A 230686-nucleotide genomic window follows, 5' to 3' on the forward strand; every position below is an offset into this window, starting at 1 on the left:
GGCCGGCGGCGGGGGAGCGGCGGTGGCCCGCGGGGGCGCCGGCGTGCTCGGCGGTGCAGGGCGGCCCGCCGCCGTGAGCGGCGGGATCACGACTGCGGCGACCACGGCGATGCCGGCGACCGCCAGCACGGCGATCAGCGCCGCCGCGCGACGGCGTGGGTTCGCTCGCTTAGCCCTCGCCGCATGCCGGGAGGTGGCCATCGTCGCCGCCTTTCGAGCGCCGACCCCAGTGCCGCGCTCGAGGCGAGCCTAGGGGCTCGACGACGTGCGTGCGGAAAAACCTCACCCGATGGCTTCGTCGCGGCATCCGGGCGTTAACGTCAAAGGCCCCCCTCCCAGTAGAAGCCTGGAAGAAGGGCCAGTGGCTCCGACGGGCGTCGATCCCGTGACCTCACGATTTTCAGTCGTGCGCTCTACCAACTGAGCTACAGAGCCGCGCGGCGGTGCGATGATTGCCGCGTCCGACACGAGAGGCCCTCTCGAAAGAGGGCCCGTCGCTGTGGAGCGACCCTGACGGGACTTGAACCCGCGACCTCCGCCGTGACAGGGCGGCACGCTAACCAACTGCGCTACAGGGCCATGCATATTCAATTGTAGGTGTGACCCCAACGGGATTCGAACCCGTGCTACCGCCGTGAAAGGGCGGCGTCCTAGGCCGCTAAACGATGGGGCCGAGTGAGCCCGTTGGGACGAACCCGGTGCTCATGCTTACCGACGACCAAGCATAAGCATTGCTGGGGCAAAACACCAATCGAGGGCGCGTCCTCCGCGTGCCGAGGGAGTCGAGGGCCCACGATGGGCCGAGAGGCAGCCTGGTCCGGCGGCAGAAAACCCCTGCTCAACGTTGCAGATGGGGCTGTTGTTGCTACTGTGAATACGCCTTGGTTCCCCCGACGAGGCGAAGAGATGAGGTGCCGCGTGCGTTTCCCGCGCAAGGAAACCCCCGAAGACTGCGGCTGCGCCCCCACCCCGGCTGAGCAGCGTGCGTTTGCCAGCGGCATCACCCGCCGCGGCGTCCTGACGGTCGGCGCCTTCGGCCTGGTCGCTGCCAGCGCGCTCGCCGCACCGTTCGTGCCCGCGGCCTTCGCCGCAAGTTACCCCTCGTGGGACGACGTGCAGCGCGCGAAGCAGAACGAGGCGGCCAAGAACGCCGAGATCACGCGCATCGAGAAGCTCATCAGCGACCTCACGGCCGACGTCGCACACAAGCAGGCCGAGGCCGAGCGCCTGGGCCTGGAGTACCAGGCAGCACAGGAGGCTTTCGAAGCCGCTGTGGATCGCGCCGAGTCACTGCAGGCGCAGGCGGATGCCGAAGAGGCTCGGGCACTGGAGGCGGCGCAGAAGGCCGGCCAGGTCGCCGCGCAGCTGTACCGCAACGGCGGCGGCGACACCTCGCTCCAACTGTTCTTCTCGGGCTCGGCCGCAACGGCCGACGACCTGCTGGCCCGGCTCGGCACGATGGACAAGCTCCTCGCCGCGAACCAGGCCGTCTACACCGACGCCGTCAGTGCCCGCGACAACGCGCAGAGCCTGAGCGATCAGGCATCCGTCGCCCGCGAAGAACGTGACCGCCTCAAGTCCGAGGCCGAGATGAAGATGGTGCAGGCGCAGGCTGCCGCCGAAGCCGCGCAGGCGGCACTCGCGCTGCAGACCGAGCACCAGGCGACACTGCAGGCACAGCTCGCGGCGCTGCGGGACACCACCGCGCAGACCGTCGCCGGTTACCAGGCCGGCGTCGAGGCCGAACGCCTGGCCCGTCTCGAGCGCGAGCGACTCGCGAAGATAGAAGCCGAACGCAGGGCCGCCGAAGAGGCTGCCAAGAACAACGCCGGTGGCGGTGGCGGTGGCGGTGGTGGCGGCGGTGGCGGTGGCGGTGGCGGCGGTGCTGCACCCGGCGGATCCGGTGGCGGTCAGGGCTGGGTACGCCCGCACGGCGGATGGATCAGCTCGGGGTTCGGCGGTCGTGACAGCATCTGCTCCGACAGCGGCTGCAGCGGAAGCGGCCACCGCGGCATCGACTTTGCGAACGGCTGTGGCTCGCAGATCTACGCCGCAGCGGCCGGCCGTGTGATCCACGCGTCATTCAGCTATGGCGGTTGGGGCAACTACGTCAAGATCGACCACGGCGGCGGCATCGTCACCGGCTACGCGCACATCCGCCCGCAGGGCTTCGCCGTGGGCGTCGGTCAGAACGTCGGAGCCGGCCAGGTCATCGCGTACGCGGGCAACACCGGGGTTTCGTCGGGCTGCCACCTCCACTTCGAGGTGTATGACGACGGGGTGCGGCGCGATCCGGCACCGTTCCTGCGCGCCCGCGGCGTCTCGGTCTAGCAAACGACGAAGGGCGGATGCCGCAGCACCCGCCCTTCACAACACTCGCCGTCAGACGGTCTTGGGCGCTTCGCCCTCACCCTGCGTGCGGGTCTGCTCGTCGTGCTCCTGGAACCGCACGAACGATTCGGCCACGAGTCGCTCTGCCTCTGCGGCATCCGCCCACTCGTCGACCTTGACCCACTTGCCGGGCTCCAGGTCCTTGTAGTGCTCGAAGAAGTGGTTGATCTCGCCCTTGGTCCACTCGTCGAGGTCGGACACGTCCTGGACGTGCGCCCAGCGCGGGTCCTTCGCGAGCACCGCGACGACCTTGTCGTCGCCGCCTGCTTCGTCGCTCATCTTCAGGACGCCGACGGGGCGCACCTTCGCCATGACGCCGGGGTACAGGTCGCGGTCCAGCAGCACGAGGACATCCAGCGGGTCGCCGTCCTCGCCGAGGGTGTTCTCGAAGAACCCGTAGTTGGCGGGGTAGCCCATCGGGGTGAACAGCACGCGGTCCAGGTACACCCGGCCGGTGCCGTGGTCGACCTCGTACTTCACGCGGCTGCCGCGCGGGATCTCGATGACGGCGTCGTACGCGCCCATAGCTGGTGCTCCTTCAAGACAGGGGTGGGATGCGGCGACCAGCCTAGTCGCGGGCGCGTCGGACCATAACTCAGGAAGAAACCGGGGTGCCGCGGCCTGGTGGGGCCCCGACGGGCCGGTTTTCCTGAGTTGTGACCCGATCCGGCGTGCACAACGTCGCTGATCCGGCGCCGGGGCCGCCGGAAACCGCCCCCGTGGGGACTGCGCGGCCCGGTTTGGCGACGTTGTGCATGGCGTGGGGCGGCTACCGTTGTCGCGTGCCGTCCCTCAGCCCCGCCGTCGCCGAGATCCGCCGTGCCGTGCGCGCCGCACTGCAGCCGTTCGCCGGGTCCGGCACCGTCGTGGTTGCCCTCTCCGGCGGCGCCGATTCGCTGGCGCTGGCCGCGGCCACCGCGTTCGAGGCACCGAAGCTCGGGCTGACGGTGCGCAGCGTCACCGTCGACCACGGCTTGCAGGACGGCTCGGCTGAGACGGCAGCGGATGCCGCGCGCGCGGCATCCGCGCTGGGCATCGACGCCACGGTGGTCCCGGTCACCGTCGACGGACCCGGCGGCCCCGAGGCCGCAGCGCGCGACGCCCGTTACCGCGCCCTTGCGCAGGCGGCGCAGGGCGCCGTGGCCGTGCTGCTCGGGCACACCCTCGACGACCAGGCCGAGACCGTGCTGCTGGGCCTTGCCCGCGGGTCGGGTGCGGCGAGCCTGGCCGCCATGGCGCCCGCCCGCCGCGACGAGGCGACCGGGGTGCTGTGGCTGCGCCCGCTGCTGGCGGTGCGCCGCGAGACGGTGCGGGCGGCGTGCGAAGCGATCGGGCTGACGCCGTGGCAGGACCCGCACAACTCCGACACCCGGTTCGCCCGCGTGCGAGTGCGTGAGCGGGTGCTGCCGATGCTCGAGGCTGAGCTCGGCCCCGGCGTCGCCGAGGCGCTCGCCCGCACCGCCGAGCAGCTGCGCGAAGACGCCGAGGCCTTCGCCGAGATGATCGACGAGACGATCGAAGACATCGTGCAGCCGGCCGAGGCGGGCATCGCGGTGTCGGTCGCGGCGCTGGCCGCGAACCCGCCGGCGCTGCGCCACCGCATCATCCGCCACGTCGTGGCCAGCGAATTCGGGGTCTCCCTCACCCGCACGCAGACCCTCGAGGTGGCGCGGCTGGTCACCGATTGGTCCGGTCAGGGACCGATCGACCTCCCAGGATGCCGCGCCCGTCGCCGCGACGGTCTGGTCGAGTTCACGGCGGGTCCGGCGGATACCTACACTTGACCCATGCGTGCAGCTGACATCTCGGACCAGCTTTCGACCATCCTCGTCACCGAGGAGCAGATCCGGGAGAAGCTCGACCAGCTCGCGGCGCAGGTCGATGAGGACTACGCCGGCAAGGACCTGCTGCTGGTGGGCGTGCTCAAGGGAGCGGTCATGGTCATGGCCGACTTGGCCCGGTCGCTGCAGAGCGACATCACGATGGACTGGATGGCGGTGTCCTCCTACGGTGCCGGCACGAAGTCCAGCGGCGTCGTGCAGATCCGCAAGGACCTCGACACCGACCTGCACGGCAAGCACGTGCTGATCGTCGAGGACATCATCGACTCCGGTCTCACCCTCAGCTGGCTGCTGGAGAACTTCGCCTCCCGCGGGGCGGAGTCCATCGAGGTGCTGGCGCTGCTGCGCAAGCCGGAAGCGGCCAAGGTCGAGATCGACTGCCGCTACGTCGGCTTCGACATCCCGAACGAGTTCGTCGTGGGCTATGGCCTGGACTACGCCGAGCGCTACCGCAACCTGCGCGACGTCGCGGTGCTCGCCCCGCACGTCTACGCCTGAGCACCCGCCTATTCAGCCCTGGGCGAATGCACAGATCGTCCGTGGCGCGGCGCGGTAGCCTGATTCCCTGTCGCCCGTCCCTGTGCACGGGTTGCTCTCCGACGAAAGGGATCGGGCGTCGGCCCGCACCATGGACTTCAAGAAGATCACTCGCAACCCGCTGATCTACATTCTGCTGGTCGGCGTGCTGCTGCTGGTCGGGTTCTCGCTCATCTCCAGCCTCGGCGGGGCGAAGCAGATCACGACCCAAGAGGGCTTGGAGCTGCTCAAGGGCGGCACGGTCACCGAGGTGCTCAACACCGACGGCGACCAACGAGTGGACATGACGCTGTCCGAACCCCACGACGGGGCGACCGACGTGCAGTTCTACTACGTCGAGGCCCGTGCCGACGAGGTCATCAGCGCGATCGATGCCGCCGAGCCCAAGGACGGCTTCAACGACGCCGTGCCGCGTGCGACCTGGTTCGACGGCTTCATCTCGCTGTTCCTGCCGATTCTGCTGCTGGGTCTGCTGTTCTGGTTCCTGCTGTCGTCTGCCCAGGGCGGCGGCGGCAAGGTGATGCAGTTCGGCAAGTCGCGCGCCAAGCTGGTCACCAAGGAGACTCCCACCGTCACGTTCCAGGACGTCGCGGGCGCCGACGAGGCGATCGAGGAGATGCAGGAGATCAAGGACTTCCTGAAGGACCCGGCCCGCTTCCAGGCCGTCGGCGCACGCATCCCCAAGGGCGTGCTGCTGTACGGTCCTCCCGGAACCGGCAAGACCCTGCTCGCCCGCGCCGTCGCCGGTGAAGCGGGCGTGCCGTTCTACTCGATCTCGGGTTCGGACTTCGTCGAGATGTTCGTCGGCGTCGGCGCCAGCCGCGTGCGTGATCTGTTCACGCAGGCCAAGGAGAACGCCCCCGCGATCATCTTCATCGACGAGATCGATGCCGTCGGTCGTCACCGCGGTGCCGGACTCGGCGGCGGTCACGACGAGCGGGAGCAGACGCTCAACCAGATGCTCGTCGAGATGGACGGCTTCGACCCCAAGGCGAACGTCATCGTCATCGCGGCCACCAACCGCCCCGACATCCTCGACCCCGCGCTGCTGCGCCCCGGCCGCTTCGACCGGCAGATCGGTGTGGATGCCCCCGACCTCAAGGGCCGACTGAAGATCCTCGAAGTGCACGGGCGCGGCAAGCCGCTCGCCGACTCGGTCGACCTCGAGGTCGTCGCGCGCAAGACGCCCGGGTTCACGGGCGCGGATCTGGCGAACGTGCTCAACGAGGCCGCGCTGCTGACGGCGCGCTCCAACGCGCAGCTGATCGACATGCGGGCCCTCGACGAGGCCATTGACCGCGTGATCGCCGGCCCGCAGCGGCGTACCCGCGTGATGAAGGACAAGGAAAAGCTCATCACCGCGTACCACGAGGGCGGCCACGCCCTGACGGCGGCGGCGATGAACCACACCGATCCGGTGACGAAGGTCACGATCCTGCCGCGCGGCAAGGCTCTCGGCTACACGATGGTGCTGCCGCTGGACGACAAGTACTCCATCACGCGCAACGAGCTGCAGGACCAGCTGGCCTACGCGATGGGTGGCCGCGTCGCCGAGGAGGTCATCTTCCACGACCCCACCACCGGCGCCTCCAACGACATCGAGAAGGCGACGAGCATCGCCCGCAAGATGGTCACCGAGTACGGCATGACCACCGAGGTCGGCCCGGTGAAGCTGGGAGCGGCATCCGGTGAGATGTTCCTCGGGCGAGACATGGGTCACGGCCGCGACTTCTCGGAGTCGGTCGCCGAGCGCGTCGACATGCAGGTGCGGGACCTGATCGAGCAGGCGCACAACGAGGCGTACCAGGTGATCAACGAGAACCGCGACGTGCTCGATAAGCTCGCGCTGGCGCTGCTGGAGAAGGAGACCCTCGACCACATCGAGCTGGCCGAGATCTTCAAGGACATCACGCACCTGCCGCCGCGTCCGCAGTGGCTGTCCAGCAGTGAGCGACCGGTGTCGCCGCGGCCGCCGGTCGAGGTGCCGCGCCGCCGTGAGGACGCCGGGCTCGCCGCCGCGGTCGAGGCCGATGAAGCGGTCGAGAAGGCCACTCGTCGCCGTCCCACCGGGCAGGCACGACCCGCAACCGCGTAGGCTCGGGGTGTGTCCGTCGACCGTGATCGCGTGTCCGCCCTGGTGCGGGAATTGCTCGTTGCGATCGGGGAGGATCCCGACCGTCCGGGCCTGCGGTTGACGCCGCAGCGCGTGGCCGACACCTACGCCGAGTTCTTCGCCGGCGTGGGCGCCGATCCCGCCGAGCCCCTCGCGCACACGATCTCGGTCTCGCGCGGTCCTGCCCCCGACACGCTGCCGTCGGGCGCGGTGATGCTGCGCGACATCCGCTTCCGTTCCATCTGCGAGCACCACCTGCTGCCGTTCGCCGGGCACGCCCACATCGCGTACCTCCCCGGCGAGCAGGTCGTGGGGTTGGGCGCCCTCCCGCGGGTCGTCGACATCCTCGCGTCCCGCCCGCAGGTGCAGGAGCGGCTGGGCGAGCAGGTGGCCGACACGATCGCCGGCGCCATCGACGCCCGCGGCGTGCTGGTCGTGCTCGACGCCACGCATCAGTGCGTCACGATGCGCGGTGGCAGGCAGCCGGATGCCTCGACGGTGACGGTGGCCGCCCGCGGCGAGATGACCGACCCGGCGGCGCGCACCGAGGTCATGGCACTGCTGGCGGGGAGCCGTCGGTGACCGTCGTGATGGGAATCGTCAACGTGACCCCCGACTCCTTCAGTGACGGCGGGCGGTACGCCCAGACGGATGCCGCGATCGCCCACGGCCTGCAGCTGGTCGCCGGCGGTGCCGACATCGTCGACGTGGGCGGTGAATCGACCCGCCCCGGGTCCGAGCGCGTCACCGCGGCGGTCGAGCAGGAGCGGGTGCTGCCGGTCGTGGCGGCCCTGGCCGCCGCGGGGGTCGTGGTCAGCATCGACACCATGAACGCCGACACCGCCGCCGCTGCCGTAGCCGCCGGGGCGCGGATCGTCAACGACGTCTCCGGCGGGCTGGCCGACGACGCCCTGTTCGCCGCTGTCGCCGTCACCGACGCCGAGCTGGTCATCGGCCACTGGCGCGGCCACTCCACCGACATGTACGCCGGGGCGCACTACGCCGACGTCGCCGGCGAGGTCGTGGCCGAGCTGCGCGCCCGGGTGGCGGCGGCCCGCGCCGCCGGCATCCCGACCGAGCGCATCGTCGTCGATCCCGGCATCGGCTTCGGCAAGCGGGGGGACCAGAACTGGCAGGTGCTTTCACGGCTCCCCGAGCTGGTGGCGCTGGGCCCCCGGGTGCTGGTGGGCACGAGCCGCAAGCGCTTCCTGCTCGAGGCGCTCGACGGGCTCGAGACGCTCGAGCCCGCGGATGCCGCCGGGCACGAGGACGATCAGCGGCGGCGCGATCTTGCGACCGCCGTCACCAGTGTGCTGGCGGCGCAAGCAGGGGCGTGGGCGGTGCGCGTGCACGATGTCGCCGCCACGCGCGACGCGCTGCGCGTGGCGCGCGCCTGGCAGGAAGGAGTCGCTTCGTGAGCGACCTCGACGAGATCGCCGTCACCGGCATCCGCGCGTTCGGACATCACGGGGTGTACCCCGACGAGCGCCGCGACGGGCAGGAGTTCGTCGCCGACGTGGTGCTTCACCTGTCGACCGAGCGGGCCGCGGCCAGCGACGACGTCGCCCATACCGTGCACTACGGCGAGCTGGCCGAGCAGGTCGCGGCCATCCTCGCCGGTGACCCGGTGGACCTGCTCGAGACGCTCGCGGCGCGCATCGCGGACGCCGTCCTTGCCCGTGACCTCGTGGAGCGCGTGCGGGTGACGCTGCACAAGCCCGCCGCACCCATCCCGGTGCCGTTCGACGACGTGACCGTGACCATCACCCGCGGGAGGATGCCGTGAACCGCCGACTTGCGCAGGGCATCTCGGCGGACACCGAGACGCCGTCGGTCCCGCCGAGCGTGGCCGTCGTCGCGCTGGGGGCGAACCTGGGTGACCGCGCCGCGACGATGACCGAGGCGGTGCAGCAGCTGGCGCGGATGCCGCTGACGACCGAGATCATCGCGTCGGCACCGATCGAGACCGTCGCGTTGACCGCCGACGGCCCCGATCCGCAGGCGCCGGCCTATCTCAACGCCGTCGCGCTGGTGCACACCCGGCTGGCACCGAGTGTGCTGCTGGAGTACCTGCACGCCATCGAAGCCCACCACGGTCGCCCCCCGCGCGACCGGGACGCCGCGCGGTGGCAGTCGCGCACGCTGGATCTGGACCTCATCACCTACGGTGATGTGCGCAGCGCCGACCCTGCGCTGCTGCTGCCGCACCCCCGCGCGGCGGAGCGCGACTTCGTGCTGCGCCCGTGGTTGACCGTGGACCCCGACGCGGAGCTCCCCGGATACGGCAGGGTGGCCGAACTGCTGCAACGGCTGCGGGACACCGCGGCGGAGGAGCACTCGTGAAACGCACCGGCGCCGGCATCCTGGCCGTCACCGCCCTGCTGGGCCTGGGCGCCGGGTTCCTCGTGGACCAGGCCCTCACCGCGAGCGGGCGGTCCACGTTCTCGCCGTCGCTGATGCTGCCGGTGCTGCTGGTGGCCCTCGGAGCCCTCCTCATCGTGTTCGCGCTGCCGATCGCTCGCGCGACGCGTGGGACCGCCCCCGACGGGGCGCGGCCGGTGAACCCGTTCCAGGCGCTGCGGATCGCGATGCTCGCCAAGGCCTCCAGCATCGTCGGGGCAGGGGTGGCCGGCTTCGCGCTGGGACTCGGTGCCTTCTTGGCCTCCCGGCCGGCCGAACCCTCGTTAGGCTCGGTGGCGACGATCCTCGCGACGGTGATCGGCGGCGCGATCCTCGTGGCGGCAGGACTGGTCGCCGAGCAGCTGTGCACCATCCGGAAGGACGACGATGACCAACCCCCCGCCCCCGGGCCCGGCGCCACTCCCTCCCACCACTGACGGGGGCGTGACCGCGCCGGGGATCGACAGTGCGCTCGACGCCGGCACGTACAACCGGCTGATCGAACCGGGCAGCGAGAACCGGCTCGCGCTGGAACGCGGGGTGTGGCACCAGATCTCCCGTAAGTACCTGTGGGTGCAGCTGATCGCCAACGGTGCCATCCTGCTGATCATCGTCGTCGCGATGCTGGTGCTCGCGCTCGCGCTGCAGCAGACGTGGGCGTTCATCCCCGGCGGCATCCTCACCGTCATCATGGTGTGGACGATCGCGATCATGCCCCGCCAGGTGCGCGCGATCGGCTATCAGCTGCGCGACGACGATCTCGTCTTCCGCCGCGGCATCCTGTGGCAGCGCATGGTCGCGGTGCCGTACGGGCGGATGCAGCTGGTCGACATCACGCACGGACCGCTGGACCGCGGGTTCGGCATCGCCCAGCTGAAGTTCGTCACCGCCGCCGCCACGACCGGGGTGACGATCCCCGGCCTGTCGCAGCAGGCCGCCGAGGCGCTGCGCGACCACCTCATCGCCGTCGCCGAGAGCCGGCGCACGGGCTTGTGACGGATCCCGCGATGACCGACCAGGACACTTCCCCGCCGCCGGCACTCGTTCGTTCGCCGCTCAGTGACGGCGAATGGCACCGCGTGCACCCACTGACTCCGCTGCTGCGCGGCGGGCTCGCCCTTATCGTGGTGGTCGGTGTGATCGTGGCGAACCTCCGCGACCGGCTCATCGCGCTGTTCGTCCCCGGGATGGGGGAGGACGAGGCTGGGGAGTGGGACACCGGCGACGCCATCGACTGGGTGCTCGCCAACAACCTGCTGGTCGTGGCGCTGCTGATCCTGCTCGCGGTCATCCTCGCGCTCGTGGCCGGGTTCTACCTGTCCTGGCGGTTCCACACCTTCCGTATCACCGACGACGACGTCGAGGTGAAAAGCGGCATCTTCTTCCGCACCCAGCGGCGCGCGCCGCTGGACCGCGTGCAGGGCGTCAACCTCACCCGCCCGATGGTCGCGCGGCTGCTGGGGATGGCCAAGCTCGAGGTCGTCGGTGCCGGCACCGACTCCAACGTCAAACTCGACTACCTCACCACGACGAACGCCGAAGAGGTGCGCGCCGACATCCTGCGGCTGGCCTCCGGCCGGCGCCTGGGCGACGCGGCATCCGCCCGCGCCGGCGGCTCGCTGTCGCAGACGGTCAGCCGGGGGCTGACCGGACTCATCGAGGGCGATGACCAGGCATCCAGCGCCCCCGAATCGGTCGTGCACATCCCGGCCGGCCGCCTCGTGGCATCCCAGATCATCAGCCCCGCCACGGTGGGGCTGCTGCTCGGCGTGATCGCCGTCATCATCGGTGCCGTCGCCGGGGTGCCGTGGCTGCTGCTGAGCTTCGTGCCGGCGCTCATCGGTTTCGGCGCCTACTGGATCCGCCAGATCGTGCGGTCGCTGCGGTACTCGATCGCGCCGACCCCCGACGGCGTGCGCATCACCTTCGGCCTGCTGACCACCGTCACCGAGATCGTGCCGCCGGGCCGGGTACATGCGCTCGAGGTGAGCCAGTCGATCCTGTGGCGCGGCTTCGGCTGGTGGACCATCAAGATGAACCGGCTCACCGGGCGCAGCGCCGCGGACACCACGACGGACCAGTTCACCACCGTGCTGCCGGTGGGCACCTACGCCGACGTGGAGCGGGTGCTGCACCTGCTGCTGCCCCACATCGCCGACGGCGATCTGCCGGCGCTCGTGCGTCAGGGGGTCGACGGTCCGGCCGAGGGCGACCCGTTCACGACCACCCCGAAACGCGCCCGCATCATCCGGCTGCTGTCCTGGCGGCGCAACGGCTTCGTGCTGACCGACGACCTGCTGCTGCTGCGACGCGGCGCGATCTGGCGCAAGCTCGCCATCCTGCCGCTGGCGCGGCTGCAGAGCGTGGCGATCCATCAGGGACCGCTGGACCGGCTGCTGCGCGTCGCCGCGGTACGAGGCCACATCGTCACCGGACCCGTCTACGCGAACGTCTCCGCGATTGACCGCGACGACGCGCTGGGCGTGTTCGACGCCGTGGCCGCCGCCGCCGTGCGCGCGGCCGCGACCGACCGCTCGCACCGGTGGGCGGGGGAGGATGACCCGGACCTGCAGGTGCCGCCGATGCTGCGGCGGGTGCGGCCACCCGACCCGGAGCGGCGCGATGCGCTTCCGCCGACCTCCGAGCGGCCGGAGGCGCGGCCGCCGGATGCCGTGCTGCCGGAGGACCCGCGATGATGCGCAGCTCGCGACTCGGGGTCGGGGTGATCGGCGCCGGCCGGGTGGGACCGGTGATCGGTGCGGCGCTGGCCGGCGCCGGACACGCGGTGGTGGGCATCACCGGCGGATCCGACCCCGATCGGGTCGAGGCGATCCTGCCCGGCGTGCCGGTGCTGGATGCCACCGAGGTCGCTCGCCGCAGCGAGCTCGTGGTCATCGCGGTTCCGTCGGCGGAGCTTCCCGGCCTGGTGCAGGGCCTCGCCGATGTCGGCGCGTGGCAGATCGGCCAGCTGGTGCTGCACACCGATCCCTCGTACGGCTTCGGGGTGCTCGCTCCGGCCGCGTCGAAGGGCGCGATCCCGCTCGCGCTGCATCCGGCCATCACCTTCACCGGCACCTCGATCGATGTGCGCCAGCTCGTCGACGCCCACGCCGCGGTGGCGGCGCCGGCGGCCGTGCTGCCGATCGCGCAGGCGCTGGCGGTGGAGCTCGGTTGCGAACCGGTCGTCATCGCCGAAGAGGATCGCGCCGCCTACGCCGAGGCGATCGCGACGGCCACCGAGTTCTCGCGGTCGATCGTGGCGCAGTCCACCGCCCTCCTCGCGCAGGCGGGCGTGGTCAATCCCGGCAGCTACTTGGCCACGCTCGTGCATTCCACGATCGATCAGGCCCTCACCGCCGCCGGCCGGGGCGCCGCGGAGGACGGGCTCAGCTCGCTGGGCTGAGCCGAAGCCTCACCCGAGGTCCACGGCGTGGTGGTCGGTCACATCCGCCGTCTCGTCCTCGGGTTTGCGGCCGGTCGGGCCGGCGATGGCGATCGTGAACGCCTGCACGATCGGGTCGGGCAAGCCCACCATGCGCACATCGCAGACCAAGGCGCCGCGCTCGCACGGCACGCTCCAGCGCAGCGCGGAGCCGTCGGTCGCCCCGATCACCCGCTGCTCGAGCGGCGCCAGGTCGGGGCGCACCGGTCCGACCTGGGCCAACGCCGCACGCAGGCGCTGCTCGCGCACCGGCTCGGGGACGTCCCGCAGCACGTTGCGGGCCAGGAGCGCTCCGGCATCCGACAGCGGCCGGCCGGTGCGCAGCAGCAGGTCGATGCGGCGGGCGGCGGCGATGGTCTGCCGCCAGGGCCGCACGACGGCCGACGGCGCGTGGATGCGGCCCAGCACGTCGCCGAGCATGGCGCCGGCGACACCGCCCGCACCGAACGCGTCGCTGTTGCCGAACACGACGACCCCGATGCCGGTGGCCGGGTGCCACCGCATGTGCGAAGAGAAGCCGGGAAGCCCCCCGGCGTGCTGCACGATGCGGCCGAAGCGCCGGTCGTGCTCGATCATGAGCCCGTACCCGTAGCCGGCCCCGTCGAGGTCGCGGCCGGCGAACCTGCTGCCGCCGGCGGGCATCAGGGTGCGGGCCGTCTGCATCTCGCGGCGGGACGCGGCGCCGAGCACATCGGGCGCGGCGGGGTCGTCCCCGAACGCCGAGCCGAGGAACTGCATCCACGTCGCGATGTCGTCGACGGTGCTGAACAGGCTGCCGATGCACGCCAGCGCGCCCGAGCCGACATAGGGCTCCGGGGTGAACGTGGCGCCGTCGTCGAACGTCCGGAAGCCCGCGGCCAGGTCGGTGCCGGTGGGATAGTCCCCGGCGTCGGGGCGCGTGTGGGTCAGGCCCAGCGGTTCGAGGATGCGCTCGCGCACGACGCTCTCCACGTCGCGCCCGGTCACCGCCTCGATGGCGCGGCCGACGAGCGACTGGCCGATGTTGGAGTACTGGTACTCGGTACCAGGCCGCGCCGACAGCGTCAGGCCGGCGGCCACGAGGGTGGCCATCTGCTCGCGCGAGTCGCCCAGATGGTCATCGCCCCACGGGTTGTCTTCGGCGAGCCCGCCGCGGTTGGACAGCAGGGCGTCGAGCGTCGTCACCGCGGGCGCGCCGTCGAACCGCGCCGCGGCCAGGCCCGGCACGAGGCGATCGGCCGGGGCATGCAGGTCGAGCAGCCCCTCGTCCCGCAGCGACAGCGCGGTGGCTGCCAGGAAGCTCTTGGACATCGACGCGATGCGAAAGACGGTGCGCCGACCGGTGGCGACGCCGTCCCGTCGCGGCTGGCCTTGGCGGGCCACGGCGATTATCCGGCCGCGGTGGGAGACGGCGGCGATGCACGCCGGCGCCCTGCGGATCGTGTCGGCATCCAGGTGATCGGCCAGTGCGGCCTCGGCCTGCGCAGCCCACTCAGCGGGCGCTTCGGCAGGCGGAACGGCATGGCGGATGCCGACGGTGCGGTGCCCGGTCATGAGAGGGGTGCCCCGACCGCTGCGCAGTCGTCGGCTGCGACCGCGGTGGTGGCCAGGCGGGCATCGGCGGCGGCACGCACCTCGGCGGCGAACGCGCCCGTGAGCGCGCGACTGACCCGCGTGTTGTGTTCGTCGACGGCGCGCGCGGCATCCACCAGCTCCGCCACCGGCCGATCCCCTGGCGCCGGCGTGGTCGGCTCCTGCCAGTTCTGCAGGTCGTCGGCGCACACCTCGGGGTGGAACTGCACCCCCCGCACGTGCCGGCCGAGCCGGAACGCCTGGTGCGCGACGGCGTCGCTGGATGCGAGCAGGACGGCGTCCGGCGGCAGTGCCGTGATCATGTCCTGATGGTTCTCGATCATCGGTGCCCCGGCGCCGAGGGCTTGCATGACCGGGTCCGCCCGGCCCGCCGCGGAGGTGGTGATCGCGGTCGCGCCGCGCTCCTTCGGCCCGAACGACGCGCGCACTTCGCCGCCGGCGACGTGTGCCAGCAGCTGTCCGCCCAGGCACACGCCGAGGGTCGGCAGGTCGGCATCGATGGCCTGCCGCGCGAGCTGCCGCTCCTGCGCGAGCCAGGGCGCCTGGTCGTCCTCGTCGGGCATGAGTCCGCCGCCCAGCAGCAGCAGTCCGTCGTAGCCGGCGATGTCACCGGGCAGGCCGTCGGCACCGCGCACCAGCTCGACGGCGATGCCCTCCTCCTCGAGCCACCGGCGGAGACGCCGCGGACCGGAGGAATCGTCGTTCTGCACCGCCAGCACGCGGGGGCGCGCCGCGGCACGCGCCGCGGTGTCGACGGCGCAGGTCAGCGCCGCAGCTGACGGGGGTGCGGCGCGGCCGGCGAGGAACGCGAGGTGATCGACATCCGACGCCGCCAGCACGCGCAGCACGTTGCCGTGGGCGAGGGCCTCCAGCTCGCCCTGCGACCAGCCGCGGCGGCGCAGTTCGGCCAGCAGATCCTGGTACGTCGACACGTCGTGGAGCCCGGTGGGCATGGCATCCGTTCCGTCGTAGTCGGCACCGAGACCGACCGCGTGCACTCCCGCGACGGCGCGGACGTGCTCGATGTGGTCGGCGACCTGCGAGATGCCCACCTCGGGCGCGGGACCCTGCTGGCCGGCGAGCACCCAATCGCGACGCGCCTGGGACACGAACGAGGGGACGAAGGCCACCATGACCACGCCGCCGCCGGCGCCGATCGCGGCCAGCACGTCGTCGGGCACGTTGCGAGGGTGATCGCACAGCGCAAGCGCTGCCGAGTGGCTGACGATCACGGGGCGGATGCTCACCTGCAGCGCGTCGCGCATCGTGCTCGGCGCCACGTGCGCGAGGTCCACCAGCACGCCGATGCGGTTCAGTTCGCGTACGACCTCGCGCCCGAACTCGCTCAGCCCGCCGTGGCGCGCGACGTCGGTGGCGGAGTCAGCCCAGTCCGTCGTCAGCGACCACGTGAGAGTGAGGTAGCGCGCCCCCAGCCGGGCGTACTGGCGCAGCACCGCGAGCGAGCCGTTCAGCTGCGCACCACCCTCGACGCCGATGAGGCAGGCCAACCGTTCCGCCGCCATCGCGGCGCGCACGTCGGCGGCGGTTCGGGCGAACGCGAGCCGGCCGGGGTGATCGCCGACCAGCCGGTGTACGAAGTCGATCTGTTCCAGGGTCGCGGTGACCTGCTCGGCGCCCGTCAGCACGGGGTCCACCCACACCGACCAGAACTGCCCCGCCACGCCGCCGGCAGCCAGCCGCGGCAGGTCGGTGTGCAGCTGCGGCACAGCACCGCGCAGCCCGCTGGTGTCATAGCCGCAGTGTTCGCGGCTGGCCCAGGGGAGGTCATTGTGCCCGTCGATGACAGGGATCATGTCGTCACGCCCTCCGCGCGTCCAGGTGATTGCGCAGCCGCGCCGTCGTCACGTCGTCGACCGGACACGGCGCCCCGTCGATCGACCGTACCGCCGCGGCGCCTCGCACACTCGAGCACAGCCACGCCGCGTCGGCGCGCAGCAGGTCGGGAACCATCAGCGGTCGCGTCGACACGTGCTCGCCCCAGGCTCGGAGACCCGCGAACACGTCCGCCTGCGTCGTTCCGGGCAGGACGCCCAGTTCGGCCGGCGGGGTGACGTACTCGCCGTCGATCCGCGCGACCAGGGTCGAGGTCGGCCCCTCCAGAACGAACCCGTCGCTGCTGACGAAGACGACGTCCTGCGCGCCGCGGCGGGCGGCTTCCCGCAGCGCTGCCATGTTGATCGCGTACGAGAGCGTCTTGGCGCCCTGCAGCAGCCAGGGCGATGTTTCGGCGACGTCGTGGCGGTAGCCGCGGTCCAGCAGCACGACATCCAGCGCGGCGGGGGCTGCGGCCGGCGCGAGGGAGGCGAAGCCGAGCGCCCAGCCGGTGGGTACCCCGTCGCCCGCTTCGTCGCCGCGCGACAGCACGATCTTCACCGCGGCGCGCGGGTGCCGCCCGCTCAGATCGTCCGCGGCGGTCAGCACGGCGTGGCGCCACAGCTCCCGGCTCGGCGCGGGCAGGTCCAGCAGCCGCGCCGACCGCTGGAAGCGGTCGAGATGCTCCTCGAGGGCCTGCGGCACGCCGCGGATCACGACGATCGTCTCGAAGATCCCGTCACCGCGGGCGGCGCTGAGGTCGGTCGCGGTGAGCAATGCCCCGCGCGGATCGACGCGCTGCAGGAACCGGGCGGGATCCTCGTCGGCGGCGAGGTCGAGGACGTAGAGGACGAGCGGGTCCATGCGGGGTTTCCTGTCTCAGGCGGCGATGGCCGCGGTGTCGAAGTGGCGTGAGGTGTTCTCGAGGATCCAGTCGGTGTCGACAGCATGGCCAAGCCCCGGGGTGCGGGGGACATCAACCCTGCCGTCTCGCGCGACGACGGGCGGCACGATGACGTCGCGCGCGTAGTACTTGTCCGACCCCGACACATCGGAGGGCAGCGTGAACCCCGGCAGCGACGACAGGGCGACGTTGGCGGCGCGGCCCACGCCGAACTCGTGCATCCCGCCGCACCACACCGGAATCCCGGCGTTCAGTGCGACATCGTGCGCGCGGCGGGCGAGGGTGAGGCCGCCCATGCGGGAGACCTTGATGTTGAGCACCCGCCCGGCATCGAGGGCGAGCATCGTGCGCAGGTCCCCCAGGTCGACCACCGACTCATCGAGGCACAGCGGGGTGGCCAGCTGCGCCTGCAGTCGTGCGTGCGCGACGAAGTCCCGCGGCGCGAAGGGCTGCTCGATCATGGTCAGCCGTTCGCTGTCCAGGCCGCGGAACACCGCCACGGATTCGGCGGTGTCGGGATAGGCCCCATTGGCATCCACGTGCAGATCGAGGTCGGGATAGGCCGCGCGCACCGTTCGCACCGGTGCCACGTCCCAGCCGGGCGCGATCTTCAGCTTGACCCGGCCGTAGCCGGCGGCGAGCTGGCGGTCCACCTGCGCGAGCAGCGCGTCCAGTCCCGGCTCGATCCCGAGCGAGACCCCCGCCGCGACCGACTGGCGGGTGCCGCCCAGCGCCGTGGCCAGCGGCTGGCCGCTCGCGCGGGCATGCAGGTCCCAGGCGGCGATGGAGAAACCCGCCTTCGCGAACTCGTGGCCGCGGATCTTCGCCCACACCTGCTCGAGTTCGGCCGGGGTGTCCCACGCGGAGCCCAAGACTGCGGGGACGAGGTAGCGCACCGCGATGGTCCAGGCCGTCTCGGTGGTCTCCGACCCGTAGAACGGATCGGCCGGCGACGCGATCTCGCCCCAGCCGACGGTCCCGTCGGCATCGGTGGCTTCCACCAGCAGGTGGTCCAGCCCGGTCTTGCGGTGCGAGCTCGTCTCGAACCCGTGCACGAGCGGCAGGCCGACTTGGAACAGGCGCAATCGGTCGATCCTCACGCGTCGGTCTCCTTGTTCTGCTCCGGATGGTAGAGCCCGAGGTCGGCGGCGAACCGGTCCCTGCCGGCCAGGCGTCGTCTGGCACCCTTCGCGCTGGCGGTGGTCAGCGTGCTGAGCAGATGGCACACCGCGGCCACCGCGGTGGGGGAGTCGGCGAACGAGGCCGAATGCGTGTGCACGCGGATCACCGCCGCTGCCACGCCGGTCAGCGGCGCGTTCTCGCTGTCGGTGATCAGGATGAGCTGTCCGCCTGCCTCATGGAAGAGCTGCCCGAACCGCACCGTCTCTTCGCGGTAGCGGCGCATGGTGAACGCCACCAGCACATCGGATGCCCGCACGTCGGTGAGGACGGTCAGGGGAGACAGGGCACGGCCGTCCACCAGGAACACGTTGGAGAGGGTGGTCGACAGGTCGGCATTGAGCAGCTCTGCGTAGGCCGCCGTCTTGCCGCGGCCGGTGATGTAGCGCCGGCGTGCGCCCAGAATCAACGCCGCCGCGTGCGCGACCTCGCCGGTGCGGCTGAGCTCCTCGAACGTGCGCGCCAGCGATCGGGCCTCAGCCTCGATGACGCGCGCCTGCAGCGACTCGGCCGAGATGTTGGTGCGGAAGCGCTCGCCGTAGCGTGCGCCGGGGGAATCCAGCGAGCGGTCCAGTTCGCTGTCGTCGACGTCGTCCACGTCGTCCGGTTCGGTCGTCATCGTCCCTCACCCCTTCCGTTGTGCCGACAGGTACACGGCGGTCTCGGTGTCGATCCGTCGGCAGGCGACCAGCACGCGGTCCCCCGCCAGCATCGACGTCAGCCCGTCCCGCACCCGGGCGCGCAGGCCGTCGGCGGCGGCATCCGCTTCGCCGCGCAGTCCGCTCACCCCGATGCCGCCCGCCGGGACGGCGAGCCACGACGCCGGCTGCGTGGAGCCGTCCGTGCCGGTGGCAACCGCGTCGACGACGCGTCCCCAGTCGGCGCGGCCCAAGGCGGGCGGCTGGGCGCCGCGCACCGCGTCATACGGGTCCAGTGCGCGTTGCAGCGGCCAGTCCACGAGCACCCGGTCGGTGCCGGGGCGGTCGTAGTAGTCGGGTACGTACGCGACACCCTCGGCGTGCAGCGCCGAGAAGTTGAAGTGCGCGTTGCGCGCCAGCAGCGGGTCGAACGTCCAGCGCATCGTGGTGTGCCCCCACTGAAGCGCGATGTCGCGCTGGCACTCCTTCAGCAGCCGGCCCACCCCGCGCCCCTGGTAGCGCGGGTCGACCACCGCGGCCTGCGAGTAGTGGAAGTCACACCCGGCGGCGTCGCGCCCGGCGAAGCCGTAGGCGAAGCCGATGAGTTCGCGTGCCGGAGTGAAGACGCCCACCGCCGAGCCGCCGTTGCGCGCCAGCGCAGTGAGAAGGTTGGGGTTCAGGGAGAAGTCGCGGTCGGCATAACCGAAGACCCGCTCGTACAGCACCGCCGCCGCGCGGTAGGCCGCAGCGTCGCCCAAGCGTTCCGCGCGGAGGGGCATGGCGGGCGCGTGGGGCACGATACGTATCCGATGTTGGGGGGTGGGGAGAGGTATGAGACTGAAATTATCCGACCACCCCCGCCGTCACAAGACCCGATATGTTACGTAAAACGAAATTCTGAGGGAGTCACATGAGCGACGCCATCTCCGAACAGGCGACCGTCCTGGAGCGGCTGGAGCAGCTGGTGCGCCTCGAGTCGCCGTCGCGGGACATCGCCGCGAGCGAGGCGATCGCCGACCTGTTGCGCCAGTGGTGGGAGGCTCTCGGCGCCCGCGTGCGGCTCGTGCGCACGGATGCCGGGCTCACCCTGGTCGCCGATCTCGACGGCGCGGGCGCCCCGATTCTGCTGGTCGGCCACTCCGACACGGTGTGGCCCCGCGGCACCCTGCAGGCCGACCTGCCGTGGGCGGTCGACGGCGACATCGTGCGGGGTCCGGGTGCATACGACATGAAGAGCGGCCTGGTCGTGATGCTCGCGGCGGTGCAGCGCCTCGCCGGCCGGGCGCACCGCGCGGTGCGGGTCGTGGTGGTGTGCGACGAGGAGATCGGCTCTCCCACCACGCAGGCGCTGGTGCGCGAGGCCGCGCAGGGCGCCGCCGCCGCGATCGGGTTCGAATCCCCCCACCCGGACGGCGCCCTGAAGGTGGGGCGGCGCGGCAGCACGCGGCTGCGGCTGTCGGTGCGCGGGCGCGCCGCACACGCCGCCCTCGACCCGGCCGCCGGCGTGTCGGCGATCGACGAGCTGGTCGATCAGCTGCTCGCGGTACGCCGGATCGCGTCGGACCCGCAGCTGCCCAGCGAGGTGTTGTGCAACGTCGGCGTCATCCGCGGCGGCACCGCGGCGAACGTGGTGTCGGCCGAGGCGGATGCCGAGATCGGACTGCGCTTCATCGATCCGGTCACAGAGGAGAAGGTGCTGGCGCAGCTGGGTCGGCTCGCACCGGTCCGCGCCGGTGCGTCGGTGGAGTGCGCCCTGCTCAGCCACCGCCCCGCCTGGCTGGCATCCGACGCCGACGCCTCGCTGCTGGCTGCCATCGCGGGCGCCGGCGCGACGCGGGGCCAGCAGGTCGACGGCCGGTCGGCGGCCGGCGCGGGCGACACGAACCAGGTGGCGGGCTTCGGCATCCCCACCGTCGACGGGTTCGGTCCGCGTGGCGGCGGCGCGCACGCGCTCTCGGAACACCTGTCACTGACATCGCTGTCCGAACGCATCGCCCTGCTGGAGGCGGTGCTGCTGGCTGGAGTGAGTGCGACCGATCATCCGTAACGGATCATCTGATCGCGCCGGACGGCCTGAGAACGAACCGGGACTGAGCGGTGTGCGGCCCGAATTTATGCCTGGTTGCGCAGATTGACCGAAACGGAAGATTTCTTCTCGCGTCGTGGTCATTTCGTGTGTTGTTCCACGAGTGCGGCGCAATGTAACAGTCGTGTGAAATCGTGGCCGGATCCCCACGATCGGTCACAAATACGTTGACCGCATCGTCGACGATGAGGTTCTATGTAGTCCATCGCCGGCCCGGCCTGCCGCGGCCAAGGTTCTCCCTGAAAGGAACCCCCATGCCCAATCGTCCTCGGACCCGTGCCCGCCGGGCGCTGGCAGTGGTCGCGGCAGCCGCGCTGATCGCACTGCCGGTCGGCGCCGCACACGCATCGGATACGGCCCCTGCCGCCCGTGCCGTGGCCGCCGAAGCCACGTCGACGCCTGACGCCGACGCCACGACCTTCCGCATCGCCACTTCCGGTTTCGTCGACACGTTCAACCCGTTCGTGTCCATCTACCTGACGCCGACGAACATCCTGCGCTACGTCTACGAGTACCTCGTGCAGAACGACGCCGAGGACGGCTCGCCGACGAAGGGTCTTGCCGACAGCTGGGAGGTCGAAGACGGCGGCATGACCTGGGTCTACACGCTGCAGGACGACCTGACCTGGTCGGACGACGAGCCCATCACCTCGGCAGACGTCGTCTACACCTACGAGCAGATGATGTCCGTGCCCGAACTGAGCGTGGCCAACGGCAACCTGGTGTCGAACTTCGAAAGCGTCGAGGCACCCGACGACAAGACCGTCGTCATCAACCTGAAGACCCCGCAGGCACCCAACCCGGGCACCGAGGTGCCGATCGTCCCCCAGCACATCTGGGAGGAGATCGACGACCCGGCGACCTTCGCCAACGACGCCGACGTCGTCGGCTCGGGGCCCTACCTGCTCGACAGCTACAGTGCGAACCAGTCGATCACGCTGCGCGCCAACCCGAACTTCTGGCAGGGGGCTCCCGCGGTCGACCGCATCCAGTACGTCTACTACACCAACTCCGACGCGCAGGTGCAGGCGCTGCGCTCGGGCGAGGTGGACTTCGTCTCCGGACTCACCCCGACCCAGTTCGACGCGCTGGAGGATGTGGAGGGCATCACGACGCACTCCGGTGTGGGGCGTCGCTACCACTCCATCAGCATCAACCACGGCACCGTCACCCGTGACGGGCAGGCATACGGCACCGGCAACGAAGCACTCAAGGATGTCAACGTGCGCCAGGCGCTGCGCCTGGGAACCGACACCGAGACCCTGCTCGAGCGAGTGATGGAGGGTCGTGGCGAGCTGGCCACCAGCTTCATCCCCTCGTCGTTCCCGAAGTGGGCCCTTCCCGCCGACGACGACGTGATCATGTCGTACGACCCCGAAGCGGCCATGGCCAAGCTCGAGGAAGCCGGCTGGACCGTGGGCGCGGGCGGCATCCGCGAGAAGGACGGCACCCCGCTGCAGCTGCGCCTGCTGGTGGATGCCGACGACCTCACCGAGCAGTCGATCGCCGAGTACTTCGTGCCGTGGATGGCCGAGATCGGTGTCGGCATCACGGTGGAATCCACCGACGGCGACACCATCAGCGCCCGTTCGGTCGCGGCTGACTACGACCTGTACTTCAGCGGGTGGAGCGTCAACCCCGACCCCGACTACCAGCTGGGCATCAACCTGTGCTCGACGCTGCCCACCGGCACCGACGGCTCCGGCGGCACCAGCCAGGACGGCTACTGCAACGAGGAGTTCGACGAGCTGTACGCTCAGCAGCGCTCCGAACTGGAGGAGGAGAAGCGCCAGGAGATCGTCCACGAGATGCTGGCGATGAACTACACCGACACCGCGCAGATCGCCACGTGGTACGCCAACTCGCTGGAGGCCTACCGCTCCGACCGGTTCTCCGGCTTCACGCTGCAGCCCGCCGAGGGTGGCATCATCGCCAGCCAGGCCGGCTACTGGGGCTTCCTCACCGTTGAGCCGGTCGAGGGCGCCGTCAGCGACGAGGGCGGTGTGCCCACCGGCCTCATCGTCACCGGAGTGGTCGTCGTGCTGATCGTCCTCGGCGTGCTGATCTTCGTCCTGCTGCGACGTCGCAAGATGGCCGACGTCGAATGAGTGACGGGGGCGCCGCCGCGGGGTCCACTCCCGCGGCGGCGCCCCTTCTCACATCCCCGAAGCTCACTGAGGAAAGAACCGCATGACCAACACGGTGCCGCCCACCGAGGAGATCCTCCTCGCCGAGTCGGGTTCGGATGGTGCCCCGCGTCGCGTCTCGGCGCTGTCCTACTTCCTCACCAAGCTCGGCGGCGCCGCGGTGAGCATGGTGATGGTGATCCTGCTCGGGTTCTTCGCCTTCAAGGTGCTCCCCGGCGACCCCGTCGCCAGCATCGCCCGCGAGCGGCAGCTCAGCCCCGAGCAGATCGCACAGCTGCGCACCCAGATGGGGCTCGACAAGCCGCTGTGGCAGCAGTTCGTCGACTATCTGGTGAACGTGTTCACACTCAACTTCGGCGAGAGCTACGTCTACAAGATGCCGGTGGGCGAGCTCATCGGCGAGTACTTCTGGAACACGATCCTGCTCACCGGCACCTCCGCCGTCATCGCCATCACCCTCGGCCTCTGGCTCGGGCAGAAGGCCGGCTGGAAGCCGGGCTCGCTGTTCGACCGGATCACCTCGGGCATGGCGCTGGTGCTGTGGTCGGTGCCGACGTTCTGGCTCGCGCTGATCCTGCTCATGATCTTCGGTGGCACGCTGGGGTGGTTCCCCACCGGCGGCATGACCTCCCCCGATCCGCCCGCCGACCTGTTCGCTCGGATGCTCGACGTCGCGGCGCACATGGTGCTGCCGGTGATCACGATGGTGGCGGTCGTCTACGCGCAGTACGTGATGGTCATGCGCGCCTCGCTCATGGAGGAGAAGAGCGCCGACTACCTCACCACCGCCCGCGCCAAGGGCCTGCGCGACGACCTGGTGCGCCGCCGCCACGCCGTGCCCAACGCGCTGCTGCCCGCCGTCACGCTGATGTTCCTGCACATCGGCGGTCTCATCGCCGGTGCCGTCACGGTGGAGACGGTGTTCTCCTGGCCGGGGCTCGGAAAGCTCACGTTCGAGGCCATCAGCGGTCCCGACCTGCCGCTGCTGCAGGGCACCTTCGTCGTCTTCTCGGCGGTCATCATCGCCACCAACCTGATCGCCGACTTCATCTATCGACGGCTCGACCCGAGAGTGAGGCGCGGATGAGCGCGGTCACCGCATCCCGTTCGCCGCGCAGCATGGCGTGGGCGCGGCGGCGCGCCGCCTTCGGGCAGTTCGCCCGGGAGTTCTCCCACAGTCGGTCCGGCATGGTCGGGCTGATCTTCCTGGTCGTCATCGTCACGCTCGCCGTGTTCGCACCGGTGCTCGCGCCGGCGTGGATGCTCGATGTGACCCGGGTGATGGATTCGCCGCGGTTCGCGCCGCCCTCCTGGGAGCATCCGCTGGGCACCGACCATCAGGGCCGGGAACTGTGGGTGCGGATGCTGTGGGGCGCGCAGGTGTCGCTGCTGGTCGGGTTCGCAGCCACCGCGATGTCGATGATCATCGGCACGATCGTGGGCATCGCGGCGGGCCACTTCACCGGGTTCGCCGGAGCCGTGCTCATGCGCATCATCGACTTCTTCCTCGTGCTGCCCTCGCTCATCCTCGCCATCGTGCTGTCCACCGTGCTCTCGCGCGGAGTGTGGACGATCGTCATCGCCATCGGCCTGACGTCATGGGCCGGTACGGCCCGGGTGGTGCGCGCGCAGACGCTCTCGGTGGAATCCCGTGACTACGTCGAGCGTTCCCGGGTGCTCGGGGCGGGCCACTGGCACATCATCGTCAAGCACCTGCTGCCGGCCGTGCTTCCCCTGGTGCTGGCCAACACCACCCTCACCGTCGGCTCGGCGATCATCTCCGAATCCACGCTGGCGTTCCTGGGGCTGGGCGACACCACACTGCAGTCGTGGGGTGCCGTGCTGCGGAACTCGATGGACGTCTCCGCCGCCACCAGCGGCTACTGGTGGTACGTGCTCATCCCGGGCCTGGCGATCGTGCTGGTCGTGCTCGCCTTCACCCTCGTCGGCCGCGCCGTCGAGACGATCGTCAACCCGACGCTGCGGAGCCGCTGACATGCCCGACCTCACGTTCGAAGATGTCTCGATCACCTACACCACGGCGGGCCGCGGATCCCGGGGCGAGATCGCCGCGGTGCGGGGCGTGACACTGCGCCTTCCCGCCGGGGGCACTCTGGGCATCGCGGGGGAGTCGGGCTCGGGGAAGTCCACGCTCGCGATGAGCGTGCTGCGGCTGCTGCCGGGCAACGCGACCCTCACCGGCCGCGTGCTCGTCGGTGACACCGACGTGACCGAGCTGAGTTTCGGCGGGCTGCGGGCGCTGCGCTGGGCGGATGCCTCGATCGTCTTCCAGGGCGCGATGCACTCGCTCAACCCGGTGCGCACCGTCGGCCAGCAGATCCTCGAGGCCCTCGAGTTGCACGTCGCCGACTCCTGGAAGACCGAGGCGGCGCGCAAAGAACGGGTGGCGGAGCTGCTGCGCGCCGTGGACCTTCCCCCGCTGAAGGCACAGTCCTACCCGCACGAGCTGTCGGGCGGGCAGAAGCAGCGCATCATGATCGCGATGGCACTGGCGTGCGAACCGCAGATCATCATCGCCGATGAGCCGACCACGGCGCTGGACGTGATCGTGCAGCAGCAGATCCTGGAGATGATCAGCCGGCTCGTCACCGAACGCGGCATCTCGCTGCTGATGATCAGCCACGACCTGTCGGTGCTCGCCTCGGCGTGCGAGCGCATCGCGATCATGCGCAACGGCGAACTGGTGGAGGTGGGCGACGCCCACGAGGTGTGCACGCAGGGCGAGCATCCCTATACGCGTCAGCTCGCCGACGCGTTCCCCACGATCGGCGACCCGGCCTCGCGCCGCAACCCGGTGACGCGGCGGGAGCGCACGGGCGCGGCATCCGATGTCCGGCCCAGCGCCATGACCGACGAAGTACTGCTGGAGGCCAAGGGACTGAGCGTCACCTTCCACAGCCGGTCGCGGTCCGCCCGCGCCGTGAAGGGCGTGGACCTGGTGGTGCGGCGCGGCGAGATCCTGGCGCTCGTGGGCCAATCCGGATCGGGCAAGACCACCCTCGCCCGCACTCTCGTGGGGCTGCAGCAGCCCGATCCCGGGTCGGTGGTGCGCTTCCGCGGCCGGGACCTGCCCCGCAAGGGCAAGGGGCTGCACGCGTTCCGCAAGGAGGTGCAGATGGTGCTGCAGGACCCCACTGCGGCGCTGAACCCCAAGCTCAGCGTGTACGAATCGGTCGCGGAGGGGCTGCGGGTGCAGCACTTCCGGGGGGATGAGAAGCAGCGAGTGGCGCAGAGCCTGGTGGATGCCGAGCTGACGCCGCCGGAGGACTTCTTCACCGCGATCCCGCAGGAGCTCTCCGGTGGCCAGCGGCAGCGCACGGTGATCGCCGGTGCGCTGGCGGTCGGGCCGCAGCTGCTGGTGGCCGATGAGCCCGTCGCTTCGCTGGACGCGTCGGCGCGCGGTGAGATCCTGGGGCTGCTGATGTCGCTGCGGGACCGGCTGGGCCTCAGCGCCCTCGTGATCACCCACGACCTGGGGCTGGCGTGGAACATCGCCGACACCGTCGCGGTGATGCTCGAGGGCGAGATCGTCGAGTACGGCCCCACCGAGCAGGTGCTGCTGCGCCCGCAGCACGTGTACACCCGGCAGCTGCTGTCGGCCGCTCCCACCATCCACCGGGCGATCGCGTGAGCGTGACCGCCGTCACGGCGGGTCGCGCCTCCTACCTCGCATCGGCGCCGCTGCAGCCGGGCGACCGGGTGCGGTTCGTCTCGCCCTCGGGGCCCGGGAACGCCGAGAGCCTGGAACGCGCGGTGGGCTACTACCGCGACTGGGGACTGGACGTCGTCGTCGGCGACCACGTGCTCGACCCGCACCCGCGGGCGTCGTACCTCGCCGGTTCCGACGACGTCCGCCGGCAGGATCTCGTCGACGCGTGGTGCGACCCCGACACCGACGCGGTCGTGTGCCTGCGCGGCGGCTACGGCGCGATGCGGCTGCTGGACGGCATCGACTGGTCGCGCATGCGCGCCTCGGCGCTGCGCCGTGACGGGCGGCCGAAGCTGCTCACCGGCTCGTCGGATGTCACGGCGCTGCACGAGGCGTTCCGTGTGCACCTGGACGTGCCGACGCTGTTCTGCCCGATGCCCGGCAACGATGTCTTCCGCGATGCGACGTCGGTGCGAGGCGACGTGCACCGGTGGCTGTTCGAGCCGTGGGCGGGGCGCAGCATCGTCGGCCCCCGCACCGAGGTGCTCGTGCCGGGTGCGGCTGAGGGCAGGTTCACCGGCGGGAACCTGTCGCTGCTCGCGATGGCGCTCGGCGCCGCCGAGGCCGAGGCGCGCCCCGGTGGCATCCTGTTCCTCGAAGACATCGATGAAGAGGCCTACCGGCTGGATTCCTACCTGCTGCAGCTGCAGCGGGCGGGTCGGCTGGCCGATGCGGCGGGGATCGTGCTCGGGTCGTGGCACAAGTGCGCCGAGCCGGGAGCCGTGCGCGCGCTGATGCAGGAGTACCTGGGCGACCTCGGGGTGCCGGTGCTGTGGGAGCAGGGATTCGGCCACGACCCGGAGGCGTTGAGCGTGCCGCTGAACGTGGACGGCGTGCTCGACGCAGTTCAGGCGGGTGGCGGCATCCGCCTGGCCGTGGCGGAGGCGGTCTGATGCCGATCGTGCTGCCGGCGCTGGACCCCCGCGCCACCTGGTCGGTGCGCGTCGTCGCCGACGACGGCACGGTGCTCGCCGAGCACGCGCCCGATGTCGTCTGCGAGACGGCGAGCGTCGGCAAGGTGTTCCTGCTGATCGAGGTGGCCCGCCGGCTGGAGACGGGGGAGCTCAGCGCGGACCAGCGCATCGAGATCCCCGCCGAGCACGTCGTCGCCGACTCCGGGCTGCTCTACCGCATGCGTGACCGGCAGCTGAGCGTGTACGACGCGGCGCTGCTGGTGGGCGCGGTCAGCGACAACCTCGCGACCAATGCGCTGCTGGCGATGTGCGGGCTGGCGGCGGTGCGTGCCGTGGCCCCCGCGCTCGGGTACGAGAACACGTCACTGCTGGATTTCATCCGGAACGAACGCACCCCCGACCTGCCGTGGACGCCGTCGTACGGCACCGCGGCGGAGCTGGCCGACCTCATGCGGCGCCTGGCGGCCGGCGAGGTCATCTCGCCCGCGGTCAGCGCTCAGGTGTCGACCTGGCTCGCGGCCGACACCGACACCTCGATGGTCGCCGACGCACTGCTGCTGGATCCCCTCGCCCACGCTGAGGCGGAGTACCAGGGGATGATCCTGCGCCACAAGACCGGATCCACGTCGTTCGCACGCATCGACGTGGGTCACCTCGCCGGTCCCGCGGCGGGCGTCGCGTACGCGGTCGCGGCGAACTGGAAGGGCGCGGCGAAGGACCTGCGCGCCCCCGTGCTGGATGCGATGCGGGCGATCGGCGAAGAACTGCGCGGCCACGTGACCGGCCGGGCTCGCGACGAGGAGGAGGCGGAATGAACATCGACTTCGCAGAAGTGGAGCACCAGGTGCCGGGGCTGCGTTTCTCGGCGCTCGCCGTCGACCTCGACGACGACACCGTGGTGTTCGCCCATCAGCCCGACCTGGTGCTGAGCACCGCGAGCATCGGCAAGATCTTCCTGCTGCACCGGCTGCTGACCGAGGTCGATCGGGGCGAGCGCTCCCTCGAGGACACCGTGACGCGGCGCCCCGTGGAGTACATCGAGGACTCCGGGCTGTGGTACCTGCTGCAGGCCGACACCCTGTCGCTCTACGACGTCGCGGCCCTGATCGGTGCGGTCAGCGACAACGCCGCGACCAATACCCTCTGCCGGGTGATCGGGCTGCCCGTCGTTCAGGAGCACACCCGCGAGCTCGGCTACCGGGACTCCGGCCTCGACGACATCGTGCGGTGGCCGCGTCCGGCGGGCGCTCCGCCGCGGCTGTCGCACGCCACCGCAACGGAACTCGTGCGGTTCGTGCGGCGCACCGTGCTCGCCGAGGACCTGACGCCCGCGTCGGCGGGCACGCTGCAGCGCTGGCTCGGGGCGGGCATGGATCTGTCGATGGTGGCATCCGGGTTCCACCTCGACCCGCTCGCCCACTACGACTATGACCGCGACGTCTGGCTGTGGAACAAGACCGGCACCAACTCGTCGGTGCGCGCCGACATCGGCCTGGTGATGTCGCCGACGCGGCGCATCGCGTACGCGGTGGTGGCCAACTGGACGCGCGGCGCCGACGAGCGCGAACCGGCGATGGATGCCATGCGGCGGGCCGGCGATGTGATGCGCAGCCGGCTGGCCGAGGGCTGAGCGGCCCGCGCCGGGGCGTTGCGGGGCCGCCGGTAGACTCGAGGGCGACTTTCCAAGGAGCCCCACGTGACTGAGCAGCACCCGTCGACGCCCCCCGAGCCGTCTTCCGAAGAGGACGTTTTCGAGCAGAAGGCCGTGCGGCTGGCCAAGCGCGAACGCCTGATCGCCGAGCGAACGGATGCCGGTGGCGGCGCCTACCCGGTGTCGGTGCCGGTCACCGACACGATCCCGGAGCTGCGCGAGCGGTTCGCGGACCTCGAGGCGGGCGACGAGACCGGCGTGACCGCCGGTGTCGCCGGGCGCGTGGTGTTCAGCCGCAACACCGGGAAGCTCTGCTTCGCGTCGCTGCAGGCCGGCGACGGCAGCCGCATTCAGGCGATGGTGTCCCTCGCCGAGGTGGGCGAGCAGTCGTTGCAGGACTGGAAGGACCTCGTCGACCTCGGTGACCACGTCTTCGTCAGCGGTCAGGTCATCTCCAGCCGCCGCGGCGAGCTGTCGATCATGGTGCGCGAGTGGACGATCGCCGCCAAGGCGCTGCTGCCGCTGCCCAACCTCTACACCGAGCTGAGCGAGGAGAGCCGCGTTCGCTCGCGCTACCTCGACCTCATCGCGCGCGACCAGGCGCGAGACGCGGTGCTGGCGCGCGCGAAGGTCAACGCGAGCCTGCGCCGCACGTTCACCGACCACGGGTTCATCGAGGTGGAGACCCCCATGCTGCAGGTGCAGCACGGCGGGGCCGCCGCTCGCCCGTTCGTCACGCACTCGAACGCGTTCGACACCGACCTGTACCTGCGCATCGCGCCGGAGCTGTTCCTCAAGCGGGCCGTCGTGGGCGGCATCGACCGGGTGTTCGAGATCAACCGCAACTTCCGCAACGAGGGCGCCGACTCCACCCACAGTCCCGAGTTCGCCATGCTCGAGGCCTACCAGGCCTACAGCGACTACAACGGCATCGCCGACCTGACGCAGGAGCTCGTGCAGAACGCCGCGATCGCCGTCACCGGCGGCACGACCGTGACCTGGGCCGACGGCACCGAGTACGACCTCGGCGGCCAGTGGGATCGCATCTCGATGTACGAGTCGCTGTCGGCGGCATCCGGACGCACGATCACCCCGCAAACCCCGCTGGACGAGCTCACGGCGTTCGCCGCCGAGGTGGGCGTGGAGGTGCCGGCGAAGATTGCGACGCCCGGCAAGTTCGTCGAGGAGCTGTGGGAGCACTTCGTCAAGCGTGACCTCACCCGCCCCACGTTCGTCATGGACTTTCCGCTGGACACCAGCCCGCTGGTGCGCGAGCACCGGTCGATTCCCGGTGTCGTGGAGAAGTGGGACCTGTACATCCGCGGCTTCGAGCTGGCCACCGGATACTCCGAGCTGGTGGATCCCGTCATCCAGCGGGAGCGTTTCGTGGAGCAGACGAAGCTCGCCGCCCGCGGCGACGACGAGGCGATGCGCGTGGACGAGGAGTTCCTGCGCGCGCTCGAGCACGCCATGCCCCCCACCGGCGGCATGGGCATGGGCATCGACCGGCTCATGATGGCCATCACGGGGCTCGGCATCCGCGAGACGATCCTCTTCCCGCTGGTCAAGTAACGCCGGGGCGCGTCGCGGCGTCACCGGCGGGCGGGGTCAGCTGCGGCGGAAGGCCCAGTCGGGCAGGTGACCGGCTGCCACGAACGACAGCACGATTTCGCTGAGTCCGTGCTCGGGTTCGATCTGCACCGCGAGCCGTGCGTAGCGTTCGGCGTGGGTCGAGCGCCCCAGCGCCCATGACAGCCACGCGCACGTCGCGAGCGCGCCGGGGCGCAGCGGCGTCGGCGCGAGCGCGGCGGCGTGCCGGGCCACCGCGAGGGCGCGGCCGAGCCGGTCCGGGTCGGGGCGCGGGCCCTCGCCCCACATCGTCATCGCGAGGTCCGGCGGATACTCGGCGCCTTCCTCCCAGCGGCGCTGCGCCTCCAACGCCTGGATGCCGCGTTCGGCGTCCGCGCTCCACTGCACGAGGGCAACGTCCCGCAGCGCCGGCCGAGACAGACACCACAGCAGCAGCGCGGCGTCGTACGGCGCGAGCGCGGCGGCATCCACCTCGAGCGTCTGCTCGAAGAACTCGACCACGTCGTCGAGTCGGCACGCGGCCACGAGTGCCGCCGGGTCGATGCGGGTGCCGTCGTTGTCTTCCGGTGATTCATCCGGCGCCTCGTCGCGGTCGCCGCAGAGCGTGGTCAGCGCGCTGCGCAGCGAGCGGAGGGCGGCGGCCGCCGCCTCGGCGCGGCCGGGATCGAGCGGTGGGAGCACCGCGCCGGAAGCCTGGTCGCCGGAGGCGATCTGCACGGTCGCCGGCGGCGGCAGGCTCAGCGCGGTCAGCGGGCGTCCGCCGGGCGGGAGTTGGGTATCGAAGTGAGAACCCCAGCCGTCGCAGCCGACCGTCAGCGCATCGGTCAGGTGCACCCCGCACGCCTCGGCGGCCCGTCGCAGGCTCCGCGCGAGTGCGGCGCCGGGGAGACCCTCGCCGCACGACTGGTCGGTGAACACCGCCGCCGCCAGCGCATCGGCATCCGGCAGTCGGCACACCATGCCCAGGCACGTCGCCGCGAACGCGTCGAGGTCGGCGCCGGAGTGCGGCAGGTCCAGGCGCATCGCGCCGATGCTGCGCCCGCGGTGAAACGGCACCAGCACGAGGCTGCGGGTCGGGGTGAAACCGAGCACGGCGGGAACGAGCGAGAGGAAGTGCGCGGCATCCGCGGCTTTGACGATCGTGGTCATGCGCTCAGCGTGCTCGCGCCGATGCACCGGCGAGCGGCCCGATGCCGCCAATTCGGGATGAATCAGCCGGATTGCCACCGGTGCAGGAGGCGTCGCCGGCGGACCACGTACGATGGGGACATGGATAGCATGTGGGCCGCCGTTGCATGGGCGCTGCTGCCCACCCTGGTCGTCTCGCTCGCGTTCTGGTTCATCCTCCGCGGCATCCTGCGGATGGATCGCACCGAGCGCCGTGTGCACGCCCGCATCGAGGCCGAGGAACGTGCCAAGCGCGGCATGCCCCCTGCCGCCGCCGACGTGGGAGTGCCCCGCAGCGCCGGATGAGCGCCACCCTCGCTACGCTGACGAAGTGACGAGCGAGGGGGGAAAGTGATCAGCATCACTTTCGACTGGACATGGTGGGTCATCCTCGCCTTCGTCGTCGACATCATCGTGCGCATCACGGCGATCATCGTCATTCCCCGCAATCGGCGTCCGACGGCCGCGATGGCCTGGCTGCTGGCGATCTACTTCATCCCCTTCGTGGGCGTCTTCCTCTTCCTGCTGATCGGGAACCCGCGGCTGCCGCGCAAGCGACGCCGCAAGCAGGACCAGATCAACGCGTACATCCACGAGACCAGCGAGCACCTCGATTTCGGCACGCTGCGCCCGCATGCCCCGGAGTGGTTCACCTCCACGGTGACCCTCAACCGCAACCTCGGTGCCATGCCGCTGGCGGGTGACAACTCCGCGCACCTGATCGCGGACTACCGCACCGCGCTGGACGAGCAGGCCGACGCGATCCGCGCCGCCGAGCGCTACGTGCACGTGGAGTTCTACATCCTGCAGACGGACGCCACCACGGACAACTTCTTCCGCGCGCTCGAGGAGGTGTGCGCCCGCGGCGTGACGGTGCGGGTGCTGATGGACCACTGGGCCAACCGCGGCAAGCCCTTCTACAAACAGACGCTGCGCCGGCTCACCGCCATGGGCGCGCACTGGGAGCTCATGCTCCCGGTGCAGCCGTTCAAGGGCAAATACCAGCGGCCCGACCTGCGCAACCACCGCAAGCTGCTCGTGGTTGACGGCCGGGTCGCCTACATGGGGTCGCAGAACATCACCGATTCCACCTACAACCTGCGCCGCAACATCCGCCGCGGCCTGCGCTGGGTCGACCTCATGATGCGCGTGGAAGGCCCCGTTGTGGCATCCATCAACGCGGTGTTCCTGTCCGACTGGTTCAGTGAGACCGACGAGATACTCACCGATGAGATCGACCTGTTCTCGGTACAGTCCGCCCCGGGCGATCTGGACTGCCAGATCATCCCGTCGGGTCCCGGTTTCGAGTTCGAGAACAACCTCAAGCTGTTCCTGAGCCTGATGTATGCCGCGCAGCGCAAGCTGATCATCGTGAGCCCGTACTTCGTGCCCGACGAATCGATGCTGCTGGCGATCACGACCGCCTGCCAGCGCGGCGTCGACGTGCAGCTGTTCGTTTCGGAGGAGGGCGACCAGGCCATCGTCTACCACGCGCAGCGCAGTTACTACGAGGCGTTGCTGCGTGCCGGGGTGCGCATCTGGATGTACCGCAAGCCCTACATCCTGCACTCCAAGTCGATGACCGTCGACGACGAGGTGGGGGTCATCGGGTCGAGCAACATGGACATGCGCTCGTTCGGTCTGAACCTGGAGGTCTCCATGCTCGTGCGCGGCGAGGAATACGTCCGCGAGATGCGCGATGTCGAGCAGATGTACCGCGAGCTCAGCCGCGAGCTCACGCTCGAGGAGTGGGAGCAGCAGCCGCTGCGCTCGACGGTGCTGGACAACCTCGCGCGGCTCACCTCGGCGCTGCAATGAGTGTTACCACGTCGTGACCGATCTTTCCTGCGTCGTTCAGCCGGAGCCGTCAAGATGGAGCGATGACCCCTCGCTCCTCTTCGCTCCTCGCCGCCGCGGGTCTCGCGGTGCTGCTGGTCGGCTCGCTCTCGGCGTGCGCGACGACTTCGCCTGAGCCCGGTTCGACCGGTGACAGCGACTCCGGTGCCGGTGCGGTGACCGAGGCCGAGGTGGATGCCGCCTGGCTCGACGCCGGGCGCATGATCGGCATCGTCACGCAGGGATCGTCGACGTGCGTGCCGATCGCGGATGCCGCGACGGTATCGTCTGCCGGCGTGCTCGAGGTGACCCTGGTGGACCCGCCGGATGACGCCGTCTGCACGGCTGACATGGCCCCACGGGTGACGGTGGTCGCCGTCCCCGAGGGCGTCGACCCGTCGCAGGACCTGGAGATCACGGTGACCGGCGACGGCTACCGGGGCGACACCGACCTCGACGGCATGGTGGGGGCGACCCCGCCGTCGGGCGAGACGGACTACCTCCCCAGCGCCGGCTGGGTGGACGACGACGCCTTCGTGATCCTTACGTGGGGCTCATCGACGTGCGTGCCGTCGATCGAGGGCATTGAGGTGACGGCGCCCGACGCGGTCATGGTCACCTTCGCCGAGCCCGAGGCCGACCAGATGTGCACGATGGATATGGCTCCGCGCGCGGTGCTCGCCGTCGCCGGCGAGGACCTCGAGGACGACGCACCGGTGACCCTGACCCTCACCGGCGGCGGGCCCGCGTTCGAGACCCCGGTGACCACGACGATCCTCGGCTGACCGCGGGGGCGGGGCCGCGGGCCGCGCCGGCCCGCGCCGCGCCCGGGGCCCCGCGGCCGGATGCCCAACGCCTCGGTGGTCGCGTTCGGCCCTTCCCGAGGGCGGTGAGGGTCCTTTTGCGACGACCGAGCGGGGTGTGGTGCCTGCGCCTGTGGTGCCGGCGCCTGTGGTGCCGGCGCCGGCGTGCGCGCGCGGCGCCGGAGCGGGGTCAGCGGGGGTCGGAGCGCACCAGCAGGTCCCCGACCTCGCAATCGAGGGCCCGGCACACCGCGGAGAGCGTCGAGTACCGGATCGCGCGAGCGCGGTCGTTCTTCAGCACCGACAGGTTCACCACCGACACCCCCACCAGCTCCGACAGCCGCGCCAGGGTCATCCCGCGCTCGGCGAGCAGCTCGTCCAGCCGGCAGTGGATGCCGCTGGGGCCGTCGTCCTCCGCGGGGCTCATACCAGCCCCTCGGTCTCGCGCTGCAGCCGGTCGCCGACGGCGAAGACGGTGGATGCCAGCCCCGCCACGAACGCCAGCATCAGCAGGGTGCTGAGATCCACCGTCATGAGGACGTTGTCGAAGGTGCGCTCCGACAGCGCGGCGAACGCCCCGTTGGCGGCCATGTTCCCGAAGAACGGATACACCGCTGCGCCCAGCAGCGCGGTGATCCCCGCCACCGTCACCAGCCGCGTGTTCACGCGGCTGAACACCCGCTCGCGCAGCACGCCACGCGCCAGCAGCAGCAGGCACGCCACGACGGTCACGACCGTGAGCACCATCAGCACCTGCTGGATGACGATCGCGCCGACGGATGCCGCCGGCAGGTTGTCCACGGTGAGCACCGCCGTGTCCAGGCCCACCGGGACGTCCGCGCCGTCGACGCCGATCGGCGCGAGAGCGGGGGTGCCCGCGAACTCCGCGAACACCTCGATCGCGCGTCCCGACAGCACCTCGACGATCCGCACCACCGCGGCGATGACAGAGCCTACGGCCAGCGCGAGGCCGGCGATCATCAGTGCCATCAGGGCCCAGCGGTCACCCTTCGACACGACGGGCCGGGTGGATGCAGTGCGCATGAAACTCCTCCGTATAACGAATATCGTTGTTATCGACAGTCGTTAACATAACGACTACCGATGCACACTTCAACACCGACCCCAGAACCGGTCCGGCATCCGCCCGTGGCGAACAACGGGCATAACGCCCTGCTTCGGTCGTTACCCTTTTGCGTAAGCGCCAGAACTGTGCGCTTGAAGGAGTCGACGATGTTCGAGAGATTTACGGACCGTGCCCGTCGCGTGGTTGTGCTCGCCCAAGAAGAGGCGAAGATGCTCAACCACAACTACATCGGCACCGAGCACATCCTGCTCGGCCTCATCCACGAGGGCGAGGGGGTGGCCGCCAAGGCGCTCGAATCGCTGGGTATTTCGCTGGATGCCGTGCGCGAGCAGGTGCAGGACATCATCGGGCAGGGCCAGCAGCAGCCGACGGGGCACATCCCGTTCACGCCGCGTGCCAAGAAGGTGCTCGAGCTGTCTCTGCGCGAGGCGCTGCAGCTGGGCCACAACTACATCGGTACCGAGCACATCCTGCTCGGGCTGATCCGCGAGGGCGAAGGCGTCGCCGCGCAGGTGCTGGTCAAGCTCGGCGCGGACCTGAACAAGGTGCGCCAGCAGGTCATCCAGCTGCTCAGTGGCTACCAGGGCAAGGAGCCCGCAGGCGTCGCCGCCGGGCCCGGTGAGCAGAGCTCGCCCGCCCAGGGCGGGTCGGCGGTGCTGGACCAGTTCGGCCGCAACCTCACCCAGGCAGCCCGCGACAACAAGCTCGACCCGGTGATCGGCCGCGAGAAGGAGATCGAGCGGGTCATGCAGATCCTCTCGCGCCGCTCGAAGAACAACCCGGTCCTCATCGGCGAACCCGGCGTCGGCAAGACTGCCGTCGTCGAGGGGCTCGCGCAGGCGATCGTCAAGGGCGAGGTGCCCGAGACGCTGAAGGACAAGCAGGTCTACTCGCTGGACCTCGGGTCGCTCATCGCGGGGTCCCGCTACCGCGGTGACTTCGAGGAGCGCCTGAAGAAGGTCACCAAGGAGATCCGCACCCGCGGCGACATCATCGTGTTCATCGACGAGATCCACACCCTCGTCGGTGCAGGTGCGGCCGAGGGCGCGATCGACGCGGCATCCATCCTCAAGCCCCTGCTCGCCCGCGGTGAACTGCAGACGATCGGTGCGACCACGCTGGACGAGTACCGCAAGCACTTCGAGAAGGATGCCGCGCTGGAGCGCCGTTTCCAGCCGATCCAGGTTGCCGAGCCGAGCCTGCCCCACGCGATCAACATCCTCAAGGGCCTGCGCGACCGGTACGAGGCGCACCACAAGGTGCAGATCACCGACGGCGCGATCGTCGCGGCGGCCAACCTGGCCGACCGCTATGTCAGCGACCGCTTCCTCCCCGACAAGGCCATCGACCTGATCGACGAAGCAGGCGCCCGCCTGCGCCTGTCGATCCTGTCGAGCCCGCCCGAGCTGCGCGAGTTCGACGAGAAGATCGCCAAGGTCCGCGAGGACAAGGAGCGCGCCAGCGAGGAGCAGGACTTCGAGAAGGCCGCGTCGCTGCGCGACGAGGAGAAGTCCCTGCTCGCCGAGCGGCTGCGCCTGGAGAAGCAGTGGCGCTCCGGTGACGTCGCCAGCCACGCGGTGGTCGACGAGGGTCTGATCGCCGAGGTGCTCGCTCAGGCCACCGGCATCCCGGTGTTCAAGCTCACCGAGGAGGAGTCCAGCCGCCTGGTCTTCATGGAGAAGGCGCTGCACCAGCGCGTCATCGGCCAGGACGAGGCGATCGCGGCGCTGTCGCGCACGATCCGTCGTCAGCGCGCCGGGCTCAAGGACCCCAAGCGCCCCTCCGGCTCGTTCATCTTCGCCGGCCCCACGGGCGTCGGAAAGACCGAGCTGGCCAAGGCGCTGGCGGAGTTCCTCTTCGACGACGAGCACGCGCTGATCTCGCTCGACATGAGCGAGTTCGGTGAGAAGCACACCGTCTCGCGCCTGTTCGGAGCCCCTCCCGGGTTCGTCGGGTTCGAAGAGGGCGGTCAGCTCACCGAGAAGGTGCGCCGGAAGCCCTTCTCGGTCGTGCTGTTCGATGAGATCGAGAAGGCTCACCCTGACATCTTCAACTCGCTGCTGCAGATCCTGGAGGAGGGACGCCTGACCGACGGTCAGGGCCGCGTCATCGACTTCAAGAACACTGTGATCATCATGACGACAAACCTCGGTTCGTCGGCGATCGCGGGCGGCCCGGTGGGCTTCCAGGTGGAGGGCAACGCGCAGACGTCGTACGACCGGATGAAGGGCAAGGTGGACGAGGAGCTCAAGCGGCACTTCAAGCCCGAGTTCCTCAACCGTCTCGATGACATCATCGTGTTCCCGCAGCTGAACAAGGACGAACTGCGTCAGATCGTCGGCCTGTTCACCAAGCGTCTGAGCGAGCGCCTGCTCGACCGCGACATGACGCTGGAGCTGTCGCCGGCCGCGGCGGACCGTCTCATCGAGATCGGCTTCGACCCGACGCTGGGGGCCCGGCCGCTGCGCCGCGCCATGCAGCGCGAGATCGAGGACCAGCTCAGTGAGCGGATCCTGCACGGCGAGCTCCACGCCGGCGACCACGTGAAGGTCGATTCGAACGCCACCGGATTCACCTTCGAGAGCGCCCCGCGCGGCGAGAAGGTCGCGGTAGGCGTGGGTACGGCGGGCGAGATTGCCGCGACCCCCGACCTGATCGCAGGCGGAGACACCGCGTAAGGATCACCACACGACAGAAGAGCGGATGCCACCCGGCATCCGCTCTTCTTCGTTTCAGGCCGAGACGGGCGCGACGTCGACCGACACGCGCAGCGTCGAGGTCTTCGCCTCGGTCACGATGATGCCCTTCACCGGCGACACATCACCGTAGTCCCGGCCCCACGCCACCGTGACGTACCGGTCATCGGCCCACTGGTCGTTGGTGGGGTCGATCGCGAGCCACTCGTCGGTGCCGGGGACCCACACCGCCAGCCACGCGTGCGACGCGTCGGCACCGAACACCCGCTCCTTGCCGGGCGGCGGCTGGGTCGCCAGATACCCGCTGACGTATCGGGCGGCCACGCCGTGGCCGCGCAGGCACGCCAGCGCGAGGTGGGCGAAGTCCTGGCACACCCCGGCGCGCGTGCGCAGCACGTCGGCGACGGTGCTGGTGACGGTCGTGGCGGTGCTGTCGTAGGCGAAGTCGGCGTGGATGCGGCGCATCAGGTCGGTCACCGCTTCACCGAGCGGTCGGCCGGGCAGAAGGGATGCCGCGGCGTAGTGCGTCGCCTCGGGCACGTGCGCCGCCCGGGCGGATTCCAGCGCGTACTCGGTGGCCCGCCAGGCGCCCGGTGTCTGCGGGTGGTGCAGCGGCCGGGCCCGCTCCCACGGCTGCGCGAGGACCTGCTCGTCGTACGCGGGCGGGTCGACGGTGACATCGCTGGATGCTTCGATCACGAGGGTGCCGTGCGGGTCGGTGAGGTGGAAGTAGGTCACGGAGTTGCCGAAGTAGTCCACGTCCCCGCTCACGTCGCCCGGATTCGGATCGACGGTCACCGCGTGGTCGTGCACGCGCTGCCACGGCAGGTCGCGGGGCACCAGGTGGAACAGCCCCACGCTGTCTTCGACCTCCGCGCTGTACGCGTAGGCGGTGCGGTGCCACACCCGGTACCTCATGCGCGGGCCTGCTCTTCGATCAGGGCCAGCGACGACAGCGCCAGCGGCGGGGGACCGCTTTCGAAGTGCACGTGCGCGACGGCCTCGGCCAGCTGCTCGAGCTGGGCGATGGCATCGACGAGGAACTCCGTCAGCGCCGAGCGGTGCTCGCCGTCCGCTGCCGTCAACGCGGCGATGTCGGCGCTCGCCAGTTCCCGCTCGAGGTGCTCGCGCAGCCGCTCCGGGCGGGTCGATCCGGTCGAGGCGGGCATGGCCGCGAGGTGGGTGCCCAGGGCATCGAGCGAGAACATGAGCGAGCGGGGGTTGTCGCGATCCAGCAGCAGCAGGTCGAGGGCGTCGGCGGTGCGCAGCGACCCGCGGTAGCGGCGGCGGTAGGTGACGATGCTCTCCGCCGCCGTCAGCATGGCCTCCAGCACCTCGCGGTCGGCACGGATGGCGCGGCGGCGCGTCGCGGTGCCCACCAGCAGATGGCACAGCTGCAGGGCGCGCTCCAGGCACCGCCCTGCTTCGATCATGTGCCAGCCGGAGTCGCGCATCATGCTCGCCGTGACGCCCTGCAGCGACAGCACCGCGGTGAGCATGCGCCCGGCTGATTCCGCGGTGCGGTGGGCGTGGGGCGCGGAGCGCAGCGCGCGGGTGGCGCGGTCGACGTTCGAGAACACCCGCCAGGTGTCGCCGGAGAGCTGGTCGCGCACGCCCTCCAGGGCATCGCGCAGGCGCGCGACGGCATGGGCGGCGCTGCCGAGGCGGTCGGTGTCCAGCAGCAGGGAGCGCAGCTCGGCATCCGGATCCGCGAACCGGCTGCCCGCCAGCCGGTGCAGTGCGTCCAGCAGCACCCGTGTGCTCTCCATCGCCTCCGGGCCGTGGTGGCCGCTGATCTGCTCCAGCTGGTGGTGCGCGGTCAGCAGCAGGCGCAGCAGGTCCTCTGCGCGTTCGGCGTACCGCCCCGCCCAGTACATGTCCGCCAGGGCGCGCGGCGCAAGTGTCGGCACGGAGGGGCCGAAGGCCAGGGGCACGCTCTCGACGAGACCCTGGTCCGGATCGTCCGCCGAGGCCTTGAGGACCCATACGTCCTTGGTGGTCGGCCGCGCCTCGATGCCGCTGCGCACCGTCGCCAGCCCGCCGACGAGCGGGCGGTATGCCGACCCGTAGCGGAGGGTGAAGCTGCGGAAGACCAGCGGTCGCGCGGCGGCTCGAGTGCCGCCCGCCCATACCGGGGCCTGCGACAGCGGCAGCAGGTCCTGGCCGACGTAGCGATAGGGGGCGGCGAGGATGCCGGCGGTCAGCTCGGCCGCGTCGGCTCCGGACAGCGCCGCACGGGTTTCGTCGATCGTCCGCACGATCAGGTGCGGGTCGCCTGCGGCGATGCGCTCGAGTACGCGTTCCCGTGCATCGGGGTCGCCGCACCACAGCGTCCCCACCGACGGCAGCCGCAGCTGTTCTCCCAGCAGCATCTCGCACGCGGCGGGGAGGAACGGCATGAGCGCCGGGTTCTCCAGCACTCCCGCGCCGAGTCCATTGACCAGGCGCACGCGCCCGCGCCGGACCGCTTCGGCAAGGCCCGCCACGCCGAGCCGGGAGTCGGCCCGCATCTCCAGCGGGTCGCACCACTCGGCATCCACGCGTCGCACGATCACGTCGACGCGCTCCCGCGGCGGGGTGCTCGGCCAGCCGGCCGGCTTCATCCACACCCAGCCGTCGCGCACGACCAGGTCGCTGCCCTGAACCAGCGGCATGCCGAGCGCATTGGCGAGGAACGCCTGGTCGAAGGCCGTCTCGGAGTGGGGGCCGGGGGAGAGCACCACGACCTGCGGTGAGGCGACGCCGGGGGCCGAATCCAGCAACGAGGCACGCAGAGCCGAGAAGTACGGCTCCATCCGGTGCAGGTCGCTCTCCTGGTACAGATCGGGCAGCACCTGCGCGATCACGCGGCGGTTCTCCATGGCGTACCCGAGACCCGACGGCGCCTGCACGCGGTCGGCCAGCACGTGCCACTCGCCGTCGGCGTCGCGGCCGAGGTCGGTGGCCGACAGCAGGAGCGGCTGCATGTCGATGACGCCGGGACGGGCCACCGGCCGGGCGAACCCGGAGTGGCCGAACACGGTCGCGGCGGGCACCGTGCCGGAGGACAGCAGCGTCTGCGGGCCGTACAGGTCACTCAGCACGGCGTTGAGCAGCTCGGCGCGCTGAGCCAGCCCCACGTCCAGCCGCGCCCACGTGGGGGCGTCGATCACGAGCGGCATCGGGTCGAGCTGCCACGGCTGGGCGCCGGCATCCGGGGTCACATACGTCACGCCGTCATCGGCGAGGAACCGGGTGATCTCACCCTCCACGCGGCGCAGCTCGTCGGGGGTGAGGGCAAGAGCCAGGTCTGCCATGGCCTTCCACCCCGGGCGCAGCCCGCCGTCGGGGGAGATGACCTCGTCGTACCGCGCCACGGCATCCGGGGCGAAAACCCCGTCGTGGCTCGCCGGTACGGCGAACGGCAGCGTCGGCTGGGTCACCGCCGTCGCATAATCGCGCAGCACACTCACGCCTTCGGACCTCCTCCGGTCGGTGAGCGGCGCCGGTCAGCGCGCGCTATGAAACTTACCGGAGGAGCGGCGGGCACCGCGGCACGGCGGCCCGGTCCAGGCGGCGGCGTAGGGTGAGACGGTGAGCAGTTTCACCGTCCGCGCCGCACGTACCTCCGACGTCCGCGGCATCCTGGCGATGCTCGACCCCTATGTGCAGCGGCGCATTCTGCTCGGCAAGGACATCGTCGTACTGTACGAATCGGTGCAGCAGTTCGTCGTCGCCGAATCCGACGGTGTGCTCGTCGGGTGCGGCGCGCTGCACGTGCTGTGGGAAGACCTCGGTGAGGTGCGCACGCTCATCGTGGTGGACGACTGGCTGCACCGTGGCGTCGGCCGCGCGATCGTCGATCACCTCGAGAACGACGCCCGGGAACTGGGCCTGTCGCGGCTGTTCTGCCTCACGTTCGAGGTGGACTTCTTCCGCGCCCGCGGTTTCGCGCCCATCGGCGAGCACATCGTCGACCCCGACGTGTACTCCCAGCTGCTGCGCAGCCCCGACGAGGGCATCGCCGAGTTCCTCGATCTGGCGCACGTGAAGCCGAACACCCTCGGCAACACGCGCATGCTCAAGCACCTGTAAAACGCCGCGCGCCCGCCGCGCGGGCAGGATGCCGCGACGTAGCCTAGAGCCATGTCCGATCCCGTCCGTCGCCGGCATTCCCCCGCCGTCTATCGTCGTCGCCGGCTGCTGGTGCTGCTGGCGGCGATCGTCGTGATCGCCGGGATCGTGCTGCTGCTGGTGTGGCAGCCGTGGAACGCCGGCGCGAGCGGACCCGATGATCGCAAGACTCCGGTGTCGACGAGCACCCCGACATCCACCCCGACCGGCTCGCCCGCACCGTCGACCCCACCGATGCCGTCGCCCGAGGCATCCGCGTCGGAGGACACTGCCGGCGCAGTGGCGGAGTGCGAGGCGGCGGCGATCGAGGTCGCCGGGCTCACCGACAAGGACACCTACGCGGCGGGCGAGAACCCGCAGCTGTCGATCTCGCTCACCAACAACGGCGGGGTGCCCTGCACGATCAACGTCGGCACCACGACCCAGACGTTCACGATCAGCAGCGGCGACGACGTCTGGTGGCGCTCGACGGACTGCCAGACCGAGCCGAGCGACCAGATCGTGACGATCGACGCCGGGCAGAGTGTCACCAGCGCCGCGCCGCTGACGTGGGACCGCACCCGCTCGTCGGTGTCGACCTGCGGCGAGACCGGCCGGCAGAGCGCACCAGGCGGCGGGTCGTCGTTCCACCTGCGGGTGGCGATCGGCGGGATCGAATCCACCACGAGCAAGCAGTTCCTGCTCCATTGACCCGAATTCGTCGCGGGTATCTAAGAGGATTCTCACTGTTTGTCCCCCAAAGAGGGGACAGCCCGCCCGAGTGGGGGTGTCGTACGCTTATACCAAGTTCTCGTACGCTGTCCCCGCTGTCCCCAGCAGTTGAGTGAAACCCTCCCCAAGAGTTTCGCATCGGGAAATCCAGCTGCGGTGAACCATGGGCCCTCTCGAGTCCCCCAGTCCCCAATGGGCGGCCCGAGAGGGCCCCTTCTTTTTGTCATCGGTAGGCTGGAGCGATGGCCGGCAAGAAGAAAGCGAAGCCCTCGGCGTCCGAGCAGTTCCGCAACACGCAGCTGGCCGATGCACTGCAGACGCAGGACATGGCAGCCGTCGCGTTCGCGCTGCGCCACGGCCCGACGGTGGTCCCGCTCATGCGCCCGGGTCAGCGTGACAACCCGCTGGACGTCGGTGAAGTGTGGACCTACCGCGACCCTCGCACCGGCGATATCGCGCTGCTGCTGTTCAGTGACGCGAAGAACAAGCCGGCGACGCTGCCCCCGGGTGTTGCGCTGCAGTCCCCCGGGTGGCTGCGCGCATTCCTCAGCGCCCACGAGGAGCAGATCACCACGGTGTTCTTCGACATCGCCGGACCCCACCCGCTGCAGGCGACCCCGACCGACCTCATCGCCGCGCTCGACGCGTGAGCGACGCTCAGAACCCGGGGGAGTCGCCCGGCTCGACGCGGTGCATGCGCGGCAAGTCGCGCAACGCGTCACGCAGGGTCTTGCTCGACGCGTCGAGCACCGTGCGGTAACCCAGCCGCGCGGCCTCGCCGTGGCGCTGGTCGCGCTGGGTGACGGGCCGGATCTCGCCGGCGAGGCTGAGTTCGCCGATCGCGGCGAGCTTGGACGGCAGGGCACGGTCGCGCACGGCGCTGGCGACGGCAAGCGCGATCGCGAGGTCGGCAGCGGGCTCGGTCAGGCGCACGCCTCCCACCGTGGAGACGTAGACGTCCAGGTTGGACACCGTGATGTTCGCGCGCTTCTCGAGCACCGCGAGGATCATCGCCACCCGTGACCCGTCGACGCCGCTGACGATGCGCCGCGGGTTGGGCGCACCGGTGGCCATAGTCAGCGCCTGCACCTCGACCGGCAGCGCGCGCCGGCCCTCGAGGGCGATCGTGACGCACGTACCGGGTTCGGGGGCGCCTTGACCGAGGAACAGCACACTCGGGTCGGGAACTTCGGCGATGCCCGCGCCGGTCATATTGAAACAGCCCACCTCGTCGGTGGCGCCGAACCGGTTCTTCAGCGCCCGCACGAACCGCAGCGACGTCTGCCGGTCGCCTTCGAAGTGGCAGACGACATCGACCAGGTGCTCGAGGATGCGCGGCCCCGCGATGGAGCCGTCCTTGGTGACGTGCCCGACGATGATCACGGGGAGGTCCCGCTCCTTCGCCACGCGGATGAGCGTGGTCGCCACTTCCCGCACCTGCCCGGGGTGTCCCGCCATGCCGTCGGACAGTGACGAGGATACCGTCTGCACCGAGTCGACGATGAGCAGCTGCGGCTGCACCTGGTCGATGTGGCCGAGGATCGTCGCCAGGTCGGTCTCGCTGGCCAGGTACAGCTCGTCGTGCAGGGCTCCGGTGCGTTCGGCGCGCAGTCGCACCTGCCCCAGCGACTCTTCCGCGCTGACGTACAGCACCCGCCGGCCCACGCGGGCGCTCTGCGCGGCGACCTCGGTGAGCAGCGTCGACTTGCCGACACCGGGCTCGCCGGAGAGCAGGATCGCGGCGCCGGGAACGAGTCCGCCGCCCAGCACGCGGTCGAACTCGCCGATGCCGCTGGTGGTGCGCGAGGCCTCTTGCGTCTGCACCTGCGTGATGGGCCTCGCGACGCGCGCCGCCCCGGGGGCGACGGGGGCCATGGTGCGGATGATGCCGGCCTGCTCGGCAGCCTCGACCACGGTGCCCCACTGCTGACACTCCCCGCAGCGCCCGGCCCACTTCAGGGTCGTCCAGCCGCACTCCGTGCAGCGATAGGGCGCGGTGGTCGCTGCGCGTCGTGTGGCCATGCATTCAGGCTACGGGGCGGGTCGGACACCGGCGTCCGCCGCGCGGGAGCAGATGATAGCGGCGCGGACGCGCCCCGGAAAATCGACCCCTCGCAATGTTTCGGGACGGTAAACCCTCGCGCCGAACGGCGTCATTTGGCGAGGTGCGGTATCGCGCAACCCATAGCGTGGTGAGCGATGCGCTTGTCGCGTCCACCCCCCACACCGTTGTTCCAAGGAGTTCCGTCGTGCCCGCGAATCCGCAGACCGTCACCGGCCTGACCCTGTGGGACGGCGACCTCGATCGCGGTCCCGCCCAGCTCGAGTGGGCCGGCGACCGCATCACCGCGGTCACCCCGGTGCAGGCCCCGCAGACCCCGCCCGCGGAGTTCAGCATCATCCCCGGCCTCATCGACACGCACGTGCACCTGGACTCCGCTGCCGCGGCATCCGCGGTGGACTGGATGACCTGGCCGCTGATCACCCCGGCGTCGGAGCGGTCCCTGCATGTGGTCGCTCACGCGCGCACCGCCGCCGCCGCGGGCGTCACGACCCTGCGTGAGCTGGCGGGCGGCGAAGTGCAGCTGTCCGCTGCGCGGGGACTGCGCGCCGGTCTCATCCCGGGGGCGCGCGTGCTCGTCCACGGCCCCGTCGGCATGACCGCCGGTCACGGCGACCTCTTCGTGCCGCCGCACTACCCGCACCGCCCGCCGGTGGCCGATTCGCCCGACGAATGCCGCAAGCTCGTGCGGGAATGGGCGCGTTCCGGTGCCGACGGCATCAAGATCTTCACCAGCGGCGGGGTCCTCTCCGTCGGGGACAAGGTGGGCTGGCGCAACCAGACCGACGCGGAGATCGCGGCGACGGTCGACGAGGCCCATGCGCTGGGCATGCTCGTGGCCGCACACACCCACACCGCCGAAGGCGTGGACATCGCGCTGAAGTTCGAGGTCGACTCCCTCGAGCACGGCACCGGCATCCTGCAGCGGCACTGGGACACGCTCCTCGAGCGGAACATCCCGGTCGCGCCCACGCTGCTGATCAACGACGCCATCGCCGATCGCCGCATCCCCGTCAGCGACGAGGCAGCCGAGAAGGCGCGCGCCGTCGTGGCCGAGCGCGACGCGAACTTCGCCGGAGCGGCAGCAGCCGGCATCCGGTTCGTCCTCGGCACCGACGCCAACGGGATCATGGTGAAATTCGGCGACCAGCTCGAGGAGCTTCGCCTGATGAAGCGGGCATTCGCCTGGTCCTCGGAGCGCACGCTCCGGGCGGGCACCTCCGATGCGGCCGACTCGCTCCGGCTCACCGGAACTGTCGGACGGCTCCAGCCAGGTCAGGCTGCGGACTTCGTGATCGTACGCGGCCGCCCGTGGGAGGACATCGACGTCCTCACGGCGGAGAACGTCGTCGCCGTCGTCGCCCGCGGGCAGCTGGTCGCCGGCGCGATCCCGGCGTGATCCTGCGCGTCCCCCTCACCGAGACCCCCCTGGCAATCAAGGAGAAACCGTGACCCACTCACGCCCCCGCCACGCACGACGCATCGCCGCCTCGCTGACCGCCGGCCTGGCCGTCGTCGCTCTCGCCGGATGCTCCGGCGGTGCCGAGACGTCGTCGGCACCTGCCGCCGACCTCGCGCAGGACATCGTCTTCGCGCTGAAGGAGGACCCGACCTGCCTGGACCCGCAGCAGACCTCGGTGACCACCTCGCTCATCGTCGGACGCCAGCTGGCCGACTCGCTGCTGGACCAGAACCCCGACACCGGTGAGATCGTGCCGTGGCTGGCCAGTGAGTGGGAAGCCAGCGACGACCTGACCTCGTACACCTTCACGCTGCGCGAGGGCGTCACGTTCAGTGACGGCACGGCGCTCACCTCCGAGGTCGTCGCGGCCAACTTCGACGCCATCGTCGCCCTCGGCGCCTCGGCCTCCCTCGCGAACGGCTACCTCGCCGGATACGAGGGCACCGCGATCGCCGACGACAGCACGTTCACGGTCACCTTCTCCGCACCCAACGTGCAGTTCCAGCAGGGGGCCACGACCATGTCGCTCGGCATCCTGTCCGCCGCGACGGTTGCCGCCTCCGCCGAGGACCGCTGCCAGGCCGTCGTCGGGTCGGGGCCGTTCGTGCTGGAGTCCTACGTGCCCAACGACGCGGTCGAACTGGTGGGACGCGAAGGTTACGACTGGGCGTCCCAGCTGCGCGAGCACGAGGGGCAGGCCCACCTCGACTCGATCAGCTTCCCGATCATCGCCGAGCCGAGCGTGCGCACTGGCGGACTCGAATCCGGCGAGTACGACGTCATCCAGGACGTGCCGTATGTCGATGAGTCGCGTTTCGGCACCGACGAGTACCGCCTGTACGCCAAGGCGAACCCGGGCGTTCCGAACTCGCTGGTGCTGAACACCACGCGCGGCCCGCTGGCCGACGAGGCAGTGCGCCAGGCCATCTCGGCGGCGCTGGACCGTGAGCAGATCAATGTGCTCACCGGGTCGCTCAGCGGCTCGGCGCCCACCAGCGTGCTCACCTCCTCGACCCCCGGATTCACCGACCTCGGCGACGTGCTCGCTTTCGACGCCGACCGGTCCGAGGAACTCCTCGAGGGCGACGGCTGGAGCCTCGGCGAGGACGGCATCTACGAGAAGGACGGCGAGCCGCTCACGGTGACGGTCACGGCGTTCTACGCCCAGGACGTGCTCGAGGCGGCCCAGATGCAGCTGCGCGAGGCCGGCATCGACCTGCAGCTGAAGATGGTGTCCTCCGGTGACTTCTTCGGAGCGGTCGCCTCCGGCGACTACGACGCCCTCGGTGCGGCGCTGACCCGCACCGACCCCGATGCGTTGCGCACGCTGCTGTCGACCGAGTCTGCGGCCCGCTGGGGCATCGTCGACGACGCCGAGCTGGAGGCGCTCCTGCAGGAGCAGGCGCAGACGGCGGATGCCGACGCGCGCCAGAAGCTCGTCGACGACATCCAGCAGATCGTCGCCGAGCGGGCGTACGTGATCCCGACGCTGGAGACGGTGCAGCTGCACGGCTCGCGTGCCGGCGTCGAGGGCATCACCTTCGATTCGGCCGCCCGCCTGCACCTGTACGACACGCGGGTCGTCTCGGACTGATGGCGTCGCCGGAGCAGCGCGCAGCACCAGCGCACGGGGAAGGCGGCGCGCGAGCGATCGCCCGCTTCCTGGTCCCGAAGATCCTGCAATGCCTCTTCGTGATCTGGGCGACCTATTCCGTCGCCTTCCTGCTGATGCACGCGTTGCCCGGCGACCCCGTCCTCGCCGCGCTCTCCCTGCGCGGCGGGGACGCCACCTCCACCGATCCCGCTGAACTCGACGCCCTCCGGGCCCGCTACGGGCTGGACGGCCCGGTGTGGCAGCAGTATCTGACCGGGTTCCTGGGACTGTTCGCCGGCGACTTCGGCATCTCGATCGCCACCGGCCAGCCGGTGATCGACATGATCGGCCGGGCGTTCCCCCACACCGCTGCGGTCGCCGTCTTCGCCCTCGTCACCGGGTTCGTCGTCGCGCTCGCCTTCACGGTGTGGGCCTACATCGCCCGACCCGCGTGGCTGCGCGACGTCGTCGCCCAGATCCCACCGCTGGGCATCGCCATCCCCGCCTTCCTCACCGGTCTCGTGCTGATCAGCGTGTTCTCCTTCGGGCTCGGCTGGTTCCCGGCATCCGGCACCGACGGATTCGCCAGCATCGTGCTGCCGGGCATCACGCTGGCCCTTCCCACCGGCGCCATCTTCTTCCAGGTGTTCTCGGCGGCGGTGTTCGACGCCGGTGCGAGCCCGTTCGTCACGACCGCCAACGCAAAGGGTCTCGCGCAGCGCACCGTCGTGACCCGTCACGTGCTGCGCAACGCGCTGCTGCCCTCCATCACGATCATCGGCCTGCAGATCGGCTATCTCGCCGGCGGCACCGCGGTGGTCGAGACGGTGTTCTCGCGAGACGGCATCGGCCGTCTCACCGTCGACGCCGTGCTCGCGCGCGACGTCAACGTCGTGATGGGCGTCGTGGTGGTCGTGGCCACCGTGTACGCGGTCGTCACGCTCATCGTCGACGGTCTGTACGGCGTGATCGACCCGCGCACCCGCACCCGGCTGCGCACCGGGAAGGCGGCCACCCGATGAACGTCCTACGCAAACCCGGGCTGCTGCTGTCGATCCTGACGCTCGCGGTGGTCGTCGTCGCCGTGATGGTCCCGCAGCTGCTCGCCCCCTACGACCCGTTCGCCTCCGTCGGCACCGCGCGGCTCGCCCCGCCCAGCGCCGAGCACCTCTTCGGCACCGATCACCTCGCCCGGGACGTCTTCTCCCGCGTGGTGCACGGGGCGCGGCTTTCGCTGTCCGCCGCCGTTCTCGCGGTGGTCGCGGGACTCGTGATCGGTTCGATCGTGGGGCTGGTGACCGGATACCTCGGCGGCCCGGTGGACTTCGTGATCATGCGGTTCGTGGACGTCCTCATCGCCATTCCCGGCATCCTGCTTGCCCTCATCGTGGTCGCCTCCCTGGGATTCGGCCCACTCTCGATCGCGCTCGGCGTAGGGCTCGGGGCCGCGGGTTCGTTCGCGCGGATCATGCGCGCCCAGGTGCTGCGGGTGAGGGCGGAGGAGTACGTCGAAGCCGCTCGCACCCTCGGGGTCCGCGGCCCGGCTGTCCTCGCGCGACACGTGCTGCCCAACGCCGCCCGGCCCATCGTCGCGATGGCGGCGATGGAGCTGGCTCTGGCCATCCTGTCGGTGTCAGCGCTGAGCTTTCTGGGCTTCGGCGCCCAGCCGCCCGCCCCGGAGTGGGGCGCCCTGGTCTCGGCCGGGCGCGATTTCGTCGCGACGGCGCCGTGGCTGAGTCTGCTGCCCGGTGCGGTGATCCTTGCCGTCGTGCTGTCGGTGAACAGCGTGGCCCGATCGATCCGAGGTGACCGATGACCGCTTTGCTGCAGGTGCGCGGACTGCGCGTGGACTACGGCACCGGCCGGCGCGCCAACCCGGCCGTGCGCGGCGTCGACTTCGACATCGACGCCGGCGAGATCGTCGCGGTGGTGGGGGAGTCCGGGTCGGGCAAGAGCACGATCGCGCACGCCCTGATGCGGCTGCTGCCGGTGGAGGCGCACATCCGCGGCGGCGAGATCCGCTTCGACGGAGTGGAGCTGCGCACCGCATCCATCGGCGCGCTGCGACGCCTGCGCGGTCGGCGCATCGGCTTCGTTCCGCAGGACCCCTCGAACAGCCTCAACCCCCTGATGCGCGTGGGGGAGCAGATCGCCGAGAGCCTGCGCCGCCACCGCGGCCTGTCGAAGGCGGATGCCGCCGCTCGCGCGATCGAGATCATCGCCGAGGTCGGCGTCCCCGATGCGGCCCGGCGTGCCGGTCAGTACCCGCACGAGCTATCCGGAGGCCTCCGGCAGCGCATCCTCATCGGCATCGCGTGGGCCTGTGAACCCGATCTGGTCATCGCCGACGAGCCCACCAGTGCTCTGGATGCCACCGTGCAGCGTCATGTGCTGGACCGGATGCAGGCGCTCGCGGCCGCGCACGGCACCGCGGTGCTGCTGGTCACGCACGATCTCGCCGTCGCCGCCGATCGTGCCGATCGCATCGTCGTCGTGCACAACGGCGAGATCGTCGAAAGCGGCAGGTCCCGCGACGTGCTCGCGGCACCGCAGCACGACTACACCCGGCGGCTGGTAGCCGCCGCTCCGGGGCTGCACAGCGGACGGCTGCAGCCCAGCGTCGGCGTCGCGACCCGCACCGCACCAGCCGGCGAACCGCCCCTTCTCGACGTGCGCGGGCTGGGCAAGACCTACGGAACGGGTGCGCGCGGGGTGGCCGCCGTCGAAGCGGTCGAGTTCTCCGTCCCGCGCGGGTCGACCTTCGCCCTCGTGGGCGAGTCGGGGTCGGGCAAGAGCACTACCGCGCGCATGGTCGCCCGCATCATCGAGTCCGACACCGGCACCGTCGCGTTCGACGGACGCGACATCACCGGGCTGCGCGGCAGCGAGCTGCGGCAGCTGCGCCGGCGGATCCAGGTCGTCTACCAGAACCCGTTCGGGTCGCTTGATCCGCGGATGAGTGTGGCCGGGCTCATCGCCGAACCCCTGCGGGCCTTCGGCGCCGATCGGGTCCAGACGCGCGCAACCGTGCGCGAACTGCTGGCTCAGGTGCGCCTGGCCCCGGAGATGCTCACCCGTCGCCCCGCCCAGCTGTCAGGCGGGCAGCGGCAGCGGGTGGCGATCGCCCGAGCGCTGGCGCTGCGGCCGGAGCTGGTGGTGCTCGATGAGCCGGTCTCGGCACTGGACGTCTCAGTGCAGGAGCAGGTGCTCCAGCTGCTGGTCGATCTGCAGGCAGAGCACGGCCTGACGTACCTGTTCATCTCGCACGATCTCGGGGTGATCCGCCAGATCTCCGACCGCGTCGCAGTCATGCGCGACGGGCGCATCCTGGAGCAGGGGGCACTGGAGCAGATCTTCCAGCAGCCCGCCCACGACTACACGCGGGAACTGATCGGGTCCATCCCGGGCACGCGCGTGTCCTGACGACGCCGAGCGCGCCGCGTGATCAGCCGCGCAGTTCGTCGGCCACGGTGCGCAGTGCGTCGGCGGAGTGGCGGAACAGTTGCAGCTCGCTCGGCGAGAACTGCGTCCCGTAGATAGGGATGGCACCGCCCGCGCTGACGATCGACGGGACCGACAGGGCGACGCCGGAGACCCCGTGGAAGTCCTCGAGCACCGTGGACACCGGCATGACCGCGTGCTCATCGCGCAGGACCGCCTCCACGATGCGGGCGCTGGACAACCCGATCGCGTAGTTGGTCGCGCCCTTGCCCTGGATCACCTTGTACGCGGCATCCCGCACGTCGATCGCGATCTGGTCGAGCTCGTCCACCGTCATCCGGGGGTGGCCTTCGGTCTCCCAATCCAGGATCGGCACGGTGCCGATGAACGCCTTGGACCACAGCGGAAACTCGGTGTCGCCGTGCTCGCCCACGATGTAGGCGTGCACACTGGTGGATGCGACGCCGGCGCGCTGGGCCAGCTTCCACCGCAGGCGGGAGGTGTCCAGCACCGTCCCCGACGCGAAGATCCGCTCCGGGGGAAGCCCGGTGGCTTCCTGTGCCAGCACGGTGAGCACGTCGCAGGGATTGGTCACGATGACGAACACGGCGTTGGGGGCGACTTCCAGCAGCTTCGGCATCATCGACTTCAGGATGTTCGCGTTCGTGCCGGCGAGCTCGATGCGGGTCTGCCCCGGCTTCTGCTTGGCGCCGGCCGTGATCACGATGACGTGCGAGCCCTCTGCCACGGAGATGTCGCTGCCGCCGATGATGTCGCTCGACCCGGTGAACTGCGTGCCGTGGGCGAGGTCGAGCACCTCCGCCTCGGTTTTCTCAGTGGCGATGTCGTAGAGCGCGATGTGGCGCGCGGAGCCGCGGATGAGAGCGGCATAGGCGGTGGACGATCCGACGCTGCCGGCGCCGACGACGGTCAGTTTCGAGTTCTCGATGACGCTCATGGCCTCAGTCTCGCAGGACCGGATGCCGCTGACTACCGGGGTGCCGAACGCGCGTCGCTGTCGGCACCGGGGTCGCGAACGGGATTGCGGATGCCGAGGAACGACACGACGCCGCCCGCCGCCATCAGTGCGGCCGTCGCGATCGCGGCGCGGTGGAAGCCCTCGAGGTCGAGCGAACCGCCCACGATCGCCGCCAGCATCGCGATCACGATGAGGCCGGCCACGCGCGCGACGGCGTTGTTCACCGCCGAGGCGATGCCCGACCTCTCCGGTTCGATCGCGCCGAGGATCGCCGCCGTCAGGGGTGCCACCGTGATGCCCAGGCCCAGCCCGAACACCAGCATGCTCGGCAGCACCTGCCACCAGTAGTCGAAGCTCACCCCGACCGTCAGCAGCAGCAGCGACCCGGCCGCCATGACCAGCGGGCCCACTGTCATGAACAGCCGTGGGCCGATGCGGCCGGCCAGCACCCCCACCCGCGAGCTCAGCACGATCAGCAGCAGAGTCGTCGGCATGCTCGCCAGGCCCGCGAGCGTCGCAGTCAGACCCGCGCCCTGCTGCAGATACACACCCACGACGAAGCCGTTCAGGGAGAGTGCGCCGTAGATGAACGCCGTCGCGAGGTTGCCGGTCCAGAAGTTGCGCACCCGGAACAGCCCCAGCGGCAGGATGGGGTTGCGCACCGCGCGCTGGCGCCACAGGAATGCGGCGAACAGGGCGATCCCGAACACCAGCGGCAGCCAGATCGCGGGCGACGACCACCCGAGATTCGGCTGCTCGATGAGCGCGAAGACCATGCCCCCCAGGCCCAGGGTGCACAGGAACGCACCGAGCCAGTCGATCGAGGCATCCGCCCGGCGCTCGTCGCGCACCTCGAGGCGCGGCAGCAGCCACAGCGTGATGACGATCGGCACGACGTTGACGACGAACGCCCAGCGCCACGACAGGTAGTCGACGAACAGTCCGCCCACGACGGGGCCGGCGATCGTGGCGGCAGTCGTCAGCGCGGTCCAGACGCCGATCGCCTGTGCCTGCAGCGGTCCGCGGATGCTGGAGGTGATAAGCGCGAGCGAGCTCGGCACGAGGAACGCGCCGGCGGCGCCCTGTACGGCGCGGGCGACGATCAGCAGCACCGGGTCGGGCGCGAGGGCGATCGCGACGGATGCCACGGCGAACCCGATCAGCCCGATGCGCAGCACCAGGATGCGCCCGTACGCGTCGCTGACGGAGCCGGCCAGCAGGATCAGTGCGCCCAGGGTGATCAGGTACGCATCGACGGTCCACTGCTGGGTGGTCAGCCCGCCGCCCAACTCTCGGCTGATCGCCGGGAGAGCGACGTTGACGATGCTGCCGTCGAGGAACGCGACGAACGAGGCGAGCACCGCGACGGCGACGACGAGCTGCTGCTGCCGTGTCATCGACGGGGACATGCCCTCACGCTAGACCGGCTGCGGACGCAGGGGCAGGTGGTGGCGGATCGGAACGAGGGCGATGGATGCCGGGGTGCGGCATCCATCGCCCTGTCGGGTTCAGTGCGTGTCGGCCCAGGCCCAGATGTCATCTCCGCGCAGCGACGCGTCGGCGCCGCCGTCGTTGTAGATGACCTGGCCGGCGAGGTGGGTGTTCTCCACGCTGGTGAGCCAGATGAGCAGGTTGCTGATCGACTCGGCCGGCTGGTGGTAGTTCAACGGCATGGGCACCGAGGCATCCACCATCGCGGCGCCTTCGGGGGTCTTCAGCAGCTCGGTGGTCATCGGGGTGATGACGGTGCCGGGGGCGACCGCGTTCAGCGGAATGCCGGCGCCGGCCCAGGCGGGCGTGATCGCCTCGCGGCGGACCCAGCGGGACAGCGCGCGCTTCGAGGACGGGTAGACGAGGTAGCCGACCTTCGGGCCCTGCGCGGTGAGGCCTTCGGCGATCTCGAGCGCGCGTGACTCGTCGCCGGCGAGGGCGGCGTCGACCATTTCGGTCGAGTGGGCCTGCAGGGACGCCATCGACGACACGACCGCGGCACGGGGGGCGTCGGACTTCGCCAGTGCGGGCAGGAGAGCTTCGAGCAGTTCGGTGACGCCGAAGAAGTTGACCGAGATGGTCTTCGGGATGGGTGCGGCGATGCCGGCGCACGCGATGACGGCGTCGATCGTGCCGCCGGCGAGGTCGATGGCGCTCGCTGCGGCCTGCGTGCGGCCTTCGCCGGTGGACAGGTCGGCTTCGATGTCTGCGTTGCGCAGGTCGATGCCGATGACGCGCTCGCCGCGGTCGCGCAGCAGCTGGGCGGTGGTCGCGCCGATGCCGGATGCCGATCCGGAGACGATGTAGGTGCGGGGCATGGGTGCCTCTTTCTTTTGTGGGCCCGGGGTGGGGGCCGTGGTTCAGGTCGCCGCGTGGTGGCGGACGGGTGGGAAATCAGGGGGAACGTCGATGCCCACCGCCCTGACGAAGCGCAGGGTGAGTTCGGCGAAGGTGCGCCGCTCGGCGGCATCCCAGTCGTGGAGGGCGCCGTCGATCATCTCGAGGCCCTGGGCTACCAGGAGGGCGAACACCCGTGCGCCTGCTTCGGTGAGGGAGACGATCGTCGCGCGCCCGTCGGCGGGGTCGGGCGACTTGGCGATCAGGCCGGCGGCGTCAAGCCGGGAGAGCTGCTTGCTCATGGTCGGACGCGTCACGCGCAGGTTGGTCGCAAGGTCGCTCGCGCGCTGGGGGCCGCCGAGGCCGAGGATGTAGACCGGCTGGATGTCGCCGGCGTCGATGGTCAGGCCGGCCTCACGGGCGATGGCCTCTTGGCGGGTGAGCGAGGACCACTGCGCCATCAGGCGGGTGAGCGAGGACAGCAGGACTGCTTCGGCAGCGGGGGCCTTCGTTGGCGTGTCCATCCGTCGATCCTATGCCAGGTAGTTGCCTCAGGCAATTAAATGCCGAGGCCGCTCCGGGCGCCCAGGCGCGATTGGCGGCCGGGCCCGGCGTCACGTAGGATTGTCCGCGGTGACGTGTCCGAGCGGCCGAAGGTGCAACTCTCGAAAAGTTGTGTAGGGTAACCCCCTACCGTGGGTTCAAATCCCACCGTCACCGCCATAAATCCCTGATCAGGCGGTACTTCTGAGTTCCGCTGAACGGATGGGAAACAACGGGCGGGTTCAGGTCTCTGTCGAGGCCCGGATCCGCCCGTTTTTACGCGGTTCTCAGTGCCATCAGATTCTCCGAGCGCCGGATGTCGAGCCGGTCGACTCTCGAAAGCGACTGACTCGATAGCGAACAGTGTTCACGGGCGCTTGCAGCCTGCCCGCTGCGACCTTCGCGTCCTGATCACAAGCCGTCGCCTCGACGAACTGCTGCCGCATCCAGATGTGCTCCGGATCGTGCGTGTGGATCGGATGCCACCACAGGGCGTTGCTGATGGGGGTCGGGTCGAACGGGGGCTCTATCGCGCGAACCCCGCCCATGCCGACGAGGAGGTCGGCGAGTCGCGACTGCACCATCGCGAGGCGGCGGGTTCCCGAGATGAACGGTGCCAGCGACAGGAAACTCTCCACGACGGCCTCCACGCGCGGCTCGACGCCGAGGTGCTGCAGCTGCTGGCTGACGGAGGTGAAGGCGGTGCGGGACTGGTATGTGTAGACCCATGGTGCGGCGGCCATGTCCGCCATGCTCAGCGTCGCTCCGATGCTGTTGTTGGAGGTGGCTGCGAGGACGACCCAATAGTCCTTGTTCAACGTGAGGTGTGGGAGGTCGGCGACGAAGCCGTGCGGCAGGAGAAGGGCATCGGTCGAGCGCAGCTTTTCGTCGATGTTCTCGATGATCTGCGGTGAGTGGAGCATGAAGCGGAGCTTCACGGCGGGCGCCCGCGCCGCGGCCAGTTTCGACACCGCCTGCCCGATCGTGGCGAATCCGTAATCGGATCCGTAGACGGAGAACTCCCGGGTCGAGGTGCTCGGGACCCACTCGGTCTGACTCTCGAACACGCGCCGCGCCATCTCCAACGCGATGGAGGTGTGTTCGAGGAGGCGGATGGCCAGCGGCGTGAGCTCGTACTCGTGGCCACGGCGGGTGAGGATCGGATCGGAGAAATGCGTGCGCAGACGCGCCAGTGACGCCGAGAGTGCCGGTTGACTCAGTCGCAGTCGCTGTGCCGCCCTCGTGACGCTGCGTTCGGTCAGGAGCGCGTCCAGCGCCGTGAGCAGATTGAGGTCCAATCGGGACAGCGGTGGCTTCTCTGCCATGGCGACTCCTTAAGGGACGGCGACGGTGCCGAAGAGTATCCCGCCACTATAAATGGGATCGATGCCCGGCATCGACAACCGGGTGTTCCCTGATAAGTCAACGGCGTCGATAGTGGAAGCACGGGGCGCACGGAGCCCTTTCGGAAAGGTCAAGGATGATCATGCTTCTCTCTCACCTCTCGTACGTCACGATCACGTCGACGGATGTCGAGGCATCGGTGGAGTTCTACAGGGACCAGGTCGGGCTCACCGAAGTCGAGCGCGTGGGCGACGCCGTCTACCTGCGCTGCTGGGGCGACTACTACGCCTACTCACTCGTGGTGGTGCCCGGTGACGAACCGTCGCTCGCGACGATGGCGTGGCGGACCTCCAGCGCCGAGGCGCTGAACGAGGCCGTGCGCCGGATCGAGGCCGCCGGGGTGCAGGGCGAATGGGTCGAGCAGCACGCGATCGGTCGCGCCTACCGCTTCACGGGTCCGTGGGGGCACTCGATGACGCTGCACTGGGATGTCACTCGGCACCGCGCGGAGCCGTCGGCCGCGTCGATCTACCCCGACCGGCCCGAAAAGCGCAGTCATGTCGCCGGCGCTCCGCGCCAGCTCGACCACGTCACGATCGCCGCGAGCGACGTCGACGGGTTCGCGCGCTGGTACAACGAGGTGCTGGGCTTCCGGATCATGGCGCGTACCGTGCTCGACGAGGCGCCCATCTCGGTGTTCTCGGTGCTCACCACGAACGAGAAGTCGCACGACCTCGGCGTCGTGCTCGACGGTTCCTCGCGCGCCGGGCGGGTCAACCACTACGCCTTCTGGGTCGACACCCGCGAGGAGCTGCTCATCGCCGCCGACGTCCTCATGGAGCGTGGCACCGCGATCGAGTACGGGCCTTCCATCCACGGCATCGGCGAGCAGAGCTTCCTCTATTACCGCGAGCCCTCGAGCATGCGGATCGAGCTGAACACCGGCGGCTACCGCAACTACGTGCCCGACTGGGAGCCGCAGACGTGGAAACCGTCGCTGGGGTCGAGCAACGTGTACCGCAACGCTGCGATGCCGATGTCGATGACGGAGTCGTTCCCGCCCGCCGATGGGCCCACCGCCACGGAGGAAGGCGTTCCCGACGAGATCAAGGCCGCGCTGCTGAACCCGTACACCCGTCACGGCTGAGCGCTGCTCGTTTTGTCCCGGGGCGGCCGCCGTGTTGCTGCCGCCCTGGGACGCCGTACGTCACGACTCGAGGAGGACTCATGACCCATACCCCACCTACCGCCCCCTTCGCCCTCGCCCGATACCGGCAGGGCGATGATGTCGTTCTCGGGCTCGTCGCCGGCGACCGCATCCGTCCCCTCGGTGAGGAGGACCTGGGAGCCGCCGATCTGAACGCGTTCCTCGCGGAACCCGAATGGGAACGTCTCGCAGCGCTCGCCGAGGCGGAGGGGCCGTGGACTCCGCTGTCCGAGGTGGTTCTGACCGCTCCGGTGCAGCCGCGCCAGGTGCTGCAGGCCGGCGCGAACTATCGCACGCATGTCGTGCAGCTGATCGTCGGCGGACTCACCAAGGGCGAGTCGGCGCTGACGCCGGAGGAGGCGCGGGCCCGTGCCGAACGCATCATGGATGCGCGCGCCGCCAGCGGTCGCCCGTTCGTCTTCATCGGCATGCCGCAGTGCGTCGTGGGAGACGACGTCCCCCTCACGCTTCCGTCCTACAGTGACGTGCATGACTGGGAGCTCGAACTCGCCGTCGTCATCGGCCCCGAGGCGTTCCGCGTGGGCCGAGACGAGGCCATGAGCCACGTTGCGGGGTACACGATCACCAACGACATCTCGACCCGCGATCTGCTCTTCCCCTCCGACGTGGGCGACATCGGCGCCGACTGGTTCAGCGCCAAGAACGCGCCGGGCTTCCTCCCCACGGGGCCCTACCTCGTCCCGGCGCCGTTCGTTGACCCCGCGAATCTCGCCATCCGCCTGGAGCTGAACGGCGAGGTGATGCAGGATGCCACGACCGCGGAGCTGGTCTTCGACGTCGCCGCGCTCGTCTCGACCGCGTCCCAGACGCTGCCGCTTCTGCCGGGCGACATCCTCCTCACCGGCAGCCCCGCGGGCAACGGCCAGCACTGGAAACGATTCCTGCGCGATGGTGACGTGATGACCGGCACGATCGAGGGCGTCGGCACGCAAGTCGTCCGCTGCGTCGCGGAGGCGGCCGCATGACCGCGCCGAGCGAGCACCCGGCCGACCTCGACCGCAACGACCCCGAAGGCGAGATCGCCGCGCGCGTGACGGCGTATCGCAATTGGGGCCGGTGGGGTGAGGACGACGTCCTGGGCACCCTCAACTTCATCGACGAGGCCAAGCGCGTCGAGGCGGCGGCACTCGTGACGCAAGGGCGTGTCGTCTCGCTGTCGCAGGCGTTCAACACGGACGGCCCTCAGAAGGGGTGGCGGCGCCGGATCAATCCCGTCCACACCATGACCGACACCGGCACCGACGCCGAACGCGGCAACCAGCCGTTCCCGCACGGCATCGGCGGCGCCGACGACTACATCACGATGCCTCTGCAGTGCTCCACGCAGTGGGACGGCCTCGGCCACATCTTCGACCACGGGATGGCGTGGAACGGTCGCCGTGCGGGCGATGTCGTCACCAGTGACGGCGACCTCGTCACCGGGATCGAGCACGCGGCCGCTGTCATCGTCTCCCGTGGCGTCCTGCTCGACATGGGGCGCTTCCTGCAGCCCGACACCGGAGAACTGCCCGACGGCTACGGCATCACCGCCGCCGACCTCGACGCGTGCATCGCGGCGCAGGGGGAGTCCAGCCGGGTCGGACGCGGCGACATCCTGCTGGTGCGCACGGGCCGGCTCGCCCGTGCCCGGCGGGAGGGGTGGAACGACTATGCCGGCGGCGAAGCGGCCGGCATGTCGCTGACCACCGCCGGCTGGCTGCACAGAAGCGAGGTCGCAGCGGTCGCCACCGACACGTGGGGCTTCGAAGTGCGCCCCAACGAGTTCGACGTGCCGTCGTTCCAGCCTCTGCACCAGATCGCGATCCCGAACATGGGGCTCACGATCGGTGAGATGTGGGACTTCGACGAGCTCGCCGACGCGTGCGCCGCACGCGGACGCTGGGACGTGCTGCTGTCGGCGCCACCCCTGCCGATCACCGGGGCGGTCGGTTCGCCGATCAATCCGGTGGCCGTCTTCTGACACACACCACCGCACACCCGAACAGAACAGAGAGGTTCTGACATGACTGCAGTGCACACCGTCGCAATCGTGGGGTCCGGCGTCGCCGGCCTGGCCGCCGGCATCCAGCTGGCCAAGGCCGGCGTCGAGGTCGATCTCTTCGAAGCCAAGCCGCAGCTGACCGCCCTCGGCTCCGGCATCAGTCTGCAGGGCAACGCCCTGCGGGTGTTCGACGCGCTGGGCGCGTGGGACGACATCCGCGAGGCCGGATACCCGTTCGAGGGGCTCACCTTGCGCGCGCCCGGTCCCGGTGCTCCCGTGGTCGCCGAGCTTCCCGATGTGAAGACGGGAGGTCCGGATTATCCGGCCGGGATGGGGATGCCGCGGGCAGAGCTTGCCCGCATCCTCTTGGCGCACGCCGAGCGCGCGGGCGTGCAGGTGCACTTCGGAGCGAAGCTGACCGGCCTCACCCAGGATGCGGACGGCGTCCAGATCGAGATCGAGGGCGCGCCTGCCGGCCGCTACGACCTCGTGATCGGCGCGGACGGGCTGCACTCGACGGTGCGCGAGCTCATCGGGATCGAGGCGAAGCCCGAGTCGACGGGGATGGGGATCTGGCGCACGTTCGTCTCGCGCCCGGCGGAGGTCGAACGCAGCACGCTCTACTACGGTGGGCCGGTCTACATCGCCGGCTACACCCCGACGGGTGAGGACAGCATGTACGCGTTCCTCGTGGAGAAGGCAGAAGACCGCTTCGGCGTCGACCCTGACGAGGCGCGCCGGCTCATGCTCGAGGCATCGCGTGCGTACGACGGGCCGTGGAACCAGATCCGGGCCGACATCGAAGCCGGCGCTGACGCGCACTACACGTGGTTCACGCAGCATCTCGTGGCAGAGCCGTGGAACCGTGGCCGCGTGGTCATCATCGGTGACGCCGCGCACAGCTGCCCCCCGACGATCGCCCAGGGCGCCGCGCAGGGGGTGGAGGATGCCTTCGTCCTCACCGAACTGCTCACGCGGGGCGAGAGCCTCGACCAGGGGATGTGGGACGAGTTCCACGCCCGCCGCATCCCCCGCGCGGGGGCGGTGGTGGCAGCGTCGGTGCAGCTCGGCCAATGGCAGATCGACGGTGATCGCAGCGCCGACGCCGGCGGGCTGATCTTCGGGATCGCGCAGAAGATGGCAGAGCCCGCATGACCGCGCCGCCGCAGTCCGTCACCGACGTCCACGCCCATCTTCTCCTGCCTGGGCTGCACGCCGAGGTCGCGCGCCGCGCCCCCGACCTCGTCGCCGAGGCCGCTGCACTGGAGCTCGTGCGCCACGGTGCCGACAGCCAGGCGGTGTCAGGACCGATGGTCGGTGCCCGCGTCCCCAAGCTCACCGACGTGGGCCTGCGCCTGGCTGCGATGGACGCGCAGGGCGTCGACGTGCAGTGGGTCAGCGCCTCGCCCAACCATTTCTATCCGTGGGCGCCCGAGGGACTTGCGGTGTGGGCCGCGGCTGAGGCGAACCGTCTCATCGCAGAGCACACCGCACAGGCGCCGGATCGCCTCGTGGGACTGGGACTCGTGCCCCTGCAGCATCCGGAGCGCCTCGTCGAACTGCTCGACGACGCCGTGCTCGGCCGCGGGCTCGCGGGGGTGGAGATCTCTTCCTTCGCCGGTGACGTGGAACTGTCGGACGAGCGGCTGGAGCGGTTCTGGGCGCGCGCGGCGGAGCTCGGCTGCGTCGTCTTCCTGCATCCGTTCGGCTGCTCGCTCGACGAGCGGCTCGACCGGTTCTACCTCGCCAACACCGTCGGGCAGCCCGTCGAGAACGCCGTCGCCCTGTCGCACCTGATCTTCGCGGGGGTGCTGGACCGTCACCCCGGTCTCCGGCTCGTCGCGGCGCACGGCGGCGGGTACCTGCCGACCTCGATCGGCCGCAGCGATCACGCGTGGCGCGTGCGTCCCGATGCGCGCGTCTGCGCGCACGAACCGTCCAGCTACCTGCGGAGGATCTGGTTCGACACGGTCGTGCACGACGCCGGCGCGCTGCGTCACCTCATCGAGGTCGCCGGCGAGAGCCAGGTCGTGCTCGGCAGCGACTTCCCGTTCGATATGGGCTTGGAGGATCCCGTCGCCTTCGTGGAGTCCGCCGGTCTCGCACCGCAGGCCGCGGAGCGCATCCTGCGCTCAAACGCGGCGGCCCTGCTGGGAAAGACGGTGGACGCATGAGAATCGCTCGCTGGACCCACGAAGAGGTCGTGGGGGAGGGCTTCGTCGTCGACGGCCGCGTCGTGCCCTTCCCGGACGGGCTGACGGTCGCCGACGCCCTCGCCCGGGGGATCGACGGAGCCGCCGCGCTGCTGTCGCGCGTCGCCGACGCCGCCGGCATCCCGCTCGCCGACGTGGACCTCCTCGCCCCCGTCGTACCCCCATCCGTGCGCGACTTCGTCGCCTTCGAGGAGCACGTCGAAGGTGTGAGTGCCGGAGTAGAGGGGAAAATCGACGTGCCGCCCGAGTGGTACCAGGCGCCGACGTTCTACTTCACAAACCCGCACACGATCCTCGCCCCGTTCCAGGAGGTCGCGCCACCGGTCACCGAGCGCCTCGACTTCGAGCTCGAGGTCGCCGTCGTGATCGGGGCAGTGCCGGGATCGACGGGGTCGAACCTCACGCCGGACGCGGCCGCCGAGCACATCTTCGGGTACACGATCATGAACGACTGGTCGGCCCGCGACCTGCAGGCCCGCGAGATGAAGGTGCGCCTCGGGCCGTGCAAGGGCAAGGACTTCGGCACGACGCTGGGGCCCTGGATCGTGACGGCGGACGAGCTCGCGCCCTACCTCGACGCGGAGGGCTTCCTCGCCGTCCGCGCCGAGGTGTACGTCAACGACGCGCTCGTCGGCGAGGACCTCGTGTCCAACGCGGGCTGGCCGTTCCCGGAGTTGGTGGCGTACGCGTCGCGCAACTCGCGGGTGGTCCCCGGCGATGTGCTCGGCTCGGGCACCGTCGGCAACGGAGGATGCCTCGGCGAGCTGTGGGGGCGCAACCAGGGCCTCATCCCGCCTCCGCTGCAGACCGGCGACGAGGTGCGGATGGTCGTCGAGGGCATCGGCGAGATCCGCGCCCGCGTCGGCGCCCCCGTGCCGGCTCCGGTTCTGCCGCCCGCACGCCCGCGCTCACGGGCGCGTCGTCGCTGACGGCATCTCGGGACAACAGAAGATCGCCCCCCGCACGGTATCCGTGCGGGGGGCGATCTTTTGCGTTGCGGCTATTCGACGATGCCGAGGTCCCGGAGGTCGATCACGTCGCCCTGCGGCACCCAGGTCTCACCGTCGAACTGCGTGAGCTGAACCTGGAAGATGAGTCGCCCGCCGAATCCCGCGTCCAGCATCATGCCGTCCTGGAGGTACGGGTTCTCGGTGTCCTCGAGAGCGTCCCACGCCTCGAGCAGTCCGTCGGCGGTCAGCTCGGGAGCGTTGTTCAGCGCTTCCACCAGCGCGGCACCCAGTCCGTAGCCGTTGAACGCGAGGGCCTGCCGGGTGTCGCTCTCGTAGCCGTACTCGGTCATGACCTCGATGAAGGCCTGGGTCGCGGCATCCTCGGCGTTCTTCGGGTCGGCCGGGTCCTTGCCCCAGTGGAACGCGTAGGCGTCGACGACGGCGTCCGCGCCGGCGGGGTCGACCACGGTGACGAAGTCGGCCATGTTGCCTGCGAGCAGGAGAGTGGGCTCGTAGCCGATCTCGTCCATGTACTTCGTGACCGCGCCGATCGTGGGGGCGCCGATGTTGATGATGACGGTGTCCACGCCCGCCGCCTGGAACTGGCTGACCTGCGCGGTGAGGTCGGCCGTGCCCGGGGGAACCATGGCGACCTGCGCGGGGGTCAGGCCACCGGCCTCGAGACCGGCGATGTGGCTCTCGCTGAGGTCGTTGTTGAACCCGATGAAGCCGACGACCGCGTCGGGGCGGTTCTCCTGCAGCCACTGGGCGTGCAACTGGCCCTCCCACACCACGTCGGGCCAGAAGGCGCGCGTATAGGGGAAGTTCTCCACGTCGCTGAGCGGGGTCTGCCCGGCCAGTGCGATCTGCGCGACCTTCTTGTCGTTGAGATACGGCCGGCCGGGAACCGCGATGCCGCCGAAGTTGACCACGGCGATGGCGCCCTCCTTCTCCACGAAGCTGCGCTGGTTGTCGGCGAGACGGGCGGGGTCATAGGCGTCGTCGGCGGTGACGAGCTTGATCTCGCGTCCGTCGATGCCGCCTTCCGCGTTGGTCATCTCGATGTAGGCCTCGAAGCCGTGCAAGCCTGCGGCCGCCGCGGCCAGCGGCCCGCTTTGGGGCCAGCTGGCCCCGATGACGATCGGGCTGTCATCCTGCGGCTCAGCGGGTGGTTCGTTCGCGGCCTGCCGTCCCGTGCAGCCGCTGAGCAGCAGGGTGGTGACCGCTACTGCGGCGGCGGCGATGACGGCGGAGCGAGCTCGTCGTGACGTCTTCATCATCGATTCGCTTCCTTTCGTGTGGATGCTGTTGTTGTTTCGGGATAGGACTCGGGGTCGGTGTTACTGCCGGATTCGGTCTTGGGGTTGCGTGGGGCGGTGCTTCGGCGACCGCGCACGAGCGCGGCGCCGCGGCGGCCGATCGACGTGCTCCACGCGGCCAGGCCACCGGGCGCGAGGATCAGGCAGACACCGAGGAGCACGGCGAAGATGAGCTGGGCGAACTGCCCCGACGCCTGGCCGGGCAGGACCTTGCTGGCGAAGTCGGGGAGGTACACGACGATCGCCGCACCCACGATCGCGCCGATCCACGAGCGGCTGCCGCCGACCGTGGCGGCCATGAGCAGGATCAGCGAGAACGTCAGCAGGTAGCTGTCGGGCGTCGCGACCGTCAGTACGAGCACGAGGATGCCGCCGGCCAGACCCGCCACGGCGGAGCTGACGACGAAGGCGATGAGCTTCAACTGGGGGACGCGCACGCCGTTGGACGCGGCGAGGATCCGGTTCGTCCGAATCGCGGCGTAGGCGCGGCCGAAGCGGCCCACCGTGATGTTGCGGAGGAGCACGAGCGTGCCCGCAAGCGCCAGGAGGGCGAAGAGGAAACCGAACTGGGCGGGCGTGAGCGCGATCCCGTCAGGAGCGACGAAGGGCGAGGTCGGCAGCGCCAGCCCCACGGTCCCGCCGGTGAAGTCACTGAACCGGCTCACCACGAGCGGGAAGACCGCGGCGATGGCTATGGTGAACAGCCCGAGGTTCAGTCCGCCGAGCTTCAGCGCCGGAATGCCGATCGCGAGGCCGACGATGAGCCCCGCGCCGATGCTCGCCATGAGGGCGAGTGGCCACGGTACGTCGAGGTTCAGCATCAGGAGCATCGTCGTGTAGCCGCCGATGCCGAAGATCGCGCCGTGCCCGACGCTGATCTGCCCTGAGAACCCGACGAGGAGGTTCAGACCCGCCACTCCCAGAGCGATCGCGAGCACGCGGGTCATGTTGAACAGGTCGTAGTCGCTCACCAGGAACGGGATCGCGACGCCCACCACGAGCAGGGCGAGGGTGAGCAGGCCTCGCGGGGTGCGGTACCAGGGCCGCGCGTGGGGGTAGGGGATGGGACTGGTCACGCGCGCACCATCCGCTCTTTTCCGAAGAGTCCGCCGGGCTTGACAAGCAGGACGATCACGATGAGGACGAAGGCGACCACGATGTTGAGGTCCCCACCGAGGAAGGGAATGTACCTGCCGGCAAACGCCGTGACGACGCCGATCAGCAGGCCACCGACGACCGCGCCCACTCGACTGGTCAAGCCTCCGAGCGTGGCGGCGGCGAGGGCCATCAACAGCGGGAAGTTCATCATCGACGGGGACAGTCCCAGGGTGGGGGCGGCCACGACGCCGGCCACCGCGCCGACGGCGCCGGCGATCGCCCACCCGAGGGCGAGCCACACGGGGGCTGACAGCCCCAGCAGTGCCGCCGAGGGGGCATTCTGCGCGACGGCGCGCAGACGCAATCCGATCGGGGTCTTCTGGAAGAGGAGCGCGGTCAGGCCCATCGCGACGACGACGAGGAGCGCGCCACCGGCCTGCTGGTAGGTGAGGCGCAGTCCGGCGAACTCGATGAGTCCGGAGCCGAAAGGGCTGGGGTAGCTGCGCGGGTCGGTTCCCCAGATGATGCCGGCGAGCGCGCTGATCCCGAGGAGCAACGCCACACCCATCGCCATCAGGACGCCTTCGTTGCGGGTGTCGGCCCAGCGGACCACCAGCACGTGCACGAGGGCGCCGATCACGGCGGATGCGGCGACGGCGATGAGGATCGCGAGCCACGGCGAGATGCCGGTCGAGAGCATCGTGAACGCGATGAAGGCGGCCACGACGGCGAGCTCCCCCTGCGCGAAGTTCAGCATGCCGGTGCCTTGGAACACGACGCTCAGCGCCAGGGCGAGGGCGGCGTAGACGGTTCCGGTGGTGAGGCCGTCCAGGAAGATCTGGAAGAACTCAGTCATCGAGCGCTCCTCGGGTCGAAGGGAACGGGCGGTCCGCAGGAGCGGACGGCGCCTCGCCGAGGTAGGCCGCACGCAGCGCGTCGTGATCCTGCAGATCCGCGGCGGGACCCTCGAGCGACACGCGACCCCGGGTGAGGACGACCGCGCGGTCGGCCACCCGCAGCGACAATCGCGCATTCTGCTCGGCGAGCAGGATCGTCAGCGACCACGCATCCCGCAGCGACTGGAAGCGGTTGAACAACTCGAGCGTGGTCAGGGGGGCCAGGCCCAGTGACGGCTCGTCGACCAGAAGCAGGCGGGGCCGGGCGAGAAGTGCCCGCGCCACTGCGAGCATCTGCGCCTGTCCTCCCGACAGCGCCCCCGCCTGGCGGCCGCGCATCTCGTGCAGCACCGGGAAGGTCTCATTGATCAGGTCCAGGTCCTCGTTGGCCGTCGCACGCACGGGGCGGGGCCGGGCGAGTATGCCCAGGCGCAGGTTCTCCTCGACGGTCAGCTCCGTGAAGGTTCCGCGGCCCTCGGGGACATGGCCGATGCCGAGGCGGGCCACGCGCGCCGTCGTCATTTTGTCGATGCGGGTGCCGTCGAGAGTGATGGCACCGCTCGAATCGACCTGTCTGCAGATGGCACGGAGCAGGGTCGTCTTGCCGGCGCCGTTCGCGCCGAGCAGGGCGACGATCTCACCCTCTTCGATCGCGAGATCCACACCGTGGAGCACTTCGACCCCGCCGTAGCGCGCGCGGAGGTTCTGGGTCGTGAGGACGGTCATGGCAGCAGCTCCCCGTCAGACGGCGCGTCGGCACCGAGGTACGCGGCGATCACGCGGGGGTCAGCGGACACGGTTGTCGGGTCGCCGTACGCGAGCAGCCGGCCGGCGTCGAGCACCGCGACGAAGCGAGCGACGCGCATGACGAGGCCGACGTCGTGCTCGACGAGGAGGCTCGTCATGTCCGTGTCGGCCCCGAAGTCGGCGATGACCTCCAGCAGTTCATCGGCTTCGTCGGCACTCAGTCCGGCGGCGGGCTCGTCGAGCAGGAGCAGCGAGGGACGTGACAGCAGCGCGCGCGCCACTTCCACTCGGCGTCGATCGGCGTGGGCCAGGCTGCTCACCGGCGCGAGCGCCAGAGGTTGCAGCGCGAGCGGACCCATCAGATCCCACGCCTCGAGGCGGACGGCGCGTTCCTCGCGGCTCGCTCGGCCGATCCGCAGCGCGGCGGACCACATTCCGGCGCGCATCCCGCCGTGCGCACCCAGCAGGACGTTTTCGAAGACGTTGAGGTCGGGAAGGAGCGCGGGCGTCTGGAAGGTGCGGGCGATGCCTGCGATCGCCCGGGCCTGCGCCGGCACGCCGCTCATGGGCCGGCCGGCCAGCTCGATCTCGCCCTCGTGGCGGTAGATCCCGCTGATGCAGTTGAACAGGGTCGTCTTGCCCGCCCCATTGGGCCCGATGACCGCGCTCGTTCCGCCGCGAGGGATCGAGAAGCTGACGGCGTCCAGCGCGCGCACGCCGCGAAAGCCGATGCCCACGTCACGGATCGTCAGGGCAGGGGCGGCCATATCGCGCTCGTCAGGGCCGACGGTCGCATCGGTGTCCAGGGTCATCATCCTCGATGTCTCGGGTAGGCGGGGCGGCAATGCCTCACGGCCAAACCTACGAGCGAGCATGCATGTGGGCGAGACTGATTTACCTATACACAGGATCGATCCTGTTTATAGCGTGAGCCGTTTCGCCGTCGAGCGTGCGCGCGCGGCGCCGCTTGAAACGGGTGGTCAGCGCGTCCGGTGCCGGTCGACGCCGGCAGCTGTCAGCATCGCGCCGGAGACAAAGGACGCGACGGCAATGCCGGGCGCGAGGGCGGTGCCCAGGAGCATCAAACCCACGCCGACCCACAGCACCAGTGGCGACCAGTGGCGCGACGTCAAGGCGCCCACAGCCCCTATGAGCAGTGCGAGCGCGCACGTCGCGAGACCGGGGAGGACGGCGGAGATCCACAGGCTCGCCCCGGTCTCGCCGGCCGGTCGGGCGCCGGTGTACGCAGTTGCGGCATAGAACGTCCAGGAGCCGACCCATGCCAGTGAGACTGCCGCGAAGACGAGATACACGGCCGAGCGGGCGGTCGACGGCCGGACGACAGCGACGACGAGCCCGGCAAGCAGCAGCACCCCCGACATCCCGCCAAGCACGACGAGCACCCCGAGGTACCCGATGCCGTCCCCGCACGCCCAGCTTCCGTCCGCGCCCCATTCACCGCCGATGCTCCACGAGCAGTTGAAGTGGAGCGTTTCGCGCATAAGGCCGACTGAGCCCCCCGCGAAGAGAAAGGCAAGGAGTCCTCCGACCACGACCACGACCGCAACTGCCGCCGTCGCCGCGCGTTCGGATCGCGCCGATGTCGTGCTCGGCCGCGCGGGATCCATCGATGAGGTGGTCACCGTCCCGACGCTACCGGTCCGCCTCAGCTCAGAGAAGGGCTCCAGGTCCGCGTAATGACGCGACCTGGAGCCTTCTCGCGGAGAACTCCGCTTCGACGGATCGAGATCGGTTCCCTCAGTGCGCCGTCGCCAGCGCATGCTCGGCTGCGGTGTGGATGACCTCCGAGACGACGCGGGCCTGAGTCATGAAGACGGCATGACTGGCCGAGACGTAGGTGATCTCCGCGCCCGCCCGCTCAGCCATGTGCTTCAGCATCGCCTGGTCGAAGGACTGGTCCTCGGTGGCGATGACCGCCCAAGCCGGCTTGTCGTGCCACGCGGCGTGCGCCACCGGGGTGGCGAAGGCCGACATGTTGATCGGCACCTGCGAGTCACGCAGGAACGCCGCATCCTCGTCACTGGCATCCGCCGCGAAACCGATCTTGAAGGTGTCGGGATTGAGGAACCCGAACCCGTCCTCTCCCACATCGATGGTGAAGTTCGGGGTGGGCGCAAACCCCTCGTACTGCGTGGCCGTGTTCTCGCCGCTGTCCGGAGCCAGGGCGGACACGTACACCAGTCCCGCGACGGCGGGGTGGTTGCCGGCCTCGGTGATCACCGTGCCGCCCCAGGAGTGACCGACGAGGATCGTCGGGCCCTCCTGCAGGTCGAGCACCCTTTTTGTGGCGGCGATGTCGTCTTGCAGAGAGGTGAGCGGGTTCTGCACGATCGTGACCCGGTGTCCTTCGGCGGTCAGCGTGTCGTAGACCCGCCGCCAGCCGGAACCGTCCGCGAACGCGCCGTGCACCAGCACGACGTTCCTGATGATGTGATCCGTGTGACTCATGTTTCCCTTCCTTTCGTGGCCCGCGGAGCTTCACTCGCGGGAGCGTTGTCGAGATAGCGGTCGCCGACTCGATAGACGTGTGCTGTCGAGGGGTCACCCCGTGATGGCGGCGAGGATCGTGCGGGTCACGGCATCCGGCTGCGAGACGCCGATCGCGTGGGATGCCTCCGCCACGACCGTCGTGCCCTTCGAACCGGCGCGCGCGGCGAAGAACGCGATCGCGGCAGCAGGGATGTTTCTGTCGGCTCCGCCGGACACGAACCACGACGGGATCGATCGCCACGCCGGCGACGACGTGGCCAGCGGCTCGCTCAGCGCACGATCGGAGATCGCACGCTGGGTCGCGGCCATGAGGGCCGCCGTGGCGTCGTCGACGTCCGCGCAGAACTGCTGGTGGAACAGCTCCGTGCGGATGGTGAGGTCGGTCCCTCCAGAGGTCAGCGGCAACGCCGACACAGTCTGACCCAGGGAGCTTCCGGGGTAGAGGTCGGTGAGCTGAGACGTCGACTCCCCGGTGTCGGGTGCAAAGGCGCCGACGTACACGAGCGCTTCGACGTTCTCGGCCGAAGCCGCCGCTTGCGTGATCACCATGCCGCCGTAGGAGTGCCCTACCAGGACGACCGGCCCGTCGACGCCCCGCACGAGGTCGGCGACGTACTCCGCGTCACCGGTCAGGCTGCGCAACGGGTTGGATGCTGCGCGTGCGCGCACGCCGTTCTGCGCGAGCTGTTCGATCACGCCGTTCCAACTGGAGTTCTCGGCGAATGCGCCGTGCACGAGGACGACCGTGGTGTTGCTGTTGGGAGACATGGTCAGCGGCCCGTGTCGTGGGTGCCGAGCGCCTTGCCCAGCACATGAATGGCCTGCTCGACTGCCGCAGTCGCGGCCGCAGACGATCGCAGGGGGTTCACCATCATGAAGTCGTGGAGGATGCCGTTGTAGCGGACGCAGGTCGTCCGAACGCCCAGCTCTGTGAGCCGGCGCGCGTAGGCTTCGCCCTCGTCGCGGAGCACGTCGTTCTCGTCGACGATGATGAACGTCTCGGGCAGTCCCGCGAGCTCTTCGTCGGACGCGCGCAGCGGGGACGCGATCGGGTCCGCCCGCGCCGCCGGGTCAGGCGTGTAGGCGTCCCAGAACCACGCCATCGACTTCGCCGTCAGGAACGGCCCGTCGGCGAACTCCCGGTAGCTGTCGGTGTCCTGCGCTGCATCGGTGACGGGGTAGTAAAGCGACTGATGGATGACTGTGACGTCCCCCCGGCGCTGGGCGAGGAGAGTGACGGCGGTGGCCATGCAACCGCCCACCGAGTCGCCTGCAACCGCGAGCCGGGTGGCGTCGAGCTTCTCCGCTTCGGCGTTCGCGACGATCCACTGTGCCGCGGCGTAGGCCTGTTCGATGGCGACGGGGAACGCGGCTTCGGGCGAGCGGTCGTACTCCACGAAGACGAGAGCCGCAGAGGCGCCGGCCGCGAGTTCGCGGGTGAGCCGGTCGTGCGTACCGGCGTTGCCGAGTATCCAGCCGCCGCCGTGGATGTACAGGACAACGGGAAGCACCTCGGTCGCGCCCTTCGGGCGCAGGATGCGGACCCGAGCATCCCCGACCTCAGCCGGAACAGTCACCCACCGCTCATCGACGTCGACTTTGTCGATCGGTGCGGCCTGAACGTCGTCGAGGACTTTCCTCGCCGCTTCCGGGCCGATCTTGTACAGGTACGGGGGCTGGGCGGTTGCGTCGGCGAACGCCTGACCCTCCTTCTCGAGCACATGCTTGCTCATGTCATCTCCTATCGATGATCCGGGGGTGGGCGGCGGTGTACCCACATGGCGATGATCTGCCGCCCGCGTAACGGGCGGGAAGAGTCGATCGACTGACTCGAGTCATCAGCGGGTCAGGGCAGGTCACGGGAGTCGTCCGTCGGAAAGTCTTCCGCGGTCGTCGATAGCGGACTAAGGGATGCAGGTCAGAGGCCCTTTTCGTACAATGAACCATGGTGACGCGAACACCGCCGGCGACTGACGCACCTGCACCGTCCGCGCTCATCCTCCGGCACGTCGAAGATGTGTTCGGCCCGCAGGCGGCGCCAGCAGCGGTGATCGCGCGCCTGTCCCGCCGAGACCGCTGGCCGGAGGTCCTTCCCCGGCTCAGCGATCTGACCGCCGAGGGCGTGGCCGCCGCCGCTGACTTCCAGGCCCTGTCGCCCGAGCTTCGCGCTCATGTGCTCGCGCTCGCCCTCCAGGGTGTGGCGGGCGTTGTGCCGCTGGATCCTGCGGCTGCCTCGGCCACCGGGTTCGTCGATGTGGAGCGCGGGGGGCTCATCACCTGGAGTTCGGACGTGCACCGCGTTGCAGTCCTCGCCGGCGCTGACCTCGACGATCATCGGGTTGCCGGACGCCTCTGCTTCTCAGGCCCCTCGGACCGGCACGGTGGTGCGCTCCACCTGCTCCTGGCCCGGGAGACGGTCGAGCCCACCGACCTGGTTGCTGCGGCCGATTTCTTCGCGCGCGCGGACCGACCGTCATGGGCGATGGTCTGCCTCGTCAGCGCCGCCGACGCCGCCCCTACTCCCACCGCAGCCGCCTCGTTCGCCGCCGCCGCAGCGAACATCGCCGCGTTCGAGGGCGACTTCTCCGAGGCCGAGCGGGTGATGAGGAACTTCACCCCCAGCGACACCAAGGTGCTCATCCGCGACAGCGCCCCTGCCAGGGCGCTGCGACAAGCGCTCGTCGAGACCAACACCGTCGCCGCGCGGGCTACCGTTCTCGCACGTCTGGAGGAGCCCGGCATCACGGCGAGCGCAGCCGGACAGGCCCTCGCCGTCTACGCGCTCGCCAACATCATCGACGGCGATCCGACCTCCTGGGAAGGATTCTTCCGAGCATTCTCGGCCGCGCCGTCGCCTGCGCATCCCGCGTTCGTGGCCATCGTGCGTACTATCGGCGCCCCGAATACGGCATTCGAACCGCACCTGGATCCGCCCGTCACCGACGGGCGGGGATGGTCGCAGCTGGCCGAGTGCATGTCCTCGCTGCTGGACGCATTCCGCGACATGCGCCTGGAATATTCCGCCCCTGCCGTGCTGGGTGCGCGCGCGGGCAACCGGCTCGTTCGAACGGTCGCGGCGACGTGGGTGTCGGTGACGCTCGCCCACAACCACCACTGGAGCATGCTCGACACAGAGTTGAAGGTCGCGATGGATACGACGAGCATCGTGCCCGCCCCGCTGATGCGGCTCAATGCCGAGGCTCTGTTCGCCCTTCTTGAAGCGTTCCGCGGCGAACGTGCCGCGGCGCGGGAGCGCCTGGATCGCATCCGCTCCGAGCCGGCGCTGCGGCGCGCCTATCGGCTTCGGCTGGTTCTGGACTCGGTCGACGTCATGATCGAAGGACCGCAGGGCAACTACGAGCATGCCCTGGCCCTGCTATCCACACGGGAGCCCGACATCCTCGACCTCACGGTCGGCCCGTGCGGTCCTGTGGAAATCTTCGACTTCGTCGACTACGCGCTGCTGCTCCAGCAGCACGAGGAGGCCGTCGCACGGGTGGAGCAGGCCCGGGAGATTCTGCGCCCGCATCACTCCGAACGGGCAGCCTTTGTGCTGGCCGCCTGCGAAGCGGCGATCGCCGCGCGCAACACTCTGACGCCCGCGGAGGATCTCCTCGCCCGTGCGCAGACATTGCCGTTCGTATACGAATGCGCCCGCCTCCGCCTCGTCTACGCCGAACGCCTCAGGCGGCTGAGCCGCACCGCCGAGGCCCGCCGCCAGCTCCTTCGTGTCGAGGTGGAGTTCAAGACGGTGCAGGCCGGCGCCTGGATGGACCGGGTGCACAGCGAGTTGCGCGCATGCCAGCGCGGGGCCGTGATGCACGTCGCCGATCTCACCGAACAGGAGTCTCGGATCGCGGAGCTCGCCGCCGGCGGCTTGTCGAACAAGGAGATCGGCACCCGATTGCACCTTTCGCCCCGTACGGTCGGCGGGCACCTCTACAAGGTCTTCCCGAAGCTCGGCATTACCACCCGCGCTCAGTTGCGTGACGCGTTGGTGACCGCCAATCTCCACGACACCACAGAAGGGTAGCGCCCGGTTCTCACGCCGAGATCGAGCGTCCCATCAGTGCGTCGACGGAGGTGCCGCCCAGCTCGCTCTGCACAATCGGGCGCACCTGCGTTCCGAACAACTCGATCGCATGGAGGAGCTCACGCTGGGGCACTGCCCCCATGTCCATGTGGATGTACTGGCGCACATGCCCCCAGTGTTCGTGCATGAGCAGAATCCGCTCGGCGATCTCCTCCGGTGAACCGACCAGCAATCCTCCTTGCGGGCCGGTGTCGCGCTCGTATGAATCCCGCGTCGGAGGACTGAAGCCGCGCTGCTCCCCGACGGTTTTCATGAACTGATGCCAGTGCGGCCACCACGTTTCGCGCGCGTGGTTGCCGTTCTCGAGGACGAAGCCCGGTGACCCGAGCATGACCAGCGTCTGCTGGGGTGAATTGCCGAAGTGAGCCGACGCGCGGCGATAAAGTTCAGCGTTCGCGGCGGAGCGGATCGCGCTTCCTCCCAGCACGCCGGTCGCCATCGGAAGGCCGAGTTGAGCCGCCCGGACGACGGAGCCAGGGTTTCCCCCGACGCCGAGCCAGATCGGGATGGGGCCCTGTTCAGCTCGCGGAGGGGCATACTGGCCGGTCAGCGCCGGCCGAGTCTCCCCGTGCCACGAGACGCGGGCGGATCGGTTCACTTCGATGAGAAGGTCGAGCTTCTCAGCGAACAGGCGATCGTAGTCCTGAAGGTCGTACCCGAAGAGCGGAAACGACTCGATGGAAGACCCGCGTCCGGGGATCATCTCCACTCGGCCGCCCGAGATCGCGTCGACCGTGGCGAACTGCTGGTAGACCCGGACGGGATCGTCGGTGCTGAGGACCGTGACCGCACTGGAGAGTTTGATGCGGGACGTGAGCGCGGCTGCGGCAGCGAGCACCGGTGCGGCAGCGGACACCGGGAATTCGGGGGTGTGGTGCTCGCCGACTCCGAACCAATCGAGTCCCACCTCCTCGGCGAGCGCGATCGATTCCACGACATTCCGTATCGCTTGCGCTTCAGACACGCGCGATCCCGTCGCGGGATCGCGGCTAGCATCACCGAAAGCACCGACACCTAGTTCCACGATCTTCTCCAGTTCCTTCGAGGAGGTGCTTAGTTCGGGCTTGCATGGACAAGAGGTGCACCATGCGCCGCGTCCGTGAGCGCCCCGGCGTCAAGACGGGCCCCGAACGGCGCTTCACCGGGCTCGAGCAGGCGTCCCGCGGCAAGTGAGTCAACCTGGACGGCGTCATACCCGATGCGCTCGATGACCTGGGCAACCATCGCGACATCCCTCACATCGTCGCCGGCGACCGCGATCGCTCGACGGTCCGGATGCCGCGACGGCCGGCGATCCGGTTCCAGATCGTGATAACCCGTGTGATTGAACGACTTGACGACACGGGCTCCAGGCAGAAGCGCTTGGACGACCGAACTCGTGCCGTCCACGGCTCCATCGAACTCGGCGATCTGTCCGTCGACCGGCGGCCAATAGTTCATGGCGTCGACCACGAGTCGTCCCTCGAGCATCGTGGCATCCACGGTCTTGATCCGGTGCAGAGGGAGCGCCAGGATGACCATGTCCGCGTCTGACACCGACTCCTCGGCCCAGGCCGCGCGGGCACCGGGTGCGACGACGGAGACGATTATCTCAACGAGCGCCGGATCGCCCGACCCGGAAATCGTCACGTCGTATCCTGCGTCGACGAGCGCTCGGGCAAGGGCCGTACCCACGCGTCCGGCACCAAGAATGGCGATGCGACGGATCCCAGACGCGCCCGCGCGCCGCTCGTCGGCGGCCCTCACGCTGCACCCGCGTTCTCTTGTCCCATGTCAGCCAGGAGCCGGCGCACACGGGGAACGACCTCGAGCCCGAAGCGTTCAATGGTGTCTGTCTTGGCGGCGTGATCCATGCGACTCGCGGCCGCAACGAAATCGAAGCGCGTGGCACCCAGCAGCCCCATCGAGGCCGCGATGCGTCGGGCCACGGTTTCGGCGGAGCCGACGAAGAGCGCGCCACCCGCTACTTCGGCGTCATAACGATCACGGCGGAACGGAGCCCAGCCGCGCTTCGGGGCCTCGGCGTTCATCATGCCGGACCACACCGGCCAGAACCGTTCGATGGCCTCTTCATCGCTATCCGCGATGAAGCCGTGCACGTGCATGCCGACGGGCTGATCGACCTGGTCGAGTGCGGACAGCGCCTGGCGATAAAGCGTGGTCAGGGGTGCGAATCGCTCGATGGTCCCCCCGATGATGCCCAGCATGAGCGGCAGCCCGAAACGGGCAGCACGGATGACGGACTGCGGACTGCCGCCGACGCCGACCCACACCGGCACTGCACCCGGAGCAAGGGTGGGCTCGAGTACCTGCTCGAACAGTGGCGGGCGGAATCTGCCCGTCCACGTGACCGGCTGGCTGCGCAGCAACTGCATCAGCAGACCGAGCTTCTCTTCGAACAGGTCCTCGTAGTCCCCCAGGTCGAAACCGAAAAGCGGAAACGATTCGATCGCCGAACCGCGCCCGACGATCATCTGGGCGCGACCGTGCGAAAGCGCGTCCAGCGTGGCGAACTCGTTGTAGACGCGCACGGGGTCCTGCGTGCTCAGGACGGTGACGGCTGTGCCGACTCGAAGAGTCGTCGTGCGCGCGGCGATGGCGCCCAGGATCACCGGTCCCGCGGAGTCCATCATTCCCTTGCGGTAGTGCTCCGCGATGCCGAAGGAGTCCAGGCCCACCCCCTCCGCCGTGACGGCCTCCTCGACGACATCGCGGATGACCTGAGCGCCGCTCACCGTCCCGGCCGGCCCCTCCGATTGGAAGGCGAACGTACCGATCCCGAAGTGGAGTGCCCCGGGCGCCGGGTCGTTGATGCGTGACTCCGACCAAGAAGGGCTGAGGGAGACTGATGCTTGGTTACTCATAGTTACTTGTGTACTATGCGATAACCAGTCACTGCAACGTTACCCAGTCACCCCCATGTGACCGAGTGGAGGATCCGATGGCCGATGCCGCGCCGCAAACCATGCTTCAGATCTGTACGGAAGACGACCCGCTCCTGTTCCGCTCGATCCTGGACCGGGTGGGCGACAAGTGGACGCTCATCATCATCGGGCTGCTCGAGCAGAAGACGCATAGATTCACGGAGCTCCTCTCCGCGATTCCGGGCATCTCGCGGCGAATGCTCACGCTGAGCCTGCGATCTCTCGAACGCGACGGGCTTGTCGAGCGGACCGTCTACGCACAGGTGCCGCCGCGGGTCGAGTACCGGGTGACCCCGCTCGGCCTTGGCCTGAGCGAGCCGGTGTTGGCTCTGGCGGGGTGGGTCGCCCGACACAAGGGCGAGATCGCCGCCCACCGCACGACCTTCGACGAATCAGCGTGTGACGACTGACGGGAGGGCGTTGATTTCGCAGTTCGCCCCATATGCGTCGCGGTGAGCGCGGGAAGCAGTACCCGGTCCACGAGGTCCTGCACCGTCGCCGGGTCGAGCGCCTGCCGCTGTATGGACACGCGGCCGAAGGCCACCGAGGGAACGATGCTCGTGATCAGCGGGACCGGCGTGGAGGGGGCCACCGTGCCCCGCTCGATCCCACGCTCGATCACGGCGACGATCGCCGCGAACGGCGGACCGCCGATGGCCTCGCGGGCGGCCTCGTACAGCTCCGGGTTACGGCCGAACTCGAGCGCGCGCACCGCGGCGACGGCGAGGTCGATCTTGCCCGGCCACCGACGGTAGATGGCAGCTTTGCTGCTGCCCGCGGCGCGGGTGCGGTCAGCACGTGTTTTCGATCAATCTCTCACGCGGGCCGACGGAGGCAGGCGCCGAGCACGCACTCCAGCGCGGCACCCCTTAGGCTAGGCTCCCCCCATGTCGCCTCCCGACCCGCTCTTCGATTGCGAGGGCGAGATGGCGTCAGCAGTGGCTGCACACGACTGGTCCGGGACGCCCTTGGGGCCCGTCAGCTCTTGGACAGCCGCACTTCGGACGGCGGTGGGGCTCGTATTGCGGAGTCGCTACCCGATGGTGCTCACGTGGGGCGAGGACCTCGTGATGCTCTACAACGACGCTTACATTCCCACGGTCGGGCCAAAGCACCCTGCGCTGGGCGAAAAGCTCAGCCACGTGTTCGCGGAGATCTGGGACGACATCGGTCCTATGCAGCGGTCGGTGCTCGCCGGAGGGCCGGCGGTCTACCTCGAGGACTTCCGCCTCTCCATCGAGCTGGCGAGCGGCCTGACAGAGAATTTCTTCACGTTCTCGTACTCCCACGTCCCGGATGACGAAGGTCCCGGTGGAGTGCTGACGGTCATGTCCCTCACCACCCGCCAGGTGGTGGCGGCTCGCCGCCTCGCGTTGCTGCACCGCTTGGCTTTGGAGGTCGACCGGGCGCTCGCGCCCCACGAGGCTATGGACGCAGCCCTCCAGGTCCTGTCCGGCGCGAGCGATGATCTGGTGGGTGGAGCGCTCTACACCCGCACGAAGCCGTCGGACGGCGCCGCGCCAATCATGAGACGTTTGGGGGTTTTCGGAGAAGTCGGGTGTGCGGAGTTCCCTGAGCGAATTCAGTCGTCGTCCCATCCGGTGGTGCACGCGTGGCAGGGGCGGTCGCCCGTCCGCGCCCAGAACGGGCCGCCGCCGGCGGGCAGACTTCCGACGTCGTGGGTTGCCATTCCCGTGCACGGACAGGGCGAGGTCGAGGCCGTGCTAGCGCTGTTCCCTCACCCGCTCCGGCCAGCGGACACCGACCAGGATCGGTTCCTGGAGCTGATCGCCGACCAGGTCGGGCAGATCCTGGGCATGGCGACGGCACGAGATCGTGAACGTGCACGCCTGGAGGCGCTGGCTGCGCTCGATGCGGCGAAGACTGCGTTCCTGTCCAATGTCAGCCATGAGTTCCGGACCCCGCTCACCCTCCTCCTCGGCCCTTTGCAGGACGTCGTTGACGGGCGGGCGTCGGCGATTGAACGTGCCGAGGCCGAGGTGATGAGATCCACTGCGCTGCGGCTCCTTTGGATGGTGAACACACTGCTGGACGTAGCCAGGATCGAGGAAGGTGGCATGGTCGCCACACCGGAGATGATCGATGTCGCTCAGATCACTGGGGACCTGCTCCGACCGTTCGAACTGGCTGCTCGGCGGACCGGGCTTCAGTTGCACAGCGATCTGGATCCGACCCTCGGGCAGGTGCTCGTTGATCCGGAGTTGTGGGAGAAGATCGTGCTCAACCTGGTCGCCAACGCGATCAAGTTCACGTTGCGCGGCTCGGTTCGTGTGATGGTCGCCGCCCGCGACGGCCGACTGGTCCTCCGCGTCTCCGATACCGGGGTGGGCATACCCTCCTCGGAGATCCCACACGTCTTCGACCGCTTTCACCGGGTTAGGGACGACGACACCCGCAGCGTGGAGGGCACCGGCCTCGGCCTCGCTCTCGTGGCCGAGGCTGCGCGGGCGATGAGCGGCACAGCGACGGTGCGCTCCGAGCCGGGGATGGGTTCCGCCTTCGAGGTGACGCTGCCGCTGGTTCGCACGGGTCCCGCCTCCCGGTGGAGCCCCCACGTCGATGTGGCCATGGCGATAGCGGAAGACCTGGTGGCGTCCGACGACCAGGAGATCGTGCGTGTGGGCCAGCAGCCGCCCCTGGGACGGGATGGACCTGCCATCCTGGTGGTGGAGGACAACGCCGCGCTCCGCTCGCGGCTCGCCCGGTTGCTCAGCGACCTGGGGACGGTCACCGCCGTCCCGGACGGGGTTGCGGCGCTTGAGATTCTCCGGTCCGAACAGGTGAGCCTGGTGGTGACCGACGTGATGATGCCACGGATGGACGGGCTGACCCTCCTGCAGGCGATTCGTAGCGACGAGTCACTGCGCAGGATTCCGGTCGTGCTGCTCTCCGCCGTGGCGGGGTCCGAGGCAGCAGCGGGAGCGATTGAGGCGGGGGCCGACGACTACGTGGTGAAGCCGTTCACACCCGGAGAGCTGCTGGCCAGGTGCCGCATGAACCTCGAACTCGCTGAGTACCGCGCGACCGCTGCGGCCAGCAACGCACGCGGCGCGCTGCTCGCTGGCGTGAGCCACGACATGCAGACGCCCCTGTCCGTCATTACGAGCGCCCTCGACCTCCTCAGCGAGCCCAGCATGGATGAGGGGCGTCGCCGCAGGATCCTGACCCGTGCCCAGGTGCGTGCGGCCCAGCTGAGCCGACTCGTGACGCAATTCCTGGATTGGTCGAGACTGAACATGAGCGAGCCGCTCCCGATCCGGGTCGGGGCAGTGGACCTCAAGGACATCATCAGCGAAATCGTCTCCGAGCACGAGCAGATCGCGATTCGCGTGACCGGGGACCCAGAACGGGAAGTGTGGTGTGACGACCGACGCACCGCTCAGATCCTTCATAACCTCGTGGAGAACGCGGAGCGGGTGGCCCGCACCCATATCGAGATCCGGATAGAGAGTGACGACGACCTGTGCGTTGTGCGGGTCGTCGACGATGGATCGGGGGTGAGTCCTGAGGTTTTACCGCTCCTCTTCGAGGCGTTTGGCCCGACTACGGCTGCGAAGGGCAACGGCCTCGGGCTGCACATCTCCCGAGCCGCCGCCCAAGCGCAGGGAGGCGCACTGGAGTTGGAGTCCACCGGTCCGGAGGGCTCGGTGTTCGCGTTGCGCCTTCCGAGGAGGCGACCGTGCTGAGAGTTCTTCTCGCAGACGACGACCCGGACATCCGCGACATGACCGCAGAACTGCTTGGCCGGCGCGGCTGCGTGGTGACCATGGTGGCGTCCGGAGAAGAAGCTCTGGCCGTTCTCGCGGCGGAAACCTTTGACGTGCTGGTTCTCGATCAGAACATGCCCCCCGGCTCCGGCACCTCGGTGGCCACCGCGCGCCGGGCACTCGGCGACACCACTCCGATCGTGCTGTGGACCGGCTGGTCAGGGACCCTCGACGCCAACGAGCTTGAGCGTCTCGAGATCCGCCTGGTGAACAAGGCCGGTCCCCGCCAGCTGATCGCGCTGGTGCTGGAACTCGGGCAGTCGGACTGACGCTCCCGCCGGTCGCTGGCGGGGTTCGCTGAGCGAGGTCTGGGCTCCACCAGCGGGTTCCCCAGAAACGACCGGATGAGTCCAGCGTTGCCGTGCCGATCCCGCTCAGACGGCGCCTGCGGTGGACCAGCGGTGCCCACCGGCGGCGCGGGCGCTGTCCATCGCCGTCTGTGCGGCCGTCACGAGCGCGTCGAGGTCGTAGCCGTGGGTGCGCACCGACGCCGATCCGGCGCTCGCCGAGAACTCGACGGCCAGCGGCTGGTCGGTCTGCACCGTGGATACACGCTCGAGCAGATCTCGGATGCAGTCGCGCACCGTGGTTTCGGGTCGCGACAGCAGCACCAGGAAGCCGGCGCCGCCGTCCCCGCCGATGTCGGAATCCGCGGGGAACGATGCGCGCACGTCGGCGCCGAGGCGGTCGACGATGCGGCGGAACGCGTCCTCGCCGCCCGCGATCCGCAGAGCGTCGGTGTCGTCGAGCGACAGCGCGATGAGGCTCCAGGTCGTCTCTCCCGCCGCCTCGGCTCGAGCCAGCCGATCCCTCGCCGTATGAGGGAAGAACTCCCCGGATTCGAACGTCCCGGCCTCGACGGGATTGCGCGCGAGGCCCAGCAGCGACACGAGAGCGCACGTCAGGTAGGCGATGACGCCGATCGCCTTGAGGTCGGGGAGCACGTGCTCAACGTTGCCGGACAGCCCGTTGACGATGGCGGCGACGACGCTCGCGATGCCGATGAGGGGAAGCACACCCGACACGATGAGCAGCGGGAGCAGTCGGCTCGCGTCGTGCTCATGCCTCCGGATCAGCTCGAGGACCGAGAGCGCCGCCCAGGTCGAGGCGAGGAGGTACGACGTCGAGTAGATGAGCGAGTGCCACGGCGCGTGGATGCTGGTGGCGAGCGCGGTCGCGGCGACGGCCGCCACGAGGGGTCCCACCCACATGTACCCGCGCGCGCCGCGCGCCACCCGCAGACCCGACCAGACGAACGCCGGTGCCGCCATGACGACGCCTTCCGACACCTCCGCGAGGGTCGGCATCCCGGTCGCGTCGGAGATGAGCACGCCGAAGCTCGAGATCATCACGAGCAGGAACATCAGCGACCACAGCAGAGTCGCCACCGACGGTCGATATAGGAAGCCGAGCCCGATCATCATCATCGAGGTCAGCGTGGCCAGTACCGCCAGGATGACCGAGCCGTCCACCGTCGCGGTCGTCATGGCGCCTCCGCAGGGATCCGGATCGTGATCGTCGTGCCGACGCCGGGTTCGCTGTCGACATGGATCGTTCCGCCGTGCGCCTCGACGATCGTGCGCACGATGCTGAGCCCGAGACCCGTGCCCGCGATGCCGCTCTCAACGGCGGTCTCGGATCTGAAGTAGGGCTCGAAGATGTGGGGGAGCTCAGTTGCCGCGATCCCCATGCCGGTGTCTGCAACGCTCAGTTCGACCGTCGATCCGTCGTGGCGGGCGCTGACGTGCACCGTCCCGCCTGCGGGGGTGTACTTCAGCGCGTTGCCGAGGAGGTTGTCGGTCAGCTGTCGCAGGCGGAAGGCATCCCCCCAGATCATCAGTGGCTCCCCGGCATCCAGAGACAGCCGTACGTGATGGTCGTTCGCGCTCACGGCGAACGACTCGACGGAGGCCTCGACAACGGCGCGCAGATCGGTGACGGCGCGCGCATCGCGGTCGGCCCGCGTCGTGGCGTCGGGCTGGGAGGAGAGGATCGTGGACACGAGGTGCATCATGCGCTCGCTGGACTCCTCAATGACGAGCAGGCGTTTGCGCTCGCGCTCATCGATGCGATCGCTTTCCAGAAGGCGGTCGGTGTGACCGAGGATCCCGGTGAGCGGATTGCGCAGCTCGTGCGACACCTGCGCGGCGAGTGCCTGGCGACGCTTGTCGGCAGCCACCACCTCCGTGATGTCCTCCGCGATGAGCACGGTGCTGTCTTCTTCCCCCGGCCGCGGCTGCTGATGCCGGGTCGTGATCGACAGCGCATGCCAGCGACCGTCCGGATCGAACAGCCAGACACGCTCGTCTTCGAACTCCTCGCCGCGCATCGCGCGGGCATAGGAACGCTCGCCGGTTCGGAGGGCCCGTCCGCGCAGCCCGTCGTACTCGATGGAGTGTGCACGCTGGCTCGGGTCGGACTCGTCGATCGCGTACAGCGTGCGGTAGGCGGAGTTCGCCGACAGCAGTTCTCCGGTGGTGCTGACCTGGGCAATGGCAATGTGGACGGCGTCGAGCATGTCGCTGATGCGGCGGCGCTCGATCGAGACTGTGTCGAGCGAATGATGGATGCGACGCGATTGGCGCATGAGCAGCGTGCGATACGCGCGTGCCTGCCGCGCCGTGGCATGGACCGCGACGCCGACGAAGGCCAGCGCCAGCACCGCGATGAGCACGCGCAGCGCACTCGCGGGCGACGACTCATTCGCCAGCACCTCGATGAGGGTGATGACCGCGACGACGGCCAGACCCGCCACGAGCCGGGAGAGCGGGAACTGCGCCGCGAGCCACGTGATGGGAAACACCCACAGGTGTGAGATCCGCAGCGCGGTGCTGAACGTCAGCAGGCCCACCCACAGGATGTCGAGGTACGGCAGCCAGACGATGGCGCCTTCGGGCAGGCGACGCCAGGGGATCACCAGTGCGGCGATAGTAGTGGCGAAGACGCCCGCGACGCCGATCACGAGAGGCGGAATGCCGAGCACCGCGGGATCGAGCAGGTAGCCGACGATGATGATGATCGCGACGACGGCGGCGAACAGCAGTTGCCAGATCCAGACCGTGCGGATGCCCCCGTCGGTCCCGCGCAGATCGAACGCGGGGTCGACCGCGGGGATCACCCCGGTCGGCACGGCTCCTCCTCGAAGGGCGTCGTCATTGCCGAGTCGCGCTGCCCGTGAGGCGATACCCCACGCCTCTCACGGTCTCGACGTACCGAGGGGCGGTCGGGTCTTCGTCGAGCTTGCGTCGGAGCTTGGCGATGTGGGTCTCGATCGTCCTCATCTCGACGTCCGACACCTCCGCATCGGAGCTGCCGCGCTGGCTGCGCACGGCGAGGGCGAGCTCTTCCTTCGTGCGGACGCGCTGGCCTGTCTCCATGAGGGCGACGAGCAGGTCGAACTCCGTGCGCGTGAGCCCGGCGTCGTCGCCACCGCGCGCGGCGATGCGGGTCGCGCGATCGACGACGAGGTCATCGTACGCGAGGACGGCGGGCGCCTCGCCTGCGGCGGGACCGTCGGCGGGTGTCGAGGCATCCGCCGACGCGTCGGCCTTCACCCGCCGCAGCACCGCCTCGACGCGGGCGCGGAACTCGCGCGCGCGGAACGGCTTAGCGACGAAGTCGTCGGCGCCCGCCGACAGCGCCAGGACCGCGTCGGCCTCTTCTGTCAGCGCCGAGACGACGATGATGTGGGTCGCGCTGCGGTTACGGACGCGGCGCGTTGTCTCCAATCCGTCGATGCCGGGCATGTTGATGTCGACGGTGGTGATGAGCGGTTCATGCTCAAGCACCGCCTCGACGCCGTCGGCGCTGTTGGAGGCGCCGAAGGCTTGGACACCCGCCGACTCGAAGATGTCCACGAGCAGCTCACGGACGACCTCGTCGTCCTCGATGACGACGGCCCGGGCACCCTTCGCGCCGATATTCATCGGGCCCTCCTCTTCCTGGATCCTGTCCGAATTGTTCCACACTGCACTCTCGCTTCCGTGCGATGGCGCGTGGGACTCGGTGTCGGGGTCTAGGCCTGGCATATCGCCTCCTCGGCGGGCGGTGGATCGATCGTCGGCGTCGAGACGACGGCGAGCGTCGGTGCCGACGTTTCACGGGTGTGCGCCGCGAGTGTCACGGTCGCGGTTGCGCCTGGAACCACGTCCACGCTCACGCTCACGACGCGGTGTCCGTCGTGCACGCCGCCGCCGAAGCCCACGTCACCCGTGACGGAGGCGTCCACGAGGTCGAATCCCGGGGGGAGGTAGAGGTAGGCGACCGTGCGTACGGTTCCCGGGTCGAGTCCGTATTTGCCGCCCGAGGTGATGTACCGCGGGAGGGATGCCGCATCCGCCGGCGCGTTGTTCTTGATCGTCACCGAGATCTCGGCGACCCCCGTGGCGCCGCCGGTCTGTGCGAGCTCGCACGACCGCCAGTGCACCGAACTGGCCGCCGACTGGTAGTAGTCCATCTTCGAGCCGGTGCCGTCGTTGAGATATACCCCGAAACGCGCGGTCTCGGCATCGCTTCGGGGCAGACGGCCTGCGAGCACCGTCTCGTCCAGGACCGCCTGCTCGGCCGCGTCTGCGCTCCATACGAGTAACCGCCGCTCTTCGGCTGCGCGACCGAGGGCGGTGAGCAGACGGGACGGATCAAGGTCGCCCTCGGTCACCGCAGTGAAGACGGCCGCGCCAGCAGCTGCGAAGAACGCGTCCTGGTCGGCGGGCCGTTCGAAGCGGAGGTAGGAGTCGCGCAGGAGCACATCCACGACGGTGGTTGCCGTCAGCCGGTCCCCCGTCGCGGTGGTGATGGGTCCCGTTGCGCTCAGGAGATAGGACAGGGCCACCGGATCGAACGAGACGACGCCGTCGACGCGGAGCCCATCGTGCTCTTCGGCCCACATCTCTTGCGCGAGCGCCGCCGCGATCGTGAAGTCGGGCACTTGCGTGATGTTCTGGATCCATCTGCCCGGGTTCGCGCCGTAGACCGCTTCGATCTCGGGTCCGAGGGGCATCACCGGCTCCCGGTAGCGGGGGTAGTCGGGCGAGGACTCCTGCGCGACCAGTTCGATCCGGCCGTCGTCGACGCGCACGAGCGCCATCGCCCCGGGAACGCCGCCGAGCGAGCGCCACTCCGCGTTGTTCTGGAAGAGGAGCAGGTACTCGCGCGGGCCTTCGGCACCGAGCATCCCGGGAAGCAGGACGCCCGCACGGGCGAGGGCATCCGCGCCACCTTGCGCGACCGTCAGCAGCTGCGCGACCTCGTCGAGAGCATCGCGCAGCGGGGCCACGAGTGCGCGGCGATCGATCTGGGAGACCGTCGCGAGAGCCGTGTCGAGCCGCACCGCGGCACGGTGCGCGTCGGGGCCGATGCCCGCGAGCGGCGCGGCGTCGATGCGGCCGCCGCGCGGACCGAGGTCGGCGAAGTCGAGCTGCGAGACGGACGCGGCGAGCGGCGTCAACGCGCCGCTGACCGACTCGTCGAGCGCCGCCGTGAGAGCGCCTACGGCGTGCAGTTGCGCGCCGAGCCACGGCAATCGTGCGGCGACGTGCCAGACCGGGTCCGACGTGAGGACTCTGGCGGCGGCGGTGTGGTGGGAGATGTCGGAGAGGACACTCACCGCGGAGGCCGGATCGTCCAGCAGACTCCGCGCGTCAGTCACCGCGGCCTGCGCCGCGCGCACGTGGCCATATGCCAGGGCCGCGCGGATGCCGATCCAGGCGGCGCCGGCGAGGAACACCACGAGCACGCCGAACGCGACCCATGCCACGGTGGCTCTCGTCCCCCGTCGGCGCGGGCCGATCGTGTCGCCTCGCATCCCCATGCTGCCCCCAAGTGCCCACACTTTACCTTGAGGTTCCCTGTCGCGGAACTGGACCTTCTAGACATAGGCTGACTGCCACCACGGGGGTGGGCGGGCTGGCGGGGGAGACGGATGGCGGCTCAGGGCGGGGGGCGCGGGTCTGCACCGACACTACGGCGCGGCCTCGTCACGATGATGGTCGGGCGCGCGTTCCCTCCGGCGGCGGCTCTCGTGACGGCGCCGCTGCTCGCCGTGGGGCTGGGTGTTTCCGGCCGGGGAGAGCTCGCTGCCGCGACGGCACCGCTTCTGCTCGCGGTGACGATCGCCCCGTTGGGGATTCCGTCGGCCGTCACCTACGTCGTGGCGCGCACCCCCCGGCTCTTCGGGGTCGCACTGCGCCGCGGCGGCGTGCTCGTGCTGCTCGCGGGATTCGTCGCGTTGGGCGTCGCCGTGCAGACCGCCGCGCTGCTGAGCGCGGGGGATGACGCGCTCGCGGGCTACATGCTCGTGGGCGCCCTCGCGATCGTTCCGACCGTGCTGATCGCGGTGGTGCAGGCGGGAGCGGCCGGTCTCGGTCAGTGGCGCCTCATCGCCGCCGAGCGGGTCATCGCGTCAGCGGTCAAGGTGGTCGCGATCGCCGTGCTCTTCGGTGCGGATGCACTCACGGTCGCGGCCGCCGTTATCGTCGTCGCCTTCGCTCCCGTCGTGGGAGGCCTCGTGTACGTGGGGCTGCGGTCGGGCGGGTCACCGGCGTCGGGTGATCCCGGCGAAGCGGCGGCGCGCACCGGTGAGCTGCTGCAGTACGGCCTGCGGTCGTGGATCGGTGCCGTCGCCGGCATCCTGCTCATCCGCGTCGACCAGCTGCTGTTCGTCCCCGTCGGTGGCGCGTACGAGTTGGGGCTCTACGCCGTGGCCGTCACGATCAGCGAGGCGCCGCTCGTCGTGAACGCCGCGGTGCGCGACGTCATGTTCACCCACGATGCGGCCCGCGGCGACAACGAGCTCCTTGCGCGCGCGTCGCGGATGTCGACGATCGCGACGGGCGCCGTCGCCGTTGCGATCGCCGCCACGGCGTGGCTCTGGCTGCCGGTGCTCTTCGGCGAGGAGTTCGAAAGAGCGCTCACCCCTCTGGTGGTGCTCCTGACCGCCGTGGTCCTCGGCAACCCCGGGTCGGTCGCGGGAACGGGGCTCTCGGCGCGTGGTCGGCCGGGTCGTCGCAGCGTCAGCCTCGTCGTCGCCTGCGTGGTCAACGTCGCCGTCTTCTTCGTCCTGGTCCCGGCGTGGGGCGCGGTCGGAGCCGCCGTCGCAACGCTCGTCGGCAGCCTGATCGCGAGCAACCTCAACCTCCTGTTCCTCCGCCGGGCATCGGGCATCCCCATCTCGTCCTTCTATGCGTTCCGGCTCGCCGACGTCCGCGGTGTGCTGGCGCTGTTTCCGCGAGCGCGGGCGCGCAAGGGAGATGACGCGTGACGACCATGGCCCGACGAGTGTGGAACGGCGTGGCCCGTCGCGCGCTGCGCGTGCGGTTCGGCATCCGCAACCGGGTGTCGAGGTCGCCCGTCACCGGCGACGGCCCGATCGTCTCGCTCACGACACACGGCCCCCGCCTCGGGAGCGCGCATCTGGCCGTCGAGTCGATCGGCCGGGGGAGCCTGCGTCCCGCGCGGATCGTGCTGTGGCTGGCGCCCGAGGATCACGCCCGCCCGCTTCCGCCGACGCTGCGCCGACTCGTCGCGCGCGGTCTCGAGGTGCGGGAAGCGGGTGATTTCGGCCCGCACACGAAGTACTGGCCGCTGATCGCATCACGACCGGAGCGTGATTTCGCGACCGCCGACGACGACGTCTTCTATCCCCGCGGCTGGCTGGCAGAGCTCCGCCGGGCGGCGGACCGCCTGCCGGGCGCCATCGTGTGCTTCCGTGCCCGCGTCGTGCGGTTCGACGACACCGGCCCGCCGCCGCGCATCCTGCCGTACACGTCATGGACGCCGTGCCGCAGTACGGTGCCGTCGACGCTGCACTTCGCGACGGGGGTGTCGGGTGTGCTCTATCCGCGCTCGTTCGCCGACGTCGTGCGGGAGGCCGGCACGGTATTCCTGGAGCGCGCTCCCCGTGCCGACGACGTGTGGCTGCACTGTCTCGCCGTTCGCGCCGGCCTGCGCATCGCGCAGGTGCGGCCCCGCCCCGCGGAGTTCCTCGGGGTGCCCGGGACGAGACCGACGGGGCTGTACCGAGCCAACGAAAGCGGCGGCAACGATCGCCAGATCGCGCAGACCTATGCCGCCGACGTCCTCGCGCTGCTCGCCGCGACGTCGCGCGGTGCGACGGGTGTCATTTGAACAGCCCGCGGGCCGACATCTCGACGAGCGACCGCTCGTAGCCGTCGGGGTCGGCCGGCTGGTCGCGCACCCACTCGGCGAAGAGCCGCACGCCCGCGGCGAAGGTCGTGGTCGGCATCCATCCGAGCACGCGATGTATGCGGCCGCTGTCGGCGATGCTGTGACGGATGTCGCCGGCCCGGTAGGTGCCCGAGATGCGCATGCGGGCTTCGACGTCGAAGGCTGCGGCCAGTGCTTCGACGACTTCGACGACCGTCGTGGACGTCCCGGACCCCACGTTGTAAACGCCCCGCGCGGCGGGGTGCAGCGCGGCCAGCCGTGTCGCCTCGACGACGTCGTCGACGAAGACGAAATCCCGGCTCTCCCGTCCGTCTTCGAAGACATTGACCTCGGCACCGCGACGGAGGATCCCGGAGAAGATCGACAGGATGCCGGTGTACGGGTTCGTCAGCGACTGACCCGGGCCGTACACGTTCTGGTACCGAAGCGCCACGGCTTCGATACCGATCGCCGGGGCCGCCGTCGTCACGAGAGCCTCCTGCACGTGCTTCGTTATCCCATACACGCTCGAAGGGCGCGGCGGTGCCGATTCAGTCGTGGGAACGGGCAGGAGAACGTCCTCCCCAGATAGGTGGACGTCGAAATCGCCGCGAACGAGGTCGGCTTCCGCGCGCGGGCCGGGGTGCACGATGCGCCCGTCCGCTGTGCGGTAGGCGCCTTCACCGTAGACGGCTCGGGAGGATGCGACGACGATCCGTCGCACGGTGTGGCGCGTGTTCGCGAGCACGTCGAGGAGGCGCGCCGTGCCACCTGCGTTGGTCTGCACGTAGCGGTCGATCTCGTACATCGACTGGCCCGTGCCAGTGTCGGCGGCGAGATGCACGACGACGGTCGTCCCTCGCAATGCCGCTTGCAGAGCGGTCCACGAGAGCACGTTGCCTTGGATGAGTTCGACCGGTGCCGGAAGCGAAGCTCTGCCCGGGCGAGCACCGTGCACCTGCTCGCTGAGAGAGTCAAGCACCCGCACCTCGTGGCCCTCGGCCAGGAGCCGCGCGGCGAGCCGGCTTCCGATGAATCCGGCACCACCGGTGATCAGGATGCGTTCGATCATGATGTCTCCTGGTGTCGCTCGAACTCGCACGGCGCGGGGAGGAGGGCGGCGAAGGCGACCGCGAGACGGGCGCGGGCGGGCTCGAAGTCGAGCGGGCCGTCGTTGAGGCAGACGATGGGCGTGCGCGCGCCGGCGATCACAGCGCAGGCGTGGGCGATCGAGGCGTCGTCCAGCTGTATGAACGTGCCGTACCGACGCGGGTTCGCGGGGGCGAAGGCGTTCTCGCACAGCGCCCACCATGCGAACAGGAACACGTTGACATCGGTGAAGCTGCGGAACGTCGAGCGGCAGGTGCGCTCCAGTTGCGCACCGGCTTCGTCCCAGACGCGGGCCATCGTCGCGCGCCGCATCGGCAAGGGCAGGTGGTGGCTGAGGAAACCGGTGAACTTCGGCCACGGTGCGAGCGCGAGGTTCTGCAGCACGCCCCGGCCGTAGCGCGGCGTGAACCAGCGGCGCGGCGAGGTGCGGATCACCTTCCGCTTGGCGAAGCGGGCGTTGAGGAGGTGGACGTCGTTGAGCATCGCGTGCGAGACGTTGTCGCCCAGCGAGAGGGCGTTCATGACGGCGAATCCGACGGGCAGGTCGCCGCGGAAGAAGTGGGTCTGGTCGATCGGACGGAGCACGAACATGTCGTCGTTGAACGAGACGAAGCGGTCGGCGAGGCCCTCGATGCGGTGGAGGTTGAGTTCGATCGTGCGGGAGTTGAAGGTCGGGAGGTACTCGCGGGGGATGAAGTCCTCGTGCCGCACGATCCGCACGCGGGGATGGGTCGTGTCGAGCCAGTCCGGCGGTGGTGACTGCGTCACGAGGTGCACCGTGCCCACCCAGGGGCAGTGCGCCGCGATGCCGCGGAACCAGAAGCGCAGCAGGTCCCAGTCGCGGAAGCGATCCGACGAGGCGACGTCCGACGGGTCGGCGGCGGAACGTGCGAGGTGCTCGTCGCGCAGCGCACGCCACGCGGCGTCGCGGTCGTCGACCCACGTGACCACGACGTCGACGGGCGCGATCATCGCGCACCTGCCGGGTGGACTCTGTAGTCCGCGACGGGGTCGCTCCCGGGGGTGGGCGGCGCGCCGGAGCGCACGGCGACGAGCAGGATGAGGATCGCGGGCAGGTACGCGGGGACTTGAGCGCCCAGTGGTCCGCGCAGCACGCCGAACATCGCCATCGACACGAGCGGCGCGAGCATCGCCCACTTCGACAGCGGGGCATGCAGCCATGCGGAGTCGACCCTCGAGGCGAGCATGCCGAGCAGCACCATGCCGACGATGATGCCCACCCCACCGAACTGCAGGTACAGCTCGGCATGGATGGGAAGCGAGAGATTCGTGAAGCTGTAGCCGGCGTGCGTGGCGACATCGGCCGAGGCGATCGTGGCCTTGTCGGGCCAGACGGAGCGCGGCACGAAGAAGAGAACCGCTGACAGGAGGTGATGGCCGGCGGCGAGACCGTGCGTCTGCACGTACGACAGGGTGTTCACGACCTGTTGGAAACCGTCGAAGTCGGCCGATGCGAATGTGTCGGCCGTGACCTCGGCGGCCGAGAACGAGCCGCGCCGGAAAGCGCTCGCGAGCGGATACAGCAGCAGCGTCGCGACCGCCCCCACGGCGAGGAAGACGAAGCCGGCGCCCGGCGTGCGCGGGCGCAGTGCCGCGAGCACGAACGCGCCGAATGCGAGCAACGCGATGAAGCGCGTCTGCGAGAGCGGATTGGCGAAGAGGATGAGGCCGACGAACCCGACGAGGAAGAGCCCCAGCTCGTGCACGTGGACGCGCGCGAAGCTCCTCGCGGCAAGTTGCAGGCGGTACAGGCCCAGGAGCGTCGCCGCGATCGCAAGGCCCGACGGGAGCACCGTGTACAGCGCGTACACCACGCCGCCCGCATCGGAGAGCGACCCACCCGCCGCGTCGAGCGCATCGCCGCGCTCGGTGCGGCTCGCGAAGAGACTGTCCAGTCCCAGCACCCGGACGGCGTTGAGCCCGACGAGCATGAGAGCGGCCACGACGAGAGCGTGCACACCTGGGCGTATCGACGCACGCGCCGCCAGACTCGGACGACTCGCGCGCGCGCGGGTCGCGAGGTCACCGATCGAGAAGCACGCGATCGCGAGTGCCGTGAGCACGAGCGCGAGGTGCACAGCGGCGGGATCGGCCAGCGCCCGCGTGTCGCCCCACGCCACCCTTCCCAGGGTCAGCTGGGCGATCGGACCGACTCCCAGCCACGCGAACCAGAAGAGATAGAACGCCGCGGCGGCGGGTCGCAGCCCGTGCGCGGCCGACTGCACGGCACCTGTCAGTGCGATGAGTGCGGAGAAGCTCGCCAGCCCCAGCGCGACCGGGTCCGAAGGCTCACCGACGAGGAGGACGATGAACGCCGCGCCGAGCAGCACGAGGGGCGGCACCCAGGGATTGATGTTCATGGCCGGCTGCCGCCCGCGACTGCCGCTCGGGTCTCCTCGGCGCAGCGCGCCCACGACCGCGCTGCCGTGGCGTGCCCCGGCGCGTCCCGCACGGCCGCCAGGATCGCTTCGGCAATGCTCCGCGGGTCGGGCGCCGAGACCCGCACGGCGCGTCCATGAATGGTGTGCAGGCCGCTGTCGGCCGCCGCGATGACCGGGATGCCGAAGTAGCCGGCCTCCACGACGGGGAAGCCGAAGCCCTCGTCGGACGAATTGAGGACGACGGCCGACGCGGTCGCGAGGAGTCGATGGTACTCCTGATCCGGAACGAATCCGGGCAGTCGCACGCGGTGCGCGATACCGCACGATGCGGCGAGCTGCTCGAGCGACTGCCGGTACCGTCCCTGAGCGCCGAGCACCCACAGCGTGCCGTCGGGCACGAGGGCGAGCGCCCGGATGACGGCCTCCGGGCGCTTGTTCGGCAAATGGCCGTAGGTGACGAGCGTCACCTCGTCACCGGGGCGGCGCACGACCGCTCGCCACCGGCGCGGGTGGTCGGCGCCGTTCTCGACGACGACCAGACGGCGCGGACGGGCATGGCGGCGCGACTCCGCCGCCGTCCTGTCGGAGATCGCGATGGTGGTGCCCGCTGTCCGGGCCGACCATCGCCAGAGTCGCCGGTACCATCGCTGCGCGACCCCGAACTCACCCGGGCGACTCTCGTGGCGCCAGTCGTGCACGACGACGGCGCGGTGACGCGCGGGCACGAGGGGTGAGGCCAGGGGGCTCAGCGACACGAGGGCGTCCGCGCGGGAGCGGTGGAACACCACGCCCGACGAGACGAGCTGGGTCCATGCCCTCGCGGCGCTCGAACCGCTCCGAACGACGCGCACCGCGATGTTCGGATGACCGACGAACGCGTCCGCTGCCCAGGGGCCGGCGATCACGGTGATCGCGTCATCGGGGTTGCCCGCCGCCCACGAGGCCACGAGTTCGCGGGCGTACAGGTTCATGCCGCCCGAGCGGTCGGGCGAGCCCATCGCGTCGATGACGACCCGCATGCTAGCCCTCGACCCGTGCCGACTCGAGGATCGTCGAGGTCCATGCGGCCAGTGAGTGATCCTCGAATCCCGGCGGCGTCGTGCCCCGGGCAGGGAGGCCCTCGATGAAGGCGGCGACGACCGCGGGGTTCACGCGGGAGGCTTCGGCGGGCACGACGAGCACGCGCGCGGGGTCGTGGAAGTACTCGTCGCGGATCGAGCCGTTGGCAGTGATGAGTGCGGCACCGCTCGCGAGCACTTCGAAGGTCCGCATCGTCAGCCCCGTCTGGCCGGGGCGCTGCAGGTCGACGACGGCCTTCGACCTGCGCATCGTGTCTGCCACAGTCCCGATGGTGAGGGGCGTCGTGCGGATGGCGGATCGGGGGATGCCGCGATACCGCGCAGAGAGGAGCTTGCGAGCCCAGAAGTACCAGGCTGCAGGGGAATAGAAGAAGAGGATGCGCCGTTCCGGCGGAACCGCTGCGGCGACCGCGTGCACGAACGCGTGCCGATCGCCGTGAAGTGTGCCGACGAACGAGAGGTCGAGATCGCGGGGTGCCTCTCCGGGATGGAACTCGGGCCGGTAGAAGAGGGGAAGGTAGGCGACCGACGGGCGGCGCCGCGCGTCGACCGGGTCGAAGGAGAACGCCCTGTCGAACAGGGGGAGCAGGGTGATCCCGCGCGGACTGTTCGAGGATGAGTCGAACGTGTAATAGACGAATCGCGTCGTCGGGCTCCGCCACCGCAGGGTGGTGAGGAACCACTCCGGCACGACCTCGCCTTTGATGACGAGGACGAGATCAGGCGGAGTCGCCTGCGTACGTGCCAGCAGCGCCGCGAAGTGACGGCGGATACGCCCGCGCAGCAGGAAAGGGGCGACCCGCACGATCGCGCGTGCGAGCGGCGCGTTCGACGGACGCTCGTCGACGAGGTCGACCTCGTGGCCCTGCGCCCGGATCTCACCGGCGATCGCCTCTTCGTAGCCGAAGAACGACGGTGCGATCATCAGTACGCGCACTAGTGGGCCGACTCTCCGGGCGACACGACGGCCTTCACGGTCTTGGCGAGAATTGCGGCGTCGCCCACGAGCGACCAGTTCTCGACGTAGGAGAGGTCGAGGCGCACGGCATCCTCCCAGTCGAGGCTCGAGCGTCCGCTCACTTGCCACAGCCCCGTCATCCCCGGGCGGATGAGAAGGCGCCGCCGCGCGGCCTCCGAGTAGAGGGCCACCTCGGCATCCACCTGCGGGCGCGGCCCGACGAGGCTCATCGATCCGCAGAGCACGTTGATCAGCTGCGGGAACTCGTCGATCGAGTATTTGCGCAGGAATCGGCCCACCGCAGTGATGCGAGGGTCCTCACGCACTTTGAACAGAGGCTGGCCTGCCGCGCCCTGCGTCGCGAGCAGAGCCGCCAGCTCGGCGTCGGCGCCGACCTGCATCGTGCGGAACTTCAGGATGTGGAAGGGCTCTGCGTTGCGGCCGATGCGGCTTTGGCGGTACAGCGCAGGCCCGGGACTGGTCGCCTTGACCGCCGCCGCGACGACCAGGAGCGCGGGCACGAGCACGACGACGAGCGAGGCAGAGCACACGATGTCGAACAGCCGTTTGGCCACGCGCTGTCCGCGGGAGAGGGCGGGCCGCTCGACGTGGATGAGCGGCAGCCCGGCGACGGGTCGTGTGCGAATGCGCGGTCCGCTGATGTCGACGATGCTCGGCGCGAGTACGAGATGCTGGCCACCCGACTCGAGCGCCCACGAGATCTGCTTCACGCGGTCGGGGGGAAGATCGTCCGTGCCGGTGATGGCGACGGTATCGGCGCCGCTGCGGTGCAGAGCCTCCAGCACGGACCCGAGGTCTCCCACGATCGGGATGCCGGTCCCTGCCACCGTGCGCCCGACGGCGCCGGAAACGCATGCTCCCACCACCGTGTAGCCCGCTTCGGCGTTGCGCGAGAGCTCCCGTGCGATCTGCGCGACGGATTCCTCGCACCCCACGAGGAGCACCCGCGCGTTGTACAGGCCCATGCGGCGGTGCGCGACCAGCCATTGGCGCCAGAGCCAACGGCCGATGACGAGCGTCACGATCCCCGTCGGCAGCGCGAGGATGAGGTACCCCCGTGCGATGTCGACGCGCAGCAGGAAGGCCACGATCGCGACCGCGCCGAAGACGCGCAGACTCGCGTCGGCGACGCGGACGTACTCTGTCATGCCCGTACCGATCACCTTGTCGCTGCGCGACTCGATGAGCCCCAGCATCAACATCCATGCGGCTACGAGCACTGCCGAGAAGATCCAGTAGTCGATCTCGGCGGGTCCGGAGACGAGGGGCGGCTGGAGCCCCAGCCACGCGATCTGCGTGCCGTACACGACCCAGACCAGGATGAGCGCATCGGTCATCCACAGCCGCACGGTGTAGGCCTCACGCCAGCGCGCGCCGGCGGATCCTCGCACGGCGGAGCGCGGCGGTGTCAGCGCCAAAGCCCCCAACTTCGCTTCCCACGTCACATTCGAACCCCTCGACCCGATCCCCAACGGTCGTCGTGTATAGAGATTCGCCGGATTTCTCCTGTGCGTCAAGTGCGGAAAATGCTAATTCTTCCTGGAGTCGGGATGCCGGCTCCGAATGATCATCACGTCGTCGCGTTATTTCTCCGAGTCGGCGTGCCGGTCTCCGTACCGGTAGCCGAACGCGTGCTGGGCGTCGGGCCCTCGCAGCGGAACCATCGTCATCACGATGCCTGCCGTCTTCGCGCCGACAGTGTCGAGCGTCGCGAGGGCGGCCGCGAGCTGCGTCGTCTTGGTGCGGCCGGCTGCGACGACGACGATGGCGCCGCCAGTCTCCTTCGCGAGGATCGCGGCATCCGTCACCGGGAGCAGGGGCGGCGCATCCAGCAGCACGATGTCGAACTCGCGCTCCAGGGCGGTCAACAGCGAGCGCATCCGCGCGGAGTCGAGGAGCTCGCTCGGATTGGGTGGGATCGTGCCGGCCGGGAGCACTCGCAGGTTGCTCGTGCGCCACGGGGCCAGGAGCTCTTCGGCAGTGGCGCGGCCGATGAGCACGTCGGTCAGCCCCGCACCGCCCTCGATGCCGAGCAGGGCGGCGACCCGGGGCCGGCGCAGATCCGCGTCGACGAGTGCGACAGTGCGTCCCGCGTCGGCGAGCACGGTCGCGAGGTTGATGAGCGTCGTCGACTTGCCCTCGCCGGCCTCGCTCGAGGTGATGACGAAAGACGGCCGGGTGTCCAGATCGAGGAACTGCAGATTCGTGCGCAGCGCACGGAATGCCTCGGCGCGCGGACCGAGCGGCTCATCCTGCACGATGAGGGGACGCTCCTTCGCCTTCCGGTCGAAGGGGATCATGCCCAGGAGGGGCCGGTCGGAGACGGCGACCAGATCGCGGGCGCTGGAGATGCGCGTGTCGAGCGCCGTCCGCAGGACGACGGCGCCCATGCCGACGGCGGCTCCGATGAGTCCGCCGATCAACAGGTCCAGTCGCACGTTGGGGCCCGACGGCGATTGCGGCGCCCGTGCAGCGTGCACCGGCGTCAGGCGTACGGGGCTCGGCGTACCGCCGCTGCCGTCGGCGGACTCGAGCGCCTCGACCGTCGCGGCGAGCGATGCCGCCACTGCGTTGGCGGTGTCGGCGGCGCGTTCGGGGTCGGTGTCGGTGACGGCGATCGTGATCAGAGACGTGTTCGGCACCACCGTTGCCCGCACGCGGGCCGCGAGATCGGCGGACTCGACGTCGACTTCGAGCGTTTCGACGGCAGGATCGAGCACGATCGGTGTCGTCACCAGGTTCGCGTAGGTCGCCACACGCGACTGGGTGAAGCTCGACCCCTGCTCGAGTTCGGCGATGCTCTCGCCCGCCTGGCTCGAGACGAAGACCGTGCTCTGCGCGCGGTACTCGGGGGTGCGCGACAGTGACCAGGCCGCGGCGACGCCGACCCCCAGCAAAGTGACGGCGACGATAATCGCCCAGTTCCTGCGCAGAATCCGGACGTACTCCCTGAGCTCCATGACGCCCCCTCGTCCGGTCTTCCGGGTATTGTGCCACACCGCCTGGGCGGGTTTCGGGGGCGTCGCTCGCAATCCAGGTTGAGCGAACCTGGTGAATGTCTGAATCTAAGCTGGTGATTACCTCTGGCCGGGAGTAGCATTGCCGCACTCGACGCGGCGGGGGCCGCGTCCGAGGGGTTGCAGGCATCGAACTGGGGGACTCATGCTCAAGAGGATTGCTTCCGTCATCGGAATCAGCGGCGCTCTCATCATCATGACGGCGGGCGCCGCCGTCGCGCAGACCTATCCACCCGACGTCACCTGCGAGGTGCAGGATCCCACGATCTCGCCCGGCCAGTCGACTGTCGTCGAGTGCGGTGGGGACGGGACGATCGAGCCCGGAACATCGGCCGTGTTCACTGTGAGCGGGCCCGGCGTGTCCACCGGGACGCTGTCCGCGGTCTTCGCCGCTGTCGGCACCACCCAGGTGACCAAGACCGCGTCGGGCAGCGGCATCCTGTCGGCGACCTTCACGGCACCGCAGGTGACCGAGACCGAAACCTACACGGTCAGCGTCAGCGATACCGCCGGCACGTTCGCGGCGACGGCGTCGATCACGGTGACCGGCGCGACTGCCGCCGAGGGCGGCGGGGGGCTGCCGGGAACAGGCGGGACGGTGCCGACCGCGTTGATCTGGGTCGGTGCAGGCGCGCTGGGCATCGGCGGTGTTGCGCTCACGGCGGCGCTGGCACGGCGGCGTGAGCGGAGCCGGTAGGTTCACCGCGTCGAGCGCGACCCGCCGCGCAGCGGTGGCGGGCGGCAGGCAACGCGACCCCGGCGCAGTCCACCGCGCCGGCCCGCGCTACACAAGTCCATGGCGCGCCCTCGCCGTTGCCGCGGCCGGCTTCGTGCTCACCGTCATCGCGGTGATGTGGCCGCCGTTCGTCGCGGGGTGGACGCCCGCTGCGCTTGCCGCTGCGCTGGTCGTGCTGACGATGGCGCCGCTCGCCGTCGCCGTCGTCATCGCGGGGAGCGGCGCCCGGAGCCGGGCGCGTCCGCTCAGGGGCGTCTGGCGCTGGTCGTGGAGCGACCTGGCAGCGGGAGCGTGTGCGGGGCTCGGGCTGAGGGCCGCCGTCGAGATCCTCACACCTACGGCTTCCCAGGCATCCGGATTCGTCGCCTCGACACAAGCGGTCGCCGTCACGCTGGTCGCCGCCGTGGTCCTCGCGCCGATCGTGGAGGAGGCGTTCTTCCGTGGTCTCGTGCTCGGTGCCGTGACCGACGTCCTGTCGCGCTCGATCGGGCGGACAGCGTCGGCCGTCGTCGCGATAACGGTGTCGACGGCGGCGTTCGTCGCGCTGCACGCGGTCGCGGGCGGCCTGCGCGCTGACCTCCTGCTCGCCGCGACGCTCACGGGCATCGTGTGCGGCACTCTCGCCGTGCTCACGGGTCGGATCGTCGCGCCGATCGCGGCGCACGTCGTCTTCAACGGCGTCGGGGCGGCGCTTCCGCTGATATAGCAGCCCGGTGGTATCCCCAGGAGAAATTCTCCTGAGCTGCAGTAAAGGAGCAGCTAAATGTGGATCTCAGACGGGGAATCCCCCTATCTTTGCTCCCACACCACCTTGGGGGGCCGGTATGGGGAATCCAGCAGCGCGTCGGCGTGAGAGCGCCTCGCGGGGCGCGCGCATCGCGATCACGGCGACGGTGATCGTCCTGTGGTTCGCGATCTTCCTTGGAGGCGGGCGGATGTTCAGCCAGCTCAACGACCTGGGCACCAACGATCGTGTGCACTTCCTGCCCGACAGTGCCGAGTCGACGCAGGTCGACCGACTCGACGACGAGTTCCGGGTGCAGGGGTATTCGTACGCGGTTGCGGTCTTCACCTTCGACGAACCGCTCGATGACCATGCGGCGCCGCTGATCGAACGGCAAGTTCAGCGGATGCCGCAGATCGAGGGACTGGCGCTGTTCCGGTCGACTCCGCTCATCGTCTCGGACGACCGGCTCGCCGCGGAGTTCGTCATCCCCGTCGACTCGCAGGGCGCACTGGACGAGACGGTCGCGCAGCTGCGGACAGGGCTGCAGGAAGCGGTGCCGGATGCAACGGCCGTCTACATCACGGGCGGGGCGGGCTTCGCCGCCGACGTCATCGCCGCCTTTTCCGGCATCGACGGGCTACTCCTCCTCGCCGCACTCGGGGCGGTGCTGCTCATCCTGATCACCGTCTACCGCTCGCCGCTCCTGCCCCTCATCGTGGTCTTCACGAGCTTGGCCGCGCTGTGCGGGGCCGTGCTCGTCGTCGCGGGTCTCGCTCGTTCTGGTGCCGTGCTCCTCGCCGGCCAGACTCAGGGGATCCTGCTCATCCTGGTGGTCGGGGCGAGCACCAACTACGCGCTTCTGTACATCAGTCGCTACACCGAGGCGCTCGCGCGCGGGCGGTCGAAGTGGGACGCCACGTGGGATGCGCTGAAGGGGTGCTGGAAGCCGATCCTCGCATCCGGCCTTACGGTCATCGCGGCGCTCATGGTGCTGCTGGTGAGCGAACTCGGCTCGAATCGCACCCTCGGGCCGATCGCGTCGATCGGGATCGCCTTCGCGCTCCTGGCCACGTTCACCCTCCTGCCCGCCCTTCTGATGTGGGCAGGCCGCGCCGCGTTCTGGCCGCGTCGGCTCGTCGCCCACGAACAGCACGCGGACGTCGTGGCGGGCGCTGGTCTGTGGCCGCGCGTCGCGCGCTTCGTCGCGCGCCGGCATCGCAGGGTGTGGATCGTCACCGGTCTCGCCCTCATCGTCATGGCGCTGGGACTCACCCAGCTACGCGCCGACGGTTCGCCGTCGAGTGAATACGTCATGGGGCAGTCGCAGGCGCGCGACGGGCTGGCTGTGCTCGCCGAGCACTACCCTGCGGGCTCGGGGACTCCGGTTGTGGTGGTCGTCGACGCGCCCCGCATGCTCGAGGTCACAGCGGCGATCCTCCAGGTCGAGGGCGTCGATCACACCCGCGTCGCGACGCTGGGCGGGCCCACCCCCGTCACTCCGGACGGGATCCAGCCGTTCGCCGCGGGATCGGGAATCGCACTCGCGCCACTGGTGATCGACAATCGCGTGCTCCTCGAGGCGACACTGGACCATGCGCCGGACACGCCGGAGGCGGAGGCCGTCGTACGCGAGCTGCGGACCGCGCTCGACCGGGTCGGCGCCGACGTCCTCGTCGGCGGCCAGACGGCCATCGACGTCGATGCGAACGAGGCGGCGTTGCGCGATCGCGGGGTCATCATCCCGCTCGTCCTGCTGGCGATCTTCGCGGTGCTCGTGGCCCTGCTCCGATCGCTCGTGGCGCCGGTGATCGTGATCGGCAGTGTCGCGCTGTCGTACGGCGCGGCGCTCGGGGTGTCGGCCATCGTCTTCAACGAGCTGTTCGGATTCTCGGGCGCCGATCCGACGGTGCCGCTGTTCGCGTTCGTCTTCCTCATCGCGCTCGGTGTCGACTACAACATCTTCCTGATGGCGCGCGCCCGTGAGGAGACCGTCGTCCATGGCGCGCGGGCGGGCATCCTGCGAAGTCTCGTCCTCACCGGCGGCGTCATCACATCTGCCGGGGTCGTCCTGGCCGCGACCTTCGCCGCGCTCGGTGTGCTGCCGCTGCTCTTCCTGACGCAGATCGCGTTCATCGTCGCCTTCGGCGTGCTGCTGGACACCTTCGTCGTGCGTACGCTCCTGGTGCCCGCTCTCGTGTACGACCTCGACTTCCGGTCGTGGTGGCCGAGCGCCCACGCGGTGCGACCTGCACCCGTCGTGGCCACGCAGCCGGAGAGAGAGCACGCGTCCGTCTGAGACGCCAGACGCAAGGGAAACCTGGGCGCTCCCTGGATCAAATCTGAATATTGCGTGAAAATTACCTTGCTATTCCATGTGAGGTCCGGTAGGAATCAGACAGCACCGGTTGGGGTCGGTGCGGCCGGCACATTGGGAAGTGTCGGGATTCCGCTTGGGGGCGCATCGCCCGGTCTGAAGGGCACGGAAGTCGATGGACACGAATCTGCAGTCGCTTGGGGACGTCTCGGAGAAGAAGTGGCTGCTGTGGCGCCTCGCGCTCGCCGTCATCACCGTGACCGGATTGGTGGTGACGCTGCTGTTCGCCGCGCCACCGCAAGTCGCGCACGCGGCGACGGACGAGGACCCCTCGTTCGTCCTCACTCAGAACGATCTGGAGTTCATCCTCCGGCAGATCCAGGTTTCGGAGGCGCATGCCGCTGACGTGCTCAACCCGTCGAACTACGAGCTGTTGTGCACCGACCAGGGGGATGCCGCGCAGAACTGTGTATCCGACGAGGCCCGCCCGAAGGGTGTGCGTACCGTTGACGGCTCGTTCAACAACCTGCGGGTGACGCAGTCCGAGTACGGCGCCTCCGACAACGCGTTCCCGCGCCTGCTCGAGGCCGAGTGGCGCCAGGCCGACCCCGAAGTACTCGACCTCGGCTTCGAGGCCAACACCCCAGAGCAGACGGCCGGGTGCGCAGCAGGGACGACCTGCTACGGCCAGACGAGCGGCAACGTGTACGACGCCCAACCACGCGAGATCAGCAACACGATCGTCGACCAGTCGATGGACAACCCCGCGATCGCCAACCAGGTCCAGGCCGGCACCGCCATCCCGGTACCCGGGACCGACCGCGTCGTCATCCCGAACACCGCGCCCGACGAAGAGCTGTCGGCGCCGTTCAACACGTTCATGGGTTTCTTCGGCCAGTTCTTCGACCACGGTCTGGACCTCGTCGGCAAGGGCGGCAGCGGGACCTTGATCGTGCCGCTGTCGGAGGGCGACCCGCTGTACTGCCCGCCCAGCGGGCAGCGTCCCGGCGAGACGGTGGAATGCAACCCGGAGGCGAACTACATCACCCTGTCGCGGGCCAGCCGCATGGACGAGACCTCTCCCGAGCACAAGAACCTGACGTCGCCGTTCATCGACCAGAACCAGACCTACAGCTCGCACCCGGCCCACCAGGTCTTCCTCCGCGAGTACGTCCTCGAAGGGGGTGTCCCGGTGGAGACCGGCCGCCTCATCGAGGGTGACACCGGCGGCATGGCCAAGTGGAAGGACGTGAAGGCGCAGGCGCGAGACATCCTGGGACTGGAGATCACCGATGCCGACCTGCTCGACGTCCCGCAGATCGCCGTCGACCCGTATGGCAACTTCGTCCCGGGCCCCAACGGCTACCCGCAGTACGTGACCGGCAGCGGGTTCGTCTCAGGCGCTCCGGGCGGCGTCGAGGTGCCGAATGATGTGCTCGGCACCGGGCACGCATTCCTCGACGACATCTCGCACGGCTCGACACCTGTCGTGGACCCGGGCAGCGGCGACCTGCTCCCGCGCTTCAACGAGGACGGCACCCCCGTGCTCGATGAGAACGGGGAGCCGGTGCTCTCCGGATATGACAACGCCACCCTCGACGAGCACTACATCGCCGGTGATGGCCGGGTGAACGAGAACATCGGCCTCACCGCCGTGCACGCGGTGTTCCACGCCGAGCACAACCGCATGGTCGACCAGATCCTCCAGGTGCTCAACGGAGAGCGCCCCGAGCTGGAAGCTCAGGACTCCGCCGAGCGCGGCGGGATCGCCGAATTCGTCAAGGCCTTCCGCGGTGAGGCGCACTCGTACGTGTCCGACAAGCCCGAGGAGAACCTTCCCGGGTACTTCCCGGCGGGCGGTAGCCCGGCATCCCTGCCGGCGAACTGGGATCAGGACGACTGGTCGTTCACGGAACGGCTCTTCCAGGCGGCGAAGTTCGCGACCGAGATGCAGTACCAGCACCTCGTATTCGAGGAGTTCGGCCGCAAGGTGTCGCCGAACCTCGACGCCGTGGTCTTCAACGAGAACAGCTACAACCCGTCCATCGACCCCTCGATCACGGCGGAGTTCGCGCATGTGGTCTACCGCTTCGGACACTCGATGATGACGGAGGAGATCGGACGCGAGTCGACCGAGGGCGGGCAGGCCATGCAGGACATCCCGCTTCTGACGGGATTCCTCAACCCGACGCTGTTCGACGAGAACGGCTCGCTGTCGTCGGAGGAGGCGGCGGGGTCGCTCATCAACGGCATGACCGGGCGGGTAGGCAGCCAGATCGACGAGCACATCGTCGATGTCCTGCGCAACAACCTGCTGGGGCTCCCGCTGGACCTCGCGACGCTGAACCTGCTACGCGGTCGTGACACCGGAGTGCCGGGCCTGCAGGAGGCGCGCCGGACGTTCTTCGACGCGACGGGAGATACGACTCTCGCTCCTTACTCGAGCTGGGACGACTTCGGGCGCAACATCAAGAACGGGAACAACTTCGGTCGCGCGGGTGAGCGGGCATCGCTGGTGAACTTCATGGCGGCCTACGGGACGCATCCGTCGATCCAGGAGGCGACGACGATCGAGGACAAGCGCATCGCCGCTGCACTCCTGGTCAACGGATCGCTGCCCGGCGAGGAGTTCGTCATCCGGCACTCCGGCTCCGACCGCTTCCAGACGGCGGCTCTGGTCAGCCAGCGACAGTTCCCCGAGGCCGGGCCCGTGCCCGTCGTCTACATCACGAACGGCTACAACTTCCCCGACGGGCTCGCGGCCGCGGCGGCCGCCCGGGCGGAGGGCGGGCCGCTCCTTCTCGTCGCGCACAGCGCCGAGGGTGAGATCCCGTCGGCGACGGCCGCCGAGCTGACCCGGCTTCAGCCGGAGCGGATCGTGGTGCTGGGCGGGCCGACCACCGTCAGCACAGCGACGATCGCCAACATGAGTGAGTACGCGACCTCGGGCGCGGTGGACGTCATCGCCGGCACCAACCGGTTCCACACGGCAGCACTCATCAGCCAGCGGTTCGCTGACCCGGGTGTGGACCGGGTGTTCGTGGTCGATGGCACCAACTACCCCGACGCGCTCTCCGTGAGCGCAGTAGCGGCGCGTGACGGCTCGCCGGTCCTGTTGACGACGCCGACGGCACTGCCGCCGGCAACGGCGGCGGAACTCGCGCGGCTCGCGCCCGATGAGATCGTGATCGTCGGCGGCACCCCGTCGGTCAGCGCGGCCGTGCAGACGGCGGTCGCGGCGCACGGCGACACGCGTCGCATCGCGGGGGTGAACCGCTACGACACCGCTGTGAAGGTGAGCCAGGAGTTCTACCCGGATGGCGCGGAGACGGCGTTCGTCACGACCGGGCTGAACTTCCCCGACGCACTCGCGGCCGGACCCGCAGCCGGCGTTGCGGGCGGTCCGCTGCTGCTGACGCAGCCGACCGCACTCGCGGCGGGCACGGTCGCCGAACTCCAGCGACTCGGCGTCCAGCAGGTTCAGATCGTCGGCAGCCCGAGCTCGGTGTCGGCCGAAGTCGAGGCGCAGATCGCGGCGCTCGCACCACCCATCGTGGCGGCGCCCGCAGACCGTGAGGACTTCCTGTTCAGCACTGGCGCGTGGGCGGCGCAGGAGACCGGACTCGACAACGTCGACTTCTGGGTCGGCGGCCTCGCAGAGCGGCTGGACCCGTTCGGCGGCATGCTCGGCTCGACGTTCAACTTCGTCTTCGAGACGCAGCTGGAGAAATTGCAGTTCGGTGACCGGTTCTACTACCTGTTCCGCAACGAAGGCGAACAGCTCTTCGCGGCGCTCGAGGGCAACACGTTCTCTGACATCATCCAGCGCAATACGGATGCGTCGAATCTGCCCGCCGACATCTTCGCGTTGCAGGACCCCATCGTCGACATCGACGAGCAAGCCGCGCTGCCGGCCGGGCAGCGCGAACCGGGACTCAGTCTCGTCGGCGGTCAGTGGCGCTGGCAGGGCGACGAGCACGTGGAGATGCACGGCACCGCAGGCAACGACAACCTGCGCGGCGACGAGGGCGACGACTCCATCTGGGGTTACAGCGGTCGCGACCGCATCGAGGGTGGCGCCGGAAACGACGCACTCGTCGGCGGGGCCGGAGACGACATCATCACCGACTCGTTCGGCGACGACAACCTCAAGGGCAAGCAGGGAGACGACGCCATCAACGTCGGTGGCGGTATCGACCTCGCCATCGGTGGGCTCGGCGACGACTTCATGGTCAACGGCGGCGGGGACGCCTCCACGTTCTTCTCCGGAATGGGTGACGACATCCTGCTCGGCACGACAGGTCGCATGACCGTCATCGGCGGGGAGCACGACGACTGGGTCGAGGGATCCGGGCACGCCGACCTGCTCCAGGCCGACAACGCCGACCAGTTCCAGAACGACACGCTGGGCGGCAACGACGTCGTGGCAGGCCGGCTCGGCAACGACGACGTCGAAGGCGAGGGCGGTGACGACATCCTCATCGGGAACTCCGGCGGAACCGACCGTCACCACGGCGGGCTGGGCTGGGACTGGCTCACCTACTACGGCTCAAGCGTCGGGATCACTGCGGACTTCGCATTCAACCGGGTGTTCGAGCCGAACAACCCGCTGCCGTCGCGGTTCGACCTGCTCGAAGCACTCTCCGGCGGATCGGGCAACGACACCCTGCGCGGTCCGATCGCCGAGCCCGACGATCTCTCCGAGAGTGAGATCGAGCTGAACCAGGCGACGGAGGAGGCGATCGACCGCATTCCCGGGCTGTCGGAGATGCTGCGCCCGGTCATCCAGGTGGACGGCGAGCCCGTCGCGCTCGGCGACTTCTCGCTCCCGTTCCTGCGGGGCACGCCTGAAGGCGATGTCGACGGCGTGCACAAGCTGATCATCGCGGGACCCGGCAGCGACATGGTCGAAGGCCGAGGCGGCGACGACTTCCTCGACGGAGACAAGATGCTCCGCGTGCGTCTGACGGATGGGACGAACTTCTACAACAGTGCGTCGCAGCTGCAGAGCCGGGTGTTCGCCGGCACGCTCGACCCAGGCGCGATCAACATCGTGCGCGACATCGTCGATGACCCCAACGCGGACCTCTCCACCGACACCGCGTACTACGCCAATGCCTTCGCCGAATACACGATCACGCCGATCGGTCCGCTCGGTTCGGGCTACTGGCGCGTGTCTCACGTCGGCGCCGAAGAGCCGGAAGAGAGCAACGGCAACGATGTCCTTCACGGTTTCGAGCGGCTGCAGTTCCTCAACGGCTGCGCCGAGCTCTCCGAGGACGGGACGAGCTGGACCTCGTGCACGGTCGATGCTGCGGTGACGATGACGCCGACGGAACCGATCGAGGCCCAGCCGGTCACGGCCAACGTGTGGGCGGCGGATGCGGCCGGCGCCCCGACGGAGGTTCCGTTCGACCTGCAGGCGGTGACCAACCTCCGCTACACCTGGTGGGGCGGCGAGGGTGAGACCGTCGAGACCGTCACGGAGTGGGAAGAGCTACCCAACCCACTCGGCACCGGTTCGGGGATCTACGTGCCCGACCAGTCCGCTGTCGGTCTGCTCCTGCGGGTGACAGCCAGTTGGACGGCTGCGGACGGTTCCTTCGCAACCGCGACGTCGCCGGTGTCCGATGCGGCGGTCGCGGAAGGTCCATCGGGTCCGGGAACGCTGCTGATCGACCACGCGGACCCGCTGCAGCCCGGCGCGCTGATCCTCGTCGGCACGCCGAGCGATCCCGACGGCGGAATCTCCGAGGAGGGGGAGCTCACCTACGCTTGGTCGTGGACGGCGACCGATCCCAATGCTCCGGGAGCCGAGCCCGAGTGGACGCCGTACCCGCCCGAGGCCATCGTGCCTCCTGGGACCGCGTACACGCCGCAGTCGACTGACGTCGGCCGCTGGATCAGGGTGACCGTGTCCTACCTCGACGGCGCACAGAACCCTGATGAGGCATCCGCCTGGACGAGCGTTCCTGTCACGCTTCCCTGAATGCGTCGGTCGCAACGAGCAGAATGAGCAATCCGAGCAGCCGCCCCGGCGCGAACCCCGTCTCCCACATGTGCGACCCTCCCCGGGGGTAGCAGGAGGCGCCGGACGCGCGGCGGCAGGAGGGCCGGCCTTCACGGGCCGGCCCTCCTGCGCCTGTTGTGGCCTGTCGCACGGCCTGCTCGCTCGCGCTGCTCAGTCCACGTGCGTCACGCGGACGGATTCGATCTGGTCCTGCTCGCGTCCCTTGTCCGCATTTCCCAGGACCCGGTAGGCGACGATCGCGGCGATCAGCACGGCGACGGCACCGAACCGGACGACGGTGCCCAGCATGGTGCCCGGATCCGGCCACAGTTCGAGAATATTGCGCAACCCCTCGGGGAATGCGGACACATCGAAGATGCCGCTGATGAGGCCTCCCGCTGCGACCACCCAGGCGAGGATGACCACCACCAAGAGCACGATTCTTCCTACTTTCATCATTCCGTTCCTCTCCGCGGGCCCATCGCCGGACATCCATCCACGTCCCGAGCGCGGCCCTGTCGTTGAGTGAACACCGTGTGGTCGGAACAGAGTCAACCTCACCCTCGCTGCCCCCTGTCGGACACCGGCAGTCAGGCTCTATCTTTGGCTCAACGTCTGGGTACCACAGGGCGCGGCCCCCCGAATCGAATCGCCGTTTGGCGACCTATCGAAGGGGAAGTCCGATGCCAGAAAGCAGCAAGCCCACGATCGTCCTGGTCCATGGCGCATGGGCGGACGCGTCCAGCTGGAACGCCGTGATCGTTCCACTCCAGGCCGAGGGGTACACGGTCCTCGCGCCACCGAACGAACTTCGCGGACTGACTTCGGATGCCGCGTACATCAGTTCGTTCCTCGCGCAGCGCACCGCCGGCCCCGTCGTGCTCGTCGGCCACTCGTACGGCGGCGCCGTGATCACCAACGCCGGGGCGAACGGCGGCGATGTCAGGGCGCTCGTCTACGTGGACGCCTTCATCCCCGACGAGGGCGAAACCGTCGTGGGCATCTTGGAAGGCTCGGGCTCGGCGCTCGCCGTTGCCGACCCGACGACGGTGCTCGACGTCGCCGGCTACCCGGGTGCTCCCGAGGGCGCCGCCGAAGCCTTCCTGAAGCCGGAGACGGTGCACACGGCCTTCGCTCAGGACCTCTCCGAAGCCGACCGGTGGGTCATCGCTGCCACGCAGCGACCCGCGTCCTTCGTCGCGAACGTGACGCCGTCCGCCGCACCCGCGTGGAAGTCGATTCCGAGCTGGGCGGTGCTGGGCACCGAGGACCGTGTCATTCCGATCGCCACCCAGCGACACATGGCCCAGCGCGCGAACGCGACGATCACCGAAGTCGATGCGTCGCACGTGTCGATGGTGTCGCGGCCGGAGGTCACTCTCGCCGCGATCCGGTCAGCGGTGGAAGCGGTCGGCTGATGGCGGCAGCCCATAGTTCCTTTCGCTGCTGTGCACCAGTCGTCATTGTGGGGAGCTCTGATCGCCTAACGTTGAGCAATGCCGCACGACGAATTTCGACCGGAAGATCTCTACACCGGCCCCATCGATCTGACTGGAATGACCGCTCTGGGCGAGGAGGAGTCCGATACCGAGAAGGTCGAGATCAGCTACGACGAGCAGCGCTATCCCGCGCGGCCGAGGAGGCTGCGACCGCGCGACCAGTTCCGCGGCGGCAGCGTGCGCCGCATCAAGACCGACCCGCGCACGGCCAACGGCACCAACCCGTCGTACGTCGAGTGGCTCGTGCGCCAGTCGATGCTCAAGGACGCGGACGTCCTCGCCCGCCAGCTCGCGGGCCAGCCCGCGATGTGGCGCAATCCCTACGCACGCCCCGACGCCAGGCGCGCGATCACGACGACCGACGTGTGGTTCACGGCGTACCCGCTATCCCTCATCACCCGGCCGGGGCAGTCGTTCCTGGCAGCACTCGGTGACGAAGAGCTGTGGTCGGCGTTCGAGCGCGTCGGGATCAACGCCATCCACACCGGGCCGGTGAAACGGGCCGGAGGCATCGCCGGATGGTTGGACACCCCCAGCGTCGACGGGCACTTCGACCGCATCAGCACCGAGATCGACCCCGCGTTCGGCACCGAAGAGGAGTTCCGGGCCCTGTGCGACACCGCCGACAGTCATGGCGGCAGCGTCATCGATGACATCGTCCCGGGCCACACCGGGAAGGGGGCCGACTTCCGGCTCGCCGAGATGGGGTTCAAGGACTACCCCGGGATCTACCACATGGTCGAGATCGTGCCCGAGGATTGGGGTCTTCTGCCCGACGTCCCGGACGGGGTCGACAGCGTGAATCTCTCTCCTGCGTCCGAACAGGAGCTCGAGGAGCGCGGCTACATCATCGGCGCCCTCCAGCGCGTCATCTTCTACACCCCGGGCGTGAAGGAGACGAACTGGAGCGCGACGGCGCCGGTGATCGGCCCCGATGGCATCACGCGCCGCTGGGTCTACCTGCACTACTTCAAGCAGGGACAGCCCTCGATCAACTGGCTGGACCCCACGTTCGCGGGTATGCGTCTCGTCATCGGCGACGCCCTGCACTCGCTCGGCGAGCTCGGCACGAGTGCCCTGCGCCTCGACGCGAACGGCTTCCTCGGCGTGGAGAAGAGCGCGGGTGGCCCCGCCTGGTCGGAGGGGCATCCGCTCTCGCACGCGGCCAACCACATCATCGCCGGAATGGTGCGCAAGGTCGGCGGCTTCACCTTCCAGGAGCTCAACCTCACGATCGAGGACATCCGCGACACCGCAGCGGTCGGAGCCGACCTCTCCTACGACTTCATCGGGCGTCCCGGCTACCACCACGCCCTCGCCACCGGTCAGACGGAGTTCCTCCGGCTCGCGCTCACGACGTCGATCGAGCTCGGCGTGCAGCCGGTGCAGCTCGTGCACGGGATGCAGAACCACGACGAGCTCACCTATGAACTGGTCCACTGGGCGACCCGGCACGGTGACGATCAGTACCGCTTCCGGGGGCAGGAGATCTCGGGCGGCCAGCTCGCCGAGCTGGTGCGCGCCGAACTCACCGAGAGTCTCACCGGTACGGCCGACTACAACCGCGTCTTCACCCAGAACGGCATCGCCTGCACGACGACCTCTCTGATCGCAGCGACGAGGGGGATCGCGCGACTCGACGAGATCGCTGAGACCGATGTGCCGGCTATCCGCGCTGCGCACCTCCTGCTGTGCGCGTACAACGCATGGCAGCCCGGCGTCTTCGCGCTCTCCGGCTGGGATCTGGTCGGCATGCTCACCATCCCCAGCGACGACGTCGCCGACCTGATCGCGGCGGGCGACACCCGGTGGATCGAGCGCGGAGCGCACGACCTGCTGAATGTCGACCCGCAGGCGACGCGTTCGGCGGCGGGGATGCCGCGCGGGCGTGCGCTCTACGGTCCGCTGCCCGCGCAGCTGGAGGACCCGGAGTCGTTCGCCTCACGTCTGGCAAGCATCCTCGACCTGCGTCGGGAGTACGGCATCGCGACGGCCTCGCAGGTGGACATCCCCGAAGTCGCACACGCCGGCATGCTCGTGCTCGTGCACCGCCTCGACGAGGGCAACCCGGAGGCGGACGCCCCTATCCAGGTGACCGTGCTCAACTTCTCTTCCGAGCCGACCGAAGGAACCGTACGGTCGGAGCAGCTCGTGCCGGACAGCGAGGTGGTGGATGCCGCCTCCGGCGAGACCGTCGGGCGGGTCGACGACCTGCGAAGCTTCGCCGTCTCCCTGCCGGCCTATGGAGCGATGTTCCTCATGCTCAAGCCGCTGCAATCCGACGCCGGGTGACTCAGGCGAGGGCGCTGTCGATGCCCGCGAGAGGTACGGGCAGCCAGTCCGGCCGATTGCGGGCCTCGTAGATCGCCTCGTAGACCGCCTTGTCGAGCACCAGCGCCTTCAGCAACTGGGGGTCGAGCGCGACTGAGCCCGGCGCGCCGGAGTAGGCGTCGACGAACGCCGCCCGGCAGGCCGCCGCCCAGCCGCCCGCTTCCGGACCGCCACCGACCGCACCGGCGTAGTCGAAGGAGCGCAGCATGCCGGCGACGTCGCGGGGAGGAAGATCCGGGGCAGCGCGCTCGTGCATCGGTCGAAGGGGCTCGCCCTCGAAGTCGACCATGCGCCATCCCCCGTGGGGCACCGCGAGCACCTGGCCGAGGTGCAGGTCGCCGTGGATGCGCTGCAGCCGTGGCCAGGGTCGCTCGAGCGCCGCCTGGTAGACGGCGTCGATCGCCGCGCGTCGGTCGGCGACCGCGGGGACCTCTGCCCCGGCGATCGCCAGGCGCCGCCGCCAGGTGGCGCCCATCGCCGCCACCTCGTCAGGTCCGGCATCCACTGTCCCCAGTGCCGCACCGAGAGCTCCGTGGACGCCGGCAACGGCGGTCCCGAGCTCGCGCGCGGCCGCGGTGAAGTCCTGCCGATCCCGCGCCGCGTCCAGCGCAACCGCCCACCCGTCCCGCACGCCGCGGAGGAATTCCTGCGCGAACCCCAGGGTGCCGCGGGCGACACCCGACTCGCGCCCGGCATCGGGCCATTCGGCGTCCAGGCTCCCCAGGAATCCCGGCACATACGGCGACCCGGCGTCACTCAGCACGCGCTGGACGGTGACGTCGGGATTCTCGCCGTGGTGAAGGGTGCGGAAGAGCTTGAGGATGATCGTTGGTTCGCCGTCCTGGTCGTAGACGATCGACGTGTTGGACTGCTCGGCCGACAGCACCCGGGAGCCGGTCACCCGGCTGACATCGACGCCCATCTCCGCGAGCGTTCCGACGGCGAACGCGGGATGCCGCGTCGCATCGATGAGATAGCCATCGGGGGTGTGGCAAACGACGGCGTCGCCATCGGCGGGCGTCGCGACGAGCGCCAGAGGCACGTGGTAGAGCGCCGGTGTCGACCCGGCGTCGTCCATGAGTAGGTAGCGGTTGGCCCCGGGGGCGGGCTGGACGTCGAGGATCCGGAACCGTGGTTCGTGGCTCTTGCCCGCGTACCACCGCTGCCGTGCGACCCAAGCGTTGAGTTCATCCGTGAAATGCACCCTCTACCATGACGCACATAGGGTCTTGAAAGAAAGGGGTGGACGAACAGGCCTGCGACGTAGTACCGCGTCGCGGGTCACGCCCCGGCGGGCAGTCCCACCTTCGGCTTGGCCCACGAGCGGCCGTGGGTGTCCTTGAGGATGTCGTACTCGACGTCCACGTGCGGTTCGATCGCGCTGTACTTGTCGTTGGGCGCACCGATGATGAGCTGGAACCCCAGCCCCCGCCACGCGCCGATCGCACGCTTGGTGAAGTGTGCGTCGGCCTTGATGAGCGCCTCGTCGAGGAATACCGGCGCGTAGCGCGGGCGCTGGGAGCCGGCATCCCCCAGCTGGTAGCGCAGTGCGGCGCCGACGATGAAGGCGATGAGCTCCTGCGATTCGCCGCCGGACTTCTCCCCGATGTGGTCGTAGAGGGCGACGTGTTGCTGGGTCCCGGCGTGGATGCGTTCGGCGCTCACGCGCACGTGGTTGCGCACGTCGATGAGGTCGGCGAAGTCGGGAGCGGTGCGGCGGAGGCGGTTGATCAGGCGCGCCATCCGCTGGTAGACGCGCTCGCGGTCCTCGTCCGTCGTCGCGGCGTCGATGAGTCCGCGCACCTCGCGCAGCTCCTTGCGGAACCGTCGCCGTGCTTCCGACTGGTTTTCGCGCGGCGAGATCTGCAGGCGGTGGTCGTCGTCGTAGAACGGCAGGTCCTGCATGATCAGGTTGATCGGCTCGATGCGATCGCGGATCTCGCGCAGCGACCGGCCGAGCGTGGAGTCGAGGTTGGTGAGGTCGTTGCCCGACAGCTTCAGCAGGCTGTCCCGCCACTCCGCCTCGAGCTCGTGCAGACCGCTGGTCTCGAGGTCGGCGAGGATGCGCTCGAAATCCCCCAGTGAGTGGTCGGGATCGGCCAGCAGGTTGGGGTTGGGCCAGCGGTCGAGGAAGCCCGCCAGGGTGCGGCGCAGGCTGTCGCGCTGTTCGCCGACGGCCTCCTGGGCTGCACGCTGATCTTCGGCGAAGCGCCGGGACGCCGAGTCGAGGGCGGCGTCGAAGCGGGTCAGATCCTGCGTGCGCGTGGACGCACCCGTGCTGTCGGGCAACAGGAACTGGCCGTCGAGGTACGCCGTCTGGTCGTCGGTCAGTGCGCGCCCGGCATCCTCAGCCGAATCGACCGCGGCTTGGGCCAGATCGACCTCATCGGTGGTGGCGGCCCACGCATCGGCCAGGCGCTGCTGCTCGGCCTTGGCGCGGCCGATCCCCTCGCGAAGCTGGGCGGCGTGGGCTCGCTTGGCGGCGATCTGCGACTGGATGCCGGCGATCGTGGGATTGTCGGCGGTCACCTCCTCGATGATCGCGCTCCAGCGCGCGCGCTCCTGCTCGAGGGATGCCACGTCGACCTGGTCCCACGTCAGATCCTGGATCTTCTCGTAGGCACCGCGTCGAGCGTCGAGCGCATCCAGCTCGGCTGCGGCATCCAGCGTCGCCGTCTGAGCGACCGCCAGTTCGCCGCGCACCGCTGCCAGCTGGGCCTCGAGCTCGCCGATGCGACGATGGGTCGAGAACCCCAGGACGTTGCGGCGGCCGTGCCCACCGTGCGCGCCGCGGGCGCCCTGCGAGGTCTGCCCGGCGATCGTGAGCGCCATGCGGTGTGCCGACAGCTCGGCGGACGTGTCGACGCAGACGTAGCCGAATCGGCGGGACAGTTCGTCCTGCAGCCAGCCGGTGAACGGCGTGCTCTTGAAGTCGAGCCGTCCCGGCAGCGTCTGCGGGTCATCGGCCCCCGCCTCGGGGAGGTCGGCGTGCACGCCCTCGTAGCGCAGCCGCTCCGGCGTGCGCACGGTGTCGATGGCGGCCCGGAACGCCGGCAGGTGGGTGGCGTCGATGAGCAGCGTCGTGGCGAACCCGCCGAGCGCGAGGTTGAACGCCTCCCGCCACGGCTCGAACTCGGTGCGCACCTCGACCAGTTCGCCCACGAAAGGCAGCTGATCGGAGTCGAGCCCGGCCGCCCGCGCCAGCAGCTCCCGGGAGTCGCGGAGCCGGGCGGGGATGTTGTCGTGGCGGTCCGCCGCTTCGCGACGTTCAGTCACGAGCTCGCTCACGCGGGTGACCAGCGCGTTCCTCGCGCCGATCGCCTGCCCGTACGCCTCGCGCAGCGTGGCCTTCGCATCGGGGTCTGCGAGCGCACTGCGGGCACGGTCGGACAGCGCCTCGAACTCCCGCGCCGAGGCGATCTGCGCCTGCAGGACGCCGAGCGCCGCGTCCAGCCGCTCCCGCTTCCGCGTCGCATCGTCGAGCCGGCGCTCCAGCGCGCGCAGTTCGCGATGCGCGGTCTCCAGGCGATCGCCGCCGGCGGCGCGCAGCACTTCGCCGAGCCCTTCCCGCTCGAGGTCTGCGGCATCCGCCATCGCTTGGTGCTCACGCACTTTGGCGTCGGCGGCGTGCGTGGCCGTCTGCAGTTCCGCCTCGACGTCTCGCAGCAGGTCCAAGCGGCGGGAGGCGCGCCACAGCGTTGCGAGGGAATCCGGCTCGGTGAACCGGCCGATCTCATCGATCAGGCGCAGCCGTTCCGCGGCCTCCCCGATGCGTGCCCGCGCCGAGCGGATCGGCTCCAGTGCGCGCACCTGCTGCTGTGCGGTCAGCATGCGGCTGCGGGTGCTCTCGAGGCCGTCGAAGTGCGCGACGACGGCGTCGGCGGTGGCCATCGTCTCGGGCTCTTCGAGCACCATCCTCTTGTAGAGGTCGTCCACGGTGGTGATCTGCTGACCGGCCTGGATGCGGGCGAGCAGGCTCATCGCCTTGGTGCCGGCTCCCGCCGCGCCGATGCCGAGCACGGAGTGCAGGCGCGCGGAGAACTCGCGGTCGGTGGCGACGGTGTCCAGGCCCGCACTCTTGACCGCGGCATCCGTCAGCCGCTGCGCTGCCGCCGCTTCCAGCGAGCCCAGGTCGAACCGGCCCGTGACGGTCGCGCGGACGCGGACGGTGTCTTCGAGGTGGCGGGCGGTTGCCGGGATGTACCAGGCGCGCACCGCCGTGAAGCGGGAGCCGTCGTGATCGAGCCAGGTCATCGAGATGGCGGTCCACGTGTCGGTGCCGTCGCCGCGCAGGACGGTCAGCTTCGTGCCGTCCTCGGTGCGGGTCTCGTCGATCTTCCCGCGACCGTAGGAGAGGATGTTGCGCTGCTCCTGACCGCGCGGCCGCCCGACGACGGCACCGTTGGAGGCGCCGTTGAAGGGAGTGGTGTGCGGCATCATGAGCGCGACATAGGCATCCATGAGCGTCGACTTGCCCGAACCCGACCCACCGCAGAGCAAGGTCGCGGTGGGGGAGAAACGCACGCGGTGGGCGCCGTCGTACCCGCCCCAGTTGACCAGCTGCAGTTCATCGGCGACCCATTGCTGGCCTCGGGATGCCGCGGGGATGAGGCCGAAGAGGGTGTCGAGCATGGTCACAGTGCGGCCTCCGCGTAGCTGTCGGCATCCATGCCATCGGGTTCGTCTGACTCGTCGAGATCGATCGCGCCGGAGCGCGCCGACTGCTCGTCGAGCCAATCGCGCAGCTCCCGCAGCCGCTCGGAGCTGAGCAGGATCTCCACGAGGGGGCTGATGCGGAAGCGGCCCTCCGACTCCTCTTCGATGATGCCGTCTTGGCGGAGCCGTACCACGGCGGCCCGGATCGCCTTCTGGCGGCGGGCGGTGCTGCCGTCTGCCTCGGCGAAGTAGGTCAGCACGGTCTGCTCGATGTCTTCGACGTCGACGCGGGCTGACGGCTCACCGGCAGTGGTCTCGCGCTGATAGACGGTGCGCAGGTGCACGAGCACGAGCGTCTCGGCGCGGGAGTATGCCTCGTCGCGGAGGAGGATCGGGATCTCGAGTTCATCCGACCGCACCTGCTCCTTATAGGCGACGCCGCGGTCGTGGTCGACGACGAGCCGCACGAACAGATCGTTGAGGCGGGACTCGATCGCGTGCCTATGGTCCATCAGCACGGTCCACTCGCTCCGGTTGCGGTCGGCAAGGAGAAAACGGCGCTGCAGCAGACGCACGAGCACGCGCCGCGCATCGGGGTCGAGCACGCCGCGGTCGCCGGCAAACAGCTGCTCCGGGTCGTACTCCATCGCGACGGGAGCGATGAACGGCTCGTCGGTGGGGAGGTCCTCGGTGATCGGAAGGTCAGTCATGCTCGGGCTCTTTCACTGTGCTCGCGGTGACGCCGCCGAACGCGAACCGACGGCTCGTGCCGTCGGGGCGTCGCGCCTCGGCGACGGAGATCTCGTCGCTCTCGGTCATGCCGTTGCGGTGGGCGATCTCCAGCAGCCCCAGCAGATCGACGGGGCGGCGGGTGTCATCGTCAGCGCCTTCGAAGGCGCTGGCAAGGTCGAACCGGTCGCCGAGGGTCGCCACGTACGCTTCGAGTTCGACGTATCGCGGGCCGCCCCACGCGCGCGTGTCGGCATCCACGAACTCGACATCCTCCGGCCCCGCCAGGGGGGCCGGGGCTCCCGGCGGGTGCAGGTCGCTGAGCGACTGCCGCAGGTGCCCGATATCGGCCACGGGGAACGTGTGCAGCGGCTCGACGCGGTCGCCGGGCTTGGAACCCTGCATCCACACGTGGAGTCCGGACATGACGCTGCGCAGCAGTTCGTCGACCTGCCGGTCGCGGAGCGGATCGTGGGTGCGCACCTGAGCGGTGATCACCTGTGACGCGCGGCGCTGGGCCGTCAGCACCTCGTGCACGCCCTTTTCGACCTGCTGCCCGATCGCGTTGAGATCGGCGCGCTGCCCGGGCGCCATGAATCGGGCGAACGGCTGCGCGAGCAGGTTGTGCAGCTGGGTCGTGAGGCGGTCGATGTGCTCCGGGTCGCCGATGAGGCGCAGGGCGCCTTCGAAGGCGCGGCCTTCCGAGGTCGCCTGCATGACGTGTCGACCCCGCTGCAGGTACTCGCGGAGGATCTCGCCGGTGGGGCGCACGTCACGGCGCAGGTCAGCGACGACGTCCCGCTGCATGGCCTTGATCGACTCGGCGACGCGGGAGAAGTCCGCAGGCAGTTCGCGGGCGAGATGCAGCACGTTCTCGGCCTCTTCGAACAGCTGCTCGTCGTCGATGGGCTCCGCCTCGTCGTTGCGGAGCCGGACGATCTCCGCATCGAGGGCGTCGCGCTCGGCCGTCAGCATCGCGATGCGTTGCTCCGGGTCGGACTCGGCGTCGCGAGCCAGCCGATCGACCGCCTCCAGCAGCGTGCGCACCCGTGAGCGCGACACTCGAGCGCGGCCGCCGCCCGCGCGTCCCGCGATTTCCAGCGCACCCACGGCGTGGGCCGTGAGCCGGTAGACCTCGATGTCGTTCTCGATCTGCGGTGCCAGCCACCCGACCCGCACCCAGTGCCGGCAGATCTCGCGCGCGCTCCCGGATGGAAGCCGCCGCTCGTCTTCGTCGTAGCCGGCGGCGCGCAGCTCCTCGATCGCCTCGCCGATCTCGGCGTGGGCGTCGGAGACGGCGACCGCGGGACGATCGGCGGTGAAGACGATCGACAGCGCCGCGACGACGAACGGCGCGTGGCGGCCGTGGAGGAGGTCCAGCGTCGGGTTTCGGAACGCTGCGACCGAGCGCTGATACGCGGCTTCAGCGCGAGTGTTCGACATCGCAGACAAGACTAGTTGACGGCCCTGGTCCTGGCGGCTGTGACAGGGGCGGGCGCTGGAGCCGTCACGACTCCAGCGCCCGCCCGAGAGAGGTTCAGCCTCCGTTGACGGTGAATCCCTGCTGGTTACCGTAGGTGACCAGAGCGTCCTGCCACGCCTTCAGGCCGTCGTTCAGGTCAGTCTGGTTCGCATACGCCTGCCCCGCGGTATCGCCGAAGATCGACTGCGCGTAGCTCTGGTAGGGGAGGTACTGCCATCCGGACGGCACCGCCTCAGAGGCGGCGAGCAGCACTTCGTTGACCTTCTGCCCGCCGAAGTAGGCGTTCTCTACGTCGATCAGAGAGGGCGACGTGAGTGCCTCGATCGTCGACGGGAAAGCACCGTTCTCCACGAGCAGCGCGACACCCTCAGCGTCGGCATTCATGAACTCCACGAACGCCGCGGCGAGCGCTTTGTTCTCGCTCGACTCCAGCACCGCCATCGCGCTGCCACCGAAGTTCGCCGACACCGGGTCGCCGCCGTCGTAGGTGGGCATCGGTGCGACACGCCAGTCACCGGCAGCCTCAGGAGCGGCCGACTCGAGGAGGCCCGGCATCCACGCGCCGCTCACGAGTGAAGCGATTTCGCCGTTGCCGAGCTGCTTGTACCAGTCATCGGTCCACGAGGGTGTGGGCGAGAGCAGCCCGTTCTCCAACAACTGGTTCCACACGGCGGTCCACTTGCGTGACCCCTCGTCCTGGAGGTCGATCGTGATGTCTTCGCCATCCACCTGGTACGGGTGGCCGCCGGCCTGCCAGGTCATGCTGCTCACGAACAGTCCGTCGCCGCCGTCCGACGTCAGGTAGTAGTTGGAGTCCGCCGCGTGAAGCGTCTCTGCCGCGGTGACGTACTCATCCCACGTCGTCGGCACCGCGATGCCGAACTGCTCGAACACGCGGGCGTTGTAGAACAGCGCCATGGGACCCGAGTCCTCGGGAAGTGCGTACACGGCATCGCCGTACTGAACTGAGCTCCATGGGCCGGCAGCGAACTCCGACTCGAGCTCGTCGAAGCCGAACGCGGTCAGGTCGGCGAGATCGCCACCGAGGGCGAATTGCGGCATCGCCGTGTACTCGAACTGCGCGACGTCGGGTGCGCCAGATCCCGCCTTGAGAGCGTTCTCGATCTTCGCGTACTGGTCAAGGCCGCTGCCGGCATTGACGTACTCGATCGTGACGTTCGGGTACTTGGCGGTGAAGGCATCCGCCTTCGCCTGTGATGCCGTCGCCCACGACCAGAAGGTGAGAGTGCCTCCCTCTTCGAGCGCGGTCTCGATGTCGGTGGGGGCGCCTGCGGCATCGTCCGTCGAGGCGCAGCCGGCGATGGCTGCGACGAGTCCGAGGGACGCCGTGAGGGCGATCAACCGTGTGGTGGTACGCATTCTGCTCCTTTGTCTGGTGCGTGGGGGTGGGTGGATGCTGTGGTGGTCACTGCTTGACGCTTCCCGCCGCGAGACCCGACTGCCAGAAGCGCTGGAGCAGCAGGAAGACCACGATGAGGGGGATGACAGCGAGGAGGGAACCGGTCAGGACCAGAGTCTGGATGGGCTCGGCATTCGTGCCGGTGGACTGGGCATTCCATTGCGCGAGGCCGACCGTGAGGGGATAGAGCTTCGGGTCGGTCAGCATGATGAGCGGCAGGAAGTAGTTGTTCCACGTGGCGACGACAGAGAAGAGCAATACCGTCACGAACCCTGGGCCCAGCAAGCGCAGCGCGATCGACCAGAAGGTGCGAAATTCCCCAGACCCGTCCAGGCGCGCGGCCTCGAGGAGCTGATCGGGGACCGCTTCGGTGGCGTACACCCACGTGAGGTAGAGCCCGAAGGGGTTCACGAGAGACGGGATGATGACGGCCCAGATGGTGTTCGTCATCCCCAGGTTGCTGAACAGCAGGAAGGTGGGCAGAGCCAAAGCGGTCCCGGGGATCGCGACAGCACCGATGATCACGGCGAACAATGCCCGACGTCCGCGGAACGCGTACTTCGCGATTCCGTAGCCTGCGAGCGTGGAGATGATGGCACTACCCGCACCCCCGAGGACGACGTAGATGAGGGTGTTTCCGAACCACCGCGCAAAGACGCCGTCGTCGTAGGCGAACACGCGGCCGATGTTGTTGAAGAGCTCGAACGACGATCCGAATGACAATCCGAATGTGGAGAAGAAGTCGCTGGAGGACTTGCTCGCATTGATGACGAGGTAGGCGAGTGGGAGCAGGGTGTAGATGCCGAGCATCGCGACGACGAGCGTGAGAATCGGCGAACGGCGCTGTATGGGTCGACGGCCGCGGACAGCGGAAGTCTTGGCGCTCATCGCTGCTCCGCCCGCATGCCGCGCAGCTGCACCGTGTAGGCGATCACCGCGGTGATGATTCCCAGGACGATGGCGACCGTGGCCGAGAGGTTGTATTGCTGTCCTGCGAAGGACAGGTTGTACGCGTACAGGGTCGGGGTGAAGTCGCTCGTGATGACGTTGGGCGCGAGAGGCCGCAGGAGGTTTGGCTCGTTGAACAGTTGGAAGCTTCCGATGACGGAGAACATGGATGTGATCACCAGGGCACCGCGCAGTGCGGGGATCTTGACCGCGAAGATGGTTCGGATCGCTCCTGCCCCGTCCAGCGAGGCGGCTTCGTACAGCTCCTCCGGAATCGTGCGGAGGGCGGAATAGAAGATCAGCATGTTGTACCCGGCGAATGACCACGTCACGATGTTCGCGATCGCAGCGAGCACCCATTGCGGCGACAGCGGGATGAGCAGATCCATCCCCAGGGCGTCGTTCATCGTCCCGACGAGACCGTACCGGGGTCCGTACACGAACCCCCAGATGAGCACGGCGACGACTCCCGGAACCGCGTAAGGGAGAAAGAGGAGAATGCGCCACATGCCGGACAGGTGGAGCCGTCCACTGTCGATCGCGAGAGCCGCCAACAGCCCGATACCGAGCATGAGCGGGATCTGCACCAGCATGAACGCCACCACGCGCCCGATGCCACCCCAGAACGACGGGTCGGTGAAGACGTACATGTAGTTCTCGAAGCCGACGAACTGCTCGCCGCCGACGAAGGTAGTGCGGAACAAGCTCAGGAAGAGCGCGTAGACGACAGGCGCGACAATGCCGATGAGAAACACCACGACAAACGGGAGCACGAACAGCCACCCCGTGCGTGTGGTCGCTGTCATGGCGGATCTGCGTCGGCCGCGCGTGCGCCGACTGTCGACGATGACTGCCATGTGAGGGTGCTCTTCTCTGGGTCTCGAATGGGCTCTCATCACGTTAACTTTGTGAATGCGACAGACGGCGTGCGTAATCGACGCAGTACCTGGACGATTCGCTGATGATGGCGCGCGCGACGGCCCTCGGTTCGCGTGGCTACCGGTTCGTGGCCGCCGCGCGCCGCGCTCGTGGGCTAACGGCATTCGCCTCGATTGGTCGAGAGTGTTTCGCCCTTATGTGAACTCGATGGTCGCGTTCGCGTTGTTGAGAATGACGACGGGCGTGATCGCCGGATGCCCCGCGGCGGCGACCCTCGCCCGGTCGAATCGCAGCAGCGGTGTGCCCTCGGTGACGCGCTGGCCCTTCTCGACCAGGGTGTCGAATCCGTCGCCCTTCATCGCGACCGTGTCGATCCCCACGTGGATGAGCAGTTCGGTGCCGTCGCCCAGCACGAGCGCGATGGCGTGCCCGGTGTCGAAGGTGGCGCCGACGGTCGCGTCGGCGGGTGCGATGACGGTGTCGCCGGTCGGCTCGATCGCGAGCCCCGGGCCCATGATCGCCTCGGCGAAGGTGGCATCCGGAACCTCTGTGAGCGGCACGACGCGGCCCTCGACGGGCTGCCGCAGCCGCACCGTGGTCGGCGGTGCGTCGGTGAGCACTGCCGCACCGCCGGCATCCAACGATGCGCCCGGTGCCGTCGATGCCCGCTCGGGAGCGGCACCCGAGGGCGCCACCGCCCGGCCGGACATGATGTCCTCCATGGCATCCTTCACGAACTGCACGTTCAGCCCGTAGACGACCTGCACGGACGTGCCGCCGGGCTTCATGGTGCCGGCGGCGCCGGCGCGCTTGAGTGCGGTGTCGTCGACCTTGCTGACGTCGGCGACCTCCATTCGCAGTCGAGTCGCGCAGTTGTCGAGGTCGACGATGTTGTCCTTACCGCCGAGCGCGTCGAGGAAGCGGGAGGCGGTGACGAGGTACGCGTCGTCCTTGCTGCGCGTGTCGAACTCGGTGCCCTCTTCGAGGATGTCGTCGTCCTCGCGCCCCGGCGTTTTGAGGTTGAACCGCTTGATGAAGAAGTAGAAGACGGCGAAGTAGACGATGAACCAGAAGACGCCCATCACCGGGATGAGCCAGGGGTTCTGAGCCATGGGGTTGGTCCAGCCGAGCACCAGGTCGATGAAGCCGCCGGAGAACCCGAAGCCCATCCGCACCGGCAGTATCGCGCTGATGGCCATCGAGATGCCCATGAACACCGCGTGCACGAGGTAGAGCACCGGGGCCAGGAACATGAAGGCGAACTCGAGCGGTTCGGTGACCCCCACGAAGAACGAGGAGATCGCGCCGGAGAGCAGGATGCCGTAGGCGATCTTCTTGCGCCGAGTCTTGGCGGTGAGGTACATCGCCAGCGCCGCGCCCGGCAGGCCGAACATCATCACCGGGAAGAAGCCGGTCATGTACTGGCCGGTGACGCCATAGGTGCCCTCGCCGGCGAGGAAGTTGTTGAGGTCGTTGATACCGGCCACGTCGAACCAGAACACCGAGTTGAGTGCGTGGTGCAGGCCGACCGGGATGAGGAGACGGTTGAGGAACCCGTAGATGCCGGTGCCGAGCGGCCCGAGCGTCACGATCCACTCTCCGAAGACAACCAGCCCCGTGTACACGAAGGGCCAGATGAAGAACAGTGCGATCGCGACGATGAGCGAGAAGCCGGCGGTCACGATGGCGACGGAACGCTTGCCCGAGAAGAACGACAGGGCGTCGGGCAACCGGGTGTCCTTGAAGCGGTCGTAGCACCACGCGCCGATGAGGCCGCAGATGATGCCGACGAACACGTTCTGCAGCCGCAGGAACGCCGGGTCCACCTCATTGACGTCACCGACGCCGGTGAGCAGCGCCACGGTCTCCGGCTTGAGCAGGGTCGTGACCACCAGCCACGACACCAGTCCTGCCAGCGCAGCCGTGCCGTCGGATTTACTCGCCATCCCCAGCGCGATGCCCACCGCGAACAGCAGCGGCATGTTGTCCAGGAGCGCACCGCCCGCCGCGCTCAGGAAGGTCGAGACGAGGTTCGCCCCCGCCGCCGACGTGATCCAGTACCCGATGCCGGACAGAATCGCTGCCACCGGCAGCACGGCCACCGGAAGCATGATGGACCGTCCGAGCCTCTGCAAGAACTTCATGGTTTGCCTCCGCGCTCGCTGATCACCCGTGGACTCGATTGTCGACATCCACGGAGAAATGCTCTCAGACGACGGGCGATGGGGGTGGCTTATCTGCGTCGTGCTCGGTACGTGAGGAAGGCGGCGATGTAGGTCAGGGGTGCGTTCCAGCGGATGCAGATGTCGTTGGTGACCTCGGAAGTCGGTTCGTCCACGTAGCAACACTGCGCGGGGAGCCCCCGCAAGCGGTCATCGTAGGGGAAGTCCGGATGCGGCTGCGAGTTCGGCCCTCCCGCGAGCGCGCCGGGCGGCGAAGGCGGCAGGGAATCATCGAGATCGTGCCCGAACTGCCGTGTCCGCTGATGGCGCGTGTCGTCCGTGCCGTAGCCGGTGATGTAGCTCTGCCCCAGCGGATTGCGACCCAGCAGATAGCTCATGCCTGCTGCAACGGCAGCCCGATAGCGCTCTTCGTCGGTGAGCAGCGAAGCAACGGCAATCACGACGAGATTGTTGAGCAGGCGCCCGTTCGAACCCCACCCCCAGCCGGCATCCGGAGCGTAGGGCTGGCCCCATGGTTGGCCGGCGGCCACAGTCAGCAAACGGTCGGCGGCGGCGATGACGCTGTCCCGCACGTTCGCGAGTCCGGGAAGCGGGAAGCCGTGGAGGGCAAGGTCCAATCTGCCCGGCGCGGCGACACGGTCGAAGTCGAACCCGTCGAGATCGAAGACGTCGGTGTTGTGCCAGGCTGATCCAGCGAGCTGCTCGAGATAACGCGCTTCGTGCGTCGCGATCCACAGTTCCGCGCTGGCCCAGTAGTGATCGTCGGACGGATCCTCGTCTGGATAGGGGCCGCCTCCGAAAAGCGCGTGATCGTCGGGCGCGAGCAGGTTCGGGTGTGCGATCGCAGCGTCATACGCCCTCGTCGCTGCTGCCATCAGGCGGTCTGCGAAGGTCGGATCGGCCTCTCGGAACTGCCTCGCGCCGTGCGCGGCAACTGCGGCGAGGTGAAATGTCGCCGCAGTGGACGGGCGGTGCAGCACACGAAGCGTGGGATCGTCGTGGGGCAGTCCGGGAAGTGGAGACCACGCCGTCCCATGTATCCGGTGAAACGCCATCCCCGGCAATGGCTCGCGCGCAGGCACCTGCATGCGCAGCATCCAGTCGAGCTGCCAGCGGCACTCCTCCCGCACGGCAGTGACGATCGAATCGGGTGCCGTCGACGGCGGAAGGAAATCCAGGATGCCGAGCAGTTGCCAGCACGCGATGCTGCCGCTGGTCATGTACTTTCCGTAGTCGCCCGCGTCGTACCAGCCCCCTGATACGTCGAACGTGCCCTCGCAGTGCCAGCCGGGGTATAACTTTTCCGCCTCCGGTCCTGTCCATGCCGCGACCGCCGCATCGCCGCTATTCGGAGGCGTGTTCACGTGCCCCGCGGGTCGGGAATAGCCCGGTAGGACGTCCGCGGTAACCGGGATGCCGGACCGCATCAGCCGAAACACGCGTAGCGAGTCCGCGAACAGACCTGCATAGATGTCCTCCGCGACCCGGAACGGATGGCTGCCGAACCCCGCAGAGGTCAAGCGCAGGCAGCTGCCGGGTGCGGCGATGCCGGCGGATTCCAAAGTGTGGACCGTCAGTGCGGAGCTAGGCTCCGGCCGAATCGGCCAGGGCTGCGAGCGGCCCGTGGATACGACGGTGCCGTCCTCGTCGATCACCGCGAAGTCGACCGCGTCCGACCTTTCGGACACCAGTGTCGCCTGAAGCGGCTGCCCCGGTAGGTACCCGAGTTGGTTGACACGTATCGCTGGACGGCGCGCGATCACATCCTCAAGCACCCACGGCGGCCAACCCACGCCTCGACTTTATGAGACGCGACCGCGTTCCGCGCGCTCACGATCGTGGTTGTTTCGGTCTCGGCCACCAGCTGCGGTCTCACGGGGGGAGGGGCCGCGCCGAGCGGCCCGCTCGTCAGAGGGTGGAGGGCGCGGATGCCTCGGGGCCGGCGACGCCGCCGAGGCGTGCGGCCAGCCGCTCACGCGCGCGGCCGAGGTGCAGTTCGAGCAACGCCGCCGCCGCGTCGCCGTCGCCCGCTTCGATGAGCTCGAGCATCCGCTCGTGCTCACCCGCGATCAGTTCGGTGGGCAGGAGCGATGCCCCCTGCACCTGCGACATGCAGAAGACGACCTCCGAGGCGAGGGACTCGTAGACGCCGCTAGTGCGCACGCTGCTCAGCGCGTCGACCAGGCTGCGGTGGAACCGCATGTCGGGGTCCACGATCTCCAACGGTGAGGCATCGACCAGCGCGGCGATCTCGCGGTTCGCGCTGCGTGCGGCATCGGGCACGCGCTTTTCGGTGGCGAGGATCCGCAGCACCTCTGCCTCGATGATGGCGCGGGTGCGATAGATGTCGCGCGCGTCGTCGGGCGTGAGGCGCACGACCCGGGCGGTCTTGTGGGCCCTACGTTCCAGCAGGCGTTCGCGCACGAGGTTCTCGATCGCCGCCTTCGCTGTCGGTCTCGCGACGGCGTAGGTCTCCGCGATCTCGACCTCACCCAGCGTCGTGTCGGGGGCAAGCTCGCCGGACAGAACGCGGCGGCGAAGCTCTTCTGTTACTGCATCGATGACCGAGACGACGGCGATCCGAGCGACCAATATTCTCACGCTCCGTTCTCCGCGCAGAAAACGGCGGTAGTACCAGGGTACCTCCAGGCTGACATGGGTACGTGACTTACATGAATACTTGACTTACATGTGCACTTGTCAGACAATAACATCGAGTCGCGCAAAGGATGCGCGCTATTCCGACTCGAAGGGGAGTCCTCGTTGTTCCAGCAGATACTCGATCCGGTGTTCGGATCCCTAGCGCTCTCTGCGCTTGTTGCCGTCATTCCGCTCGCCACGCTGTTCGTGATGCTGGGGGTGTTCCGGGTCAAAGCGTGGAAAGCCGCGCTGACCGGTCTCGCCCTGACGATCCTGTTCGCCGTGCTGGTGTGGCAGATGCCACCGCTGCAGACACTCAGCGCCACGTTCGAGGGCGCGCTGTACGGGATCGTCCCGATCCTGTGGATCCTCGTCAACGCGATGTGGGTGTACCGGCTCACGATCATCACCGGCTGGTTCGAGGTGCTGGGTGACCGGGTCCGCGCGATCAGCAACGACCAGCGGATCCTCGCGATCCTCATCGCCTTCTGCTTCGGAGCGCTGCTGGAGTCGCTCGCCGGGTTCGGTGCGCCGGTGGCCATCTCGATCGCCATGCTCATCGCAGCCGGAATGGCGCCGTTGAAGGCGGCCATCGTCTCGCTGCTGGCCAACACGGCTCCCGTCGCGTTCGGAGCCATGGCCGCACCGATCATCGCGCTGTCGGGCGTGACGGGCATCGACGTGCACCTGCTCTCGCAGATGGCCGGCCGTCAGACGCCGTTCCTCGCAATGTTCGTGCCGCTCATCCTGGTGTTCATCGTCGACGGCAAGCGTGGCCTGCGGCAGACGTGGCCCGTCGCCCTCGTCGCCGGCATCGCGTTCGCGGTATCCCAGTTCGTCACCGCCAACTTCATCGCCGTCGAGATCACCGACGTCGTCGCATCGGTCGTCACCGTCATCGCGGTGCTGGTCATGCTGCGCTTCTGGAAGCCGGCCACCACGGTCGGGTTCGACACCGAAAGCGGCACCGACGCCGTGGCAGGCGCGTCCGGTGGAACGCGCAGCGGTGGCGGTACTGCCGTGCAGGTTGCCGAGGCAGTGCGCATCGACCGCACCACGCGTTCGAGCGGCAACCTCACCTGGAACGCGGTCATGCCCTACGTCGTGATCATCGCGGTGTTCTCCGTCGCACAGATCCCCGTGATCAAGAAGGCCATCGCCGAGGTGGCGACGCTCGCCTTCCCGTGGCCGGGCCTTTCGATCACCAACGCGGCAGGCGACCCGGTCTCCACGACCTACTCGCTCAACGTGATCGGCACCGGCGGCACACTGCTGCTGCTGTCGGGCATCATCGTCGCGCTGCTGTACAAAGTCTCCCTGCGAGACGCCGTCGCCGCCTACGGCGAGACGCTGCACCAGCTGCGGTTCACGATCCTCACGGTCGTGGCAGTGCTGGCGCTCGCCTACGTCATGAACTTCTCCGGTCAGACCCAGAGCCTCGGTGCCGCACTCGCAGCCACGGGCGGGTTCTTCGCGCTGCTGTCGCCGATGATCGGCTGGCTCGGTGTCGCCATCACCGGATCGGACACCTCGTCCAACGCGTTGTTCGGTCTGCTGCAGGTCACCGCCGCCGAGAAGGCCGGCATCAGCCCGGTCCTCATGGCCGCAACCAACTCGTCCGCCGGCGTGCTGGGCAAGATGCTCTCGCCGCAGAACCTCGCTGTCGCGGCAGCCGCCGCGTCCATGGCGGGCAAGGAGGGCGACCTGTTCCGCAAGCTCATCTGGTGGAGCCTGGGCCTGCTCGCAGTGTTCACCGGGTTCGTCTACCTGCAGTCGACGCCGGTACTCGGCTGGATGGTGCCGGGACTGTGAGTACCGCCACGCAAGCTCGTACCATCCCTCTCGAAGGCAGCGTCCCCGCCGCCGTGCGAGGGGCGATGGGCGAGGCATCCCGCATCAAGACCCGTGCGATCGACCGTGTGTCGTACGCCGCCGATGCCTCGCACTTCCTGCTCACCCCGAACGCGGTCATCGTGGCCGAGGATGCCGCCGAGATCGCCCGGGTGCTGCGCGCCGCGAGCGCCAGCGGGTCCCGCGTGACGTTCCGATCGGGAGGCACGAGCCTCTCCGGCCAGTCGTCCGGGGATGACCTGCTCATCGACACGCGCCAGGGTTTCCGCCACATCGAGGTGCTCGACGGCGGCAAGCGCGTGCGGGTGCAGCCGGGTGCCACGGTGCGGCAGGTCAACATGCGCCTGCTGCGCCACGGCCGCCGGCTCGGTCCGGATCCGGCCAGCGACGCGGCCTGCACGATCGGCGGGGTTGTCGCCAACAACTCCAGCGGTATGGCGTGCGGCATCACCGAGAACACCTACCGCACGCTCGAGTCGCTCGTCTTCGTGCTGCCGTCGGGGACGACCGTCGACTCCGCCGCGCCCGATGCCGACGCGCGACTCAAGGAGAGCGAGCCGGAGCTGTTCGAGGGGATCGTGCGCCTGCAGCGCCGGGTGCGCCAGAACCCGGAGTCGGTCGCGATCATCGCGCGGCAGTTCGCCATGAAGAACACGATGGGCTACGGCGTCAACGCGTTTGTGGACTTCGAGTCCCCGGTCGAGGTGCTCACGCACCTGTTGATCGGCAGCGAAGGAACCCTCGCGTTCATCGCCGAGGCGACCTACCGCACCGTGCCGATCATGCCGAAGGCGAGCACGGCGCTGGCCGTGTTCGCCACGCTCGATGACGCCACGCGGGCCCTGCCCGACCTGGTGGCGACGGGGGCGGCGACGCTCGAGCTGATGGATGCCACCAGCATCCGGGTTGGCCAGTCGTTCGCCGACGCGCCCACGCAGATCCTCGGGTTCGACGTCACGGCCGAGGCCGCGCTGCTGGTGGAGTACCAGGGGGGAAGCGACGAGGAACTCGCCGCACTCACCGCCCGCGGTGCTCAGGTGCTCGGCGGCGCGCCGCTGCGTGCGCCCGCGGTGTTCTCGCCCGATGCGGCCACCCGCGCTACGGCGTGGAAGCTGCGCAAGGGCCTCTACACGACGGTCGCCGGAGCCCGCCCCAGCGGGACGACGGCGCTGCTGGAGGACATCGTCGTGCCGGTGCCGTCGCTGGCGTCGACCTGCGAGTCGCTGCAGGTGCTGTTCGAGCAGTACGGCTACCGCAACAGCGTCATCTTCGGTCACGCGAAGGACGGCAACATCCACTTCATGCTGACCGATCGCTTCGAGGGCGACGCCGCGCTCGGACGGTTCGTCGGGTTCACCGACGACATGGTCGACCTGGTGCTGGGTGCCGGCGGAAACCTCAAGGCCGAGCACGGCACCGGGCGGGTCATGGCACCGTACGTGCGGCGCCAGTACGGCGACGAGCTGTACGACGTCATGCGCGAGCTCAAGCAGCTGTGCGATCCCACCGGCATCCTCAACCCCGGCGTGATCATCGACGACGGCACTGACGCTCACCTGCGCGACATCAAGCTCTCCGAGCCTGTCGAGATCGAGGTCGACCGCTGCGTCGAGTGCGGCTACTGCGAGCCGGTGTGTCCTTCCAAGGACCTCACCCTCACGCCGCGGCAGCGCATCGTGGTGCGTCGCGCCATGGTGCGAGCCGAGGCCGCGGGCGATCACGCGCTGGCACGGTCGCTGGATCGCGACTACGACTACGCGGGTGTGGAGACCTGCGCCGTCGACGGCATGTGCGTCACCGCCTGCCCGGTTCTCATCAACACCGGCCTGCTCGTCAAGCGGCTGCGCCGTGAGGGCGCCAACCCGGTGCTCGATGCCGGCTGGAAGGTGGCGGCGAAGGCCTGGGGTCCGGTCACGCGGATCGGCTCGGTCGCGCTGACCGCGGCCGACGCGGTGCCGGCGGGGCTGGTGCGAGCGGTCACGACCGTCGGCCGTGCCGTGGTCGGCACCGACACCATGCCCGACTACACCGACGATCTGCCGGCCGGTGGCAAGAAGCGCCGGTCGAAGGTCGGATGCCTCGGCGGGGGAGATGGCGCCCCCATCGCGGTGTACCTGCCGGCGTGCGTCAACAGCATGTTCGGTGCGGCCGATGACGGCATCGGGGTGACCGAGGCGTTCACTCGACTGGTGGAGCGGGCGGGTATCCGCGTGCTCGTGCCCGAGGGGATCGAGTCGCTGTGCTGTTCGACGCCATGGACCTCGAAGGGGTTCACGGGCGGGCGCGACGTGATGGCAAAGCGGGTCGTCGACGCCGTGCGGGAGGCCTCCGGCGATGGGGAACTGGTGATCGTCAGCGACGGCGCGAGCTGCACGGAGGGCTTCGCGCACATCTTCTCCGACGCCGGGCTCACCTACCGCACTGAGGATGCCGTCGATTTCGTCGCCCGCCTGGTGCTGCCGGTGCTGGGCGAGGTGTCACCGATCGTCGACTCGCTCGTGCTGCATCCGACCTGTTCGTCCACGCAGATGGGGCTGAACCCGGCATTGAACGCCGTCGGCGCTGCCGTCGCGTCGACAGTGACAGTGCCCGACGCGTGGGGATGCTGCGGGTTCGCCGGTGACCGCGGGATGCTTCATCCCGAGCTCACTGCGTCGGCCACGGCCGCCGAGGCCGCCGAGGTGAAGGCGCTGGACGCCGACGCCCACGCATCGTGCAACCGCACGTGCGAGATCGGCATGTCGCGCGCGACCGGCAAGGAGTACCGCCACGTGCTGGAGCTCCTTGAGGAAGCGACGCGCCCGGCGGTGTAGAGGGTGGCCGGGACCGCTGCGAGGGCGCGGTCCCGGCTCACCGGCCGTCGACGATGGACATGAACCCCGCGAAGGCGAAGGTTCCCGGCACCAGATACAGCAGCAGCAGAGACGTGACCCACCACGCGACGGCGCCGAGCAGGGACAGCAGGCCGTTGCGCTCACGCACCGCGAGTCGGCGTCCGTCCGGCCCGATGCGGGGCGTCGGCGGCCGCCACGGCTCGGATGGGTTTTCGAGCGTGGCCCGCACCGCCGCCAGCGCCCGCGGCACCTCCTGGCCGGGGACCCGTTCATCGACGTAGCGGCGCGCTCTCGCGATGATGCGCGGGGCCACGTTGGTGAGGATGCCGTCAAGGGACTGCCAGTGCTCCGGCTCGGCGAAGTCGGCACTGGGCGAGGTGAAGAACACGAGGAAGTCATCGACGATCTCGACATTGAAGCGCGATGCCTCATCGATGAGAGCCGCCATCACGTCGGGCGTGAGGACGTAGAGCGCTTCCTGCCGGTACTGCACCGGCGAGTACGCCTGGAACCAGCTGTCGAAGTCGCCCTCCAGCGAGATCCGCTGACCGCGGTCGATCGTGGTGGGCAGGTCACTACCGAGCCGGTTGTTCGATGTCGCGTCGAGGATCACGTGCGGCAGCGGTGCCGGCAGCTTGATCGCGATGTATTGCCATCCGCTGGAGCGATTGGCCCCGCGCAGGATGTTGCCGAACTCCACGTCGGAGGCCGTGAATCGCGGGTACGCGCGCACATCCGGGTTGCCCGTGGTGATCATCGATCGGAACGTGGCGGCCTGAAGCGGCTGCTGTTCGAAGCCGTTCGCCAGAGCGGTCAGGGTCTGCCGCCACTGTTTGAGGCGTGCGCGCGGTGACGGGGGCTTGGCCGCCCAGACATGCATCCGGTAGGTGCCGAAGAGCCATACCGCGAGGAACGCCATGGCCGCGAAGAGTCCGGTGATGTCGGATGCGGTGGCCTGGCCGCCGTGATACGAGTCGACGCTGATGCCGTAGACCATGAAGACGATGCAGAGATACCAGAGGATCAGGCAGTGATTCACCCGCAGCAGCACCTGCCGCTTCGTCGGCACCCAGCTGGGTCGTGACGTGCGGCGCACCGTCGCCATCGCGGCCGCGACCTCGTCCTCCGGCGCGGTCAGCCAACGCAGATCCACCGTCATCGTCCCCTTCGCCGTGCAGGGAACGCCCCCAGCTCGCCCGCTAAGTCAAGCATCGATCGGCGGGCCAGGCGGCGCGATGTCGCGATCGAGCCGACGCGTTCCTCAGCGGTCAATGTTGCGGCGAGGTAGGGGGTGATCTGACCTCGGGGGCGGGACCGGGTGACGCCGGCTACGCCGCGGCGGTCTTCGTCGCGCGGCCGTCGAGGGCGCGCGCGATGCGCATGACCGCTTCACGCAGGAGCGGACGCGGCAGGGCGAATACGAACCGCGTGTGGCCGATCGCGGCCTGCCCGCACGCGGCGCCGTCGGTCATGGCCACCCCGGCGTGCTCACGGAACCACTCGCCGAGGTCGCCCTCGAGCCGGTACGCACGGAAGTCGATCAGCGCGATGTAAGTGCCCTCGGGGAGCGTCATCCGCGCCTGCGGCACGTGCTCGGCCAGCAGTTCGGCGAGCAGCCGCCGATTGCCGTCGAGGTAATCCCGTACGTTCTCCAGCCAGGGCGCCCCCGCGGAGTAGGCGGCGGTGTTGGCGATCACGCCGAGCGTCGAGGTGCCGTGGCCGGCCCAGAAGCCGAACGTCTCCCACGTCGCGGCATCCGCGTCGTTGGAGAGGATCACCTGCGCGCACTTCAGCCCCGCGAGGTTCCACGCCTTCGACGCCGATGCGGCCGTGATCGTGTGCGATCCCGCGACGTCGGACACGGACGCATAGGGAATGTGCGTGGCGGGTCGGTAGACCAGCGGCGCGTGGATCTCGTCCGAGAACACCCGCCCGCCCTTGTCCGCGACGACCTCCGACAGCGCGACGAGCTCGTCCCTGCGGAACACCGTGCCGAGCGGGTTGTGCGGGTTGCACAGCACGACCATGCCGGCACCGTCGTCGAAGGCGCGGCCGATGGCGTCGAGGTCCATGGTCATGCGGCCATCGATCTCGATGCTCGGCACTTCGATCACCTCGCGCCCGTGCAGCTGCGGCACGAACAGGAACGGCATGTAGGCCGGCGTCGGCACGATGACGGCGCTGCCGGGGCTCGTGAACTTCTCGATCGCGAGCTCGAAGGCGGCGATGACGTCGGGAACGTGGCGCACGCGCTCGGCCGGCACCGCCCACCCGTATGCCTCGGCGTACCAGGCCGCCGTGGCCTCAGCCATGTCGGTCGCCGTCTGCGTGGGCAGATAGCCGGTCAGCCCGCGGTCGAGGGCACCCCGGAGCGCCTCGTTGATCGCCGGAGCCAGACCGAAGTCCATCTCCGCGACGAACGCGCCGATCGTGTCCGGGAACGTCGACCACTTCACGCTCCCCGCCGCTCGCAGGTCGGATTCGGAGAGGGCGTCGTAGTCGGGCTGTGGCACGGTGTTCCTCAGGTCGTGGGGAGCGTGACCGTGCCGGTACCGAGATGTTCGCGCGGCATGCGGTCGCGGTCGTAGGTGATGTCGGTGAATCCGTGGGGCTTGGGCTTGCCGTCATCGTCGAGGCTGACGAACACGATCTTCTCGATCGTGAGGATGCGCTCTCGGGTGATCATATTGCGCACCACGGCACGCATGGTCAGCGACGTCCTCCCGAAGTGCGTGGCGGTGAGGCCCATCTCGACCAGGTCGCCCTGCAGGGCGGATGCTTCGAAGTTGATCTCGGAGATGAACTTGGTGACGACGCGGTAGTTGCCCAGCTGCAGGATCGCGTAGATCGCCGCTTCCTCATCGATCCACCGCAGCAGGCTCCCGCCGAACAGGGTGCCGTTCGCGTTGAGGTCCTCGGGGCGGACCCACTTGCGGGTGTGGAAGTTCACGCCTTCGTCGGACCAGTACCAGGATGCTTCAGCCTTGCTCGTCATCCTTCAACGGTACGTGACGCAGTTGGGCGCCGGCCGGGGGCATTCTCAGGCCGGTAGGAAGTACTCCCGCGCCAGTGGCGCGATCTCGAGCTGGTCGGCATCCGCCCGCGTGACCCAGCGCAGTTCGGCGATCTCGGCAGCCACCTGCGGCTGCTGCGTGCCGATATCGGCGGCGAACACGTCGGCGATCACGACGAAGCCGGGCTCATTGGCAGCCGCGGCCTCGAACGCGCCGAGCGGCTGCAGATCATCGGCCGGAATGCGGATGCCGATCTCCTCGGCCAGTTCCCGGCTGAGCGTCTCGCTGGGCGTCTCGCCCGGCTCGGGTTTGCCGCCGGGCTGCATGAATGCCGTGGTCCCCGCCTTGCGCACCAGCAGCAGCCGGCCGTCGTCATCGACGATGACCGCCGCCGAGACATGGATGCTGCGGGCGGCCGCGCGTTCGGAGGGGGTGGGGGTCACGCTGGCACGGTAACAGGTTTCGCCCATGTGGCCGGACGTAGAATCACTTGTGCCCCCTGTGACTCCCACCACGTCCGACCTGCCGCCGAGCGGCATCGACCCGGAGGATCTCGCGGTCACGCTGAAGGTTCTTGCGGGCATGGACGAGGTCGACCAGACCCACCCCGATTACGTCGCCGTCCGCCAGGCGACCGCGGCGATGTTCAAGGCCGTGAAGAAGGTGCGCCGCCGGGAGATCCGTGACGCGATCGCCGACGCCGACCGTGCCGTGGTCGCGGCCACCGCCACGGGCGCGCCCGACCGGATCGACGACGAGACCCGCGGCATCCCGATCTCGACGGCTACGACCGCACCGACGGCGGGCACGCTGATCAAGGCGCGCGGCTGCTACATCTGCAAGCAGCCCTACACGGTCGTCGACGCGTTCTACCACCAGCTCTGCCCGTCGTGTGCGGCGATGAGCCACGCCAAGCGCGAAGCGCGCACCGACCTGACCGGTCGGCGCGCCCTGCTCACCGGCGGCCGCGCGAAGATCGGCATGTACATCGCGCTGCGCCTCCTGCGCGACGGCGCCCACACCACGATCACCACCCGGTTCCCGCGCGATGCGGTGCGCCGCTTCAGCAGCCTTCCGGATTCCGCGGACTGGATCCACCGCCTGAAGATCGTGGGCATCGACCTGCGCGACCCGGCTCAGGTGATCGGGCTCGCCGACGACGTCGCCGCGGCCGGGCCCTTGGACATCCTGATCAACAACGCCACGCAGACCGTGCGGCGCTCGCCGGGTGCGTATCAGCCCCTGGTGGATGCCGAGCTGGCACCGCTGCCGAACGGGCCGCTGCCGGAACTGGTCACCTTCGGGCACACCAACGACCGGCATCCGCAGGCCCTGGAGCGTTCGGTGAGCGCGCACCCGATCCTCGCCGCGGCAGCCACCCGCGCCGACGAGCTGACCGAGCAGGCGATGACGGCCGGCTCCAGTTCGCTCGAGCGGCTCGCCGCCGGCACCGCGATCGATGCCGGGGGGCTGCTGCCCGACCTCGAGCACGTCAACTCCTGGACCCAGCGCGTCGACGAGGTCGACCCGCTCGAGATGCTCGAGGTGCAGTTGGCGAACACGACGGCGCCGTTCCTGCTGGTGTCCAAGCTGCGTCCGTCGCTTGCGGCCAGCACCGCGCGGCGCACCTACATCGTGAACGTCAGCGCAATGGAGGGTGTCTTCGGTCGCGGTTACAAGGGACCCGGTCACCCGCACACCAACATGGCCAAGGCGGCCGTCAACATGCTCACGCGCACGAGCGCGCGCGAAATGCTCGAGACCGACGGCATCCTGATGACCAGCGTCGACACCGGCTGGATCACCGACGAGCGCCCGCACCCCACCAAGGTGCGCCTGGCCGAAGAGGGATTCCACGCACCGCTCGACCTCGTCGACGGCGCCGCCCGCGTCTACGACCCGATCGTGCGCGGCGAAGCCGGCGAAGACGTGTTCGGGGTGTTCCTCAAGGACTACGCGCCCGGCTCATGGTGAACCTGCCCGCGCCCGGCCACCGCGTCGTGGTGCGGTACCTGCTGCCCACCGGCCAGGCGACCGATGCGCTGGGCGAGCTGCTGAGTGCGGATGCCACGACGGTGGTCGTCGACGGCAAGCGCGGCGTCGAGCGCATCGCGGTGGCCGACATCGTCGCCGCGAAGGAAGTGCCCCCGCCTCCCGCGCCGCGCGTGCGACGCCCGGACTGACGCCCTCGGTGCGTTCAAGTGGCAGTTCGTGTCGCTCGCGCGGGTGTGAAGCGACAACAACTGCCACCCGAAGGCGGGCGGGCCAGGGTCACACGACGTCGGGATTGAGCACATACGGGAAGCCCGCAGCGTGAGCACGCGCTGCACGATCCGGCCTCGACCAGCACCGGATCGATGACCACGAAGGCCTTCGTGAAGCCTCGACGTTTCGAGGTCTTCGGGGATGACCGCGATCGCGCCTGCACCGAAATGCGCCAGTCCGGCGCGATCGACCCGCGTCCATAGCCGGGCTCAGTCCGTGGCGGCATCCGGGTCGGCGAGGTGTCCGCGGGGGAGGTCTCGACGGGCGAGCAGGAAGCCGACGACGCCGAGCGCCGCAGCAACGAGCATCGCGACGGCGGATGCCGCCATGTTCACCGTCGGCGCGGTTTCACCACCGAGAAGGCCGCCGAACCACGGACCCACGGCGATGCCGACGTTGAAGAACACCACGATCCCCGCTCCCGCGAGGGTGCGGGTGTTGTCCGTCGCGACCCGCATCAGCGTCGTCTGCAGCAGCGGGAAGATCGCACCCAGTGCGAAGCCCCAGATCACGAGGCCGGCCACGACCGCCCAGAGCGTTCCCGGGGCGATCGCCAGGGTGGCGAACGCGACGGCGAACAACATCAGGGTCATCGCGAACGAACTGCGTGGAAAGCGGTCTGCGAGGAACCCGGCGATGATGACGCCCACCATGCCGGCCGCGCCGTAGACGAACAGCAGCCCGGCCGCCCACTGCGCGTCGATCGAGGCGGAGGTCTCGAGATAGGGGCGGATGTAGGTGAAGGACGCGAACTGTGCCGCCGCGATGAGGATCGCCGCGACGCCGAAGGTGGCCAGGGCGGGAAGTGACGGGTCGCCCCACAGCCGGTTGCCCTTGCCGCGTGGTGGTGTCGCCGGCTGGTAGCGGGGCATGCCACGCACGACGACGACGCCGAGCAGCAGTGCGACCAAACCCAGCACGACGAACGTCGCGCGCCAGCCCAGCGCCTGGGCGAGCAGGGTGGCGGCCGGCAGGCCCACGACCGTCGCGGCCGTGCCGCCGGCCGCGACGATCGCCAGGCCCCGGCCCAGATGCGGCGGTGCCAGCAGGGCGCTGGCGTAGACGATCACGACGGCCCAGAAGAGTCCGTGGGAGAGGGCGGCGGCGATGCGGGTGGCGAGGGCGAACTCGTAGCCGGGCGAGAGCGCGGTCGCGAGGTTCGCCAGCGCGAACGTCGCGAGCGAGATGCCCACGACAAGCCGCCTGTCCAAGCGCGCGGTGGCACGCGCGAGGGGGATGCTCGTCACGATGACGGTCAGGGCCCATACCGAGATGAGCAGCCCGATCTGCACCGGCGGCACGCCCAGATCCGCCGACATCTCGGGCATGAGGCCCGCCGGAAGGGACTCCGCCGTGACCGTGACAAGGACGGCGAGGCTGAGGATCAGGAGGGGGCGCAGCGGCAGGTGCCCCGTCTGTCCAGGCGTCCGCACGGGGGCCGTTGAGGTGGTCATGCGTCGAGGCTAGAGTCTGACACCAATGTCAATGTCAAGAGCAACGGAGCAGACGGACACATGAAGATCGGCGAACTGTCGGAACGAACCGGCATCCCCACTCGAATGCTGCGCTATTACGAGCAGCAGGGTCTCATCAGCTCGCGGCGCGCGTCGAACGGGTACCGCGCGTATGACGCGTCGGATGTCGAGCTCGCATCGCGGGTGCGCGCCCTCGTGCAATCGGGGCTGTCGACCCGGATGGCGCGGATCGTGCTCGACATCGAGCGGCAAAGTGAGCAGGGCGTGCCGGCATCCTGCTCGATCGCGCTCGCCGAGGAACTGGCGGAGGAACTCACCGCCATCGAGGAGCGTCTCTCGTGCCTCAAACGCAGTCGTGACTCGGTCGCGCGGTATCTGGACCAGGTGCGACCTGCACAGGTGCGCGAGGTGTCCTAGCCGTTCTCCTTTTTCCTTGTGGCGGGGTGTCGAGTCTGCGGCGTGCCGTTCGACGTCTCAGTGCGGGCGCACCGCGCGCCGGGAGGAGGGACTGCCATGAACGACCATCGCGCCCCGACCATCGAGGATGTCGCCGCCGCGGCCGGCGTATCGAGGTCGACCGTGTCGCGGGTGATCAACGATGACGAAAAGGTGAGTGCGCGCACGCGCACTGCTGTGAATCAGGCGGTCAGTGACCTCGCTTATGCACCGAATCCGGCCGCGCGGTCGCTGGCCCGTGCCCGGGCCGGGCGCACCCGGGATGCCACCGCGTCTTGAGGGTCTCCTCCCCAGGAGATAGTTTCGCGAGTTTCCCACAATGCGGGTGGGACCTGGGTTTTAGGCCTCTCAATGTCGGAGGGGGTCGGCAGGATTGGGGGTATGAACACCTCCCCGGCCACCACCCCGACCGACGTGATGTCGGCAATCGCGGTGGTCGCGGAGATGGTGGAGACCGACCGGCAGCTCGCCGCGATCCAGGCCCGCCAACTCGCACTGCTGGGCCGCGCGGGAGACATCGCGGCGGCGGAAACTGCCCGCATCCCGCTCTCGTCGCAGCGGGAACGGGAACTGCCGCTGCGGTCGATCGCGGCGGAGCTTGCCGCGGCGACGCGCCGGTCGGATCGGGGCATGCAGAACCGCATCCACCAGGCGACCGTGATGCGTGACCGGTTCCCCGCCACCGTCACCGCACTGGCGGAGGGCCGCATCGACATCGGGCACCTGCGGGTGATCGAAGAAGCCGGTGCCCGGCTCACCGACCCCGACGCGCGGGCGATGTTCGAACAGGCCGCCCTCGCGGTCGCGGAGAAGGAGACCGCGGGCCGGGCGCGACCGGCGATCCTCGCGCTCGCGCAACGCATCGACCCTGTTCCGTTCGTGCAGCGGTATGCGACGGCGGCGGAAGCCCGCCGGGTCTGGGTGCACGACCTGGCGGACGGCATGGCCGAGTTGGGTGCTCTGCTCCCCGCGCACCTCGTTCACGGGATCATGGACCGGATCACCCAGTGCGCCCGCATGCTGCTGGAACAGGACGCCGAGGCCGACGGGGCGGACCACGTGGACGCCGCGCAACCCGACGACCGCACGATGGATCAGCGCCGCGCCGATGTGCTCAGTGACCTGCTGCTCACCGGGCACGCCACTGCGGCAGCCTCCGATGCCACGGTGTGTGAGACGGATGCGATCGTCGCGCACATCCAGGTGACGGTGCCCGCTGCGACCCTGACCGGTGCGGATGTGCCCGCCACCTTCGTGGGGCACGGCCCGATGGACCCGGACACCGCCCGCGACTATGCCTCCCACGCCACCGCCTGGGACCGGATGTTCACCGACCTCCGCACCGGCGCGATCGACAGCACCGACACCTACCGGCCCTCCAGGGCGCAACGCCGGTTCCTACGGGGCCGGGACGAGCACTGCCGGTTCCCCGGCTGCCGCGCCGCGGTGTGGCACTGCGACATCGACCACACCGTCGACTACGCCCACGGCGGCCCCACCCGGGTGTGCAACCTCGCCCACCTGTGCAAACGGCACCACATGCTCAAACACAACACCGCCTGGACCGTGGAACAACACCCCGGCGGGATTTTGGTGTGGACCAGCCCGACCGGACGGGTCTACCCCGACATCCCGCAGCGCACGCTCGAATTCATCGCCGCGGCCAGCAGCGGCGCACCCCCACCGTTCTAGGTGCGGGGCACCCGCCCGCCCACACGGGCGGGGTCAGGCGAGTGAGAGGAACAGCCGCTCCAACTCGGCGACGCTCACGCCGCCGGCATCGGCCCCTTCCGTAGCGTCGTCGTCAGTCGTGACGCACTTGCGCATCGCAGTGCTGATCACCGAGAACCCGGCGCGATCGATTGCCTTGCCGACCGCGGCGAGTTGGATCACCACCTCACGGCAGTCTGCGCCCGACTCCATGGCATCGATCACCCCGGTCAGCTGACCGCGGGCTCGCTTGAGTCGGTTGACGGCCCGGCGGATCTCGGCGGCCTCGTCGGGCGTCGTGTCGGTCATGCGTACTCCCGCAGGTTCATGGTGCTGCCGGCCTTCCAGGTGAGGTAGCCGCCGTCGAGATTGCGCACTCGACGGCCGCGCTGGGTGAGGATCCTCGCCGCGGTGTGACCGCGCTGTCCGACCTGGCAATGGACGATCAGGTCGCCTTGAGGAAGTGAAGCCGACTCGTCGCGGATCGTATCGAGCGGGATGTTGACGCTTCCCGGGATGCACCCGGCGTCGTACTCGTGCGGGGCGCGGACGTCGATGAGGGTCGCCCCTGCGGCGAGGGCGGCGTCGAGCTCGTGCCACTGCAGGGTCTCGCTGACGCCCGCGGCAAGATTGCCGGCGATGTAGCCGACCATGTTCACGGGGTCCTTCGCGCTGGCGTACTGCGGCGCATACGCCAACTCCAGGTTCGCGAGTTCCGCGGCAGGCAGGCCCGCATGCATCGCCGTCGCGATCACGTCGATGCGCTTGTCCACACCACTGCCGCCCACGATCTGCGCGCCGAGGATGCGACCGGTACCGGGATCGACCATCGTCTTGATGGCCATGCGGCCGGCGCCGGGATAGTAGCCGGCGTGGTCGGTGGGGTGGGTGTGGATCACGTGGTGCGGCCGGCCCGCATCGACAAGTCGCTGCTCGCTCCAGCCGACCATCGCGATCGTCACGTCGAACAGGCCGACGATGGCCGTGCCGAACGCGCCGGACGCGGGGGCGGGAGCGACGTCGAGGCGCCCGGTCTCCCAGCCGATGACGTCCGCCGCTGCGCGACCATGCCGGTTGGCGAGGCCCGCCATCGTCACGAGCGTCGGTTCGCCGGAGACGGCATCCGTCTTCTCCGCGGCGTCCCCGACGGCGAAGATGCGGGGATCGTCCGTCCGGTGGTGGCCGTCGACGCTGATGCCGCCCGACGCGCCGATCGTCAGACCCGCTGCCCGGGCGAGCTGCGACGCCGGCGCGACGCCGCGCGCATCGATCACGAGCTGGGCGTCGACGGTCGTCCCGTCCGACAACCGCACTCCGGACGCATCGACTTGCTCCACGGTCGTGCGGGTGCGCACGTCCACGCCGTGACGGGCCAACTCGTCGACGATGGGGGCGGCCATCTCGGGATCCAGCGGGCTCAGTGCGTGCCGGCCGCGCTGTACGAGCGTGACCTCAAGGCCGCGCCGCACCAGGTTCTCGGTCGCCTCCACCCCGATGAACCCCGCGCCCATGACTACGGCGCGGGTCGGGGTGGCCGCGCGCGCGGCGAAGACGGCGGTGATCCGGTCGACGTCGTCGATCGTGCGCAATGTCACGACCGGGGGGCCATCGTCGCCGTAACCGCCGCGTTCGCGAGGTTCAGCGCCGACCGCCAGGATCAGGTAGTCGTACGCGTGGGGGGCGGTCGCTCCGGTGCGCAGATCGCGCGCCGTCACCGTGCGCGCCGCACGATCGACAGCGGTGACCGCATGACCGACCCGCACGTCGATCGCGAAGCGCGACCCGAGCGACTCCGGCGTCTGCAGCAGCAGGGAGTCCCGCTCGGCGATGACGCCGCCGACGAAGTACGGCAATCCGCAGTTGGCGAAGCTCACATGATCGCCCTGCTCGAACACGACGATCTCGGCTGTCTCATCCAGACGGCGCAGCCGGGTGGCGGCGGACATGCCTGCGGCGACGCCCCCGACGATGACGATCTTCAGCGGTCGGCACATGTGTGTCTCCAAGTCCGGGGTTGGATACCCCCCAGGGTATTCTCGACCATGCCGCCGGACGTGGCAATTCGCCCGGCCTTCAGCGCGCGAGACGTTGCACGATTCGGGCGCGCCAGCTCGAGGGCAACAGGGCGATCAGCGCGAGCGCGCGGGCCTCCCGGCCGATGAGATGGCGTGGTTTCGGCGTCCGGGTGTCGAGGATCGTCGCGATCAGCCGGGCGATGTCCTCCGGCGCCGCCGCGGTGCGGAATGCCTGCTCAGCGCGCTGGAATGTCGCCATCATCGGAGCTCGATAGTGGCCGGCGACGTCGGCGGGCATGCCGTCGAGCACCTCGTGGCCGCGAGCGGTGCTGTCGGTCAGGATGCCGGTGCGAACCGCCCCCGGCTCGATCAGGCTCACGCTGACACCGGAGCCGGCGACCTCCGCGCGAAGTGCATCGGTCAGCGCGGCCAATGCCGCCTTGCTGGCACCGTAGGCGCCGCCGAAGGGGAGGGCCACCCGGCCCTGCCCGGCTCCGACGAACACCATCCCGCCTCCCGTTTCCCGCAACTGCGGAAGGAGCGCCCGCGCGAGCACCGCGGGCGCGATCGTGTTGATCTCGAGTTGCCGCCGCAGCTGGTCGGCGGGGAGGCCTTCGATCGGTCCGGGCACGGCGAGTCCCGCGTTACTGACCACCGCGTCGAGGCGTGGTTGCGCAACCACGGCGTCGAGCAGTACCCGGAGCGATTCGTCGTCGGTCAGGTCGACTTCGAGCACGGTGGTGCGGTCGAGGTCGCGCAGCGATGTGACGTCCTGCCCGGGAAGCGCCGTCCCGATCACCCGCCACCCGTTTTCCGAGAGCGCTCGTGCTGTCGCAAGGCCGATGCCCGTGGCGGCTCCGGTGATGAGCGCCGTGCGGGTCGGTGCGGTGCCGCTGGGCGGCGAAGGCTCCAGTCGTCGGGCGTTACGCCGGGATGCCATACCGGATGCTATGGCGTGCGTTGCTGCGTGGCAAGAACCCGGAGCACTCCTGATCAGGCCCGGTGCAGATCGAGCCGGTAGCCCATGCCGGCCTCCGTGATGAGGTAGCGCGGCGACCCCGGGTCCGGCTCGAGCTTCTTGCGCAGCTGCGACATGTACAGCCGCAGATAGCCGGTGTCGGCGACATGGGTGGACCCCCAGATGCTGGTGAGCAGCGTCTGACGGGTGACGAGCTTGCCGGGGTTGCGGATGAGCAGTTCGAGCACCTGCCACTCGGTGGGGGTGAGGCGGATGTGATCGGTGCGCCCGTCGACTGCGCGCGTGACGTCGCGCGAGGCGAGATCCACGGTCACGTCCCCGAACGAGACGACGGGGTCGGGGGAGTGCTGCGGGGTGCGGCGGGTGAGTGCCCGGATCCTTGCCAGCAGCTCTTCCACCGAGAACGGCTTCGTCACGTAGTCGTCGGCACCGGCATCCAGCGCCTCGACCTTGTCGGCGGCCCCGGAACGGCCCGATACGACGAGGATGGGCGCCTCCGACCAGCCGCGGATGGCCTGAATGACGGCGATGCCATCGAACCGCGGCATGCCCAGGTCGATCAGGTACAGGTCGGGGTGATGGTCGATCGCGGCCGCGATGGCCTCGGTGCCGTCGGTCGCGGTGAAGATCTCGTAACCCTTGGCGGTGAGGGTGATCCGCAGCGCCCGCAGGATCTGCGGATCGTCGTCGGCGATCAGGATCTTCACGACTGTGCGCCTTCTGGTGACGGCGCGAAGGCGGGCAGTGAGATCACCATGGTCAGGCCGCCGCCCGGGGTGTCCTCCGGAGTGAGGGTGCCGCCCATCCCCTCCACGAAACCCTTCGACAGTGCCAGCCCCAGGCCGAGCCCGGTGGTGTTGTCGGTGTCGCCGAGACGTTGAAAGGGCACGAACACATCATCGCGCCGATCGGCGGGGATGCCCGGCCCGTGGTCGACGACCCGGATCTCCACGGTGCGCGCGAACGCGCTGGTGGCGATGCGCACCTTCGTGCCCTCCGGGGCGTGGCGCAGCGCATTGGCGAGCAGGTTCACCATGACGCGCTGCAGCAGCACCGGGTCGGCATCCACCGGTGGAACGGTGTCGTCCAAGTCGAGCTCGACGAGGCGAGGATCGGTGTCGAGCTCCTCGAGGGCGGGGAGGATCGTGTCGGCAGGGTCGACGGGGGCGGTCGAGATCGCCAGAACCCCCGCCTGCAGCCGGCTCACATCGAGGAGGTCGGTGACCAGTGCCGCGAGGGTGGTGAGGCTCTCGTCGGCGGTCGCGACGAGCTCGTCGCGATCTTCTTCCGTCAGCGCGTTGCGGGCGGCGCGCAGGCCGCTGACCGAAGCAGTCGCGGCGGCCAACGGGCGACGCAGATCGTGGCTGAGTGCCGACAGCAGCGCGGTGCGCACCCGGTCCGAGGCGGCCAGCGGTGCGATCTCGCTCGCCGCCGACGCGAGCGCATCGTGTTCGAGGGCCGCTTTGAGTTGGGCGACGATGACGGCGAGCAGACGCTGTTCGGATGCCTCCAGGTCGGGGCCGTGCAGTTCCAGGCGGGCCCGCTCGCCCACCGGCATGACGACGTGGTGCTCGTCCGCGAGTGGCTCGCCGCTGCGGGCGAGCACGGCTCCGTCGAGGACCAGCCGCACCCCGGCGAGCCCGAAAGCCTCGCGGGTGCGCTCGACGATCGCCTGCACCGCGCCCTGCCCTCGCAGCACACTGCCGGCGATCGTCTGCAGCAGTTCGGACTCGGCGGCCGAGCGACGAGCGGCGCGGGTCTGCCTGGCCGCGCGGTCCACGACGTAGCTCACCAGGATCGCGTTGACGAGGTACAGCGCCAGCGCCAGCAGGTGCAGCGGGTCGCTGACGCTGATCGTGAACTGCGGCGCGATGAAGAAGAAGTCCAGGGTGAGGCCGGACAGCACGGCGGCGAACATGGCGGGCCAGACGCCACCGACCAGGGCCACCACGACGACCAGCAGCTGGTAGGCGAGCACGTCGCTGGTGATCGACTCCGCGCTGCGCAGCGCCACCAGCAGCCAGGTGAGCAGGGGACCGCAGATCAGCGCGAGCACGAACCCCGCGACGCGTCGTCGCATCGTCAGCGCGCCGCCCATGCGGGGAAGCGCGAACCTGCCACCGGCGGCATCGTGGTTGACGATGTGCACGTCGATGTTGCCGGCTTCCCGGATGACAGTCGCGCCGATCCCCGGACCGGTCAGCAGTGCCGACAGCCTGCTGCGGCGGCTGACGCCGATGACCAGCTGGGTCGCGTTGACCGACTTGGCGAAGTCGACCAGCGCCGCCGGGACGTCGTCTCCCACCACCTGATGGAACGTGCCGCCGAGCGTCTCGACGAGGGCCCGCTGCTGGGCCAGCGCCGCGGGGTTCGCGCTGCGCAGTCCGTCTTGGCTGGTCACATGCACGGCGAGCAGCTCGCCGCCGGCCGAGCGGGCGGCGATGCGGGCGCCGCGGCGCAGCAGCGTCTCGCCCTCCGGCCCGCCGGTGAGGGTGACCACGACGCGTTCGCGGGCCTCCCATTTGCTGTCGATGCCCTGTTCGGCGCGGTAGTTCTTCAGCGCCTGGTCCACCTCGTCGGCCAGCCACAGCAGCGCGAGCTCTCGCAGCGCGGTGAGGTTGCCGAGTCGGAAGTAGTTGGAAAGGGCCGCGTCGATCCGTTCGGCGGGATAGACGAGTCCCCCCGCGAGGCGATCCCGCAGCGCTTGCGGCGCGAGGTCGATCACCTCCACCTGGTCGGCGGAGCGCAGCACGGCATCCGGGATGCTCTCGCGCTGCGGCGCACCCGTGATCTGCTCCACGACGTCGTTGAGCGACTCGATGTGCTGGATGTTGACGGTGGAGATCACGTCGATGCCGGCATCCAGCAGCTCGTCGACGTCCTGCCAGCGCTTGTCGTTGCGGGAGCCGGGGGCGTTCGTGTGCGCGAGCTCGTCCACCAGCGCGACCTGCGGGCGCCGCGCGAGGACGGCGTCGACGTCCAGCTCGGTCAGTTCCACGCCGCGGTGGGACACCGTGCGGCGGGGGAGGATCTCCAGCCCCAGCGTCATGGCGGACGTGGCCGCGCGGCCGTGGGTTTCCACGACCGCGACGACCACGTCTTTGCCTTCGCCGACCAACCGCGTGCCCTCTTCGAGCATCGTGTAGGTCTTGCCGACGCCGGGGGCGGCGCCCAGCAGCACGCGCAGCCGCCCCCGTCCGGTCATGTGTCAGCCCTCCAGCTCGTCCAGTGCCAGATTAAGCTCCAGCACGTTCACAACCGGTTCCCCGAGGTACCCGAGTGTTCGCCCGGTGCTGTGGTCGGCGACCAGCTCCCGCACCTGCTCGGCGTCGAGGCCGCGTTCGGCGGCCACGCGGTCGATCTGGATCGCGGCGTACTCCGGGCTGATGTGGGGATCCAGGCCCGAACCAGACGCGGTGACCGCATCGGCGGGCACTTCGTCCTCGGTGACCCCGTTGAGTTCGGCCACCTGCGCCTTGCGCTCGGTGATCGCCGCGATCAGGTCGTCGTTCTCGGGGCCGAGGTTGGACCCCGACGACGCACCGCCGTCGTAGCCGTCTCCGGCTGCCGATGGGCGGGGCTGGAAGTACTCCGGCAGCGGTGCGCCGTCGGCATCCGTGAAGGGCTGGCCGATCAGCGCGGAGCCGACCGGTTCCCCGTCACCGTCCCGCACCAGGGAGCCGTTTGCCTGAGCGGGCAGGATCAGCTGCCCCACCCCGGTGATCACGAGCGTGTAGCCGATGCCGAGCATCAGGGTGAAGACCGCCATGGCGCGTCCGGCGACCCAGACGGTGCGGCCGGTCGAACGAGTCGATGTGTTCATTGTTCGCTCCCTCCTCGGGGGCTCAGAAGCCGGGGATCAGGCGGACGACGAGGTCGATCAGCCAGATTCCGATGAAGGGCGCCACGACTCCGCCGACGCCGTAGATGAGCAGGTTGCGGCCCAGGGTCTTCGAGGCACCTTGGGGCCGGTAGGTCACACCGCGCAGCGCCAGCGGCACGAGAGCGACGATGACCACCGCGTTGAAGATGATCGCCGACAGCACGGCGGATGCCGGCGAGTGCAGGCCCATGATGTTCAGTGCCGCGAGGCCGGGGAAGACCCCCATGAACATCGCCGGGATGATCGCGAAGTACTTCGCGAGGTCGTTCGCGATCGAGAAGGTGGTCAGCGCCCCTCGGGTGATGAGCAACTGCTTGCCGATGCGCACGATGTCGATGAGCTTGGTCGGGTCGGAGTCGAGGTCGACCATGTTGCCGGCCTCCTTCGCCGCCGACGTGCCGGTGTTCATCGCGACCCCGACGTCGGCCTGCGCGAGCGCGGGTGCGTCGTTGGTGCCATCGCCGGTCATCGCCACGAGGTTGCCGCCGGCCTGCTCGGCGCGGATGTAGGCGAGCTTGTCCTCGGGGGTGGCCTCGGCGAGGAAGTCGTCGACACCGGCCTCCTTCGCGATGGCCGCGGCGGTCAGCGGGTTGTCACCGGTGACCATGACGGTGCGGATGCCCATCGACCGCAGCTGGGCGAAGCGCTCGGTGAGTCCCTCCTTGACGATGTCCTTGAGGTGGACGACGCCGAGCACCTCCCCGTCGCCACTGCCGGAGCGGATGGCGACGACCAGCGGAGTGCCGCCGGAGCGGGCGATGCGCTCGGTGTGCTCGTCGAGTTCGGCGACCACGCTCGATGGCAGGCGCCGGCCCTCCGATTCCAGCCACGCCACGACCGCGGATCCGGCACCCTTTCGGATCTGGGTGCCGCCCGGCAGGTCCAGCCCCGACATGCGGGTCTGCGCGGTGAACGGCACGATGTCGCCGGTTGCCAGGCCATGGATGCTCACACCCTGCAGCGTGGCCAGGTCGACGATCGACACGCCCTCGGGGGTCGGATCCGCCAGCGACGACTGCGCCGCCGCGCGGATCAGATCCTGGTCGGCGACGCCGGTCATGCCGACGAACTCGGCGGCGCGACGGTTGCCGTAGGTGATGGTGCCGGTCTTGTCCAGCAGCAGCGTCGTGACATCGCCCGCCGCCTCGACGGCACGGCCCGACATCGCCAGCACGTTGCGCTGCACCAGCCGGTCCATGCCCGCGATGCCGATCGCGGATAACAGGGCGCCGATGGTGGTGGGGATCAGGCACACCAGCAGCGCGATGAGCACCGTGATGCTGACGGGGGCCGCGGCATACGACGCGATCGGGTTCAGCGTCAGGGCGACCACGACGAAGATGATCGACAGCGATGCCAGCAGGATCGACAGCGCGATCTCGTTCGGCGTCTTCTGCCGCGCCGCGCCCTCGACGAGCGCAATCATGCGGTCCACGAACGTCTCACCGGGCTTCGACGTGATCCGCACCACGATCCGGTCCGACAGCACCCGCGTGCCGCCGGTGACGGCGGAGCGGTCGCCGCCGGATTCGCGGATCACCGGAGCGGATTCGCCGGTGATGGCCGACTCGTCGACCGAGGCGATGCCCCACACGATGTCGCCGTCGCCGGGGATGAGCTCCCCTGCCGAGACCACCACGGTGTCCCCGAGCCGGAGGTCGGCACTGGACACGTCGGTCGTGCCGGCGGCCAGCGCCGCCGGGTCATCGCTCGCGTCGTACGTGGCCACGCGGTGGGCGGTGGTGCTGGTGCGGGTCTGGCGCAGCGTCTCGGCCTGCGCCTTGCCGCGGCCCTCGGCCACGGATTCGGCGAGGTTCGCGAACAGCACCGTGAGCCACAGCCAGATGGCGATCGCCCAGGTGAACGACCACGGCACCGGCGTGCCGCCGGAGTCGGCCGGACCGCCCAGGAAGGGTTCGGCGACGGCGATCGTCGTGGTCAGCGCGGCGCCGACCCAGACGAGGAACATCACCGGGTTGCGCCACTGCCGGCGCGGATCGAGTTTGCGGAACGCGCCTGGGATGGCGGCGCCCAACTGCGCCCAGGAGAACGCGCCGCGCGTGGGGGCGGGGCGCTGCACGTGAGGTGCGGGCGAGGTGAGAGTGGTGGACATGTCAGATCAGCCCTTCGGCCAGGGGGCCCAGCGTGAGAACGGGGAAGAAGGTCAGTGCGGTCAGCAGCACGGTCACCACAGCCAGCATCCCGACGAACTGCGGTCGGTGAGTGGGGAGGGTGCCGACGGTGGCGGGAACGGTGTCCTGGGCGGCGAAGGAGCCGGCCAGGGCCAGGACGAACACGATCGGCAGGAACCGGCCGAGCAGGATCGTGACCCCCAAGGCGGTGTTCAGCCAGGGGGTGTTGGCGGTGAGGCCTGCGAAGGCGGAGCCGTTGTTGTTCGCGGCGGACACGAACGCATACAGCACCTCGGACATGCCGTGCACGCCGGGGTTGTAGATCGAGACGGACTCGACCTCCTCGCGGATGCCGGGGAGGGCGAAGCTCAGCGCGGTGCCGGTGAGCACCAGGGTCGGCATCACGAGGATGTAGAGCGCCGCGAGCTTGATCTCGCGCGGTCCGATCTTCTTTCCGAGGTACTCCGGAGTGCGCCCGATCAGCAGACCCGAGACGAACACGGCGACGACCGCGAGCACCAGCAGGCCGTACAGGCCGGAGCCGACACCACCGGGGGTGACCTCGCCGAGCATCATGTTCAGCATCGGCATCATGCCGCCCAGTGCGGTGAATGAGTCGTGCATCGAGTTGACGGCACCGGTGGAGGTGGCCGTGCTGGTGGTGGCGAACAGCGTCGACCCGAGGATGCCGAAGCGCTGCTCCTTGCCCTCCATCGCGCTTCCGGCGAGCCCGGGCGCGGTGCCCTGACCGTTGGATTCGAGCACCGTGAGGATCGCGTACGACAGCGTGAACAGCACCGCCATCACCGCGAGGATCGCGTAGCCCTGGCGATTGTCGCCGACGATCCGCCCGAACGTGCGGGGCAGCGCGAACGGGATGACGAGCATCAGCAGCACCTGGAAGAGGTTCGTCCACGCGGTCGGGTTCTCGAACGGGTGCGCGGAGTTGGCGTTGAAGAACCCGCCGCCGTTGGTGCCCAGCAGCTTGATTGCCTCCTGGGATGCGGTGGGGCCGCCCGGGATCGTCTGCACGCCGCCGGTCAGGGTGGTGACTTCACCGAACCCGTTGAAGTTCTGGATCACCCCGCCGATCATCAGCACGATCGCCGCAGCCGCGGACAGCGGCAGCAGGATGCGCAGGATGCCGCGAGTGAGGTCGACCCAGAAGTTGCCGATCGTGCCGGACCGGCGATAGGCCAGGCCGCGCACCACGGCGATCGCGACGGCCATGCCCACGGCCGCCGAAGTGAAGTTCTGCACCGTCAGACCCGCCATCTGCACGGAGTACCCGAGGGTCAGCTCCGGCGAGTAGGACTGCCAGTTGGTGTTGCCCACGAACGAGGCCGCGGTGTTGAACGACAGGTGCTCGCTCGCAGCGGGCAGCCCCAGCGAGTAGGGCAGCCACTGCTGAAGGCGCTGCAACCCATAGACGATGAGCAGGCCCACGGCCGAGAAGGCGAGCACCCCGCGCAGGTACGCCTGCCAGGACTGCTGCGCCCTGGCATCCACCCCGATCACCCTGTACAGGCCGCGTTCGACCTTCCAATCCTTGCGTGAGGTGTACACCCACGCCATGTAGTCGCCCAGCGGGCGGTACAGCACGCCGAGGATGACGGCGACGGTCAGCAGGCCGAGGGCCGCATACAGCCACCCCATCAGAACCGCTCCGGCTTCACGAGGGCGAGCAGAAGGTACGCGATCGCGGCCACACCGAGGGCGACAGCGAGAAGCTCGAACACGATCACAGCTTCTCCACCGCCTTTCCCAGCAGGCCGACGGTCACGAACAGGGCGATCACGCCGAGTACGTAGACGAGGTCAAGCACGAAAAGACTCCAGTTCGCAAGGTCCGGCACACGGGTGGATGCCGCACGTCCGACGGGACGCAACTCCTGATCCAACTCCGCGCGGCCGCCGCCGAGGCCCGTCCTAACGGAAGCCATACGGGTGCAGGGCGAAACCTAACGGCACTCCTACGCGGCCGCCGCCTGCGCCACCAGGGGGTGGACGCGCGGGGGGCGGCACACGAGACTCAGCCTCCACAGCCACGCGTCGCCAGCGGGGGAGGCCTGCCATGAGGATCGAACTGCACGAGGTGAGCAAGGGACGTGACGGTCAGGCGCTGCCGCCCACGACGCTCGTCTTCGAAACCGGGCTGGCCACCTTCGCGCGGGCCGAGACCGAGCAGCGGCCCACCGTGCTGGGCCTGCTCGCCGCCGGCCGCATGCGTCCCGACTCCGGCAGCATCGAGATCGACGGGCTGGCGGATGCCGCCGACATCCGTCGCCGGGTCGCCCTGGTCGACGCGCCCGACGTCTCCGAACCCGCCCCCCGGGTGACCGTCGCCGGCGTCACCGCGGAGGAGCTCATGTTCGCCGGGCGCGCTGCCGGCCACCGTGCCGTGCGGCGCTGGCTGCGCGGGCAGGACCTGGAGCAGTTGGCGCGCCTGCCGATCGCCAACGTGCCCCCGCGGGAGCGGATCCACCTGATGACGGAACTCGCCCTGCTGCGGGCCGGGGTGGAAGGGCTCGTGGTCGTCGCCCCGGACCGCCACGGCGGTCATCCCCTGGTCTGGTGGGAGCAGGCGCAGGCGCTGGCCGCTCGCGGCTTCGCGATGCTCATGATCGCCGGCGACGCCTCGGCCACCGTGATCGGCGCCGCGCAGACAGCGGACGATGAGGAGGATCGCGCATGAAGGGTCGGTCGTTCCCGGTGCCGCATCTGAAGGTGCCGCAGATGATCGCCGCAGAGGTGCGGCGCCTGATCTCCACGAAGATGTCCGCGCTCGCGCTTTCCGCCCTCGTCATCGTGCCGATCCTCTACGGCGGGCTGTACCTCTGGGCCAATCAGGACCCCTACGCGAAGCTCTCCGACATTCCGGTCGCCCTCGTGGTCGAAGACAGCGGTGCGCCCGCCGACGGGGACACCCCCGCCCGCAACGTCGGCGACGAGGTGGCCGACGAGCTGCTCAAGCGGGGCGACTTCAACTGGCATCGGGTCTCCAGTGAGCAGGCGCAGTCCGGCCTGCAGAACAACGAGTACGACTTCGCGATCACGCTCCCGGCGGGTTTCTCCACGGCGCTCACCTCGATCGCCGGAGACGACCCGCGTCAGGCCGAGATCATCCTCGAGACCTACGACGCGAACAGCTATCTGGCGAGCACCATCGGCTCACAGGCGGTGGAGAAGATCCGCACGGCAGTCGCGCAGGAGGTGGGCCAGGAGGCGGCATCCACCCTGCTCGATTCGATCTCCACCATCCGCGGCAAGATCGTCGAGGCAGGTCAAGGCGCCGCTGAACTGGCAACCGGCGCTGCCGAACTCGCAGGCGGCGCGGTGCAGCTGTTCGATGGGGCAGGCACCGCCGTCAACGGTGCAGCCGAGCTGGAGGCCGGCGCCGGCACTCTCGCCGACGGGGCCGCCCGGGTGGCCGGCGGCAACGCCGAGATCGCCGCGGCCGCCGACCGGGTCAGGGGGGTCGTCGACCAGCTCACCGCCGACCTGCCGCAGGCGCGGTCAGACATCGCCGCCGACCTCGGCGCGCTGGGCCTGGACCAGGCGACGATCGATGCCGTGCTGTCCAGGCTCGATGTCGTCGGCGCCGGCATCCGGGCCGGGGATCAGCGGGTGGACCAGGTCGTGGGCCAGATCGACGAGCTCTCCAGCGGCAGCGCGGAACTCGCCAGCGGCGCCGTCACGCTGCGCGACGGACTCGCGACACTGCGCTCCGGGCTCGGCACCCTCTACGACGGCACCGGCACGCTGCGCGACGGCGCGGCGACGCTGTCGTCGGGCACCGTGCAACTGCGCGACGGGCTCGACAGCGGCGCGTCCGAGATCCCCGACAGCAGCGCGGAGCTGCGGCAGCAGCAGGCGCAGACGATCGCCGACCCGATCAAGCTCGAGACCGACGGCGTCGCCCGCGCGGCCAACTACGGCGCCGGCTTGGCTCCGTTCTTCGGAGCGCTCGCCGGCTGGATCGGCATCTACGCACTGTTCCTCATCGTCAAGCCCATCTCGCGCCGCGCCGTCACGGCGCTGCACTCGCCGGTGCGCATCACCCTCGCCGGCTGGCTGACGCCCGGGATGTTCGGCCTGGTGCAGATGAGCCTGCTGTTCCTGGTGCTGATGTTCGCGCTGGACTTCCCGATGGTCTATCCGCTGGGCACCCTCGGCATCATGATGCTCGCCTCGCTCACCTACACCGCCATCATCCTGGCGCTGAACGTCTGGTGGGGAGAGGTGGGCCAATTCTTGGGGCTGGTGATGATGGTGGTTCAGTTGGTGACCGCCGGCGGGACGTTCCCCTGGCAGACGCTGCCCGGGCCGCTCGCTTTCGTGCACAACCTGCTGCCGATGAGTTACGTCGTCGACGGCATGCGGCAGTTCATGTACGGCGGCGACTTGTCCCGCACCATCACCGACGCCACGGTGCTCGTCAGCTGGCTGCTGGTGGGGCTCGTGCTCACCGGCATCGCCGTCGCGCGCAAGACCCGCTACCGCACCCTCGCCGATCTGGAGCCCAGCATCCTGGCGTGAGCGGCTATTTCGCCGCGGGCTTGGGGAGGGGCCCGGTGACGCTCAGCTCGGTCTCCCAGCACGAGATGCCGTCGACGCCGGGGAGGCGGTCACGCGTGAAGACGGGGTTGCGCCCTTCGCGTCGCTGTTGCGTGTAGTCGCGCAGGAGCTTGAACGCGACGCCGGACAGCAACGCGATCGCCACCAGGTTCACCAGCGCCATGAGGCCCATGACGCCGTCGGCGGTGTTCCAGATGAGGTCGGCCGACGCGATCGACCCGAGGAAGACCACCGCCACGACGAGCACCCGGTACACCTGCAGGAAACGGCGCTTCGGGGAGATGAACTCGATGTTGGACTCTCCGTAGTAGTAGTTGCCGAGGATCGAGCTGAACGCGAGCAGGAAGATGATGATGCTCAGCAGCACGTTCGACCACGATCCGAGCGTGCTGACGATGGCATCCTGCGTCAACCCGATGCCGCGCTCCGCCCCGGCGAGATCGGGCGTGGCCACCAGGATGATGAATGCCGTGATCGAACACACCAGGAACGTGTCGAAGTAGACGCCGAGGGTCTGCACGAGCCCCTGCTTGACCGGGTGGGTGACCGCCGCCGTCGCGCTGGCGTTGGGGACCGACCCCAGCCCCGCCTCGTTGGAGAACATGCCGCGCTTGACGCCGTTCATGATGATGACGCCCAGCGTGGCGCCGACCACCTCGTTGAACCCGAACGCCTCGGTGTAGATCGACAGGAACACCTCCGGCAGGCGCTCGATGTTCATCCAGACCACCACGAGCCCGAGCAGCAGGTACCCCAGCGCCATCGCCGGAACGACCGCCTGGGTGACGTGCGCGATGCGCCGCAACCCGCCGAAGACGATGAGCCCGGTCAGGGTGGCCAGCACCGCGCCCACGACCCACGGGATCCAGGTCACCTCGCCGCCGAAGCTCGCCGATACCGTCGCGCTGATCGTGTTGGCCTGCAGGGAGCTGAACGCGAACGGGAAGCAGACGATGAGGATGACGGCGAAGAGGATGCCCATCCACCGCGCCCTGAGTCCGTGCTGCATGTAATAGGCGGGACCGCCGCGGAAGCCGTCCTTGTCACGCACCTTGTACAGCTGGCCGAGGGTCGACTCGACGAAGCTCGACGCTCCGCCGATGAACGCCATGGTCCACATCCAGAACACCGCGCCGGGCCCGCCGATCGCGATGGCGGTGCCGACGCCGGCGATGTTGCCGACGCCCACGCGGGAGGCCGCGGACAGCGTGAACGCCTGGAAAGCCGACACCGACTGGGGTGTGCCGTCTTCCGCGCGCGGGGTGCGGTCGGTGAGGGTGCGGAACATCTCCGGGATCATCCGGAACTGCACGACTCCGGAGCGGACGGTGAAGTACACGCCGAGCACGGCGAGGACCGGCAGCACCACCCAGGTCCACAGGGTGTCGCCGCCGGTCAGCACCGCTTCGTTCAGGGAATCCATCCGTCAAGTCTGACTGACTACGCGCGTACCGGCTCTTCCGCCGCCACGCCGTGCACGGGGTGCGCGCGCTCGAGAGCGGCGCCCTCGACATCGACGTCGGGCATGATGCGGTCCAGCCACTTCGGCAGCCACCACGCGGCGTTGCCGCACAGGTGCATGACGGCCGGCACCAGCACCATGCGCACCACGAACGCGTCGAACAGTACGCCGATCGCCAGCCCGAATCCGAGCGGGCGCACCATGCCCAGGTGGCTGAAGACGAAGCCGCCGAACACCGAGGCCATGATGATCGCGGCGGCCGTGACGACCGCCCGGCCGCTGCGCAGCCCCGCGACCACGGCGGCGCGCGCCGGCATGCCGTGAACGTACGCCTCGCGCATGCCCGACACCAGGAACAGCTGGTAGTCCATCGCCAGGCCGAACAGCACGCCCATGATGATGATCGGCGCGAAGCTCAGCACCGGTCCGGGGTCGTGCACGCCGAACAGGTCGCCCAGCCACCCCCACTGGTAGATCGCGGTCACAGCGCCGAGCGCGGCGAACAGCGACAGCACGAACCCGGCGGTGGCGATCACCGGCACCAGGATCGAGCGGAACACCAGGATCATGATCAGCAGCGACAGGCCGACCACGACGACGAGGTACACCGGCAGCGCGTCGGCGAGCTTCTCCGACACGTCGATGTTGCCCGATGCCTGTCCGGCGACCCCCAGCGTGATCTCGCCGTCGACCGGGGACAGCGAGCGCAGGTTCTGCACCAGCTGCTCGGTCGTCGTGCTGGTGGGCCCGCCCTCGGGGACCACCTGGAACGCGAATACGGTGCCATCGTCCGAGACGGCTACCGGGGCGACCGCCACGACGCCGTCCTGCTCCGACAGCGCCGTGCCGAGCACGATCTGCGTGCCGGCCTGGTCGGCCTCGGCGACGGCTTCGGGCATCTCCGCCACGACCAGCAGCGGTCCGTTCTGTCCCGCGCCGAACTCGGCTTCGATGGTCTTGTAGGCGCGGTACTGCGTGGTGTCGGTGGCCTCGCTGGACCCATCGGGCAGGCCCAGACGCATCGACAGTGCCGGGATCGCGATGACCAGCAGCGCGATGATCGCCAGCGCCGCCGCCGCGATCGCCCGCGGCGTGCGCATCGGGCGCACCTCACGGTTGACGTGGTCGGGGTGACCGATCGTGCCGCGGGCCTTGCGGGTGAGCACCCGGGTGCCGAGCAGCCCCAGCAGCGCGGGGGTGAAGGTCACTGAGACGAGCACTGCGATGAGCACGCAGACGGCGCCGACGATGCCCATGACCCCGAGGAACGGGATGCCGGTGACCAGCAGCGCCACCAGCGCCACGATCACCGTTGATCCGGCGAAGACCACCGCGTTGCCGGCGGTGCCGTTGGCCAGCCCGACCGATTCGCCGATCTCCATGCCGGCCAGCACCTGGGTGCGGTGCCGGTTCATGATGAAGAGCGAATAGTCGATGCCGACGGCCAGGCCGAGCATGATGCCGAGGATCGGGGTGACCGATGCCATGTCGACCACGCCGGAGAACGCGAGCGACCCGGCCACACCGACGCCGACCCCGACGATCGAGCTGAGCAGCGGAGTGATGGCGGGCAGGAACGCCCGCATCATGATCAGCAGGACCAGGCCGGCGATGACGACGCCGACGATCTCGCCGACCCCGATGAGGCCTTCCGTCGTTGCGGCGAGGGTGGAGGAATAGTCGATGTTCACGCCGGCGATGTCGGCGGACTCGAGCAGGCCGGCCACTTCATCGCGCACCGACTGGGGCAGGTCGAACATGGTCGCGTCGAGCTGAATGACGCCCAGCGCCGTGGCCTCATCGGCCGAGACGACGCGGATCTCGTCGGCCAGCCCCATGAGCGCGGCGCCGTCCTCGAGGAGGGCTGCCTGCTCGGCGATCTCGGTGCGGCCCGTCTCGATCTGTGCCAGGCCGGCATCCAGCTGAGCCTGCTGCTGCGCGAACTGCGCTGCGGCCATGTCGTACATGCCGGCCGCCTGGGCCTGCGCGATCGCGGCATCCAGCTGCTGCTGTCCGGCCGTCAGCTGCGCCTCGGCGGCGTCGAGCTCGGCGATGCCGGCATCCAGCTGGGCCCGCCCGTCGTCGAGTTGCTGCGCCTGTTGTGCCCGCTCGGATTCCACCGAGAACGGATCGGTGACACCGGCGACGCCCTCGACGCCGGCGATGTCATCCAGCAGTGCGGCGATCTCGTCTTGCTGCTCGGCGCTGAAGGCGGAGCCGTCGTCGGTGGCGAACACCGCGGTGGCGCTCGCGCCGGTCAACTCGGGGAACGTGTCCGACAGCTGCTCGTTGACCCGCTCGGTCTCGGTGCCGGGGATGCTGAAGCTCGAGGCGAGCGAGCCGCCGAAGGCGAGGAATGCGCCGCCGGCCATACCCAGCACGATCACCCAGCCGACGATGACCGTCCAGGCGCGGCGCGCGCTGAACGTGCCCAGGCGGAACAGAAGGTTGGCCACGGGATGCCTTTCGACGGGAGACGGAAGCGGCACGGCGTCGGGCCGGCATCCAATCTATCCGTCAGTTGTCGGCGATCCCGCCTCGGTGTCGCAACTCCCAGCGTTCGCCCGGCTGACACAATCGGACCATGGATCCTCGCGTTGCGCGCACCAGGGCGAGCCTGCAGGACGCGCTGGTGGAGCTCGCCCGTGAGCGGTCGCTGGATGCCACCACGATCGGCGACATCGTGCAGCGGGCAGGAGTCAACCGCAGCAGCTTCTACCAGCACTACCCCGACAAGGAGACGCTGCTGGCCGACGCGCTCGAGCGCGCGCTGGACGAGGTCGCCGAGCCGCTGCGCGCCGCACCCCGTGACGGCGCGCTGCCGGCGATGCCGCGCGAGCTGCTGCAGTACCTCGAGCACATCGCGGCGAACGCCGCGCTGTACCGCCGGGTGCTCGGCGACCACGGTTCGGCCCTCGTGGCCGCGAGACTGCGCGCGCGCATCGAGCTGACCGTGCGCGACACCGTGGGCCTGGCGCATCCGGACGTGTTCGCCGACCTGCCGATCGACGTCGTCGGTGCCGGCATCGCCGGCACCGCACTGGGCGTCATCACCGCGTGGGTGTCGCGCGACCCGCTGCCGCCGGTGGAAATGGCCGCCTACTGGCTGTGGCGTGTGCTGGTCGGGCCCGGGCTGTCGTGGCCCACCGCCCCCTGACCGGCCGCCCCTCTACACCGGATCGGGGCCCGGTGCAATAGGATGCCGACGTGGCTAACCCGAACGCCTCAACGGCTCACTACTGGTATCGCGACGGTGACGATGAGCGTCAACGCCGTGCCGTGGAGCTGCTGCAGGCGTTCCGGCTGTACCGGGCGGCCGAGCTCGCGATGCGCCGGCGCACCCGCGAACTGATGTCGATGGGCGAGAACGAGCTGCTCGTGCTGCGGTATCTGCTGAAGGCGCAGAGCGAGAACCGCCTGGTCTCACCCTCCGAACTCGCCCGCTACCTCGCGGTGTCGACTGCCTCGACGACGGCGATCATCGACCGCCTGGAGAAGTCGGGGCACATCGTGCGCCAGCCCCACCCCTCCGACCGGCGCAGCATCCACGTCATCGCGACGGAGAAGTCCGACCACGAGGTGCGCGAGACGCTGGGCAAGATGCACGCGCGCATGATGGATGCCGTGCGCGACATGACGCCGGAACAGACCCGGGTCGTCATCGACACCCTCACGCGGCTGCAGGACGCGGTCGACCAGGTCGAGCCGCACGAATAGGTCGGTTCTCGCTAGTATCTAGGCCGCTAAATTACCCCACTGATTGACATTCGACCCTCCCGTCGCGGCGTGACAGCATGAGGGAGTGAAGGACTTCGCTGCCACTGGGCTGGACGGCACCGCGCTGAGCGTGGACGGAGTGCCGGTCGTCTCCTTCGCCGATGCCGTGTCCCGGCTGTGCGCGGATTTCCCGCAGCTGAGCCCCGCTCGCATCGAGGCGCTGCTCATCCGGGAGTGGGAGGCGTTCTGCGCGGGGCGCCCCCTGGTCATCCCCACCGCCGTCGAAGAAGGCGCGCGGGAGATGCTCTCCGGCCCCGCCTGAGGACACGCACGTCCGGCATCCGCCGCCCCGCTACGCTGACGGTATGGGCCGATTCATCTATGACACTCTGGGCAATGCGGTCGAGGTCGAAGACCGCACCCTCGCCCATCTGCGCATCGTCTTCATGAACAAGCTGCGCCGCGGCGAGCCGTTCATGTTCGACGTGGAGTCCGGCCCCGGCGGCGACCGCCGCAGCTTCTGGATCCACCCCTCCGTGCCGCTGCAGTTCACCTTCCACGGCAGCCGAGCCCCGCGCATCAACCGGGTGTGGGTCGAAGCGCTCATGCAGGCAGCGAGCGGACCGAACGGGCTGACGGTGGTGCCCGAGCCCCGCGAGGACTCTGCCCCCGAAGAGGGCTGAACTCAGGCCGACGACGCCGATTCGGTCAGCGGATCGGTCGACGTCTGATCGTCGTGGTCGGTCACGAGCATGATGCCGCCTGATGAGTTGGCCGAGTTGGCCAGCTCCTCGATCCACTCCCGGCTGAGCATGGCCGGCTCGGGGTCATCGAAGACGAACCGCAGCGGGATCGACGGGTGCACCCAGATGGTGCTGCGCCCCGGCGGGTCGTCGTCGCCGTGCCGCCACGACACGGTGAAGCTCTCGCCGCGACGCAACTTGGTCGCGATGACGACCTTCAAGTGCGCCAGCGCTCGGTCCTCGATGCGAATCGGCATGGTCTCGCCGCCATAGAAGATGGTGCCCACGGACGACACGATAGCGGCGGCGGCGTGCCTGCGCACCCGTCTGCGTTTGTCAAGCCCACCCCCGGATTCGGCCGGGGCGGGCAAGGTGGAAGCGATCACCGAGGAGGTGCCGCTGTGCGTTGTCCATCAGACGAGTCCGATTCAGACTCGGCGGGGGACGCTGCTGACGCCCTCTTCGCGCAGCTACCCGCATTCGATGTCATCGAGGGCGAACTGATGCCGCGGGCGCGCAGGGCGTCACGCTAGGAGCGTCCGGCGCTGGTCCAGCACGGCGGACCAGACGGCATCCGCGGTCTCCCGTTTGGTGCCGACCAGTTCGGCGACGACCTCGCCGCCTGATCCCACGATGACGACGGTGTTGTGCGTCGACTCGAAGCCCTTGTGCCACCCCACCTCGTTGACCACCAGCAGGTCCACGCCCTTGCGGGCGCGTTTGCGCCTGGCCCGCTCGAGGCGTTCGCCGGCGTCCGGATCGGTCTCGGCAGCGAACGCGACGAGGGTCTGGCCATCGGCACGGTGGGCGGCAAGTCCTGCCACGATGTCGGGATTCTCCACCAGCTCCAGCGTGAGGGTGCCGTCGCCGCCCTCTTTCGTCAGCTTGGTGTGGGAGACCTCGGCCGGCCGGTAGTCGGCGACGGCGGCGGCCATCACGACCACATCCGCCCCGGCGGCGGCGGACGTCGCGGCGTCCTGCAACTCGAGCGCCGTGCCCACCCTGGTGAGATGGATGCGGGGGTGGGCGGATGCCGCGGACAGCGCATCGGAATCGGCGTGCGCGGCCACGAGCGCCACGTCGGCGCCTCGTTCGGCGGCGGCGACGGCAAGTTGCACGCCCTGCCGGCCGCTGGAGCGGTTGCCGAGGTAGCGCACCGGGTCCAGCGGCTCACGAGTGCCGCCGGCGGTGACGAGGACCCGCAGGCCGGCGAGGTCGTCGCGCGGTGCCGCTGCCGCCAGCGCGGCGGCGACGATCTCCTCCGGCTCGCTCATCCGTCCCGGACCCGAATCGGTGCCGGTGAGGGCGCCGGATGCCGGACCGACGACGTGCACACCGCGCCCCTGCAGCACCGAGATGCTGTGCTGCGTCGCCGGGTGCTCCCACATCTCGGTGTGCATCGCCGGGGCGACCACGATGGGCGCCCGGGTGGCCAGCAGAGTGGTGCCCAGCAGGTCGTCGGCGAGACCGGTTGCCATCTTGGCGAGCGTGTTGGCCGTGGCCGGTGCGATGATGACCAGATCGGCGCGCTGCCCGAGCGAGACGTGACGCACCTGTGCGACGTCTTCGTGCACCGATGTGGTCACCGGATTTCGGCTGATCGCCTCCCAGGTGGGCAGGCCAACGAACCGCAGCGCGTCGTCGGTGGGAATCACCTGCACGTCATGACCGTTGAGAATGAGGAGGCGCACGAGATGCACCGTCTTGTAGGCGGCAATGCCGCCGGTCACGCCGACCACTACGAACACGGCTCGATTCTCGCACGCACCCGGCCGACCGGTCGCGAAAGGAGATCCGCATGTGCACCGTGATCGTTTCAGTCCCCGCGGTGGCGGACGGCCCGGTGCGCCTGATCGCGGTGCGCGACGAGGACCCGGCCCGGCCGTGGGATGCGCTCGGACCGTGGTGGCCCGAGGAGTACCCCGGCGCCGTGGGCGTGCGGGACAACCGCGCCGGTGGCGCGTGGTTGGCCGCCGATCTTCCGGCACGTCGCCTAGCGGTCGTGCTCAACCGCGAGGACCTATCGGATCGCGGCGACGACGAGGTGACCACCCGCGGCCGGATCGCGCTGGAGTCCGCGGCGGGCCGCTCGCCCGACGCTGCCCCCACCACGCGCGGGTTCAACGTCGTCCAAGCGTCCCCCGGCGCCGTGCGCGTCGTCTCGTGGGATGGCCGCGCGCGCCGCGAGCAGGAGCTGACCCCCGGCATCCACATGATCGCGCATGACGACGTCGATGACCGCGCCACCGCCCGCATCGCCACCTGGCTCGACCGCTTCCGCGCTGCCGAGGATGCACCCGACGACGCGGACTGGTTCGCGCCGTGGCTCGACGTGCTCGACGCGTCCGCCGCTCTGCCGCCGCAGGACGATCGCGCCATCTTCCGCGACAACCGTCCGTTCGGGTACCCCACGCAGTCGCTGCTGCTGTGCGTCGCGACGATCGGCGACGACGGTGTCGACGTGCGCTACGGTGCCTTCGACCGCCCCGGGCACTGGCAGCGCGAGGCGCTGGACCAGGTCACAGCTGCGACCACGCCTCGGTGAGGACGCTCCGCAGGATCTGCTCGATCTCGTCGAACTGCTCCGGGCCCGTCGTCAGCGGCGGCGCCAGCTGCACGACCGGGTCGCCCCGGTCGTCGGCGCGGCAGTAGAGCCCGGCGTCGAAGAGTGCGGTGGAGAGGAACCCGCGCAGCAGTCGCTCTGATTCGTCGGCGTCGAACGTCTCCCGGGTGGCTTTGTCCTTGACCAGCTCGATGCCGAAGAAGTAGCCGTCTCCCCGCACGTCACCGACGATCGGCAGGTCGAGGAGTTTGCTCAGGGTGGCGCGGAAGGCGGGGGAGTTCTCGCGGACGCGTTCGTTCAGACGCTCCTCCTCGAAGATGTCCAGGTTCTCCAGGGCGACCGCCGCTGCCACCGGGTGTCCAGCGAAGGTGTAGCCGTGCGGGAACGACACGTCGCCGTGGGCGAACGGCTCGTGGATGCGGTCGCTGACGATCGTGCCGCCCAGCGGCGCGTAACCGCTCGTGGCGGCCTTGGCGAACGTGATCATGTCGGGCTGGTAACCGTAGGCGTTGCAGGCGAACATCTCGCCGATGCGACCGAACGCGCAGATGACCTCGTCGCTGACCAGCAGAACGTCGTGACGGTCGCAGATCTCCCGCACCCGGGCGAAGTACCCCGGCGGCGGCGGGAAGCAGCCGCCGGAGTTCTGCACCGGCTCGAGGAAGACCGCCGCGACCGTGTCGGCGCCTTCGAACAGGATCATCTCCTCGATGCGGTCGGCCGCCCACACCCCGAACTCCTCAGGGGTGGCGCCGGTGAACCCCGACTCGGCGGAGCGGTAGTAGTTGGTGTTGGGCACGCGGAACCCGCCGGGGGTGAGCGGCTCGAACATCTGCTTCATTCCGGGCAGCCCGGTGATCGCCAGTGCGCCGTGCGGGGTGCCGTGGTAGGCGATCGCGCGGGAGATCACCTTGTGCTTGCCCGGCTTGCCGACGAGCTTGAAGTAGTGCTTGGCCAGCTTGAACGCGGTTTCGACCGCCTCACCGCCGCCGGTGGAGAAGAACACGTGGTTCAGGTCGCCGGGCGCGTAGGAGGCCAGGCGTGCGGCCAGCTCGATCGCCGCCGGGTGGGCGTACGACCAGATCGGGAAGAACGCCAGCTGCTCGGCCTGCCGCGCACCCGCCTCGGCGAGCCGGGTGCGCCCGTGGCCGGCGTTGACGACGAACAGTCCCGACAGGCCGTCGAGGTAGCGCTTGCCCTGGGCATCCCAGAGGTGGTGCCCGTCGCCTCGGACGATGATGGGGACGCCCGGACCTTCGGTCATGACCGACTGCCGGGCGAAGTGCAGCCACAGGTGGTCCTTGGCCAGCTGCTGCAGCTCGGCCTCGGTGCGGGCGCTGTGGTTGAGCGTGGACGACATGACGACTCCCTCGTCGGTGATGGGGCCGACCCTACTCCGCGGGAACCGCGGTCAGCACCGGGTCCCGCAGCAGCGCTTCGAAGGCGGCTTCCGCCGCGCCGACCAGCAGCCGGTCCTCCGCCAGGAGCGCGGGGCGGATCTCGACGTCCTCAGCGCACGCCGGCATCGCCTGTGCCCGCACGAGCTGAAGCAGCTCGGCGATGTCGTGCCCTGCCAGCGTCGCGAGGAACCCGCCGAGGACGACCACCGACGGGTTGAGGACGTTGACGGCGTTCGCGAGCGCGGTCGACAGGATGCGGCGCTGCCGCGCGACCTCTTCCGTCACTGAGGGTGCCGTGCTCGCCCGCAGCACGGCCGCGAGGGTCGGCTCATCGGCCGAGGCGAGACCGGCGACCGAGAGCAGGCGGGCGCGGCTGACCTCGTCCTCGAGCACCCCATCGCCGGCACGGCGGTCGGTGACCGTCGTGCCCGGCCGGTTCTGCCCGAACTCGCCGGCGTAGCCGCCCGCGCCGCCGACGGGCACGCCGTGCACGATGAGCCCACCGCCGATGCCGCTCGCGCCGCCGTTGAGGTAGATGACGTCGTCGATGCCCCGGGCGGCGCCGAACAGGTGCTCGGCGATCGCGCCGAGCGACGCATCGTTGCCGACGGTGGTCGCAAGACCCGTGGCCCGGGCCACCAGATCACGCACCGGCACATCGGTCCACTTCAGGTGCGGGGCGGTGCGGACGAGCCCGTCGGAGGCGCGCACCAGGCCGGGTACCGCCAGGCCCACCGCGACGATCTGCGCGGACGCCAGGACGCCGGTGCGCCACAGATCGATCTGCTCGGCGATCAGCTGCGCGATCTCCTGCGGCGTGGCGAGGTGGTCAAGTTCCCTGCGCTCCCGCACGCGCACGCTGCCGTCCAGGCCGATGGCGGCGATCTCGAGCGCATCGACCTCGGGGTTGGCGGCGATGGCCACGACGCCGGCGGATGCCGCGACGACCGGCGACGGCCGGCCCACCCGGCCGTCGGCGGCCGGGGCCTGTTCGACCACGAGTTCCAGGCGCGCCAGTTCCGCGACGAGGTCGGCGATGGTGGACCTGTTGAGCCCGGTCGCTTCGGTCAGCGAGGCGCGCGAAAGCGGCCCCTCGCGATGTACGAGTCGCAGAAGGCGGGACAGGTTGCGCTGGCGCACCCCGTCGCCCGGAGCGTGGGTGTCGGTCACCGCACCACTGTAAGTGACACCGGCCGTGGCATCCGGAATTTGTTGCCCTTGACCTCAAATGGGAGCGGTCCTATTGTGAGCGTATCCAGATCATTTTCGACAACTAGGTCGAAACTTTCGAGAGGTTCAAGGATGAACACACGCAGCAGGACGCGCATTGCCGCGTCGATCGCCGCGGCGGGGCTTGCCGTCGGCGCGCTGGCCGGTTGTACCGGAGGAGGCAACGCCGAGGAATCCGGCGACGGCGTCACACTCACCTGGTGGCACAACGCCACCAACGGCCCGCTCCCCGACGTCTGGGAAGAGGTTGCCACCGAGTTCGAAGAGGCCAACCCCGGAGTCACGGTCGAGCAGACCGGCTACCAGAACGAGGAGCTGCAGCGCACGCTCATCCCCAACGCGCTGGCCGCCGGCGACCCGCCGGACCTGTTCCAGGTGTGGCCGGGTGGTGAGCTGAGCGACCAGGTCTCCAACGACTACCTGATGCCGCTGGACGATCTCATTCCCGAGACCATCGAGAGCGTGGGGACCACCGTCAAGGCGTGGCAGGTGGACGGTGCCACCTACGGCATCCCGTTCTCCTTCGGCGTCGAAGGCTTCTGGTACAACGCCGACCAGTTCGAAGAGGCCGGCGTAGAGGTCCCCGAGACCTTCGACGAGCTCGTCACCGCGGTGGGAACGCTCCGCGACGCCGGGTTCACGCCGATCGCGGTGGGCGCGGGTGCCGGGTGGCCGGCTGCGCACTGGTGGTACCAGTTCGCCCTGCGGTCCTGCTCGCCGGAGACGCTCGATGCGGCCGCGGCCGAGTACGACTTCAGTGACCCGTGCTGGGTGGAAGCCGGCGACCAGCTGGCGGAGTTCATCGGCATCGAGCCGTTCCAGGACGGGTTCCTCGGCACCGTTCCGCAGGAAGGCGCCGGCAGCTCCGCCGGCATGATCGCCAACGGGCAGGCGGCCATGGAGCTCATGGGCCACTGGAACGTCGGCACGATCGGCGGACTGGCTCCCAACGAGGAGGTCCCCGAGTTCCTCGGCTGGTTCCCGTTCCCCACCATCGAGGGCTCGGCAGGCGACCCCTCGGCCACGCTGGGTGGCGGCGACGGCTTCGGCTGCTCGGCGACCGCTCCGCCGGAGTGCGCCGATCTGCTGGCCTACGTCATGAGCGAGGACGTGCAGGCGCGCTTCGCCGAGAGCGGCTCGGGCATCCCGACCGTCGCCGCAGCGGCGTCGTCCGTCGACGACCCGAACCTCGCCCTCGTCGCTGAGGAGCTGGCGGGATCCTCGTTCGTGCAGATCTGGTTCGACACGGCGTTCGGCACCACCGTGGGCAACGCGATGAACGAGGGGATCGTCAACCTGTTCGCAGGCAACGGCACCCCCGAGGACATCGTCACCCGTATGCAGGACGCGGCGGCAACCCTGTAATGACCGCCGTCACCACGCCCGGGCCCGCGGTCTCCGCGGGCCCGGGCGCCACGCCGCACAAGCGGACGCGCTCGGGGCAGGGGCCCAAACGGCTCGAGATCGTGCTGTTCGTCACTCCGGCGCTCGTGCTGTTCGTCGGGTTCGTGATCCTGCCCGTCGTGCTCGCCGCGGTGTACAGCTTCTACAACCTCCCCCCGGCGTTCCGGTGGGAGCACCTGGCGGATCCTGCGCGGTTCATCGGCTTCGACAACTACATCCGCGCGCTGACGACGCCCGAGTTCCAGCGCTCCATCGGCAACACCTTCTTCATCTTGGCGATGTCGCTGCTGGTGCAGGGGCCGCTTGCCATCGCGATCGCCCTCATGCTGAACCGCAAGATGAAGGGCCGGGGCATCTTCCGGCTGCTCATCTTCGTGCCCTACGTGCTGGCCGAAGTCATCGCCGGCCTCGCCTGGAAGCTGCTGCTGCAGCCTGGAGGCGGCGTCAACGCCCTGCTCGAGGGCCTCGGGCTGGGATTCCTGCGGCAGAACTGGCTCGCCGACCCCGACATCGCCCTGTGGACGATCTTCTTCATCCTCACCTGGAAGTACATCGGCTTCGCCATCCTGCTCATGCTCGCCGGCCTCCAGGGCGTGCCGGAGGAGCTCGCCGAGGCCGCACAGATCGACGGCGCCTCCTGGTGGCAGACCCAGCAGTACATCACACTGCCGCTGCTGGCGCCCACCATCCGCATCTGGGCGTTCCTGTCGATCATCGGGTCGCTGCAGGTGTTCGACATGATCTGGGTGACCGTCGCGCCGGCGGTACGCCGCATCGCCACCGAGAGCATGGCGACCTACATGGTGCAGCAGGGCCAGTTCGCCGGTCAGCCCGGCTACGGCAGCGCCATCGCCGTCATCCTCTTCATCATTTCGCTCGTCGTCGCGCTGGTATACCAGCGCGTCGCGCTGCGCCGCGACCTTGCCGGCGCCATCACCCGAGGGGTGCAGTAGATGTCGACCACCGCCACCGCCACCATCGTGGACGAGCGTCCCCCGGAGCCCGCCCCGCCGCGGCAGGCCCGCGTTTTCGACTGGGGTCAGCCCTTCGTCTATCTCGTCGCGCTCGTCGTCGCCGCGGTGGCCGTCGGGCCTGTCGTCTACGTCTTCCTCGGCGGCTTCCGCAGCACCGTCGACCTCAACGCCAATCCGGCGGGACTGCCTGATCCGTGGGTGTTCGACAACTGGGCGGCCGTGCTCACCGCCCCGCGGTTCTGGGGCAACGTCGCAGCCAGCCTCATCCTCGCCACCGCCACCACCGTCGGTGTCGTCGTGGCAGGTCTCATGGCTGCCTTCGTCATCGCCCGCTACAACTTCCGCGGCCGGCAGGCGCTGTACACGCTGTTCACCGCGGGCCTCATGTTCCCGCTGACGGTCGCGGCGCTCCCGCTCACGCTGCTGCTGCGCACCCTGGGGCTGCACGGGACGTATCTCGGAGTGATCATCCCCGGCATCGCGTTCGCGCTGCCGACGACGATCATCATCCTGGTGCCGTTCCTGCGGGCGATCCCGGATGAGCTCGAAGAGGCGGCGCGCATCGATGGCGCCACCCGCATCGGGTTCTTCTGGCGGATCCTGCTGCCCCTGTCCAAGCCGGGGCTCGTGACCGTCGGCATCCTCGCCTTCGTCGCCAGCTGGAACGGCTACCTGCTGCCGTTGCTGGTCATCAGCACCGGGTCCCTCCCGCAGGAGTGGTGGCCGCTGCCGCTGGGGGTTACCCAGTTCTCCTCTCAGTACTCACAGAACACCGGAGCCGTTTTGGCCTATACGTCCCTCGCGATGATCCCCGCGCTGGTCTTCTTCCTGCTCGCCGAGAAGCGCATCGTCGGCGGCCTCACCGGGGCGGTGAAGGGATGACCCGGATCGACCGGCTTGTGGCGGAAATGACCCTCGAGGAGAAGATCGCCCAGCTGTACGGCGTGTGGGTCGGCGCGTCCGACACCGGCGGCGACGTCGCGCCGCACCAGCACGACATGGAGGGCACCGTCGACCTCGACGAGCTGCTCCCGCACGGCCTCGGTCAGCTGACCCGGCCGTTCGGCACCCGGCCGGTCGACGCGGCGGTGGGCGCGGTCTCGCTCGCCCGCTCGCAGGAGCGCATCCGCGCTGCGTCCCGCTTCGGCATCCCCGCCGTCGCGCACGAGGAGTGCCTCGCCGGGTTCGCCGCGTGGGGCGCGACCGCCTACCCGGTGCCGCTGTCGTGGGGCGCGAGCTTCGACCCCGCACTGGTCGAGCAGATGGCCGCCCGCATCGGCGCTGACATGCGCTCGGTCGGCATCCACCAAGGGCTTGCCCCGGTGCTCGACGTCGTCCGCGACGCCCGCTGGGGCCGCGTGGAGGAGACCATCGGCGAGGACCCGCATCTGGTCGCCACCGTCGGCACCGCGTACGTGCGGGGCCTGGAGTCATCCGGCATCGTCGCGACGCTGAAGCACTTCGTGGGCTACTCCGCCTCGAAGGCCGGCCGCAACCTGGCGCCGGTGTCCGTGGGACCCCGGGAACTGGCCGACGTGCTGCTGCCGCCGTTCGAGATGGCGGTGCGGGAGGGTGGCGTGCGCAGCGTGATGAACTCCTACACCGACCTCGACGGGGTGCCGTCGGCGGCGGACCGGTCCTTGCTGACCGGGCTGCTGCGCGAGGAGTGGGGATTCGAAGGCACCGTCGTGGCCGACTACTTCGCGGTGGCGTTCCTGAAGCTGCTGCACGGGGTGGCGGAGTCCTGGGCGGATGCCGCGGGGCAGGCGCTGTACGCCGGCATCGACGTGGAGCTTCCCACCGTGAAGACCTTCGGCGAGCCGCTGCGCCGCGCGGTCGAGTCCGGTGTCGTGGACGTCGCGCTCATCGACACGTCGCTGCGGCGGGTGCTGCGGCAGAAGGAGCAGCTGGGCCTGCTCGAGCCGGAGTGGTCCGCGGTGCCGACGGCGCTGGCCGGTGCCGACCTCGGCGACGCGGAGGCGCTGCGCGGCACGATCGACCTCGATCCGCCCGGCAACCGGGCCCTGGCCGCGCGCCTGGCCGAAGAGGCGATCGTGCTGGTGCGCAACGACGGCATGCTGCCGCTGGGCGCACCGGCATCCATCGCCGTGATCGGCCCGAACGCCGACGACCCCTACGCCATGCTCGGGTGCTATTCGTTCCCGACCCATGTCGTCTCGCAGCACCCCGGTGTCGCGCTGGGGATCCGCATCCCCACCCTCCTGGAGGCCCTGCGGGCCGAGTTCCCCGAGGCGCGCATCACGCACGAGCGGGGGACGAGCGTCGACGGCGGCGAGCGGGACGGCATCGCCGACGCGGTCGCGCTGGCCGCGGCATCCGACGTCGTCGTGGTCGCGCTCGGGGACCGAGCCGGACTGTTCGGCCGCGGCACGAGCGGCGAGGGCTGCGACGCGGAGTCGCTGGCGCTGCCCGGCGCCCAGCAGGAGCTCATCGACGCCGTACTCGACGCCGGTTCGCCGGTGGTCGCGGTGCTGCTGGCGGGGCGCCCGTATGCGCTCGGCCGCGCGGCGGCGGAGGCGGCGGGTGTGGTGCAGGCGTTCTTCACCGGTGAGGAAGGAGCCCCCGCGATCTCCGGGGTGCTGAGCGGTCGCGTCAACCCGAGTGGGCGCCTACCGGTCAGCATCCCGGCTGGGACCGGCACGCAGCCGGCAACCTACCTCGCCCCGCCGCTGGCGCGGCGCACCGGCGTGTCCAACATCGACCCGACGCCGGCGTTCGGCTTCGGGCACGGCCTGTCGTACACGTCGTTCGAGTGGTCGCCGCTGCAGGGCTCGACCGCCGAGATCGGCACCGACGGGGAGCTGGAGGTGACGCTGCGGGTGGTCAACACCGGCGGGCGCTCCGGCGCGGACGTGGTGCAGCTGTACCTGCACGACCCGGTCGGCCAGGTCGCCCGGCCCGTGCAGCGCCTGATCGGGTACGCCCGGGTGCAGCTGGAGCCGGGCGAGGAGGCGGAGGTGCGCTTCACGGTGCACACCGACCTCGCCTCCTACACCGGTCGCGACGGCCGGCGGATCGTCGACGCGGGGGAGCTCGTGCTCGGCGCGGGGCGGTCCTCGGCCGATCTCGCGTCGACGTGGCCGGTGCAGGTGACCGGCGCGAGCCGCGTGGTCGGGCAGGGTCGGCGCCTGGGCCCGGACGTGGCGGTGAGCGCGGCGGTTCCCGTTTCGGGCTGAGGCCCGCGGGCATGACGAAGGCCCCGAGGATGCCGCAGCCTCGGGGCCTTCGTCGTTCGCTCAGGCGCCGCGGGGCGCCCGTCGCGGCCGGAACACCGCGACCAAGCCGGCCGCGACTCGCGCGAACGCCAGCGCCAGCGCGATGCCCCACGGCAGCTGCGCTCCGGTGATCGCGAGCTGCCCCGGGGCGACCACTCGCACCGTCACCGAGATCGGTTCGAATCCGGCGGACTCGATGACCAGCGTGTGGCGGCCCAGCGGAAGGTCGGCGGGGATTGCCACGGCGAACGATGTGCGGCCGCCGGCACCAGCCGGACGGATGCCGGTGATCACGATCGGGTCGCTGAACAGCGTCGCCGAGATCCGCTGCCCGGGCTCAAGCCCGGACACCGTCACCGGCAGCGTGCCGCCCTGCTCCACCGTGCCGTTGCCGGCGTCGACCCGCGCCCAGTCCGTGTCCTCCCCGGGCTCCCCGGGCCCCCCGGGCTCGCCGGGTTCGCCGGGCTCACCGGGTTCGCCGGGCTCCGTCGGCGCTCCGACGAGTTCGATCACGCCCCAGCGTCCGGTGTTCTGGTAGCCGGTCCCGGTCGGTTCCGCCCACGTGTGCACGGCGTACCGGGCGCCGTCGCGGCCGTCGTTGACCTGGAAGTCCAGACCGTGGAAGGTCCCCAGACCGCCGAGGGGTACGTCGCTCTGCCCACCGGACTGGCCAGCGAGGTTGATCGCGATCTCGACGACGTAGCCGGTGTCGGTGCGCGCCGTGGCGGTGCCGGTCACCCGCGCCTGCTGCGCGGCGGCGTCGCCGGAACCGAACGACACCTTGTTCTCCGCCGTGACGCGGATCTGCGAGTCGTTGGGGCCGTACGTGCCGTTCTTGGCGTTGCCGAGGTCGATGAACAGCTCGACGCCGTCCTGGTTCCAGGCATCGCTGTTGCTGGCGTCGATCACCGGGTCGGTGACCTCGAACAGCGCGAACAGAGTGTTGCCCTGCCACAGCGTGCGCACCGCGGCGGTCGCGCCCTGGGCGCTGCCCTCGACCCGGGTGGCGGTGACCGCCGAGGCCGCCCGCTTCCAGACGTCGTCCACCTGCGCGTCGACGGTCGGCGCGGGGAGTTCCGGCACGTGCAGGAACGACAGCGGCTCGAGGAAGGTCAGCTGCCCCGTGGCGCCGGGCGAGTTCCACGCCCCCGCCACGGCACCGCCGGAGACCACCCGCACGTCGAACGTCGCCGTGGTTCCCCGGGTGACACCGGAGTGGGGCAGGTGTACGACCGTGTAGTGGGAGCCGCCGACCTCGACCGTGCGGCCGGGAACCTGCGACGTCGCCCCTGGCGTGTAGACGAGCTCGTTGCCGGCGTAGCTGAATTCCACCCGCTCCGGGGCGACCGTGCTGCGCACGAGCACCGTGAGGTGGGTGTCACTCCAGCGGGACTGGAATCCGCCCGCGCCACCGGTGAGCGGGTTCTCCGGCAGGTTGTGCCACTCGGCGGCTGTCTCGAATCCGTCGCCGATCGCGATGTCGCCGGCGAAGACGTTCGCGGCGGTGATGAGACCGGGAAGCTCGGCGTCGTCGACCGCGCCGAAGTAGGCGTGCTTGGCCTGCAGCTGCGCGTCGAACAGCAGCGGCGCCTGCTCCGAGCGCCACGAGCGGTTGTCGGTGAGGCCCCAGATCGTCACGGCCGCGAGCTTCTCTGCGGCCGGCGCGGCCGCGTGATAGGTGCGGAACAGCCGGAACGCGTCACGGTAGAAGTGGCCCTGTCGCACGAGATTGGCCTCGGTCACCGGGTTGACGGTCACGTCGAGTTCGGTGACCTCCTGCATCAGCCCCAGGCCGGCGAAGCGGTCCAGCGCCGCCGCCATCGAGGCGATTGTCGTGTTGAGCGAGACATGGAACTGGTGACCGACGCCGTCGAAGGGCACGCCGGCATCCAGCATCCGATGCACGAGAGCCTCGTACTGGGCGCCCTTGCGGTCCTGCTCGGTGTTGTAGTCGTTGATGAAGAGCTTCACCGGGCGGTCGGTGCCCGGCGCCGCGTACGTCTCGTTGAACGCCTTGTCGGCGAGCTCGAACGCGAGGTGGATGTACTCCTCGCCGAGCACGTCGTGCCACCGGCTCGTGCGCAGCCCGTCGGGGGTCTGCTGGTCGGCGACGACCTCGTTGACGACGTCCCACGCGACGACCGGGTTGCCCGCCGAACCGTAAAGGCCGTAGTCGTCGGCGATCGATGCGGCGACGGCGTCGATGTGGGTGGCGAGCCGGTCCCGCAGCAGCTGCTTGTCGGCCTCGGAGGAGGTGAGCTCGCGGCCGGCATCCTGGAAGAACCAGTCGGGGGTCTGCGAATGCCACAGCAGCACGTGGCCGTACAGCCCGAGGCCGTTGTCGCGCGCGAAGTCGAGCAGGGCGGTGGCCTCGGCGTGGCGCGAGAAGTTCTGCTCCGCGTCGTACCAGGCCTCCACCTTCATGTGGTTCTCGGGCGTGATCTGGGAGAAGTGATGCCGCAGCAGCTGCGCGGCCTGTCCCGAGGTCTCGCGGGAGTCGATCGCGACGCCGGCGGGGAAGTCCACGGTGTCCTGCAGCGGCGTGAGCGTCGTGTCGATCACGTCGGCCTCGGGAACGCTCACGCGGATCTGGTCCACGAGGAACGTCGAGGTGTTGCCGCTGTTGTACCGGGCCTCGACGTAGAGCTCGGCCGCGGTGTCGTAGGCGGGCACGGTGAACTCTCCCGACACCCCGGTCCAGCCCGTCGCGGTGACGGTCTCGGCCTGGATGAGGTTCGCGTACGCCGTGGAAGTGCCGTTGACGGTGCGCATCGACACCGACAGGCCCTGGCCGACATCGGCGCCGGGCGCGAAGCGCAGCTGGGCCTGGAACGCGTAGGTGCGACCGGGCAGCAGCACATCGGTGACATCGAACTGGATGCCGTCGCCTTCGTGCGTGCGGTCGGCGACCTGTGCGGCGAACGCGGAGTCGGCGGCGCCGCCCGCCACGACGGCGACCGTCGGGGCGGAGGTGCCGGAGCCCTGACGCGGGTACCAGCCGCTCAGCTGCTGGTCCTCGAAGTCCGCCTCGAGCAGGATGCTGCCCGGAGGCTGGCTCACGGGCGTTCCGGCGGGCAGGGTGAACGTCCACCCCGCGGCCAGGCGCTCGCTGACGACGGTGCGCACCGCCTGCAGCGACGGCTCGCGGTTGCCCCCGCCGTCGTGCACGAGCACGACCTCGCCCGGCTTCATCGCCGTGCGCAGGTTCTCGGTGAGGACGGCGGGATCGGTCTCGGCCCAGTCGTTGATCGTGTTGACCACGCCCAAGGGCTGCATCCCCAGCTCCACCGCGACGCCGGGGGTTGCGCCCCAGCTGCCGTTGGGTGCCCGGAAGTACGGCACCGCGGCGGTCGGGTCGCCCAGCGCGGTGCGGATGATCCGCAGGTTCTCGACGAGGTCGGCCCGGATGGCATCGGCGCTCCACGCGCCCATGTCCGCGTAGCCGGTGGTGTGGTTGCACAGCGTGTGCCCGTCGGCGACCATGCGGCGCACCAGGTCCGCACCGCCGGGCGCGAGGATGTTCTGACCGATGATGCAGAACACCGCCTGGATCCGGTTGTCCTGCAGGTAGTCCAGCAGCGCGGTGGTGGTCGCGCCATTGGGCCCGTCGTCGAAAGTCAGCGCCGAGACGTCGCCGGTGCCGGCGGTGCTGGTCACCGGGGTCACGGTGGGATCCACCGCGCCGCCGGGCGCGACCTCCCCGCCGTCGCCCGGTGTCCCGCCTGCGGCGGTGACGGCGATGTCGTCGAGGTAGAAGTCGGTGGTCGCCGGATCGACCTCGATGTAGACCTGGGTGTCGTCGGCATCGGCCACGAAGGTGCCGGTGACGGTCGTCCACTCGTCGGCGGCGACCGACGTCGCCCCCACCCAATGGAAGCCCTCCTTGACGATGAAGCGCGCCTGGGCGGATGCCTCGGGCACCAGCACGCGGGCCGACAGCGTGTACGTCTCGCCCTCGGTGAACAGCCCCGTCGGGCTCTGCAGGGTGTCCCAGCCGTCGACGCGGTCGGCCACGAGCAGCACGCGGCCGGCGGCGCCGGTCGGGTCGTCGACGACGGTCAGGGTGGGGCCCCCGCTTTGGGTCCACGTTCCCGTGGTGCCGTCTTCGAAGTCCACGGTGGAGACGACGGTGGTGGCGGCGGTGGCCGCCGGGAGGAGGGGAGTCAATGCCAGGGCGGCGGCGACGACTGTGCCGATGCCTGCCAGAACGGGTCGTCGGGACATGAGCGCTCCTTTGCGCGTCAATTTGTGGTCCGTCCGAACATATGACGGGACGAGCCGGTGTTGATGACGTCGTGACGAAAGCGTTACGAAATATCGCTCGGGAGTTTCGAAGGCATCAGGATGCCGGTGGTGCGGTGCTGCCTCGCACGACGAGGTGGCTGGCGAGGTCCATGCGCAGCGCGTCCACCTTCTCGCCGGCCGCCAGGCGCAGCACGATCCGGGCCGCCTCCTCGCCCATCCGGCGCAGCGGCTGATGCACGGTCGTCAGCTGCGGGCTCAGCCACCGCGCCAGCGCAATGTCGTCATAGCCGACGACCGAGAGGTCACCGGGCACGCTGAGTCCCGCCGCCGTCGCCGCGGCGATGACCCCGAGCGCCTGCAGGTCACTGCCGGCGAACACGGCGGTGGGGCGATCCGCTCCGGCGAGCAGATCCCGCGCGTGGCGCTCGCCGCCACCGGGGTGGAAGTCGCCGAACCGGATCCACGCCGGATCGATCGGCAGGCCGGCAGTGTTCATGGCTGAGCGATAACCGTCGAGCCGCGCCAGCGAGCACATCATGTCTTCGGGGCCGGTGATCGCCGCGATGCGGCGATGGCCCAGGTCGATGAGGTGGCGGGTGGCGGCCAGGCCCCCCGACCAGTTCGCCGAGCCGACGGACGGCACGTCGGGGGCGGGGTCGCCGGCGGGGTCGACGATCGCGAACGGCACGCCGCGCGAGCGCAGCTTCTCGCGCTGCGGCCGCGGCAGGTCCGAGAAGACCAGCACGACCCCCACCGGTCGCCGCCGCAGCACCCCATCGACCCAGTCGGACGACGGCGTGTGGCGGTCGCCGCTGACGGTGAGCACGACCGAGATGCCGGCGGCGTGGGCGACATCCTCCACGCCCTCGATGACCTCCATCGACCAGCTGGCCTCGAGTTCGTGGAAGACCAGTTCGATCGCATCGGCACGCTGGGAGGAGCCGCGGCGGGTGTACCCGTGACGCTTCAGGTGCTCCTCGAGGCGGGCGCGCGTGCTCGGCGAGACGTCGGTGCGTCCGTTGAGCACCTTCGACATCGTCGCCAGTGACACCCCGGCCTCCGTGGCGATCGCGGCCAGTGTCACGCGCGGTGTCTGCGCCATGTCGCCCCCTGATCAGCGCCGACGGCGCCCGATCATTGTGGCACGTCCCTTCGAAAGTTGCGATGGCTGCAGCGACACTCCCGGGGTGACCTGCGCGACCGCGGGGGCTCTGGACGCGGCATCCATTGTGCTATAGGTTGTCGTCAGCAACAATTTGCGCGACCCAAAGGAGCGTCATGCCCACCCCCACCCGCGACGACAAGTTCTCGTTCGGCCTCTGGACGATCGGCTACAACGGCGCCGACCCCTTCGGCGGTCCCACGCGCCCGCCCCTCGACGTCGTGCACGCCGTCGAGAAACTCGCCGAACTCGGCGCCTACGGCCTGACGTTCCACGACGACGACCTGTTCGCGTTCGGGTCCACCGATGCCGAACGCCAGACGCAGATCGACCGGCTGAAGGGCGCGCTGTCCGACACCGGACTGATCGTCCCGATGGTGACGACCAACCTGTTCTCCGCTCCGGTGTTCAAGGACGGCGGTTTCACCTCCAACGACCGTGACGTGCGCCGCTTTGCGCTGCGCAAGGTGCTGCGCCAGTTGGACCTCGGTGCCGAACTCGGTGCGAAGACGTTCGTGATGTGGGGCGGCCGCGAGGGTGCCGAGTACGACTCCGCCAAGGACATCCGCGCCGCACTGGAGCGCTACCGCGAAGCGGTGAACATGCTCGGCCAGTATGTGGTCGACAAGGGCTACGACATCCGGTTCGCGATCGAGCCCAAGCCCAACGAGCCCCGTGGCGACATCCTGCTTCCCACCCTCGGGCACGCCCTCGCCTTCATCAATTCGCTGGAGCGCCCGGAGCTGGTGGGTCTGAACCCCGAGGTCGGCCACGAGCAGATGGCGGGGCTCAACTTCGCCGCCGGCATCGCCCAGGCGCTGTACCACGGCAAGCTCTTCCACATCGATCTCAACGGCCAGCGGGGCATCAAGTACGACCAGGACCTGGTGTTCGGCCACGGCGACCTGCACAACGCGTTCGCGCTGGTGGACCTGCTGGAAAACGGCGGCCCCGGCGGCGTGCCCGCCTACGAGGGCCCTCGTCACTTCGACTACAAGCCCTCGCGCACCGAGGACGAGACCGGGGTCTGGGACTCCGCCGCGGCCAACATGCGCACCTACCTGCTGCTGAAGGAGCGCGCCGCGGCCTTCCGCGCCGACCCCGAGGTGCAGGAGGCGCTTGCCGCCTCGCGCGTCGACGAACTGTCGGTTCCGACCCTCGGTGACGGGGAGTCCTACGACGACCTGCTCGGCGACCGCACGGCCTACGAGGACTTCGACCCGTCGGTGTACTTCGGCGGCAAGGGCTTCGGGTTCGTGCGGCTGCAGCAGCTGGCCACCGAGCACCTGCTCGGCGCACGCTGACGCGCGCGGGCGGCCGCTGGTGGCACTCGTGATGGGCGTCGATTCGTCGACGCAGTCGTGCAAGGTCGTCCTGACGGATGCCGCAACGGGCGCGATCGTGCACCAGGGCCGCGCCGCGCACCCCGACGGCACGTCCGTGGACCCGGAGGCGTGGTGGCAGGCGCTGCAGTCAGCGATCACGGATGCCGGCGGGCTCGGTGCGCCTGGCGACCCCGACGGCGTCGCAGCGTGGGCGATCGGCGGGCAGCAGCACGGCATGGTCGCCCTCGACAGCGAGGGACGCGTCGTCCGCGACGCCCTGCTGTGGCACGACAACCGCTCGGCCCAGGCCGGCGCGGACCTCATCGCCGAGTTCGGGGCGGACCAGCTCGCCCGGCGGACGGGGCTCGTGCCGGTGGCATCCTTCACCATCACCAAGCTCCGCTGGCTGCGCGACCACGAACCCGACAACGCCGCGCGCGTCGCGGCCGTCGCCCTGCCGCACGACTGGCTCACGTGGCGCCTGCGGGGCTTCGGCCCCACCGGCCGGTCGCCACGGGGCCCGGTGCTCGATGAGCTCGTGACCGACCGGTCAGACGCCTCGGGCACCGGGTACTGGAACCCCGACACCGGTGACTACGACCGTGACCTGCTCATCGCCGCGCTCGGGCACGACGCGGTGCTGCCGCGGGTGCTCGGGCCGGGCGAGAGCGTGCGCGACGCCGACGGCCGGCTGGTCGGCCCCGGCGCCGGCGACAACGCGGCGGCGGCGCTGGGCGCGGGTGCGCGCACCGGCGACGTGGTCGTCTCGATCGGCACGAGTGGGACGGTCTTCGCCGTGAGCGCCGAGCGCACGGTGGATGCCACCGGCACCGTGGCCGGGTTCGCCAGCGCCGACGGCGCGTTCCTGCCACTGGTGGCGACCCTCAATGCCGCCCGCGTGCTCGAGGCGATCCGGCGGCTGCTCGGGGTGGATCACGCCGAGCTGTCCCGGCTCGCGCTCGCCGCGCAGCCGGGCGCCGCCGGCCTGCGGCTGGTGCCGTACTTCGAGGGGGAGCGCACCCCCAACCTCCCGGATGCCACGGCGTCGCTGGCCGGCATGACCCTGGCATCCACCACGCGGGAGAACCTCGCCCGCGCCGCCGTGGAGGGGATGCTCGGCGGCCTCGCGGCGGGACTGGACGCGCTGCGCGGACTGGGCGTGCCGCTGGAGCGGGCCTTGCTCATCGGTGGCGGCGCGCAGTCCGAGGCGGTGCGGACGATCGCGCCGCTGGTGTTCGGGATGCCGGTGGAGGTCCCCGAGCCCGGGGAGTACGTCGCCCTCGGCGCCGCCCGCCAGGCCGCCGCCCTCGTCGCGCCCCATTAGCGGGCGAATCGGCACGGGCGGGTTCACAGCGCGCGCCTACACGACGGCCCTAGGGTCGAGGGCATGGCGAACCCCGCGGGCCAGGAGCATCTGTCACTGTCGACCCAGGACCTGCGCGACCTGCGCGACGACCTGCAGCGGTTCCTGCTGGAGTATCGGTTCGGGCTGCAGGAGGTCGAGACGAAGATCTCGATCCTGCGCGACGAATTCGCGAATATGCACGCGTACAACCCCATCGAGCACGTCACCAGCCGGGTGAAGTCGCCCGACAGCCTCGTCGAGAAGGTGGTGCGCAAGGGCATCGCCGCCGACTTCGACACCATCCGCGCGAACATCACCGACGTCGCCGGGGTGCGCATCACCTGCAGCTTCCGCGCCGACGCCTACCGTCTGTTCGACCTGCTCACCGCGCAGTCCGACATCACCGTGATCGCCGTGAAGGACTACATCGCCGAACCCAAACCCAACGGGTACCAGAGCCTGCACGCGATCGTCCAGGTGCCGGTGTACCTGTCCACCGGTCCGGTGCACGTGCCGGTGGAGATCCAGTTCCGCACCATCGCGATGGATTTCTGGGCCAGCCTCGAGCACAAGATCTACTACAAGTACGACCGGCAGGTGCCCGACTCGCTGCTGGCCGAACTGAAGGATGCCGCCGACTCGGCGGCCGCGCTGGACGAGCGGATGCAGCGCCTGCACCTCGAGCTGCACGGCCCCGGCCGCGGGCCGGTGGTCCGGCCGGTCTGAGCGGACCCGCTCGCGCCCGGGCAGAATGGGGCGCGTGGCGCACGAGGATCTCGACGAAGTGGCGGCGCAGCTGTATGCGCTGACGCCGGCGGAGTTCACCGCCGCCCGGAACGCCCGCGCGGCTGCGGCGTCGGGCGAGCTGGCCAAGGCCATCCGCGCACTGCGCAAACCGGTCGTGTCGGCCTACGCCGTCGACCTGCTGGTGGCGGAGGGACAGCTGGGCGAGGCGCTGGACCTCGCCGCGGCGTTGCGCGAGGCGCAGGACGACCTGGATGCCGCCGAGCTCACCCGCCTCAGCCGCGAACGGCGGGCGCTGGTCGCCGCGCTCGCGCGCCGAGCCGCGGGACTGGCGGGCGACCGCGGCGTCGCCGTCAGCGCCGCGGCGGCCCTCGAGATCGAGTCGACGATCGATGCCGCGGTGCGCGATGCCGCAGCCGCCGCCGCCGTGCTCACCGGGCGCCTGGTCAGGCCGCTGTCGGCCACGGGCGTTGACCCGGTCGACCTCGACGACGCCGTCGGCGGCACGATCCCCGGCGTCGCCGAGCGCCCCGCCCCGCCGCCGCGCGACGACCTTGCCGAACGCCGTGCCCGCCGCGCCGCGGAGAAGGCGCTGCGGGAGGCGGAGCGGGAGGCATCCGAGGCCGAACGCCGGCTCGCCCGCGTCGAGGCGACGCTGACGAAGGCGCGCGAGCGTGCCGACCACCTGGCGGAGCGCGTCGAGGAGTTGCAGGCAGACCTTCATCGTGTGCAGGCGGATGCCGCCGCCGCCGACTCCGCCGTGGCGAGCGTGGAAGCCGAGCGAACGGATGCCGCGGAGGCCGCCCGCGCCGCCCGCCGCGGCGCCGACAGCGCGCAGCAGGCCGTCGAGAGCGTGACCGCGCGTGGCTAGGGTGTGGTCCGGGGAAGACGACGAACAGCAGGAGGAAGACGCATGAGCGTTGCGCTTTCGACCCTGTTCGCCGACGCCCGCTCCCGCCTGGCAGGGCTCTCCCGCGATCGGCTCGGGACGCACCTGCCCGGGCGGCGGGTGTTCGGCATCTCCCGCGCTGCGCGCATCGTGCCGGCCGGCGACGCCTGGCACCTGGGCGTGCTGCTGCTGACCGACGACGCGGTGCTGGCCACCGGCGACATCGTGCGGGCGCGGTGGGAGGTGCGACGCGGCTACACCGCGCAGTCGCAGCGCGAACGCGCCGAGCTCGAGGCGGCCGCCTTCCGCGGCGGCTTCACCGAGGGGGCGGTCGTGCACATCGGCTGGCGGATGCTCGACCTCGACGCGGTCGCACGGGGCGAGGCATCCGGCCCGCTCGCGCTGCAGGGCGACGTGCCCAGCGTGCGCTGGAGCGCAGCCGGCGGGTACCGGCCGCTCGAGGGCTATCTCGCCGAGCACATCGAGCTGCTGCGGCGCCCACCGCTGCGCTCGTCCTGAACGGGAACGGGGACTGTCCGCGCGTTTGTCAAGCGGCGTTTCGCGGTAACACGCGCCGACTAGTGTTGCCGAGGTGCAGACATGGCCTGGATCCGCTTATCCCCTCGGTGCGACCTTCGACGGTAATGGAACGAACTTCGCCATCTTCAGTGAGGGGGCCGAGCGCGTCGAATTGTGTCTGTTCGGCGACCGCGGCAAAGAGACGCGCGTCGAGCTCGTGGACGTCGATGCGTTCGTGTGGCACGCGTACCTGCCCACCGTGCAGCCGGGTCAGCGCTACGGCTACCGCGTGCACGGCGAGTACGACCCGTCGTCCGGAAAGCGGTTCAACCCGAACAAGCTGCTGCTGGACCCCTACGCCAAGGCCGTCGACGGTGAGGTGACGTGGGGCCAGGAGGTGTTCGGGTACCCGTTCGGGGACCCCGACGGCCGCAACGACGAAGACTCGGCCGCAACGATGATGAAGGGCGTGGTGGTCAACCCGTTCTTCGACTGGTCGGGCGACCGTCAGCCGAAGACCCCCTACGCCGAGTCGGTCATCTACGAGGCGCATGTGAAGGGTCTCACCCAGCTGCACCCTGATATCCCGGAGGAGATCCGCGGCAGCTACAGCGCCATCGCGCACCCCGCGATCATCGAGCACTTGAAGAAGCTCGGCGTCACCGCGATCGAACTCATGCCGGTGCACCAGTTCGTCAACGACTCGACCCTGCAGGACAAGGGCCTGTCCAACTACTGGGGCTACAACACCATCGCGTTCTTCGCGCCGCAGAACACCTACTCCGCCTCCGGCGCTCACGGCCAGCAGGTGCAGGAGTTCAAGGGAATGGTGCGGGCACTGCACGCCGCCGGCATCGAAGTGATCCTCGACGTGGTCTACAACCACACCGCCGAGGGCAACCACCTGGGCCCGACCCTCTCGATGCGCGGCATCGACAACGAGGCGTACTACCGGCTCGAGGACGACGACAAGCGGTACTACACCGACTACACCGGCACCGGCAACAGCCTCAACGTCGGCAGCCCCCACACGCTGCAGTTGATCATGGATTCGCTGCGGTACTGGGTGCTGGAGATGCACGTCGACGGCTTCCGCTTCGACCTGGCGGCCACGCTCGCCCGCGAGTTCTACGACGTCGACCGGCTGGCGGCGTTCTTCGAGCTCGTCCAGCAGGATCCGGTGGTCTCGCAGGTCAAGCTCATCGCCGAACCGTGGGACATCGGCCCCGGCGGCTACCAGGTGGGCAACTTCCCGCCGCAGTGGACGGAGTGGAACGGCAAGTACCGCGACACGGTGCGCGACTTCTGGCGCGGCGAGCCGCAGGCCCTGGGTGAGTTCGCGTCCCGGGTCACCGGTTCGGCCGACCTGTACGAGCACTCCGGGCGCCGCCCGGTGGCATCCATCAACTTCGTCACCGCCCACGACGGCTTCACCCTCCGCGACCTGGTGTCGTACAACGAGAAGCACAACGACGCCAACGGTGAAGACGGCCGGGACGGCGAATCGCACAACCGCTCCTACAACTTCGGCGTCGAAGGCCCCACCGACGACCCCGAGGTCCTCACGCTGCGCGCCCGTCAGCAGCGCAACTTCATCGCGACGCTGCTGCTGAGCCAGGGCGTGCCCATGCTGCTGCACGGCGACGAGCTCGGCCGTACGCAGCGGGGCAACAACAACGGCTACGCGCAGGACAACGAACTGACCTGGGTGCACTGGGACGCCATCGATCAGCCGCTGGTGGAGTTCACCAGCGCCCTGGTGAGGTTGCGCCGCGAGCACCCTGCGTTCCGCCGCAGCCGGTTCTTCAACGGCCGCCCGGTGCGCCGCGCAGAGGGCGAGCCGGTGCCCGACATCGTGTGGATGCGCCCCGACGGCACCGCGATGCAGCCCGAGGACTGGGACTCCGGGTTCGGCCGCGCGATCGGCATGTTCCTCAACGGCGCCGGCATCAAGGAGCGCGACCGCCGCGGTGAGCCGATCAGCGACCGGCACTTCTTCGTGCTGTTCAACGCCGGCGACGAGACCGTCGACTTCCACATCCCCGACGTCGAGTTCAGCCCGCGCTGGGACGTACTCGTGGACACGGCGGGCACGATGGCCGACAGCGACCCCGTCGACCCCGGCGACGACATCGTCGTGCAGCCGAAGTCGCTGGTCGTGCTGCGCGAGCACTCGCTCCCGGAGGTGGAGGCCGACCACTCGGTGTCAGCGTCGCTCGCGGCCAACACCGGCATCATCGACGAGATCCCCAGCGCCGCGCCCAAGGGCGAGGTGGGCCGGTGACCGAGGCGCACCCCGCTTCGACCTACCGGCTGCAGATTCGACCCGCGTTCGACCTGGATGCCGCAGCAGAGCTCACCGGCTACCTGCGCGACCTCGGGGTCGACTGGGCGTACCTGTCGCCGCTGCTGAAGGCGACGCCCGGATCGGATCACGGCTATGACGTCGTCGATCCGACCCAGGTGGACCCCGCCCGCGGCGGCGCCGCGGGCCTGGACCGGTTCGCGGCCGCGGCGCGGGAAGCAGGTCTCGGCATCCTCGTCGACATCGTCCCCAACCACATGGGAATCTCGCAGCCTGCCGAGAACCCGTGGTGGTGGGATGTGCTGACCCACGGCCGGGGCAGCGCGCACGCCGACGCCTTCGACATCGACTGGGAGTACGGCGGCGGCCGGGTGCGGGTGCCGATCCTCGGCGCCGAACTGCCTGAGGTCCTCGCCGCCGGTGAGCTCGTCGTCGACGCGGATGCCGGACTCGTGCGCTATCACGATCACGCGCTTCCGCTGGCGCCCGGGTCGCTCGACGGCTCCGACCCGGCCGACGTGGCCGCAGTGCTGGCGCGTCAGCACTGGGAACTGATGTTCTGGCGCCGGGAGGCGGCAGAGTTGAACTACCGCCGCTTCTTCGCCGTCACGACCCTCGCCGGGGTGCGGGTGGAGCAGCCCGCGGTGTTCGACCAGGCGCACGTCGAGATCCTCCGCTGGGTGCGTGACGGCCTCGTCGACGGCCTGCGGATCGACCACCCGGACGGTCTTGCCGATCCCGGCGGCTACCTCGACCGGCTGGCCGAGGCCACCGACGGGGTCTATGTGCTGGTGGAGAAGATCCTCGAGCACGCCGCGACCGACCACGCCGAGGCGCTGCCGGGCTGGTGGCAGACCGCCGGCACGACCGGCTACAACGCGATGGCCGAGGTCGACCGCGTGCTGATCGACCCCCAGGGCGAAGTGGGGTTGAACCGGATCGACCACGCACTGCGCGCCGAGACCGGGGTGGCGCCGCTGACCAGCTACGCCGACCTCGTGCACGACACGAAGCGGATGATCGCCGACACCATCCAGCAGGCTGAGATCGCCCGGCTGGTGCGGGTGCTGGCGGGGCTGGACACCGGTATCGACGCGGACGACGCAGCCGTGACCGACGCGCTGGCCGAACTGCTGGCGAACTACCCGGTGTACCGCTCGTATCTGCCGGCCGGGGTGGAGCATCTCGAGCACGCCGTCGCCGAGACCGAACGCCGCCGCCCGGACCTGGCCCGGCTCGCGCGGGAGCTGGCCGCCCTGGTGCGCGAACCCGGCACCGAGCTGTCGCGCCGGTTCATGCAGACCACGGGACCGGTCATGGCCAAGGGCGTGGAGGACACCGCGTTTTACCGCATGACTCGCCTGGGAACCCTCACCGAGGTGGGCGGGGACCCGTCGGTGTTCGCGCTCGACGTCGAGGGGCTGCACACCGCGTTCGCGCGTCGGCAAGCGCACTGGCCGCACGAGCTGACCTCGCTGTCGACGCACGACACCAAGCGCGGCGAGGACGTGCGCGCGCGCCTCGCGGTGCTCGCGGAGATCCCCGACCGCTGGGCCGAGGTGCTCGAGCGCCTTCGCGCGGTGGCATCCACCGGCCACGGTCCCTTCGACGCCCTGCTGTGGCAGGCGATCGTCGGCTCATGGCCGGCGACCCCCGAGCGCCTGCACGCGTACGCCGAGAAGGCCGCCCGCGAGGCGGCCGAGCGCACCGGCTGGTGGGGTCCGGATGCCGCGTTCGAGGAGCGCATGCACGCCGTGGTGGATGCCGCGTTCACCCAGGCCCGACCGCTGGTCGAGGAGTTCGTCGCGGAGATCTCCGCCGCCGGCTGGTCCAACTCGCTCGCGGCGAAGCTCGTGCAGCTGACCGCCCCCGGCGTCCCCGACGTCTATCAGGGGTCGGAGCTGTGGGAGACGTCGCTGGTGGACCCCGACAATCGCCGCGCCGTCGACTTCGCCGAGCGCCGCGAGCTGCTGGGCCGCCTCGACGACGGCTGGGCGGCGCCAGTGGATGCCACCGGGGCTGCCAAGCTGCTGCTGGTCTCCCGCGCGCTGCGGCTGCGCCGCGACCGTCCCGAGCTGTTCGACCGGTACCGACCGGTCGAAGCGGTGGGTGCGGCATCCGCCCACGTCGTCGCGTTCGACCGCGGCGGCGCGATCACGGTGGCCACTCGTCTGCCCGTCGGGCTGCAGCGACGCGGCGGCTGGGACGACACCGCGGTGATGGTGCCCGCCGGCACCTGGCGTGACGCGCTGACCGGGCGTAGCGTCGCGGGCGGGACGGTCCCGTTGTCCTCGCTGTTGGCGACCTACCCCGTCGCGCTTTTGACCATGGGGAAAGGGGACGCGCGATGAGCGTGGAAGTGTGGGCACCGCGGGCGCAGCGAGTGCGGCTTCGCCGACCGGGGACCGACGACCTCGAGCTGGCAGTGCGCGACGGCGGCTGGTGGACCGTCGACGTCGACCTCGATGAGGGGGAGCGGTACGGCTTCGTGCTGGGCGAAAGCGAGGCGCTGCGGCCCGACCCGCGGTCGCGGCGACAGCCCGACGGCGTGCACGCGGCATCCGCTCATTTCGACCCCACGTCGTTCGAGTGGACCGACTCGGCATGGACCGGCCGCCAGCTGGCCGGCGGCCTGATCTACGAACTGCACATCGGCACCTTCACCCCCGAAGGCACGCTGGATGCCGCCATCGGGCGGCTGGACCACCTGGTGCAGCTCGGCGTCACCCACGTCGAGCTGCTGCCGGTCAACGGCTTCAACGGGGTGCACAACTGGGGCTACGACGGCGTGCTCTGGTACACCGTGCACGAGGCGTACGGCGGGCCCGTGGCCTACCAGCGGTTCGTGGATGCCGCGCATGCGGCGGGCCTGGCCGTGGTGCAGGACGTCGTGTACAACCACCTCGGCCCGTCCGGAAACTACCTGCCGGAGTTCGGGCCCTATCTGCGCGACGCGAGCCGCAACACGTGGGGCGACAGCCTGGACCTCGACCAGCAAGAGGTGCGCGAGTACATCCTGCGCAACGCCATGATGTGGCTGCAGGACTACCACGTCGACGGGCTGCGGTTGGATGCCGTCCACGCACTGCTCGACGACAGCCCCACCCACATCCTGCGTGAACTCGCCGAACGCGCCGACGCGCTGTCGGCGCACCTCGGCCGTCCGCTCACCCTCATCGCCGAGTCGGACATGAACGACCCGACGCTCATCCTGCCGCGGGAAGCGGCCGGCTACGGACTCAGCGCGCAGTGGAGCGACGACTGGCACCACGCGGCGCACGTCGCCCTCACCGGGGAGACCACGGGCTATTACGAGGACTTCGCCGCGATCGAGGCGCTGCCGAAGGTGTGGACGCGCGGGTTCTTCCACGACGGCACCTTCTCGTCGTTCCGCGAACGCGACCACGGGCATCCGATCCCCGCCGAGGTGCCGGCCTGGCGCCTGGTGACCTTCGCGCAGGACCACGACCAGATCGGCAACCGGGCCACCGGCGACCGGCTCTCGGCGACGCTGTCGCCCGAGCGCCTCGCCATCGCCGCGGTGCTCACCCTCACCGCCCCCGGCACCCCCATGCTGTTCATGGGTGAGGAGTGGGGAGCGACCACACCGTGGCAGTTCTTCACCTCCCACCCGGAGGAGTGGCTGGCCAAGGCCACCGCGAAGGGGCGCACCGAGGAGTTCGCCAAGATGGGCTGGGACGAGTCGGTCGTGCCCGACCCGAACGACCCCGCCACGTTCGAGCGCTCGAAGCTGGACTGGTCGGAGATCGCCACGGATGAGGCGGCATCTGCCCCGCATCGCACGCTCCTGCAGTTGTACCGCGACCTCGCGCGGCTGCGCCGGGAACGGCCGGAACTGACCGATCCCGCCTTCGGTGCGCTGTCGGCCGATGCCGTGGAGATCGCCGGCGGCCGGCGCTTCCGGCTCGGTCGCGGCGCCCTCACGGTGCTGGTGAACCTGTCGCAGGAGCCCTGGCACGCCTCGGCGGGCCTGAATGACACGGTGCTGCTGGCGACGGATGCCGCGGCGTCCGCCACGCCGGCCGACGGCATCCTCACCGTCGCTCCCGACAGTGCGGTGATCATCGGTCCGCCGCCGGCGTGACCCACCTGAACCTGTCAACCCCGTGCCCGGGCGGCGCGGTGCGCCTACCGTAGGAGGATGACCGACCGGAGCACCGCGGGGCGTCCTGCCGATCTCGTGCGCCAGATCGGCGTGATCAGCGCCATCAGCTTCATGCTGATCGCCGCGGTGGTCGGCGTCGGCGTGCTCGGCGGCACCCCCGTGCAGGATCTGCAGGACGGGGCGCTGGCCGCGGACGGGTCCTACCTGGCCCCGGGCAGCCAGGCGTTCTCGATCTGGACCGTCATCTACGTGCTGATGGTCGGCTACGCGGTGTGGCAGGCACTGCCGTCGCAACGCGCCGACGGGCGACAGCGGCTGCTGGGCTGGTGGATCGCCGCGACGGCAGTGCTCAACGGCCTGTGGCTGGTCGCGGCGCAGTTCACCACCCTTCCGCTCACGGTGCTGGTCATCGTGCTGCTGCTGGCCACGCTCGGCTGGACCTACCACCTGGCGGTGCAGCGCCCCCCGCGCGGCCTGCGCCAGGCGCTGCTGACCGACCTCACTGTCGGCCTGCACCTGGGCTGGGTCGCGCTGGCCACTGTCGCCAACAGCTCGGCCTGGCTCACCCGCATCGTGCCGGCGGACTGGGCGGAGGCGGCAACCGCCTTCGGCATCGCCGTCATCGTCGTGGTCGCCCTCGTCGGCGTGGCCATCGCACTGGCCGGACGCGGCCGCATCGCGCCGGGGCTGGCGATGGGATGGGGGCTGGTCTGGATCGGGGTCGGTCGGTGGGTCGATCAGCCGGCCAGCGAGCCGATCGCGATTGCGGCGTGGATCGCGGCGGGCGTCGTGGTGATCGTGCCGATCATCGTCACGGCCGTGCGCTTCGCCAGCAACCGCAGCTGAGTCACTGGCCGAAGCGGCGCGCGAACGCGTGGAGCAGCCGGCTGGGCTCGGTCAGGGGTGCCGCAAGCACGCGCTGCGCGATGAGGTCGTAGTCCCGGGCATCGAAGTAGCCATCGTCCCGGTAGATCGCCATGCGTTCGGCGAAGGCCGCTCCGGTGGGTTCGGGGTGGAACTGCGTGGCATAGAGGTTCTCGCCCACGCGGTACGCCTGCACCGGACAGGCGTCGTTCGTCGCGAGCAGGGTCGCCCCCGGCGGCGGCGTGCCGGCACCCTCCTTGTGTGCGGTGAGGGCGGTGAAGCGGTTCGCCAGTGCGCCGAAGAGCGGATCGTGGGCGGCGGCCTCGGTGAGGGTGACCGTCGTGGGGCCGGTGTCCTCCGGGAAGCCGCGGGTCACTTCGCCGCCGAGCATGCGGGTGACGATCCCGACGCCGTAGCAGGTGAACATCCCCGCCGTCTCGCCGGCCGCGGCGCGGGCGGCGAGACGCTCGATCTCCGCCTCGACACGACGCTGCACGTCTGTCTTGGTCGACTCGGGGTCGGTGACGTTGAACGGGCTGCCGCCGACGACGAACCCGGAGTACCGCTCGAACACGTCGTCGGGGAGCGCCTCGCGCACCAGATCCAGCTGGGCCAGGTCGCCCTGTCGCATCGCTGCGCGGAAGGATTCGTACTCGCCCGCGGCGGCGCCCGCCTGCGGTCGCACACACACATAGGCCAGGGGACGCATGCCGCGATTCTATGGCCGCGCTCCGCGCGATCGGCTGGGAGTCGCCGGACGCGTTGGCCGGGGCATCCGAACGCACCGGCATCGTCGATGACCCGTCGTTTCACATGGGACTGGTGTCTGGGGGGCACGGTCCCCGGAGCCGGCGGTTCAGCCGCGGGAGGATTGCGAGGTGCGGCCCCGGACGATGCCGACGAACGCCTCGACGAGCGGGGTGGTCGCCTGCACCGGCCACGCCAGCGCGACCGGTGAGAGCGGGCCGTCGCGCAGCGGACGGTGGGCGACGTCGCGACGCTGATGCAGCCGGGCCAGCGACATCGGCACGATCACGACACCCACGCCGGCACCGACGGTCTCGATCGCCTGCTCGGTGTTCTCGGGTGGGGCGAAGCTCGGGGCGACCGCGCGCGGCACCTCCAGGTGCAGGACGTCGTCGCGGGGTGTGATCACGATCTCACCCGCCAGGTCGTCGAGGGTGAGCTCGTCGGCGGCGGTGAGGTGCGACTCCGCTCCACAGACCACGACGGGGACCTCGTCGTACAGCGGGATGACGTGCAGCCCTTCGGCGTCGATCGGGCGACGCACCAGTGCAGCGTCGACGGATGCCGACATGAGCGCGTCGCGCTGCTCGGCGACCTGCAGCGGCACGAGGATCAGCGGATTGTGCGGCATGCGCTGCTGCCAGAGGTCGATCCACTTGCCCGGCGTTGCACCGGGGATGACGCCGAGGCGGAACGGACCCGGAGCCACGCGCGGCGGCTCGGGCGCGAGGGCCGGACGCGCCGGTCGTCGCGCCGGTTTCGCCGGGGCGGGCCGCCTGCTCTGGTGGTGCGGGTCCCGGCCGGGTCGGGGAGTGCCGCTGCGTGCCATCCCCCGAGCGTAACCCGCCCGCATCAGCGGCACGCGGTCGAAGGGCCACAGGCCCTGCGGTGAGGGCGCTACGCGGCCAGGCGCAGTCCGCGGCGGTCGGTGGCGACTCGCTCGCCATCGGCGACGATCTCACCGTCGCCGATGAGGGATCCCCGCTCGATGCGCGCGTGCGCGCCCACGGACGTGCGGATGCCGATCTTCGCACCGGCGCCGATCGCGGCTCCGGAGCCCACGTGGGCAAGCTCAGCGATCTCGACATTGGGACCGATGACGGCGTCCGGTTCGATCCACGCACCGCGACGGATGCGCACGCCGGCGGCGACTTCCGCGCCTGGTTCGACGTAGGCGCCCGCTTCCACGAGTGCACTGGCGTGCACCTTCGCGCCGTGCGCGATCAGACCACGGCCGTTGACGTGCTTGCGGTAGCGCAGCGTCTCGCCTCGGTCGTTCTCGATGTCGACGTAGTTCTTTCCCACAGTCACCTCCTGGGCACCTTTCGGTGCCGAATCAATGACAACGCAGCCCTCTGGGGATTCATTCCCGCCCCTCAGCGCCTGCGAGGATGGATCAGTGACAGAGACCGGACCCTCGCTCGTCTTCGACAAGAAGGCCACCGAGCACAGCGTTGCCGAGGATGTACTCGGCATGCTCAGCGGGACCTTCGCGGCCTCTTTCGGGCTGTATCTGCTGAACGCATCGGAGGCGGTCACCGGCGGCACGGCGGGGCTGTCGCTGCTGCTGGGCTTTGCCACCGGCTGGCCGTTCTGGCTGCTGTTCGCCGTCATCAACGTGCCGTTCGCGGTGCTGGCGGTGTGGAAGCGGGGCTGGGCGTTCACGGCCCGCACGGTGATCGCGATCGGTCTGGTGTCGTCGTTCTCGGTCGTCCACGAGCGGCTGTTCACGATCGAATACCTCGATCCCGTCTACGGCGCCCTCGCCGGGAACCTCATGGCCGGCATCGGCCTGCTCATCGTGTTCCGCCACGGCGGGAGCCTGGGCGGGTTCAACGTCATCGCGCTGATCCTGCAGGATGCCACGGGCTTCCGCGCCGGCTGGACGCTGATGATCTTCGATCTGCTGGTCGTGGTCGCGGGGCTGCTGGTGGTGCCCTGGCCGAACGTCGTGCTCAGCGCTCTCGGCGCCGTGCTGCTGAACCTCGTGCTGGCGCTCAATCACCGCCCTGGTCGGTACATCGGGCGTTGACCCGGCCGCTAAGGTGGCGTTGCGGTGAGGATGCCGTCCGAAACGGAGCGGGCATGGATGTGGACCTCACTCGGCTGCGGTATTTCGTCGCGGTCGCTGAGGAGCTGCACTTCGCCCGCGCGGCCGAGCGCCTGCGGATCAGCCCCTCGCCGCTGAGCCGGCAGATCAAGCTGCTGGAATCGCAGTTCGGCGCGGAGCTGTTCGAGCGGAACTACCACGAGGTCCGGCTGACCGCCCTTGGCCGCACCCTGCTGCCGCACGCCCGCGCCATGCTCGAGGCCGTCGAGGCATTCCGGTCCGCCGCGGCGAAGGCCACCGACGAGCGCCTCGAGGGCACCGAGGGCACCGTGGCTGCGTCGGCCCGCGGCGCCGGCCGCTACCGCTGACAGTTCGGGCACCAGAAGACGTTGCGCTGCGCCGTGGGGCGCGCACCGAGCGACGCGGCCTGCACGAGCGCGCCGCACCGACGGCAGGGTTTGGCCTCCCGGCCGTAGACCCACATCCCCCGCCCGGGACGCGCGTCGCCGGTGAAGACGCGGCGCGAGCGGTCCCGGTTTGCGCGGATCATGCGTGCCGCGGTGTCGATGAGGCCGGTCGCGTCGACGGCGGTGCCGGGGGTGGTGGGCAGGATGCCGCGGACGAACAGCACCTCGTTGGCATAGACGTTGCCCAGACCCGCGACGTTGCGCTGATCCAGCAGCGCCACGTGCGCCGGGCGGTCGTCGGCCGCCACGCGCCGCGCCGCTTCGGCCGGGTCCCAGTCGCCGGCGAGCGGGTCGGGTCCGAGGTGGCCCACGATGCGCTCCTCATCGGCGGTGGGCAGCACCTCGACCATCGCGAGGTCGAAGCCGACGGCATCCGCCCGTTCGTTGCCGACGATCGCCCGTGCGGTGTGGCCGGGGCGCTGCCACCGGCCGCCGGCGGGGTACACGTGCCACTCGCCTTCCATCTTCAGGTGCGAATGCAGCGTTGCACCGCCCGCGCGCAGCAGCAGGTGCTTGCCGCGCGGCACGACCTCGCTCACCGTCTCCCCGCGCAGGTCCGCGGTGGCGCTGCCGGGCACGCGGATGTCGAAGCGGGTGATCTCGCGGCCGGCGAGCGCCTCGTGCAGGCGCTGCGCGGTGCGGAACACGGTGTCGCCCTCAGGCATCCGCCGCCGCTCCCTGCCGGTAGCCGGCGGCTGCGGTGACCTTGCGCAGCGTGAGCCCGCGGGTGGCCTCGACGAAGCCGGCTGCGCGCAGGGCCCGGCCGACGGCCGTGCCGTACACGAACTCGCCGTTGACCTGCTCGATCGTGAGGGTGTCCAGCCGCCGCGTGCGGGAGGTGGCGGCGAGGTCGGCGGCGGCGGCGGCGAGCTGCGCTTCGTCGTCGGTGAACGTCAGCGCCGACCGGCCACCGCGCTCCAGGTACAGCGTCAGCGCGCCGTCGACGAGCACGACCAGGCCGCCGGCCTTGCGGCCGGGGCGGTGGGTGACGCCCTCCAGCGCCGGCCAGGCCAGCGCCGCACCGTAGGGGTTGGCGGGGTCTGTCGCGGCGAGGGTCACGGTCGTGAGGGGAGCAGGGTCGGAGAGGCCGGCGAACTCCCGCAACCGGTCGACGGTCGCCGACGCGGCGAACTGCGCCGCCCCGAGCTTCTCGATGACGTAGCCGCGGCGGCAGTGGCCGGCTTCTTCGAAGCCGGCAAGGATGCGGTAGGTCTGCGCGAAGCCACCCGGCACGCCCTCGGCCTGCACGCTGCCGCGCGTGACGACGCCGTAGCGGTCCAGCAGCAGGCTCGCCGTCGCCGTCGCGCGCGAGGAGGCGTCGGGCTCTGGCGCCGGCAGCAGCGACCACCGGCCGCCCAGTGCGGGGGGACGCGGCGGTGTGGCACCGGGGCGGGGGATGGCCATGCCGCGATACAGCCGCGCCCGCGGGGTGCGCCGTGCGGTGCGGTGGGCCTGCGACCCGCCGGCGAGGAGCGTCCGCACCGGGGCGAACGTGTCGTTGGTGACCAGGCCCTGCCAGGTGAGGTTCCACAGCGCCTCGATGACGGACTGTTCGGTCTCGGCATCCGTCAGCTGGCGCAGCTGCGAAGCGAAGTAGGCGCCGCCGCCGGTCAGCGCGGCGACGATGCGCGCCTCGACGGAGTGCGGTGGCGCATCGGGATCGCCCTCGCGGGCCTCGGCGATGTCGTCGTCGGGCGGTAGCAGGGTCAGCGGGGCGGTGTCGGCGACGTGCAGCGCGATCCAGCCGTCCCGGCCGGGCAGCGACCCGTGACCGGACCAGAGGATCTCCCCGGTCGCGGTGAGTTCGTCCAGCATGCCGGGTACGTAATCGCGCACTCGGGAGGGCAGCACCAGCGACTCCCAAGCACTGGCCGGGATCGGCACACCGGCGAGCTGTTCGATCACCGCGACGACCCCGTCGATGCCGTCCAGTGGCCGGGTGACGTGCTGCCATACCGGCAGGAACCGCGCGTACGCCTCGGGGGAGACCGGCTCCACGCTGCCGCGGATGGCGGCCAGCGACCGCATGCGCAGGCGTCGCAGCACCTCGGTGTCGCACCAGTCGCCCTCGTCGGTCGGGTGGCCGTCGCCGTTGCCGCGCGGCGCCTCCGGCAGGAAGAAGCCGCTCGTCACCCGCCCCTGCGATTCCAGCCGCTGCAGCGCCTGCCGCGCGACGGCCATGCCCAGGCCGAGCCGGGTGGCGACCTCCGACGCGCGGAACGGGCCGTGCGTGCGCGCATGCCGGGCCACGAGGTCGGCCAGTGGGTCGGCGACGGGTTCCAGGAACGCCGTGGGAAGGCCCACCGGCAGGGCGGTGCCGAGGGCGTCGCGCAGCCGCGCGGCGTCCTCGATCGCCGCCACGCGCTCGGTGCCGGCGATCGACACGCGGATCGCGCGCCGGGTCTGCATGAGCGCATCCAGGTGCGCCGTCGCCTCGGTGAGGGCGTCGGTCTCGGCGTCGAGGCGGTCGGCCACCTCGGCGGCATCCAATGGACCGAGCAGGCGCAGCAGGTCCGCGACACCCTCCACGCCGCGGGCCCGCCGCTCCGGGTCCAGCCGCTGCACTTCGCGCTCGAACTGCGCGATCACGTCGGGGTCGAGGAGCTCCCGCATCTCGACTTTGCCCAGCAGCTCCGCCAGCAGCGCCGGGTCGACCGACAGGGCGGCGGCCCGGCGCTCCGCCAGCGGCGAGTCGCCTTCGTACATGAACGCACCGACGTAGCCGAACAGCAGATCCCGGGCGAACGGCGACGGCTGGGAGGTGTCGGTTTCGACCAGCCGGATGCGGCGGTCACCGATCGAGCGGGCGATGCGCAGCAGTGCGGGCAGGTCATAGACGTCCTGCAGCACCTCGCGGAGGGTCTCGAGGATGATCGGGAAGGTCGGATGCCGGCGGGCGACTTCCAGCAGCTGCGCCGAGCGCTGTCGCTGCTGCCACAGTGGCGCGCGCTTGTTGGGGTTCAGTCGGGGCAGCAGCAGCGCCCGGGCAGCGCACTCGCGGAACCGGGAGGCGAACAGGGCAGAGCCCCCCACCTCTTCGGTGACGATCTGCTCCAGCTCGTCGGCGTCGAAGACGAACAGGTCGGCGCCGGGTGGCTCCGCCGCGGCATCCGGAACCCGGGCGATGATGCCGTCGTCGCTGGCGACAGCGGCACCGTCGACGCCCAGGCGCTCCCGGATGCGGGCGTTGACGGCCAGCGCCCATGGTGCGTGCACATGCATGCCGTACGGGGAATGCAAGATGATCCGCCAGTCGCCGACCTCATCGCGGCTGCGTTCCACGGTGAGGGTGCGGTCGGTCGGCAGGCTCCCGGTGGCCTCGCGCTGCTCGGCGAGGTAGCCCAGCAGGTTGGCGATCGCGTTGTCGTCGAGGCCGGATTCCGTCAGGCGCGCCACGGCCTTCTCATGCGGCGCCGCCGAGACCTCCCGGGAGAACTTGCCCAGCGCTTCGCCCAGTTCGGCGGGTCGGCCCAGGCCATCGCCGTGCCAGAACGGCAGCTTGCCCGGTTGACCGAACGCGGGCACGACGTTGACCCGGTCGTGGGTGATCTCCACGATGCGCCAGCTGGTGGTGCCGAGGGTGAACACGTCGTTCACGCGCGACTCGTAGACCATCTCCTCGTCCAGCTCGCCGACGCGGGCGTTGCGGGTCTCGCCGGCGACGAACACGCCGAAGAGCCCCCGGTCGGGGATGGTGCCGCCGCTGGTGACGGCGATGCGCTGCGCGCCGGGGCGGCCGGTCAGCGTGCCCTGGTCGCGATCCCACACGATGCGGGGGCGCAGCTCCGCGAATTCGTCCGACGGAAAACGGCCGGCGAGCAGATCGAGGGTCGCCTCGTACGCCGAACGCGGCAGCGTGCGAAACGGCGCACTGCGGCGCACCGTCTCGAACCAGCCCTCCACGTCGATCGCCCCGGTGGCGCAGGCGGCGACGGTCTGCTGCGCGAGGATGTCGAGCGGGTTCTGCGGCACCGCGATCGCCTCGATCTGGCCGGCGAGCATGCGCTCGGTGACCACCGCGGTGTGCAGCACATCGCCGCGGTGCTTGGGGAACAGGGCGGCGCGACTGACCTCGCCGACCTGGTGCCCGGCGCGCCCGACGCGCTGCAGCCCGGAGGCGGCCGACGGCGGCGCCTCCACCTGGATGACGAGGTCCACCGCCCCCATGTCGATGCCGAGCTCGAGCGAACTGGTCGCCACGACGCAACGCAGGATGCCTGATTTGAGTTCGTCCTCGACCTGGGCGCGCTGCTCCTTGGACACCGAGCCGTGGTGGGCTTTGGCCAGCACGGGCGCGCCGCCTGCTGTCGCGCCCGCCTGCGCCATCACGGCCGCGGGAACTGTGGGGTTGGGCAGCTCCAGCCCGAGGCGCTCGGTGTAGATCTCGTTGAGCCGGCCGGTGAGCCGCTCCGCGAGCCGCCGGGAGTTGGAGAAGACGATTGTGGAGCGGTGCGCGAGGATGCGGTCGACGATCGCCTCCTCCACGTGCGGCCACACCGATCCGGTCACTTCGGTCGAGCCTGCGCCCGGGGTTCCGCCGCGCTTGTCGCCGGCGAACCAGTCGGTGTCCTCGCCGCCGGCGGGGTCCGTCTGGTCGGGAGTGCCGGGCGGGGGCGGCGGGTTGAGCATGTCGTCCACGGGGACCACGACCGACAGGTCGAACGCCTTCGTCGCTCGCGGCGCGACGATCTCCACGGGTGCGGCGCCGCCGAGGAAGCGGGCCACCTCGTCGATCGGGCGCACGGTGGCCGACAGGCCGATGCGCTGCGCGGGCGCGAGGCTCGCGGCATCCTCGGCGTGCTCCTGGCGGAGGGCCTCGAGCCGCTCCAGGCTGACGGCCAGGTGCGCGCCGCGTTTGGTGGCCGCGACGGCGTGGACCTCGTCGACGATCACCGTGTGGACGTTGCGGAGGGTCAGCCCGGCTTGGCTGGTGAGCATGAGGTAGAGGGACTCGGGGGTCGTGATGAGGATGTCGGGTGGGTCGGCCACGAGCTTGCGGCGGTCGCCGGAGGGGGTGTCGCCGGAGCGGACGCCGACGGTCACATCGGGCACGGTGATCCCCAGCCGCCGCGCGGATTGGCCGATCCCCACCAGCGGGGAGCGGAGGTTGCGCTCGACGTCGACGCCGAGCGCCTTCAGCGGCGAGATGTACAGGACGCTGGTGCCGGGGTTCGGCTCGCGGCGGCGGCTACGCGGCTTGGTGGCCGTGGCATCCGCCGGACGCTTCTCGTGGAAGATGCGGTCGATCGCCCACAGGAACGCCGACAGCGTCTTGCCCGACCCGGTGGGCGCCACCACGAGGGCGTGCTTGCCGTGCGAGATGGCCTCCCACGCGCCGATCTGGGCGTTCGTCGGCTCGGGGAAGGCGCCGCGAAACCAGTCCTGCGTGGCAGGACCGAATCGCTCGAGCACGTCGCTCATCCCTCCATCTTCGACCAGGCCGCCGACAATCGGGCGGGTCTTGACGCGCGGCATCCGTCCCTGCGCCTCCCTCGATCTCCCCACGTGCCGGGGAGGGGGGCGGATGCCGCGGCATCCGACTCTGGCCTTTCGCCCACCGGACCGCTAGCCTGGAGGATCTTTGCCAAGTGGGGGAAGGGCATCATGCCGAACCAGCAAGACACCGTGTGGATGACCGCAGCCGCGCTCGCCGCGCTGCAGGCCGAACTCGACGAACTGAACCTGCGCGCCGAGGGCGACGCCGCCCAGGCGCGCCAGGTGGCGTTGCGCAGCCTGATCCGCCGGGCCGAGGTCGGCACCAAGCCCGACGACGGTCTGGTGGAACCGGGCATGACCGTGACCGTGCGCTTCGCGCGCGACGGCTCCGAGGAGACGTTCCTGCTGGGCAGCCGCGAGCTGGTGCGACAGGGCGGCGAGGTGGACCTCGACGTCTACTCGCCGTCGTCACCGCTGGGCGCGGCGATCACGGGTCGCTCGGTGGGCGACACCGTGACCTATGCCGCACCCAACGGCGCGACGATCGAGGTCACCGTGATTGCGGCGGTGCCGTTCGGCTGATGCCCTAGCAGCGCGTCGACCAGTTCGTCGACCGTGTCCAGGTCGACGTTGTTGGTCGGCTCGCCGAGGCCGTCACACCGGCGTCGGGTCGTCCAGGCGCTTGCGCAGGAACACCGCGATGTCATCGAGTTCCTGCTGCGAGACGCTGTGCGTGAGCCCGGTGTAGACGCGACCGCTGAGGTCGACGTGATCGGGCAGCCACTGCACGGTGTGGTCGACCAGCTCGGTGGGGATGACGTCGTCGCGCGTGCCCCGCCCCCAGAACACCGGCGGCCGCCGCTCGGCCAGCCGCTCGTCGCCGGGGAGCTCGCCCGGCGTCACGTAGCCGCTGAGGTTCACCGCGAACGCGAACAGCTCGGGGCGCAGTCGCAGCGCCTGCAGCGCGACGGCGCCGCCCTGCGAGAAGCCGAGCAGACCGACGGATGCCGCATCGCTCGCGGCATCCACCCACTGCACGACGCGCGAGGCGGCGGTGGTGACGTCGTCGGGGCGGCGATCCTCGAGCCCTTCGATCGGGTACCAGCAGTACCCGGGCGTCGGGAACGGTGGTGACAGCGGCGCACGCACCGCCGCCACGACGTACTCCTCGGGGAGCTGCGGCGTGAGGGCGAACAGGTCGTTCTCGTCGGAACCGTAGCCGTGCAGCAGCACCAGCAGCGGCCTGCCGCCTCGCTCGGCGGGCGGGGTGGACCAGCGCACGGGGACCGGATCGATGAGCGGGATGGCGACCATGCCCCCATCCTGGCAGGACGGGCGGACACGGGGTTGGTATACATGGAGCATGGCCGTCCGCACCCCTGACCCCGACCCCGATGACCGCGACGACGACGGCACGCCGCGCGATCCACTCGGTGGGGGCGATCCGTACGGCCGTCCCGGCCGCCCCCGGGGCGACGGCATGTTCGGTTCGCCGTCGCCGGCTTCGTCGCAGAACCCGGGGTGGCTCAGCGACATCGAGCTGGCCGAGGCCCGCCGCCGGCTGCCGATGCTCTACGTCGAGGCGGTTCCGGTGCGCACCGACGGCGTGGGCGCGGTGACACAGGTCGGCATCCTGCTGCGGGCGACCCCGCTGGGGGAGATGACCCGCACGATCGTGTCGGGTCGCGTCCGCTACGGCGAGACGGTGCGCGATGCGCTGTTCCGGCACGTCGAGAACGACCTCGGTCCCATGGCGTTCCCCCTGCTGCCGCCGCAGCCGGTGCCGTTCACGGTGGCGGAATACTTCCCGATGCCCGGCCTGACCGCGTTCCACGACGACCGGCAGCATGCGGTGTCGCTGGCGTTCGTCGTGCCGGTGTCGGGCACCTGCGAGCCGCGTCAGGACGCGTTGGAAGTGACCTGGATGACGCCGGAGGAGGCGGCCACCGATGCCGTCGCCGCCGAGATGGAGGGCGGCCGCGGCACCCTCGTGCGCCTCGCGCTGGCATCCGTCGGCGCGCTGCGCTGACACCGCGCGGCACGCGTCGCCCCTCGCCGAGAAACCACTCTTCGGATCAGAAACCACGCGATGCGGTGTTTCTCATCCGAAACGTGGTTTCTCGCCCAGCCCGCTCGCCGGCGACAGCGCTATCGCGGCGCGGGCAGCATCCGGATGCCGATGAGAACCAGTCCGGCGCCGAGCGCGGCGGCCCCGATCAGAGCGATCGTCGTGCCGCCGCCGAGTGGCAGCACCGTGCCGAGGATCGTCATGGCGAGGCCGATCACGACGAGGGCCGCGGTGTATGCCTTGATCATGCGCTCAAGAGCGCGATGGGTGCACCGCGATCCATCCACTGGGACGCCGGCCCGCGCAGCCGGGCTCGTCGAATCGCCCGGCGGGTCAACTCGCGAGTCCTTGCCTCGCAGGCTGAAATACTCGTCGAGCGCCCCCTGGCTGAGAAGGAGTGTTCAACGTGCCCGTGAGCTTCCATGAGGCAGCCGCTGCTGAGATGGATCCCATCATCTTGTATTCGGTTCTGAAGCTCCGAGTCGACGTGTTCGTCGTCGAGCAGCGTGCCGCATATGACGACCTCGATGGCAGGGACGTTGAGCCGGCCGCTCGCTTGCACTGGGCAGAGGAGGACGGCAGTGTCCTTGCCACGCTGCGAGTTCTGGCAGATGCGGACGGCTGGCGTATCGGACGTGTCGCCACCGCCGTGGCGGCCCGCGGTCGCGGCCTTGCCGCAGAACTGATGCGGCGCGCGATCGCCGGACGCGCCGGACAGGTCATCGTCCTGGATGGGCAGCTCCAACTCGAACGCTGGTACCAGCGCTTCGGGTTCACCCGCTCTGGAGAGATCTTCGTCGAGGATGGCATTCCCCACGTCCCGATGACGCGAGCCGCTGCGAAATAGCGAGCGCAATAGCGAGCGACGCGCCGGGACGGCGCCGGACTCAGCCGCGCGTCAGGCGCGACAGTTCCGCGACGAAGGCATCGACGTCGGCGGGCTCGGTGTCGAACGAGCACATCCAGCGCACCTCGGCCCGGGTGGCATCCCAGTCGTAGAAGCGGAAGCTCTCCCGGAGCGCATCGGCCACGCCGGCCGGCAGCGTCGCGAAGACGCCGTTGACCTGGGTGGGCTGGGTGAATTCCACGCCGCGGATGGACCCGTCGGCGATCCCCGCCTCGACCTCCGCGCGCAGCCGCCGGGCCATCGCGTTGGAGTGCCGCGCGTTGCGCAACCACAGGTCGCCTTCCAGCAGCGCGATCAGCTGAGCCGAGATGAAGCGCATCTTCGATGACAGCTGCATGTTGGTCTTGCGCAGGAACTTCAGCCCTTCGGATGCCGCGGGGTTCAGCACCACGACGGCCTCGCCGATCATCGCGCCGTTCTTGGTGCCGCCGAAGCTGAGCACGTCCACGCCGACATCGCGCGTGAAGGCGCGCAGCGGCAGGTCCAGCGCCGCGGCGGCATTCGCGATGCGCGCACCGTCCAGGTGCAGCCCCATGCCGCGCTCGTGCGCGTGGTCGGCCAGCGCCCGGATCTCGTCGGGGGTGTACAGGGTGCCGAGCTCGGTCGACTGGGTGATCGATACCACCAGCGGCTGCGCGCGGTGCTCGTCGCCCCAGCCCCACGCCTCACGGTCGACCAATTCCGGGGTCAGCTTGCCGTCATCGGTGGGCACCCCGAGGATCTTGATGCCGGCGACCCGTTCGGGTGCCCCGCCCTCGTCGACGTTGATGTGAGCGGTGGTCGCGGCGATCACCGCACCCCAGCGGGGGAGCATCGACTGCAGTCCGGTGACGTTCGCGCCGGTGCCGTTGAACACCGGGAACGCCTCGACGCCCTCGCCGAAGTGCTGCACGAACACCTCGTGCAGCCGTGCGGTGTAGGCATCCTCGCCATAGGCGATCTGGTGGCCGCCGCCGGCGGCCCCGATAGCGGCGAGCACCTCGGGGTGCACGCCGGAGTAGTTGTCGCTGGCGAAGCCGCGGACGGCGATGTCGTGGAGGGTGGTCACGGGGATTCAGCCTAGTCAGGTTGCCCGCGACCCCTGGTGAGTGTCCGCCCCGCTGGGTACTCTCGCCTGCATGACCGAGGGCGCGCCCGCCGGGGAGGCGGTCGGACCCGAGCGGCTCGCGCCGCCCGGCGGCATGCGCACGTTCCTGCAGGTTCTCGTCAACACCGCCGTGGCGAACATCACCACGAGCTTCCTGTGGTTCGCGCTGACGTTCTGGGCGTATCTGGAGACCCGGTCGGTGCTGGCCACCGGCATCATCGGCGGCGCGTACATGCTGTTCGTCGCGGTGTTCTCCATCCCGTTCGGCACCCTCGTCGACCGGCACCGCAAGCACCGCGCCATGGTGGGGTCGAGCCTGGTGTCCCTCGCGGCGTTCATCGTCGCCGGCATCCTGTACCTGCTGTTCCCCGAGTCCGACCTCATCGATCTCGGGCAGCCCTGGTTCTGGCTGTTCGCCGGCATCATCCTGTTCGGCGGCGTGATCGAGAACATGCGCAACATCGCGCTGTCAACGACGGTGACGCTGCTGGTGCCCACCGAGCGGCACGCGAATGCGAACGGCATGGTCGGCGCCGTGCAGGGGATCGCGTTCGTCGTCACGAGCGTCTTCTCGGGGCTCGCGATCGGCCTGCTGGGGATGGGGTGGACGATCGTCATCGCGATCGCGTTCACCGCGGCTGCGCTGGTGCACCTGGTGTTCCTGCGCATCCCCGAGACCGAGCCCGCCCACGTGGAGGGTCACATCGCCAAGGTCGACATCCGCGGCAGCATCGCCGCGATCGCGGTGGTGCCGGGGCTGTTCGCCCTCATCGTCTTCTCGACGTTCAACAACCTCATCGGCGGCGTCTACATGGCGCTCATGGACCCGTACGGCCTGACGCTGTTCCCGGTCGAGATCTGGGGCATCGTGCTCGGGGTCACGGCGATCGGATTCATTCTCGGTGGCATCGTCATCGCCGCGCGAGGGCTCGGCCGCAATCCGGTGCGCACGATTCTGTTCGCGGTCATCGCGATGGGCGTGCTCGGCGCCGCGTTCACGCCGCGACTGGTGGTGGCTCTATGCCCTCGGCATCCTGCTCTACATGACGCTCATCCCCGTCGTCGAGGCTGCCGAGCAGACCGTCATCCAGAAGGTCGTGCCGTTCCGGCGGCAGGGGCGCGTGTTCGGGTTCGCGATGGCCTTCGAGTCGGCGGCCGCTCCCGTGACGGCGTTCGTGATCGCGCCGATCGCGCAGTTCTGGGTGATCCCCTACATGGAATCGGATGCCGGAACGAGCACGTGGGGCTGGCTCCTCGGCGAAGGGCAGGGGCGCGGCATCGCGCTGGTGTTCGTGTTCGCCGGGCTCCTCATGGTCGTCGCCGCGCTGCTGGCGTTCACCACCCGGTCGTACCGGCGACTGTCGCAGTACTACGCCGGCGAAACCGAGTCGGTGCCGGCCGCCGACGTGCCCGACCCCGCCGACGCCCCTCGTTGAGCGGGGGACGTCGGCGGGGTCGGCGTCGGTTCAGTCCGCGCCGCGGATGCCGGACGTCGAGGCGATGACGTCGCGCATCTTCTTCTCGAGCGCCTCGTAGAACATCGACAGCGGGAACTCGTCATCCAGCACCGCGTCGGTGTAGCCCTTCGGCGGCCCCGCGAGCACCTCGCGCGGCAGTCCCTGCGCCCACACCGATGCCGGGTGCGGCGTCAGCACGCCGCGCACGAGCTCGTAGGCGGCGAGCCAGTGCGCGAGCTTGGGTCGGTCGATCGACTGCCAGTACAGCTCGTCGATCGCCGTGCCCAAGGCCACGACCGCCGCCGGCACGTCGTCCCAGTCGAACGCGAGCGCGGTGTCGGTCCAGTGCAGCACGCCGCGCTGATGCAGCCACGCGAACAGCAGCTGCCCGCCCAGCCCGTCGTAGTTGCGCACGCGGCTGCCGGTGATGGCGAACCGGAAGATCCGGTCGAAGATCACCGCGTACTGCACGAGGCCCGCCTGATCGAGCGTCTCCGCCTCGGCGGCGGAGAGGTGCTCACCGGCATCCACCCGCGCCTGCAGCTCGCGCTGGATCGTGACGCACTCGCGGAACGCCGTCAGGTCGCACCGCAGCTCCTCGAGCGAGTAGAGGAAATACGGCATCCGCTGCTTGATCATGAACGGATCGAACGGCAGGTCGCCGCGCATGTGGGTGCGGTCGTGGATGAGATCCCACATCACGAAGGTCTTCTCCGCCAGCTGCTGATCGTGCAGCAGCCGGGCGGCATCGACCGGAAGGGCGAGCTTGGTGATGTCGGATGCCGCGCGCACGACCCGCCGGTAGCGTGCCGCTTCCCGGTCCTGGAAGATCGCCCCCCACGTGAACGAGGGGATCTCGCGCATCGCGACTGTCTCGGGGAACAGTACCGCCGAGTTGGTGTCGTACCCGGGGGTGAAGTCCACGAGGCGCAGCGAGACGAACAGGCCGTTGGTGTACCGCGTCTCCAGCTCGGCGATGAACTCCGGCCAGATCACCTCCACCAGCACCGCTTCGACGAACCGGCTGCGCGAGCCGTTCTGCGTGTACATCGGGAAGACCACCAGGTGACGGATGCCGTCCACTCGCTGCCGCTGCGGCTGGAACGCCACGAGCGAGGCGAGGAAATCCGGTACCCCGAACCCACCGTCAGCCCACCGCTGGAAGTCGTGCACGGACGCGGCGAGGTACTCGCCGTCGTGCGGGAACAGCGGCGCGAGGGCGCGAATGGCCGCCACGATCGCCTCGACGAGATCGCGCGCGTCGCCGTGATCGGCCGGGTCGGGGATCGAGCCGTCCTGCGCCTGGATCCCCTGCAGCGCCGTGGCGGCATCCTTCAGCGCCAGCCAATGCGACGAGTGCTCGACAGTGCCGGCGTCCTCGACGACCTCGGGTTCGCCGACGATCGCCTTCATAGCACCGGTGTGGGCATGAGTGATGGACATGGGAACCTCCGATCTGCGAGGTCTGGCCGGCGCATCCACGCTCCGGCGGCTGTCAGGTGCGGCCAGCCTATCCGGGTGGTGTCAAGCGTTCTCGCCCGGCCGCTGCAGACAGTAGCCTCGCGATCATGCCCGATGACACAGCGCCCGCACGTCCCGACGGCGAGGGGCTGCTGCTGCTGGCGAACAGTGGTGCCGGTGAGGCGGTGCCGCGCGCCGATCCGCTCCCGGTGATCCGTACCCGCCTGCCGCGGGCGCAGGTGCGGGAGCTCGGGCCCGACGACGACCTGGGCGACGCGGTGGCACAGGCGATGGCCCGCGATGACCGGCCGGGGGCGCTGGGCGTCCTCGGCGGCGACGGGTCGGTGTCGCGCATGGCGCAGCTGGCACGGCAGTACGACGTGCCGCTGCTGGTGGTGCCCGGAGGCACGTTCAATCACTTCGCCCGCTCCGCCGGGCTGGACGACGTGGATGCCGCGCTGGCGGCCTTCACCGCGGGGACGCTTCGCGACGTGGTGGTCGCTGAGGTCGCCGTCGACGGCGCCGAGCCGATCACGGTGCTCAACGCGGTGTCGCTGGGAACGTATCCGCAGTTCCTCGCCGAGCGCACCGAGCGGGCGAATCTCGGCAAGTGGCTGGGCGGGCTGGGCGCGATCCGCAGCGCGCTCCGGGAGGCCCAGCCGGTGCGGGTGAGTCACGCGGGACGCACCGCCACGGTGTGGTCGGTGTTCGTCGGGGTGGGCCGCAACGACCCGCAGCGGCACGCGATGATGCAGCGGCTGTCGCTGGAGGACCCGGTGCTGGACGTGCGGCTGCACCACGCCCGCGGTTCGCGGCTGCGCGCCATGACGACGCTGGCGTTCGGACGGCGCACGCTGCGGGTGCTGCGCGCGCTGCGGATACTGCCGCCGGCGTCGGAGTTCGAGCGTCAGGTCGCAGAACACTGGCGCGTGCGCGTGCTGCCCGGTCGCGCGCCGGCGGTGTACGTGCACGACGGCGAGCTGGAGGAGGCGTCGCCGGCGGGCTTCACCCTCGACGTGCGGGCGGTCCCGGCGGGCCTGCGCATCTACGCACCCTGATCGCCGCGCGCCCGCGGGGCGCCCGCCCGAGCGATCTGCGCCGAAACGAGGGGATCTGCCGAAGCGAGGGCCGGATGCCGGGCAGGCGCCGCATTCGGGCGGATCCCCTCCGCCCGGCAACAGCCCTCGATGAGCGGGCGGCTCAGTCGTGCTGCGGGAAGCCCAGGTTCAGGCCGCCGTGCGATGGGTCCAGCCACCGGCTCGTGACTGCCTTCTCGGCGGTGAAGAAGTCGAACCCGTGCGGCCCGTATGCCTTCGCGTCGCCGAACAGCGACGCCTTCCAGCCGCCGAACGAGTGGTAGGCCACCGGCACCGGGATGGGCACGTTGATGCCGATCATGCCCACCTGCACGTCGCGCTGGAAGCGGCGGGCGGCGCCGCCGTCGTTGGTGAAGATCGCCGTGCCGTTGCCGTACGGGCTGCGGTTGATCACGTCCAGGCCCTCTTCGTACCCGTCCACGCGCACGACCGACAGCACCGGCCCGAAGATCTCGTCGCGGTACGCCGCCGACGATGTCGGCACCCGGTCCAGCAGGGTGGGGCCGAGCCAGAAGCCCGCGGCATCACCGTCGGGATCGACGCCCCGGCCGTCGACGACGACGGTGGCACGGTCGCCGGCGGCGGCATCGATGTACGAGGCGACCTTGTCGCGATGCGCGCCGGTGATGAGCGGCCCCATGTCGCTGCCGCGCAGGCCGTCGCCGGTGCGCAGCGTCGCCATGCGCTCGCGGATCTTGTCCACGAGCTCGTCGGCGACGGTGTCCACGGCCAGCACGACCGAGATGGCCATGCAGCGCTCGCCGGCAGAGCCGAACCCGGCGTTGACGGCGGCGTCGGCAGCGAGGTCGAGGTCGGCATCGGGGAGCACGAGCATGTGGTTCTTCGCCCCGCCCAGCGCCTGCACCCGTTTGCCGTGGCCGGTCGCGGTCTCGTACACGTACTTCGCGATCGGCGTCGACCCGACGAACGAGATCGACCGCACCTGGGGGTGGGCCAGCAGCGCATCGACGGCCTCCTTGTCGCCGTGGACGACGTTGAACACGCCGTCGGGCAGCCCCGCCTCCCGCAGTAGCGCGGCGAGCCAGTTCGCCGCCGACGGGTCCTTCTCGCTGGGCTTGAGCACGACGGCGTTGCCGGCGGCGAGCGCGATGGAGAAGAACCACAGCGGCACCATCGCGGGGAAGTTGAACGGGCTGATGATCCCGACGACCCCGAGCGACTGCCGCAGCGTATACACGTCGACGCCGCTGGAGGCGTTCTCCGAATAGGCGCCCTTGGTGAGGTGCCCCAGCCCGCATGCGAACTCCACCACCTCCATGCCGCGGGCGATCTCGCCGTGCGCGTCGGAGAGCACCTTGCCGTGCTCGGCGGTGAGGATGTGCGCCAGCTCGTCCTTGCGGGCGTGCAGCAGCTCACGGAACGCGAACATCACCGCGGTGCGCTTGGCTATGGACGAGTCGCGCCAGTCCTGCCACGCGTCGGCGGCGACGGTGACGGCCACGTCGACGTCGGCGGCGGTGGCCAGGCGCACTTCTTTCTGCACCGTGCCCAGCGCGGGGTTGTAGACGGGGCCGGTGCGCGTCGACGCGCCCGCCCACGAGGTGCCGCGGACCCAGTGGTCGAGGATGTCGTTCACGTCGTTGTGTCCCTTCCCTCCGGATGCCGCGGGTCGCGGCATCCGTGTCATGAAACCGTCAGAGCAGGGAGCCGAAGACGGTGTCGTAGATGTCGATGGCCTCGGCGACCTCGGCGTCGGTCACGACGCACGGCGGGACGACGTGGATGCGGTTCTCCGCCGTGAACGGCAGCAGGCCCGCGGCGATCAGGCCCTGTTTGAGGGCGCCGATCGTCGCCGCCGGGAGCGGCTCACGCGTGGTGCGGTCGGCGACGAGCTCCAGCGCCCAGAACACCCCTTCGCCGCGCACTTCGCCGATAGCCTCGTGCCGGTCGGCGAGCCCGGCCAGCGCCGGTCCCAGCACGTCCTCGCCGATCCGCCGGGCGTTGTCGACGATGCCCTCGGACGCCATCGCATCGAGCGTGGCGACGATGGATGCCGCGGCCAGCGGATGCCCGGAGTAGGTCAGGCCCCCGGGGAAGACCCGCTCGTCGAACGTCGCGGCGATCTCGTCCGAGATGATGACCCCGCCGACGGGCACGTAGCCGGAATTGACCCCCTTCGCGAAGGCGATGAGGTCGGGGCGGGTGTCGTGCCCCTCGAACGCGAACCACTTGCCGGTGCGGCCGAAGCCCGACATCACCTCATCGAGGATGAGGAGGATGCCGTACCGGTCGCAGATCTCCCGCACCCCGGCGAGGTAGCCGGGCGGCTGCACCAGGATGCCGGCGGTCCCCGGCAGCGACTCCAGCAGGATCGCCGCGATACCCGAAGGGCCCTCGGCCTGCACCACCCGCTCCAGGTGGTGAAGGGCCCGCGCCGACTCTTCTTCCGGCGTCGTCGCCCAGAACTCGGAGCGGTACAGGTAGGGCCCGAAGAAGTGCACGTGGCCGCGCGCGAACTCGTTGGGGATACGACGCCAGTCCCCGGTCGCGACGATCGCCGCCCCGGTGTTGCCGTGGTACGAGCGGTAGCGGGAGAGCACCTTGTCGCGTCCGGTGTGGAGCCTGGCGAGGCGGATCGCGTTCTCGATGGCATCGGCGCCGCCGTTGGTGAAGAACACCTTGCTCATGCCCTCCGGTGCGTGCGCGACGATGCGGGCGGCGGCCTCGCCCCGAGTGAGGTTCGCGGTGGAGGGGGCGATCGTCACCAGCCGGCTCGCCTGCTCGCGGATCGCCTCGATGACGGCCGGATGCTGGTGGCCGATGTTGACGTTGACCATCTGGCTCGAGAAGTCCAGGTAGCTGTGGCCGGAGTGGTCCCAGACACGGCTGCCCTGCCCTCCGGCGACGACGACGGGGGACGGCGCGGCCTGGGCGGACCAGGAGTGGAAGACGTGCGCCCGGTCCAGTGCCAGTGCGCGTTCGTCTCGGGGGTCGGTCATCTCTGCCCTTTCTTGGGTCATCGTTTCGCCGTGATGTGCGGGGAAAGGGCCGGGATGACGGTCTCGCCGTACACCCGCAGCGTCTCTTCCTTGTTGTCGTGCTGCAGGTAGCCGGCGAACTGGGTGACCCCGATCGCGCGCAGCTGCTCGAGCCGGGCGATGTGGTCGCCTGCGGTACCGAGGATGCAGAACCGGTCGATGATCGCGTCGGGAACGAAGTCGACGTGGTCGTTGCCTGCTCTGCCGTGGGTGTTGTAGTCGTAGCCGGCGCGGCCGGAGACGTAGTCGGTGAGCGCTTGGGGCACGTCGCCGTGGTGGCCGTACTTCGCCACGATGTCGGCGACGTGGTTGCCGACCATCCCGCCGAACCAGCGGCACTGGTCTCGCATGTGGGCGGCGTCGTCGCCGATGTACATGGGCGCGGCGACGCAGAAGGCGATCGATTCGGGGTCGCGGCCGGCCGCCGCGGCGGCATCCTTGACCGTCTTGATCATCCACGCGGCGATGTCCACGTCCGCCAGCTGCAGGATGAAGCCGTCGCCGACCTCGCCGGCGAGCTTGAGCGCGAGGGGACCGTACGCGGCGACCCAGACGTCCAGGCGCGACCCGCGGCTCCACGGGAACTGCAGCGTGGCGCCGTGGTACTGCACCGGCCGGGAGTTGGCCAGCTCCCGGATGACGTGAATCGATTCGCGCAGCTCGGCGATCGAGACCGGTTTGCCGTTCGTGACCCGCACCGCGGAGTCGCCGCGGCCGATGCCGCAGATGGTGCGGTTGCCGTACATCTCGTTGAGGGTGGCGAACACCGATGCCGTGACGGTCCAGTCGCGCGTGGCGGGGTTCGTGACGAACGGGCCGACCGTCACCCGGTGGGTGGCGGCGAGGATCGCGGAGTGGATCACGTACGGCTCTTCCCACAGCAGATGCGAGTCGAACGTCCAGACGTGACTGAAGCCGTGCGCTTCGGCGAGCTGGGCCAGCTGCACCGTGCGGGCGGCGGGCGGGTTGGTCTGCAGGACGACACCGAAGTCCATGGCGCTCCCTAGCTGAGGTACTGGCTCAGGCCGCGGCGCACGAACCGGCCGTCGCCTTTGGTGCCGAGGTAGCGGCCGTCGTCGACGATGACCTTGCCGCGGGACAGCACGGTGTCCACGTGCCCGTCGACCTCGAACCCCTCCCACGCGGAGTAATCCATGTTCATGTGGTGGGTCTTGCCGTACCCGATGGAGGTGTGCCCGTTCGGGTCGTAGATCACGATGTCGCCGTCGGCGCCGGGCTGGATGACGCCTTTCCTGCCGTACATGCCGAACATGCGGGCCGGCGTCGTGGAGGTCAGCTCCACCCACCGCTCGAGCGTGAGCTTGCCCGTCACGACGCCCTGGTACATCAGATCCATGCGGTGCTCGATGGAGCCGATGCCGTTGGGGATCGCCCGGAAGTCGTCCCGGCCCAGCTCCTTCTGCCCCTTCATGCAGAACGGGCAGTGATCGGTGGAGACCATCTGCAGGTCGTTGGTGCGCAGCGCCTGCCACATGTGGTCCTGATGTCCCTCGGCCCGCGAGCGCAGCGGCGTGGAGCACACCCACTTGGCGCCCTCGAACTGGCCCCACTCCCGGCTGAACGCGCCCAGCTGCTCCTCCAGCGACAGGTACAGGTACTGCGGGCAGGTCTCGCCGAAGACGTTCCAGCCCTGATCGCGCGCCCACGCGAGCTGCTGCACGGCCTGCTTGGCCGACACGTGCACGACGTACAGCGGGGCGCCGGTGACGTTCGCCAGCATGATCGCGCGGTGTGTGGCCTCCTCCTCCAGCTGCCACGCACGGGCGATGCCGTGGTAGTACGGCGCCTTCTTGCCGGCATCCGCCAGCTGCGCCGCCAGCACATCGATCGCCGGGCCGTTCTCGGCGTGCATCATCGTGAGCATCCCGGTGGCGGCGGAGCTCTGCATGGCCTGCAGCACCTGGCCGTCGTCGGAGTAGAACACCCCCGGGTAGGCCATGAACAGCTTGAAGCTCGTGATGCCTTCGTCCACGAGCTTCGGCAGGGCGATGAGGGACTGCTCGTCCACCCCGCCGATGATCTGGTGGAAGCCGTAGTCGATCGCGCACTGCCCGTCGGCCAGCTCATGCCAATGCGCCAGTCCGTCCTCGACGCGCTCGCCGGTGCGCTGCACGGCGAAGTCGACGATCGTCGTCGTCCCGCCCCACGCTGCGGCGCGGGTGCCGGTCTCGAAGGTGTCGCTGGCGGCGGTGCCGCCGAACGGCAGCTGCATGTGCGTATGAGCGTCGATTCCGCCGGGGATGACGTACTTGCCGGTGGCGTCGATGACGGTGTCGACGGATGCCGCGATGTCGGTGCCGAGCAGGGCCGAACCGGGCGCGAGCACCGCGACGATGGTCTCGCCGTCGATGAGCACGTCGGCGGAAGCCCGGCCGGTGGCCGAGACGACGGTGCCACCGCGGATCAGGGTGGTGGCCATGATCACGGCGCCGTGAGGTCGGCGTAGGTGTCGGGGCGGCGGTCCCGGTAGAACTGCCAGTCGTCGCGCATGGCCTGCACCAGGTCCAGGTCGAGGTCGCGCACCAGGATCTCCTCTCGATCGGCGGACCCGAGCGCCCCGACGTAGTTGCCCCGGGGGTCGACGACCTGGCTGGTGCCGTAGAAGGTCACCGCCTCCTCGCCGTACTCGTTGTCCTCCCGCCCCACCCGGTTGGGTGCGAGCACGAAGTAGCCGTTGGCGACGGCCGCCGCCGGCTGCTCGATCTCCCACAGCCGGTTGGACAGGCCGGGTTTGGTGGCGTTCGGGTTGAAGACCATGTGCGCGCCGTTCAGGCCCAGCGCCCGCCACCCCTCGGGGAAGTGCCGGTCGTAGCAGATGTACATCCCGATGCGCCCGACGGCGGTCTCGAAGACCGGATAGCCGAGGTTGCCCGGGCGGAAGTAGAACTTCTCCCAGAACTTCTCCACGTGCGGGATGTGGTTCTTGCGGTATTTGCCGAGCACCGTGCCGTCGGCATCCACGAGAACGGAGGTGTTGAAGTACACCCCGGTCTGCTGCTCCTCGTAGATGGGCAGCACCGTGACCACCCCCAGTTCTTTCGCCAGCGCGGCGAACCGCTGCACGACGGGACCGTCGGCCGGTTCGGCGTAGCGGTAGTACTTCTTGTCCTGGGTGATGCCGAAGTAGGGACCGTAGAACAGCTCCTGGAAGCAGAGCACCTGCGCCCCCTGCGCCGCGGCATCCCGTGCGAACTGCTCATGCTTGTCGAGCATCGAAGCCTTGTCGCCCGTCCACGTGGTCTGCGTGATCGCTGCGCGTACCGTCGTCATCGTCGCCTCCATGGCTGTTGTGACGTGAGCGTAAGTGCTGGTCCCCGAATGCGGTAGAGGTGATTTTCCCGGGGCGGATACATCTCACGGCGGATGCCGCGGCATCCACCGGTCCCGTAGCGTCGAGGGGTGTTCCGCGAGTTGAAGCCCTACCAGATCGTCGTCGACGTCGTCGTGGCGGTCCTGTTCGCGATGGTCGCGCTGCCCGCGGAGATGGTCGCCGGCCAGAATTCCAGCTTCGGGTACAACGATCTCTCCGCGGCGCTGGTGGTGCTGGCGATGACGTCGGCCCTGGCGGTGCGGCGCTTCTCGCCCCCGCTGGCACTGGGCCTGGCCTGGTCCGGCGCCATCGTGCAGATGGCGTTCACGCGCGGTCCCGGCTTCGCCGACGTCGCGATCTTCGCGGTGCTGTATGCCACCGCCGCGTACGGCACCCGGCGGGTGTTCTGGGCGGGCTTCGCCTCGGTCATCGTCGGCGCCGTCGTGATCGCGTGGTACCTCATCCTGCCCGCGGCGGACTTCGCCGGCGCCATCAGCACGGGAGTCGCGGTGCTGATCGCCGCGCTGTTCGGGCTGGGACTGTCGTGGACGACCGGTGCCCTCGTGCGCACCGCCATCCGCGCCCGCGAGAACCGCAAGGCTCAGGTGGCCGCCGAGGCGGAGACGGTCACGGAGCAGGAGCGGGTGCGCATCGCCCGCGACATGCACGACGTCGTGGCGCATTCGCTCGCGGTCGTGATCGCCCAGGCCGACGGCGCCCGGTATGCCGCGGCGGCGAACCCGCAGGCGGCGACGACCGCGCTGGGCACCATCTCCACGACCGCGCGGTCGGCGCTGTCGGACGTGCGACTGCTGCTGACGCAGCTGCGCCACAGCCAGGGTGAGGGGCCGCAGCCCACGATCGCCGACCTCGAGGAGCTGTACGCGCAGGTGCGCGCCGCGGGCGTCGACCTGCGGGTCACGGTGCATCCGATGCCGCCGGGCGAGCCGCCGGCAGCCGTGCAACTGGCGGTGTACCGCATCCTGCAGGAGGCGCTCACCAACGCGATGCGCCACGGCGGCCGCGGTCCCGTGCAGGTGTGGCTGGCGTGGCATCCCGGCCGGGTGACGCTGTCGGTCGGAAATCCACTGCCCGAGGGCGCCTCGCCGTCGGAGAGCGCCGGGCGAGGGCATGGCCTCATCGGCATGCGCGAGCGCGCGCAGCTCGTCGGCGGGCACTTGGATGCCACGGCGGAAGGGCGCGCCTTCGTCGTGCGGGCGACCCTCCCGATCGGGGCGGCAGCATGAGCGCCGGGGTGATCCGCGTGGTCCTGGTGGACGACCAGGCGCTGTTCCGCGCCGGCATCCGCATGCTGGTCGACTCCCAGCCGGACCTGCAGGTCGTGGGTGAGGCCTCCGACGGCCGGGAGGCGCTCGCTGTCGTCCGCAGCACCCGGCCGGACATCGTGCTGATGGACATCCGGATGCCGGTGATGGACGGCCTCACCGCGACCGCCGAGCTGCTGGCCGACCCGGTGCTTGACGGCGCCGCCCCGCGCATCGTCATGCTCACCACGTTCGACCTTGACGAGGCCGCCGCCCGCGCGATTCGGCAGGGGGCCAGCGGATTCCTGCTGAAGGATGCCGAGCCGGAATTCTTGCTCGGCGCGATCCGTACGGTGCACGCCGGCTCCGCCGTCATCGCGGCGGCGGCCACCCGCGCCCTGTTCACCCAGTTCGCCGAGCCCGCCCGCCCCGTGCCGCCGCAGTTCGGCGCGCTCACCGACCGGGAGCGGGAGATCTTCGCGCTCGCCGCGCGGGGGCTCAGCAACGCCGAGATCGCGGCGCGGGAGTTCCTCTCCGAGGCGACGGTGAAGACGCACATCAGCCGCATCCTGGCCAAGCTGGGCCTGCGCGATCGGGTGCAACTGGTCGTGTTCGCCTTCCAACACGGCCTGGTCTGACCCGCGGGCACGCCGCGGAGATCATCCTTGCGATGTAGGCGGATGCCACTGCGGGCCGATGCGGCCGCGGGGGAGCGATCCGTAGCTTCGGTGGCATGCAGATCACGACCACCGAGTTGGGGCTCGCCGCCCGCGTGCAGCACCTCACCAAGACCTTCGGCGTCGGGGGCAACGCCGTGCGCGCCCTCGACGACGTGACCGTCGGCATCCGCCGCGGCGAGTTCACCGCGATCATGGGGCCTTCCGGATCGGGAAAGTCCACCCTGATGCACGTCATGGCGGGACTGGATGCCGCCACGAGCGGCCGTGCCTGGATCGGCGACACCGAGATCACCGGGCTGTCCGACCTCGAGCTGACGCTCTTGCGTCGCCGCCGCGTCGGGTTCGTCTTCCAGGGGTTCAACCTCGTGCCGACGCTGGACGCGATCGGCAACATCCTGCTGCCGTTCGATCTGGACGGCCGTCGTCCCAGCGCGATCGAGCGCGCCCGCGTCGACGGGCTCATCGAGACGCTCGGGCTCGGCGCCCGGCTCGGGCACCGCCCGCACGAACTCTCCGGCGGACAGCAGCAGCGCGTCGCGATCGCCCGGGCGCTGGCTACCGGCCCCGACCTGGTGTTCGCCGACGAGCCGACGGGCAACCTCGATTCCCGCAGCGGCCGGGAGGTGCTGAGCCTGCTGGCGTCGGCATCCCGCGACCGGGGGCAGTCGATCGCGATGGTCACGCACGATCCGGTGGCCGCCGCCCACGCCGACCGGGTGATCTACCTCGCCGACGGCCGCGTCGTCGCCGACAAGCCGCGCCAGAGCGCCGAGGAGATCTCGGCGTTCATGCTCGACGCTGAGATCGGTGCGGCGTTGGGTGGCACCGCGCTGGACAGCGACGGGGTGCGGGCATGACCGCCGTCGTCGCCGGTACCGCGGTCGCCGGCGGTGCGGGGCCGCGGGGCGCGGCATCCACTCGCCTGGCGTGGCTGCGCGAACGGGGGATGGGGGCGACCGTGCTGGTGTCGGCGATCTCCGCCGCGTTCGGGGTGGTGCTGTTGACGGCGACCGGGTACCTCGCGGCGGTGCTGCACGCGGATCCGTTCTACGGCGGCAGCGAGACCCTCACGCTGGTCGTGGGGATCCTCAGCATCGTGCTGGTGGCCGTGTCCGTGTACGTCGGCGCGCTGGTCACCGCCAACACGTTCGCGACGATCGTCGCGGGGCGCACCCGGCAGATCGCCCTGCTGCGGCTGATCGGGGCATCGGCGTCGTCGCAGCGCGCGCAGGTGGCGGGGCAGGGGCTCGCCGTCGGCGGGATCGGGGCGTTCCTGGGCCTGGTGGGCGGCACGGTCGCGTGCGTCGTCGCGATGCCGGCGCTCGATCGTCTCAGCGGGGTCGACACCGGGTACGTCGTGGCGGGCCCCCCGCTGCTCGTGCCGGCGATCGCCGTCGCGCTGACGACGTGGGCGGCGGCCTGGGCCGGGTCCCGGCGGGTGCTGGCGGTGACGCCGCTGCAGGCGCTGGGAGGGTCGGTGGAGGCCACGCGCGAGCAACTCGCCCACCGACCGCAGCGCAACCGCTGGGCGCTGGCGCTGCTCGGGCTCGGGGTGCTGCTGCTGGCCGGGGGGATCCTGGTGGGGCTCATCACCCCGCTGGGTGTCGTGGTCGCGTTCTTCGGCGGACTGTTCTCGTTCACCGGACTGACCCTCGCCGCGCCCGTGGTCATGCCGCCGCTGCTACGGCTGACCGGACGCGCGTTCGGCGGATCAGCCCCGGCGCGGCTGGCCGCCGAGAATGCGCTGCGCTACCCGGAGCGCTCCAGCCGCATGGCGATGGGGGTCGTCATGGGAGTCGCGCTGGTGACGATGTTCGCCGTTGCGACGGAGTCGGTGAAGGCGCTGCTGGCGCGGTCCTCCGGCGGGGAGGTGCATGCGAGCATCTCGCAGACACTTGACTCGTTCGCCGCGGTCATGATGGTGCTCGTCGGTGTGAGCGCCGTGATCGCCGCGGTGGGACTGGTCAACCTGCTGACGATCGGGGTGGTGCAGCGGCGCCGGGAACTCGGGCTGCTGCGCGCGCTGGGATCTACCGGCAGGCAGGTGCGGCTCATGGTGCTGCTGGAGGCGGTGCACGTGACGGTGACGGCGCTCGCGTTCGGCCTGGGGCTCGGGGTGCTGTACGGCTGGGCGGCGGCGCAGTCGCAGCTGGGCTCGGTGCAGACCCCGCCCGACTGGATCTCGCCGACCTTCGTCGCACCAGCGGTGCCGTGGCTCGCGGTGGTCGTGGTGGTCGTCGCGACGACCGTGCTCACGCTCGTGGCCGCCGTGGTGCCCACCCGGCTCGCGACCCGGGTGACCCCCGTCGCCGCCCTCGCCGAGTAGGCCCCGGGTCAGGGCACGGGCGCGGCGGGCGGCTCGGGGTCGAACGCCCACGTGCGGGCGAGGGTGCGCAGCCGTGTGGCCCGCCACTGCCACACGCCCCACAGCACCGGCCACAGCGCCGGGGCCGCGGCGCCGCCGATCACGAGCCGCTCTCGCCACAGCGTGCGGCCGGGGTCGCCGGGCGCGGGCGAGACCGCCATCTGGTGATCCCACACGTCCAGGGCCGCCAGCGGCCCGGTCAGCGGGATGCCGCTGTCGCGCATCACCCGTACCTCGCCTTCGGACGACTCCACGCGGCGGTCGCTCACATGGATGAGCTGCTGCCCCAGCTGCACACCGGCGGTGCGCAGCCGCACCGGGATGTCCGCTCCGGACTCCAGCCGGGTCGGCAGCCCGGCGGCATCCATCGGGGCCATCTCCACCAGCGGACCGTACAGCTCGGCGACGGCACGGGGGGAGTGCAGGGCGCGCCACGCGGCATCCGCGTCGCAATCCAGAACCAACTTCAGCAGAATCCGCATGCGAGCAGTCTCGCATCCGGTAGCTTGGGAGCGCTCCCACGTCGCGCTCACCCCCGAGGACACTGATGACCACGAACCCCGCCACCGAGACCGGGGACCGCTCGCACGTGCGCCCACCCGTCGAGTCGGTCGCGCAGATCTCCGCGCTGCTGCTGGACACCGACCCGACGCTGGACCCGGCACTGGCCCGCACGGCGCGGCAGGCCGCGGCCGAGGGTGCGGTGCTGCTGCGCAACGACGGCACCCTGCCGCTGGGCACCGACGCCGGCGTCGCGGTGTTCGGGCGCGTGCAGATCGACTGGTTCGCCGTCGGCTACGGCTCCGGCGGCGACGTGAAGGTCCCCTACGTCTGGAACCTGCTGGCGGGTCTCCGCGACGCGGGCGTGCAGGTCGACGAGGAAGTCGCCCAGGTGTACACGACGTGGACGGCCGAGAACCGCCCGTCATACGAGGGCACGTGGGGGCAGTGGCCGCACCACTTCCCGGAGATGCCGATCGACCCGGCCCTCGTCACGGCCGCCGCCACCCGCGCCGAGACCGCCGTCGTGGTCATCGGCCGCGCCGCCGGCGAAGCGCGCGAGAGCGTGCTGGAGCCGGGCAGCTTCTACCTCACCGACGACGAGCGGATGCTGCTCGACCACGTCACCACCGCCTTCGCGCGCACCGTCGTGGTGCTTGACGCCGGCAACGTCATGGACCTGTCGTGGCTGGGCGACTACGGCGACCGCATCGGCGCCGTGCTCTACGCCTGGCAGGGCGGCATGGAGGGCGCCCGCGCTGTGGCTGCGGTGCTCGCCGGCGAGATCGCCCCCAGCGGCAAGCTCACCGACACGATCGCGCACACCTATTCCGATTACCCGAGCGCCGCCAACTTCGGCCACTCCGATTTCAACGTCTACGCCGAGGACGTCTTCGTCGGCTACCGCTACTTCGAGACCTTCGCGCCCGACCGGGTGCAATTCCCCTTCGGCTTCGGACTCGGGTACGCCGCCTTCGCGTTGACGGTGATCGAAGCGACGGCGGAAGCGACGACGGATGCCGGGCTCGTGCGCGTCACCGTCGAGGTGCGCAACACCGACGCCGCGCACAGCGGCAAGGAGACGGTGCAGGCGTACCTCGCCGCGCCCGACGGCCGCCTCGGCAAGCCCGCCCGCGCTCTCGCCGCGTTCGCGAAGACGGGCCTGCTCGCACCGGGTGAATCCGAGCGGCTGACCCTGGAGTTCCGCCTCGCCGACCTCGCGTCCTACGACGATTCCGGTGTCACCGGGCACCGCAGCGCCTTCGTGCTCGAGCCCGGGGACTACGCCGTCCTGGTGGGCACCGACGTGCGCTCGGCATCCGTCGCGCTGACCGTGCCCGTCGCCGAGTTGCAGGTCGTCCGCCAGGTCGCCGAGGCCGCCGCCGCCCGCACGCCGTTCCAGCGGATGACGCTGGCCCGGGACGACTCCGGCGCCGCCGTCGTGGCGTGGGAGGACGTGCCGCTGGCCACCGTCGACCGCCGCGAACGCATCCTGTCGGCGCTGCCGGCCGAGATCCCGGCGACCGGCGACCGGGGGATCACCCTGGATGCCGTCGCTGCCGGCCGCGCGACGCTGGACGGCTTCATCGCGCAGCTGTCGGCGGAGGAGCTGTCACTGCTGGCCCGCGGCGACGTCACGATGCACAGCCCGCTGGGCGCACCGGGCAACGCCGGGGTGCTCGGTGGCGTCGCGGAGTCACTCCGCGCCAAGGGCGTCCCGCCGATCACCACGACCGACGGTCCCAGCGGCCTGCGACTGTCGGCATACGCCTCGCTGCTGCCGTCGGGCACGGCCCTCGCGTCGACGTGGAACCCCGCCCTCGTGCGGGAACTGGCGGCCCTGCACGGCCAGGAGATGCTGCGCAAGGGGTCGGACGTGCTGCTCAGCCCCGGCATGAACATCCACCGCGATCCGCTCTGCGGCCGCAACTTCGAATACTTCTCGGAGGACCCGCTCGTCACCGGGCGCTTCGGCGCCGCGATCGTGCAGGGCGTGCAGTCGGCGGGGGTGTCGGCGTGTCCCAAGCACTTCGCCGCGAACAACCAGGAGACCAACCGCACCCGCAATGACTCCCGCGTCTCGGAGCGGGCGCTGCGGGAGATCTACCTGCGCGGCTTCGAGCTGTGCGTCGCCGAGGCGCAGCCGCGCACGATCATGACCTCCTACAACCAGATCAACGGCGTGTGGGCGCATTACCACTACGACCTCGTGACGGCGATCCTCCGCGAGGAGTGGGGCTACACCGGTTGCGTCATCACCGACTGGTGGATGGAGGATGCCGCCGACCCCGATTTCCCCGACCTCACCGACAACGCCTACCGCGTGCGCGCCCAGGTCGACGTGCTCATGCCCGGCGGGGTCAAGACCTCCCAGGGCCCGCAGGCCTGCGCCGACGAGACGATCCTGCAGTCGCTGGCCCGTCCCGACGGGATCACGATCGCCGAGCTGCAGCGCGGCGCGCGCAACGTCCTCAGCCTGGCGCTGGCCCTCGCGCCCGTGCTGGCCCGCCGCACCGACGCGTAGCCTGGGAGGATGCCCCACCCGTTCGACCAGTCCCGGTACCAGGTGCGCTTCGAGCGCGGCGCGGAAGGGCTCGATCGCCTCGCGCCGGCCGACGTCGTCGTGGTGGTCGATGTGCTGCGGTTCTCCACGACGGTGACGGATGCCACCGCATCCGGGGCCTCGTTCGCACTCGACGACGCGGCGCACGCGGTGTCGATCAACGGCGCGGCGGTGGCAGCGCACGCGGCGGCATCCGGGGCGGTCGTGCTGCTCGGGTGCCTGCGCAACGCGGCGGCCGTGGCCGACGCGATCCTCGCCGAGCAGCACCGTCGCGCCGCGCGCACGAGCATCGCCGTCATCTCGGCGGGGGAGCTGGACTCGCGTGGGGACGGCGCCGGACTTCGGGTGGCTGTGGAGGACGACCTGGGAGCCGGCGCGGTCATCGACGCGCTGGCCGACCGCGGCATCGACCACACGTCTCCCGAAGCCGCCGCGGTGTGCGAGGCGCTGCGGGGGCTCCGTCCCGCGGTGCGGCACCTGCTCACCGCCGCCGGGTCGGGGCAGGAGCTGCTGGAGCGGGGCCTGGCCGAGGAAGTGCGCGCGGCCGCCGAGATCGACGCCACCGACGCTGTGCCGGTGCTACGCGATGGGGTCTTCGAGCGGTACTGAGCCCGGGCGTGTGCTCCGCCCCCCGGTGCGTCAGCGCGGCCGGGTCAGCGCGGCAGCTGCGCGGCCAGCCGGGTCGCCGGGGTGATCTCGCGGCGCTGCCACTGGAACAGGAACCTGGTGTCGAACGTCGGCGCGCACCGGGCACACGACACGGCGCGTGTGACGCGTCGATGCCGGTAGGCCACGTGCCCCGCAGGGCAGCGGCCGACCCACGGCGCCAGCTCGTTCGCCGGCTCGCCGTGGTGGGTCACCCCGCCGGTGTAGCCGATCCCCTGCGCGGTGCGACGCCACGTCGGGCCGTGGCCCGCCCGCGCGCCGGCCAGTGCGTGCGCCACTTCGTGCAGCAGCGTCTGCCGATTGGCCTCGTCGTCGTCGCGGGCGGAGAGGTAGCGCGAGACGCTGATGCGTTTATCGCGGTAATTGCACAGCCCCGCTCGTCGCTTGGCGTGGTCGAAGGCGAACGACCACGAGTCATCGAGGTGGGCGGCGATGAGTTCCTGCGCCATCCGGCGCACGTCTTGCGGTTCGGACATGACCGGAGACTAGAACAAACCTACGACACTCAGACTGCGACGGATGTGCGACCGCGGCGACGCTCTGCGGCATCGATCGCCAGCAGCGCCGATTCCAGCTGGTCGTCCGGCGCCCCGGCCTCCTGGCGCAGGAACAGCGACCTCTTGAAGTCCGCGCGCGCCGAGACGAAGTCGCCCGTGTCGTAGTGCACCTTGCCGCGGTGCTGGTAGGCGAACGCTCCTACCCCCGCCCAGCCCTGGCCGTCGGCCTCTTCCGCGCAGGTCGTCAGTTCCTGCTCGGCGGCGGCGTAGGCGCCGCGGAACTGCATGATCGTGGCGTGCAGCACGCGGGCGCGCAGCAGGTCCTTGCGGGTGCCGGCCATGCGCGCGAGGCGCACCGACTGCTCCGAGATCATCAGGGCGTCATCCAGCCGGCCGAGTACCTTCAGCAGCCACACGCGCTCCAGCAGAGCCGCCAGGCTCCGCTGCTCGCCGATCTCGTCGAGACGCTCCTGGCAGCGCTCCAGATCCACCTGCTCGCGCAGGGTATCCGGGTCATACCCGAGGATGTAGCTCACGATCGACTCCCTCCATGCGCGGCTCGCTTGTCCAGTGTCACCCGGCGAAGCGCGAGTGGTCCGAGGGCACGCCGGGACCCCGGCATCCGACGTCCAAGTCCGTGCCCCGCGCACCACTTCTTCGGGGTTGTGCAGTTCTTCGGACCCGATCGACCGAAACCCTCCGAAGAACCGGATTTCTCCGAAATCGTGGCGGGCCGCCCGCCTCAGCGCTCGAACACGGATGCCGCGGGCTTGGGCGACGGCGTCGAATCGGCATCGGTGGCCACCCGGGCGCCCCGGACGAACTCGTCCAGCTCCGCACCCTGCGCGACCTTGGCGGGGTGGGGGCCGGATGCCATGAGTCTCGGCAGCCACTCGGTCGGAAGGGGCGACGAGGATGCCGCGATGACGAGGTTGCCGAACCGGCGGCCCTTGAACAGCTGCACCTCGGCGAGCACGATGACGTGCCCGAACACCTCGCGCACCGTCGCCACCTGGCGCCGGGCGAACGCCAGACCGGATCCGTCGGCGACGTTGACCAGCAGCACGCCGTCGGGCGCGAGCACACGGGCCGCCGCCCGGTAGAACTCGACCGTCGTGAGGTGGGCGGGCGTCTGCGAGCCCGCGAACACGTCGGACACCAGCAGGTCCGCGTTGCCGATGAGTGCCGGGGGGAGCCGGTCGAGCCCGGCACGGGCGTCGCCGATGCGCATCCGCACTTGGGCGCCGCGCGGCAGCGGCAGGTTCTCGCGCACCAGGTCCACCAGGGCCTGCTCGAGCTCGATGACCTGCTGGCGCGAACCGGGCCGGGTCGCCTCGATGTAGCGGGGGAGGGTCAGCGCCCCGGCGCCGAGGTGCACGGCCGACAGGGGCTGCCCCGGCATCCGCAGTCGGTCGATCACCGCGCCCATCCGGGCGACGTATTCGAAATGCAGGTGCGTGGGGTCGTCCAGGTCCACGTGCGACTGCGGTGTGCCGTCGACGTCGAGTTCGAACCCCGAGACGAAGCGCGACGGCACGATGCGCGCGATCGTGCCGTCGGACAGGCGCGCCTGCGGTGCCGGTTCTTCGATGTCTGCGCGCGCCATGGCATCCACGCTACCTGCGCAGTCGAAACAGGATCGAGATAAAGGCGTAATCAACCGGTCTGCCCCGCAACGGTAGCGTCGAGGAAATCACTCGCTGTGAAGTCGCTGAGCGGCCCGACAGCGTTCCTCTCATTGGAAGGTGCACGACCCATGCTCCATTCACGTATCCGGCGGGGGGCCTTCACGGCAGCCGCGGGTGTGGCCTTGGCCGCGCTCGTGCTGTCGGGCTGCTCCAGCCAGCGCGGTGGCACCGGCGACGCGACCGGCGACGCCGATGTCGACGGCACGTTCGTCTTCGCAGCCTCCTCGGACCCCGGCAGCCTCGACCCCGCCTTCGCGCAGGACGGCGAGAGCTTCCGCGTCTCACGTCAGATCTTCGAGGGCCTCGTGGGCACCGAGCCCGGCACCGCCGACCCGGCCCCGCTCCTGGCGGAGTCGTGGGAGTCGGCCGAGGACGGCCTGAGCCACACCTTCACGCTGAAGGAGGGTGTCACCTTCCACGACGGCACCGACTTCAACGCCGAGGCCGTCTGCGCCAACTTCGACCGCTGGTACAACTGGGAGGGCCTGGCCGCCAGCGAGGCGCTCGGCTACTACTACTACAAGCTGTTCCGCGGCTACGCCTCGAATCCCGACGAAGCCGTCTACAAGTCCTGCACCCCCGACGGCGAGACGACCGTGACGGTCGAGCTGAACCAGCCGTTCGCCGGGTTCATCCCCGCCCTCTCGCTGCCGTCGTTCGCGATGCAGAGCCCGACCGCGATGGCCGAGTTCGAGGCCGACAACGTGGGCGGCACGGCCGAAGCCCCGACGCTGTCGGAGTACGCGACGGGGAACCCCGCCGGCACCGGTCCCTACGTCTTCGAGGAGTGGGCGCCGGGCGAGCAGATCACCCTGACGGCCAACCCCGACTACTGGGGCGAGGCGGGCCAGATCGACGAGATCATCTTCCGCGTGATCGACGACCCGACCGCACGCCGCCAGGCGCTGGAATCGGGCTCGATCGACGGCTACGACCTCGTCGGTCCCGCCGACACCGCCGCCCTCGAGGAGGACGGCTTCACGATGGTGTCGCGTCCGCCGTTCACGATCCTGTACCTCGCGTTCAACCAGGCCGTTCCCGAGCTGCAGGACCCGCTCGTGCGCGAAGCGCTGTCGTACGCGATCGACAAGGATGCTCTCATCTCGCAGGTGCTGCCGGAGGGCACCGAGAAGGCGACGCAGTTCATGCCTGAGACCGTCAACGGCTGGAACCCCGACGTCACCACGTACGAGTACGACCCGGCCAAGGCCGAGGAACTGCTGGCGGAGGCCGGCTACACCGAGGCCAACCCGCTGACGCTGACGTTCAACTACCCCGTCAACGTGTCGCGCCCCTACATGCCGGACCCGGAGCAGATCTTCACGGTGCTGTCCACGCAGCTCGGTGAGGTCGGGGTCGTGACCAACCCGGTGTCCAACGAGTGGGTCGACTATCTCGACCTCACCAGCGGCACCCCTGACCACGGCATCCACCTGCTCGGCTGGACCGGTGACTACAACGACACCGACAACTTCCTCGGTGTCTTCTTCGGCGGACCGTCCATGGAATGGGGCTTCGACAACCCGGAGCTGTTCACGGCCCTCACCGAAGCTCGCGGCATCGCCGATCTCGAGGAGCAGTCGGAGCTGTACCAGGACATCAATGAGATGGTCGCGACGTTCATCCCGGGCGTCCCGCTGGCCCACCCGGCGCCGACCCTCGCGTTCGACCCGCGGGTGGAGAGCTACCCGGCCAGCCCGGTCAACGACGAGGTCTTCACCGACATCGTGCTGACCGAGTAAGCGCTGCCCCTGCCGTAAGGTGCGGTGCGGGACGAGGTGACTCCTCGGCCCGCACCGCACACCCGACGACGAGAGACTCCCGCATTGCTGCGCACTATCGGCAAGAGGCTGCTGCTTCTTATCCCCACCCTGTTCGGGTTGAGCCTGCTGTTGTTCTTCTGGGTGCGAGCGCTCCCGGGTGGGCCGGCCGTCGCCCTCCTCGGTGAGCGGGCCACCCCCGAGGCGGTCGCCCGCATCAACGAGCTCTACGGCTTCAACGAGCCCATCGTGGTGCAGTACGTCACTTGGATGGGGCGGCTGCTCTCGGGTGACTTCGGCGTCTCACTGCAGACGTCGCGCCCCGTCACCGAGGAGTTCCTGCGCCGCTTCCCCGCGACGATCGAGCTGTCGCTGCTGGCGCTGATCATCGCGGTGGGAGTCGGCATTCCGCTGGGCTACTGGGCGGCCCGCCGCCACGGCAAGCTCACCGACCACGCCGCGGTCGTGTTCAGCCTCGTCGGCATCACGATCCCGGTGTTCTTCCTGGCGTTCATCCTCAAATACATCTTCGCGGTGCAGCTGGGGTGGCTCCCCAGCGACGGCCGACAGAACCCCCGCATCGACGCGACGCACTACACCGGCTTCTATGTCCTCGACGGCGTACTCACCGGAGAGTGGGATGCCGCGTGGGACGCCTTCCTGCACCTGCTGCTGCCCGCGCTGGCACTGGCGACGATTCCGCTGGCCATCATCGTGCGCATCACCCGGGCCTCGGTGCTGGAGGTGCAGAACGCCGACTACGTGCGCACCGGCGCCGCCAAGGGCATCTCCCGGAGCACCCTGCGCGACCGGTTCATCCTGCGCAACGCGATGCTGCCGGTGATCACGACGGTCGGCCTGCAGGCGGGTCTGCTGCTGTCGGGGGCGATCCTCACCGAGACGGTGTTCGCCTTCCCCGGCATCGGCTCTTTCCTCGCCGGTGCCATCTTCAGCAAGGACTACCCGGTGCTGCAGGGCTTCATCATCTTCATCGCGATCGTCTACGCCCTGATCAACCTGTTCGTCGACGTCTCCTACAGCGTCATCGACCCGAGAGTGAGGGTCTCATGAGCTCCAGCATCCTCCCTCCCGCCCCCAGCGGCGGCCCCGTCGACGACACCGCCGTGGTCGACCGGGAGCTGCTCGCCGCCCAGACCCAGGGCGGCGGCTTCTGGCGTGACGTGTTCCGCCGGCTGCGCCACAACCCCACGGCATGGGTGGGTGCGGCGATCATCTTCGCGTTCGTCATGGTCGCCGTCTTCGCCCCGTGGCTGGCGCCCTACCCGGAGACGGCGCTGCCGGGCGCGAGGTACATCACACCCACGTACATCCCCGGGCCCGGGGAGCTGCCGCAGTTCCCGCTGGGACTGGACCGCTTCGGCGGGGACGTGCTGTCCAAGCTCATCTGGGGCGCGCAGGCGTCGCTCATGATCGGCATCGTCTCCACGGTGTTCGGCCTGGCAGGTGGCGCCGTGCTGGGACTGCTGGCCGGCACGTTCGGCGGCTGGGTCGACAACCTCGTGATGCGATTCGTCGACATCCTGCTGTCGGTGCCGAGCCTGCTGCTGGCGGTGTCGATCGCCGCGGTGCTCGGGCAATCGCAGATGGCGGTGATGATCGCCGTCGGCGCGTCACAGGTGCCGATCTTCGCGCGCCTGCTGCGCGCATCGATGCTGCAGCAGAGATCGAGCGACTACGTGCTGTCGGCGCAGACCCTGGGCCTGGGCCGCGGCCGCATCACGATGAGCCACGTCCTGCCCAACAGCGTCGGGCCGGTCATCGTGCAGGGCACGCTGACGCTGGCCACGGCCGTCATCGATGCCGCGGCGCTGTCGTTCCTGGGCCTCGGTGGTGGACGCCCCGAGACGGCGGAGTGGGGCCGCATGCTCACCTACGCGCAGTCGGAGCTGGCGATCGCGCCGTGGCTGGCGTTCCTCCCCGGCATCTGCATCGCCATCACGGCACTGGGCTTCACCCTGCTGGGGGAGTCGCTGCGCGAGGCGATGGACCCGCGCACCCGAAGCCGCTGACCCGCGGCATCCGCTCGCGGGGGTCTAGACCGCGATGTCGAGCTCGTTGCCCGGGATGGATGCCAGCAGTTTGCGGGTGTACGGGTGGCGGGCGTTGGTGAAGATCTCCTCGGAGCTGGCCGCCTCCACAAGTTCACCGGCCCGCATGACGCAGACGTAGTCGCTGATCAGCCGCACAACGGCGAGGTCGTGCGAGATGAACAGGTAGCTCTGGCCGTACTCGCGCTGAAGATCGCCCAGCAGGGTCAGGATCTGCGCCTGCACCAGCACGTCCAGGGCCGAGACCGGCTCGTCGCAGACGATGAGGTCCGGCGACAGTGCCAGTGCCCGCGCGATGGCGACGCGCTGCCGCTGACCGCCCGACAGCTCCGACGGATAGCGGCGCAGCATCGACTGCGGCAGGGCGACATCGTCCATCAGCTGGCGCACGCGCGCGGCGCGCTCTTTGCCGGAGCCCCGTTTGTAGAACGTCAGCGGCTCTTCGATGATCCGCTCGATCGTGAACATCGGGTTCAGCGACGAGTAGGGGTCCTGGAAGATCGGCTGCACCTTCTGCCGGAAGCTGCGCAGCTCCCGCCCCTTCAGCGAGGCGACGTCCTGCCCGTCGAAGCGGATGGACCCCTTCGTCGGCTCGACGACCTTCAGGATCATGCGCGCCGTCGTGGTCTTGCCCGACCCCGACTCGCCCACGATCGCCACCGTCTCGCCGCGCGGGATCGCGAAGGACACATCGTCGACGGCCGCGAAGTCGTCCTTCGTGCCCCGCACCTTGTAGAGCTTGGTCAGCCCCTCCACCTCGAGGATGTTGTCGACGGATGCCGCGGCCGGCGTCGCCGCCGGGGCCGGGGTGCGCGGCGTCGTGGTCGCGGGGGCGTCGGCTGCGGGGGTCGCGGTCGCCGTCGCGGGGGTCAGTGGTGTCGGACCCGATGCGGGCGCCGGGCCTGCGGCATCCGCGTGCCGGAAGACCTCGGGGCGCAACCGCACGGCCGACACCGAGGGAGCCGCGGCGATGAGCGCCTTGGTGTAGTCGGCCTGCGGGTCCTCGAGGATCTGCCGGGCGGTGCCGTGCTCGACGACGCGGCCGCGGTGCATGACGATCACGTGCGAGGCGCGCTCGGCGGCCAGGCCCAGGTCGTGGGTGATGAGCATGAGGGCGGTGCCCAGCTCCGCGGTCATGCGGCCGAGCTGGTCGAGGATCGTCTTCTGGACGGTGACGTCCAGGGCGCTGGTGGGTTCGTCGGCGATCAGCAGCCGGGGGTTGCAGGCCAGCCCGATCGCGATCAGGGCGCGCTGGCGCATGCCGCCGGAGAACTCGTGCGGGTACTGCTTGGCCCGCCGGGCGGCGTCGGGCAGGCCCGCCGCGGCGAGGGTCTCGACGACCTTCTTGTCCACGTTGGCGCGGTTGGCCATGCCGTGGGCGAGCAGGGTCTCGGCGATCTGCGTGCCGATCTTCGACACCGGGTTGAGGTTGGACATCGGATCTTGCGGCACCAGGCCGATGGACTTGCCGCGGATCTTGCGCATCACCGACTCCGAGGCGCCGACCAGTTCCTGGCCGGCAAGGCTGATGCTGCCCTCGGCGATGCGGCCGTTGCCGGCCAGCAGCCCGATCACGGCCATCGCCGTCGTCGACTTTCCCGAACCCGATTCGCCGACGATCGCGAGGGTGTCCCCGGCGGCCAGGTCGAAGCTGATGTTCTCGACGGCGCGCACGGGGCCGTCCATCGTGCCGAACTCGACGGCGAGATCGCGGACCTGCAGCAGCGGCGCGGCATCCTGAAGCATGCGGTCCATCCTGCCCTGCCACAGCAGCGGGTGCACGGATGCGGCGGCAGCCTTTACGCAGTCGTAACGCGCCGCCGCCCGTCGGAATTCAGGCTGAGGAGCGCCGAACCGCCCGTGGGAGCCGGATTCCGCCGCTCAGCCTGAATTCCGACGGCTCATCGGCCGGGAGGGCGGGCTACCGTGGTCGCATGCGCGCGATCGACCTCAACGCCGACCTCGGCGAGACGGTCGACGGCGTGCCCACCGCCGACGACACGGCCCTGTTCGCCGTGATCACCAGCGCTAGCGTCGCGTGCGGCGGTCACGCCGGCGATGCCGCCTCGATGCGCGCCGCCGCCGCCGCCGCCGCGGCCGGTGCCGTCGCGGTGGGCGCCCACCCGTCCTTCCCCGACCCCGCGAACTTCGGCCGCGTGCACCTGAGCGTCGACCCGGTGCTGCTGCGGGCGCAGGTCACCGGGCAGCTGGACGCCCTGGCGGCGGCGGGCGCCGACATCCGGTACGTCAAGCCGCACGGGGCCCTGTACCACGCGGTGTCCGCCGACGCCGCGGCGGCCGCGGCGGTTGCGGCATCCGTGGCCGACCTGTCCGCTCGGCTCGGCCGCGCAGTCCCGGTGCTCGGGCTCGACGGCGAGATCGTCGCGGCCGTCGCTGCGGCGGGGCTGGGATTCGTGCGCGAGGCGTTCCTCGACCGCGCCTACCTCCCCGACGGCACCCTCGTGGCGCGCGGCGTGCCGGGTGCGGTCCTGCACGACGCCGGCGAGGTCGCCGACCGGGCGGTGCGCCTCGCCGTCGACGGGGTCGTGGTGGCGGTGGACGGTGCGCTGGTGCAGACGGATGCCGCGTCGTTGTGCGTCCACGGCGACTCGCCGGGAGCGGTGGCCATGGCCCGCGCGGTGCGGGCGGCGCTGGTGGCGGCGGGGGTCACGGTGCGGGCGCCGTGGTGACCGAGCCCGGCCCGCGGATCCTGCCGTTCGGCGCGGGCGCGGTGCTGGCCGAAGTGGCAACGCTCGCCGCCGCGCGGGACCTGCATGCCCGGCTGCAGGCGTCGCGCCCGGCGGGCGTGGTCGACCTCGTGCCGGCGGCGCGCACGGTGCTCGTGCGCCTGGACCCCGCCGTGCTGTCGGTCGCGGCCGCGCGCACCTGGATCGCCCACGCGCCGGATGCCCCTGCCGCGCGGACGGACGCCGGCGAGGTCGTGATCCCGATCTCCTACGACGGCCCGGACCTCGCCGAGACGGCGGAGCTGCTCGGCATCACGGCCGAGGAGTTGGTGCGACGCCACCGCGACGCGGTGTGGACGGTCGCGTTCACCGGCTTCGCGCCCGGGTTCGGGTACCTCGTCAGCGACGACTGGCCGTTCGACGTGCCGCGGCTGGCCGCCCCGCGCACCAGGGTGCCCGCCGGGAGCGTCGGGCTGGCGGCCGGGTTCACCGGGGCCTACCCGCGAGCCACGCCCGGCGGCTGGCGGCTCATCGGCCGCACCGACGCCGTGCTGTTCGACCCCGCCGCCGCCTCCCCGGCCCTGCTCGCCCCCGGCATCCGCGTCCGCTTCGTCCCCGCCCCCGTCCCCGCCGCCGCCCCCGAACCCGTGAGACCACAGCTGATCGCCGAGACGGTGGGAACCACCCAGGGTCTCGGCCACCAGGTGTGGTCTCACGGGGAGGGGGCGGCCGCGGTCGAAGTCGTCGCGCCGGGGCCCCTGGCGACCGTGCAGGACCTGGGCCGGGCGGGGCACGCGGCGGAGGGCCTCGCGCGGTCGGGGGCGCTCGATCGCGGAGCGCTGCGCACCGCCAACCGGCTCCTGGGCAACGCCGAGCACGCCGCGGCGATCGAGGTGACGATGGGCGGATGCCTCCTGCGTGCGGCCCGTGACCTCGTCGCCGTCGTCACCGGCGCGTGGGGCCTGATCACCGTCGATGGGCACGCGGTCGACCCGTATACGGCGTTCTCGTGGCCGGCGGGGGCGACGCTCGAGCTGGACCGGTTCGCCCACGGCGTCCGCGCCTACCTCGCCGTGCGGGGCGGGTTCGACGGCCCGTCGGTCGCCGGCTCCCGGGCGACGGACGTGCTCGCCGGGCTCGGCCCGCCGCCGCTGCGACCCGGCGACGCGCTGCACCGTGCGGGCATGACCGCCGGCGGCATCCCCACGCTCGACCTGCATCCGTGGAGCCCGCCGCCCGCCGCCGAACTCGAGCTCGACCTGGCGCCCGGTCCGCGGGACGACTGGTTCGCGGCATCCGCCCACGACGCGCTGTTCACCGCCACCTGGATCGTCACCGGCGACGCCGACCGCGTCGGCGTGCGGCTGGACGGCCCGCCGTTGCCGCAGGTGAAGACAGGCGAGCTGCCCAGCGAAGGCATGGTGCCCGGCGCCCTGCAGGTGCCGCCGAGCGGGCGTCCCACGATCCTCTGCGCCGACGGCCCGGTCACCGGCGGGTACCCGGTGATCGCGGTGGCGACCGATGCCGCGCTCGATGCCCTGGCACAGGCCCGCCCCGGCATGCGGGTGCGGTTCCGCCACGCCCGCCGCTGACCCATCTCCCCGGCACAGGCGAACTCCCCGGCACAGGCCATTTCCCGCCGGATCCTCCTCCCTCGGTGAGTTCGCCTACGTCAGCGAGATTCCGGATGCCGTCCCCCCGGCACCCGCCCATCTCCCCAGGACAGGCCCGCCCCGGAATAGGGGGAAATGAGGGGGATGACGCGCGGTTATACCGCAGCATCCGCACCTCGTCAAGAATCCGGCTGGACATGGCGCGTCGCGCGGCATATAGTTGTTCTTTGCGCTCCCTTCCCCTTGCCCTCATATGGTGGTCGGCTATGCCTGCGTCCCCCGCTTCATCGCGGTGTGCGGTCGTCAGGCTCCGGGGATCAAGAGGGAGCACTCCACCTGACGACAAGGAAAACGAGCCCTGCCCGGGCCCACGGAGGTAATCCCCTTGGCTGCTGCGCGCAACGCATCCAACCCCACCACCACCATCAAAAACGGACGCGGAGCCTCGCGGCTCTCGTTCGCGAAGATCTCCGACACGCTGGAGGTCCCCGACCTCCTGGCGCTGCAGACGGAGTCCTTCGACTGGCTCGTCGGAAACGACGCCTGGAAGACCCGCGTCGCACAGGCGCAGGCAACCGGTCGTACCGACGTTCCCGAGATCAGCGGTCTCGAGGAGATCTTCGAGGAGATCTCTCCCATCGAGGACCTCGGCGAGACGATGCAGCTCTCGTTCACGAACCCCTACCTCGAGCCGGAGAAGTACTCGATCGAGGAGTGCAAGGAGCGCGGCAAGACCTACGCTGCCCCGCTGTACGTCGAGGCCGAGTTCATGAACCACCTCACCGGTGAGATCAAGACTCAGACCGTCTTCATGGGCGACTTCCCGCTGCAGACCGGCAAGGGCACGTTCATCATCAACGGCACCGAGCGCGTCGTCGTCTCGCAGCTGGTGCGTTCGCCCGGTGTGTACTTCGACCGCACGCCCGACAAGACCAGTGACAAGGACATCGTCTCGGCGCGGGTCATCCCCAGCCGTGGTGCCTGGCTCGAGTTCGAGGTCGACAAGCGCGACCAGGTCGGTGTGCGCATCGACCGCAAGCGCAAGCAGTCCGTCACCGTGTTCCTCAAGGCCCTGGGTCTTTCCAGCGAAGAGATCATGGCCGAATTCGCCGGCTTCGACTCCATCGAGGAGACGCTGTCCAAGGACACGATCCTCACCAAGGAAGACGCGCTGCGCGACATCTACCGCAAGCTCCGTCCGGGCGAGCAGGTCGCCGCTGAGGCTGCCCGCGCGCTGCTGGACAACTTCTACTTCAACTCCAAGCGCTACGACCTGGCGAAGGTCGGTCGCTACAAGATCAACCAGAAGCTGGGCCTGGACAAGCCGCTGAGCGACTCGGTGCTGACGGTCGAGGACATCGTCGCGACCATCAAGTACCTGGTTCGCCTGCACCGCGGCGACACCACGTTCGATGGTCTGCGCAACGGCCAGCCCGCCGAGATCCGTCTGGACATCGACGACATCGACAACTTCGGCAACCGTCGCATCCGCGCGGTCGGCGAGCTCATCCAGAACCAGGTCCGCACCGGTCTGTCCCGCATGGAGCGCGTCGTCCGCGAGCGCATGACCACGCAGGACATCGAGGCCATCACG

Annotated in this window: 191 protein-coding genes, 4 tRNA genes and 2 pseudogenes (2 of these 197 running past the window's edge); 98 read left to right on the forward strand and 99 right to left on the reverse strand. The window is 70.0% G+C overall.

The genetic code is table 11. The features are described from left to right. The 4 genes from QNO11_RS01035 to QNO11_RS01050 all read right to left on the reverse strand — a co-directional run. On the reverse strand, window positions 1–201 hold the start of the coding sequence (locus QNO11_RS01035; protein ID WP_257508872.1) for a polysaccharide deacetylase family protein. 948 nt of this gene lie to the left of the window's left edge; the window shows 201 of its 1149 coding nt (coding positions 1–201); its start codon is at window positions 199–201; its stop codon lies beyond the left edge, outside the window. 161 nt (window positions 202–362) lie between these two features. Beyond that, window positions 363–435 (reverse strand) — tRNA-Phe (locus QNO11_RS01040). Between the two features lie 70 nt (window positions 436–505). Next, a tRNA-Asp gene (locus tag QNO11_RS01045) sits at window positions 506–579 on the reverse strand. A gap of 21 nt (window positions 580–600) precedes the next feature. Next, window positions 601–673: transfer RNA gene (locus QNO11_RS01050), tRNA-Glu, on the reverse strand. A 245-nt stretch (window positions 674–918) separates the two neighbouring features. Between QNO11_RS01050 and QNO11_RS01055 the strand changes: the two genes are divergently transcribed. Beyond that, a complete protein-coding gene (locus QNO11_RS01055) occupies window positions 919–2331 on the forward strand; it encodes a M23 family metallopeptidase (RefSeq protein ID WP_257508873.1) in 1413 nt (470 codons plus the stop codon). A 51-nt stretch (window positions 2332–2382) separates the two neighbouring features. On the opposite strand, the gene QNO11_RS01060 is transcribed toward QNO11_RS01055, so the two are convergent. Then, on the reverse strand, window positions 2383–2916 hold the full coding sequence (locus QNO11_RS01060) for an inorganic diphosphatase (protein ID WP_257508874.1): 534 nt from the start codon (window positions 2914–2916) through the stop codon (window positions 2383–2385). A 230-nt stretch (window positions 2917–3146) separates the two neighbouring features. Here QNO11_RS01060 and tilS point away from each other — a divergent pair, with 230 nt between their 5' ends. The 11 genes from tilS (at window position 3147) to QNO11_RS01115 (ending at window position 12685) form a co-directional block, all read left to right on the forward strand. After that, window positions 3147–4175, forward strand: a complete 1029-nt coding sequence (gene tilS / locus QNO11_RS01065; RefSeq protein ID WP_257508896.1) for a tRNA lysidine(34) synthetase TilS — start codon at window positions 3147–3149, stop codon at window positions 4173–4175. Between the two features lie 3 nt (window positions 4176–4178). After that, on the forward strand, window positions 4179–4730 hold the full coding sequence (hpt, locus tag QNO11_RS01070; RefSeq protein ID WP_257508875.1) for a hypoxanthine phosphoribosyltransferase: 552 nt from the start codon (window positions 4179–4181) through the stop codon (window positions 4728–4730). Window positions 4731–4860: 130 nt separating this feature from the next. Continuing rightward, complete coding sequence (gene ftsH / locus QNO11_RS01075; RefSeq protein WP_257508876.1) at window positions 4861–6864, forward strand: ATP-dependent zinc metalloprotease FtsH; 2004 nt, start codon at window positions 4861–4863, stop codon at window positions 6862–6864. A 9-nt stretch (window positions 6865–6873) separates the two neighbouring features. Further along, entirely contained in the window at window positions 6874–7464 is a 591-nt protein-coding gene (folE, locus tag QNO11_RS01080; RefSeq protein ID WP_257508877.1) for a GTP cyclohydrolase I, read from the forward strand. Beyond that, entirely contained in the window at window positions 7461–8300 is an 840-nt protein-coding gene (folP, locus tag QNO11_RS01085) for a dihydropteroate synthase (protein ID WP_257508878.1), read from the forward strand. The genes folE and folP overlap by 4 nt, the downstream gene beginning before the upstream one ends. Beyond that, window positions 8297–8668 carry a dihydroneopterin aldolase gene (gene folB, locus QNO11_RS01090; protein WP_257508879.1) on the forward strand — a complete coding sequence of 124 codons (372 nt, stop codon included), beginning with the start codon at window positions 8297–8299 and terminating at the stop codon, window positions 8666–8668. The genes folP and folB overlap by 4 nt, the downstream gene beginning before the upstream one ends. Continuing rightward, window positions 8665–9225 (forward strand): 2-amino-4-hydroxy-6-hydroxymethyldihydropteridine diphosphokinase, encoded by a 561-nt coding sequence (gene folK, locus QNO11_RS01095; RefSeq protein ID WP_257508880.1) that lies wholly within the window; start codon window positions 8665–8667, stop codon window positions 9223–9225. The genes folB and folK overlap by 4 nt, the downstream gene beginning before the upstream one ends. Continuing rightward, on the forward strand, window positions 9222–9719 hold the full coding sequence (locus QNO11_RS01100) for a DUF3180 domain-containing protein (protein WP_257508881.1): 498 nt from the start codon (window positions 9222–9224) through the stop codon (window positions 9717–9719). Before folK ends, QNO11_RS01100 begins: the two co-directional genes overlap by 4 nt. Continuing rightward, a complete protein-coding gene (locus tag QNO11_RS01105) occupies window positions 9670–10278 on the forward strand; it encodes a PH domain-containing protein (RefSeq protein WP_374113816.1) in 609 nt (202 codons plus the stop codon). Before QNO11_RS01100 ends, QNO11_RS01105 begins: the two co-directional genes overlap by 50 nt. Window positions 10279–10289: 11 nt before the next feature. Beyond that, window positions 10290–11978, forward strand: a complete 1689-nt coding sequence (locus QNO11_RS01110) for a PH domain-containing protein (protein WP_257508883.1) — start codon at window positions 10290–10292, stop codon at window positions 11976–11978. Further along, window positions 11975–12685: a DUF2520 domain-containing protein gene (locus tag QNO11_RS01115; RefSeq protein WP_257508884.1), complete on the forward strand. Its 711-nt coding sequence runs from the start codon at window positions 11975–11977 to the stop codon at window positions 12683–12685. The genes QNO11_RS01110 and QNO11_RS01115 overlap by 4 nt, the downstream gene beginning before the upstream one ends. Before the next feature lie 9 nt (window positions 12686–12694). Here the strand turns inward: QNO11_RS01115 and QNO11_RS01120 are convergent, their stop codons facing one another. From QNO11_RS01120 to QNO11_RS01150, 6 genes are read right to left on the reverse strand one after another with little or no spacing between them, the layout of a single operon-like run. Then, on the reverse strand, window positions 12695–14257 hold the full coding sequence (locus QNO11_RS01120) for a serine hydrolase domain-containing protein (RefSeq protein ID WP_257508885.1): 1563 nt from the start codon (window positions 14255–14257) through the stop codon (window positions 12695–12697). Then, window positions 14254–16110 (reverse strand): membrane dipeptidase, encoded by a 1857-nt coding sequence (locus QNO11_RS16255; protein ID WP_306817299.1) that lies wholly within the window; start codon window positions 16108–16110, stop codon window positions 14254–14256. The genes QNO11_RS01120 and QNO11_RS16255 overlap by 4 nt, the downstream gene beginning before the upstream one ends. Before the next feature lie 4 nt (window positions 16111–16114). Beyond that, the gene (locus QNO11_RS01135) at window positions 16115–16993 is read right to left on the reverse strand and encodes an aminodeoxychorismate lyase (RefSeq protein WP_257508886.1); all 879 of its coding nucleotides are present in this window, start codon (window positions 16991–16993) and stop codon (window positions 16115–16117) included. 15 nt (window positions 16994–17008) lie between these two features. Continuing rightward, window positions 17009–18133, reverse strand: a complete 1125-nt coding sequence (menC, locus tag QNO11_RS01140) for an o-succinylbenzoate synthase (RefSeq protein WP_257508887.1) — start codon at window positions 18131–18133, stop codon at window positions 17009–17011. Further along, window positions 18130–18831 carry a MurR/RpiR family transcriptional regulator gene (locus QNO11_RS01145; RefSeq protein WP_257508888.1) on the reverse strand — a complete coding sequence of 234 codons (702 nt, stop codon included), beginning with the start codon at window positions 18829–18831 and terminating at the stop codon, window positions 18130–18132. The genes menC and QNO11_RS01145 overlap by 4 nt, the downstream gene beginning before the upstream one ends. Before the next feature lie 6 nt (window positions 18832–18837). Beyond that, window positions 18838–19647, reverse strand: coding sequence for a hypothetical protein (locus QNO11_RS01150; RefSeq protein WP_257508889.1), 810 nt, complete (start codon window positions 19645–19647; stop codon window positions 18838–18840). A 113-nt stretch (window positions 19648–19760) separates the two neighbouring features. On the opposite strand from QNO11_RS01150, the gene QNO11_RS01155 reads away from it, so the two are divergent. The 9 genes from QNO11_RS01155 (at window position 19761) to lysS (ending at window position 30950) form a co-directional block, all read left to right on the forward strand. Further along, entirely contained in the window at window positions 19761–20897 is a 1137-nt protein-coding gene (locus QNO11_RS01155) for a M20/M25/M40 family metallo-hydrolase (RefSeq protein ID WP_257508890.1), read from the forward strand. 293 nt (window positions 20898–21190) lie between these two features. Next, window positions 21191–23044 carry an ABC transporter substrate-binding protein gene (locus QNO11_RS01160; protein WP_257508891.1) on the forward strand — a complete coding sequence of 618 codons (1854 nt, stop codon included), beginning with the start codon at window positions 21191–21193 and terminating at the stop codon, window positions 23042–23044. Between the two features lie 82 nt (window positions 23045–23126). Beyond that, a complete protein-coding gene (locus QNO11_RS01165; RefSeq protein ID WP_257508898.1) occupies window positions 23127–24170 on the forward strand; it encodes an ABC transporter permease in 1044 nt (347 codons plus the stop codon). Next, window positions 24167–25078, forward strand: a complete 912-nt coding sequence (locus QNO11_RS01170) for an ABC transporter permease (protein WP_257508899.1) — start codon at window positions 24167–24169, stop codon at window positions 25076–25078. The genes QNO11_RS01165 and QNO11_RS01170 overlap by 4 nt, the downstream gene beginning before the upstream one ends. Before the next feature lies 1 nt (window position 25079). Next, window positions 25080–26735: an ABC transporter ATP-binding protein gene (locus QNO11_RS01175; protein ID WP_257508900.1), complete on the forward strand. Its 1656-nt coding sequence runs from the start codon at window positions 25080–25082 to the stop codon at window positions 26733–26735. After that, window positions 26732–27706 (forward strand): S66 peptidase family protein, encoded by a 975-nt coding sequence (locus QNO11_RS01180; RefSeq protein WP_257508901.1) that lies wholly within the window; start codon window positions 26732–26734, stop codon window positions 27704–27706. The genes QNO11_RS01175 and QNO11_RS01180 overlap by 4 nt, the downstream gene beginning before the upstream one ends. After that, window positions 27706–28542 (forward strand): serine hydrolase, encoded by an 837-nt coding sequence (locus tag QNO11_RS01185; protein ID WP_257508902.1) that lies wholly within the window; start codon window positions 27706–27708, stop codon window positions 28540–28542. The genes QNO11_RS01180 and QNO11_RS01185 overlap by 1 nt, the downstream gene beginning before the upstream one ends. Further along, window positions 28539–29357 carry a serine hydrolase gene (locus tag QNO11_RS01190; protein ID WP_257508903.1) on the forward strand — a complete coding sequence of 273 codons (819 nt, stop codon included), beginning with the start codon at window positions 28539–28541 and terminating at the stop codon, window positions 29355–29357. Before QNO11_RS01185 ends, QNO11_RS01190 begins: the two co-directional genes overlap by 4 nt. 66 nt (window positions 29358–29423) lie before the next feature. Further along, window positions 29424–30950, forward strand: coding sequence for a lysine--tRNA ligase (gene lysS / locus QNO11_RS01195; RefSeq protein WP_257508904.1), 1527 nt, complete (start codon window positions 29424–29426; stop codon window positions 30948–30950). 36 nt (window positions 30951–30986) lie between these two features. Here lysS and QNO11_RS01200 read toward each other — a convergent pair whose 3' ends face one another. Continuing rightward, a complete protein-coding gene (locus QNO11_RS01200) occupies window positions 30987–32117 on the reverse strand; it encodes a DUF4192 family protein (RefSeq protein WP_257508905.1) in 1131 nt (376 codons plus the stop codon). 120 nt (window positions 32118–32237) lie between these two features. On the opposite strand from QNO11_RS01200, the gene QNO11_RS01205 reads away from it, so the two are divergent. The 3 genes from QNO11_RS01205 (at window position 32238) to QNO11_RS01215 (ending at window position 34756) form a co-directional block, all read left to right on the forward strand. Next, window positions 32238–32441 (forward strand): hypothetical protein, encoded by a 204-nt coding sequence (locus QNO11_RS01205; protein ID WP_257508906.1) that lies wholly within the window; start codon window positions 32238–32240, stop codon window positions 32439–32441. Window positions 32442–32486: 45 nt separating this feature from the next. Then, window positions 32487–33953: a cardiolipin synthase gene (cls, locus tag QNO11_RS01210; protein WP_257508907.1), complete on the forward strand. Its 1467-nt coding sequence runs from the start codon at window positions 32487–32489 to the stop codon at window positions 33951–33953. A 62-nt stretch (window positions 33954–34015) separates the two neighbouring features. Next, window positions 34016–34756 carry a hypothetical protein gene (locus tag QNO11_RS01215; protein WP_257508908.1) on the forward strand — a complete coding sequence of 247 codons (741 nt, stop codon included), beginning with the start codon at window positions 34016–34018 and terminating at the stop codon, window positions 34754–34756. A gap of 208 nt (window positions 34757–34964) precedes the next feature. Here the strand turns inward: QNO11_RS01215 and QNO11_RS01220 are convergent, their stop codons facing one another. Both QNO11_RS01220 and QNO11_RS01225 read right to left on the reverse strand, forming a co-directional pair. Continuing rightward, entirely contained in the window at window positions 34965–35201 is a 237-nt protein-coding gene (locus QNO11_RS01220) for a helix-turn-helix domain-containing protein (protein WP_257508909.1), read from the reverse strand. Then, on the reverse strand, window positions 35198–35818 hold the full coding sequence (locus QNO11_RS01225; RefSeq protein WP_257508910.1) for a hypothetical protein: 621 nt from the start codon (window positions 35816–35818) through the stop codon (window positions 35198–35200). The genes QNO11_RS01220 and QNO11_RS01225 overlap by 4 nt, the downstream gene beginning before the upstream one ends. 189 nt (window positions 35819–36007) lie before the next feature. Between QNO11_RS01225 and QNO11_RS01230 the strand changes: the two genes are divergently transcribed. Continuing rightward, window positions 36008–38539 (forward strand): ATP-dependent Clp protease ATP-binding subunit, encoded by a 2532-nt coding sequence (locus tag QNO11_RS01230; RefSeq protein WP_257508911.1) that lies wholly within the window; start codon window positions 36008–36010, stop codon window positions 38537–38539. A gap of 54 nt (window positions 38540–38593) precedes the next feature. Here the strand turns inward: QNO11_RS01230 and QNO11_RS01235 are convergent, their stop codons facing one another. Together QNO11_RS01235 and QNO11_RS01240 are read right to left on the reverse strand one after the other, a co-directional pair. Further along, window positions 38594–39475, reverse strand: coding sequence for a transglutaminase family protein (locus tag QNO11_RS01235; RefSeq protein WP_257508912.1), 882 nt, complete (start codon window positions 39473–39475; stop codon window positions 38594–38596). Further along, entirely contained in the window at window positions 39472–42003 is a 2532-nt protein-coding gene (locus QNO11_RS01240) for a circularly permuted type 2 ATP-grasp protein (protein ID WP_257508913.1), read from the reverse strand. The genes QNO11_RS01235 and QNO11_RS01240 overlap by 4 nt, the downstream gene beginning before the upstream one ends. Before the next feature lie 127 nt (window positions 42004–42130). Between QNO11_RS01240 and QNO11_RS01245 the strand changes: the two genes are divergently transcribed. From QNO11_RS01245 to QNO11_RS01255, 3 genes are all read left to right on the forward strand, one after another. Further along, complete coding sequence (locus QNO11_RS01245; RefSeq protein WP_257508914.1) at window positions 42131–42631, forward strand: amino-acid N-acetyltransferase; 501 nt, start codon at window positions 42131–42133, stop codon at window positions 42629–42631. A 51-nt stretch (window positions 42632–42682) separates the two neighbouring features. Beyond that, entirely contained in the window at window positions 42683–43360 is a 678-nt protein-coding gene (locus QNO11_RS01250; RefSeq protein WP_257508915.1) for a hypothetical protein, read from the forward strand. Between the two features lie 263 nt (window positions 43361–43623). Further along, complete coding sequence (locus QNO11_RS01255; protein ID WP_257508916.1) at window positions 43624–44031, forward strand: dehydrogenase; 408 nt, start codon at window positions 43624–43626, stop codon at window positions 44029–44031. Between the two features lie 7 nt (window positions 44032–44038). On the opposite strand, the gene radA is transcribed toward QNO11_RS01255, so the two are convergent. Next, a complete protein-coding gene (gene radA, locus QNO11_RS01260) occupies window positions 44039–45403 on the reverse strand; it encodes a DNA repair protein RadA (RefSeq protein ID WP_257508917.1) in 1365 nt (454 codons plus the stop codon). A 227-nt stretch (window positions 45404–45630) separates the two neighbouring features. On the opposite strand from radA, the gene QNO11_RS01265 reads away from it, so the two are divergent. The 5 genes from QNO11_RS01265 to QNO11_RS01285 are packed head-to-tail and all read left to right on the forward strand — an operon-like array spanning window position 45631 to window position 51922. After that, window positions 45631–46842 carry an amidohydrolase family protein gene (locus tag QNO11_RS01265; RefSeq protein ID WP_257508918.1) on the forward strand — a complete coding sequence of 404 codons (1212 nt, stop codon included), beginning with the start codon at window positions 45631–45633 and terminating at the stop codon, window positions 46840–46842. A 49-nt stretch (window positions 46843–46891) separates the two neighbouring features. Continuing rightward, window positions 46892–48499, forward strand: coding sequence for an ABC transporter substrate-binding protein (locus QNO11_RS01270; RefSeq protein ID WP_257508919.1), 1608 nt, complete (start codon window positions 46892–46894; stop codon window positions 48497–48499). Next, on the forward strand, window positions 48499–49521 hold the full coding sequence (locus QNO11_RS01275) for an ABC transporter permease (protein WP_257508920.1): 1023 nt from the start codon (window positions 48499–48501) through the stop codon (window positions 49519–49521). Before QNO11_RS01270 ends, QNO11_RS01275 begins: the two co-directional genes overlap by 1 nt. Beyond that, window positions 49518–50315, forward strand: a complete 798-nt coding sequence (locus QNO11_RS01280; RefSeq protein ID WP_257508921.1) for an ABC transporter permease — start codon at window positions 49518–49520, stop codon at window positions 50313–50315. Before QNO11_RS01275 ends, QNO11_RS01280 begins: the two co-directional genes overlap by 4 nt. Next, a complete protein-coding gene (locus tag QNO11_RS01285) occupies window positions 50312–51922 on the forward strand; it encodes a dipeptide ABC transporter ATP-binding protein (protein WP_257508922.1) in 1611 nt (536 codons plus the stop codon). The genes QNO11_RS01280 and QNO11_RS01285 overlap by 4 nt, the downstream gene beginning before the upstream one ends. A 22-nt stretch (window positions 51923–51944) precedes the next feature. Here QNO11_RS01285 and QNO11_RS01290 read toward each other — a convergent pair whose 3' ends face one another. The 4 genes from QNO11_RS01290 to QNO11_RS01305 all read right to left on the reverse strand — a co-directional run bounded on the left by QNO11_RS01290 (window position 51945) and on the right by QNO11_RS01305 (window position 55771). Next, window positions 51945–52898, reverse strand: coding sequence for an L-lactate dehydrogenase (locus QNO11_RS01290; RefSeq protein WP_257508923.1), 954 nt, complete (start codon window positions 52896–52898; stop codon window positions 51945–51947). 32 nt (window positions 52899–52930) lie between these two features. Next, window positions 52931–54328 (reverse strand): MFS transporter, encoded by a 1398-nt coding sequence (locus QNO11_RS01295; RefSeq protein WP_257508924.1) that lies wholly within the window; start codon window positions 54326–54328, stop codon window positions 52931–52933. Window positions 54329–54427: 99 nt separating this feature from the next. Next, on the reverse strand, window positions 54428–55228 hold the full coding sequence (locus QNO11_RS01300) for an SDR family oxidoreductase (protein ID WP_257508925.1): 801 nt from the start codon (window positions 55226–55228) through the stop codon (window positions 54428–54430). A gap of 42 nt (window positions 55229–55270) precedes the next feature. Continuing rightward, a complete protein-coding gene (locus QNO11_RS01305; RefSeq protein ID WP_257508926.1) occupies window positions 55271–55771 on the reverse strand; it encodes a MarR family winged helix-turn-helix transcriptional regulator in 501 nt (166 codons plus the stop codon). A 108-nt stretch (window positions 55772–55879) separates the two neighbouring features. Here QNO11_RS01305 and QNO11_RS01310 point away from each other — a divergent pair. Continuing rightward, window positions 55880–55970: transfer RNA gene (locus QNO11_RS01310), tRNA-Ser, on the forward strand. Between the two features lie 116 nt (window positions 55971–56086). On the opposite strand, the gene QNO11_RS01315 is transcribed toward QNO11_RS01310, so the two are convergent. Next, window positions 56087–57115: a LysR family transcriptional regulator gene (locus QNO11_RS01315; RefSeq protein ID WP_257508927.1), complete on the reverse strand. Its 1029-nt coding sequence runs from the start codon at window positions 57113–57115 to the stop codon at window positions 56087–56089. A 155-nt stretch (window positions 57116–57270) separates the two neighbouring features. Here QNO11_RS01315 and QNO11_RS01320 point away from each other — a divergent pair, with 155 nt between their 5' ends. The 6 genes from QNO11_RS01320 to QNO11_RS01345 all read left to right on the forward strand — a co-directional run bounded on the left by QNO11_RS01320 (window position 57271) and on the right by QNO11_RS01345 (window position 63485). Then, window positions 57271–58281, forward strand: a complete 1011-nt coding sequence (locus QNO11_RS01320; protein WP_257508928.1) for a VOC family protein — start codon at window positions 57271–57273, stop codon at window positions 58279–58281. Window positions 58282–58361: 80 nt separating this feature from the next. After that, window positions 58362–59327 carry a fumarylacetoacetate hydrolase family protein gene (locus QNO11_RS01325; protein WP_257508929.1) on the forward strand — a complete coding sequence of 322 codons (966 nt, stop codon included), beginning with the start codon at window positions 58362–58364 and terminating at the stop codon, window positions 59325–59327. Continuing rightward, the gene (locus QNO11_RS01330; protein ID WP_257508930.1) at window positions 59324–60322 is read left to right on the forward strand and encodes a cyclase family protein; all 999 of its coding nucleotides are present in this window, start codon (window positions 59324–59326) and stop codon (window positions 60320–60322) included. Before QNO11_RS01325 ends, QNO11_RS01330 begins: the two co-directional genes overlap by 4 nt. Window positions 60323–60364: 42 nt before the next feature. Continuing rightward, window positions 60365–61498: an FAD-dependent monooxygenase gene (locus QNO11_RS01335; RefSeq protein WP_257508931.1), complete on the forward strand. Its 1134-nt coding sequence runs from the start codon at window positions 60365–60367 to the stop codon at window positions 61496–61498. Next, complete coding sequence (locus tag QNO11_RS01340; RefSeq protein WP_257508932.1) at window positions 61495–62517, forward strand: amidohydrolase family protein; 1023 nt, start codon at window positions 61495–61497, stop codon at window positions 62515–62517. The genes QNO11_RS01335 and QNO11_RS01340 overlap by 4 nt, the downstream gene beginning before the upstream one ends. Next, entirely contained in the window at window positions 62514–63485 is a 972-nt protein-coding gene (locus tag QNO11_RS01345) for a fumarylacetoacetate hydrolase family protein (protein WP_257508933.1), read from the forward strand. Before QNO11_RS01340 ends, QNO11_RS01345 begins: the two co-directional genes overlap by 4 nt. 71 nt (window positions 63486–63556) lie before the next feature. Here QNO11_RS01345 and QNO11_RS01350 read toward each other — a convergent pair whose 3' ends face one another. The 9 genes from QNO11_RS01350 to QNO11_RS01390 all read right to left on the reverse strand — a co-directional run bounded on the left by QNO11_RS01350 (window position 63557) and on the right by QNO11_RS01390 (window position 71810). Continuing rightward, window positions 63557–64786 carry an ABC transporter substrate-binding protein gene (locus tag QNO11_RS01350; protein WP_257508934.1) on the reverse strand — a complete coding sequence of 410 codons (1230 nt, stop codon included), beginning with the start codon at window positions 64784–64786 and terminating at the stop codon, window positions 63557–63559. Then, window positions 64783–65901, reverse strand: coding sequence for a branched-chain amino acid ABC transporter permease (locus QNO11_RS01355; RefSeq protein WP_257508935.1), 1119 nt, complete (start codon window positions 65899–65901; stop codon window positions 64783–64785). Before QNO11_RS01355 ends, QNO11_RS01350 begins: the two co-directional genes overlap by 4 nt. Then, window positions 65898–66779: a branched-chain amino acid ABC transporter permease gene (locus tag QNO11_RS01360; RefSeq protein WP_257508936.1), complete on the reverse strand. Its 882-nt coding sequence runs from the start codon at window positions 66777–66779 to the stop codon at window positions 65898–65900. Before QNO11_RS01360 ends, QNO11_RS01355 begins: the two co-directional genes overlap by 4 nt. Next, window positions 66772–67545 carry an ABC transporter ATP-binding protein gene (locus QNO11_RS01365; protein WP_257508937.1) on the reverse strand — a complete coding sequence of 258 codons (774 nt, stop codon included), beginning with the start codon at window positions 67543–67545 and terminating at the stop codon, window positions 66772–66774. Before QNO11_RS01365 ends, QNO11_RS01360 begins: the two co-directional genes overlap by 8 nt. After that, window positions 67542–68381 (reverse strand): ABC transporter ATP-binding protein, encoded by an 840-nt coding sequence (locus QNO11_RS01370; RefSeq protein WP_257508938.1) that lies wholly within the window; start codon window positions 68379–68381, stop codon window positions 67542–67544. The genes QNO11_RS01365 and QNO11_RS01370 overlap by 4 nt, the downstream gene beginning before the upstream one ends. A gap of 165 nt (window positions 68382–68546) precedes the next feature. Continuing rightward, entirely contained in the window at window positions 68547–69209 is a 663-nt protein-coding gene (locus QNO11_RS01375; RefSeq protein WP_257508939.1) for a hypothetical protein, read from the reverse strand. A gap of 115 nt (window positions 69210–69324) precedes the next feature. After that, entirely contained in the window at window positions 69325–70035 is a 711-nt protein-coding gene (locus QNO11_RS01380) for an alpha/beta fold hydrolase (RefSeq protein WP_257508940.1), read from the reverse strand. A gap of 93 nt (window positions 70036–70128) precedes the next feature. Then, the gene (locus QNO11_RS01385) at window positions 70129–70845 is read right to left on the reverse strand and encodes an alpha/beta fold hydrolase (protein WP_257508941.1); all 717 of its coding nucleotides are present in this window, start codon (window positions 70843–70845) and stop codon (window positions 70129–70131) included. A gap of 2 nt (window positions 70846–70847) precedes the next feature. Next, window positions 70848–71810 (reverse strand): alpha/beta hydrolase, encoded by a 963-nt coding sequence (locus tag QNO11_RS01390; RefSeq protein ID WP_257508942.1) that lies wholly within the window; start codon window positions 71808–71810, stop codon window positions 70848–70850. 284 nt (window positions 71811–72094) lie between these two features. On the opposite strand from QNO11_RS01390, the gene QNO11_RS01395 reads away from it, so the two are divergent. After that, window positions 72095–74110, forward strand: a complete 2016-nt coding sequence (locus QNO11_RS01395) for a helix-turn-helix transcriptional regulator (protein ID WP_285169575.1) — start codon at window positions 72095–72097, stop codon at window positions 74108–74110. 10 nt (window positions 74111–74120) lie between these two features. On the opposite strand, the gene QNO11_RS01400 is transcribed toward QNO11_RS01395, so the two are convergent. From QNO11_RS01400 to QNO11_RS01410, 3 genes are all read right to left on the reverse strand, one after another. After that, the gene (locus tag QNO11_RS01400; RefSeq protein WP_257508944.1) at window positions 74121–75134 is read right to left on the reverse strand and encodes an LLM class flavin-dependent oxidoreductase; all 1014 of its coding nucleotides are present in this window, start codon (window positions 75132–75134) and stop codon (window positions 74121–74123) included. An 89-nt stretch (window positions 75135–75223) separates the two neighbouring features. Next, window positions 75224–75916 carry an NADPH-dependent F420 reductase gene (locus tag QNO11_RS01405; RefSeq protein WP_257508945.1) on the reverse strand — a complete coding sequence of 231 codons (693 nt, stop codon included), beginning with the start codon at window positions 75914–75916 and terminating at the stop codon, window positions 75224–75226. Further along, complete coding sequence (locus tag QNO11_RS01410) at window positions 75913–77034, reverse strand: LLM class flavin-dependent oxidoreductase (RefSeq protein WP_257508946.1); 1122 nt, start codon at window positions 77032–77034, stop codon at window positions 75913–75915. The genes QNO11_RS01405 and QNO11_RS01410 overlap by 4 nt, the downstream gene beginning before the upstream one ends. Window positions 77035–77111: 77 nt before the next feature. Between QNO11_RS01410 and QNO11_RS01415 the strand changes: the two genes are divergently transcribed. Further along, entirely contained in the window at window positions 77112–77504 is a 393-nt protein-coding gene (locus QNO11_RS01415; protein WP_285169576.1) for a winged helix-turn-helix transcriptional regulator, read from the forward strand. A gap of 71 nt (window positions 77505–77575) precedes the next feature. Here QNO11_RS01415 and QNO11_RS16260 read toward each other — a convergent pair. Further along, a pseudogene (locus tag QNO11_RS16260) lies at window positions 77576–77806 on the reverse strand (TetR-like C-terminal domain-containing protein); the annotation flags it as partial. Window positions 77807–78164: 358 nt separating this feature from the next. On the opposite strand from QNO11_RS16260, the gene QNO11_RS01420 reads away from it, so the two are divergent. Together QNO11_RS01420 and QNO11_RS01425 are read left to right on the forward strand one after the other, a co-directional pair. Next, window positions 78165–80801, forward strand: coding sequence for an ATP-binding protein (locus QNO11_RS01420; protein ID WP_257508947.1), 2637 nt, complete (start codon window positions 78165–78167; stop codon window positions 80799–80801). Then, window positions 80795–81151 carry a response regulator gene (locus QNO11_RS01425; protein ID WP_257508948.1) on the forward strand — a complete coding sequence of 119 codons (357 nt, stop codon included), beginning with the start codon at window positions 80795–80797 and terminating at the stop codon, window positions 81149–81151. Before QNO11_RS01420 ends, QNO11_RS01425 begins: the two co-directional genes overlap by 7 nt. A 105-nt stretch (window positions 81152–81256) precedes the next feature. On the opposite strand, the gene QNO11_RS01430 is transcribed toward QNO11_RS01425, so the two are convergent. The 4 genes from QNO11_RS01430 to QNO11_RS01445 form a co-directional block, all read right to left on the reverse strand. Further along, the gene (locus QNO11_RS01430; protein WP_257508949.1) at window positions 81257–82369 is read right to left on the reverse strand and encodes a diguanylate cyclase domain-containing protein; all 1113 of its coding nucleotides are present in this window, start codon (window positions 82367–82369) and stop codon (window positions 81257–81259) included. Next, window positions 82366–84012, reverse strand: a complete 1647-nt coding sequence (locus tag QNO11_RS01435; RefSeq protein ID WP_257508950.1) for a sensor histidine kinase — start codon at window positions 84010–84012, stop codon at window positions 82366–82368. The genes QNO11_RS01430 and QNO11_RS01435 overlap by 4 nt, the downstream gene beginning before the upstream one ends. Before the next feature lie 22 nt (window positions 84013–84034). Next, entirely contained in the window at window positions 84035–84808 is a 774-nt protein-coding gene (locus QNO11_RS01440; RefSeq protein WP_257508951.1) for a response regulator transcription factor, read from the reverse strand. 89 nt (window positions 84809–84897) lie between these two features. Then, window positions 84898–86637, reverse strand: a complete 1740-nt coding sequence (locus QNO11_RS01445; RefSeq protein WP_257508952.1) for a DUF4012 domain-containing protein — start codon at window positions 86635–86637, stop codon at window positions 84898–84900. A gap of 225 nt (window positions 86638–86862) precedes the next feature. Here QNO11_RS01445 and QNO11_RS01450 point away from each other — a divergent pair, with 225 nt between their 5' ends. Together QNO11_RS01450 and QNO11_RS01455 are read left to right on the forward strand one after the other, a co-directional pair. Then, window positions 86863–88140 carry a lipopolysaccharide biosynthesis protein gene (locus QNO11_RS01450; RefSeq protein WP_257508953.1) on the forward strand — a complete coding sequence of 426 codons (1278 nt, stop codon included), beginning with the start codon at window positions 86863–86865 and terminating at the stop codon, window positions 88138–88140. Continuing rightward, on the forward strand, window positions 88137–89006 hold the full coding sequence (locus tag QNO11_RS01455) for a hypothetical protein (RefSeq protein ID WP_257508954.1): 870 nt from the start codon (window positions 88137–88139) through the stop codon (window positions 89004–89006). Before QNO11_RS01450 ends, QNO11_RS01455 begins: the two co-directional genes overlap by 4 nt. Here QNO11_RS01455 and QNO11_RS01460 read toward each other — a convergent pair. The 7 genes from QNO11_RS01460 to QNO11_RS01490 all read right to left on the reverse strand — a co-directional run bounded on the left by QNO11_RS01460 (window position 88999) and on the right by QNO11_RS01490 (window position 97575). Further along, entirely contained in the window at window positions 88999–90117 is a 1119-nt protein-coding gene (locus QNO11_RS01460; protein WP_257508955.1) for an NAD-dependent epimerase/dehydratase family protein, read from the reverse strand. The genes QNO11_RS01455 and QNO11_RS01460 overlap by 8 nt on opposite strands. After that, window positions 90114–91127 carry a stealth family protein gene (locus tag QNO11_RS01465; protein ID WP_257508956.1) on the reverse strand — a complete coding sequence of 338 codons (1014 nt, stop codon included), beginning with the start codon at window positions 91125–91127 and terminating at the stop codon, window positions 90114–90116. The genes QNO11_RS01460 and QNO11_RS01465 overlap by 4 nt, the downstream gene beginning before the upstream one ends. After that, window positions 91124–92536 carry a hypothetical protein gene (locus QNO11_RS01470; protein ID WP_257508957.1) on the reverse strand — a complete coding sequence of 471 codons (1413 nt, stop codon included), beginning with the start codon at window positions 92534–92536 and terminating at the stop codon, window positions 91124–91126. Before QNO11_RS01470 ends, QNO11_RS01465 begins: the two co-directional genes overlap by 4 nt. After that, a complete protein-coding gene (locus QNO11_RS01475) occupies window positions 92533–93576 on the reverse strand; it encodes a glycosyltransferase (RefSeq protein ID WP_257508958.1) in 1044 nt (347 codons plus the stop codon). Before QNO11_RS01475 ends, QNO11_RS01470 begins: the two co-directional genes overlap by 4 nt. A gap of 1 nt (window position 93577) precedes the next feature. Beyond that, window positions 93578–94561, reverse strand: a complete 984-nt coding sequence (locus QNO11_RS01480) for a WaaS/CpsH family glycosyltransferase (protein ID WP_257508959.1) — start codon at window positions 94559–94561, stop codon at window positions 93578–93580. 11 nt (window positions 94562–94572) lie between these two features. Then, window positions 94573–96060: a sugar transferase gene (locus QNO11_RS01485; protein ID WP_257508960.1), complete on the reverse strand. Its 1488-nt coding sequence runs from the start codon at window positions 96058–96060 to the stop codon at window positions 94573–94575. A gap of 138 nt (window positions 96061–96198) precedes the next feature. After that, window positions 96199–97575, reverse strand: a complete 1377-nt coding sequence (locus tag QNO11_RS01490) for a tyrosine-protein kinase domain-containing protein (protein ID WP_257508961.1) — start codon at window positions 97573–97575, stop codon at window positions 96199–96201. A 202-nt stretch (window positions 97576–97777) separates the two neighbouring features. Between QNO11_RS01490 and QNO11_RS01495 the strand changes: the two genes are divergently transcribed. The 4 genes from QNO11_RS01495 to QNO11_RS01510 all read left to right on the forward strand — a co-directional run bounded on the left by QNO11_RS01495 (window position 97778) and on the right by QNO11_RS01510 (window position 107398). Next, window positions 97778–98329, forward strand: coding sequence for a hypothetical protein (locus QNO11_RS01495; RefSeq protein ID WP_257508962.1), 552 nt, complete (start codon window positions 97778–97780; stop codon window positions 98327–98329). After that, on the forward strand, window positions 98313–99074 hold the full coding sequence (locus tag QNO11_RS01500; RefSeq protein ID WP_257508963.1) for a CPBP family intramembrane glutamic endopeptidase: 762 nt from the start codon (window positions 98313–98315) through the stop codon (window positions 99072–99074). Before QNO11_RS01495 ends, QNO11_RS01500 begins: the two co-directional genes overlap by 17 nt. 118 nt (window positions 99075–99192) lie before the next feature. Beyond that, a complete protein-coding gene (locus tag QNO11_RS01505) occupies window positions 99193–101391 on the forward strand; it encodes an MMPL family transporter (protein WP_257508964.1) in 2199 nt (732 codons plus the stop codon). A 193-nt stretch (window positions 101392–101584) separates the two neighbouring features. Further along, window positions 101585–107398: a peroxidase family protein gene (locus QNO11_RS01510; protein WP_257508965.1), complete on the forward strand. Its 5814-nt coding sequence runs from the start codon at window positions 101585–101587 to the stop codon at window positions 107396–107398. 192 nt (window positions 107399–107590) lie between these two features. Here the strand turns inward: QNO11_RS01510 and QNO11_RS01515 are convergent, their stop codons facing one another. Further along, entirely contained in the window at window positions 107591–107857 is a 267-nt protein-coding gene (locus QNO11_RS01515; RefSeq protein WP_257508966.1) for a hypothetical protein, read from the reverse strand. Window positions 107858–108102: 245 nt separating this feature from the next. On the opposite strand from QNO11_RS01515, the gene QNO11_RS01520 reads away from it, so the two are divergent. Further along, on the forward strand, window positions 108103–108837 hold the full coding sequence (locus QNO11_RS01520) for an alpha/beta fold hydrolase (RefSeq protein ID WP_257508967.1): 735 nt from the start codon (window positions 108103–108105) through the stop codon (window positions 108835–108837). Between the two features lie 78 nt (window positions 108838–108915). Then, window positions 108916–111210, forward strand: coding sequence for a maltose alpha-D-glucosyltransferase (gene treS, locus QNO11_RS01525; protein WP_257508968.1), 2295 nt, complete (start codon window positions 108916–108918; stop codon window positions 111208–111210). A gap of 1 nt (window position 111211) precedes the next feature. Here the strand turns inward: treS and QNO11_RS01530 are convergent, their stop codons facing one another. The 10 genes from QNO11_RS01530 to QNO11_RS01575 form a co-directional block, all read right to left on the reverse strand. Next, window positions 111212–112453 carry a maltokinase N-terminal cap-like domain-containing protein gene (locus QNO11_RS01530; RefSeq protein WP_257508969.1) on the reverse strand — a complete coding sequence of 414 codons (1242 nt, stop codon included), beginning with the start codon at window positions 112451–112453 and terminating at the stop codon, window positions 111212–111214. Window positions 112454–112530: 77 nt separating this feature from the next. Further along, window positions 112531–115887: an ATP-binding protein gene (locus tag QNO11_RS01535; RefSeq protein ID WP_257508970.1), complete on the reverse strand. Its 3357-nt coding sequence runs from the start codon at window positions 115885–115887 to the stop codon at window positions 112531–112533. Further along, window positions 115884–116615 carry a DUF4194 domain-containing protein gene (locus QNO11_RS01540; protein ID WP_257508971.1) on the reverse strand — a complete coding sequence of 244 codons (732 nt, stop codon included), beginning with the start codon at window positions 116613–116615 and terminating at the stop codon, window positions 115884–115886. Before QNO11_RS01540 ends, QNO11_RS01535 begins: the two co-directional genes overlap by 4 nt. Beyond that, entirely contained in the window at window positions 116608–118077 is a 1470-nt protein-coding gene (locus QNO11_RS01545) for a DUF3375 domain-containing protein (protein WP_257508972.1), read from the reverse strand. The genes QNO11_RS01540 and QNO11_RS01545 overlap by 8 nt, the downstream gene beginning before the upstream one ends. Window positions 118078–118171: 94 nt before the next feature. After that, window positions 118172–119497: an ABC transporter substrate-binding protein gene (locus QNO11_RS01550; protein WP_257508973.1), complete on the reverse strand. Its 1326-nt coding sequence runs from the start codon at window positions 119495–119497 to the stop codon at window positions 118172–118174. Window positions 119498–119543: 46 nt separating this feature from the next. Then, the gene (locus QNO11_RS01555) at window positions 119544–120425 is read right to left on the reverse strand and encodes a carbohydrate ABC transporter permease (protein WP_257508974.1); all 882 of its coding nucleotides are present in this window, start codon (window positions 120423–120425) and stop codon (window positions 119544–119546) included. Next, window positions 120422–121291, reverse strand: a complete 870-nt coding sequence (locus QNO11_RS01560; RefSeq protein ID WP_257508975.1) for a carbohydrate ABC transporter permease — start codon at window positions 121289–121291, stop codon at window positions 120422–120424. The genes QNO11_RS01555 and QNO11_RS01560 overlap by 4 nt, the downstream gene beginning before the upstream one ends. 267 nt (window positions 121292–121558) lie before the next feature. Then, window positions 121559–123508 carry an N-acetylglucosamine-specific PTS transporter subunit IIBC gene (gene nagE, locus QNO11_RS01565; RefSeq protein WP_257508976.1) on the reverse strand — a complete coding sequence of 650 codons (1950 nt, stop codon included), beginning with the start codon at window positions 123506–123508 and terminating at the stop codon, window positions 121559–121561. A gap of 89 nt (window positions 123509–123597) precedes the next feature. After that, window positions 123598–125340 (reverse strand): glycoside hydrolase family 9 protein, encoded by a 1743-nt coding sequence (locus QNO11_RS01570; protein WP_257508977.1) that lies wholly within the window; start codon window positions 125338–125340, stop codon window positions 123598–123600. Between the two features lie 115 nt (window positions 125341–125455). Beyond that, entirely contained in the window at window positions 125456–126148 is a 693-nt protein-coding gene (locus tag QNO11_RS01575) for a GntR family transcriptional regulator (RefSeq protein WP_308211163.1), read from the reverse strand. Window positions 126149–126310: 162 nt separating this feature from the next. On the opposite strand from QNO11_RS01575, the gene QNO11_RS01580 reads away from it, so the two are divergent. Both QNO11_RS01580 and QNO11_RS01585 read left to right on the forward strand, forming a co-directional pair. Then, window positions 126311–127999 carry an L-lactate permease gene (locus QNO11_RS01580; RefSeq protein WP_257508978.1) on the forward strand — a complete coding sequence of 563 codons (1689 nt, stop codon included), beginning with the start codon at window positions 126311–126313 and terminating at the stop codon, window positions 127997–127999. A 65-nt stretch (window positions 128000–128064) separates the two neighbouring features. Next, window positions 128065–130851 carry an FAD-binding and (Fe-S)-binding domain-containing protein gene (locus QNO11_RS01585; protein WP_257509222.1) on the forward strand — a complete coding sequence of 929 codons (2787 nt, stop codon included), beginning with the start codon at window positions 128065–128067 and terminating at the stop codon, window positions 130849–130851. Between the two features lie 37 nt (window positions 130852–130888). Here QNO11_RS01585 and QNO11_RS01590 read toward each other — a convergent pair whose 3' ends face one another. From QNO11_RS01590 to QNO11_RS01605, 4 genes are all read right to left on the reverse strand, one after another. Next, entirely contained in the window at window positions 130889–132031 is a 1143-nt protein-coding gene (locus tag QNO11_RS01590) for a DUF3137 domain-containing protein (protein WP_257508979.1), read from the reverse strand. 169 nt (window positions 132032–132200) lie between these two features. Further along, window positions 132201–133385 (reverse strand): MalY/PatB family protein, encoded by a 1185-nt coding sequence (locus QNO11_RS01595; protein WP_257508980.1) that lies wholly within the window; start codon window positions 133383–133385, stop codon window positions 132201–132203. Window positions 133386–133393: 8 nt separating this feature from the next. Beyond that, window positions 133394–133867 carry an acyl-CoA thioesterase gene (locus QNO11_RS01600; protein ID WP_257508981.1) on the reverse strand — a complete coding sequence of 158 codons (474 nt, stop codon included), beginning with the start codon at window positions 133865–133867 and terminating at the stop codon, window positions 133394–133396. Between the two features lie 45 nt (window positions 133868–133912). Then, complete coding sequence (locus QNO11_RS01605; RefSeq protein WP_257508982.1) at window positions 133913–134329, reverse strand: NUDIX hydrolase; 417 nt, start codon at window positions 134327–134329, stop codon at window positions 133913–133915. 25 nt (window positions 134330–134354) lie between these two features. Between QNO11_RS01605 and QNO11_RS01610 the strand changes: the two genes are divergently transcribed. Together QNO11_RS01610 and QNO11_RS01615 are read left to right on the forward strand one after the other, a co-directional pair. Next, window positions 134355–135860, forward strand: coding sequence for an SDR family NAD(P)-dependent oxidoreductase (locus tag QNO11_RS01610; protein ID WP_257508983.1), 1506 nt, complete (start codon window positions 134355–134357; stop codon window positions 135858–135860). Further along, on the forward strand, window positions 135854–136069 hold the full coding sequence (locus QNO11_RS01615) for a putative acetyltransferase (protein ID WP_257508984.1): 216 nt from the start codon (window positions 135854–135856) through the stop codon (window positions 136067–136069). Before QNO11_RS01610 ends, QNO11_RS01615 begins: the two co-directional genes overlap by 7 nt. 291 nt (window positions 136070–136360) lie before the next feature. On the opposite strand, the gene QNO11_RS01620 is transcribed toward QNO11_RS01615, so the two are convergent. After that, the gene (locus tag QNO11_RS01620; protein ID WP_257508985.1) at window positions 136361–137605 is read right to left on the reverse strand and encodes an MFS transporter; all 1245 of its coding nucleotides are present in this window, start codon (window positions 137603–137605) and stop codon (window positions 136361–136363) included. A 60-nt stretch (window positions 137606–137665) separates the two neighbouring features. Here QNO11_RS01620 and QNO11_RS01625 point away from each other — a divergent pair, with 60 nt between their 5' ends. The 3 genes from QNO11_RS01625 to QNO11_RS01635 all read left to right on the forward strand — a co-directional run bounded on the left by QNO11_RS01625 (window position 137666) and on the right by QNO11_RS01635 (window position 139774). Beyond that, entirely contained in the window at window positions 137666–138043 is a 378-nt protein-coding gene (locus QNO11_RS01625; protein WP_257508986.1) for a MerR family transcriptional regulator, read from the forward strand. 42 nt (window positions 138044–138085) lie between these two features. After that, window positions 138086–138361, forward strand: a complete 276-nt coding sequence (locus QNO11_RS01630) for a LacI family DNA-binding transcriptional regulator (RefSeq protein WP_257508987.1) — start codon at window positions 138086–138088, stop codon at window positions 138359–138361. 102 nt (window positions 138362–138463) lie between these two features. Next, window positions 138464–139774: an HNH endonuclease signature motif containing protein gene (locus QNO11_RS01635; protein ID WP_257508988.1), complete on the forward strand. Its 1311-nt coding sequence runs from the start codon at window positions 138464–138466 to the stop codon at window positions 139772–139774. Between the two features lie 33 nt (window positions 139775–139807). Here the strand turns inward: QNO11_RS01635 and QNO11_RS01640 are convergent, their stop codons facing one another. The 10 genes from QNO11_RS01640 to QNO11_RS01685 all read right to left on the reverse strand — a co-directional run bounded on the left by QNO11_RS01640 (window position 139808) and on the right by QNO11_RS01685 (window position 150743). Then, window positions 139808–140101 carry a metal-sensitive transcriptional regulator gene (locus tag QNO11_RS01640; protein WP_257508989.1) on the reverse strand — a complete coding sequence of 98 codons (294 nt, stop codon included), beginning with the start codon at window positions 140099–140101 and terminating at the stop codon, window positions 139808–139810. Beyond that, window positions 140098–141786, reverse strand: coding sequence for an FAD-dependent oxidoreductase (locus tag QNO11_RS01645; protein WP_257508990.1), 1689 nt, complete (start codon window positions 141784–141786; stop codon window positions 140098–140100). Before QNO11_RS01645 ends, QNO11_RS01640 begins: the two co-directional genes overlap by 4 nt. A gap of 79 nt (window positions 141787–141865) precedes the next feature. Beyond that, a complete protein-coding gene (locus tag QNO11_RS01650) occupies window positions 141866–142747 on the reverse strand; it encodes an SDR family NAD(P)-dependent oxidoreductase (RefSeq protein ID WP_257508991.1) in 882 nt (293 codons plus the stop codon). 53 nt (window positions 142748–142800) lie between these two features. After that, window positions 142801–143493: a response regulator gene (locus tag QNO11_RS01655; protein WP_257508992.1), complete on the reverse strand. Its 693-nt coding sequence runs from the start codon at window positions 143491–143493 to the stop codon at window positions 142801–142803. Further along, complete coding sequence (locus QNO11_RS01660) at window positions 143490–145991, reverse strand: DUF4118 domain-containing protein (protein ID WP_257508993.1); 2502 nt, start codon at window positions 145989–145991, stop codon at window positions 143490–143492. Before QNO11_RS01660 ends, QNO11_RS01655 begins: the two co-directional genes overlap by 4 nt. A gap of 3 nt (window positions 145992–145994) precedes the next feature. Further along, window positions 145995–146609, reverse strand: a complete 615-nt coding sequence (gene kdpC / locus QNO11_RS01665; RefSeq protein WP_257508994.1) for a K(+)-transporting ATPase subunit C — start codon at window positions 146607–146609, stop codon at window positions 145995–145997. A gap of 22 nt (window positions 146610–146631) precedes the next feature. Then, the gene (kdpB, locus tag QNO11_RS01670; RefSeq protein ID WP_257508995.1) at window positions 146632–148782 is read right to left on the reverse strand and encodes a potassium-transporting ATPase subunit KdpB; all 2151 of its coding nucleotides are present in this window, start codon (window positions 148780–148782) and stop codon (window positions 146632–146634) included. A gap of 1 nt (window position 148783) precedes the next feature. After that, complete coding sequence (gene kdpA / locus QNO11_RS01675; protein WP_257508996.1) at window positions 148784–150457, reverse strand: potassium-transporting ATPase subunit KdpA; 1674 nt, start codon at window positions 150455–150457, stop codon at window positions 148784–148786. After that, a complete protein-coding gene (locus QNO11_RS01680; protein ID WP_257508997.1) occupies window positions 150457–150546 on the reverse strand; it encodes a potassium-transporting ATPase subunit F in 90 nt (29 codons plus the stop codon). Before QNO11_RS01680 ends, kdpA begins: the two co-directional genes overlap by 1 nt. Beyond that, window positions 150543–150743 carry a hypothetical protein gene (locus QNO11_RS01685; RefSeq protein WP_257508998.1) on the reverse strand — a complete coding sequence of 67 codons (201 nt, stop codon included), beginning with the start codon at window positions 150741–150743 and terminating at the stop codon, window positions 150543–150545. Before QNO11_RS01685 ends, QNO11_RS01680 begins: the two co-directional genes overlap by 4 nt. A gap of 131 nt (window positions 150744–150874) precedes the next feature. On the opposite strand from QNO11_RS01685, the gene QNO11_RS01690 reads away from it, so the two are divergent. Beyond that, window positions 150875–151495 carry a hypothetical protein gene (locus tag QNO11_RS01690; protein WP_257508999.1) on the forward strand — a complete coding sequence of 207 codons (621 nt, stop codon included), beginning with the start codon at window positions 150875–150877 and terminating at the stop codon, window positions 151493–151495. Next, a complete protein-coding gene (locus tag QNO11_RS01695) occupies window positions 151492–153339 on the forward strand; it encodes a YhgE/Pip domain-containing protein (RefSeq protein WP_257509000.1) in 1848 nt (615 codons plus the stop codon). Before QNO11_RS01690 ends, QNO11_RS01695 begins: the two co-directional genes overlap by 4 nt. Window positions 153340–153343: 4 nt before the next feature. On the opposite strand, the gene QNO11_RS01700 is transcribed toward QNO11_RS01695, so the two are convergent. Together QNO11_RS01700 and QNO11_RS01705 are read right to left on the reverse strand one after the other, a co-directional pair. Beyond that, a complete protein-coding gene (locus tag QNO11_RS01700; protein ID WP_257509001.1) occupies window positions 153344–154801 on the reverse strand; it encodes an alanine/glycine:cation symporter family protein in 1458 nt (485 codons plus the stop codon). Window positions 154802–154818: 17 nt separating this feature from the next. Then, window positions 154819–157296 (reverse strand): MMPL family transporter, encoded by a 2478-nt coding sequence (locus QNO11_RS01705; protein ID WP_257509002.1) that lies wholly within the window; start codon window positions 157294–157296, stop codon window positions 154819–154821. 128 nt (window positions 157297–157424) lie between these two features. Here QNO11_RS01705 and QNO11_RS01710 point away from each other — a divergent pair, with 128 nt between their 5' ends. From QNO11_RS01710 to QNO11_RS01725, 4 genes are all read left to right on the forward strand, one after another. Next, window positions 157425–157997, forward strand: a complete 573-nt coding sequence (locus QNO11_RS01710) for a TetR/AcrR family transcriptional regulator (protein WP_257509003.1) — start codon at window positions 157425–157427, stop codon at window positions 157995–157997. A gap of 50 nt (window positions 157998–158047) precedes the next feature. Then, window positions 158048–158557, forward strand: coding sequence for a MarR family winged helix-turn-helix transcriptional regulator (locus QNO11_RS01715; protein WP_257509004.1), 510 nt, complete (start codon window positions 158048–158050; stop codon window positions 158555–158557). 85 nt (window positions 158558–158642) lie between these two features. Then, window positions 158643–158879 (forward strand): hypothetical protein, encoded by a 237-nt coding sequence (locus QNO11_RS01720; RefSeq protein WP_257509005.1) that lies wholly within the window; start codon window positions 158643–158645, stop codon window positions 158877–158879. Between the two features lie 43 nt (window positions 158880–158922). Then, window positions 158923–159240 (forward strand): DUF7882 family protein, encoded by a 318-nt coding sequence (locus tag QNO11_RS01725; RefSeq protein ID WP_257509006.1) that lies wholly within the window; start codon window positions 158923–158925, stop codon window positions 159238–159240. A 2-nt stretch (window positions 159241–159242) separates the two neighbouring features. Here QNO11_RS01725 and QNO11_RS01730 read toward each other — a convergent pair whose 3' ends face one another. Beyond that, the gene (locus QNO11_RS01730) at window positions 159243–159587 is read right to left on the reverse strand and encodes a DUF7882 family protein (protein ID WP_257509007.1); all 345 of its coding nucleotides are present in this window, start codon (window positions 159585–159587) and stop codon (window positions 159243–159245) included. A 237-nt stretch (window positions 159588–159824) separates the two neighbouring features. Then, on the reverse strand, window positions 159825–161048 hold the full coding sequence (gene coaBC, locus QNO11_RS01735; RefSeq protein WP_257509008.1) for a bifunctional phosphopantothenoylcysteine decarboxylase/phosphopantothenate--cysteine ligase CoaBC: 1224 nt from the start codon (window positions 161046–161048) through the stop codon (window positions 159825–159827). A gap of 50 nt (window positions 161049–161098) precedes the next feature. On the opposite strand from coaBC, the gene QNO11_RS01740 reads away from it, so the two are divergent. Beyond that, window positions 161099–161845 carry an NRDE family protein gene (locus QNO11_RS01740; RefSeq protein WP_257509009.1) on the forward strand — a complete coding sequence of 249 codons (747 nt, stop codon included), beginning with the start codon at window positions 161099–161101 and terminating at the stop codon, window positions 161843–161845. Here the strand turns inward: QNO11_RS01740 and QNO11_RS01745 are convergent. Further along, on the reverse strand, window positions 161820–163223 hold the full coding sequence (locus QNO11_RS01745; RefSeq protein ID WP_257509010.1) for an aspartate aminotransferase family protein: 1404 nt from the start codon (window positions 163221–163223) through the stop codon (window positions 161820–161822). The genes QNO11_RS01740 and QNO11_RS01745 overlap by 26 nt on opposite strands. A gap of 31 nt (window positions 163224–163254) precedes the next feature. Beyond that, entirely contained in the window at window positions 163255–164433 is a 1179-nt protein-coding gene (locus QNO11_RS01750; protein ID WP_257509011.1) for an ROK family transcriptional regulator, read from the reverse strand. Between the two features lie 132 nt (window positions 164434–164565). On the opposite strand from QNO11_RS01750, the gene QNO11_RS01755 reads away from it, so the two are divergent. Genes QNO11_RS01755 through QNO11_RS01770 form a run of 4 tightly spaced genes read left to right on the forward strand, consistent with a single transcriptional unit; the run spans window position 164566 to window position 170068 of the window. Further along, a complete protein-coding gene (locus tag QNO11_RS01755) occupies window positions 164566–165858 on the forward strand; it encodes an ABC transporter substrate-binding protein (RefSeq protein WP_257509012.1) in 1293 nt (430 codons plus the stop codon). After that, a complete protein-coding gene (locus QNO11_RS01760) occupies window positions 165858–166850 on the forward strand; it encodes a carbohydrate ABC transporter permease (RefSeq protein ID WP_257509013.1) in 993 nt (330 codons plus the stop codon). The genes QNO11_RS01755 and QNO11_RS01760 overlap by 1 nt, the downstream gene beginning before the upstream one ends. Further along, window positions 166851–167753, forward strand: coding sequence for a carbohydrate ABC transporter permease (locus QNO11_RS01765; protein ID WP_257509014.1), 903 nt, complete (start codon window positions 166851–166853; stop codon window positions 167751–167753). Further along, window positions 167750–170068: a beta-xylosidase/alpha-l-arabinosidase gene (locus QNO11_RS01770; protein WP_257509015.1), complete on the forward strand. Its 2319-nt coding sequence runs from the start codon at window positions 167750–167752 to the stop codon at window positions 170066–170068. The genes QNO11_RS01765 and QNO11_RS01770 overlap by 4 nt, the downstream gene beginning before the upstream one ends. A 60-nt stretch (window positions 170069–170128) precedes the next feature. Here QNO11_RS01770 and QNO11_RS01775 read toward each other — a convergent pair whose 3' ends face one another. Both QNO11_RS01775 and QNO11_RS01780 read right to left on the reverse strand, forming a co-directional pair. Beyond that, window positions 170129–174331, reverse strand: a complete 4203-nt coding sequence (locus tag QNO11_RS01775; RefSeq protein ID WP_257509016.1) for an endo-1,4-beta-xylanase — start codon at window positions 174329–174331, stop codon at window positions 170129–170131. A gap of 115 nt (window positions 174332–174446) precedes the next feature. After that, complete coding sequence (locus QNO11_RS01780; RefSeq protein ID WP_257509017.1) at window positions 174447–175454, reverse strand: LacI family DNA-binding transcriptional regulator; 1008 nt, start codon at window positions 175452–175454, stop codon at window positions 174447–174449. 176 nt (window positions 175455–175630) lie between these two features. Here QNO11_RS01780 and xylA point away from each other — a divergent pair, with 176 nt between their 5' ends. The 9 genes from xylA to QNO11_RS01825 all read left to right on the forward strand — a co-directional run bounded on the left by xylA (window position 175631) and on the right by QNO11_RS01825 (window position 187613). Beyond that, window positions 175631–176818 (forward strand): xylose isomerase, encoded by a 1188-nt coding sequence (gene xylA, locus QNO11_RS01785; protein ID WP_257509018.1) that lies wholly within the window; start codon window positions 175631–175633, stop codon window positions 176816–176818. Between the two features lie 19 nt (window positions 176819–176837). Further along, entirely contained in the window at window positions 176838–178163 is a 1326-nt protein-coding gene (locus QNO11_RS01790; protein ID WP_257509019.1) for a xylulokinase, read from the forward strand. 63 nt (window positions 178164–178226) lie between these two features. After that, on the forward strand, window positions 178227–178910 hold the full coding sequence (locus QNO11_RS01795; protein ID WP_257509020.1) for a GTP pyrophosphokinase: 684 nt from the start codon (window positions 178227–178229) through the stop codon (window positions 178908–178910). A 34-nt stretch (window positions 178911–178944) separates the two neighbouring features. Then, the gene (locus QNO11_RS01800; protein WP_374113817.1) at window positions 178945–179799 is read left to right on the forward strand and encodes a transposase; all 855 of its coding nucleotides are present in this window, start codon (window positions 178945–178947) and stop codon (window positions 179797–179799) included. 42 nt (window positions 179800–179841) lie between these two features. After that, a complete protein-coding gene (locus QNO11_RS01805; RefSeq protein WP_257509022.1) occupies window positions 179842–180336 on the forward strand; it encodes a glutaminase in 495 nt (164 codons plus the stop codon). A 73-nt stretch (window positions 180337–180409) separates the two neighbouring features. Continuing rightward, on the forward strand, window positions 180410–182620 hold the full coding sequence (gene glgX / locus QNO11_RS01810) for a glycogen debranching protein GlgX (RefSeq protein ID WP_257509023.1): 2211 nt from the start codon (window positions 180410–180412) through the stop codon (window positions 182618–182620). Beyond that, entirely contained in the window at window positions 182617–184992 is a 2376-nt protein-coding gene (gene treY / locus QNO11_RS01815) for a malto-oligosyltrehalose synthase (RefSeq protein ID WP_257509024.1), read from the forward strand. The genes glgX and treY overlap by 4 nt, the downstream gene beginning before the upstream one ends. Next, complete coding sequence (gene treZ / locus QNO11_RS01820; protein WP_257509025.1) at window positions 184989–186746, forward strand: malto-oligosyltrehalose trehalohydrolase; 1758 nt, start codon at window positions 184989–184991, stop codon at window positions 186744–186746. The genes treY and treZ overlap by 4 nt, the downstream gene beginning before the upstream one ends. A 57-nt stretch (window positions 186747–186803) precedes the next feature. After that, on the forward strand, window positions 186804–187613 hold the full coding sequence (locus tag QNO11_RS01825) for a TspO-related membrane protein (RefSeq protein ID WP_257509026.1): 810 nt from the start codon (window positions 186804–186806) through the stop codon (window positions 187611–187613). A gap of 1 nt (window position 187614) precedes the next feature. Here the strand turns inward: QNO11_RS01825 and QNO11_RS01830 are convergent, their stop codons facing one another. From QNO11_RS01830 to QNO11_RS01840, 3 genes are all read right to left on the reverse strand, one after another. Beyond that, window positions 187615–188340, reverse strand: coding sequence for a glutamine amidotransferase-related protein (locus QNO11_RS01830; RefSeq protein WP_257509027.1), 726 nt, complete (start codon window positions 188338–188340; stop codon window positions 187615–187617). Between the two features lie 147 nt (window positions 188341–188487). Beyond that, entirely contained in the window at window positions 188488–189087 is a 600-nt protein-coding gene (locus QNO11_RS01835) for a LysR substrate-binding domain-containing protein (RefSeq protein ID WP_257509028.1), read from the reverse strand. Between the two features lie 188 nt (window positions 189088–189275). Continuing rightward, complete coding sequence (locus QNO11_RS01840; RefSeq protein ID WP_257509029.1) at window positions 189276–189683, reverse strand: transferase; 408 nt, start codon at window positions 189681–189683, stop codon at window positions 189276–189278. A 94-nt stretch (window positions 189684–189777) separates the two neighbouring features. Here QNO11_RS01840 and QNO11_RS01845 point away from each other — a divergent pair, with 94 nt between their 5' ends. Continuing rightward, window positions 189778–190410, forward strand: a complete 633-nt coding sequence (locus QNO11_RS01845) for a YitT family protein (RefSeq protein ID WP_257509030.1) — start codon at window positions 189778–189780, stop codon at window positions 190408–190410. A gap of 53 nt (window positions 190411–190463) precedes the next feature. Continuing rightward, window positions 190464–190796, forward strand: a complete 333-nt coding sequence (locus QNO11_RS01850) for a LysR family transcriptional regulator (RefSeq protein ID WP_285169594.1) — start codon at window positions 190464–190466, stop codon at window positions 190794–190796. On the opposite strand, the gene QNO11_RS01855 is transcribed toward QNO11_RS01850, so the two are convergent. Then, the gene (locus tag QNO11_RS01855) at window positions 190787–191560 is read right to left on the reverse strand and encodes a DNA-formamidopyrimidine glycosylase family protein (protein WP_257509031.1); all 774 of its coding nucleotides are present in this window, start codon (window positions 191558–191560) and stop codon (window positions 190787–190789) included. The genes QNO11_RS01850 and QNO11_RS01855 overlap by 10 nt on opposite strands. Further along, entirely contained in the window at window positions 191553–196316 is a 4764-nt protein-coding gene (locus tag QNO11_RS01860) for an ATP-dependent helicase (protein WP_257509032.1), read from the reverse strand. The genes QNO11_RS01855 and QNO11_RS01860 overlap by 8 nt, the downstream gene beginning before the upstream one ends. Before the next feature lie 183 nt (window positions 196317–196499). On the opposite strand from QNO11_RS01860, the gene QNO11_RS01865 reads away from it, so the two are divergent. After that, window positions 196500–196913, forward strand: coding sequence for a GreA/GreB family elongation factor (locus tag QNO11_RS01865; RefSeq protein ID WP_257509033.1), 414 nt, complete (start codon window positions 196500–196502; stop codon window positions 196911–196913). A gap of 72 nt (window positions 196914–196985) precedes the next feature. On the opposite strand, the gene QNO11_RS01870 is transcribed toward QNO11_RS01865, so the two are convergent. After that, entirely contained in the window at window positions 196986–197645 is a 660-nt protein-coding gene (locus QNO11_RS01870) for an alpha/beta hydrolase (RefSeq protein WP_257509034.1), read from the reverse strand. A gap of 49 nt (window positions 197646–197694) precedes the next feature. Here QNO11_RS01870 and QNO11_RS01875 point away from each other — a divergent pair, with 49 nt between their 5' ends. Further along, on the forward strand, window positions 197695–198360 hold the full coding sequence (locus tag QNO11_RS01875; protein WP_257509035.1) for an NUDIX hydrolase family protein: 666 nt from the start codon (window positions 197695–197697) through the stop codon (window positions 198358–198360). Window positions 198361–198479: 119 nt separating this feature from the next. Here QNO11_RS01875 and QNO11_RS01880 read toward each other — a convergent pair whose 3' ends face one another. After that, the gene (locus QNO11_RS01880; RefSeq protein WP_257509036.1) at window positions 198480–198647 is read right to left on the reverse strand and encodes a hypothetical protein; all 168 of its coding nucleotides are present in this window, start codon (window positions 198645–198647) and stop codon (window positions 198480–198482) included. A gap of 194 nt (window positions 198648–198841) precedes the next feature. Between QNO11_RS01880 and QNO11_RS01885 the strand changes: the two genes are divergently transcribed. After that, a complete protein-coding gene (locus QNO11_RS01885; RefSeq protein WP_257509037.1) occupies window positions 198842–199246 on the forward strand; it encodes a GNAT family N-acetyltransferase in 405 nt (134 codons plus the stop codon). Between the two features lie 40 nt (window positions 199247–199286). On the opposite strand, the gene QNO11_RS01890 is transcribed toward QNO11_RS01885, so the two are convergent. Further along, window positions 199287–200354 (reverse strand): threonine aldolase family protein, encoded by a 1068-nt coding sequence (locus QNO11_RS01890; RefSeq protein ID WP_257509038.1) that lies wholly within the window; start codon window positions 200352–200354, stop codon window positions 199287–199289. A 70-nt stretch (window positions 200355–200424) separates the two neighbouring features. On the opposite strand from QNO11_RS01890, the pseudogene QNO11_RS01895 reads away from it, so the two are divergent. Next, a pseudogene (locus QNO11_RS01895) lies at window positions 200425–201829 on the forward strand (MFS transporter). 30 nt (window positions 201830–201859) lie between these two features. Here the strand turns inward: QNO11_RS01895 and QNO11_RS01900 are convergent. Continuing rightward, window positions 201860–203293 carry a DUF6421 family protein gene (locus QNO11_RS01900; protein WP_257509039.1) on the reverse strand — a complete coding sequence of 478 codons (1434 nt, stop codon included), beginning with the start codon at window positions 203291–203293 and terminating at the stop codon, window positions 201860–201862. 125 nt (window positions 203294–203418) lie between these two features. Between QNO11_RS01900 and QNO11_RS01905 the strand changes: the two genes are divergently transcribed. After that, window positions 203419–204369 (forward strand): diacylglycerol/lipid kinase family protein, encoded by a 951-nt coding sequence (locus QNO11_RS01905; protein WP_257509040.1) that lies wholly within the window; start codon window positions 203419–203421, stop codon window positions 204367–204369. A gap of 142 nt (window positions 204370–204511) precedes the next feature. On the opposite strand, the gene QNO11_RS01910 is transcribed toward QNO11_RS01905, so the two are convergent. From QNO11_RS01910 to QNO11_RS01930, 5 genes are read right to left on the reverse strand one after another with little or no spacing between them, the layout of a single operon-like run. Then, complete coding sequence (locus tag QNO11_RS01910; protein ID WP_257509041.1) at window positions 204512–206047, reverse strand: CoA-acylating methylmalonate-semialdehyde dehydrogenase; 1536 nt, start codon at window positions 206045–206047, stop codon at window positions 204512–204514. Window positions 206048–206063: 16 nt separating this feature from the next. Further along, window positions 206064–207368, reverse strand: coding sequence for an aspartate aminotransferase family protein (locus QNO11_RS01915; RefSeq protein WP_257509042.1), 1305 nt, complete (start codon window positions 207366–207368; stop codon window positions 206064–206066). Window positions 207369–207385: 17 nt separating this feature from the next. Beyond that, window positions 207386–208402, reverse strand: coding sequence for a TIGR03842 family LLM class F420-dependent oxidoreductase (locus QNO11_RS01920; protein WP_257509043.1), 1017 nt, complete (start codon window positions 208400–208402; stop codon window positions 207386–207388). 8 nt (window positions 208403–208410) lie between these two features. Continuing rightward, entirely contained in the window at window positions 208411–209847 is a 1437-nt protein-coding gene (gene hydA / locus QNO11_RS01925; protein ID WP_257509044.1) for a dihydropyrimidinase, read from the reverse strand. Window positions 209848–209849: 2 nt separating this feature from the next. Beyond that, window positions 209850–210698: a nitrilase-related carbon-nitrogen hydrolase gene (locus tag QNO11_RS01930; protein ID WP_257509045.1), complete on the reverse strand. Its 849-nt coding sequence runs from the start codon at window positions 210696–210698 to the stop codon at window positions 209850–209852. Between the two features lie 129 nt (window positions 210699–210827). On the opposite strand from QNO11_RS01930, the gene QNO11_RS01935 reads away from it, so the two are divergent. From QNO11_RS01935 to QNO11_RS01950, 4 genes are all read left to right on the forward strand, one after another. Next, on the forward strand, window positions 210828–211985 hold the full coding sequence (locus QNO11_RS01935; RefSeq protein WP_257509046.1) for a histidine kinase: 1158 nt from the start codon (window positions 210828–210830) through the stop codon (window positions 211983–211985). Continuing rightward, complete coding sequence (locus QNO11_RS01940) at window positions 211982–212641, forward strand: response regulator (protein WP_257509047.1); 660 nt, start codon at window positions 211982–211984, stop codon at window positions 212639–212641. Before QNO11_RS01935 ends, QNO11_RS01940 begins: the two co-directional genes overlap by 4 nt. Window positions 212642–212736: 95 nt before the next feature. After that, on the forward strand, window positions 212737–213540 hold the full coding sequence (locus QNO11_RS01945) for an ABC transporter ATP-binding protein (RefSeq protein WP_257509048.1): 804 nt from the start codon (window positions 212737–212739) through the stop codon (window positions 213538–213540). Beyond that, window positions 213537–215009 (forward strand): ABC transporter permease, encoded by a 1473-nt coding sequence (locus QNO11_RS01950; protein WP_257509049.1) that lies wholly within the window; start codon window positions 213537–213539, stop codon window positions 215007–215009. The genes QNO11_RS01945 and QNO11_RS01950 overlap by 4 nt, the downstream gene beginning before the upstream one ends. A gap of 8 nt (window positions 215010–215017) precedes the next feature. Here QNO11_RS01950 and QNO11_RS01955 read toward each other — a convergent pair whose 3' ends face one another. Further along, a complete protein-coding gene (locus tag QNO11_RS01955; RefSeq protein WP_257509050.1) occupies window positions 215018–215530 on the reverse strand; it encodes a hypothetical protein in 513 nt (170 codons plus the stop codon). A 65-nt stretch (window positions 215531–215595) separates the two neighbouring features. On the opposite strand from QNO11_RS01955, the gene QNO11_RS01960 reads away from it, so the two are divergent. Together QNO11_RS01960 and QNO11_RS01965 are read left to right on the forward strand one after the other, a co-directional pair. Beyond that, window positions 215596–218073, forward strand: a complete 2478-nt coding sequence (locus QNO11_RS01960; protein WP_257509051.1) for a glycoside hydrolase family 3 protein — start codon at window positions 215596–215598, stop codon at window positions 218071–218073. A gap of 9 nt (window positions 218074–218082) precedes the next feature. Then, entirely contained in the window at window positions 218083–218721 is a 639-nt protein-coding gene (locus QNO11_RS01965) for a 2-phosphosulfolactate phosphatase (RefSeq protein WP_257509052.1), read from the forward strand. A 44-nt stretch (window positions 218722–218765) separates the two neighbouring features. On the opposite strand, the gene QNO11_RS01970 is transcribed toward QNO11_RS01965, so the two are convergent. From QNO11_RS01970 to QNO11_RS01980, 3 genes are all read right to left on the reverse strand, one after another. After that, window positions 218766–219254, reverse strand: coding sequence for a SprT-like domain-containing protein (locus QNO11_RS01970; RefSeq protein ID WP_257509053.1), 489 nt, complete (start codon window positions 219252–219254; stop codon window positions 218766–218768). 29 nt (window positions 219255–219283) lie between these two features. Continuing rightward, window positions 219284–219811, reverse strand: a complete 528-nt coding sequence (locus QNO11_RS01975; protein WP_257509054.1) for a hypothetical protein — start codon at window positions 219809–219811, stop codon at window positions 219284–219286. Window positions 219812–220017: 206 nt separating this feature from the next. Beyond that, window positions 220018–220881: a spermidine synthase gene (locus QNO11_RS01980; protein WP_257509055.1), complete on the reverse strand. Its 864-nt coding sequence runs from the start codon at window positions 220879–220881 to the stop codon at window positions 220018–220020. 150 nt (window positions 220882–221031) lie between these two features. Here QNO11_RS01980 and QNO11_RS01985 point away from each other — a divergent pair, with 150 nt between their 5' ends. From QNO11_RS01985 to QNO11_RS01995, 3 genes are all read left to right on the forward strand, one after another. Further along, on the forward strand, window positions 221032–222705 hold the full coding sequence (locus QNO11_RS01985) for an ABC transporter substrate-binding protein (protein WP_257509056.1): 1674 nt from the start codon (window positions 221032–221034) through the stop codon (window positions 222703–222705). Between the two features lie 84 nt (window positions 222706–222789). Then, window positions 222790–223794, forward strand: coding sequence for an ABC transporter permease (locus QNO11_RS01990; RefSeq protein WP_257509057.1), 1005 nt, complete (start codon window positions 222790–222792; stop codon window positions 223792–223794). Then, entirely contained in the window at window positions 223791–224753 is a 963-nt protein-coding gene (locus QNO11_RS01995; RefSeq protein ID WP_257509058.1) for an ABC transporter permease, read from the forward strand. The genes QNO11_RS01990 and QNO11_RS01995 overlap by 4 nt, the downstream gene beginning before the upstream one ends. Before the next feature lie 24 nt (window positions 224754–224777). On the opposite strand, the gene QNO11_RS02000 is transcribed toward QNO11_RS01995, so the two are convergent. Next, on the reverse strand, window positions 224778–226538 hold the full coding sequence (locus QNO11_RS02000) for an ABC transporter ATP-binding protein (protein ID WP_374113820.1): 1761 nt from the start codon (window positions 226536–226538) through the stop codon (window positions 224778–224780). A gap of 188 nt (window positions 226539–226726) precedes the next feature. On the opposite strand from QNO11_RS02000, the gene pxpA reads away from it, so the two are divergent. The 3 genes from pxpA to rpoB all read left to right on the forward strand — a co-directional run. Then, the gene (pxpA, locus tag QNO11_RS02005) at window positions 226727–227482 is read left to right on the forward strand and encodes a 5-oxoprolinase subunit PxpA (RefSeq protein WP_257509060.1); all 756 of its coding nucleotides are present in this window, start codon (window positions 226727–226729) and stop codon (window positions 227480–227482) included. Continuing rightward, window positions 227479–229071 (forward strand): 5-oxoprolinase subunit B/C family protein, encoded by a 1593-nt coding sequence (locus QNO11_RS02010; RefSeq protein WP_285169599.1) that lies wholly within the window; start codon window positions 227479–227481, stop codon window positions 229069–229071. Before pxpA ends, QNO11_RS02010 begins: the two co-directional genes overlap by 4 nt. 406 nt (window positions 229072–229477) lie before the next feature. Beyond that, a protein-coding gene (gene rpoB, locus QNO11_RS02015) for a DNA-directed RNA polymerase subunit beta (RefSeq protein WP_257509062.1) crosses the window boundary here: on the forward strand, window positions 229478–230686 show its 5' portion. It continues 2292 nt past the right edge of the window; only the first 1209 of its 3501 coding nucleotides appear in the window; the start codon lies at window positions 229478–229480; its stop codon lies off the right edge, out of view.

Source organism: Microbacterium sp. zg-B96 (assembly GCF_030246865.1).
Taxonomy (GTDB): Bacteria; Actinomycetota; Actinomycetes; order Actinomycetales; family Microbacteriaceae; genus Microbacterium.

Bases quoted from the DNA above. Each gene is read 5' to 3' on its own strand.
- QNO11_RS01060 (WP_257508874.1), bottom strand. From the start codon at position 2,916: ATGGGCGCGTACGACGCCGTCATCGAGATCCCGCGCGGCAGCCGCGTG.
- tilS (WP_257508896.1), top strand. From the start codon at position 3,147: ATGGCGTGGGGCGGCTACCGTTGTCGCGTGCCGTCCCTCAGCCCCGCC.
- hpt (WP_257508875.1), top strand. From the start codon at position 4,179: ATGCGTGCAGCTGACATCTCGGACCAGCTTTCGACCATCCTCGTCACC.
- ftsH (WP_257508876.1), top strand. From the start codon at position 4,861: ATGGACTTCAAGAAGATCACTCGCAACCCGCTGATCTACATTCTGCTG.
- QNO11_RS01105 (WP_374113816.1), top strand. From the start codon at position 9,670: ATGACCAACCCCCCGCCCCCGGGCCCGGCGCCACTCCCTCCCACCACT.
- QNO11_RS01110 (WP_257508883.1), top strand. From the start codon at position 10,290: ATGACCGACCAGGACACTTCCCCGCCGCCGGCACTCGTTCGTTCGCCG.
- QNO11_RS01115 (WP_257508884.1), top strand. From the start codon at position 11,975: ATGATGCGCAGCTCGCGACTCGGGGTCGGGGTGATCGGCGCCGGCCGG.
- QNO11_RS01120 (WP_257508885.1), bottom strand. From the start codon at position 14,257: ATGACCGGGCACCGCACCGTCGGCATCCGCCATGCCGTTCCGCCTGCC.
- QNO11_RS16255 (WP_306817299.1), bottom strand. From the start codon at position 16,110: ATGATCCCTGTCATCGACGGGCACAATGACCTCCCCTGGGCCAGCCGC.
- QNO11_RS01135 (WP_257508886.1), bottom strand. From the start codon at position 16,993: ATGGACCCGCTCGTCCTCTACGTCCTCGACCTCGCCGCCGACGAGGAT.
- QNO11_RS01145 (WP_257508888.1), bottom strand. From the start codon at position 18,831: ATGACGACCGAACCGGACGACGTGGACGACGTCGACGACAGCGAACTG.
- QNO11_RS01155 (WP_257508890.1), top strand. From the start codon at position 19,761: ATGAGCGACGCCATCTCCGAACAGGCGACCGTCCTGGAGCGGCTGGAG.
- QNO11_RS01160 (WP_257508891.1), top strand. From the start codon at position 21,191: ATGCCCAATCGTCCTCGGACCCGTGCCCGCCGGGCGCTGGCAGTGGTC.
- QNO11_RS01165 (WP_257508898.1), top strand. From the start codon at position 23,127: ATGACCAACACGGTGCCGCCCACCGAGGAGATCCTCCTCGCCGAGTCG.
- QNO11_RS01170 (WP_257508899.1), top strand. From the start codon at position 24,167: ATGAGCGCGGTCACCGCATCCCGTTCGCCGCGCAGCATGGCGTGGGCG.
- QNO11_RS01175 (WP_257508900.1), top strand. From the start codon at position 25,080: ATGCCCGACCTCACGTTCGAAGATGTCTCGATCACCTACACCACGGCG.
- QNO11_RS01185 (WP_257508902.1), top strand. From the start codon at position 27,706: ATGCCGATCGTGCTGCCGGCGCTGGACCCCCGCGCCACCTGGTCGGTG.
- QNO11_RS01190 (WP_257508903.1), top strand. From the start codon at position 28,539: ATGAACATCGACTTCGCAGAAGTGGAGCACCAGGTGCCGGGGCTGCGT.
- QNO11_RS01200 (WP_257508905.1), bottom strand. From the start codon at position 32,117: ATGACCACGATCGTCAAAGCCGCGGATGCCGCGCACTTCCTCTCGCTC.
- QNO11_RS01205 (WP_257508906.1), top strand. From the start codon at position 32,238: ATGGATAGCATGTGGGCCGCCGTTGCATGGGCGCTGCTGCCCACCCTG.
- QNO11_RS01215 (WP_257508908.1), top strand. From the start codon at position 34,016: ATGACCCCTCGCTCCTCTTCGCTCCTCGCCGCCGCGGGTCTCGCGGTG.
- QNO11_RS01220 (WP_257508909.1), bottom strand. From the start codon at position 35,201: ATGAGCCCCGCGGAGGACGACGGCCCCAGCGGCATCCACTGCCGGCTG.
- QNO11_RS01225 (WP_257508910.1), bottom strand. From the start codon at position 35,818: ATGCGCACTGCATCCACCCGGCCCGTCGTGTCGAAGGGTGACCGCTGG.
- QNO11_RS01230 (WP_257508911.1), top strand. From the start codon at position 36,008: ATGTTCGAGAGATTTACGGACCGTGCCCGTCGCGTGGTTGTGCTCGCC.
- QNO11_RS01235 (WP_257508912.1), bottom strand. From the start codon at position 39,475: ATGAGGTACCGGGTGTGGCACCGCACCGCCTACGCGTACAGCGCGGAG.
- QNO11_RS01250 (WP_257508915.1), top strand. From the start codon at position 42,683: ATGTCCGATCCCGTCCGTCGCCGGCATTCCCCCGCCGTCTATCGTCGT.
- QNO11_RS01255 (WP_257508916.1), top strand. From the start codon at position 43,624: ATGGCCGGCAAGAAGAAAGCGAAGCCCTCGGCGTCCGAGCAGTTCCGC.
- radA (WP_257508917.1), bottom strand. From the start codon at position 45,403: ATGGCCACACGACGCGCAGCGACCACCGCGCCCTATCGCTGCACGGAG.
- QNO11_RS01275 (WP_257508920.1), top strand. From the start codon at position 48,499: ATGGCGTCGCCGGAGCAGCGCGCAGCACCAGCGCACGGGGAAGGCGGC.
- QNO11_RS01280 (WP_257508921.1), top strand. From the start codon at position 49,518: ATGAACGTCCTACGCAAACCCGGGCTGCTGCTGTCGATCCTGACGCTC.
- QNO11_RS01285 (WP_257508922.1), top strand. From the start codon at position 50,312: ATGACCGCTTTGCTGCAGGTGCGCGGACTGCGCGTGGACTACGGCACC.
- QNO11_RS01290 (WP_257508923.1), bottom strand. From the start codon at position 52,898: ATGAGCGTCATCGAGAACTCGAAACTGACCGTCGTCGGCGCCGGCAGC.
- QNO11_RS01295 (WP_257508924.1), bottom strand. From the start codon at position 54,328: ATGTCCCCGTCGATGACACGGCAGCAGCAGCTCGTCGTCGCCGTCGCG.
- QNO11_RS01300 (WP_257508925.1), bottom strand. From the start codon at position 55,228: ATGCCCCGCACCTACATCGTCTCCGGATCGGCATCCGGCATCGGCGCG.
- QNO11_RS01305 (WP_257508926.1), bottom strand. From the start codon at position 55,771: ATGGACACGCCAACGAAGGCCCCCGCTGCCGAAGCAGTCCTGCTGTCC.
- QNO11_RS01315 (WP_257508927.1), bottom strand. From the start codon at position 57,115: ATGGCAGAGAAGCCACCGCTGTCCCGATTGGACCTCAATCTGCTCACG.
- QNO11_RS01320 (WP_257508928.1), top strand. From the start codon at position 57,271: ATGATCATGCTTCTCTCTCACCTCTCGTACGTCACGATCACGTCGACG.
- QNO11_RS01325 (WP_257508929.1), top strand. From the start codon at position 58,362: ATGACCCATACCCCACCTACCGCCCCCTTCGCCCTCGCCCGATACCGG.
- QNO11_RS01330 (WP_257508930.1), top strand. From the start codon at position 59,324: ATGACCGCGCCGAGCGAGCACCCGGCCGACCTCGACCGCAACGACCCC.
- QNO11_RS01335 (WP_257508931.1), top strand. From the start codon at position 60,365: ATGACTGCAGTGCACACCGTCGCAATCGTGGGGTCCGGCGTCGCCGGC.
- QNO11_RS01340 (WP_257508932.1), top strand. From the start codon at position 61,495: ATGACCGCGCCGCCGCAGTCCGTCACCGACGTCCACGCCCATCTTCTC.
- QNO11_RS01345 (WP_257508933.1), top strand. From the start codon at position 62,514: ATGAGAATCGCTCGCTGGACCCACGAAGAGGTCGTGGGGGAGGGCTTC.
- QNO11_RS01350 (WP_257508934.1), bottom strand. From the start codon at position 64,786: ATGATGAAGACGTCACGACGAGCTCGCTCCGCCGTCATCGCCGCCGCC.
- QNO11_RS01360 (WP_257508936.1), bottom strand. From the start codon at position 66,779: ATGACTGAGTTCTTCCAGATCTTCCTGGACGGCCTCACCACCGGAACC.
- QNO11_RS01365 (WP_257508937.1), bottom strand. From the start codon at position 67,545: ATGACCGTCCTCACGACCCAGAACCTCCGCGCGCGCTACGGCGGGGTC.
- QNO11_RS01370 (WP_257508938.1), bottom strand. From the start codon at position 68,381: ATGATGACCCTGGACACCGATGCGACCGTCGGCCCTGACGAGCGCGAT.
- QNO11_RS01380 (WP_257508940.1), bottom strand. From the start codon at position 70,035: ATGAGTCACACGGATCACATCATCAGGAACGTCGTGCTGGTGCACGGC.
- QNO11_RS01385 (WP_257508941.1), bottom strand. From the start codon at position 70,845: ATGTCTCCCAACAGCAACACCACGGTCGTCCTCGTGCACGGCGCATTC.
- QNO11_RS01390 (WP_257508942.1), bottom strand. From the start codon at position 71,810: ATGAGCAAGCATGTGCTCGAGAAGGAGGGTCAGGCGTTCGCCGACGCA.
- QNO11_RS01410 (WP_257508946.1), bottom strand. From the start codon at position 77,034: ATGAGTAACCAAGCATCAGTCTCCCTCAGCCCTTCTTGGTCGGAGTCA.
- QNO11_RS01415 (WP_285169576.1), top strand. From the start codon at position 77,112: ATGGCCGATGCCGCGCCGCAAACCATGCTTCAGATCTGTACGGAAGAC.
- QNO11_RS01420 (WP_257508947.1), top strand. From the start codon at position 78,165: ATGCTCTACAACGACGCTTACATTCCCACGGTCGGGCCAAAGCACCCT.
- QNO11_RS01430 (WP_257508949.1), bottom strand. From the start codon at position 82,369: ATGACGACCGCGACGGTGGACGGCTCGGTCATCCTGGCGGTACTGGCC.
- QNO11_RS01440 (WP_257508951.1), bottom strand. From the start codon at position 84,808: ATGAATATCGGCGCGAAGGGTGCCCGGGCCGTCGTCATCGAGGACGAC.
- QNO11_RS01450 (WP_257508953.1), top strand. From the start codon at position 86,863: ATGATGGTCGGGCGCGCGTTCCCTCCGGCGGCGGCTCTCGTGACGGCG.
- QNO11_RS01460 (WP_257508955.1), bottom strand. From the start codon at position 90,117: ATGATCGAACGCATCCTGATCACCGGTGGTGCCGGATTCATCGGAAGC.
- QNO11_RS01465 (WP_257508956.1), bottom strand. From the start codon at position 91,127: ATGATCGCGCCCGTCGACGTCGTGGTCACGTGGGTCGACGACCGCGAC.
- QNO11_RS01470 (WP_257508957.1), bottom strand. From the start codon at position 92,536: ATGAACATCAATCCCTGGGTGCCGCCCCTCGTGCTGCTCGGCGCGGCG.
- QNO11_RS01475 (WP_257508958.1), bottom strand. From the start codon at position 93,576: ATGCGGGTCGTCATCGACGCGATGGGCTCGCCCGACCGCTCGGGCGGC.
- QNO11_RS01480 (WP_257508959.1), bottom strand. From the start codon at position 94,561: ATGATCGCACCGTCGTTCTTCGGCTACGAAGAGGCGATCGCCGGTGAG.
- QNO11_RS01490 (WP_257508961.1), bottom strand. From the start codon at position 97,575: ATGGAGCTCAGGGAGTACGTCCGGATTCTGCGCAGGAACTGGGCGATT.
- QNO11_RS01495 (WP_257508962.1), top strand. From the start codon at position 97,778: ATGCTCAAGAGGATTGCTTCCGTCATCGGAATCAGCGGCGCTCTCATC.
- QNO11_RS01505 (WP_257508964.1), top strand. From the start codon at position 99,193: ATGGGGAATCCAGCAGCGCGTCGGCGTGAGAGCGCCTCGCGGGGCGCG.
- QNO11_RS01510 (WP_257508965.1), top strand. From the start codon at position 101,585: ATGGACACGAATCTGCAGTCGCTTGGGGACGTCTCGGAGAAGAAGTGG.
- QNO11_RS01520 (WP_257508967.1), top strand. From the start codon at position 108,103: ATGCCAGAAAGCAGCAAGCCCACGATCGTCCTGGTCCATGGCGCATGG.
- treS (WP_257508968.1), top strand. From the start codon at position 108,916: ATGCCGCACGACGAATTTCGACCGGAAGATCTCTACACCGGCCCCATC.
- QNO11_RS01540 (WP_257508971.1), bottom strand. From the start codon at position 116,615: ATGACTGACCTTCCGATCACCGAGGACCTCCCCACCGACGAGCCGTTC.
- QNO11_RS01545 (WP_257508972.1), bottom strand. From the start codon at position 118,077: ATGTCGAACACTCGCGCTGAAGCCGCGTATCAGCGCTCGGTCGCAGCG.
- QNO11_RS01550 (WP_257508973.1), bottom strand. From the start codon at position 119,497: ATGCGTACCACCACACGGTTGATCGCCCTCACGGCGTCCCTCGGACTC.
- QNO11_RS01555 (WP_257508974.1), bottom strand. From the start codon at position 120,425: ATGAGCGCCAAGACTTCCGCTGTCCGCGGCCGTCGACCCATACAGCGC.
- QNO11_RS01560 (WP_257508975.1), bottom strand. From the start codon at position 121,291: ATGACAGCGACCACACGCACGGGGTGGCTGTTCGTGCTCCCGTTTGTC.
- nagE (WP_257508976.1), bottom strand. From the start codon at position 123,508: ATGAAGTTCTTGCAGAGGCTCGGACGGTCCATCATGCTTCCGGTGGCC.
- QNO11_RS01585 (WP_257509222.1), top strand. From the start codon at position 128,065: ATGGGCGAGGCATCCCGCATCAAGACCCGTGCGATCGACCGTGTGTCG.
- QNO11_RS01590 (WP_257508979.1), bottom strand. From the start codon at position 132,031: ATGACGGTGGATCTGCGTTGGCTGACCGCGCCGGAGGACGAGGTCGCG.
- QNO11_RS01600 (WP_257508981.1), bottom strand. From the start codon at position 133,867: ATGACGAGCAAGGCTGAAGCATCCTGGTACTGGTCCGACGAAGGCGTG.
- QNO11_RS01610 (WP_257508983.1), top strand. From the start codon at position 134,355: ATGTGGCCGGACGTAGAATCACTTGTGCCCCCTGTGACTCCCACCACG.
- QNO11_RS01615 (WP_257508984.1), top strand. From the start codon at position 135,854: ATGGTGAACCTGCCCGCGCCCGGCCACCGCGTCGTGGTGCGGTACCTG.
- QNO11_RS01620 (WP_257508985.1), bottom strand. From the start codon at position 137,605: ATGACCACCTCAACGGCCCCCGTGCGGACGCCTGGACAGACGGGGCAC.
- QNO11_RS01625 (WP_257508986.1), top strand. From the start codon at position 137,666: ATGAAGATCGGCGAACTGTCGGAACGAACCGGCATCCCCACTCGAATG.
- QNO11_RS01635 (WP_257508988.1), top strand. From the start codon at position 138,464: ATGAACACCTCCCCGGCCACCACCCCGACCGACGTGATGTCGGCAATC.
- QNO11_RS01640 (WP_257508989.1), bottom strand. From the start codon at position 140,101: ATGACCGACACGACGCCCGACGAGGCCGCCGAGATCCGCCGGGCCGTC.
- QNO11_RS01645 (WP_257508990.1), bottom strand. From the start codon at position 141,786: ATGTGCCGACCGCTGAAGATCGTCATCGTCGGGGGCGTCGCCGCAGGC.
- QNO11_RS01650 (WP_257508991.1), bottom strand. From the start codon at position 142,747: ATGGCATCCCGGCGTAACGCCCGACGACTGGAGCCTTCGCCGCCCAGC.
- QNO11_RS01660 (WP_257508993.1), bottom strand. From the start codon at position 145,991: ATGACCGGACGGGGGCGGCTGCGCGTGCTGCTGGGCGCCGCCCCCGGC.
- kdpC (WP_257508994.1), bottom strand. From the start codon at position 146,609: ATGAACACATCGACTCGTTCGACCGGCCGCACCGTCTGGGTCGCCGGA.
- kdpB (WP_257508995.1), bottom strand. From the start codon at position 148,782: ATGTCCACCACTCTCACCTCGCCCGCACCTCACGTGCAGCGCCCCGCC.
- kdpA (WP_257508996.1), bottom strand. From the start codon at position 150,457: ATGGGGTGGCTGTATGCGGCCCTCGGCCTGCTGACCGTCGCCGTCATC.
- QNO11_RS01685 (WP_257508998.1), bottom strand. From the start codon at position 150,743: ATGGCTTCCGTTAGGACGGGCCTCGGCGGCGGCCGCGCGGAGTTGGAT.
- QNO11_RS01690 (WP_257508999.1), top strand. From the start codon at position 150,875: ATGAGGATCGAACTGCACGAGGTGAGCAAGGGACGTGACGGTCAGGCG.
- QNO11_RS01695 (WP_257509000.1), top strand. From the start codon at position 151,492: ATGAAGGGTCGGTCGTTCCCGGTGCCGCATCTGAAGGTGCCGCAGATG.
- QNO11_RS01700 (WP_257509001.1), bottom strand. From the start codon at position 154,801: ATGGATTCCCTGAACGAAGCGGTGCTGACCGGCGGCGACACCCTGTGG.
- QNO11_RS01710 (WP_257509003.1), top strand. From the start codon at position 157,425: ATGGATCCTCGCGTTGCGCGCACCAGGGCGAGCCTGCAGGACGCGCTG.
- QNO11_RS01725 (WP_257509006.1), top strand. From the start codon at position 158,923: ATGGGCCGATTCATCTATGACACTCTGGGCAATGCGGTCGAGGTCGAA.
- QNO11_RS01740 (WP_257509009.1), top strand. From the start codon at position 161,099: ATGTGCACCGTGATCGTTTCAGTCCCCGCGGTGGCGGACGGCCCGGTG.
- QNO11_RS01745 (WP_257509010.1), bottom strand. From the start codon at position 163,223: ATGTCGTCCACGCTCAACCACAGCGCCCGCACCGAGGCCGAGCTGCAG.
- QNO11_RS01755 (WP_257509012.1), top strand. From the start codon at position 164,566: ATGAACACACGCAGCAGGACGCGCATTGCCGCGTCGATCGCCGCGGCG.
- QNO11_RS01760 (WP_257509013.1), top strand. From the start codon at position 165,858: ATGACCGCCGTCACCACGCCCGGGCCCGCGGTCTCCGCGGGCCCGGGC.
- QNO11_RS01765 (WP_257509014.1), top strand. From the start codon at position 166,851: ATGTCGACCACCGCCACCGCCACCATCGTGGACGAGCGTCCCCCGGAG.
- QNO11_RS01770 (WP_257509015.1), top strand. From the start codon at position 167,750: ATGACCCGGATCGACCGGCTTGTGGCGGAAATGACCCTCGAGGAGAAG.
- QNO11_RS01775 (WP_257509016.1), bottom strand. From the start codon at position 174,331: ATGTCCCGACGACCCGTTCTGGCAGGCATCGGCACAGTCGTCGCCGCC.
- QNO11_RS01780 (WP_257509017.1), bottom strand. From the start codon at position 175,454: ATGGCGCAGACACCGCGCGTGACACTGGCCGCGATCGCCACGGAGGCC.
- xylA (WP_257509018.1), top strand. From the start codon at position 175,631: ATGCCCACCCCCACCCGCGACGACAAGTTCTCGTTCGGCCTCTGGACG.
- QNO11_RS01795 (WP_257509020.1), top strand. From the start codon at position 178,227: ATGGCGAACCCCGCGGGCCAGGAGCATCTGTCACTGTCGACCCAGGAC.
- QNO11_RS01805 (WP_257509022.1), top strand. From the start codon at position 179,842: ATGAGCGTTGCGCTTTCGACCCTGTTCGCCGACGCCCGCTCCCGCCTG.
- treZ (WP_257509025.1), top strand. From the start codon at position 184,989: ATGAGCGTGGAAGTGTGGGCACCGCGGGCGCAGCGAGTGCGGCTTCGC.
- QNO11_RS01825 (WP_257509026.1), top strand. From the start codon at position 186,804: ATGACCGACCGGAGCACCGCGGGGCGTCCTGCCGATCTCGTGCGCCAG.
- QNO11_RS01830 (WP_257509027.1), bottom strand. From the start codon at position 188,340: ATGCGTCCCCTGGCCTATGTGTGTGTGCGACCGCAGGCGGGCGCCGCC.
- QNO11_RS01850 (WP_285169594.1), top strand. From the start codon at position 190,464: ATGGATGTGGACCTCACTCGGCTGCGGTATTTCGTCGCGGTCGCTGAG.
- QNO11_RS01855 (WP_257509031.1), bottom strand. From the start codon at position 191,560: ATGCCTGAGGGCGACACCGTGTTCCGCACCGCGCAGCGCCTGCACGAG.
- QNO11_RS01860 (WP_257509032.1), bottom strand. From the start codon at position 196,316: ATGAGCGACGTGCTCGAGCGATTCGGTCCTGCCACGCAGGACTGGTTT.
- QNO11_RS01865 (WP_257509033.1), top strand. From the start codon at position 196,500: ATGCCGAACCAGCAAGACACCGTGTGGATGACCGCAGCCGCGCTCGCC.
- QNO11_RS01870 (WP_257509034.1), bottom strand. From the start codon at position 197,645: ATGGTCGCCATCCCGCTCATCGATCCGGTCCCCGTGCGCTGGTCCACC.
- QNO11_RS01875 (WP_257509035.1), top strand. From the start codon at position 197,695: ATGGCCGTCCGCACCCCTGACCCCGACCCCGATGACCGCGACGACGAC.
- QNO11_RS01880 (WP_257509036.1), bottom strand. From the start codon at position 198,647: ATGATCAAGGCATACACCGCGGCCCTCGTCGTGATCGGCCTCGCCATG.
- QNO11_RS01885 (WP_257509037.1), top strand. From the start codon at position 198,842: ATGGATCCCATCATCTTGTATTCGGTTCTGAAGCTCCGAGTCGACGTG.
- QNO11_RS01900 (WP_257509039.1), bottom strand. From the start codon at position 203,293: ATGTCCATCACTCATGCCCACACCGGTGCTATGAAGGCGATCGTCGGC.
- QNO11_RS01905 (WP_257509040.1), top strand. From the start codon at position 203,419: ATGCCCGATGACACAGCGCCCGCACGTCCCGACGGCGAGGGGCTGCTG.
- QNO11_RS01910 (WP_257509041.1), bottom strand. From the start codon at position 206,047: ATGCCGCGACCCGCGGCATCCGGAGGGAAGGGACACAACGACGTGAAC.
- QNO11_RS01915 (WP_257509042.1), bottom strand. From the start codon at position 207,368: ATGACCGACCCCCGAGACGAACGCGCACTGGCACTGGACCGGGCGCAC.
- QNO11_RS01920 (WP_257509043.1), bottom strand. From the start codon at position 208,402: ATGGACTTCGGTGTCGTCCTGCAGACCAACCCGCCCGCCGCCCGCACG.
- hydA (WP_257509044.1), bottom strand. From the start codon at position 209,847: ATGGCCACCACCCTGATCCGCGGTGGCACCGTCGTCTCGGCCACCGGC.
- QNO11_RS01930 (WP_257509045.1), bottom strand. From the start codon at position 210,698: ATGACGACGGTACGCGCAGCGATCACGCAGACCACGTGGACGGGCGAC.
- QNO11_RS01940 (WP_257509047.1), top strand. From the start codon at position 211,982: ATGAGCGCCGGGGTGATCCGCGTGGTCCTGGTGGACGACCAGGCGCTG.
- QNO11_RS01945 (WP_257509048.1), top strand. From the start codon at position 212,737: ATGCAGATCACGACCACCGAGTTGGGGCTCGCCGCCCGCGTGCAGCAC.
- QNO11_RS01950 (WP_257509049.1), top strand. From the start codon at position 213,537: ATGACCGCCGTCGTCGCCGGTACCGCGGTCGCCGGCGGTGCGGGGCCG.
- QNO11_RS01955 (WP_257509050.1), bottom strand. From the start codon at position 215,530: ATGCGGATTCTGCTGAAGTTGGTTCTGGATTGCGACGCGGATGCCGCG.
- QNO11_RS01960 (WP_257509051.1), top strand. From the start codon at position 215,596: ATGACCACGAACCCCGCCACCGAGACCGGGGACCGCTCGCACGTGCGC.
- QNO11_RS01965 (WP_257509052.1), top strand. From the start codon at position 218,083: ATGCCCCACCCGTTCGACCAGTCCCGGTACCAGGTGCGCTTCGAGCGC.
- QNO11_RS01970 (WP_257509053.1), bottom strand. From the start codon at position 219,254: ATGTCCGAACCGCAAGACGTGCGCCGGATGGCGCAGGAACTCATCGCC.
- QNO11_RS01980 (WP_257509055.1), bottom strand. From the start codon at position 220,881: ATGGCGCGCGCAGACATCGAAGAACCGGCACCGCAGGCGCGCCTGTCC.
- QNO11_RS01985 (WP_257509056.1), top strand. From the start codon at position 221,032: ATGCTCCATTCACGTATCCGGCGGGGGGCCTTCACGGCAGCCGCGGGT.
- QNO11_RS01995 (WP_257509058.1), top strand. From the start codon at position 223,791: ATGAGCTCCAGCATCCTCCCTCCCGCCCCCAGCGGCGGCCCCGTCGAC.
- QNO11_RS02000 (WP_374113820.1), bottom strand. From the start codon at position 226,538: ATGCTTCAGGATGCCGCGCCGCTGCTGCAGGTCCGCGATCTCGCCGTC.
- pxpA (WP_257509060.1), top strand. From the start codon at position 226,727: ATGCGCGCGATCGACCTCAACGCCGACCTCGGCGAGACGGTCGACGGC.